Origin of the sequence: Pseudomonas paraversuta, from assembly GCF_904063065.1 — a bacterium.
Lineage (GTDB): Bacteria > Pseudomonadota > Gammaproteobacteria > Pseudomonadales > Pseudomonadaceae > Aquipseudomonas > Aquipseudomonas paraversuta.
This window is the reverse complement of sequence record NZ_CAJFCL010000006.1, coordinates 56,631-284,739: the sequence shown is the minus strand read 5'-3', so window position 1 is coordinate 284,739 and position 228,109 is coordinate 56,631. Positions and strand designations below refer to the sequence as shown.

The following is a 228,109-nucleotide window of genomic DNA, read 5'->3' as shown; positions in this document are numbered from 1 at the left end:
GGGAGGGCGAAGCGCATCATCTGCGGGAAAACCACAAATCGGAACCGCTGGCCGCGTTTGAGGCCATAGGCGGTAGCTGCTTCGATCTGGCCGCGGGGGACTGAGAGGATCGCGCCGCGAAAGGTTTCTGTGAAATAAGCGCCGTAGATAAAACCCAGGGTTATGACACCAGCACTGAACGGATTGATTTCGATGTATTCCCAGTCCATCGCATCCGTAAAGTTGGTGAGCCAGGTTTGCAGGCTGTAAAAAATCAGCAGCATCAGTACCAGGTCAGGTACCCCGCGAATCAGGGTGGTGTAGAGCTGGGCAGGCACACGCAGCAGCCTGTGGCTGGAGAGTTTGGCGCTGGCGCCGAGCAGTCCGAGCAGTACGCTCACTGCCAGTGACAGCACTGCCAATTTGAGAGTCATCCACGTACCTTGCAGCAGCAGCGGACCGAAACCCTGCAGGCTGAAAGTCGCAAGCCCAAGGTTCTGTAAAAGGTTTTCAAACATCTGAATTGAACCTATGGCAGTCAAAAAAGCGCCCACCCAAGTGTGGGCGCCAGGGCGTTATTTGCCGCTGTACAGATTCAAATCGCCAAAGTGTTTTTTCTGGATCGTGGCGTAGCTGCCATCGTCGTGTAACGCTTTGATACCTTTGTTCAAAAGGTCTTGTAGATCTTTGTTACCTTTTTTCAGGCCGATCGCAGTTTTGGCCGGTAGCAACTCGCTGTCCACGGGCTTGCTGACTTCGTAATCAGCGCCTTGCGGGGTTTTCAAAAAGCCCAGTTCGGCTTGCAGCATGTCCTGGATCGATGCATCCAGACGGCCTGAAGTCAGGTCGGCATACACTTGATCCTGGTTGGCATAGGCCTGAGTGGTAACCCCGGCTTTGTCCAGCACTGCCTTGGCATAGGCCTCCTGGATGGTGCCTTGCTCATAACCGACCTTTTTGCCCTTCAGCGATTCAGGTGTGGCGTCCAGCCCCGCGCCCTTTTTGAACACCAGCGCGGTTGGGCCGGAGAACAGTTCGTTAGAGAAATCGATGACCTTTTCCCGGGCCGGGGTCACGGTCATGGACGAGATCACACCATCGAATTTGTTGGCTTTAAGCCCGGGAATGGTGCCGTCGAAATCGGTTTCGACCCATTTGCATTTCACTTTCAGCTCGGCGCAGATGGCATTCCCCAGATCGATATCGAAGCCCACCAGGCTGCCATCGGCGGCCTTGGATTCAAACGGTGCATAAGACGGATCGACCCCGAAACGCAGCTCTTTATAGTCTTTGGCCAATGCGGTGCCTGCTGCCATGGATAAAGTCAGTGCAGAGAGGACCAGAAATGCTTTTTTCATTATTCAATCCCTAAAACCAATGGGCGCTTGTGGCGCGTGATGACTGCTACTGGAGTGCTACGTCAGGTCAGAAGTAGCAAGTTCCGAACCACAGTGGGACAGGGGGTGGATTAAAGGGTGAGGCAGGCCAGTCAAGCGACGGCCAGTGCCCGAAAAAAGCGCGTGATAAAACGTGCGCACACAAACAGTGCGCGGCCAGTTTTATTTGTGGGAGTTGGCAGGTTTGCTCCCACAGACCGGATTGTGCGGTGGCACTCAGTCTGTGGGAGCCGGCAATGGCATTAACCGCTTGCAGCGTTTTATTTGCCGGGAACCAGGGTCAAGCGGGTCTTGCCGTACACCTTGTCGAAGTTCTGCGGTTGCATCGGGAAGCTGATGTACTGGCCCTTGAGCCAGGGATCGATGCCATCGGTGTAATGTGGACTGGCGGGGTTGCTGGACTGTCCGGTGCTGTTTTGGCCCATCATCGGTTCAATCTGACCGAAGTCGACGATCATGCGCATGGCCGGGATCAGCGTGGTCTCGAAGCCGCTTCCGCCAACGTTGTAAGCCGCGATATTCAGGGTGCTCTGGTCGCCGCCAGCCGCAACGGGGCCACGCACAGTCTGGCCATCGGCATTGCGCCACAGGTAGTAATGCAATTTTCCCCACTGCCAGGCCTTGTGATCAGCGCCCATCAAGCTGTCGCCGGCGTTGATGGCGGCTGCCAGGCTGCGGGCCAGAATGGTTGGTTTATCTTCTTTTTGCGGGGTGCGAATGTCGTCCCAGAACGGGCTGTCCTCGCGCCCAAGCAAGTGATCGGCCTGTGCCGAGTACGACAGCCCGCCGTTGGCGATAAAGGCCTTCCAGCTGGCACTGGTTTCTGGCCCGAGCTCATCCAGGAAGATCTGCCTGGTGCTTTCTTGCAAGAACAGTTCGTACAGCGCGGCATCCGCCGAGGCCGGGCCGAGTTTGCCGTCAAACGCCATTAACCGGCCAAGGGCCTCGCGGGCCTTGCCCTGATCAGCCGCAGGCAAGGCGGCGATCGCCTGCTTCAGCGGCTGCGCCATGCCGGGAGCAGTAAACATGGTTTTTAATTTGGCAGCGAACAGGGTGGTCTGGTCGTACTGCATCGCGATCATGCTGCGAGCGTCCTGTTTGCCACTGCCGGCCAACTGCGCAAGGCGCTCGCTGCGCTCCGGGGATAACCACGAGTTGGACAGCTGCATGCCGTAGCCATAGGCAGCGGTGCGCTGGTTGGCCGTCCCCAGCCAGCCTTGTGCCGGGTCCTGGTCATAGGGATGCAGCATCGGATCGGCGTAGCCGTCCCAGTCGTAGCGGCCGTCCCAGCCCGGCGAGGGGAACAGGCCAAGGCCTTCACGGCGGTTGGGGTACAGCCCGGTCACTTGCCAGCCAATGTGGTTCGCGTCTGCGTACAACAAATTCAGCGCCACAGCGCGGATCTCGCGGCTGGCATCAGAGGCTTTCTCACTGTCCTGGGCGCGGGACAGGTCGAAAAAGGCATCAAGGGTTTTGTCGCCCTTCAAGTCGGGGGTTTGTAACGCCAGGCCCAGGCTGGCGTTTAAATCGGCCGCAGTGCTCCAGGAACTGTTGAGCAACGGTCCGTGGCGCGTTTCGTAAATGGTTTGACGAATCGGGCGCTGACCTTTGACGAAAAAGGTCTCGTTACGCACGGTTGCGGGCAGCCATTTGCCGTCAGCCAGGTAATACAGGCTGTTGCCCTGACGCTTGAGTTTTTCCAGGAATACATCCTGGTTATCACCCATGGCCATGCTCATGCCCCAGGCTACCTTGCCGTTGAACCCGGAAAACAGGGTTGGCAAGCCGGCGATGGAAGCACCTGCGGCCTGATATTTAGGTGCGCGTATTTGCACATAGCTCCAGGCCGAAGGCACACCGATGGGCTGGTGGATGTCGTTGGCCAGCAGGCTTTTGCCGCTGCGGCTGCGCTGCGGGCCAATCGCCCAGTCGCTCGACGCCGTGACTCCGGGCAGACTCAAGCGAGTGACTTGTTCAAGGGCCTGGGTCACAGCGCTTAATCCAGGCAACTGGCTGCCCGGGATCAATCCTTTGAGTTTGTCTGCTTCGCCTGTGGCCAGGGCTTCATTGGGGTAGGTCGGCGTCAGCCAGGGCAGCTTGGCGGTACCGGCTTTTTGCGCCAGGACCAACGAATTGAGCTCTTCCTGCAAATTGACCGACATGGAGAAGTTCAGCAGGCTGAAAATCAGCGCTGAATCTTCAGGCTTCCAGTACTCGATTTTATAGCCGGCTTGCGCCAGATCGGCCGGGAGCTTGTCGCGATAACGGAACAGGTAGGCGTTGACCCCGCGGGCGTACACCTCAAAGAATTTCTTTAGCCGTGGCGAAGCGCTTTTATAGAGCTCGCCAGCGTTCTTTTTCAGGTTAACGCTGCGCATCAACCGGTCGCTGTCCAGTGCATCGACGCCGTTCAACTCAGCCAGCCGGCCCTGGGCCAGCAAGCGTAAACGGACCATCTGGCTGATACGGTCGCTGGCGTGCACGTAACCAAGGGTGAACAGGGCGTCATGAAAGCTGCTGCTTTCGATCAGCGGCATGCCCTGACTGTTACGGCGTACAGACACATTCTGCGCCAGGCCTTTAAGCGGCTGTACACCGGAGGTCGGGACCAGGCTTTCTGAGGAGTGGTTGTTTATCTGGCAACCAGTCAGGCCCAGCAGGCCGACCACTGCCGCGGCAACGCCGAACCGGGGTAAGAAATGTGTAAGGGCTGGCGAGGCCATGGCAAAGCTCCTGCGGGGGGAATGTCATCGAAAGGCGCTACGTTAGTGAGGCCGATGACGCCGCGCAAGCGCTATCTCAAAGGGTTCCAGAGGGGCTGTGTTCAGTGCGCCCGGCCAGTTTTACCTGCGGATGAAAGTTTTGCCGGGACAGGGCAACTTTGCAGGGCCACAAACAAACACGCCGCACGTGCCCAAGGCAGGTGCGGCGTGTACAAGCAGCCTGGAAACTATCAGGCGCCGTGGCACTTCTTGAATTTTTTGCTGCTGCCGCATGGGCACGGATCGTTGCGGCCAACGTCTTTCAGTTCGTTGCGCACGGGCTCTTGGGGCGCGTGGCCGCAATGAGGGCCATGTACGTGACCGTGGTCGTGGTGGTCATGGGCGTGATCATGCTGCTCATGATCGTGGTTGCAGTCCGGGCCATGAACGTGGGGTTGTTGGGTCATTACTCAATCACTCTGGAATAAAATCGGCAGGGATTATCTCGCCTTTGCGGGTCAGGTGCACGTCGTTACCGTAGAAAAGGCCGGTCTCCAATGTGCCATCCAGCCGATAGGGGATGGGTTGGTCAGGAGATTCAAGCAATTTGATCAGCGGGCGCACCTGCGGCCACAGGTTGGTGCGCACCGGCACCACGAGCACGGCGTGGCTTTTTGCCTCGACGCTGAACCACTGGCTGTACTCCCCCTCGGCCAGTTTTATGGCGTCCAGCTGAATCCTGTAGGTCAGGCCGCGTACGGTCAGCGTCGAGTCGTTGGGGTTGTCGATCCGAAAGTACAGTTTGAAGCGCTGCTCCAGCATTTTGGCCTTGACCAGCTCTACGCGCACCAGATGTACGTCCGGGTCTTTTTCACCCGAGTCAAACCAGGAGGCGCAACCCGACAGCGCCAGAATCATCATCAGGGCAATTGTTCTTGTTATTCGAGCCCGAGAATCCATTCCTTAATTCCTCTTTTGTCTCAGTTGCCCAGATAGCTGGCGCAGCACTTTTTGAACTTGAATCCGCTGGCGCAAGGGCAGGCATCATTTCGCCCGACCTTAAGTGGCACTGTGGGATCAATGAAGTACCAGCGTCCAGCACTTTGTACAAATGATGACTGCTCGCGATGACTATGTTCGCCGTTGGCATCGTGCCAGCGTGCAGTAAAGGTCACAAAGGCATGTTCGGGTTGACCGCCGAAAACTTCGCTGCTTTCAACTTCCAGTCCCAGCCAGGTGCTTTGCGCGCTCCAGTCGCCAATGGACTGACAATCGAGGCCGGCCTGCTGTATTGGCAGCGTGGTACTGACCAGATAATCAATCAAGCCCAGGACATAGGCGCTGTAACGCGAACGCATCAGCGTTTCTGCGCTTGGGGCCGGGTGTCCGGCGTGATAGTGCCCGCAGCAGGCGTCGAGCAAGTTGCCGCTGCCACAAGGGCAAATGGATGTACTCATCGGCTTACCACCAATATTTGCCAAAATTTTCCGGATTGGCCCAGAATCTGGCATTCAGCCAGTCGGGTACTTGTTTGTACTCGCGCAAATCGTAAGTGAACAGGGTCAGTACCTGTTCATCGCGCTGAAAACGCTCACTGCTTTGCAGGGCAAGCGAAAAGAAATCGGTGTCCTTCCAGTTACAGGCACTCAGATCCGCCAGCACTGCAATGCGGCTGGCGTTCAGGTTGCGAATTCCGCCCAGTAGTTCCAGCCCTTCGCGCTTGGGCAGATGTTCCAGACAGTCGATCACCAGGGCCAGGTCAAAGCGCTGTGCGGCCAGTTCTGCCGGTAAAGCCCCGGGGGCCGCGTGGGCGACAACAACTTCGGGGTGAGTCTGTGCAAAAGCTGCCAGCGCCGGAAACTGGCTGGCGCCGACCACGAGCAGGCGTTGTGGCGCAGAACGCTCAAGCAGCGCCGCCAGTGCTTGCTGGGGTGTACGGGTAGAAATACCAGACGTCATCGAAAGTCCTCAATCAGAGCCCCAAGACTAGCGTGCTGAAGCCCCGGGGCCTAGTGGGCACTTGTCCGTGCATTGCCTTTGCTGGCGCATAACCCCGGCGCGGTCTTTACTTTCGGGGCATCGGCCCAATGCCGACCCCCAGGAGAGACCCCATATGAGCATCATCAGGACAGCCGTACCTTTGATTGTTCTCACCAGTGTATTAACGGGTTGCGCCGGTTTGCAAAAAACCGACTGGCCTACCTGTGCTGCTGTAGGTGGCGTTGGCGGAGCGGCGCTGGGGGCGATAAACAGTACCGCCTGGGCGGGCGGCGGTGCGGTATTCGGTGCCGGCATGGCCGCGGCTTACTGCTGGGTGCACGGCGATGGCGACGCGGATGGCGACGGAGTTCCGGACAGCCGTGACCAATGTCCGAACACTCCGAAAGGGGTGAAGGTCGATGCCGCAGGCTGCCCGATAGTGGCGGTTGTGGTGGTTGAAGAGGTGGTGATAGTTAAAGAAGAAACCATCGTGGTACGTGATGTTCACTTCGAGTTCAATTCGGCCAGACTGACCGCCGCCGACAAGGAAAAACTCAATGTGATTGCGACGCGGCTGAAAAAAGACGCGGCCAATGCTCAGCTTAAAGTCACAGGCTATACCGACAGCGTGGGCAAGGAAGCTTACAACCTCAAACTGTCCCAAGAGCGCGCGCACTCTGTGGTCGAGTACCTGATCAGCAGCGGTATACCACGCAGCCAGTTCGTATCCGTGGCCGGCGCCGGTGAGTCGAATCCGGTGGCCAGTAATCAAACACCGGAGGGCCGTGCCCTGAACCGTCGTACCGAGATAAAAATCATTCGTTAAACCGGCCTCGGCGCTCTGGCGAAAGCCTCAAGCCAGAACGATATCTTCAAGGTCCGCAGGGCGCCCGGGTTTGATCAGACCAATCAACCCCGGGCTGTTTTTTTGCAAGGTTCACTGGCGCCGGCCTCCTGCAAGCCGTTAATGTGCGCTCAAAGAAAAACATAAAAGGGCAGGGGTATGCAGGTACTTAGGGGGCTGGGGAAAGTGTTGATGCTGTTGTTCTGGGGGATTGCGCTGAGCAACATTTACAAGCCGCTGATCAACCCGCTCGATTTACTGATTAATCTGGCTGGCAGTCTGTTACTGCTGACCCATGTACTTGAATTGCTGTTGTTCAATAGCAGTCTGCGGGACCGTCCGCACCCTTGGCGTGACCGCCTTTACATCCTTCTGGTTGGAATCCTTCACGTGCAAACCCTTGGTACTTCTTCAAAGCGAGACGACAGCCATGCGTAAACTTTGTCTGTTGGCCGCCTTGTGCAGCCCTTTTGCCCATGCCGACGTGGTCATGGTGCAAGCCAACTCCCTGATGCGCCTGCCGGGTAACGCCAGTGTGTTGCAGCTGGAAAAACTCGAAGTGGCGGACTACGGCACGCTGCTGATTCCCGCTGGCGTCACCCGGGTCGACATCGACCAGTTGCACCTTGGGCGTGAGGCGCGCATCACCCTGGTGCCTGCCGAGCCTGGCATCGAGCTGCGGGTTGGCCGGGCCGAGTTTGACGAAGGCAGTCAAATCAATGCCCGAGGGGCTCCGGGCACCTTTGAAAAGCCTGCCCGAGCGGCACGGGATCTGAGTGTACGGATTGAATCGCTGCAAGCACCGCAATTGCTCATTGATGCCCGTGGCGGCACGGGAGCGCCGGGTTTTTCCGGGCTTGATGGTGGTAATGGCCAGGCGCCGGGTTGTACCTGGGGTGCGGCGGGTGCCGGGGCCAATGGCGACGACGGAGGTAATGGTCAGGCGGGTGCGGCGGGTGCACGGGTACGGGTTGAACTGCCGCGCGACTACCCGGCGGAGCTGATCAGCGTGCGGGTGGATGGCGGGGCAGGGGGCAAGCCGGGCGAAGCCGGGCGTGCGGGCGCTGGTGGCAAATCCAAGGGTTGTATTGTGTACCGTACCGACGGCGGAAAATCCGGTCGCCCGGGGCTGGCCGGACAACCGGGCGATGCCGGAGCCGCCGGCATGGTGACCATTGAGCGTTTGTAACGGTAATACGCCACCTTTGATCTAGAGCCCTGCCGGGAAGCCCGGCCTCCCGGCAGGGCAGCCCTTAAAACATGGGGCGGGCCGCCGCAATGGCTACCAGCACCAGCCCTACGATCAAGTTACATCCCACCAGGCGCCTGATCCGGCCCATGACCGCCGCACCTGCGGCCCACTGCTGGTCCTGCACGGCTTTGCGCAACTCCGGCAGTTGCAGAGACTGAATCCGGATAAACAGCGCCACCATCACAATGTACAAGCCCATCATTATCTGGACATAACGCGGGGCGGTTTCGAAACCGCTGAAGCGCATCTGCAGCAGCCCTACACCGCTTATCGGCAAAATCACCACCGCCAGCCATACCCAGACAAAAAACCGTTGAAACACTTCTACCCACAGTTTTAACCGCACAGGGCCTTCAAGGGCCGTCACAGCTGCCGGGCGCAGGATCATCCAGGCAAAAAACATCCCTCCCACCCAGATCAGGGCGGCCAGTAAATGCAGGCTGTAGGCGAGGCTAAAGGCGGTCATTGGGGTACTCCGTGCGGCGCAGGATGAATTAGCGGGGTATGATAGCGGCCATTCGAACCACTGAAAATTTATCCAGCGTTTCTCGCGCCCGAAGAACCATGATTAGTAACGAACTAAAATCCCAGATCCAGGGCGCTTACTCGCGTTTTCTCGAAGCCAAGAGCCTCAAACCACGCTACGGCCAGCGTTTGATGATCGCCGAAGTGGCCAAAGTGCTGGGCGATATCGATACCGATGAAGAAGGCCACCGCAGTGGCGAACCGGCTGTGGTCGCCGTCGAGGCCGGCACCGGTACCGGCAAGACTGTCGCCTATAGCCTGGCCGCCATCCCTACGGCCAAGGCCGCCGGCAAGCGTCTGGTTATCGCCACGGCGACCGTGGCCCTGCAAGAGCAGATCGTCTATAAAGACCTCCCCGACCTTATGCGTAACAGCGGGCTGAATTTCAGCTTTGCGCTGGCCAAAGGCCGCGGGCGTTATATGTGTCTGTCCAAACTCGACATGCTGCTGCAAGAAGGCCACGCGCAAACCGCGACGGCGCAGCTGTTCGAGGAAGAAGGCTTCAAGATCGAAGTGGATGAGGCCAGTCAGAAGCTGTTCACCAGCATGATCGAGAAGCTTGCCGGCAATAAATGGGACGGTGATCGCGACAGCTGGCCCCAAGCCCTGGAAGACCAGGACTGGGCGCGCCTGACCACCGACCACAGCCAGTGCACCAACCGGCATTGCCCCAACTTCGGCCAGTGCGCCTTTTACAAGGCTCGCGAAGGCATGAGCAAGGTGGACGTGATTGTCACCAACCACGACATGGTTCTGGCGGATCTTGCGCTGGGCGGCGGTGCAGTGCTGCCTGACCCCCGTGACACGCTGTACGTGTTCGACGAAGGTCACCATTTACCGGACAAGGCCATCGGCCATTTCGCCCACTACACCCGTTTGCGCTCAACGGCCGACTGGCTTGAGCAAACGGCCAAAAATCTCACCAAACTGCTTGCCCAGCATCCGCTGCCGGGTGACCTGGGGCGTTTGCTGGAGCAGGTGCCGGAGCTGGCGAAAGAGATCAAGGCCCAGCAGCAGTTCATGTTCACTGCCTGTGAGCAGGTGGCCGACTTCAAAGTGGGCGAAGAGCCTGAAGGTCGTGAGCGCCCGCGTCATCGCTTTATCGGCGGCGTGATCCCCGATCACATGCGTGAAATGGGGATCGAGCTGAAGAAAGGCTTTTCGCGTCTGACCGACCTGTTCACCCGTCTGACAGAAATTCTCAAGGACGGCATGGACGGCGAGGTCAATATTGGCATCACCAGCAACCAGGCCGAAGAATGGTATCCGCTGTTTGGCAGCCTGCTGTCCCGCGCCCAGGGCAACTGGGAGTTATGGACCGCTTTTACCACCGAAGACCCCGAGGACAACCCGCCCATGGCGCGCTGGATGACCCTGGCTGAAAGTGGTTCGCTGTTTGATATCGAGGTCAATGCTAGCCCCATCCTTGCCGCGGAAATGCTCCGTCGCAACTTGTGGAACGTGGCCTACGGAGCCCTGGTCACATCGGCCACCCTGACCGCGCTGGGCACCTTTGACCGTTTCCGCATGCGTGCCGGGCTGCCCAAAGCCGCCGTCACGGCAGTGGTGCCGAGTCCGTTTCATCATGCCGACGCCGGTGTCCTGCGGGTGCCGGACCTCAAGGCTGACCCGCGGGATGCCGTGGCCCATACCGCGGCGATCATTCGCGACTTGCCCGCTCTGGTAGAAGGCTCGCGGGGTACGCTGGTGCTGTTTTCCTCGCGCAAGCAAATGCAGGACGTGTTTGACGGTCTGGAGCGCGACTGGCGCAAGCAGGTGTTTATCCAGGGCAACCTGTCGAAACAGGAAACCCTCAACAAGCACAAGGCACGGGTGGATGGCGGGGACTCGAGCGTGCTGTTCGGCCTGGCCAGTTTTGCCGAAGGGGTCGATTTGCCCGGCGCCTATTGCGAGCACGTGGTAATCGCCAAAATTCCGTTTTCGGTGCCTGATGATCCTGTGGAAGCGGCGCTGGCCGAGTGGATCGAAGCGCGGGGCGGTAATCCGTTCATGGAGATTTCGGTGCCGGATGCTTCGCTCAAACTGGTTCAGGCCTGCGGCCGTCTGCTGCGTACCGAACAGGACCGCGGCACCATTACATTGCTCGACCGGCGGCTGGTCACCCAGCGCTATGGCAAGGCCATCCTCAACGCCTTGCCGCCTTTCCGTCGCGAAATTTCTTAAGCCCGGGCCGGCGTCTTTGCCGGCTTTGCTGTCTATGCTGTTTCTTCAACACCTCACAGGCTGTTTTCGGCCGTTTGGGAGAACCTGATCCATATGATTCGCCGTTCGCTGTCTGCTGTTTTTGCGTTGCTGGTCACGACCCCGCTATTGGCGGCACCTGCCGGTCAACAAACCTTGTTCAACTTCGTTCGTCCTGCCGATGTGGTGCAAGTGGCGACCGTGGATGCGAGCTTGCCGCAATACAACGCGGAGCAAACGGCGGAAGGTGAAGTGCTGCGCCGCGTGACCTTTAACCCGGCTGCTGCGCCAAGCCTGCGTCTCACGCCGCAAACCGGCGCATGGGACTGGTCGCAGTCGGGGATGATGACCCTGCGTATCCAGAATGCGATGAACTGGGCGCTCACCCTCGATGTGACCGTGCAAAGCAATAACGGCAAGACCCTCACCAGCCGGGTCGACTTACCTGCGGGACCGGCGCAAACCCTGTTACTGCCGTTGCAGGCGAATTCGCCGTACAGCCAGGGTATGCGCGCGGGACCGCCGATGCCGATGACTGTCGACGGGCAACGTATCTTGCTGGCCAGCACCCAAGGTGCGATTGATCTCAGCCAGGTGGTATCGGTCACCTTGTCCATCCCGCAACCCAATGCCGCGCAAAGCATTTTGCTCGAACGCTTTGGCGTGCAGGATGATGCCGGTGTGATCAAGGCCGTATACGGCTCGATCGTGGATGGCTACGGCCAGTCGACCCGGGCCAAGTGGCCGGAGCGAGTGGCCAATGATGAACAGCTCAAAGCCGCCGCTGCCAAAGAACAGCAGTTGCTCAAGGGCTGGCTGGCCAAACGGGGGGATCAGGACAAGTTTGGCGGTTCGCTCAAAGGTCCGGGGTTCAAGGCTACCGGCTTTTTTTACACCGAAAAACGCAATGGACGCTGGAATCTGGTGACCCCGCAAGGCCATCCGTTTTATTCCTTGGGCCTGAATGCCGTGACGGCCAACGATAGCCAGACCTACGTTGCCGGGCGTGAGTGGATGTTCACCGATCTGCCCGAGCAGGGTGCGCCTCTGGCCGGTTATTACGGTTCATCGAACAGCAACAACGGTAACGGTTCCGCGCAGGGGCGAGGTTACAACGTAGGCCGCTGGTACAACTTCTATGGCGCCAACCTGCAACGGATTTACGCGCAGCCTTGCGACGCCGGCAAAACAGTCCCCGGGGCTGAGCCTGTTATTCCATGTGCGCCACAAGTTATTGATGCCAAGCGCTGGCAGGAACACGCCCTGGATCGCCTGCAAGCCTGGGGCTTTAACACCATCGGCAACTGGAGCGATCCGGAACTGGGGCTCAATGATCGGGTGCCTTACACCTTGCCGCTGTCGATAGTCGGTGACTACGCCAGCATCAGCACGGGTGCCGACTGGTGGGGCGGCATGCCCGATCCGTTTGACCCGCGCTTTGCCATGGCCACCGAGCGCGCAGTGGCGATTGCTGCCCGCGACCATCGGGATGACCCATGGCTGATCGGTTATTTCGCGGACAACGAACTGGCCTGGGCCGGCCCCGGTAATGATCCGGCATCGCGCTATGCACTGGCCCTGGGCACCTTGCGGCTGACCACGGACGTACCGGCCAAACGTGCATTTCTGAAGCAGTTGCGCGACAAGTACCGTAACCAGCAAGGCCTGTCCAAAGCCTGGGGTGTCGATATCCCGGCGTGGGAGCTAATGGAAGACCCGGGTTTCGAGGCGCCGCTGCCCAGCGCCGAGCACCCGGAAATTGAAGCGGATTATCAGTATTTCCAAAAGGTCTTCGCCGATACCTATTTCAAGACCATTTCCGACTCGCTGAAGTGGCATGCCCCGAATCACTTGCTGCTGGGCGGCCGCTTTGCCGTGAGCACACCAGAAGCCGTGGCCTCGTGCGCCAAGTATTGCGACGTACTGAGTTTCAACTTCTATACCCTGCAGCCGCAGGACGGTTATGACTTCGCCAAACTGCGCGAACTGGACAAGCCGGTGATGATCACTGAATTCAACTTTGGCTCCCGCGACCGCGGCCCGTTCTGGGGCGGCATGACCGAAGTGGCCAGCGAAGAAGCCCGCGGTCCGGCCTATGCCAGGTTTCTCAAGCAGGCAGTGGCTGAGCCGTCGATTGTCGGCGTGCACTGGTTCCAGTACCTGGATCAGCCGGTTACCGGCCGTTTACTCGATGGCGAGAATGGTCACTTCGGCATGATCGGTATCACCGACCTGCCGTTTACCGGCTTTGTCGACAGCGTGCGTAAAACCAACCTGCTGGTCCTCGATCAACTCGGCCAAGAGGCCGCCAAGGCCCAGGTCGATGCTGACCAGGCCGCCAAAGCCCCGGTGCATACACCTCAGGATGGCAGCGCTGGAAGCTCTGGCCCGGGCCATGCCGGCGGTCATTCAGGTAAAGGTCACTGATCTGCGAAACCGGGCGGCGAGTCACTGCGTCGCTCCAGGGGGCCTGCGCCCTTCTAGATAGCATTTGAAAACCTGGAGCTTCCATTCAACTGAATGGAGGCTTCGAAATGGATGCGAAAGGGAGGTGGGCAAGTGGGGTCGAAGCCGTTCAGCGTGCACGCATGCGATTCGGGCCCGCTACGACTGTTCTGCGGGGATTTCACAAAAAATCCACTCTCACGCTGATACCTTCTGCGCCGACTGCGTAATGCACAAAAATTGTGCGTTGGTAGCGGTTTGCTCTGTTTCAAAATCTCACAGGGACTGGAACAATGCATGCCTTGTAGAGCCATGCTTGATTCAGGAGGTGCGGGTGCAGATTCAGGGTTTTCACGACCTTAAGTTCGAAGCAGTACGTGAGGCGTTTGCCGATCTGTTCAATGATCCGCAAGAACGCGGCGCGGCACTGTGCATCCGGATCGGCGGCGAAACGGTGCTCGATTTGTGGGCCGGCACCTCTGACAAGGACGCAGAGCAACCTTGGCACACCGACACCATTGCCAATCTGTTTTCCTGTACCAAGACCTTTACCGCAGTCACTGCGTTGCAGTTGGTAGAAGAGGGCAAGCTGGAGCTCGATGTGCCTGTTGCCCGGTATTGGCCTGAGTTTGCTGCTGCGGGCAAAGAGTCGATCACGTTGCGCCAGTTGCTCAGCCATCGCGCCGGCTTGCCGGCAATACGTGAATCAATGCCGGCGGCTGCCTTGTATGAATGGCAGACCATGGTGGATGCGCTGGCCGCGCAAGCGCCCTGGTGGACCCCCGGTGAAGGGCATGGTTACGCCGCAATCACTTATGGCTGGTTGGTGGGCGAGTTGATTCGTCGGGCCGACGGGCGCAGTGCGGGCCAATCGATAATGGCGCGTACCGCCAGGCCTTTGGGGCTGGATTTCCATATCGGGCTGGCGGATGAAGAGTTTTACCGGGTGGCCCATATTGCTCGCAGCAAAGGCACGATGGGCGATGCGGCTGCGCAACGCCTGTTGAAAGCGATGATGAATGAGCCGGCTTCGATCAGCACTCGGGCATTCACCAACCCGCCGTCTATCATGACCAGCACCAATAAGCCGGAATGGCGGCGGATGGAGCAGCCGGCGGCCAACGGCCACGGCAATGCCCGAAGCCTGGCCGGTTTCTACAGCGGTTTGCTGGATGGCAGTTTGCTTGAAGCCGAAATGCTCGGGCAATTGACCCGTGAGCACAGCATCGGTCCGGATAAAACCTTGCTGACGCAGACTCGCTTCGGGCTGGGCTGCATGCTGGATCAACCGGATGTAGCCAACGCTACCTTCGGCCTGGGCCCCAAGGCGTTTGGTCATCCCGGGGCAGGAGGGTCGATAGGGTTTGCCGATCCGGAGCGGGATGTGGCTTTTGGCTTTGTTACTAATACACTTGGGCCTTATGTATTGATGGACCCACGGGCGCAAAAGCTGGTTAAAGTCTTGGCGAGGTGTCTATAACCGGGTATTTGTAGGCCGTAGGTCGGAACCCTGTAGCTTTTATGCGTTTAATACGTTTTTTTATGTAGGCATAGCGCCTTTTATTCTTAATTCATTGTGTGGATATTCAATGTCATCTAATAAGACCCTCGCTCTGGCTCTTTGCCTGGCAATCACCGGTTGTGCACAAACTCCACAGAATGACGCCGCAGGTGGCCACAAATGGTGGCAGCTGGGCTCTTCCGACCAAGCGTCGACGCCTTCCGATAAAAGCGCCAGCGCACCTTCCAAGCCTGCAGACACTAAAGTAACTGCGCCGGTCGCCAAAACTGCCGCAGCGCCTGCGACTCCTGCTGTAGCCGAAGCCAAAGAAAGCGCTTTCAGCTGGTGGCCATTTGGTTCTGACTCGGCCAAAAAAGATGCCCCGGCGGAGAAAGAAAAGGTAGTGGCTGGCGCCGCAGCTCCTGCAACAACATCGACCAAGAATTGGTGGTGGCCGTTTGATAGCGCTGCCAAAGACAGCAAGCCCGCAACGGTTGGCGTGATTCCAATGCCAGATCCGAAAATCACTCAGGCCTGGCTGGACGAGTACGAGCCTCGCCTGCGTGCAGCAATCAAAGACACCAACCTGCAACTGGAGCGTCGCGAAAGCTTGCTGGTGATCGTGGCCTCGGCTGATAGCTCGTTCAAGGCTACACGCCCGGATTTGTTGATGCCGTCCATGCTTGGCCCGTTCACACGTGTGGCCAAAGTGGTTGAAGGCGATCCCAAAACTGCAGTACTGGTGCTTGGCCATGCGGACGCCACAGGCGCCATGGCAGCCAACACCCGACTGAGCCTGGATCGCGCCAAATCAGTGGCGGCTATCTTCCGCATGAGCGGTCTGCAGAGCAATCGTCTGACCCTGCGTGGCATGGGCTCGGTAATGCCTCGTGCAGCCAACGACAGTAATGAAGGTCGTGCACTGAACCGCCGGGTTGAAATCCTCATGACTCCGCAAGCGACCATGGTCGCGCTGGTCAGCAAATACAGCCAGCCTGCCTTGTCGCCATCTGATCTGGTTGCAGTGCAGCCGGCTGTTGCGCCGTCGATTGCGAAAAAAGCGGCTGCTCCTGCCAAGAAAGCGGTGGTTGCCAAAAAAGGCGCCCCGGCTAAAGCCCCGGCTAAAAAGGCAGTGAAAGCTGCTCCAGCCAAAAAGCCGGTAGTGGCTAAAGCCGACACCAGTAAAAAGGTTGCTGCTAACGATCAGGCCAAGAACTGATTGATTCAGGAAAGGATTGGCTCATGACTCAATCGCTGGCAGATATGCGCCGTGATTACACCCGTGACGGGCTGACCGAGGCTCAGGCTCCGGATGAGCCTTTCGCGCTGTTTCATCAGTGGTTCAGTGACGCGGTCAAAACCGAGCAGCCACCGGTCGAAGCCAACGCCATGACCCTGGCCACGGTCGATGCACAGGGTCGCCCGCATTGTCGAGTGCTCCTGCTTAAAGGTCTGGATGATCAGGGTTTTACCTTTTTCACCAACTACACCAGCGCCAAGGGCCAGCAATTGGCTGCATGTCCCTTTGCGGCGATGACCTTTTTCTGGCCTACCCTGGAGCGCCAGGTGCGTATCGAAGGTCAGGTGATCAAGGTGTCGGCGAAAGAGTCCGATGCCTACTATCAGGTTCGCCCGTTGGGTAGCCGGATCGGGGCCTGGGCTTCGCCACAAAGCCAGGTGATTGCGGGTCGCGAAGAGTTGATAGGGCTGCTTGAAGCCACAGAGGCGCGTTTCAGCGAGACCCAGCCGCACTGTCCTGAACACTGGGGCGGTTATCGGTTATTGCCTGAACGCATCGAGTTCTGGCAGGGGCGTCCAAGCCGTCTGCATGACCGGCTGAACTATCGTTTTGACGGAGCTCGCTGGACCCTTGAGCGGCTGGCGCCCTGAAGTCGCTACCGGGAAGCTGCGTAATGCAAAACGGTAATTACGCGCTACCCTTACACGAGTTTTTAGAGAGTTGTCAGGCCTGACGAGACTGTACAGGCGCTGAATAAAGGCTGTTTATCTGCGCCGCGCGGTGACATGCACCCGGCTGCAGAGTTTAATGTATCCCTGATCTTTTGGAGTTGATCCTATGCGTAAGTCCGTACTGTTAGTTGCTGCTTTTTCGACCATGACAGTTTTGTTGGGCGGCTGCACCTCGAGCTTGACCGGCGACACCTACTCGCGCGATGAAGCGCGCCGCGTGCAAACTGTTCGCATGGGCACCATCGTTGCCCTGCGTCCGGTACAGATTGAAGGCACCAAAACCCCGATCGGCGCTGCAACAGGTGCTGTTATCGGCGGCGTTGGTGGCAGTGCTATCGGTGGTGGTCGTGGCAGCATCGTGACCGCCGTTATCGGTGCAGTAGCTGGTGGCCTGCTGGGCTCGGCAGCCGAGTCGGGCCTGACCAAGACCCAGGGTGTAGAAATCACCGTACGTGAAGACGACGGCAGCACCCGTGCCTACGTGCAGCAGGTTGAGCCGAACCAGGTGTTCCGTACCGGCGAGCGTGTACGCATCATGACTGTTGACGGTACCAGCCGCGTTACCCAGTAACGCCCAGGCGACACCGTTAAAAACAAAACCCCGGCCAGTGTGAACTGGCCGGGGTTTTTGTTTATCTATGACCCTTATCCGGGAGCGGGCTCGCGCAAGGTCAGGCGACCTGTTGTTTACGGCTAAAGAACGCCGTAACCCCGTAGCCAATCAGCGCCGCCAGAATTGAGCCGGTCAGGATGCCCATGCGGTCCATTCCCACGTAATCACTGCTTCCCGCCACAAACGCCAGGGAGCCTACGAACAGGCTCATGGTGAACCCGATACCGCACAGAATCGCTACGCCAAACACCTGACCCCAGTTAGCACCGGCCGGCAGCGCTGCACAGCCGGTTTTAATCACGATCCAGGTCAAGCCAAACACGCCCAGGGTTTTACCGAGCAGCAAGCCTGTGGCGATCCCCATCGGCACGTGGTGGGTAAAGCTGTGCAGGTTGACGCCTGTCAGCGAGACGCCGGCATTGGCGAAAGCAAACAATGGCAAAATCCCGTAAGCCACCCAGGGGTGCAGCGCATGTTCGATGCCCATCAGTGGTGACGGTTCGGAGTTCCTGGTCCGCAGCGGGATGCAGAATGCCAGGGTCACACCCGCCAGCGTGGCATGCACGCCGCTTTTGAGCACGCATACCCAGAGGATCAGTCCGATGATCATGTAAGGGGCGATCTTGACCACGCCCATGCGGTTCATCGCGATCAAAATCACCAGGCACGCCGCAGCCAGCATCAGGGATACCCCTGACAGCTCGGTGGTGTAGAACACCGCAATCACAATGATTGCGCCCAGATCATCAATGATCGCCAGGGTCATCAAGAACAGTTTGAGTGACGCCGGGACACGTTTGCCGAGCAGGGCCAGCACCCCAAGGGCGAAGGCAATATCAGTGGCCATCGGGATTGCCCAGCCGCCATGGGCGTCCGGGAAATCTTTGTTGATGTACCAGTAAATCAGTGCCGGCACTACCATGCCGCCAACTGCGGCTGCACCGGGCAATACTACCTGGGATGGTCTGGACAGCTGTCCGTCGAGCAGTTCGCGTTTGACCTCCAGGCCAATCAGCAGAAAGAACAAAGCCATCAGGCCATCGTTGATCCACAGCAGCGAGGGCTTGGCGATTTGCAAGGCACCGATCTGCACGGCCACCGGTACGTCAAGAAAGGCTGTGTAGTAGTGGGAAAGCGGCGAATTGTTGATGATCAAAGCCAGAGCCGCAGCTGCAATCAACAACAGACCGCTGGCAGCTTCCAACTGAAAGAAACGAGTGAAAGTGCTACGCAGAGGCAAGGTGGCTCTCCATCGGATAGTTATGGGGTGCGATACCCGGACTTGTGAACCCGCTGGTTAAAACAAAAACCGGGTTGGCTTTCGTTTCAAACAACGCGTTGATCTCACTTCGACAAAGAGCCTAGCAGTTGAGTGCCCAATGGAGCCGCGTTGAGTTTGAGCAGACTGCAGGAACTGTCCTGTGGATCAAACTGTACCGCTGCCTGGAGCTGAAAAGGGCTGCGTAACAGCCCTTGTCGAAGCCTGGCGGCAGCGGTACAGGGTCAGGCTTCGATACCGAGAATATCCCGGGCAACGGCTTCGGCAATCCGGATGCCATCCACGCCCGCCGACAGAATTCCGCCGGCGTATCCTGCGCCTTCGCCAGCCGGGAACAGGCCTTTGACATTGAGACTCTGCATCGACCCGTCGCGGGTCATGCGCAATGGCGATGAGGTGCGAGTTTCGATCCCGGTCAGGATCGCGTCATGCATCGAGAAACCTTTGATCTGCTTCTCGAATGCCGGCAAGGCTTCGCGGATGGCTTCAATGGCGTAGGCCGGCAAAGCCAGTGCCAAATCACCCAGGGATACGCCCGGCTTGTAGGACGGTTCAACACTGCCCAGTGCGGTGGACGGCTTGCCCGCAATAAAGTCGCCAACCAATTGCGCCGGCGCTTCGTAGTTGCTGCCGCCCAACACATAGGCGTGGGCTTCCAGACGCTCTTGCAACTCGATACCGGCCAGAGGTCCACCCGGGTAGTCTTCGGGGGTAATGCCGACCACGATGCCTGAGTTGGCATTGCGTTCATTACGCGAGTACTGGCTCATGCCGTTGGTCACGACGCGGCCGGGCTCGCTGGTGGCTGCAACCACTGTACCGCCGGGGCACATGCAGAAGCTGTAGACCGAGCGGCCGTTTTTGGCGTGGTGTACCAGCTTGTAATCAGCGGCGCCCAGCTTCGGGTGACCGGCGTACTTGCCAAGGCGCGCGTTGTCGATCAACGACTGCGGGTGCTCGATACGGAAACCCACCGAGAACGGCTTGGCCTCCATATACACACCGCGCTCATGGAGCATGCGGAAGGTGTCTCGGGCGCTGTGGCCCAGGGCCATGATCACGTGCCGCGAGTTCAGTTGCTCGCCATCGGCCAGGACCACACCGGTCAAGTGTCCGTCATCGATCAATACGTCGGTAACGCGTTGCTGGAAGCGTACCTCGCCGCCCAGCGCCTCGATTTGCTGGCGCATGTTTTCGACTACGCCGGTCAGACGGAACGTACCGATGTGCGGTTTGCTGACATAGAGGATTTCGTCCGGCGCACCGGCTTTGACAAACTCGTGCAGCACTTTGCGACCGTGGTGTTTCGGGTCTTTGATCTGGCTGTAGAGCTTGCCGTCCGAGAAGGTCCCGGCGCCGCCTTCGCCAAACTGCACGTTCGATTCGGGGTTCAGGACGTTTTTGCGCCACAGGCCCCAAGTGTCTTTGGTGCGCTGGCGCACTTCAGTGCCGCGCTCAAGAATGATCGGCTTGAAGCCCATTTGTGCCAGCAGCAAGCCAGCGAAAATACCGCATGGGCCAAAACCCACCACAATCGGGCGTTCGCGTAAATCCTGGGGCGCGTGGCCGACAACTTTGTAGCTGACGTCCGGAGCAGGATTGACGTTGCGGTCATCCGCGAACCGCAGCAACAGCGGGGCTTCATCGCGCACGCTCAGGTCGATGGTGTAGATGAAGCACAATTCGGAGGTTTTTTTGCGCGCATCGTAGCTGCGCTTGAACAAGGTGAAATCGAGCAGGTCATCGCTGGCGATGCCCAGGCGCTGCACGATGGCAGGGCGCAGGTCTTCTTCGGGATGGTCGATCGGCAACTTGAGTTCGGTAATTCGTAACATGACAGTGTCCAATAGAGGGGCCAGGCAAACCCCGGCAGCCTTAACGCGAACCGGCGATTATAAGCTGCCTGGAGGTCAGACCGTCAGCAACATTTGTCGTTTAGTCGTTACGTGCGCCACCGAAGTAGCCACAACCACGCTGTACCTGACCGTTGACCCGCAGTTCAGCGCCCAGATGCTGAATGCTGCCGTTGACACTGTCCGTGCAGCGTTGCGGGGCGACCCAGAGTTCGATGTGTTGGTTGTTGGCTTCTGTGGACAGGGAGAAGCGACCGTCGCCGACCTGTTCCTCAACAAAAGGCAGTGCCAGTTGTGGCTGGCCTTCGCGTTTTAGCACCATGCCCTTGGCGCCTGCCTGGACTTCCCACGCCGGGCCATTGCCGTTGGCATGCACGGTGATTTGTTTGAAGTTGGGGTCTTTGCAGGCGGAACTGTTGCGCTCCAGGCGATACAGTTGTTGCAGCTGAACTTCGCCGTCAGTGCCGGGGACTTTACCGGTGACAAAGCTGCCGCGAATGTCGGCGAACAACTTGCCGGGCTTGTCAGGCATGTCCGTGGCGTCTTGCACCAGGGTGGTACTGGCACTGTCACGCACCACATAGCGCTGTTGCCCGACGCATGGCTGGAAAATTAACTGGCCATTGGCCGAAACCAGCTCACCTTGCAGACGGGTCATGCCGGCATTGCTGTCAGCGGGTTTACTGTTGAACATTTGGCAGCCCGCAAAAAGGGGCAACAGGGCGAACAAAACCAAGGAACGAGCAGCACGCATCATTGAGACTCCTGACTAGTGCTGCCACGTTACTTAGGCGCGAAGTGCTGCACAAGGGGCGATCTTTTTTTCCGCCGGGCAGGCCCTGCGCGAGCGTGCCCGTTCGAGATTTTTTGATCCGCAAAGCCCGCCCCTGCAAAGGGACTGGTCGATTAGCCGACCTGATAGGTTTGCCCGGTGTGCAGGCCTTCTACGCTTTTGGCGTAGGCCAACGCCACGTCAGCTGCTGCGACCGACTTGAATCCGCGGAAGTATGCGGCATATTTGCCCATGGCTTCGGTCAGCACGGTAGGGCTCACCGAGTTCACCCGCAGGCCGCGGGGCAGTTCGATCGCCGCGGCTTTTACGAAGCCATCCAGTGCGGCGTTTACCAGCGCTGCGCTGCTGCCGGTAAGAATCGGCTCACGGTTGATTACACCGCTGGTGAACGTAAACGAGGCGCCGTCGTTAGCAAATTCACGACCGATCAGCAGCAGATTGACCTGCCCCATCAGTTTGTCCTGCAAGCCCAGGGTGAAGTCTTTTTCGCTCATCTCGGCCAATGGCACGAAATTGACGTTGCCTGCAGCGCACACCAGGGCATCGAAGCGACCGGTTTTTTCAAACAGTTGCCGAATCGAAGCGCTGTTGCTGATATCAACCTGGAAATCGCCACTGCTGCGACCAATGCGCACGACTTCATGGCGGGGCGACAACTCGCGGTCAATGGCTGAACCTATGGTGCCCGTAGCGCCGATCAACAGAATCTTCATTGCCATGTTCCTTCAGTGATGGGGTGTGGGTTGAGTCTAATGCTGGTGTTTTAAGGTGATAAGCGCACTAATGGGCAACCTTTGGTTTTCATATGGAAACAATCAATGAGCGAAGTGGATGACCTGGCGGCGTTCGCGGTGTTGATCGATGCCGGCAGTTTTACCCTGGCGTCCCAGCAGCTGGGGTGCAGCAAAGGGCAGTTGTCCAAGCGCATCAGCCACCTTGAAGCGCAGTTCTCGGTGGTGTTGCTGCACCGCACTACCAGGCGCCTGAGTCTGACTGCAGCCGGCGCTGCATTGCTGCCCCAGGCTCAGGCGCTGGTAGTACAAGTGGAGCGTGCGCGTCAGGCATTGGCACGGCTCAAGGACGACATGGCAGGTCCGGTGCGTATGACTGTGCCCGTGTCACTGGGTGAAACCTTCTTTGATGCACTGCTGCTGGAGTTCTCCCGGGATTACCCGCAGGTGCAGATTGAGCTGGAGCTCAACAACAGTTATCGCGATTTGGCGCGGGACGGTTTTGATCTGGCGATCCGCTCGCAAGTGAGCAGTCACGAGCGGTTAGTGGCCAGGCCCGTGCTGACCTGGCATGAAGTCACTTGCGCCAGCCCGGCCTATCTTGAGCAACACGGCGAGCCGGATACTCCGCAACAACTGGTGGAGCATCAGTGCTTGCTGAACAGTCACTACAGTGGGCGTGAGGAGTGGCAGTACCACCAGCAGCATGATTTGCATCGGGTTCGGGTATCGGGGGTGTTCGCCAGTAATCACTACAGTTTGCTGAAAAAAGCCGCCCTGATCGGTTCGGGAATCGCCCGTTTGCCGTCTTACATGCTCCAGGCTGAGCTGGCGGACGGGCGTTTGCGCGGCTTGTTGCGTGATTATCAGACCCGCAGCAATCCCATGTATCTGGTGCATCCCTATCAGGGGGGCTTGCCCAGGCGCACCCAGGTGCTGGCGGACTACCTGGCGGGCTGGTTTAAGCGTAGCGGTGAGGCATTAGCCCGGCTTCAGCCATAGCGGCGCGCAATCAGCCGGTCAATTGAACAGGCGCCCGGACCTCTTGCCATCAGGTACAACAGAATTGCGATCCAGGTGCCGTGGGTCGGGTAAGCATCGGGGTAGACGAACAACTGAATGGTCAGGGTCATGCCCAGCAGGGCCAGCGCCGAAAAGCGGGTAGCGAAACCCAGCAGGATCAACACCGGGAACAGATGCTCACTGAGGGTCGCCGCGTATGCAGCTACATCAGGGGGCAGCAGTGGCAGCTGGTAATCGGTGCTGAACAGGTAGGTCGTGGACGCGGCCAGGTGCGGTACGCCGAGCTGGAACGTACCGTTAACCAGGTCGATGGCAAAACCTTCGACTTTGGTCTGGCCTGACTTCCAGAACACGGCGGCAATGGAAAAGCGTGCGATCAAAGCGATCAAACTGTGGGGGATGCGCTGCATGAGTGCAATTGCGTACTCGATCCAACGGCGTAACAGGCAGGAGGTTGCGACAGGCGTGTTCATGGCGAAATCTCGGGAGCAGGGGACAAATCAGTGATGGCGTCATGGGTAATCAGCAGCGCCAGGGCCTGGCTCAAGTCAAAGTAAGGATCAACGTGTAGCGCATGTTCCGCGGCGGGCCCCAAGGCATGGCCGCTCTGCAGATGCCTGATAAAGGCCGTGTAACCGGGTCTGACGGCGAATACCTCGACAGATAATCCATAACGCAGCACCACGGTGCTTTGTGGCAGGCTCAGGTCAAGTCCCTGGCTTAGCTCCTCGTTTTGATGTGCGGCCCATAAATCGGCTACGGCGTAAGGCGAGTCCAGGGTTGCAACGCCGGGGTGCAGCTGCAGGTGCAACTGACCGAGACTTTCTGGCACCTTGAGCATCCGGGCCAGTACCTGCGGATCCACCGCCCAGGCGTCTGCTGCGTGATAGGCCGCTACACACAAGCGCTCAAGACGTGCGGTATCTGCCAGGTAGGGCAGGCTCCTGGCGGGCTCGAAATCGCCAATGAAGTCAGCAAAACGGACGCCATAGGTGCTCATTATCGGACTGTCAGGCGGGCTTTTTTTAATGAATAGCCGTGCCATTTCCTGAAAAAAATACTCGCCCACCAACCTGGCCACTACGGGATAACTGAATGCCAGCGCATTGATCAACCCTTTCTGGACATTGTTGCGATACACCGCGAAACGGCTCTCGACGTGCCCGTTGCGCGATACCAAACCTCGCGGGCATGGCTGTTGGGAGTCAAGCACGGCTGCGCTGAACGCTTCTTGTAGTCTCATGTTCGCTCCCGGGTCGTTAGCAGGTAACAGTCAGCGAGCTCGGCCTGGGCGAGCAGTTCGCTGAAAACAGGCAATTGGTTGTCGCGCTCGATCAGCGTGGCCACCGGGCCAACGCATTCCAGTACCTGCTGGTACAACGCCCAGACAGCCTGGTCGACGGGGGCGCCATGGCTATCGATCAGCAAGCGCTGCCCTGACTGGTCGATATCTTCTGCAAAGCCTGCCAGATGAAGTTCGCCCACCGCGTGCAAGGGCAGTGCGTTGATATAGGCCAGGGGATCGCGGTCATGGTTGACGCAGGACACGTACACATTGTTCACGTCCAGTAACAGGCCGCAGCCGCTACGGGTGATGACTTCATGAATGAAGCTCGCTTCGTCGAAATGTGTCTGGTCGAACTCCACATAGGTCGCGGGATTTTCCAGCAGTATCTGGCGCTGCAAGGTGTTTTGAACCTGATCTATATGTGCGCAGACCCGCTGCAGGGTGCTCAGGTCATAGCGCAAAGGCAGCAAGTCGTTGAGAAAATGCGGCCCGTGGCTGGACCAGGCCAGATGTTCTGAAAACACCCGGGGCCGGTAGCGGGCAAGCAAAGTTTGTAAACGTTGCAGATGCTCGATATTGAGTGGGGTGTCGCTACCAATCGACAGGCCGACCCCATGAATCGACAACGGGTAGCGTTCTCTGATCAGACCCAGGTAATGATGGAAGGGGCCGCCTGCCACCATGTAGTTTTCTGCATGTACTTCAAAGAACCCGACATCAGGCAGGGACTCCAGTACATCCTTGAAGTGTTCGGCCTTGAGCCCCAGGCCCGCACGCGGCGGGAGCTGGGAGATACGAGGCGCGATGAGCGAAGCAGTTGAACTGTGCATCATCAGGACCCATGGCTGGATATCAGGATTTGGCAGTGAAAGCGGCAAGTTGGCCAAAGCCGGTGGATGAGGTGTGGCTGGCCGTTTTATCGCAGGTACCTTTAGGCACGAGTTTCCAGGCATCGCCCTGGTAGTCGGTTTTGGAGGTGCCTGCGCAAGTGGTGCCCGCGCCTGCGGCACAATCGTTTTGGCCTTTCAAGGCAACCCCGAAGCACTTCTCCATATCGCCGGCCGCCTGGGCGGGCAAAGCGGCAACGGTCAAAGCAGAGCCCAGGGCAAGAGCCAGGGCTGCAGCGGAAAAAGTGCGGGTGGTTTTGTTGTTCATGGTGAGTCTCCAGGGGTGATATTTACTCCGCCGGCCACTGAATGCTGCCGGCTTACCCACTAGAGAGAGCAGCCCTGGATTTGTTACAGGCGACTGAAAAGAAGTTAGGGTTCCGGTCGGCGCAGCCTTTTCCGGCGCCCATGAAAAACGGCCCCGAAGGGCCGTTTTGTGTCGCAGGCAGCGTCAGCCGCCCAGATAGGCATCACGCACTTTTGGATCGTTGAGCAATTGCTCTCCGGTGCCTTGCATCACCACCCGGCCGTTTTCCAGCACGTAGGCGCGGTCAGCAATTTTTAGCGCCTGGTTGGCGTTCTGCTCCACCAGAAACACCGTCACGCCCTCATCCCGCAGTTGTTCAATAATGTCGAAAATCTGCTGAATGATGATCGGAGCCAGCCCAAGTGATGGTTCGTCGAGCAACAGCAACTTGGGTTTACTCATCAGCGCCCGGCCGATCGCAAGCATTTGCTGCTCGCCACCTGACATGGTGCCGCCCCGTTGATTGAAACGCTCTTTCAGGCGCGGGAACAGGTGCAGAACCTTGTCCATTTGCTCCTGGTATTCGTGCTTCTCAGTAAAGAACCCGCCCATGGCAAGGTTCTCTTCCACGGTCAGGCGGGCAAATACCCGCCGGCCTTCCGGTACCACGGCAATGCTCTTGCGCATGATCTGCGCCGAAGTCAGCCCCACCAGTTCTTCGCCCAGATAACGAATGCTGCCGCTTTGGGCCTGGGGCGAGCCGCACAGGGTCATCATCAAGGTCGACTTGCCAGCGCCGTTAGCGCCGATCAGGGTCACGATCTCGCCCTGACGTACCTCGACATTCACCCCGTGCAGTGCCTGGATCTTGCCGTAAAAGGTAGAGACGTTTTCAAATTGCAGCATTTACGCTTCCCCCAGATAGGCTTTGATCACTTCAGGGTTATCGCGGATCTGCTCCGGAGTCCCGTCGGCCAAAGGTGTGCCCTGATTGATCACTACGATATGGTCGGAAATGCTCATGACCAGTTTCATGTCATGTTCAATCAACAGCACCGTAGCGTTGTGCTCGTTGCGTAAAACGCTGATCAGCGCCTTGAGGTCTTCGGTTTCCTTGGGGTTGAGACCGGCTGCCGGTTCGTCGAGCATGAGGATGCGCGGGCGCGTCATCATGCAGCGAGCGATTTCCAGGCGCCGCTGCTGGCCGTAGGCCAGGGTGCCCGCCGGGCGGTTGGCGAACTCGGTCAGGTTGACCTTGTCCAGCCAGTACGCGGCGTAGTCCATGGCATCGCGCTCGCTTTTACGGAACGCCGGGGTTTTGAACAGCCCCGCGAGGAAGTTGGTGTTGAGATGGCGATGTTGAGCAATCAACAGGTTCTCAACGGCTGTCATGTCCTTGAACAGGCGCACGTTCTGGAAGGTACGCACCACGCCCTTGCGGGCAATTTCATGGCCTGCCAGGCCTTCAATGGGTTCGCCATCCAGCAGGATGCTGCCCGACGATGGCTTGTAGAAGCCGGTCAGGCAGTTGAACACCGTGGTTTTGCCGGCGCCGTTAGGGCCGATCATTGACACTACCTGTTTTTCCTTGACGGTCAGCGCGACGCCATTCACCGCCAGCAAGCCGCCAAAGCGCATGCACAGGCCACTGACTTTCAGTATCTCGCGGCTCATTTTCGCAGCTCCAGATGAGGACGTTGCATTGGCAGCAGACCTTGCGGACGCCAGATCATCATCAGCACCATCAGGGCGCCGAACAGCAGCATCCGGTACTCACTGAAATCACGCATCATTTCCGGCAGCAGGATCATCACCACGGCTGCCAGAATCACGCCCAGTTGCGAGCCCATGCCACCCAGTACCACGATGGCCAGAATGATCGCCGACTCGAGGAATGTGAACGACTCCGGGGTCACCAGGCCCTGGCGGGCGGCAAAGAAGCTGCCGGCAAAGCCTGCAAAGGTGGCACCCAGGGTGAAGGCCGACAGCTTGATGATGGTCGGATTCAAGCCCAGTGCACGGCAGGCAATTTCGTCTTCACGCAGGGCTTCCCACGCGCGACCGATCGGCATGCGCAGCAGGCGGTTGATCACGAACAGTACGATAAGCACCAGCACCAGCGCGATCAGGTAGAGGAAAATCACCTTGTTGATCGAGTTGTACGCGATGCCAAAGTATTCGTGGAACGTCTGCATGCCCTCGGCTGCGGTTCTGTCGAAGCTCAGGCCGAAGAGGGTCGGTTTCGGGATGTTGCTGATGCCGTTCGGCCCGCCGGTGATGTCCGTCAGGTTACGCAGGAACAGACGGATGATTTCACCAAAGCCCAGGGTCACGATGGCCAGATAGTCACCGCGTAAACGCAAGACCGGGAAACCCAGCAGGAAACCAAAGGTGGCTGCCATCAAACCGGCCAGCGGCAAGCAGATCCAGAAGCTCAGGCCGAAGTAGTGCGCCAGCAATGCATAGGTGTAGGCACCCACGGCATAGAAGCCCACGTAACCCAGGTCGAGCAGCCCGGCCAGGCCGACCACGATGTTCAGGCCAAGGCCCAGCATCACGTAGATCAGGATCAGGGTAGCGATGTCCACGGCACCGCGGGAACCATAGAACGGCCAGATCAGGGCCACGATCACCAGACCCAGAATGATCCAGCGCTGGGTGCTGGGCAGGGTCAGAAAGTCAGTGGCTTTGGACGGCACTTTTGGCATGTTGGGCGAAGCCTTCCAGGCCGCGCTCAGTTGCTGGTTGAACAACACGCGCACAAACATCAGCAGCGAGCAGATCGCGATCACGCTCAGGGTAAAGGTGCTGGTGTTGTGAACTTCGATGTTGATTCCGACGATAGTCAGTTTCAGACCGAGTACCGGGTAGGCGACGGCCCATACCAGCAGGGCGCTGAAGAACGCCGATTTAAGATTCCTAGTCATACTTTTTCAATCTCCGGACGTCCCAGAATGCCGGTCGGACGGAACAGCAGTACCAATACGAGCAGGCCGAAAGCCACTACGTCTTTGTACTGGTCGCCAAAGATATCGGCACCAAAGGCTTCAGCCACACCAAGCACCAGACCACCAAGCATTGCGCCGGGGATACTGCCGATCCCGCCCAATACTGCAGCAGTGAAGGCTTTAAGCCCCACGAGGAAACCGGAACCGGGGTTGATCACGCCGTATTGCACGCTGATCAGAACGGCGGCAACGGCTGCCAGAGCGGCGCCGATCACAAACGTCAGGGCAATCACGTTGTTGGTGTTGATGCCCAGCAGGTTGGCCATCTTCATGTCTTCGGCGCAGGCGCGGCAGGCGCGGCCAAGGCGTGAACGGGAGATGAACAGGGTCAGGCCGAGCATGGCCAGGAGGGTGACCACGAAGACTACGATTTGCATGTAGGAGACAACGACTTCGCTAGCCCCGCCCGGACCGAAGGTGAAGCCGCCGGGGATCAGATTAGGGATCGATTTGTCTTTCGAGTCCTGGGACAACAGCACCATGTTTTGCAGGAAAATCGACATGCCGATGGCAGAAATCAAGGGGATCAGGCGGTTACTGCCACGCAGAGGACGGTAAGCCACCCGTTCAATGCTGTAGCCATAAGCACTGGTGACCACGATGCTGGCGATAAACGCCCCGGTCAGCAGTAATGGCACGCTGTCCAGACCCATCATGGTCAGGCCGGCGATGGCGATAAACGCAATGTAGGAACCAATCATGTACACCTCGCCGTGGGCGAAGTTGATCATTCCAATAATGCCGTAAACCATCGTATAGCCGATGGCGATCAGGGCATAGGTGCTGCCAACGTTGAGGCCGTTAACCAGCATTTGGAAGAAGTGATAGATGTCAGGCATTACAAAGCTCCTAAAAACCTGAGACGCATTTCACTGGTGGAGTCATTTTCCGGCCTGGGTCATGGGGGGTTTCACCCACTTTGAGCGCAGGTCTTATGCCAGCGAACCGCTGGTGACGGTTTTAAAGATTTTCAGGTGGGCAGACTTCCGGATCACGAAAGCGCGGCCCCTTTTCTGTGAATCCAGGGTTCGTAAAACAAAACCCACTGCTCGCGCAGTGGGCTTCGTTGTCAGATCAGGAACCGGGACTTACTGAGGGCTAACCTCTGTTTTAGGTTTGCCGAAGTGCCATTCGTAGACCACGAACTTGAAGTTCTTCAGGTCGCCTTTGTCATCAAAGCTCAGGTCGCCCATCGGGGTCTTGAATGTCCCGTCATGGATGGCTTTGGCCACTTTTGCAGTGTCTTCGCTTTTGGCTTGTTCAATACCCTGGGCAATGACTTCAACTGCGGTGTAGGCAGGGAATACAAACGGACCGGTCGGGTCTTTTTTGTCTGCGACGAACTTCGCTACCAGTGCCTTGTTTTCAGGCTGTTGGTCGAATGCTTGTGGCAGGGTCACCAGCAAACCTTCGGAAGCGCCCTGGGCGATTTGCGAAATGGAGTCGTTACCCACGCCTTCCGGGCCCATGAACTTGGCGTTCAGGCCTTTTTCCTTGGCCTGGCGCAGGATCAGGCCCAGCTCAGGGTGGTAGCCGCCGTAGTAAACGAAGTCGACATTGGCTTGCTTGAGCTTGGCAATGACCGCCGCGAAGTCTTTATCGCCAGCGTTGACGCCTTCAAAGACTGCGACTTTGACGCCTTTGTTTTCCAGAGTCTGTTTGACCGCGGTGGCGATACCTTCACCGTACTGCTGCTTGTCGTGCAGCACAGCGACGACTTTCGGTTTGACGTGATCGGCGATGTAGTTACCGGCCGCAGGGCCTTGAGCGCTGTCCAGACCGATGGTGCGGAAGATGTTCTTGTAACCACGAGCGGTGATTTCCGGCGCGGTGGCGGCGGGGGTAATCATGATGATGCCTTCGTCTTCGTAGATGTCCGAAGGAGGCTGGGTGGAGCTGGAGCACAGGTGACCGACTACAAACTTGACGCCGTCGTTGACGATTTTGTTGGCTACTGCAACGGCTTGTTTTGGATCGCAGGCGTCGTCGTATTCCTTGGCTTCAAGCAGGAGCTTTTTGCCGTCGACGTCAACTCCGCCTTTGGCGTTGATGTCTGCGATAGCCTGTTTGGCGCCAGTGAACTGCATGTCGCCATACTGAGTAACAGGGCCTGTTTTAGGACCCGCAATACCGATCTTGATGGTGTCTGCTGCAAACGAATGGCTGGCAACCCCGGCCAAAACCATCGCGGCAAACAATTTGGTAATTTGCTTAGTAGCCATCTCTATTGGTGCTCCACTCTTCTGTTGTAATTTTTATAGTCCTGGAAGCCAAGGCAGCCGGACCGGGTCTTTTCTAGCGAAATTCCCGGCCAATCCCCCCTGCAACTGTACCGGTACAGTGTAGAGCGCCGGTTTAGCGCTTGAATAGCGTGTATCCGAGGGAAAAAGCAGGAAATGTCGCTTAAACGAAAGAAAGAGACAGAATGGCGGCGGAATATGCTGATGTTTTTTATCTGAATGTTGCCAGATCAGCCTTGCCGTCCTTAGCCCTTACTCTTTCTTGGCGTCTCTACCTTTATTCGGGTTTTTCTACCCGGTGAGCGGCGCTATCATTACGCCGATTTTTTACCAGGTGAAACCCATGAACCAAGAACCTAGCACCCTCTATGCCAAGCTGCTTGGCGAGACCTCAACTATTGAATGGGATGCCTTGCAGCCGTTCTTCGCCAAAGGCGATCTGTTGTGGGTTGATCCTGCACTGGACCTGATCGAAGCGGCGCAGGCCGTGACTCAGGATGATGCAGAGAAAGTGGCCGCCTGGATGGCGTCCGGAGTGCTTGGAAAGATGTCCGAAGCGCAGGCGCTAGACGTTCTTGAGCGTAACCCGCAGTTATGGGCAGTGGTGGTTTCCCCCTGGGTTATGGTCCAGGAAAGGGCAGAGAAATAATATAAAGCACCAAGTTAGAGCGTTTTTTGCCGTAGGCATTTCAGGTCGTGAGTGTGTAGGGCAGTAACTGGTTTCGCCGTAGTGGCCAGTTGCCGTAGAGAAACGCCACAGTCCCGACTGTGGCGTTTTTTTGTGCCTGCCAGATGGCTCGGGCTTACTGGCTCGAGAGTTGAAAGGCTGTGTGCCCGGACTCGGGCAGGGAGCGTTTATTCAGTTCATCGAGCAACTCATGCAGAGCCTCAAAAGGTACCGGGCGGCTTAGCAGAAAGCCCTGGACATAGTCGCAGCCGTATTGCCTGAGGAACTCGAATTGCTGATTGGTTTCAACGCCTTCGGTGACCACCTGCAAGTGCAGGGTGTGGGCCATGACGATAATGGCCTGGACGATTTCCATGTCCTGGCTGGAGGCCGGGATTTCCTGAATGAATGAACGGTCAATTTTTAACGTGTTCAGAGGCAGGCGCTTTAAATAGGCGAGGGAGGAATACCCGGTGCCGAAGTCATCAATCGACAGTGACACGCCGAGGGCGCGAATCTGCCGAAGTAGTTGCGAGGTGCTGTTGATATTTCCCATCAAGGCGTTTTCTGTGACTTCCAGCTCCAGTCGATGGGGGGCGATGCCGGATGTTCGCAGGGCATTTTCAATCTCGTCGGCCAGCTCTACCCGCACCAGATTCAGTGCCGAGCAATTAACCGCGACCCCCAGTTGCTGCCAGCCCATGCGTGACAGGGCAGCCAGGTCCTGACAGGCCTTGCGCAACACCCAGTGGTCCAGTTCGGCGATCAGACCGTTGGCTTCGGCAATGCTGATGAAACGGTCCGGGGCGAGCAAGCCATGCTCAGGGTGCTGCCAGCGCACCAGGGCCTCGAGTTTGGCGACACGGCCTGTCTTAAGGTCAAAGATGGGTTGGTAATGCACCAGTAATCCGCTGCCATCGATCAGTGCATTGCGCAGTTCTTCTTCTATCTGCAGTTCCAGCGACGCGCGGGCTTTCAGGTTCGAGCTGAAGAAGGTCAGGCTATTGCGACCATTGCCTTTGGACTGGTAGAGCGCCAGATCTGCGTGTTTGAGCAACTCGGTACTGGTGGTGCCGTCGTCCGGAAACACACTGATGCCGATGCTGGTGGTCATCACCATGCGTCTGCCGGCCAACTCGATGGGCTCTTTGAGTTTAAGCATGATGCGCTGGGCCATGCTTTGAGCTTCATCGCGGTGGTTGAGGCTGACTAAAATGCAGAATTCATCGCCGCCAAAACGCGCGACCACATCATCATGGCTGCGGGTGGCACTTTTGATTTGGGTGGCGATGGTCTTGAGCAACTGGTCCCCGGCATCATGGCCCAGGCTGTCGTTGATGCGCTTGAAGTGATCAATGTCGAGAAACATCACCGCCAGCTTGCCGTTGTGTGCCGTGCGCTCGATCAGCTTTTCGGCAAAAATCTGGTTGAACCCGCGCCGGTTGATCAGATTGGTCAGCGGGTCGTAAAGCGCCACCTGCTGCAAGGACACGCGGGCCAGGTCAAGTTGGCTGAGCAGGGCGTTGACCCGTTTCAGGTCATGCTCTTTGTGCTGCAGTTTCTTGTCGACCAAGGCTGCGCTGATGCTGCAGCCAATCAGCAACAAGCTGATCAGGGCCACCATCAAGGCCAGTTGCCAGTGGTTGTTTTCAATGAATGCCTGACCGGTGTCGCCAGAAGGCGAGTAGGTGTGCATCGCCCACATGCCGATGAAGTGCACGCTGAGCAGGGCTGCTCCGGCAGCGAGGCTGATGGCGTATTTGAAAAGCTGATGGGGCAAACCGCTGGTTGAGAGCAGGCAAGAGGTCATCAGCAGCGCGCCATAGCTTGCAGCGACGGCCGTGAACAAGGAGAGAGCGATCAGCTGCGGTTGATAATGGCTCAGGTTGTTGGAGTGCATGGCTGACATGCCGACATAGTGCATGCAGCAAACAGCCACCCCAAAAACCAGCGCCGCCAGCTGTAGCCGGGCACGACTGGGGGCAGGGCTATTGAGGATTTGCATGGCGATGAGGGTGCCAATCCATGCAATGAATAGCGAGACGCTGGTGATGCCAAGGTCGTAGTGGGTTTCGGACCGGGATTCAAATGCCAGCATGCTGATGAAATGCATGGCCCAAATACCGCCTGCCAGGCAGCTGGCGCCAAGCCATCGCCACACGGTTTTTGCCATGGTTTTTTCGCTATTGGCAGTACGTTCCACCATGTGCAGCACGGCTAAAGCAGCCGCACAGGCCACCAGATAGGCGAGAAATACCAGATAAGGGTTATGGCTGCTGTAAAGCAGTTGTCGCCCGTTATCCATGTGCGGACCAAAAAACTGCAAGTCCAGCCATTCCATAGCGCGCCTCGGCACTGATTGCAGATTTGCTAGTCGTCAGGCGCTAGCTCGGTCTCAAGTATAGAGGCTGGAATTTTGGCTGTAGCAATGATGGCAAGATGATGTCTATCATTTTGTTATGAGGATTAGGATCGCTATTCCTCTTAGCGCTAAGGCGGCAAGGGACAAGCCTCGCGCTGTTGATCACGAGGCTTGAAACCTGCTGCGTGAGCAGGTTGGGCTCCTGCTCAGGGGGAATCAATAAACCCGCTTGCCTTGCGCAAGCGGGTTTTCAATCAGCCTGCGACCAATACGCGAATGGCTTCAAGGCGCAGGGCGGCTTTCTCAAGCATGGCCAGGCTTTGTTCCCGTTGCTTGCGCAAGGCAACCAGTTCGCTGTCACGCACGCTCGGGTTAACCGCTTGCAATGCTGTCAGGCGTGCCAACTCTTCTTCAGTATCGGCGGCCAGGCGACGCTGTGCCTCGGCAACACGTTCTGCGTGGCGTGGCGCGATCTTGGCTTCACCGGCGTTGATCTTCGGCGTGAGGTTGTCACGCTGGGCCTGAATGAACTTGTTGGCGCTGGCACGGGGCACGCTTTCCAGTTGTTCGTTCAAGGTTTCGAAGGCCACGCGTGATGACAGGTCATTGCCGTTGGCGTCCAGCAGGCAGCGCAGAGCGGCAGGTGGCAGGTAACGGCCCAGCTGCAGCGAGCGCGGGGCAACCACTTCGCTGACGTAAATCAGTTCAAGCAGTACGGTTCCGGGCTTGAGTGCCTTGTTTTTGATCAGTGCGACAGCGGTGTTGCCCATCGAACCGGACAATACGAGGTCCATGCCCCCCTGCACCATCGGGTGTTCCCAGGTGATGAACTGCATGTCTTCGCGCGACAGGGCCTGGTTGCGGTCGTAGGTGATGGTCACGCCTTCGTCGTCGCCAAGGGGGAAGCTGGCGTCGAGCATTTTTTCGCTTGGCTTGAGGATCAGGGCGTTTTCCGAGTGGTCTTCACTGTCGATGCCAAAGGCGTTGAACAGGGTTTCCATGTAGATCGGCAGGGTGAATTGATCGTCTTGTTCAAGGATCGCTTCAACCAGCGCTTCGCCTTCGCCCGAGCCGCCGGAGTTCAACTCCAGCAGGCGATCGCGACCGGTGTGCAGTTCTTGCTCCAGACGCTCGCGTTCGGCGCGGGCTTCGTCGATCAATGCCTGCCACTCTTCATCGTCAGCAGCTTCAAGCAACGGCAGCAGGCGCGGGCCAAACGTGTGTTGCAGTGCGTTGCCGGTAGGGCAGGTATTGAGGAAGGCGTTCAGCGCTTCGTGGTACCACTGGAACAGGCGCTGTTGCGGGCTGGTCTCAAGGTACGGCACGTGGACTTCGATAATGTGTTTCTGGCCGATCCGGTCCAGACGACCAATTCGTTGTTCCAGCAGGTCCGGGTGGGACGGCAGATCGAACAGCACCAAATGATGAGCAAACTGGAAGTTACGACCTTCACTGCCGATTTCCGAGCAGATCAGTACCTGGGCGCCGAACTCCTCGTCTGCGAAGTAGGCCGCTGCGCGGTCGCGCTCAAGAATGTTCATGCCTTCGTGGAAGACCGTTGCAGGGATGCCGGAGCGCACGCGCAGGGCGTCTTCCAGGTCCATTGCGGTCTCGGCGTGGGCACAGATCACCAGCACTTTTGTGCGTTTGAGCATCTTCAGCGTGTCGGTGAGCCACTCGACCCGAGGGTCAAAGCGCCACCAGCGTTCTTCTTCACTGGCGTCCGGCTGGGACTGGAAGCTGACTTCGGGGTAGAGCTCGGCATGTTCGCCCAGCGGCAGTTCCAGGTATTCGTCCGGGCATGGCAGCGGATAAGCATGCAGCTTGCGCTCCGGGAAGCCCTGAATGGCTGCGCGGGTGTTACGGAACAGGACGCGGCCGGTGCCGTGACGGTCGAGCAGTTCGCGTACCAGACGTGCGCTGGCTTCGGCATCGCCATCGTTAACGGCGGCCAGCAAGGTATCACCCTCGGCGCCGAGGAAGCCGTGAATGGTTTTGTGGGCCTCAGGTGACAGGCGGCCTTTGTCCAGCAGCTCCTGCACGGCCTGGGCGACCGGGCGATAGTTCTCGCTCTCGGCACGGAAGGCGGCCAGATCGTGGAAGCGGTTGGGGTCGAGCAGGCGCAAACGGGCGAAGTGGCTGTCCTGGCCCAGTTGTTCCGGGGTAGCGGTCAGCAGCAATACGCCCGGGATCACTTCTGCCAGTTGTTCAATCAAGGCGTATTCCGGGCTGACCTGGTCTTCGTGCCACACCAGGTGATGGGCCTCGTCGACCACCAGCAAATCCCAGTCCGCTGCAAACAAAGCGTCTTGAGCCTTGGGGTCGTCGACCAGCCATTCCAGTGCAACCAGCGCCAGCTGGGTATCTTCAAACGGGTTGCTGGCATCGCTTTCGATGAAGCGCTCTTCGTCAAACAGCGCGACTTCAAGGTTGAAGCGCCGGCGCATCTCCACCAGCCATTGGTGCTGCAGGTTTTCCGGCACCACGATCAGCACGCGGCTGGCGCGGCCACTGAGCAGCTGGCGGTGGATGACCAGACCGGCTTCGATGGTTTTACCCAGGCCTACTTCGTCAGCCAGCAGGACCCTTGGTGCTATCCGGTCGGCAACTTCGCGGGCGATGTGCAACTGGTGGGCAATAGGTTGTGCACGCACACCGCCCAGGCCCCACAGTGGCGACTGCAACTGGCGGCTGGTGTGTTCAAGGGTGTGATAACGCAGGGAGAACCAGGACAGCGGATCGATCTGGCCGGCGAACAAGCGGTCGCTGGCCAGACGGAACTGGATGAAGTTCGACAGTTGGGTTTCTGGCAGGGTAACAGGCTCGTTTTGCTCGTTGAGCCCGTGATAGACCATCAGCCCGCCGACATCGTCGACTTCGCGCACGGTCATCTTCCAGCCTTCGAAGTGGATGATGGTGTCACCCGGCGAGAACCGTACGCGCGTGAGCGGTGCGTTGCGCAGCGAATATTGGCGGGTTTCGCCAGTGGCCGGATAGAGCACGGTCAACAAGCGACCGTCCTGTGCCAGAACGGTGCCTAAACCTAGCTCTGCTTCGCTGTCACTAATCCAGCGTTGCCCCGGTTGATACTGCTGCGCCATGCTGCCTGACTCCCGCTTCGAAAAAGCCGAGTATATTAACGGATCAGGGGCCTCAGTCCAAAGGACTCTCATAAAAAGCTGTTCGGCTTTACTTGGGCCGGTAGCGGTTTTCGATGAGTGGCTCACGTTGATCGAGCATCAGGAATAGGAGAACAATCGCCATGTTGCCGCCCATCCTGCCTCTGAGTGTAGTCCCCGTGACGTCTCAACAAGATCCGGTGCGCCCACGGCCGGACATTCCACCGGTGGTGCCCGCCCAGGCAGCTGCGGGTGAAAGCGCGATCAACCTGAGCGATCATGACAGCGAGCAGGCCACGCTGTTGCTGCGCGAGGAGCAGCAGCGTCAACAGCAAAAGCGTCGCAGTGAAGCAGAGGAACAGGAGGCTCAAAGCCCCCCTGATGCTGAAGATGCAGGGCCGCAATTGCCAGCGGTCGATGGCACACAGCGTCTGGGTTTGTGGGTTGATATAAAGGTCTGAGGCGATTTTTTCTGGTCAGGGGGGGCGTGGCGTCGCATTATTGGCCCATTGCCTGAGACCTTTGCGGTCTGCGGTGCACCGACTCAAACACTGACAGTGACCTGATTGCGCTATGAGCCAAGACAACAAGCTGGTCGACCTGGGTGCCGAACGCGCCAAACGGGTGCACGACCTTAAAGAAAAGAAGCTGAATGAAGTACGGCAAGCCTTCGAGCAAGCAATGCCGTTGGCAAAACCCGCAAAAAAGCCGAAGAAAAAACCTAAAAAGCGCTGAACAGCGGCGTTTTAGATGATCTGTGTCAAATATCCCGTCCAAGTCCCTGTCGCCGTGGATCACTATTGATCCTGGTCAAGTTCTGCGCCTGCGCGTCTGGTTAATCTAGCTGCAACACACAACAGACCCGCAGGAGGCCGTCATGTTTCTCGATAATGTGGTTATCGCTGGAGTATTTACCGTCGGCCTCATGGTCTTGTTTTTCGCGGGACTGGGCATTTTTATCTGGAAAGACTCCCGCAAGCGCAAATAGCGCAGGTCTTTTCGGGGTATGAGCACGCAAGGCATTTTGGGCGACTTCGGTCGCCTATTTTTTTGCGTGGGTTTTTTGCCCGTACCCCAGGCATAAAAAAAGGTACGACCCGTGAGGGGCGTACCTTTTTTTGTTCGACGCTAAATCAGGCGAGCATTTTCGATGCCAGCCAGAACAGCCCCGCAGACAGTGCGATGGTGGCCGGTAAGGTCAGCACCCACGCCATCAGAATGGTTTTGATCGTACTGCTTTGCAGGCCGCTCTTGTTGGCGACCATGGTGCCGGCAACACCCGACGACAGGATGTGTGTCGTCGATACCGGCAGGGCGAAGACATTGGCCAGGCCAATGGCAAAGGCCGTGGTGATCTGGGCCGCCATGCCTTGTGCATAGGTCATGCCTTGCTTGCCGATCTTCTCGCCGATGGTTTTCACCACGCGCTTCCAGCCAACCATGGTGCCCAGCCCGAGAGCCAGAGCAACTGCCAGAATCACCCAGAATGGCGCGTATTCAGTGGTGGCGGTCAGATCTTTGCGCAGTTTTTCGAGGTCCGCTTTTTCACGGGCTTCAAGTGCTGGCAACTTGCTGACTTTCTTCGCGGTGTCGTCCAGGCAAAGCAGGTAGCGACGGATCTCGATACGCTTTTCAGACGGGAGCGAGTGGTAGTCTGCTACGCCTTTAAGCGAGCTCAGTAGCGCGGCGATGGTCGGCTCGGTTTGCTGCGGGTTGCAGCTGAACTGATCCGGCAAGTCGTCTTTTACGCTTTTGCCCAGTGCCAGGAACTCGCTCAGGGAGGCGTTGTTACGCTGATAGAACTGGCTCAGGTGCAGGGTTGCATCGCGAGTCCGCTCGATCTGATAGGTGGTGCTGTTGAGGTCCAGAACGAACGCACTTGGCACGATGCCGATCAGAACCAGCATGATCAGGCCGATGCCTTTCTGGCCATCGTTGGAGCCGTGAACGAAACTCACCGCCATGGCCGAGATCACCAGAACCAGACGGTTCCAGAACGGCGGATGCTTTTTGTCGTCCAGTTTGCGGCGTTGCTCCGGGGTCTTGTGCATCTTGGAGTTAGGACGCCACCACTTGAGACCAACCAGCAACAGTCCCGCAATCACGAATCCGGCCATTGGCGAGAACACCAGCGAGGCGCCAATGTCGATGGCCTTCTGCCAGTTAACACCTTCACTCACCGGAATTCCGTTGATCAGGGCATTGGCCAGGCCGACACCGAGGATAGAGCCGATCAGGGTGTGTGAACTCGACGCGGGAATCCCGAAATACCAGGTTCCCAGGTTCCAGGTGATGGCAGCGGCAAGCAGCGAGAACACCATGGCCAGGCCATGTCCGGTGTTTACATTGACCAGGAGCTCTACCGGAAGCAGGTGGACGATGGCATATGCCACACCGACCCCGCCCAGCAGAACGCCGAGAAAATTGAACACACCGGAAAAGAACACCGCCAGATGAGGCGGCATGGCTTTGGTGTAGATGACTGTTGCTACCGCATTCGCGGTGTCATGAAAGCCGTTTATGAACTCAAATGCGAGAACAAAGGCTAGGGCGAAGAAGAGGCTGATAAGAACCCAGGCGTCCAATCCGCTTAATAGATCGATCATGAAGGTTTTCTGACACGGTCATAAAGGGGTGCGGATTATGCCAGAAAACCCCGCTAATCGATGCACTAGCTGTCCGTTGGTAACATCTATAAATGAAAAAACCAGTGAGGGCTATTCCCGGCAGAGAACCTGAACTCCTCTCCAAGCCGCTGATATCAATGGCTGTACGCGTTCTTGCGGGGCTGATACCTGCCCTTGTGAAGGCTACGACTGAAGGATGAAATTTCTTCAATCCGGCCCGTGAGAAGGGGTAGTTTCAGCCTCGGCGTCACAAACCACTGCAATGCGCGCGCGAATGGCCAGTCGTCAGGGACCTCCAGCCGCGCTCAATAGCTGCATTCAGGCCAAAGGTTCAGGGTTCCTCTGGCTTGAGCTCTTGTTCAATTTTTTGAATTTCCTGGGAGAATGCCTGATCCAGCAGGCTGGCCCGTTTGCGCCAGGGTTTGCGCTCCGGTTCTGGCTGGGCAGCGTAGATAGTCACTTCGCCACCGTAAACATCCTTGTAACGTGCTCCTGACGCTCAAGTTCTGCGCGCAGTTCGTCTTTCGTCACAGTATTACCTAATTGAGTTGAGATTAAATCCGGTGAACCATCGTGTACGAGAGGGCGTTCGATTTAACGTGTGTGCTCGCCTTGTGCACGGCCTGTAAGCAATGACAAGGTTAAACAAGCCGTTCTTTGTACGCCGCATGTCATCAACTAAAAATGCAGATCGCCACGGTAAGTGTTCACCCTCGAGGGGGACAACATGCAGTGCACTTGAATGTTAAGCCGCGGGGCTTGTTGAATTCACTCGGCGACTTGGATCCAATAACTGAGGGTGCTTGATTCTGTGCACTCACTTACTTAGGAAGCATGCTGGCCCAAGTAATGTTGCTACTATCGCCCAATAACTTCGGGCGCGTCAACTTTCGGGTGATCGGCGAGTCACGGCACTAAAAGCTTAACTAGATATGATACGAACCTTATCTATTAGTTGAGGGGGCGGGGAGTTGGCTGCACAAGTTTCAAGTCGGCGCCCGGGTTTAATCTGTGCGCTTTATACAGACGGCTTCTATCTGTGTCGGGCGCTTGACACATGAAATGTGAAAGGGCTGGTTTTTTAATAAAGACCGCAGGCGTTGATTAAGTGCGCTGATTGAAGATCATCGATCGGCATGTAAATGATCCCTCCATTACCCGCGCGGGCAATGGCAGGGCAATGCCGAGTCGATTGCGATTATCGCCCGACAGTTCGATAATCGCCCTCTGTTGTGTGGGTCAAACGCGTTCTGCGGGTTGGACAGGTGGTTAATAACAATAAATTCAAGCAGGGGGATTGAAGATGAATGATGTATTGCGCAATGCCGCTACCTGTATCGCGCCTCCGATTGTGGCGTCGCCCGCCAAGCGCATCCAGGCGTTCACCGGCGATCCCGATTTTATGGCGTCATTGGCCCGGGGGCTGGCGGTGGTGCAGGCCTTTCAGGAGCGCAAGCGCCATCTGACCATTGCCCAGATCAGCCATCGCACCGAGATTCCACGGGCCGCAGTGCGCCGCTGCCTGTACACCCTGATCAAGCTCGGTTATGCCACTACTGATGGCCGTACTTATTCGTTACTGCCCAAAGTACTGACTCTCGGTCATGCCTACCTGTCATCGACACCTTTGGCGGTGTCGGCCCAGCCGTATCTGGACCGCATGAGCGAGCAGCTGCATGAGGCCTGCAACATGGCGACCCTCGAGGGTGACGACATTCTGTACATTGCCCGTTCGGCTACCACTCAGCGCCTGATTTCGGTAGATCTTTCCGTGGGCGGGCGGTTGCCGGCGTATTGCACCTCCATGGGCCGCATCCTCCTGGCGGCACTGGATGATGTGACATTGCACGAGTACCTGGCCCATGCTGAGTTTCAGGCCAAGACCAGCCGTACTCTGCATACGCCCGAAGCGTTGCTTGAGTGTTTGCAGCAGGTGCGGGAACAAGGCTGGTGTGTGGTTGATCAAGAACTGGAGCAGGGCCTGCGTTCCATTGCAGTTCCGGTATATGACGCTTCCGGGCAAGTGCTCGCAGCCTTGAACGTCAGTACCCATGCCGCAAGAGTGAGCCGTACCGAACTGGAGCAGCGCTTTCTGCCGATCATGCTGAGCTCCAGTCGCGACCTGAGTGCCCAGCTGTTCAGCTGAGGTGGGCGCACTAAGCGTTCGATAAACGCACAGTTAAGCGTTTATCGAATTGCATGCCGGCGGCGGGCTGATTATTGTCCGGGAGCGCCCTGGAATGCAGTCTGCCCAAGCATTCAACCAGGATTCGCCCACTATAATAAAGAAGAGGCCGAACGCCATGAACACCCCCCACTTCCTGATCTGGAAGCAGTCTTCGACGGTCCTCCCAAGACCCGTTTGACATCCTCTTTTAGGTTTCTTGTGTGAGCAGCCGCTCCTTGGCAGGCTTTCGTTCACCTGCGTTTTCCCGGAATAAAAATAATGAATTCGTCTCAGTCTGCAGCAGGAAACTGCCTTGATGTGCAGTCCTTTATCAATACTCAGCCGCTCTCGCGTTACCAGTGGCGAGTAGTCATTCTGTGTTTTCTGATTGTCTTTCTGGATGGTCTGGACACCGCAGCCATGGGCTTCATCGCTCCGGCCCTGTCGCAGGACTGGGGGATAGACCGCGCCAGCCTTGGCCCGGTCATGAGCGCGGCGCTGATAGGCATGGTATTCGGAGCCTTGGGGTCGGGGCCGCTGGCTGACCGTTTCGGGCGAAAAGTGGTGCTGGTGGGGGCCGTGCTGGTGTTTGGCGGGTTTAGCCTGGCCTCGGCCTACAGCACTAATGTCGATCAACTCCTGGTCTTGCGCTTTTTAACCGGCCTGGGCCTTGGCGCCGGGATGCCGAACGCCACCACCTTGCTGTCTGAGTACACACCGGAGCGCCACAAGTCGCTGTTGGTGACCAGCATGTTCTGCGGTTTCAATCTGGGCATGGCAGGCGGAGGTTTCATCTCGGCCAAATTGATCCCGATGTACGGCTGGCACAGCCTGTTGCTGATCGGCGGGATCTTGCCGTTGCTGCTGACATTGGTTCTGGTGGTGTGGCTGCCGGAATCTGCGCGTTTTCTGGTGGTACGCAATCGAAGTATTGAGCTGATTCGTAAAACCCTGGCACCCATTGCTCCGGCCATTGTTGCCGGCGCCAACCGCTTCAGCGTGCCCGAGCAGCAGACCGTCAAGGCGCGCAATGTATTTGCCGTGATCTTCTCCGGGACCTATAGCGCCGGCACCTTGTTGCTGTGGCTCACCTACTTCATGGGGCTGGTGATTGTGTATCTGCTCACCAGCTGGCTTCCGACCCTGATGCGTGACAGCGGGGCCAGCATGGAGCAGGCCGCGTTTATTGGTGCGCTTTTCCAGTTCGGCGGAGTCTTGAGTGCCGTGGGTGTGGGATGGGCGATGGATCGATTCAATCCGCACAAGGTAATAGGTGTGTTCTACCTGCTGGCTGGTGTGTTTGCCTACGCAGTAGGGCAGAGCCTGGGCAATATCACGATCCTGGCCACTCTGGTTCTGGTGGCCGGTATGTGTGTAAACGGCGCGCAATCTGCGATGCCATCCCTGGCGGCGCGTTTTTACCCGACCCAAGGGCGGGCCACGGGCGTTTCGTGGATGCTCGGGATTGGTCGCTTCGGCGCCATTCTGGGGGCCTGGATGGGCGCAACCCTGCTGGGCTTGGGCTGGAACTTCGAGCAAGTGCTGACGGCGCTGGTGATTCCGGCAGCTCTGGCGACCACCGCGGTACTGATCAAAGGCATGGTCAGTCACGCCGATGCAACCTGATTGCGGGTTGATTAGTCAGCAAGCTAACTATGTGTTCGATTAGCGCACACATAGTCGATTATCGGATTGTTCAGGTTGAGTCGGCGGCTTAACCTGCCAGACATCATTTCGTTGCACTACGCCGTCAAGCATGTAATTGCCGCTCACCGCGGGCCGCTCGATGTTGAACTCAGCGGCTTGCGTGACCGCGCCTACAGCGCTGGCCCGTGGCCAACACCAGGAGAAGCCTGATGCGTGAAGTTTTTATCTGTGATGCGATTCGCACCCCCATTGGCCGTTTTGGCGCAGGTCTGGCCGCAGTGCGTGCCGATGACCTGGCGGCAGTGCCGATCAAGGCGCTGATCGAGCGTAATCCCGGGGTTAACTGGAACGAAGTTGATGAAGTATTTTTCGGTTGTGCCAACCAGGCCGGCGAAGACAATCGCAACGTGGCACGCATGGCTGCTCTGCTGGCCGGGCTGCCGGAAACCATTCCGGGCGTGACCCTTAACCGGCTGTGTGCCTCGGGTATGGATGCCATTGGTACAGCCTTCCGGGCGATTGCCAGCGGCGAGATGGAGCTGGCGATTGCTGGCGGCGTCGAGTCGATGTCCCGCGCGCCCTTTGTGATGGGCAAGGCGGACGCTGCCTTCTCGCGCAACATGAAGCTCGAAGACACCACCATCGGCTGGCGTTTTATCAACCCGCTGATGAAAGCTCAGTACGGTGTCGACCCGATGCCGCAAACCGCCGATAACGTTGCCGATGACTATCACATCTCCCGCGCCGATCAGGACGCCTTCGCCCTGCGCAGCCAGCAACGCACAGCCGCAGCCCAGGCTGCCGGTTACTTTGCTGAAGAGATAGTGCCGGTGCGTATTGCGCACAAAAAGGGTGAAACCGTCGTTGAACACGATGAGCATCCGCGCGCCGATACCACCCTTGAAACCTTGAGCAAGCTCAAGCCGGTCAATGGTCCGGACAAAACCGTGACTGCCGGCAATGCTTCAGGGGTGAACGATGGCGCCGCGGCACTGATTCTGGCCTCGGCTGATGCCGTCAAACGTCACGGCCTGACCGCCCGTGCCCGGGTACTGGGCATGGCCAGCGCCGCAGTGGCACCGCGGGTAATGGGTATCGGTCCGGTGCCTGCAGTGCGCAAGCTGGTTGAACGCCTGGGCCTGGCCGTCAGCGATTTTGACGTGATTGAACTCAATGAAGCCTTCGCCAGCCAGGGCCTGGCGGTTCTGCGCGAGCTGGGGCTGGCGGACGATGCGCCACAGGTCAATCCCAATGGCGGAGCAATTGCCCTGGGCCATCCGTTGGGCATGAGCGGTGCGCGAATTGTACTGACCGCATTGCATCATCTTGAAAAAACCGGTGGCAAAAAAGGGCTTGCCACCATGTGTGTCGGTGTCGGGCAAGGTCTGGCACTGGCCATCGAGCGGGTTTGACAGTCAGGCATTGAGCACAGGGCCGAACCACTGTCTCAGTCGTTCGGCTTACTTGTGGTTGTGGTGATAGTTGTTGCAAGGTATGTCTAACTGCAACTAAACCTGATGAGTAAAAAACATGACAACAGAAGCTCACTACACGGGAGAGGAACGTAGAAAAAGGATTTTTGCGATTGTCGGTGCCTCCTCCGGCAACCTGGTCGAATGGTTCGACTTCTACGTTTATGCCTTTTGCGCAATCTACTTCGCCCCGGCTTTTTTCCCCTCCGATGACCCGACCGTGCAGTTGCTCAACACTGCTGGCGTGTTTGCGGCAGGCTTTTTGATGCGTCCCATCGGTGGCTGGCTGTTTGGCCGGGTTGCCGACAAGCACGGGCGCAAGAACTCGATGATGATTGCGGTACTGATGATGTGCGCCGGCTCGCTGGTGATCACCTTCATGCCGACCTATGACACGATCGGTGCTTGGGCTCCGGCTTTGTTGCTGGTGGCCCGACTCTTTCAGGGCTTGTCAGTGGGCGGGGAGTACGGCACCACCGCCACTTACATGAGTGAAGTGGCGCCCAAGGGCGAGCGCGGTTTTTTCGCCTCCTTCCAGTACGTGACCCTGATCGGCGGGCAACTGCTGGCAGTGTTGGTGGTGGTCGTGCTTCAGCAACTGCTGTCAGAGGACGAACTGCGGGCCTGGGGCTGGCGCATTCCGTTCTTCATTGGCGCCGTGGCGGCGCTGATTTCGCTATTGCTGCGTCGTACCCTTAAAGAAACCACGAGCGAGGAGTCGCGCAAGAACAAGGACGCCGGGAGCGTTGGTGCTTTGTTTCGTGATCACAAAGCGGCATTTATTACCGTGCTGGGCTACACCGCCGGCGGCTCGCTGATTTTCTACACCTTCACCACTTATATGCAGAAATTCCTGGTGAACACTGCCGGCATGCAAGTCAAAACTGCCAGTTACATCATGACTGGTGCGCTGTTCTTTTATATGTGCATGCAGCCGTTGTTTGGCATGCTGGCCGACAGAATCGGTCGGCGTAACTCGATGTTGTGGTTCGGTGCGCTGGGTACCTTGTGCACGGTACCGATTTTGCTGACATTGAAAACCATCACCAGTCCATTTCTGGCCTTTGTGCTGATTACCCTGGCCCTGGCTATCGTCAGTTTTTACACATCCATCAGCGGGTTGGTGAAAGCCGAAATGTTCCCTCCGCACATCCGCGCGCTGGGTGTCGGTATGGCCTATGCCGTGGCCAACGCCCTGTTTGGCGGTACGGCCGAGGTGCTGGCTTTCGCGCTGAAAGCCAAAGGTATGGAAAATACCTTCTACTGGTATGTGACAGTCATGATGGCTATCGCCTTCCTGTTCAGCTTGCGTCTGCCGAGGCAGCCCAAGTATCTGCACCACGATCTGTGATGTACCGCGCGCGTCCATAACTGGCGCGCGCCTTCAAAGGAAGGCTTATGAGTGACCGAAGGAGCAATCAACTGTTCGATGCCTACTTCACGGCCAAGTCCATGGGTGAGGTGTTTTCTGATCATGGCCGGGTGCAGGCCATGCTCGACTTTGAAGCGGCGCTGGCCCGGGCGCAGGCGCGGGTTGGCCTGATCCCCCAGGCAGCCGTTGCGCCGATTGACCGGGCGTGTCGCGCTGAACTGTATGACTTTGCGGCGTTGGGCCAGGCGATCGCCAGCGCCGGCAACTCGGCAATTCCATTGGTCAAGGCGCTGGGCAAACAGATTGCCAGCGCCGCACCTGAGGCCGAGCGTTATGTGCATCTGGGTGCCACCAGCCAGGATGTGATGGACAGTGGCCTGGTGCTGCAATTGCGCTCAGCCCTGGGCTTGATTGAGCAGGATCTGGCGCAATTGGGAGCCGTGCTTGCGCAACAGGCTTTGCGCTATGCGACCACGCCTCTGGCGGGGCGAACCTGGTTGCAGCAGGCGACTCCGGTCACCCTCGGCATGAAAATCGCTGGCTGGCTGGGTGCGGTTACTCGCAGCCGTCAGCGCCTCAAGGAATTAAAGCCGCGCTTACTGTGCCTGCAATTTGGCGGTGCTTCGGGAACCCTGGCCGCCTTGGGCGATCAGGCGATGCCGGTGGCGCAGGCGTTGGCCGAGGAACTGGGGCTGAGCCTGCCGGATCAGCCGTGGCACACCCAGCGTGATCGGCTGGTGGAGTTTGGCGCGGTGCTGGGGTTGATTGCCGGCAGCCTGGGTAAGGTGGGGCGTGATCTCAGCTTGCTGATGCAGACCGAAGCAGGGGAGGTGTTTGAGCCCGCGGCACCGGGCAAGGGCGGCTCTTCGACCATGCCGCACAAGCGCAACCCCGTGGGCTCGGCGGTGTTGATCAGCGCCGCCACCCGGGTTCCGGGCTTGCTGAGTACCTTGTTCAGCGCCATGCCCCAGGAGCACGAACGTAGCCTGGGCTTGTGGCACGCCGAATGGGAAACCCTGCCCGAGATTTGCTGTTTGGTCTCGGGGGCACTGGTGCAGGCATTGAATATTGCCCAGGGACTGGAAGTGGATGCCGAACGCATGCTGCACAACCTTGATTTGACCCATGGGCTGGTGCTGGCCGAAGCGGTCAGTATCGTGCTGGCACAGAGGGTAGGGCGTGAAACCGCGCACCATCTGCTGGAGCAATGCTGCAAGCGTGCGGTGGCCGAGCAGCGTCATCTGCGCTCAGTGCTGGACGACGAGCCGCAAATAAGCGCGCAGTTGAGCGCACAAGATCTGGATCGCTTGCTTGATCCGGCCAATTACCTCGGCCAGGCGGTGACATGGGTGGAGCGTGCCCGGGCTGAACATTTTGCATTGACGCCATAAAAGGAGAAGTTCGTGGGACCTATACAAGAAGGTGAACTGAACTACCGGCTTGACGGCCCGCAAGGCGCGCCGGTGCTGGTTCTATCTAACTCGCTGGGCACCGACCTGGGGATGTGGGACGCGCAAATCCCGGCGTTTACCGAGCATTTTCAGGTGCTGCGTTATGACACCCGTGGTCATGGCCAGTCACTGGTCAGCGAGGGCCCCTACAGTATTGAACAACTGGGGCGTGACGTACTGGCGGTGCTGGATGCGCTGCATATCGAGCGTGCGCACTTTTGCGGGCTGTCGATGGGCGGGTTGATTGGTCAGTGGCTGGGCATCTATGCCGGCGAGCGCCTGAACAAGCTGGTGGTGTGCAACACCGCGGCCAAAATAGGCGAGCCGTCGGTGTGGAACCCGCGAATCGAAATGGTACTGCGCGACGGTCCTGCGGCGATGGCCGGTCTGCGCGATGCCTCGATTGCCCGCTGGTTCACCGCCGATTACGCCCAGGCACATCCCGAGCAGGTCAAGCGCATCACCGACATGCTGGCTGCGACCTCGCCCCAAGGCTACGCCGCCAACTGTGCAGCGGTTCGCGATGCTGATTTTCGTGATCAACTGGCGGCCATCAAGGTGCCTACCCTGGTTATTGCCGGTACCGAGGACGCCGTAACGCCGCCTTCCGGCAGTCACTTTATTCAAGAACAGGTAGCGGGCGCCCAGTACGCCGAGTTCCATGCCGCGCACCTGTCCAACGTGCAGGCGGGTGATGCCTTCAGCCAAAGAGTGCTGGCCTTCCTGTCAGCCGTTTAAGGAGCTGTTTTGTGGACGAGAAACAACGTTACGACGCAGGTCTGAGCGTACGCCGTGAAGTGCTGGGTGATGCCCATGTCGATCGCAGCCTCAATGCCCTGACCGAGTTCAATAGCGAATTTCAGGAAATGATCACCCGCCACGCCTGGGGTGATATCTGGACCCGCCCCGGCCTGACGCGTCACACCCGTAGCCTGATCACTATTGCGATGCTGATCGGCATGAACCGCAGCGAAGAGCTCAAATTGCATTTGCGTGCGGCGGCCAGTAACGGCGTGACCCGTGCCGAAATCAAGGAAGTGCTGATGCAGAGCGCTATCTATTGCGGTATCCCGGCGGCCAATGCCACCTTCCATCTGGCGGAGTCAGTGTGGGACGAACTGGGAGTCGAATCGCGGGAATAACAGCGCCTTCCTGCATTTCTGCAGGAGCGAGCTTGCTCGCGAGCTTTTAACAGCTCGCTAGCAAGCTCGCTCCTACATGGGGCAGCACTACTCAGAAACAACAAACCCGCCAATTGGCGGGTTTGTTGTTTAACCAGAGTGCATCAGGCCTTCGGTGGCTGATCCGAAACAGGCCGGTTTTGCCCGGTTTGTTCGAACCAGCCGCCACCCAGAGCCTTGTACAGCGTGACTTCACTGGTCAGCTGTGACAGGCGGTCGGTGATCAACGATTGCTGCGCGCTGAACAATGAACGCTGGGCATCGAGGAAGGTCAGGTTGCTGTCGATGCCAATCCGGTAGCGACGCTCAGCCAACCGGTAGTAATCCTGGTTGGCGTTCACGAAGTCGGTTTGTGCCTGCAACTGCTGGTTGTAGGTCTGACGTGCTGCCAGGCCGTCAGAGACTTCCTGGAAGGCCGTCTGGATGGTTTTTTCGTACTGTGAAACGGTGATTTCTTTCTGGATTTTCGAGTAGTCCAGGCTGGCGCGCAAAGCCCCTGCGTTAAAGATCGGCAGGTTGATTTGCGGCGAGAACAACCAGGTACCCGAACCGCCTTTGAACAGGCCCGACAGATCCGGACTCAAGGTCCCGGCATTGGCCGTGAGGCTGATGCTCGGGAAGAACGCTGCACGCGCCGCACCGATGTTGGCGTTGGCGGCCAACAGCTTGTGCTCGGCCTCGAGGATGTCCGGGCGACGTTGCAGCAGGTCGGATGGCAGGCCGGCCGGTACTTCGCTCAACAGATCAGCTGCCAGTGGCTGGCTGGCCGGCAAGTTGTCCGGGATGGTGGTGCCGAGCAGCAGCGCGAGGCTGTTCTGATCCTGAGCGACCTGGCGGGTGTAGCGCGCCAGTTGCACCCGGGCATTCTCGACCGAGGTGCGCGACTGACTGACATCCAGTGCCGAGGCAACCCCTACTTCATTGCTGCGCAGGGTGAGCTTGTAGCTCTGATCGAACGCCTTGAGGGTGTCTTCGGTCAGCTTCAGCAGCTCTTTGTCAGCCTGCCAGGTCAGGTATGCATTGGCGACACTGGCCACCAGACTGATCTGGGTGGTGCGTCGGGCTTCTTCGGTTGCAAAGTAGTTCTGCAACGCCTGGTCGCTCAGGCTGCGTATCCGGCCGAACAGGTCCAGCTCGTACGCGCTGACCCCGAGGGTCGCCGAATACTGGCTGGTGATACCGGCTTCGCCGGTTTGCGACAGGTTCGCCGGGGTCCGTTGACGGCTGCCGCTGCCATTGGCGCTAACCGCCGGAAACAGGTCGGCACGCTGGATACGGTACTGCGCGGCATACGCGTCGATGTTCAACGCGGCGACCCGAAGGTCGCGGTTGTTGACCAGGGCCGTTTGAATCAGCTGCTGCAGGGCCGGGTCATGGAAAAACTGACGCCAGCCTTGTTCTGCAGCGGCCTGGTTGGCCGCCTCGTTTGGCGAGTAGGCCGGGCCCTGCGGGTATTGCGCCGCTACCGGCGCCTCAGGGCGCTGGTAGTCCGGGATCAGCGAGCAGCCGCCCAGGGTAAATGCGGCGACAGCGAGGGCTAGAAGGGACTTGCTCATTGGCCAGCCTCGTTGTTTGGTGTTTTAGTCAGGTCCACTTTCTTCTCGGAATCTTTTTTGCTGCCAAAGGACGATACGGCGACAAAGAACAGCGGCACCCAGAACACGGCCAGTACTGTGGCGGTGATCATGCCACCGATTACGCCGGTACCAATAGCGTGCTGGCTGCCCGAGCCTGCGCCCGTGGAGATGGCCAGCGGGATCACACCCAGGACAAACGCCAGCGAGGTCATGATGATTGGCCGCAGACGCATGCGGCAGGCCTCAATGGCCGCCTCGGTCAGTGTTCGTCCCTGTTCATGCAGTTCCTTGGCAAACTCGACGATCAGAATGGCGTTTTTCGATGCCAGACCGATGGTCGTCAGCAGGCCTACCTGGAAGTACACGTCGTTGGACAATCCCCGCAGGCTGGTAGCCATAAGTGCACCGATAATCCCCAGCGGAACAACCAGCATTACCGCAATCGGGATCGACCAGCTTTCATACAGGGCTGCAAGGCACAGGAATACCATCAGCAAGGAAATTGCGTACAAGGCAGGTGCTTGCGAACCTGACAGACGTTCCTCGTAAGACAGACCTGTCCAGGAAATACCTACACCGGGCGGCAGCTTCTTGGCCAGGGCTTCGACTTCAGCCATGGCTTGACCGCTACTGTAGCCCGGGGCCGGAGCACCGAGTATTTCCATTGCTTCCACGCCGTTATAACGCGACAGCTTGGGCGGACCGTAGATCCATTCGCCCTTGGCGAAGGCCGAGAAAGGCACCATGGTTCCCTGGTCGTTGCGCACATACCACTTCTTCAGGTCTTCGGGGTTCATCCGCGAGTCAGCTTCGCCTTGCAGGAATACCTTCTTGACCCGACCGTGGTCGATGAAGTCGTTGACATAACTGGCACCCAGACCGATGGACAGGGTGTTGTTGATGTCCGAAAGACTCAGGCCCAGGGCGCGAGCGGCTTCATCGTCGATCAGCAGTTTGTATTGCGGCTCATCGTTCAAGCCGTTTGGACGCACACCGGCCAGAATCTTGCTCTGAGATGCCATCCCCAGGAACTGGTTGCGGGCCTCCATCAGCTTCTCGTGACCGATACCGGAACGGTCTTGCAGATAAACGTCAAAACCTGTGGCGTTACCCAGCTCCATTACAGCTGGCGGGGCAAAGGCGAAGACCATTGCATCGCGGTAGCTGGAGAACACTTTCTGCGCCCGTGCGGCCAGCGCAAACACGCTGTTGTCCGCATCTCGTTCGCCCCATGGCTTGAGCATGATGAACGCCAGACCAGAGCTCTGGCCACGGCCGGCAAAGTTGAAGCCGTTCACGGTAAACACCGAAGACACAGCGCCCGATTCATCGGTCAGCAGGTATTCGCGCATCCGGTCTACCACCTGCTGAGTGCGCTCTGCAGTGGTGCCCGCGGGTGTTTGAACCTGTGCAAACAATACGCCCTGGTCTTCTTCCGGGAGGAAGGAGGTAGGGATACGGGTGAACAGGAACACCATACCAACCACAATCAGGACATAAGCCAGGAAGTACGGAGCCTTGTGACGCAGAATGCTGCCGACACCTTTCTCGTAGCGTTTCACGCCACTGTCGAAAGTACGGTTGAACCAGCCGAAGAAACCGCGCTTGTTCTCGCCGTGATCTCCCTTCTGGATCGGCTTGAGCATGGTGGCGCACAGGGCCGGGGTGAAGATCAGTGCAACCAGTACCGACAGGCCCATCGCCGAAACGATGGTGATCGAGAATTGGCGATAGATCACACCGGTGGAACCGCTGAAGAAGGCCATCGGCAGCAGTACCGCCGACAGTACCAGGGCAATACCCACCAGGGCGCCCTGGATCTGCTCCATGGATTTCTTGGTGGCTTCCTTGGGCGGTAGTCCTTCTTCGGACATTACCCGCTCAACGTTTTCAACTACCACAATCGCATCGTCCACCAGCAAGCCGATGGCCAATACCATGCCGAACATGGTCAGGGTGTTGATGCTGAAACCTGCAGCGGCCAGGATCCCGAAGGTACCCAGCAATACAACCGGTACTGTCATCGTGGTGATGATGGTGGCACGGAAGTTCTGCAGGAACAGGAACATCACCAGGAACACCAGGGCGACAGCTTCGACCAGGGTTTCGAGAACCCCTTCGATCGATGCCGAAACCACTGGCGTGGTGTCATACGGATAAACGACTTTCATGCCTTCCGGGAAGAAGGGTTCCAGACCGTTGATGGTTTCACGCAATGCCTTTGCCGTGTCCAGGGCGTTCGAACCCGGAGCCAGCTTGATCGCGATACCCGATGCCGGTTTGCCGTTGAATTGCGCGCTGACGCTGTAGTTTTCACCACCCAGGGCAACATCGGCGACATCGCTCAGGCGTACCTGGGAACCGTCGGTGTTGACCTTGAGCAGGATCTTCTTGAACTCATCTGCAGTTTGCAGACGGGTTTTACCGATGATGGTCGCGTTCAGCTCCTGACCTTTTACCGCAGGCAGGCCGCCCAGTTGCCCGGAGGACACCTGTACGTTCTGTGCGCTGATGGCCGATTTAACGTCCACCGGAGTCAGGTTGTACTTGTTCAGCTTGAGCGGGTCGAGCCAGATACGCATGGCGTACTGGGCACCGAACACCTGGAAGTCGCCCACACCTTCGGTACGGGAGATCGGGTCCTGCATGTTGGAAACGATGTAGTTGGACAGGTCGTCCTTGTTCATGCTGCCGTCTTCAGACACCACACCGATAACCATCAGGAAGTTTTTCACTGCCTTGGTTACACGGATACCTTGTTGCTGAACCTCTTGAGGCAGCAGGGGCGTTGCCAGGTTGAGCTTGTTCTGCACCTGAACCTGAGCGGTGTCAGGGTCGGTACCTTGCTCGAACGTGGCGGTGATGCTCATGCTGCCGTCGGAGTTGCTTTCCGAGGACACATAACGCAAGTGGTCAATACCGTTAAGCTGTTGCTCGATTACCTGAACCACGGTGTCCTGCACAGTTTGCGCCGAAGCGCCCGGGTAGGTCACAGCGATCGAGATGGCAGGCGGTGCAATGCTCGGGTACTGGTTGATCGGTAGTTTGAGGATCGATAGAGCCCCGACCAGCATGATCACCAGGGCAATTACCCAAGCGAAAATCGGACGGTCGATAAAAAATTTCGACATGGTTTACTCCCCTTTACTGCCTGCAGCTTTTTCTGTTGCCGGGGCAGATGCCGGGGTTTCGCCTTGTGGTTTTTCCATGATTTTCACTTCAGCACCAGGCTTGATGAATTGCAGCCCGTCGACGATCAGGCGATCACCAGCGTTCAGGCCTTTTTCTACCAGCCAGTTGCTGCCCACGGTGCGCGAAGCTTGCAGCACGCGCAGTTCTACCTTGTTGTCCGGTCCAACGATCAAAGCTGTCGGTTGGCCCTTGAGGTTGTGGGTCACGCCGATTTGAGGCGCGAGAATCGCATCGCTGTTGATGCCAGCTTCCAGTTGCGCGTGGACAAACATGCCCGGCAACAGAGTGTCGTCAGGGTTCGGGAACACCGCACGCAGGGTTACGGAACCGGTGGCTTCGTCAACCGATACTTCGGTGAACTCAAGGCGACCTTCTTGCTGGTACTCACTGCCGTCCGGAAGGGTCAGCTTGACCTTGGCTGCGTTATCTCCGGCCCTCTTCAAGCGGCCACTGGCCAGATCGCGGCGCAGCTCGAGCATTTCTACCGAGGATTGGGTCACGTCAACATAGATCGGGTCCAGTTGGGTGATCACTGCCAATGCGTCTGCCTGGCCACTGGTCACCAGTGCGCCCTCAGTAAACAGCGAGCGTCCGATACGGCCGGACAGCGGTGCCAAAACCTTGGTGTAGCGCAGGTTGACCTGGGCGGTATTCAAAGTCGCTTCGGCTTCGAGGCGGGCGGACTCGGCGTTGTCGTATTCCTGACGGCTTACGGCTTGTTCTGCAACCAGCTGCTTGTAGCGCTCAGCCAGGGACTTGGCCGACTGCAAAGTGGCCTTGGCGCTCAGGACGTTGCTTTCGTAGATGGCTGGATCGATCTGATACAGCTGCTGGCCGACTTTAACGTCACTGCCTTCTTTGAACAGGCGCTTGAGAATAATCCCGTTCACCTGGGGACGAACTTCTGCCGAGCGATAGGACGTAGTCCGGCCTGGCAGGTCATTGGTCAGGGTAAAAGGTTGGGTTTTCAGCGTCACGACGCCGACCTGAGGGATTTGTGGGGCAGGTGCCGCCTCTTCCTTTTTACATCCGCTGAGCAGCGAAGCTAGGGCGATGGCAGCAACCAGAGCGGTAACAGCTGGCTTGAATTGCATGAAAATCCTCGGGTCAGGCACGCGAAAGCGCACAAGAATAGTGGAAGGGTAAAGAAAGCTGTTCCGGGTGGATAAGTAGCTTGTTAAGGAATATACTTACATTCACGTATGTTTGTAAATAGCGGCGGCGTGCCGCAGCATGCGTCACAAGGCCCTTTTCTATGTTTGAAGTAGTCCGGGATAAGGCATAACAAACGCCACCCGATGTTGGTTTGGACGAGCGGCCGCAATTGTCCAGATCCTCCTGATTGAGGTTTGTATTGCCATGGTCCGTCGTACCAAAGAAGAAGCTCAGGAAACCCGGAGCAAAATCCTCGAAGCTGCCGAGCAGGCCTTTTATGAGCGGGGTGTTGCGCGTACCACGCTGGCTGATATTGCAGCACTGGCGGGTGTAACCCGTGGCGCGATTTACTGGCATTTCAGTAACAAGGCCGACCTGGTGCAGGCCATGCTGGACAGCTTGCATGAGCCTCTGGATGAACTGGCCAAAGCCAGTGAAAGTCAGGACGAACTTGATCCGCTCGGGTGCATGCGCAAGCTGCTGGTTCATTTGTTTCGCCAGGTTGCCATCGATCCTCAAACCCGGCGTATCAATGAGATTTTGTTTCATAAGTGCGAATTCACTGACGAAATGTGTGACCTGCGCCGTCAACGCCAAGTGGCGAGTGTCGACTGTAACAGTCGAATCGAGCTTGCCCTGAATAATGCCATCCATCGCGAGCAACTCCCGAAGACCCTTGACGCCCGCCGCGCGGCTATCTGTCTGCACGCCTATATCGACGGTATTCTCGGCCAATGGCTGCTGGTCCCCGATAGTTTTGAGCTGCACAAGGAAGCTGAGACCTGGGTCGACACAGGGATAGAGATGCTGAGCCTGAGCCCAAGCTTGCGCAGCCGAGAGCAAATTGGTGAAGAGTCTAGTCCGATCGAACGATAAGGCGAGGGAAGATTCAACTCTACTTTCGGTATGGCTTCGAGATGCCTTTATATACGTCTAGGGCGCGGCTTTAAAGATAGCGAGCTATGTATTTTGTAATGCAATTGTTAAGCCCCCCGTCGATCCTGGGTCAAGTCGGCTCAGTCTGTACGTCAGTGCTGACAACCTGGGGGCGGCGGGTATTTATTTCTGCGCCTCTGTCACTCATCCCTAGAGTTCGCGCATCTGCTTCCCCTACACTCGAAGAGCGCTTGGGTCGGTGGCCGGAGCAGCCAAAATCGTAGAGCGGGCGACTGCCAGCATGTTTGTGCGCTCTGGACGAAAGCAAAGATGCTGCGACCGGGATGCAGGCGTCGTGGCCAATTCGAGGAATAACCAGTGAACAAGATCTACTCGAGTGCCGAATCCGCCTTGCAGGGGATCGTCGAAGACGGGATGACCCTGGCAGTGGGTGGTTTTGGGTTGTGCGGCATCCCGGAGGCCCTGATTGCAGCCTTGCGTGACACGGGCAAGCGTGAGTTGACGGTTATTAGTAACAATGCGGGCGTGGACGGGTTCGGACTTGGCCAACTGCTGACGACCCGTCAGATCCGCAAAATGATTTCTTCTTATGTAGGCGAGAACAAAGAGTTTGAGCGCCAATATCTGGCCGGCGAGCTTGAACTGGAGTTTACCCCCCAAGGTACTCTGGCCGAGAAGTTGCGTGCAGGCGGCGCGGGTATCCCGGCGTTTTACACCAAAACCGGTTACGGCACCCTGGTGGCAGAAGGCAAGGAAACGCGTGAGTTCGATGGCGAGTGGTTTGTCATGGAGCGTTCACTGCGTGCCGACGTAGCGCTGGTCAAAGCCTGGAAGGCCGATAAATCCGGCAATCTGTTATTCAACAAAACCGCGCGCAATTTCAACCCGCTGGCTGCAATGGCGGCCAAGGTCTGTGTGGTTGAAGTAGAAGAAATCGTCGAAACAGGTGAGATCGAACCTGATCAGGTGCATTTACCGGGGATTTACGTACAGCGTCTGGTACTTAATCCCACTCCGGAAAAACGCATCGAACAACGCACTGTGCGGAGCGCCTGAACATGGCCTGGACTCGTGAAGAAATGGCGCATCGCGCCGCCCAAGAATTGCAGGACGGTTTTTACGTCAACCTTGGTATCGGTTTGCCGACTTTGGTAGCCAACTATATACCCGAGGGCATGGATGTCTGGCTGCAAAGTGAAAACGGCCTGCTGGGCATTGGCCCGTTTCCTGGTGAAGACGAAGTGGACGCGGACCTGATCAATGCCGGCAAGCAAACCATCACCACGTTGCCTGGCAGCAGTTTTTTCAACAGCGCCGACTCGTTTGCGATGATTCGCGGCGGGCATATCAACCTGTCGATCCTGGGGGCGATGCAGGTCTCCGAAAAAGGCGACCTGGCGAACTGGATGATTCCGGGCAAGATGGTGAAAGGCATGGGCGGTGCCATGGACCTGGTCGCTGGAGTCAAACGTGTGGTGGTGCTTATGGAACACACCGCCAAGGGTGGCACGCACAAGCTGCTCAAGCAGTGCGATCTGCCGCTGACAGGGGTGGGAGTGGTTGACCGTATCATCACCGATCTGGCCGTGCTTGATGTGACCGATCAAGGGCTAAAGCTGGTTGAGCTGGCCTCAGGCGTGACGCTGGAACAGCTCAAAGAGGCGACCGGCTGCGCCATTAATGGCTAGCCGGATGACTGGCGGGCGGCGGTCGCATCGCCGGCAAGCCGGCTCCCGCACTGGAGCTGTGGCGGGCTGAGGGATTGATATCCCGCCCGCTGCTTGTGGGAGCCGGCTTGGCGGCGATACAGGCGGTGCGATAGCTGTGCCAAAAACGCAAAAAGCCCCGGCTCGCAGGAGACGGGGCTTTTTGCTGCAGCGTGGATCAGCGTTCCAGATCTTTGATCTTGCCTTTCACACCATCAAACTCTTCCGCGTCCGGCAGAGCGTCTTTCTTCTCAGTGATGTTTGGCCAGATTTCAGCCAGCTCAACATTCAACTGAATGAATTCTTGCATGTCAGCGGGCACTTCATCTTCAGAGAAGATGGCTTGCGCCGGGCATTCAGGCTCACAAAGCGCGCAGTCGATGCACTCATCCGGGTGAATCACCAGGAAGTTCGGGCCTTCGTAAAAGCAGTCCACCGGACAGACTTCTACGCAGTCGGTGTACTTGCACTTGATGCAGTTGTCGGTGACGACGAAGGTCATTTCTAATTTTCTCCTCAGGCGGCGGCAGCGAATCCCTTCCAGGACGGGTTCGCCGGGCTCGGGAGTGATATCTACAGACCAGGCTAAAAGGTCAGTAGCATCCCGAACCGCGCGCGATTCTATCAGCTTGAACGCATCAGCGTTAGATGCGTGTCTTTAATGTGTAGAGCAAATCAAGTGCTTTACGTGGCGTCATGTTGTCCAGATCCAGCTTGGACAGGTCGTCCAGCACCGGATGTGGCAGGCTGGCAAACATGTCGCTTTGCTGTGGCGGTGATTTTTTACCGGGCGTCGGACGGGGTGCTTCATGGGGCAGACTGGTGGTCTCCAGACGGCTCAAGTGCTCGCGGGCCCGGGTGATGACTTCGGGCGGCACGCCGGCCAGCTGGGCTACCGCCAGGCCATAGCTCTGACTCGCCGGGCCCGGCAATACATGGTGCAGGAACACGATTCGCTCATTGTGCTCGGTTGCGCTCAAGTGCACGTTGGCCACCAGCGGCTCATTTTCGGGCAGTACGGTCAGCTCGAAATAGTGCGTGGCAAACAGGGTGTAGGCGCGCAATTGGGCGAGACGTTCTGCCGCAGCCCAGGCCAGTGACAGGCCGTCGAAAGTACTGGTGCCGCGTCCAACTTCATCCATCAGCACCAGGCTGCGCTCGGTGGCGTTATGCAGGATGTTGGCGGTTTCGCTCATTTCAACCATAAAGGTCGAACGCCCGCCCGCCAGGTCATCGCTGGAACCGATTCGGGTGAAGATCCGGTCCACCAGCGACAGCTCGCAACTGGCAGCAGGAACGAAGCTGCCTATGTGCGCCAGCAGTACGATCAATGCGGTCTGGCGCATGTAGGTCGATTTACCGCCCATGTTAGGACCGGTAATCACCAGCATGCGGGTGTTGTCATCCAGCGCCAGGTCGTTGGCCACGAACGGCGTAGTCAACACTTGCTCTACCACCGGATGGCGGCCCTGGTTGATGCGCATGCAGGGTTCGTCAACAAAGCGCGGGCAGTTCAAATCGAGGTTCAGCGCGCGTTCGGCCAGGTTGCTCAGGACATCCAGCTCAGCCAGGGCAGCGGCGGTGTCCTGCAGCGGCGGCAGCTCACCGATCAGGGTTTCGAGCAATGCTTCGTAGAGCATTTTCTCCCGGGCCAGTGCACGGCTTTTCGCCGACAGGGCTTTGTCTTCGAAAGCTTTGAGTTCCGGGGTGATAAAACGCTCGGCGCCTTTTAGCGTCTGGCGGCGGATGTAATCAGCCGGGGCTTGCTCGGCCTGCTTGCTTGGCAGCTCGATAAAGTAGCCATGTACCCGGTTGTAACCGACCTTGAGGTTGGCCAGGCCGGTTCGGGCTTTTTCCCGGGCTTCCAGATCGATCAAAAACTGTCCGGCGTTTTCGCTCAGTGATTGCAGCTCATCCAGCTCGGCGTCATAACCGGTTTTCAATACCCCGCCATCGCGGATCACCGCCGGCGGGTTGTCGTTAATTGCTTTTTCCAGCAATGCCGCCAGCTCGGGATAGGTACCGGTGCTAGTGGCCAATTGCTGCAGGTGTGGTGCTTCGAGCCCGATCATCGCGTCTTGCAGTTCAGGCAGGGCACCCAAGGCATCGCGCAAGCGCGCCAGATCTCGCGGGCGCGCATTACGCAGGCCGATACGGGCCAGAATGCGCTCCAGATCGCCAATCTCTTTAAGCTGCGGCTGCAGTTTTTCGAAACGGTAGCCATCCAGCAAGCAGGTAATCGACGACTGGCGGGCCAGCAGCACAGGCAAATCGCGCAATGGGCGGTTCAGCCAGCGGGTCAGCAAACGGCTACCCATTGACGTCTGGCAGCGGTCCACCACGGACTGCAATGTATTGTCGCGACCACCGGCCAGGTTGGTGTCCAGCTCCAGGTTGCGTCGACTGGCACCGTCGAGCACCACGGTATCGTCGAGGCGTTCATGACGCAGGCTGCGTAAATGGGGCAGGGCGGTACGCTGGGTTTCCTTGGCGTAACTGAGCAAGCAACCGGCAGCGCCAATGGCCAGGGTCAGGTTCTCGCAACCGAAGCCTTTAAGGTCCTGGGTTGAAAACTGTTGGCACAGACTTTTCAGCGCCGAGTCGCGCTCAAAGTCCCAGGGTGCACGGCGTCGAACGCCACGGCGTTTTTCCGCAGGCAGGCCTTGGGGCCAATCGTCCGGGATCATCAATTCAACCGGGTTGATGCGCTCCAGCTCGGCCAGCAGGTTTTCCCAGCCTTTGATTTCCAGTACCGAGAAATTGCCACTGGTGATGTCCAGTACCGCCAGACCAAACAAGCGTTCGTCGCCCAGCACCGCTGCAATCAGGTTGTCACGACGCTCATCAAGCAGCGCCTCATCGCTGACCGTACCCGGGGTGATGATGCGCACCACCTGGCGGTCAACCGGGCCCTTGCTGGTCGCCGGATCGCCGACCTGCTCACAAATCACCACCGACTCGCCGAGTTTTACCAGCTTGGCCAAATACCCTTCGGCGGCATGGTAAGGAATCCCGCACATCGGAATCGCCTGTCCGGCCGACTGCCCGCGCGCCGTGAGGGTGATGTCCAGCAACTTGGCGGCCTTCTTCGCGTCTTCATAGAAGATCTCGTAGAAGTCGCCCATGCGATAGAACATCAACTGATCAGGGTGCTGGTTTTTCAGGCGCCAGTACTGCTGCATCATCGGTGTGTGGCTGGAGAGGTCGGAGCTGTTTTTACTCATGAGAGGCTTAGGCGGATTCGTTTTGAAAGTGGGGAAAGGCAGGCGCGCAGCCTGAGATTTTCATAATGGTCGCAAGGTTAACATGTCAGCTACCCGCATCTACAGGGGGACTCCGGGCTGCTATTAATAGAAGAAATTGCGTTTGCCATCTGCAAACAGCGCCAGCACTATTCCCGTCATGTCTAAACGAACTGTTTCAACTGTCCTCAACGAACTGCTGGTTCGTCACCGGATCAGCGCCATGGCGCTGCACCGCAGTACCGGTGTGCCGCAGTCCACGCTGTCGAGAATTTTGAGCGGCAAGATTGCCGATCCCTCTGATCGGCACATCTCCAGAATTGCCGAATACTTCCGCATCAGTACGGATCGGCTGCGGGGTCGGGACGATAGTCATCTGCTTGTCCCGAGCGAGCACCTGCACCCGGAGTTGCATGATATCTGTCTGTGGGATGACGACACCCCGGTGGCGGATGACGAGGTCTCCATTGCGTTCCTGCGTCAGGTGGAGCTGGCAGCCGGGACGGGGCGCTTTGCCATTGAAGAGAGCGAGCGTGCCCGGCTGCGTTTTGGCAAGCGCAGCCTGCGCCACAATGGCGTGGAGTTTGACCAGGCAAAGTGCGTGACAGTGCGCGGCGACAGCATGCTGCCGGTGTTGCGCGATGGGGCAACGGTTGGCGTCAATGCAGGCAAGCGCATGCTCGATGAGGTCGTCGACGGTGATCTGTATGCGATCAATCACAACGGTGAGCTGCGGGTAAAGCAGCTCTATCGTCTGGCAGGCGGGATTCGTTTGCGCAGCTTCAACAGGGATGAATACCCGGATGAAGACTATGCCTACAACGATCTGGAGGATGAACAACTGGTGATCCTCGGACATGTGTTCTGGTGGGGGATGTACGCTCGCTAGCGCTAATTTCAAAAAAAGCCCACATGAACGTGGGCTTTTTTTTGTCTTTTTTAAAGACCAATCCTACGGTCTGCGCCCTCTTTGTTGGCTTGTACAGGTGCGCTGAAAAATATATGCACTGATGCATTGACTGTATATCTATACATGCATAGTCTTTGCTTCATGGCAGTTTTCAAGTGCAGGGAGGCGACGTAACCGATAGCGCCCGCTTTCAGTCCAGGCCAGAAACTGGCGCTTATCAATTAAGGAATCAGGAGTGATGACATGCTGAATGAACCGCAACTACTGCTGGAGATGCCGGTTTTGCTGGTCATTCTTCTTGCCCTGGTGGGTGGCATTTTTGGTGAAATGTGGCGGGCCGACAAAGACGGCGCCAGCGGATGGTTGCTGGTGCGGCGCCTGGCCCTGCGTTCGGGGGCCTGCATGGTGTGCGGTGTCTCGACTTTCATGCTGCTGTACGCGGCAGGGATGTCTATCCTGGCGGCCGGTGCTTTTGGTTGCCTGACTGCTTTGGCCGGAGCGGATGCAGCCATCAGTCTGTACCAGCGCTGGGCGGCCAAGCGGCTTGGGGTCGATGGTTCTGCCGATTCTCGGATTGAACCGTAAGAGCGGGAGCTTTTTCCTGTGGGATGTCTGTCATGACAGTGGAGCCGTCTTGCAACACCCGGCTGCTCGTGTAGGTTATGGCGCTTACTGACCCCATCGGGAGAGAACCATGGACCCAATATCTCGACTCGCAGCTGAACTTGGGCACCAGTTACAAACTCTGAACGCTCAAGTAACGACCGCCGAGTCCTGCACCGGGGGGGGCATTGCAGAAGCCATCACCCGAATTGCCGGCAGTTCCGCCTGGTTTGAGGCGGGTTTTGTAACCTACTCCAATCAGCAAAAGACCCGGCAGCTGAATGTCCCGCAACCTTTGTTTACCCAGGTAGGCGCAGTCAGTCGCGAGGTCGTCGAGGCGATGGTGCGTGGCGCGCAGGTGCAAAGTGCTGCGCGGTTTGCCGTAGCGGTAAGTGGTGTTGCCGGGCCGGGCGGCGGTTCGCTGGACAAGCCGGTTGGTACTGTCTGGCTGGCGTGGGGGGTTGGCAATGAGGTTTCGGCCGAGCGCAGGCACTTTGCCGGGAATCGCGATGAAGTGCGTCGGCAAACGGTGATTGCCGCTCTGGAAGGGCTAATACGCCGAACGGTACGAGAAATAAAAAATCAGGGGTAGGCGATCGTTTATCGCTGTGGAATAATACTGGCTACTTATACAGTTATCGGCCGTCAGGCCTTATTGATTACGAGAGGACTTTAATGGACGACAACAAGAAGAAAGCCTTGGCTGCGGCCTTGGGTCAGATCGAACGTCAATTCGGCAAGGGCGCCGTGATGCTCATGGGCGATCAGGAACGCCAGGCAGTTCCGGCGATCTCTACCGGTTCGCTGGGTCTGGACATTGCACTGGGCATTGGCGGTCTGCCTAAAGGCCGTATTGTTGAAATCTACGGTCCAGAGTCTTCGGGTAAAACCACGCTCACCCTGTCGGTGATTGCCCAGGCGCAAAAAGCCGGTGCAACTTGCGCCTTCGTTGATGCCGAGCACGCTCTTGATCCTGAATACGCAGCCAAGCTGGGTGTGAACGTTGATGACCTGCTGGTCTCCCAGCCGGACACCGGTGAGCAGGCTCTGGAAATCACCGACATGCTGGTGCGTTCCAATGCAGTAGACGTGATCATTATCGACTCCGTTGCTGCACTGACGCCCAAAGCTGAAATTGAAGGCGACATGGGTGACATGCACGTCGGCCTGCAAGCCCGTCTGATGTCGCAAGCGCTGCGTAAAATCACCGGTAACATCAAGAACGCAAACTGCCTGGTGATCTTCATCAACCAGATCCGGATGAAAATCGGCGTGATGTTCGGTAGCCCGGAAACCACCACGGGTGGTAACGCGCTGAAGTTCTACGCTTCGGTTCGTCTGGATATCCGCCGCACCGGCGCGGTGAAAGAAGGCGACGTGGTTGTCGGTAGCGAAACCCGTGTCAAAGTGGTCAAGAACAAGGTTGCCCCGCCATTCCGTCAGGCTGAGTTCCAGATTCTTTACGGCAAGGGCATCTACCTCAATGGCGAGATGATCGACCTGGGCGTTTTGCACGGCTTCGTCGAGAAAGCGGGCGCCTGGTACAGCTATAACGGCAGCAAGATCGGCCAGGGCAAGGCCAACTCCGCCAAGTTCCTGGAAGATAATCCTGATATCAAGGATACCCTTGAGAAGCAGCTGCGTGAAAAACTGCTGGGTCCAAAGACCGATAGTGAGCTTGCAGAAATGAAGAGCATGCCAAAGATGAAGAAGGCTGCCAAAGAAGCTGCAGCGCTGGCTGAAGCCGAAGAAATGGAAAACGCTACCGACAGCGATAACTGATAGACACCATGACGGCTGTTCTGGATAACCTCGTCGCGGTACGACGAACTGCAATGGACCTGCTCGCGCGACGTGAGCACGGTCGAGTCGAGCTGACGCGCAAGCTGCGTCAGCGAGGCGCTTGCCCCGACATGATCGATATCGCCCTCGACCGCTTAACGGAAGAGGGGCTGTTATCGGAGTCGCGTTACCTCGAAAGTTATATTTCCTACCGTGCCGGTTCTGGTTATGGCCCTTTGCGTATTCGCGAAGAGCTTAACCAGCGTGGCTTGCCCCGTGGGGATGTCGAGGAAGCGTTGCGCGAATGCGGCTTCAACTGGCAAGAAAAGCTGGAAGATACCTGGCGGCGCAAGTTTTCCGGGCAGATGCCGGACGATGCAAAAGAGCGTGCTCGCCAGGGGCGCTTCTTGAGTTACCGGGGTTATCCGCTTGAAATGATCGGCCGTCTGCTAAGTGGCCGAGAGTTCGATGACTGATAGCACTCAGTGTTGCTCTGTCATATAGCCTTCTGCTGCATTCCGGGCACAAGGGTGCTACTTGTCGGCGCGAACTTGTTGCAGGAGCGAGTTTGCTCTGCGAGCTGATCCTGAGTTGAAACACTCGGATCAGCTCGCAGAGCAAACTCTGTTCCTGCAGGACGTTTGAAGTGTTTGACGAACGCTTACCTTTTACCGAGTTACTGACTCACTCAGTACTGGCCCGGGTCCCTTATCTACTTCAGCCCAGTTCTGCGGCAGGTTGATAAAATCGATCAACTCTCGCAGTCGCCCTTGATTACGGCCACTAAATGCAAAGCTCAGGCAGGTGAGGTGGCTGAACTTGGGGTCTTCATGTTCAAAGCCTTCATAGCCCTGTTGCACGTAACTGCCGCTCAGGCAGATATCGGCAAATGTCTGCTGTATATGTTGCAGAGCCGAAATGCTCACGGGGCGCTTCATGCGTATCACAAAGTCTTTGGTCAACCAGCGGCTTGAATGGAAGTTGCTGTAGAACTGATTGATCTCGGCCACGGCCTCCTCGGCTGTATGGACCAGGCGCATCAACTTCAAATCATTGGGCAGAATGTACTGGTGGGCCTCCAGTTGATTGCGAATGAAGTCCAGGGCGCTTTGCCAGAATGTTCCACCGGGCATATCCAGTAACACCACGGGTACCAGGGGCGTTTTGCCGGTTTGCATCAATGTCAGTACTTCCAACACTTCATCCAGGGTGCCAAAGCCGCCCGGGCACATGACCAGCGCATCCGCTTCTTTTATGAAAAACAGCTTGCGGGTAAAGAAGAAGTGAAATGCCAGCAGGTTGGCCGTGCCGTTGATGGTGGGGTTGGCCCGTTGCTCAAACGGCAGGGTGATATTGAAGCCCAGGCTGTGTTCCAGCCCTGCGCCTTCATGGGCCGCCGCCATGATGCCGGCACCGCCTCCGGTAATCACCATGAAATCTGACTTTGCCAGGGTTGCGCCCACCTGGCGGGCCAGTGCATACAGCGGGTGCTCAACGGGTGTGCGAGCCGAGCCGAAGACTGTCACTTTACGCTGGCCCTTGAACTGCTCCAGCACGCGGAAGGTTTTTTCGAGTTCGCGAATGGCTTGCAGGGTGATCTTGGCATTCCAGCGATCAAAGTCGTCGTGGGCCATGCGCAATATGGTCAGGATCATCTCGCGATAAAGCGGGCGATTCGGACTATTTGACGCAATCTGCTGCAATTGTTCATCGACCTGTCGCGCAAGGTCCAGGCCCTGGCTTTCGAGAAGCGCGAGTGGCTCATTGGGTTGATCAGGCATGTACTTCTCCTTGTGTACAACATCCAGGATGGCGCCGCAAACGGGGCTGGCGCGCAGACACTTAGTGTCCAGCTGATGGCTTGATCATGGTCTTGCCGCATCCTGACTGGCAATAGCTAATTGCCTGATGTGCATGAAGAATGGTCGCTGCAGTGCAAGGGGGAGGAGGCAGGGATCACACGCCGTATGGAGTTACGGCGTGTTGACGCAATGAAGAGAAAATCAGTTTTTCCGCTGGCAATTGTCAGCGCCGATGTCCTGGACCAAGACCGACTTGCCGGTTTTATATTCCGTGATAGCGAAGCGCATTGTGGCGCCCTTGGCCATCAGTTTGCGGAAGTTCGGGTTGCTGCACACGCTGCGGCCCAGTTGTGGCACTGCGGCTTCCGGGGCGGAACGCATTTGTGCAGCCAGAGTCGGGCTGGCTTCCAGATTATTGATCAATACCGTGCCATCGACGGTAAAACCTTTATCCAGAAGGTCGGCATTGATTGCGCGCGGCTTTCCTTCATTACTTTTTTCAGCCACCTGCTGCAGGTTTTTATTCAGATTGAATTCTGCAAGAGAGGCCGCTTGTGCGCCCAATGGCAGTGCAAGCAATAGAGCTACGGCTGGAATAATGGTGCGCAACATGAATCTCTCCTGATTGACGTGACGCAGGGTTTGACCCGTCATAGATCTGTGCGTTCAGTGGCGCAGGAGTATAAGGCCAGCATGAGCTGACAGGAAATGCCAAAGGTCATGGGGGCGAGTGCCGGCGCTCTGCCTCTGTTAGACTTCGCGCCTTTCTATTGTTTATCTGCTTGTGCGCCACTCATGGCGAATAAGCGGTTGGCGCCTTAAGTAAAAAACCATGACCCAGATGACCTTTTCCCCTAATGCAGTGGCCCGTTTACGAGACGAGCGTGAAGAGGAGAGCACCAAACCCTATTTGTCGCGGGGGTCACGGGCACCGCGTTGCCATACCTGTCGCGTTATAGAAAGCCATTGCCTGTGCAGTTGGCGGCCCAGGGTTAACGCGCGCTCGGGTGTGTGCCTGATCATGACCAAAAAGGAAGTGTTCAAGCCCAGCAATACAGGATGGCTGATCGCTGATGTGGTGAGTGACAACTTCGCCTTTATCTGGTCGCGAACCGAGACCGATGAGGTGTTGCTCGCTTTGTTGTCTGATCCGCAGTGGCAACCCTATCTGGTATTCCCCGGAGAATATGTCGAGCCAGGACGTGTGACCCACACGGTGGATATCGACAGCAGCAAGCGCCCGCTGTTTATCTTGCTCGACGCTACCTGGACTGAGGCGCGCAAGATATTTCGCAAGAGTCCGTACTTCGATGCCTTGCCTATTTTGAGCCTGCTGCCGGAAAAACTCTCACGCTACCGTTTGCGCAGATCCACCCGCAGTGAGCACCTGTGTACCGCCGAAGTGGCCAGTTTGTGCCTCGATCTTGCGGGCGATAGCGACGCATCCACGGCGCTGGACGCGTATTTCGATGTCTTCAGCCAGCATTATCTGGATGCCCGGAATCAACTGCCGATGAATGAGTCCAGCGCGGCGCATCTGGAACTGGGTACTTTTTGTAAAAGACCTTCCCAGGAATCGGTCTCAATAGACTAAAGAAGTAGCGCTACAATTTTCGCGCAAATGCAGTTGAGTGCCCGAGAGGGTGAGGATGATAGCGCCGTGATGGCTTCAGTTTGGATCGGGACCTCAAGTTTTCAACTTGACCACCCCAGTCGTGCTGGGCATGCTTGGCGCCGATTCGGCTGCAACTGCTGCTAAAGCGCCCATATTTTCCGACGTTTAGCGTAAATCGCGCCCTTTGATGCACAGTATTTGCGCTGTTGCTCGAATTGCCTTAGCGAGTACTGGAATACATCAGGGCTCGCCTGAAAAACAGGATCATTTAAAAAATGGCCACATACGAAATCCTGATAGCCGACGACCATCCACTGTTTCGCAGTGCCTTGCATCAAGCCGTGACTATGGGGCTGGGTTCTGATGTTCGTCTGGTTGAAGTCGCCAGTATTGCCGAGCTTGAAACACAGCTGGCAGTAAAGGCCGATTGGGATCTGGTACTGCTCGACTTGAACATGCCCGGCGCCTATGGTTTTTCCGGGCTGGTATTGCTGCGTGGCCAGTACCCGCAAATTCCGGTGGTGATGGTTTCAGCCCAGGAGGAAGCCTCGATCATGGTGCGCTCCCGTGAGTTTGGAGCCAGTGGCTTTATCCCCAAGTCCAGCTCGCTGGAAGACATTCAGAAGTCGGTACGGGCTGTGCTGGATGGCGATGTGTGCTGGCCGCCCCAGGCGTTTGAGGATGTACAGGTGTCAGCCGAGGCCAAGGCTGCGAGTGAGGGCCTTGCCAGTCTCACGCCCCAGCAGTTCCGGGTGCTGACCATGGTCTGCGAGGGTCTGCTGAACAAGCAGATCGCCTATGAGCTGAGTGTTTCCGAAGCGACCATCAAGGCGCACGTAACCGCCATTTTCCGTAAACTGGGGGTTCGTACCCGGACCCAGGCCGCGTTACTCTTGCAGCAACTTGAATCAATTTCGAGCCATTAAACTTGCCGCTCTTCACGTTTTTTTGACAAAGCGTGAACTAGCGTTCCCCTCTCATTTTTTACGCAGTTGCCTCTCTATGTCGCCTTTTAAAGGTAAAACCGGATTTAAACGGATTTTGAATGCCGGCGGCTACTCGCTGGACGGTTTGCGCGCGGCCTTTACCGGTGAAGCCGCTTTTCGCCAGTTGGTACTGCTCAATGTCGTGTTGATCCCGCTGAGCTTCTTTCTGAATGTCAGCCGGGTAGAGCGCGCCTTGTTGATCGCGGTATGCCTGCTGGCACTGATCGTTGAATTGCTGAACTCGGCGATCGAAGCGGCCATCGACCGCATCTCGCTCGATCTGCACCCGCTGTCCAAAAACGCCAAGGACATGGGCAGCGCCGCCCAGTTTGTGGTGCTGACCATGATTGCCGTGGTGTGGGCAGTGATTCTGCTTTAAGCGATTGTCGGCAATACGATCTCGTCGCTGCGCTGCACCCCCGCGGTGAAAGCGCGGCACAGTTCCAGAAATTCGCGCATGGCCGAGGTCTGATACTTCTTCTTGTGCCAGATAAAGAAGAACTGCCGGGCCAGATCCAGGTCGGGGGTCTCTACAGCGACCAGACTGCCGCGTCGAAAGGCGTCACGTAATGCCAGGCGAGAGATGCAGCCTATCCCCAGGCCTGACTCCACGGCGCGTTTGATTGCTTCGGTATGTTCCAGTTCGAGACGGATATTGAGCGTGCTTTGGTGATGGCGCATCGCCTGATCAAATGTCAGACGGGTGCCGGAGCCTTGTTCGCGCAGAATCCAGGCTTCATGGGCCAGCTCTTGCAGGGAGGCATGGCCGCGCGCAGCCAGTGGATGTTGTGGGGCGCAAAACACCACCAGTTCATCTTCAACCCAACTCTGGACTTCGATGTCGGGGTGGCTGCAATCGCCTTCAATCAGACCCAGATCAATTTCATAATGCGCAACTTGCTGCACGATATGCGCAGTGTTTTGCACAATCAGTTTCACCTGGCTTTCCGGGTGAGCCTGCATGAAGCTGCCGATCAGCAAGGTGGCCAGGTAATTGCCAATGGTCAGGGTCGCGCCCACGGTCAATGAACCAAAGCCGGACTTGCCGTTGAGCAGGTCTTCGATTTCCTTGGCCTGATCCAGCAGGGCGACTGCCTGTGGCAGCAGTTGGCGGCCCAGCGCGTTGAGGCTTAAGCGTTTGCCTGCGCGATCGAACAACTGGCAGCTGGTCTGGCGCTCGAGTTCGGTGATTGAAGTACTGGCAGCAGATTGAGATAGGGCCAACAAGCCGGCAGCGCGAGACACGCTCTCCTGCTGGGCGACGGCAACGAATACCTGGAGTTGTCTGAGAGTAAATCGCATATCGATATAACCGATAACCCTTATCTTAATAATTCAGTTAACAGATATTGTCGTCGCCATTAGAATGTTATGCAATCGCGCCCATAGTCAGCGCTGGCGAATTTAGGAGCCCCGTACATGAGCAACATGAACCACGAACGTGTCCTCAGTGTTCATCACTGGAACGACACCCTGTTCAGCTTCAAGTGCACCCGTGACCCGGGCCTGCGCTTTGAGAACGGTCAGTTCGTGATGATCGGCCTGCAACAGCCCAATGGCCGTCCGCTTATGCGTGCCTATTCGATTGCCAGCCCGAACTGGGAAGAGCATCTGGAGTTCTTCAGCATCAAGGTGCCGGATGGCCCGCTGACTTCCCAGTTGCAGCACTTGAAGGAAGGCGACGAGATCATCATCAGCAAAAAACCGACAGGCACCCTGGTGCTTGACGATTTGAAGCCGGGCAAGCATTTGTATCTGCTGAGCACCGGTACGGGCCTGGCGCCATTCATGAGCGTCATCCAGGATCCGGAAACCTACGAGCGTTTCGAAAAAGTGATCCTGTGCCACGGTGTCCGTTACGTCAACGAAGTTGCTTATCGCGAGTTCATCACCGAGCACTTGCCACAGAACGAGTTCTTCGGCGAAGCGCTGCGTGACAAGTTGATCTACTACCCGACCGTGACCCGTGAGCCATTCGAAAACGAAGGCCGCCTGACCGATCTGATGCGCAGCGGCAAGCTGTTCAGCGATATTGGTTTGCCACCGATCAACCCGCAGGACGACCGCGCCATGTTGTGCGGCAGCCCGAGCATGCTTGATGAAACCAGCGAAGTGCTCAACAGCTTCGGGCTGAAAGTTTCGCCGCGTATGCGCGAGCCGGGTGACTACCTGATCGAGCGCGCCTTCGTCGAGAAGTAAGCGTCGCCGATTGAAAAATGTGGGAGCTGGCTTGCCAGACTCCCACATTTTGTTTGCGGCTATTGCTTCGGGATCACTTCCAGCACACGTATCACATCCGGCTGCGGGTAATGCCAGCGTACGTCCAGATCCCAAAAGCGGGCACCGTATTCGCGCTCTGGAGCAGGAATCTGGTAGGCCGGGCGTGGGTCCTGGGCCAGGCATTGCTCAATCAGCTCCACCAGCGGCTCTTGCAGGCGCAGGGCCTGGCTGTGTGCCTGTTGCAGGGCAGAGTCAGTCCAGTGCACGGGAATCAGCACCGGCGCGGCGCTGGCCATGCTGTTGCTGGCACTATCGATGATATCGGCGTAGGGCACGTACGGTTTGATGTCGAGAATCGGCGTCCCGTCCAGCAGGTCAATTCCCGAGATAAACAGCCGACCGGCTTCAACCCTGTCCAGCTTCACCACGGACTGGCCTATGCCATTGGGGCGATGGGTGGCGCGGGTGGCAAACACCCCCAGCGACTTGTTGCCCCCCAGGCGCGGCGGACGCACCTTGAGCCGGGGTTTGTCTTCCAGTGCCTGATGGAACACAAACAGCAGCCAGACATGGCTGACCTGCTCCAGGCCCTGCACGGCATCGCCTTGATCGAAGGGCGCGACCAGCTCCAGCACGCCACGGGCGGCCGGGGCCAGTTGCGGCTGGCGCGGAATGGCGAATTTCTCTTTGAAGCAAGAGCGCACAAAACCGATCGGGGAGACGCTGTAGGTCAAAAGTCATGCCTCTGTAGGAGCGAGCTTGCTCGCGATCGCATCACTGCGGTTATCCAGAACAATCGGGTTGTCTGCATCGCAGGCAAGCCAGTTCCTACAGGATTTATGGCGCCTGAAGGCCGAGTATCAGCCGCGAATGCGCAGGGTCAGACCCTTGAGGAAGTTGCGCAGCAACTGGTCGCCACAGGTGCGGTAGTTGGTGTGGCCGAATTTACGGAACAGGGCGCTCAGCTCGGGCTTGGAGACTGGAAACTCCGAAGCCTTGAGGATGGCGTGCATGTCGTCTTCCTTGAGTTCAAAAGCGACGCGCAGTTTTTTCAGGATCACGTTGTTGGTCACCGGCACTTCAATCTTGACCGCTGGACGGCTGTCATCCTTGCCGCGCTTGAAAATCACCAGACCATCAAGGAAGTGCGCCATCACTTCGTCAGGGCAGCGCACAAAACCTTCTTCTTCGTCTTTTTTCAGGTAGGTCAGGACGTCTTCTTTAGTGACGTCCAGGCCACCCAGTTTGATGATTTCCACGACCTTGTTGTCGCTGATGTCGAGCATGTAGCGCACGCTGCGCAGTACGTCGTTATGAATCATTTGGTCAATCCTGATATTCAGCAGTGAGCACCGCAGGCGTTGCTGCGGTGTCGAAATGTTCGGGGCGGTGCGCTATTTAGAACTTTTCTTTGGTCGTCATGTAGCGCCATTGGCCTGTAGGCAGCTTGCCCATCGAGACCCCGCCAATGCGAATCCGGCGCATGGAAATGACGGTAAGGCCTACAGCCTGACAGAACAGTGCAATAACGCCCGGCTGAGGGTTTTTCATTGCAAAGCGTAGGCGGTTTTCACTCTGCCAGCTGGCTTTAACCGCAGGCAGCTCGCGCCCTTTGTAGGTCATGCCGTGATTGAGCCGGTTCAAACCGTGGGGAGCCATCTCGCCAGAGACTTCGACCACGTATTCCTGCTCGATTTTGTTGGCGTCGGCGGTCAGCTTGCGGACGATTTTCCAGTCCTGGGTAAACACCAGCAGGCCGCTGGCGTTGGCCTGGAGTTCGTTGCCAACGCTCAGGCGCAGAAAGTGGCCCTTGAGCGGACGCTTGCCGTAGCGGTGCTCTTCGCTCAGTGACTCGGGGCCGATCAGGGCCATAGCGCTGTCAGTATCCAGGCCTGGCGGAGCGTTCAGCAAAATGGTCACAGGCTCGGGGGGCGTGGCCTTGGCTTGCGGGTCCAGCTCGACTTTTTGGTTGTCGACCTTGAATTGCGGCTCGTCGATGACTTCGCCATCTACCGTGACCCAGCCACCTTCAATGAACAGTTCGGCCTCACGGCGGGAGCAGCCGACGAGTTCGATGAGGCGTTTGGAGAGACGTATCGGTTCAGACATGACAGGGGCCGTAAAGGAATTGGGCGGCTATTGTACCCGCCTGGCGCCGGTTAAGCCCGGCAACATTTGCCTTATGCGCGTGTTGGGCGCTTATACCGCAGGTGCAGTAGCGGATAAGGCTGGCCCATGCCGTCTTTTTCGCTGCGTCCGACCACCTCAAAGCCCTGCTTGAGGTAAAAGCCGATGGCTTGCGGGTTTTGCTGATTGACGTCCAGTGCCTGTGCATTCAGTTCGTCGATGGCGAATTTGAGCAGGCACTTGCCAATGCCCTGGCCCCGGAAGTGCGGGTGGATGAAGAGCATTTCAACCTTGCCCGCAGCTACTCCGGCAAAACCGCTGATGCGTTTGCTGACAGGATCCTTGCAGCAGATCAGCATCACGGCGTCCAGATACTGGTCTTTGACCAGTTGGCGCAGTTGTTGAATATAACTGTCGGGCAAAAAGTCATGGGTGGCGCGAACCGAGGCTTCCCACACGTCAGTCAATTCTTCGAAGTCCGTAAGGCGGGGTGTATGGATAGCCCATTTCTGTTGCATCGTGCATGTCTCCTGACGATGGAAGCGACAGGTTTACGATAGCCGTAAAAAAAGCCCTGACGCCAGGGCGGCAGGGCTTTTTGAGACGCGGTCGCTGTTTAGATGACTTCAGCCCACAAGTCATACTCGTCAGCATCGGTCACACGGCACATGATCTTGTCGCCGGGCTTGATGTCTTTTTCGGTGGCGATAAATACGTTGCCGTCGATTTCCGGAGCGTCGAAGAAGCAACGGCCAACAGCGCCTTGCTCGTCTACTTCGTCAATCAGGACTTCGATTTCCTTACCGATTTTCATCAGCAGGCGGGCCGCGCTGATGGCCTGCTGGTGGGCCATGAAGCGGTCCCAGCGGTCCTGCTTGATGTCATCCGGCACGATGGCCGCGTCCAGCAAATTGGCCGGAGCACCTTCCACGGGGGAGTACTGGAAGCAGCCTACGCGATCCAGTTGAGCTTCTGTCAGCCAGTCGAGCAGGTACTGGAAGTCCTCTTCGGTCTCGCCCGGGAAGCCGACAATGAAGGTCGAGCGGATGATCAGGTCCGGGCAGATGACGCGCCAGTTCTTGATGCGGGCCAGGGTCTTGTCTTCAAATGCCGGGCGCTTCATGGCCTTGAGCACTTTCGGGCTGGCGTGCTGGAACGGGATGTCCAGGTACGGCAGGATCTTGCCGGCGGCCATCAGCGGAATCAGCTCGTCAACGTGCGGGTACGGGTAAACGTAGTGCAGGCGTACCCAGACACCCAGCGAGCTCAGTGCTTCGCAGAGTTCGGTCATGCGGGTCTTGACCGGCGCGCCGTTCCAGAAACCGGTACGGTATTTCACGTCTACGCCATAGGCGCTGGTGTCCTGGGAAATCACCAGCAGCTCTTTGACGCCGGCCTTGACCAGGCGCTGGGCTTCGTCGAGGACGTCGCCTACCGGGCGGCTGACCAGTTTGCCGCGCATCGACGGGATGATGCAGAAGCTGCAGCTGTGGTTGCAGCCTTCGGATATCTTCAGGTACGCGTAGTGACGCGGCGTCAGTTTGACACCTTGAGGCGGCACCAGGTCGATCAGCGGGTTGTGGTTCAGGTTGGGCGGCACGGCGTCGTGCACGGCGTTGACCACTTGCTCGTACTGCTGCGGGCCGGTGACGGCCAGCACGCTCGGGTGAACATTGCGGATGGCGCTTTCTTCCACGCCCATGCAGCCGGTCACGATAACCTTGCCGTTTTCCTTGATGGCTTCACCAATCACTTCCAGTGATTCAGCCTTGGCGCTGTCGATGAAACCGCAGGTGTTGACCACCACGACATCGGCGTCCTGGTAGGTAGAGACGACATCGTAGCCTTCCATACGCAGCTGCGTGAGGATGCGTTCGGAGTCGACCAGGGCTTTGGGGCAACCCAGGGAGACGAAGCCGACCTTGGGGGCGGCTGGCGTGGTAACGGTGGACATGGCGAACCTCGGTATGTAGTGACGTTACATGCCCGTAAAGGCTGCACGACGAACGGGCGCTTGATGCGCCTCTGATCAAAAAAAGTGCGCAATTTTAGCTATGGTCAACGCAGTTGACCAGCGTTATACAGGGATTTACGACGAGTGCTGCGCTATGCTGCGCGCCGTTGCGAAAATAGGGTTTTTAAACAGCGCGATTTCGTCAATGTGAGTCGGAAAATCAGCGCATGCTGCTGATCAAAAGTGGCGCAAACCATTAAGAAGCACGGTCCGTGATCGTAGGAGTGGTTGATGGGGCAGGTAAGTAGTCAGGCTGCAGAAGACGGTCACGCAAAGGTAAAGCCCATCGGGATGCTGGTTGCTGCAGTTGGCGTGGTGTACGGCGATATCGGCACCAGTCCGCTGTACACCCTTAAAGAGGTGTTTTCGGGCGGCTACGGAGTACAGGTCAGCCACGATGGCGTGTTCGGCATTTTGGCGTTGATCCTGTGGTCGCTGATCTGGGTCGTGTCGATCAAGTACGTTCTGTTTATCCTGCGGGCCGACAACGAGGGCGAGGGCGGGATCATGGCTCTTACCGCGTTGGCGCGACGGGCTGCTGCGCCTTATCCCAGGCTGCGCTCGGTGCTGGTCATTCTGGGGTTGATCGGGGCTTCGCTGTTTTACGGCGACAGCATGATCACTCCGGCGATCTCGGTACTGTCTGCCGTCGAAGGGCTTGAGCTGGCGTTCACCGGGCTGGAGCGCTGGGTTGTGCCCCTGTCCCTGGTCATCCTGATTGCGCTGTTTTTGATCCAGCGCCGGGGTACCGCCATGCTGGGCAAGCTGTTTGGCCCGATCATGGTGCTTTGGTTTGTGGTGCTGGGCGGACTCGGGATACACGGCATCTTGCAGCATCCTGAAGTGCTGAACGCGCTGAACCCGGTGTGGGGTGTACGTTTCTTTGTCTCTCACCCGGGCATGGGCGTTGCCATTCTGGGCGCCGTGGTGCTGGCTTTGACGGGGGCCGAAGCGCTGTATGCCGACATGGGGCACTTCGGGCGCAAGCCGATTGCCCGGGCCTGGTTCATTCTGGTATTGCCGGCGCTGGTGCTGAACTACTTCGGCCAGGGGGCTTTGTTGCTGGAAAACCCGGAGGCGGCCCGCAACCCTTTCTATCTGTTGGCACCCAGCTGGGCACTGATCCCGCTGGTGGGCCTGGCTACCCTGGCGACCGTGATTGCATCCCAGGCCGTGATTTCCGGTGCGTTCTCCTTGACCCATCAGGCCATTCAGCTGGGTTATGTACCGCGTATGCATATCCAGCACACCTCCAGTGCCGAGCAGGGGCAGATTTATATCGGAGCAGTGAACTGGTCCTTGATGGTCGGGGTTATTTTGCTGGTGCTGGGCTTTGAGTCCTCCGGCGCTCTGGCTTCGGCCTATGGTGTGGCCGTGACCGGGACCATGCTGATCACCAGTATTCTGGTATCGGCGGTGATGCTGCTGCTGTGGAAGTGGCCGCCAGTTCTGGCGGTCCCGGTGTTGATCGGCTTTCTCCTGGTGGACGGCCTGTTCTTTGCCGCCAACGTGCCGAAAATTGTCCAGGGCGGTGCATTCCCGGTACTGGCGGGGATTGTGCTGTTCATCCTGATGACCACCTGGCGGCGCGGTAAACAGCTATTGGTCGACCGTCTTGATGAAAGCGCGTTGCCGCTACCGCTGTTCATCAGCAGCATTCGGGTGCAGCCGCCGCATCGGGTACAGGGTACGGCCGTGTTTCTGACCGCCCGGCCAGATGCCGTGCCCCACGCGCTGCTGCACAACCTGTTGCACAACCAGGTGCTGCATGAGCAGGTGGTATTGCTGACCGTGGTCAACGAAGATTCGCCGCGGGTGCCTGCCCAGAGGCGTTTCGAGGTGGACTCTTATGGCGACGGCTTCTTCCGGGTGATCTTGCACTTCGGCTTTATGGATGAGCCGGATGTGCCTGAAGCGTTGAAACTGTGCCATCTCGACGAGCTGGATTTCAGTCCTATGCGCACCACCTACTTCCTGAGCCGGGAAACGGTGATTGCCTCCAAGATTGTGGGCATGGCGCGTTGGCGCGAGACGCTGTTTGCCTTCATGCTGAAGAACGCCAACGGCAACCTGCGATTCTTCAGGCTGCCCGTCAACCGGGTAATTGAGCTGGGAACCCAGGTCGAGATGTAGCGCTGTCGAGATGACCAAAAAAAGCCCCGGTTCGTGAGAACCGGGGCTTTTTTGTTGCTGACTGCTGCAGGGTTGCGGGGGGTTACGGTGCGGTTGCCTGATGCTTCTTGATGACGTCTACCAGGCGCTGGGCCAGAGCCGGGTAGTTCTCGTCAAAGTGATGGCCCCCTGGCAGCTTCATGCTTTCACCGACGGCGGTCTTGGCAGTGCAGCCGCTTTCATCGACTTCTTCCGCGCCATAAATGCACACCACTTTGGCGGCAGGCAGCCTGGACATCTCTTCGCCGGTATCGGCTTCTGCGCCGGCTTTGCCAAGCCAGCCGTCGACGTGGATTTCAAAGCTGCCGCTACGGGCAAAAGCCAGCAGGATGATGGCGTCAACGCGCTTTTGCTCGGCTTCAGGCAGGCGGTTGAAGGTGGCAGGCAACACGTCGGCACCAAATGAATAGCCGACCAGTACAAAGCGCTGGGTACCCCACTTTTGCCGATAGTGCTGCATCAGCTCGGTCAGATCGGTAGCGCTTTGCTCCGGGGTCTTGTGCTGCCAGTAGTAGCGCAGCATGTCGATGCCGACCACCGGGTAGCCGATCTTCGCCATCTCGCCGGCCACGTCGCGGTCCAGGTCGCGCCAGCCGCCGTCACCGGACAGGAACAGGGTCACGGTGCTGTTTTGCTGGCCGGCCGGTACTTCGACCACAGGCATGTTCAGCCCGCCGTTTTCATCCCCCACCAGTATTTTGCGCAGCTCATTGCTGAGTACTTGGGGGTAGTGAATGTCGTAGTCGCTGATGCTGGTCTGAGCATTCGGCTGATCGCGTACGAAGGCGGCGCTCGGGTCGTCAGGGTTGTCGTTCCAGGCCACCAGCCAATTGCCGTGTGCCGCCGACTTGGGCAAGGGCAGGGTGCAGCCGGGTTGTTCGAGCATGAAACCGACTGACACGGCTTGTGCCTTGTCATCGGTTTGCCCGGCCAGCCAGCGCCAGGCCAGGGTTGCGCCAGGACCTATGCCACTGACCAGCGTGGCAGGGCCGTCAAGCTGTTGCAGTGCGTTCTGCAGGGCCTGTTGCTGCAGGGTGCAATCTTCCTTGGGCAGGATCACCTGCACCAGTTGTGCTTTGCCGCCACGGCTCAAGGCCATCAGCTGGGTGTCGCTCAGTGCTTCTTCGACCGGAGTGGCTATTACGATCCGGGCCCTGGCTTTCTGGCCGGGTATCACTTTGGTCAGGGTCGAGCCGTCGGTTTGGCTCAGGTGTTCTATCGTCGGTTCCGGGGCAGGACGATTCCAGAACCAGTAGCCGCCTGCTGCAAGCGCGACCAGAACTATCAAGGTAAGCAATAAAAACCGCCAGGAACGATGTTTCATTAACGTTTCACCAATCCAGTCAAGCCGCCTGCAATCAGGGCGGCGGTATCAGCCAGTGCCACCAGCGGATCAAGTCCTGCGGGCACGGCCATATAACGAGGTTCCCAGTCAGGCTGGAATTTGTCTTTAAAGCGACGCAAACCCTGGAAGTTGTACAGGTGCTCGCCGCGCTGGAACAACATCGACCCCAGACGCTGGGTCAAAGGCGCTCCGCGACGCGGTTGCAGACCGGACAGGGGTACCATTCCCAGGCTGAAACGTGCGTATCCATGCTTTTTATAATGTTGAATCAGGCCGACCATCATGAATTCCATGGTCAGTTTTGGGGCCTCCGGGTGGGCGCGCATCAGATCGAGGCTCGACAGTTCATGACTGTGGGTCTCAAGCAGGTTGGCGAAAGCCACCGGTTTGCCTTCAAAGCGGATAATGGCCACGCGAAAGTGCTTGATGTACTCGGTGCTGAATCTTCCGAGGGAAAAGCCTTTTTCGCGCACGTTCTTGCCCGTCAGCCAGGCATCGGAAATCACCTTGAGCTCATCCATCGGCGCCTCTCCCGGCTCATGGATTTCCAGTGACAGGCCATCACGTGTGCCGCGATTCCAGGTGTAGCGCAGGTCTTTCATCTCTTTGCCTTTGGCTTCGAGATCAAAACGGTGCAAGTCGACCCGGGCTTCTTCGCCGAGTTTGATCGCGGTCAGGCCAATGTCCATATAGAACGGCAGGTTCTCGGCACGCACTTGATAAAACACCGGCCGGGCGTGGTAGATATCGCACAGGTCACGGAACTGCCAGATCAGCTCGGCCCGGGGCTGGTTAGGCCCGATAGGGTCATACAGTGCCACCAGGCTGCGGCCTCGGCGGGCGTACATCAGGAAGGCGTTGTCGTCCGGATGGAACAGCAGGGCCTTGTCGCCGGTCAGGGCCAGGCCGCCATCGGGCTGATCGGAGGCCAGGAGGATTTTCTCGGCCCTTTCCAGCTCCCCGGCGTCCGGCAAGTGGATTGCCGGGCGCGCGGTGCGCAGCAGCCAGGTCAGCGAAACAATCACCAGCAGCACTGCCGCGCCCATCAGTGAGCGCAGGCCCCGCGGGGCGTCAGAATCAAGGGTGAACTGCCACCACAACTGATGGCTATAAGGAACGTCTTGATAGGCGAACAGCAGCAGCCAGATCGAGGCACCCAGGACGCAAATGCTGGCCACCAGATACAGTGGCGAAAAGGGTAGTTCGGTCAGGCGGCTCGGGCGGTAGAACGAGCGGCGAAACAGTCCCAGCAGGCTGGCGGTGAGAACCAGAATGGAGGCTTCCTCCCAGTCAAAGCCTTTGAGCAGGGAAAGCACGGCGCCCACCAGCAGCAAAATGGTGGTCAGCATCCAGGCTGCCGACAAGCGCCGGCGCAGGCCCTGGGCCAGTAGCAGGCACAGAACCCCGATCAGGCTGGCGCCGAAGTGCGAGGCGTCAATCAGGCGATGGGGGATCAGGAAGCCGATGTGTTCCAGGCGGGTGTCGATCTCGGGAGTGGCGCCCGAGAACAGCAAAACCACCCCGGACATAAACACCAGCACAGCCAGGACCGGTGCCGCGAGGCCTGAGGCCACCCGCAGGCTTTGGCGGGTATGAATCAGTCGTTGGGCTTCGTTGATCAGCAGCATCAGGCATGCGACCAGCAGCGGCATGATCACATAGATCATGCGATACAGCAGCAGGGCCGCAGCCAGGGGTGCGGCACCCAGCTGGTTGGCAAAGGCGGCAAGCAAGATGGCTTCAAAGACCCCGACGCCGCCCGGCACATGGCTGAGTACGCCGGCAGCCAGCGCCAGCAGATAAACCAGCAGGAATGGACCAAAAGGCGGTGCTTCAGGCAGCAATAAATACAGGACTGTGGCCGCAGCAGCGACATCCAGTGCCGTAATGACCAGCTGCAACAGGGTCAGGCGCGGGCTTGGCAGACGCAGCGTGCGGCGTCCGGCCTTTACCAGCAGGTTGTCGGGGATCGGCTGCTCGGGCAGGCGACGTCGATAAATACCCAGCACCAACAAACCGAATAACGCCAGAACCGCAAAAGCGATCGCCCCCAATAGATAGGCGGGAATATGCAAGGCGGCGGAGGCCGCAGGCAGGTTGCTCAGGGTTGCCAGCGCCGCCAGGGGCGGTAGTGCACAGCCCAGGGACAGGCTGGCAAACAGCGTCATATGGGCGACTTCAGAGGCGCCAACACCATGTCGTGCATACAGGCGATAACGCACAGAGCCGCCGGACAACAGTGACAGGCCGATGGCGTTGCCAATGGCAAAGGCGGTAAAGCCCCCTAGGGCCAGGGTTTTGGGGGGTAGCTTGACCCCTGCATAACGACTGGCGGACCACTCGTAGCCGAGCAAAATCACGAATCCTGCGGCCGTCGCAGCCAGGGCGCCGAGGAGGGCGGGCTTGGGGACTTCCAGAATTGAGTCTTGCAGGGCATATAGATCAAGCTCGCTGAGCAGATGCCGGCACGCGATCAGCGCAATCGCAAACAACAGTAAAGTGAGTGCAAGGCCAATGGGTTGACGGTATTTGCTCAACAAATCCAGCCAGCGCAAACGAGTTGCGGCAATCGGGTGGGCTGCTGTAACGGCTTCTTTAAGTTCTGGCGAGTTATCGGGCATCAATCACCTCGTGGATCGTGCGCGACAGGATGGGGGCATAAACTCAAGTTACCAATCCTTTTGGCTAAAGTTTTTCAAAATATTGCCAGTTGTTTGTCTGAGGTTCAGGTTTGGCGTTTGAAAAAAAGGTAATTGCCGGCCCACAGCATAGTCGAACGGATTTTCAGAAATATGATGTTTATTTTTCGCTGGTCGTCTATTGCAGACTTTTCGAGCACGCACAAAAAAGGCCACTCTTTCGAGTAGCCTTTTTTGATGTTTGGTTGCGGGAGCCGGATTTGAACCGACGACCTTCGGGTTATGAGCCCGACGAGCTACCAGACTGCTCCATCCCGCGTCTGTGGGGTGGATTCTACAGCGAATCGCCGGGCTGTCAACCCCTGAATCTCGTAAGCGATTGAAATGTCCGGATTTAATCCTGCGCCTCCGGTCGGGGAGGGGGAGCAAAAACACCCGGGCACAAAAAAGGCCACTCTTTCGAGCAGCCTTTTTATGTTTGGTTGCGGGAGCCGGATTTGAACCGACGACCTTCGGGTTATGAGCCCGACGAGCTACCAGACTGCTCCATCCCGCGTCTGTGGAGCGCACTCTACAGTGATGCGCTGGGGAGTCAACCTTTAATGCGAAAATGCACTAAATAAGATCAATGCAGCTGGTTTTCAGGCGACGGCCTGATCCTGGTCGGCTCGATCCTGCAGGAGAGCTCCCCGGTCTTCAAGATTGTTCCGCTGTACAAGGGGAGAGGTTGTTGCGAGCAGATCGCTCTTTGTGCGGCGGGTCATAAAACAGGCGCGCACAAAAAAGGCCACTCTTTCGAGTAGCCTTTTTCGATGTTTGGTTGCGGGAGCCGGATTTGAACCGACGACCTTCGGGTTATGAGCCCGACGAGCTACCAGACTGCTCCATCCCGCGTCTGTGGGGTGGATTCTACAGCGATACGCTGGGCTGTCAAACCTTAATTTAGATAAAAGTGTTCTGGTTCAATCGCTTAGATAAAAGTGCGGGTTATAAAAACGGCTACAGGGCAGGTAGCGTATGGGGTCCAGCTCTATTAGAGGGTGTAATTCGATTAGAAAAACAAATTCATGAGCGGTATTTCCCACGCCTGTCGGGGAGAATCCACACTACTGGTGCTATATACAGTTCCCGGTGACATACTGATCTTCTGTATTGCCTACCCTATAAAGAACACCGCCCTACATGACCCAGCGCAAAATCATCCATGTCGACTGTGACTGTTTCTACGCCGCTATTGAAATGCGTGATGATCCGAGTCTGGCGAACAAGCCCATGGCAGTCGGGGGCTCGGCTGACCATCGTGGGGTTATTTCTACCTGTAACTATGAAGCGCGGGCTTTTGGCGTGCGTTCGGCGATGGCGTCCAGACATGCACTGAAATTGTGTCCGGATCTGGTCATCGTCAATGGCAGGATGGATGCCTATAAAGAAGCCTCCAGAGAGATACACGGCATCCTGCGTGATTACACCGAGCTGATTGAGCCGCTGTCGCTGGATGAGGCCTATCTGGATGTGTCTGACAGTCCGCATTTTGCCGGCAGCGCTACGCGTATCGCCCAGGATATCCGGCGCCGTGTGTCCAACCAGTTGCACATCACCGTGTCTGCCGGTGTGGCGCCCAATAAATTCCTGGCCAAGATCGCCAGTGACTGGAAGAAACCCAACGGACTATTCGTGATCACTCCGGATCAGGTCGAGGATTTTGTCTCGGCGTTGCCGGTCAATAAGCTGCATGGGGTGGGCAAAGTCACGGCCGACAAGCTTGGACGGCTGGGGATTGAAACCTGCCTGCAATTGCGGGACTGGAACAAGCTGGCGCTGGTGCGTGAATTCGGTAGTTTCGGTGAGCGATTGTGGGGTTTGGCACGCGGGATAGATGAGCGTCTGGTGCAGAGCGACAGCCGACGTCAGTCGGTCAGTGTTGAAAATACCTACGATACGGATTTGCCTGATCTGGCCAGCTGTCTAAGCAAACTCCCCGAGCTGCTCGCGACCCTTAATGGACGCATTGCCCGCATCGACAGCAGTTATCGTCCCGGCAAGCCGTTCGTTAAAGTGAAATTTCACGATTTCACCCAGACCACACTGGAGCAGTCCGGTGCGGGGCTTGATCTTGAGAGTTACCAGGATTTATTGAGTCAGGCATTTGCACGCGGTTCCAAGCCCGTTCGATTGCTCGGGCTTGGTGTGCGTTTGCAGGACTTGAACAACGGGTTTGAACAGCTGGAGCTGTTCAGGCGTTAGCTGATCCCGGGATCAGCCACCAGCCGACCGGCATTTTTGGTCAAGGATTGAAGGAATTCACGTTGTAACTCGGGATCGTTACGGGTGAGTTCGATCAGGCTTTGTTCCAGTTCGCTGGCTTCTTCTTCCAGACCCAGTTCCGACAGGCGCTTGACCCGATGCACCCATTGGTTGACGTCGTCACCCTCAAGGTCGTCGTAGATCAAGTTGTGCGCTTCCAGCAGCTTTCCGCGCAGGCCACTGCTGATCGACAGGGTCGAGTCCGAGTGGGTCTCGTCCTGGGCATCCTCAACCATGATGGTCAATTTGCCGATGTGATTCAGGTCCTGCTCGGCAAAAGGGCTGTCCAGCAGGTTGAGGCGCAACACGCCATTGCGGTCGGTGGTGAGTTCGTGGGTCTGTTTGCCGGCTTTTACCACCACCGGACGCTCAGCCCATGGCAGGCTCGAATATTCCAGGCGCTTGTCGCGCTGAACATCCTCGATCCCTGCCAGGTTCTGCTCGGCGCGACCGTGGGACTGTACGTTCATGGCCGGGTTCACGCCGGCGAAACCGTAGTTGATCCAGTCTTTGGTCACGCTGTCAGGCAGTTGCCCAAACATGAACACGTTCAGCACATTGGCGCCCACCCCGGCGACAATCGCCACCGCACCCAGTGGCACTTCATAGATCTCGCGCCAGGGCTGATAGGGCGTGTAGCGGTCGTAATGACGGGTGACATCGAACTCAGTGACTTCAAAAGTCTTTTGTTCGTTGATGCGCACACGGCGTTGCGGCAGCTCCAGCACCGAAGGTGAACCGACATCAATCTGCAGGCTGTGGGCCAGTAGTTTGCGCTCGATGCGCTCCTCGTGTTCGCTGCGTTGCGACATGTGATTGGCACAGCCGCTCAGCAGCAGGGCGCCGCACATGGCGGCGCCCCCGAGGGTCAGGGTGTTTCGATTGAACATGACGTCTCTATCTGGATTCAGCGGCTGATGCGCGCCTGAAGGAATGCAAGGACATCGGCAACGGGCAGGGCTTGCGCTTCTGCTTCGGTACGGCTCTTGTATTCCAGGTTGCCTTCGGCCAGGCCACGGTCACTGACGACGATCCGGTGCGGAATACCGATCAGTTCCATGTCGGCGAACTTGATGCCAGGGCTGGTTTTCTTGTCGCGGTCGTCCAGCAGAACTTCAAAACCGGCGGCCGTGAGTTGGGCGTAAAGGTTGTCAGTCGCTTCGCGAACGGCTTCGGTTTCATAGCGCAGTGGTACCAGTGCCACCTGGAAAGGTGCCAGGGCATCGCTCCAGATAATGCCGCGCTCGTCGTTGTTCTGCTCGATGGCAGCAGCGACCACACGGGAAACCCCAATGCCGTAGCAGCCCATTGCCAATGTCACGGGCTTGCCGTTCTCGCCCAGTACCTGGCACTTCATCGCTTCGCTGTACTTGGTGCCCAGCTGGAAGATGTGACCGACTTCGATACCGCGTTTGATTTCCAGCGTGCCTTTGCCGTCCGGGCTCGGGTCGCCAGCCACCACGTTGCGCAGGTCGGCAACGGTAGGTACAGGCAGATCGCGCTCCCAGTTCACGCCGAAGTAGTGCTTGTCATCGATGTTGGCACCGACGCCGAAGTCGCTCATCAGCTCGACCGAACGATCAATGATGCATGGCAGTGGCAGGTTCAACGGGCCCAGGGAGCCTGCGCCTGCGCCAATGGCGTCACGCAATTCTGCGTCCGAAGCCATGGTCAGCGGGCTAGCCACCAGCGGATGGTTACCGGCCTTGATTTCGTTCAGCTCGTGATCGCCGCGAATGACCAGTGCGATCAGTTTGCCTTCTTCGGCAGCGTGAACGATCAGGGTCTTGACGGTTTTCTCGATCGCCAGGTTGTAGCCTTCAACCAGTTGAGCAATGGTCTTGGCGTCAGGCGTGTCGACCAGGCGCAGTTCTTCGGTGGCTGCCGCGCGCGAGGTTTCAGTCGGGATGGCTTCGGCTTTTTCGATGTTGGCCGCGTAGTCCGAAGCATTGCTGAACACGATGTCATCTTCGCCAGACTCGGCCAGCACGTGGAATTCGTGGGAGCCGGCACCGCCGATGGAGCCGTTGTCAGCTTCTACCGGGCGGAAGTTCAGGCCCAGACGGGTGAATACATTGCAGTAGGCCTGGTGCATGCGGTCATAGGTGACCTGCAGCGAAGCGTTGTCGGCATGGAACGAGTAGGCGTCCTTCATGATGAATTCGCGGCCGCGCATCAAACCGAAGCGCGGACGGATTTCGTCACGGAATTTGGTCTGGATCTGGTACAGGTTGATCGGCAACTGTTTATAGCTGTTCAGCTCGTTGCGGCACAGATCGGTGATGACTTCTTCGTGGGTCGGGCCCACGCAGAATTCGCGGCCGTGGCGATCCTTGAGGCGCAGCAACTCGGGACCGTACTCTTCCCAGCGGCCTGATTCCTGCCACAACTCAGCCGGTTGAATGCTCGGCATCAGCACTTCGAGAGCGCCGGCTGCGTTCATTTCTTCGCGAACAATGGCTTCGGCCTTGCGCATGATCCGCAGGCCCATGGGCAGCCAGGTGTACAGGCCGGAAGCAAGTTTGCGAATCATGCCGGCGCGCAGCATCAGCTGATGGCTGATAACGACCGCGTCGGAAGGCGTTTCTTTCTGTGTGGCGAGCAAATATTGACTGGTGCGCATGGTTAGTCGTTGCCGTGCTGATGACTAGAAATGACTGGGCATTGTACGGCCGAGATGGGTTGGCGTACAGGGCGGACGGGGGAGCTGGAATCCCCCGGGCTGTTACGGGACTTTTTCGAGATTTACCGGGGGGTTGAGGCGTGCCCGGCGGCTTTCCTGATACCAGTGCAGACTGATCAGCAGCAGGGTGGGGACCCCCATGACGGCAGTGATGATGAAGAAGTTGTGATAACCGAACTTTTCCACCAGGACCCCTGAATAACCGCCCATCAGACGCGGTAGCAGCAGCATGATTGAGCTGAGCAGGGCGTATTGGGTGGCGGAAAACTTGAGGTTGGTCAGGCTCGACAGGTACGCCACGAACGCCGAAGTCGCCAGGCCGGAGCTGAAGTTGTCCAGTGAAATGGTGACAACCAGCATCTGCAGGTTGGGGCCCATGTCGGCCAGCAGCATAAACAGCAGGTTGGTGCCTGCCGAAGCCGCACCGCCAATCAGCAGGATCGGCAAGATGCCGAACCGCACGATCAGCAAGCCGCCCATGCCGGCGCCAACCAGGGTCATGATCAGGCCGAAAATCTTGCTCACGCCTGCGATCTGATCCTTGGTGAACCCTTGGTCGATGTAGAAAACGTTGGCCATGACCCCCATGACGGTGTCCGACATGCGATAGGTGGCGATCAGCCCAAGCAGCAGAAAGGCTTGCCAGCGATACCGCAGGATAAAGTCGTTGACCGGTGTCAGCACCGGCGCGAGCCCGCGCCGGCCTATGGACGACAGGCAGAGCACAGTGAGCAGGGTGTAGAGGATGGCACGCAGGAAAGCCCGGTCTTCGAGTACCAGGTTGACCGGGCTCACGCCTTCAAACAATACCCCGGCAAAGTCGGTGTTATAGAGCTGGGTGAACATCGCCGGAACCGAGACCAGGAGCACGATCAGGACAAAAACCGACGCCAGCTGGTGACCAAAGCTATAACGTCCTGCCTGCAGCTGGGTGCGTAGTGGTACCGGTGGTTCGCGCATGAAAAAGGTGGTCAGCAGCGCCGGAACCATCAGCAGGCCGAAGAGCACATAGGTGCCGGTCCAGGCGGAGTGCTTATAGTTGAAGCCCGTTGAACCGAAACCTTCGGCAAAAAACAGGGCGCCAGCAGTGGCCAGCAAGGCCGCCACCCGGTAACCGGACATGTAGCTGGCTGCCAGCGCGGCCTGACGGCTGTCGTCGGCAATTTCCAGGCGGTAGGCGTCCACGGCAATGTCTTGGGTGGCAGACGCGAACGACACGACAACAGCAATGGCAATCAGCCAGGAAAGATGTTTTTGCGGGTCGCAAAAGCCCATGCCGATCAGGCCGAGGATCACCAGGGTCTGGGACAGCACCAGCCATGAGCGGCGTCGGCCAAGTTTTCCGAGGAGCGGCAGGCGCCATTGATCGAGCAGCGGCGACCACACCCATTTAAAGGCGTATGCCAGACCGATCAGGCTTGCATAGCCAATAGTTTCCCGAGCCACACCGGCTTCGCGCAACCAGACAGAAAGCGTTGAAAACACCAGCATGTACGGTAAACCGGCGGCAAAACCGAGCAGCAACAGTACAAGGGTTGAGGGGCTGGAATAGGCAGCTAGCGCTTCGCGCCAGGTTTTACGGGGCATGGACTCGAGTCTGCCTCTGATTGCGGAATCAAAGGGCGCACTCTAACCGTAGTGCTCTATCGGGCGCCAGCCATGGCGTTGTAAATCCACCCGACTATTCACAATCATCAGGCCTTCGCTGCGCAAACGCGCCCGCTGCTCATCACCTGAGGGGCTACCTGCTGGCAAACTGATGCGCCCCCCGGCGGCCAGTACCCGGTGCCAGGGCAGGCGGGAACCTTCGGGCAGCTGGCTGAGCGTGCGCCCCACCCAGCGTGCCGCCCGGCCCAGGCCCGCCAGTTCGGCGAGCTGGCCATAGGTCACCACATAACCCGGGGGAACCTGCATGAGTGTCGAATACAACGCCGTACGGCGGATTTCGGCGGGGGATGGCTGGTGGCTGGTGGCTGTACTCATAGGTGAACCGGATTCAGTGACAGGACCTTAAAAAATAAAGCAGATGCTTTGTTCATCGATCCCGGGAAATGAACTACAGGGGATACATCCGGTCTTTCTTTGCCTGGGGTGTGTCCATCAGGATAATGCCGGCACTTTTTCGCAAATCTGAGTTTCGCATCTGCTTATGTTGTCCAGAACCCTGTTATGCCTTGCTGTCTTGAATGTGTCTACGCCTTTGCTTGCCGATACAGTGTGGTTGAAAAATGGTGACCGCCTGAGCGGCAAGATCAAAGTGTTTGATGGTGGCAAGTTGCTCATTCAGACCGAATACGCAGGGACTATTCCCGTTGACTGGAAGCAAGTCAAAACCCTGGAAAGCGATCAGGAATTGCTGGTCAAGCAGGATGCTTATGTTGGCGAGAAGGCCAAGTCGCTAACGGCGGCAGGGGACGGCAAGGTCACCCTGGCCAACGGAGAAGCACCGAAAACGGTAGAACTGTCCAGCATCGAGCAGATCATCAAGCCCAAGCCAGTGATTGAAGATCTGGTCTGGAAGGGTAACGTCGATGTCGCGCTGGACTACAAGCGTGCCGAGAAAAAGACCGACGACTACGACATCGACTTCAAGACCACTGCCCGCCATGGGGCCTGGCGTCACCATGCCGAAGGTGAGTACAACCGCGAGTTCCAGAACGACGTGGTGACCACCGATAACTGGAGCGCCGAATATGCCCTTGACCATTTCATTGACGAAAAATGGTACTGGCAAGGCCGGCTGACCTACAAAAGAGACAAAGTGGAAGACATTTCCCGCCAGCGCACTGTGGGTACTGGCCCGGGCTACCAGTTCTGGGATGACGAGCTGGGGTCTTTCTCCCTGGGTTCACTGTTGAACCGCACTGACTATGAATACTCCGACGGCCAAAAGGACAACTTCTACTCATTGGCCATGAAGTGGGACTACAACCGCTTTCTGTTGGGCAAAACGGTTTCGCTCTTCACCAACGGAGAGTTGGGCAAGCCTCTGGAAGGCGCTTCGGATTACAGCCTGGATGCCGAAATCGGCCTGCGTTACAAAGTCACCGAGTGGGCTTCGTTAAACCTCAAGGCTGAAAAAGATCTGATCGGCAGCGGTGGGGGCAATGACAATACGCTCAACAAAACCCGCTACAGCGCGGGTTTTGGCGTGACCTGGTGATTGTTTGAGCGCTGGGCCAGGCAGTGGGCGCCGGCTTGCCGGCGATACGGATAACCCGCTTGCTCTAATGCCTGAGCGAGCAAGCGGGCCTCCTGCAGCAGGCGGAGCAGGTTAGATGCGCAGACCGCCATCGAGCTCCAGAATCCGCCCGCTGTAGTAGTCGTTCTCAAAGATGTAGGCCGCCGAATGGGCGATTTCTTCGACTTTGCCCATGCGCTTGAGGGGAATGCCGGCAGTCATTTTTTCCAGGGCTTCGGGTTTCATGCCCAGGGTCATTTCGGTTTCGATGAAGCCGGGGGCAATTCCGGCAACGCGAATGCCGTACCGCGCCAGTTCCTTGGCCCAGGTGACTGTCGCAGCCGCTACCCCGGCCTTGGCCGCAGAGTAGTTGGTTTGCCCGACGTTACCTGCGCGCGAGATCGACGAGATATTGATGATCGCGCCCTGCTGGTTCAGCTCGATCATTTTTGCCGCCACCTCACGGGTGCACAGGAAAACCCCGGTCAGGTTGACGTCGATTACCGCCTGCCATTGCGCCAGACTCATCCTGGTCATGACGCCGTCCTTGACCTTCAGCAACAGGCCGTCGCGCAAGATCCCGGCGTTATTGATCAGGCCGTTGATCGCACCAAAGTCTTCTGCAATCTGGGTAACGGTCCGGGTAACCTGCTCTTCGTCTGCGACATTGCACAGATAGGCCCGGGCCTCGACGCCCTGAGCCTGGCAAGCCGCTACGGCCAGTTCGAGTTTTTCCGGGTTCAGGTCAACCAGCGCCAGTCTGGCGCCCTTGGCCGCCAGATACTCGGCCATGGCACGACCAAGTCCTTGGCAACCGCCAGTGATAATGATTACTTTGTCTTTCAGTTGCATAACAGCCCTCGGCAGCAAATCAGAGTGAGTCCTCGCAGGCCTTTGAAATGCGCCCTGAACTCGTCCGTTTTCGGCGGATTTTTTATTAAGGAGTCACAAGTTGAGCGTTGAAGCTGCCAAGCATGCCCGAGAATTACTGCTCAAGGAATACCGTGGCGCCTTGTCCACCCTCTCCAAAGCCATGCCGGGATTTCCCTTCGGGTCAGTGGTGCCTTACTGCCTGGACGAACAGGGCCGGCCGCTGATCCTGATCAGCCGGATTGCCCAGCACACCCACAACTTGCGCAAGGATCCCAAGTGCTCGCTGATGGTGGGCGAGCGGGGCGCTGAAGACGTTCAGGCGGTCGGTCGACTGACCTGTCTGGCCGAAGCCGAGCAATTGACCGGGGCCGAGGCCATTGAAGCCGCCGCCGAGCGTTACTACCGCTACTTCCCCGAGTCGCGCAGCTATGACACCGCTCACGCTTTCGACTTTTGGGTGTTGAACCCGGTACGCCACCGTTATATCGGCGGTTTTGGCGCCATTCACTGGCTCGACCAGGTGACTTTGCCCAACCCCTTTGCCGGAGCCGCCGAGCAACGGATGATTGAGCATATGAACAGTGACCATGCCAGTGCCATTGCGCATTACGTCGAACTGGCAGGGCTGCCCCGCACCGAACCGGCGCAGATGGTCGGTATCGACAGCGAAGGCATGCACTTGCGTATTGGTGACGGCCTTTACTGGCTGGGCTTTGCTGAAACCTGCAATACTTCGACACAAGTACGCGAAGCCTTGGTTTTTCTGGCCCGCGCGCAGGAGTGGCCGAAAAAACAGACGGCATAGCCTTGAATTCAGGAAGGCGCGCCGTCATCTAAGCTGGGTTGGAAGATATTCTTCCGGAGAGGAATCATTCGATGCGCGCTTTTCTATTGCTCTTTCTGTTGTTTCCAGTGCTAGAGCTGTACGTCTTTTTCAAGGTCAGCACCGCTATAGGGTTTTTCCCGGCGTTGTTGCTGATCATTGCCGGCTCCATGCTGGGTGTTCTGGTGGTACGCGTTGCAGGTTTGGCCACAGCCCTGAGGGCCCGTGAAAGCCTGAGTCGTGGCGAGTTGCCGGCCCAGCAAATGCTGGAAGGCCTGATGCTGGCTCTGGGTGGCGGCCTGATGGTGCTCCCGGGCTTCATCAGTGACATCGCGGGTCTGTTGCTGCTGTTCCCGCCGGTGCGTCGTTTTCTGGTTAACCGTCTGCGCAAGCGTGCAGAGGAACAAGCCATCCGTCAGCGTGCATTTGCCGATGAATTTGCAGCGCCGAGCCGACCCGGTACACACCAGCCCCTGGGCCGTGAGCCGAACGTGATTGAAGGCGAGTTCGAACATCGCGACAAGTAAGGTTTTGACGTTTTCCACACGGCACCCTGGGTGCCGTGTTTGTTTTCAGGGATTACACAGGGCTAAAAATTTCATTGGCGTGCCCTTGTAATCAGTTGATACGCCCTTATGTAACGGACACCGCAGGGTTTTGCTGGCAACAGCAGGCACCTTTGAGCGAATCGCACCCGGCATTTCCGGACTTGCAAACCCCGCCGGTTTTAACATCGGCCGATGAACACCACAATTAGGAGAGATCGACAATGAAGCTTCGTCCTCTGCATGACCGCGTCGTAATCCGTCGCAGCGAAGAAGAAAAGAAAACCGCTGGCGGTATCGTTCTGCCGGGTTCAGCTGCCGAAAAAGCCAACAGCGGTGAAATCATTGCCGTGGGTACTGGTCGCGTTCTGGACAACGGTGAAGTACGTGCGCTGGCTGTGAAAGTGGGTGACAAGGTTGTGTTCGGCCCTTACTCCGGCAGCAACACTGTAAAAGTCGACGGCGAAGACCTGCTGGTTATGGCTGAGAACGAGATTCTCGCTGTAATCGAAGGCTGATCTCCCGCTCCTTTTCCCGTTACTACAAAGTATTTAAGGAAGAACGAACATGGCTGCTAAAGAAGTTAAATTTGGTGATTCCGCCCGCAAAAAAATGCTCGCCGGTGTAAACGTCCTGGCTGACGCAGTAAAAGCGACCCTGGGTCCTAAAGGCCGTAACGTGATCATCGAGAAGAGCTTCGGCGCTCCGACCATCACCAAAGACGGCGTTTCTGTTGCCAAAGAAATCGAACTCAAAGACCGTTTCGAAAACATGGGCGCGCAGCTGGTTAAAGACGTTGCTTCCCGTGCTAACGATGACGCAGGCGACGGTACTACCACTGCAACCGTTCTGGCTCAGTCGATCGTCAACGAAGGCCTGAAAGCCGTCGCTGCCGGCATGAACCCGATGGACCTGAAACGCGGCATCGACAAGGCGACCATCGCCATTGTCAAAGAGCTGAAAACCCTGGCCAAGCCATGCGCTGACAGCAAGGCAATCGCTCAGGTAGGTACCATCTCTGCCAACTCCGACAGCTCCATCGGCGACATCATTGCCGAAGCCATGGAAAAAGTCGGTAAAGAAGGCGTGATCACTGTTGAAGAAGGCTCGGGCCTGGAAAACGAACTGTCTGTAGTTGAAGGCATGCAGTTTGACCGTGGCTACCTGTCCCCGTACTTCGTCAACAAACCAGAAACCATGACTGCCGAGCTCGACGGTCCGCTGATCCTTCTGGTCGACAAAAAAATCTCCAACATCCGTGAACTGCTGCCAGTTCTGGAAGCTGTTGCCAAAGCCGGCCGTCCGCTGCTGATCGTTTCCGAAGACGTTGAAGGCGAAGCCCTGGCGACTCTGGTTGTGAACAACATGCGCGGTATCGTGAAAGTCGTTGCTGTTAAAGCACCTGGCTTTGGTGACCGTCGCAAGGCAATGCTGCAGGACATCGCTGTTCTGACTGGCGGTACCGTTATCTCCGAAGAGATCGGTCTGAGCCTGGAAAGCGCTACCCTGGAACACCTGGGTAATGCCAAGCGCGTAACCGTAACCAAAGAAAACACCACCGTTATCGACGGTGCTGGCGTTGAAGCAGACATCCAGGCTCGCGTGACTCAGATCCGTGCCCAGGTAGCTGACACTTCGTCCGACTACGACCGTGAAAAACTGCAAGAGCGTCTGGCCAAGCTGTCCGGCGGCGTTGCAGTGATCAAGGTTGGCGCTGGTTCCGAAGTAGAAATGAAAGAGAAGAAAGCCCGCGTTGAAGACGCCCTGCACGCTACCCGTGCAGCCGTTGAAGAAGGCGTGGTACCTGGCGGTGGCGTGGCACTGGTTCGCGCTCTGCAAGCAATCGCTGACCTGAAAGGCGACAACGCTGATCAGAACGTAGGTATCGCTCTGCTGCGTCGTGCTGTTGAAGCACCTCTGCGCCAGATCGTTGCCAACTCCGGCGACGAGCCAAGCGTAGTTGTCGACAAAGTGAAGCAGGGTTCGGGTAACTACGGTTACAACGCAGCCACTGGCGAATACGGCGACATGATCGAAATGGGTATCCTTGACCCGGCCAAAGTGACTCGTTCGGCTCTGCAGGCAGCTTCTTCGATTGCCAGCCTGATGATCACCACCGAGGCGATGATCGCTGAGATCCAGGACGACAAGGCAGCTGGCGGCGGTATGCCAGACATGGGCGGCATGGGTGGTATGGGCGGCATGATGTAAGCCGGCTTTACCCCGAAACGCAAAAGCCCCGCCTGAGTAATCAGGCGGGGCTTTTTTGTGTCTGAAGAAACAGTTGAACCCTGCAGGAGCGAGCCTTAAAAGCTCGCTCCTGCAGGGAAATGGTTACTTCTGCGAGATCTGCAGCGGTGCTGCGAACACCGGTTTCCAGCTCAGCAACTGCTGCTTGTAGCCGTAGCTGGCGACCTGGTAGTAGGTGATCGCACGCTCAATCAACGGATCGGTGGCCGGTACCCGGGATTCAATACTGGCAGTCAGTGCTTCGTCGTGACGGCGCAGGCCCTGGCGCGGGCTGAGAATCGCCAGGTCCTTGCCGTCGAACAAGCCCAGATGCTGGTAATTACCCACTACCACGCGGGGTGGCAGAGGGTTTTCCTGCAGCAGGTTGCGGCCAAAGAAGGTCGATTGATAGTCCATGTTCAGCAAGCCGAGCAAGGTCGGCGCCAGGTCGATCTGGCTGGCCAGTTGTGCGCTCTCGCGGGCTTCTATGAATTTTGGCCCATAGATAAACAGCGGGATCTGGTAGTTGGTAATGGGCAAGTCTTCCTTGCCGGCGCTGCCTGCCGTGTGGTCAGCCACGAAAATGAAGATCGTGTTGTCGAACCACGGCTTTTGGCGGGCATCCTTGAGGAACTGGCCGATGGCGTAGTCGGTGTATTTCACCGCACCGTCGCGACCGTTACCCGACTTGATGTCGATACGGCCTTCTGGATAGGTATAAGGACGATGGTTGGAGGTGGTCATCAACTGCAGTAAAAACGGCTTTTGCCGGGCGTAATCGGCATCGGCCAGCTTCAGGGTTTCGCGGTACAGGTCTTCGTCAGCCATGCCCCACGCATTTTTGAAGTGGATATCGGCTTCATTGACGCTGCTTTGGTCAACCACGCGGTAACCGTTGCCGCTGAAAAATGCGTTCATGTTGTCGAAATACCCGCGGCCGCCATAGACGAACACGCTGTCATAGCCCACGGCATTGAGTTGCTGGCCAAGGCTGGCAAAGCCGCTTTCACGACCGATACGCTTGACGATCGAGCGGCCCGGGGTAGGAGGAATGGCCAGGGTAATGGCTTCCAGGCCCCGATCGGTACGGGTACCGGTGGCATAGAAGTTATTGAAGTACAGGCTCTCTTTGCGCAACTGATCCAGGTTCGGGGTCAGGTTGCGGCCGTCACCATTGCTGCCCAGGTACTTGGCGCTCAGGCTTTCGATGGTCACCAGCACAATGTTTGGCTGGCGCGCAGTCCCCGGGTTGTCGATGTTGCGCCGGATATCCAGCGGGTCCTTGCCGACAAATGTGGCATTGGGTTCCGTGAGCTCGGTGCGCAGCTGTCTGGCGACCACGTCGGCAGGCAGGCTGGCGTAGAACTGCTGGTAGTCCAGTTCGTTGTTACGGAATGCGGCGAAGAACTGGTACGGGCCGTTGCTCGCCAGTTCGTGCTGATAGGCGTTGCCGCCCTGGCCGCGCGGGCCGTCCTGATCAAGCAACTGCAGGCTCAAGCCTGCCACCAGCAGCAAACCGGCGAAGGTTGCCAGGCGAGCGCGAAAGGTGGGCAGCGGGGCATTCATGGCGGCATTGAACGGTTTGCGCAAGGCAACACTCAGAACAATGGCCGCGACGCCGATGGCACTGAGCAGCAGGCCGATTGGATACGACTCCAGCACGTTATTCAGCACTTCATCGGAGTAAACCAGGTAATCCACGGCGATAAAGTTAAAGCGCACACCGAACTCGTCCCAGAACAGGAATTCGGCCACTGCGGTGAACAGCATGGCGAACAGGCTCACGGTCAGCAGGCCTTGCAGGAACCAGCGATGGCCACGACGGCGCCAAAGGGCGGGCGGGCACAGCAGCAAATACAGACCCAGGGGCAAGGCGGCGTAGGTCAAAAACCCCAGATCGTAGAGCAGGCCAATGCCAAACACCGGCAACCAGCTATTACCAGCCTCGCCCAAATGGGTGAACAGCAAGACGCCTCGGGTGATTAAAAAGGTCGCCAGCCAACAGCCTGTCAACAGAAGCAGATAGCGCATTGGCGCGGTGGACAGCAGACGCATTAGTGTTTTTCCTTAAACCCGTGGGGGGCGTGAGTGTGCGGGCGCCACTGTATTGGCTTTGTGAACCGTGAGTAAAAAAAATGTCAGATTTGGGCGTTCTTCAACTAAATAGAGTGATGGTCTTGCAGCGCTGGCTCTCGGTCGTGCTAAGACTTAAGCTGCGCGGGCCAAGACGGTCGTAACTGCGTACGGAGAAAGTGCCCATGAGAATTCTACTGGTTGAAGACAACCGCGATATCCTTGCCAATCTGGCGGACTACCTGGGGCTTAAGGGCTATACCGTTGACTGCGCGCAGGACGGTTTGTCAGGTCTGCATCTGGCGGCCACCGAGCATTACGACCTTATCGTGCTCGACATCATGTTGCCCGGGATCGACGGTTACACCTTGTGCAAGCGCTTGCGTGAAGATGCGCGACGCGATACTCCGGTGATCATGCTCACCGCCCGCGACCAGCTCGACGACCGCCTGCAGGGCTTCAAGTCCGGCGCCGATGACTACCTGCTCAAACCCTTTGCCTTGTCGGAACTGGCGGCACGCATTGAAGCAGTATTGCGCCGGGCTCAGGGGGGCGGGCGACGCGAGCTGCAAGTGGGCGATCTGAAATACGACCTCGATACCCTTGAAGTAACCCGCGAAGGGCGCCTGCTCAAGCTCAACCCGGTGGGGCTCAAGTTGCTGGCCGTATTAATGCAGAAAAGCCCCCACGTGTTGCGCCGTGAAGTGCTGGAGGAGGCCTTGTGGGGCGATGACTGCCCTGACAGCGACAGCCTGCGCAGCCATGTGCACCAGTTGCGTCAGGTGATCGACAAGCCGTTCGACAAGCCGTTATTGCAAACCGTACATGGTGTCGGCTACCGCCTCGCCGAGAGTCGTGATGGAGTTTAAGCAAAGCCTTGCCCAGCGGATCATCATTGCCTTCGCACTCATGAGTGCGCTGGTGGCAGGTACATTCGCCCTGGGCATTGTTGCCACCGTTCACCTGGTCGAAGAAAAACTCATTTCAGCGGGCCTGGGCGGCGACCTGCAACGCCTGTTGTTGATGGACAACATTGCCGACTGGAACCATCGACCGGAGCCTGACCAGCTGTTTTATTACAGTGGCGGGCGCGGCGATTTCGCTTTGCCCAAAGACCTGCGCCATCTTGATCCGGGTTTTCATGAAGTGTTCCGCGACCAGCTGTCGTACCACGCCATGGTCGAAGTGGTTGACGGTCGGCGCTATGTATTGCTGCAGGACCAAAGTGATTTCGAAGAACGTGAGCGCGTGTTGTTTGCCGTGGTCGTGGTCGGTTTTGTACTGGCATTGGCCCTGGCGGTCTTTTTAGGCTGGATTCTGGCCCGCAGGGTCATGGCCCCCGTGGTGCGTCTGGCGCGCCAAGTGCGTCATCGTGATCAGTTGCTGGGCCTGGCTCCGCCTTTGGCGCCGGATTACGCGGCCGATGAAGTGGGCGAGTTGGCGGTGGCGTTCGACGCTACCCTGGGGCGCCTGCGCGACACCCTGACCCGTGAGCGGCTGTTCACCAGCGATGTCAGCCATGAGTTGCGTACCCCGCTGATGGTACTGGCCAGTTCGTGCGAGCTTTTGCTGGAAAATCCGGCGCTGGACCCGCGCAGCCGCTCGCAAGTCGAGCGAATCTCGCGCGCCTGTGAAGAAATGCGCGAGCTGGTACAGACCTTCCTGATGCTGGCCAGGGCACAGCACGAAGATGCCAGCATGTCGCCGAAAGTGACCCTCACTACCGTGGCCGAAGGCCTGATCAGCTTGTGGCGCGGCCCCATTGAAGCCAAGGGCCTGACCCTGATCTACGATCCGGGGCAGCCACTGGATACCCGTTATAACGCGACCTTCCTGCACGCCGTCATGGGCAACTTGCTACGAAATGCCCTGCATTACACCGACACCGGTTTCATCCGGTTGAGCCTCGAGCCCACCGGATTTGTGGTGGAAGACAGCGGTGTGGGGATTCCCGAAGAAAAACGCCAGGCCATGTTCCAGCCTTTTGTAAGGGGCAGCGAAAAACGCGGGGAAGGGCTGGGGTTGGGGCTGTCGCTGGTGCAACGGATCTGTGACAGCCAGGGCTGGCGGGTAACGCTGACCACCATGGAGCCCAACGGGTGCCGCTTTCACGTTGAATTGAACCCGGTTGATGTCTGATATGTCCTGCCATGGCCAGCGTCCTGCTGGCCATTCCCCTTTCAGGGTTTAGTTTTTGAAGTGGCCCAGAGCCATTATTGGTGGTCTGTAAAACCCTGTAACGTCTGATCGGGCCAAGGCACGAAATTTTCACCCGGTGATGACCTGATGCATACGTTCTCCTGATTAAGGTAGCGCTTACACGCTTCAGGAGAGCCGTCATGAGCTCCACAATCAAACTCAAGTTTTCTGAAAAGTACGATCAAAAGCACGCCGCCGAGTACCTGGAAAAACATCAGGACGGGCTCGCCCGACGCCTTTCGCACAAGCGTGATGAGCAGTTGGCGCGCAAGGCCCTGGCATTGGCCGGCGAGCCGGGCCTGGTACTGGATCTTCCTTGTGGCGCAGGGCGTTTCTGGCCGTTGCTGGCCGAAAAGACCAACCGCGAAATCATTGGTGCGGATTACTCTGCATCCATGCTGGAAGTGGCATCGAAGGCACAGCCTGCGCAAGTGGTCAAACGGGTACGGCGTTTGCAGACATCTGCATTTGATATCGATCTGCCAGATAACGCGGTCGACAGTATTTTCAGCATGCGCCTGCTGCACCACATTGGTGATGCAAGTCACCGGATGGCTCTGTTACGGGAGTTTCACCGTGTCAGCCGGGACAGTGTGATCATTTCGCTGTGGGTCGATGGCAATTTCAAAGCCTGGAAACGCAACCGCCTGCAACGTCAGCGTGAAGCCGATGGCGGGTCGGACGGGTATCAGAATCGTTTTGTGTTACCGGCGGTGACTGTTGAAGCCGAGTTTAAAAAAGCCGGGTTCGTTGTTCAGAATCATTTGGATTTTATCCCGCTGTATGCGATGTGGCGGGTTTACATATTACGCAAGAGGTAACCCATGGCCGTTGAATTTGTATCTCCACCCCAAGCTGCAACTGAAGACCGCTTCGAGTACTACTGGCAGCAGCAAGGCGAGTGGGTCGAGGAGCCGAATCAGCGTCGCGGCGGTGAGAGTGGTGTGCAGCGAATTCGCGATGCCGGTGGACGATTGCTTTACGCCAAACGCCAGGTCGGTCATACCTACCGTAGCTGGCGTTACCCGCTGGGCCGGCCGACGGTATTGCGTGAGCGTGATGCACTGCTGGCCATGCAGGGTTTGGCGGTGGGGGTACCCGAGTTGGTGTACTGCGGGGCAAAACAGGGTGCAGACCGTCAATGGCGCGCACTGCTGGTGACCGCAGCCCTTGACGGCTTTATCGAAATTGACAACTGGTACGCCGCCGGTGGGCGTGAACGCCATGGTGAAGCGATCCATGAGCGGGTGCTGGAAGCCATTGCCCATACCCTGGCGCGCATGCATCTGGGACGTTGGCAGCATGGTTGCCTGTACCCCAAGCACGTCTTCGTACGGGTCACCGCAGACGGTGAAAGTGCCGTGGTCGACATCGCCCTGCTGGACCTTGAAAAAAGCCGGCAACGCCTGACTCCGCACAAAGCTGCCTCCCACGATCTCAAGCAACTGCGTCGCCACTCGTCGTGGAATGCCGCCGACTGGAACAAATTGATCTACTTTTACGAGAAGGTGTTTGGCAGCGCCATCAAAGGTTTACGGTGATGAAGAGAGAAATAGCACGAGGTTTGTTTCTACTGGTCGCTCTGGCCATTGCTTCTGTGGCGCTGGCCGCCTGGGAGCAGCCCAAGCCCCAGGTATTCAGCGGTGCAGTCAGCGGGGCCAGTTGCCCGCTACCGCGAGTTGCGAAAGTGGCGAGCGTAGCGACGCCAGATCACGACCTGTTGCTGTTCATGTTTGGCATGGCCCAGGGCATGAAATCCCAGGGCTGAAGCCGCAGGCTGTGCCAGGGGCCCCGGGACCTTGAGTCATGGGGCTCTGGATTTACATCACATGCAAATGGTTGTCCCACAGCCCCGATGGCAAATCCAGCGGTTTGGCTGTCAGCTCACTCTGGCGGCAGTCATAGAAACGGCAACGACCCTGACCGGATGTAACCACAAAGCCATCCTCTACCGCAGCCACCCCGGCGCAATCGGGTAACGGCGCATCGAGGCGCAAGTCACCGCTGTCCAGATCCCAGACAAAGAACCGGTTGCCCCGCGGAGCGGTCAATGCAACCAGCCGCAACCCGCTGTGTACCGCCACACTGGCCGTGTAATGGCCCATGGCACGCAGTTGCTGCTCTGCCACCGGGAAGGGTTCGAAGGGCTGACCAGGAAGCTTGATCGCCAGCAATTCGGACAATGTGTGGGCCTCGCCCATGAATTGCTGACACGCAACGATGGTGCCGTCAGTTGCAATTGCAAGATGGCGCACGCTGTTCATCTGCTGGCTCAAGGTCTCTTTGCTCAGCAACGTCCCGTCGCGCTGCATCAGGACCAGGCTGGGCTCCATCGCATTCAGATTCATCTCGATCCGGCTTTCGGCCTCGGTACGAATCCCGCCGTTGGCCACCACCAGCGTCTCGCCGTCGGGCATCCACGACACCTGATGCGGGCCAACGCCGTGGGTCGGGATTTCGCCACTGTGAACCAGGCGCCCGTCTGCAAAGCGATAAACCCCCAGTAAGCCACGTCCCGGGTCGGTGGTGTCATTTTCAGTGGTGTAGAGCCATTCGCCGTCTTTATGGATCACCGCATGGCCGTAAAAATGTCGATCGGGCAGCGATGTCAGGGTTTGTAGCAACTGCCCGTCTGCAAGGTTGATCAGGTAGCTCTCGGTGCCGGGGCGCCGCGCGACAAACAGCGCAATGGGCAGCGAAGGGTGATTGATGATGTCATGGCAGCGCTGGCCGACCCGGGTGCTGAACACCTGGGTACCGTCCAGCCGATAGCCGACGGCAAAGTGATTGCCGTCCACATCGTCACGGGCACTCAACAGCAGCGGGCTCTGGCCTTTTTGTTTAAACAGTGACCAGCCGCCCAACGTGACGGCGCTCAGTAGTAAACCACCGAGCTTGAGAGCTTGCCTGCGCATCATCGACCCCTCTTTCATCAGTCGCCGTCGTTGGCGTTAAAGCCCAACTGAATGCCCAGGGCCTTGGCCAGTTCGCCTTCGTGCAGGCGGTGAACCACGTTCAGGCTGTCGTAGATGGCGTCCAGCTGGGCGCGACCTGCGTCGTCAGCCAGCAATTCATTGAGCGAACGCTGGTTGTCATTGAACAGCTTGAGCGAAGCGGCATAGGCAGCGTCGATCTTGTCAGCCAACGGCTTTTGATCAGCAGGCAACAAGCCACGCAAGCCTTGGTTGTCGACCCCGACCCAGACGGTCTGGGCGGCAGCGAGGCTGGCAGCCAGGCTTTGCAGCGATGACTGGCTGCGCCATGCGTCGGCCTGGAATGGCTGGGCGATGCCCTTGCTCTGGCGGCCCATCGGGGTGCCGAGCTTTTTCTTCAGGGTATCGAGTGCCGTGACCTGTACCCGCAACAGATCAGCAATGGCCTCGTGGGAGTCGGCATAGCGCTGGTTAGGGAACTTGGTCATTTGCGCGAGCATGCCGTCGGTGCTGTTCCAGCTGGCCAGAATCTCTTCGGCCAGTTGTTTCTGGCGTTCGCCAATGGCACTCAACAACGGGCAGTAACGGGCTTTTTGTGCAGCATCAGCCAGGTCGATATTGCTGTCGAACAGAATGTATTCGTAGGCTGACAGGCCTTGCACCACAACGCTGGACTTGGCCAGGGCATCGGCATCGATCTGGGGCTGGGCTACCACCAGTTGCTCAACCTGACGTCCGACCAGGTTTTTCTTGTCCGGCCAGAACTGGACCTGCCACGAGCGATTGCCTTCGGCCAGCGGACCGATCAGCAAGGGTTGCAGCTCGGCCCAGGCTTTTTGCGCGTGCAAGAAGTCAGCCCTGGCGGTTTCCAGTGTTTCTTTGCCCTGGCAGAAGGCCAGGGCACTGACCGCCAGTTGGCGGTCGGCATCGACCCAGCGGCTGTAGGTCGGCAAAATCACCTGTTTGGCAATCGCCGCCGAGGTGACGGCTTGCGGGTCTTGTGGCGAGCATGCGGCCAGAGCGATCGCGGCAAGGCTGGTGAACAAAAGCTTGGGTCGAAACATGTCGGGGTCCCCGATCTTGTAAGGCGTTAAAGAGAGTTCAGGAACGCCAGCAACGCTGCGCGCTGCCCGGCATCGAATTGCAGCACCTGCTGTCTGGCCTGTTCGGCCTCACCACCGTGCCAGAGCACGGCTTCGAGCAGGTTGCGTGCACGTCCATCGTGCAAAAACCGGGTGTGTCCACTGACTGTCCGGGTCAGACCTATACCCCACAGTGGCGCGGTGCGCCAGTCGCGCCCGGAGGCGGCGAACTCTGTGCGGTTGTCGGCCAGACCGTCGCCCATATCGTGGAGCAACAGGTCGCTGTAAGGGTGAATCACCTGGTTGGCCAGTTCGGGTTCAGCGGCGTTGGCCGAGGTGGTGAACGTCGGCGTATGGCACGACGCACAGCCTGCCTGGTAAAACAGGTTCTTGCCGGCCAGCACCTGGGGCGAGTCGACATCCCGTCGTGCAGGCACGGCGAGGTTGCGGGTATAGAACTCGACGAGCCGCAGAATGTTGTCACTGACCTCTGGCTCGCCATCCGGGCCATTGCCGTTGGGGGCTTGAAGACAGTCAGTTTGGGCCGGGGTGCAGTCATCAACGGGTCTCAGGGACGTGGTGAGCCCCATATCACCAGAAAAGGCGTGAACGTTTTGTTGATTGAGGTTCGGTTGACCGGCTTTCCAGCCAAAGCGCCCCAGAACAGTCTTTTGTTGCGCATCATCCCAGACCCGGTTCGGACGTCCGGCAACCCCGTCACCTGTGTTGGCATTGGCCAGAATCGCCTCTTCGGGGATGGCCTCAAGCAAACCCAGGCCAATCATCGGCGGTGCAACGCGTGCCGAGAAACGGGTGTCCGGGTGCATCGGGCCATAACCGAGCTGGGTGATTTGCAGTGTCGGTTTTTGCAGCTCGACTGCCGTGCCGTCCTTGAAATGTACCAGCACCGGCTGGTATTCGACCCGCACCTTGCCTTCGGGGGCAACGCCGGGCACGGCCATGTCCTGCAACTGAGCGCCATAAACCGGTTCTGGCACTACCCCGGTCTGCTCGATCAACCTGGCATAGGCGGGTTGATCGGGAATCGACAGGCGTACCAGCATGGACACCGAGTTGACGGCGTCCGGCGCAGGAGGGTGGCCGCGACCGTCCTTGATATGGCAGTTCTGACAGGCATTGGTATTGAACAGCGGGCCCAGGCCGTCACGTGCGGTGGTGGTGGAGGGGGCTATGACCCAGGGGCTGCGAAAGAAACTGTTGCCGACACTGAAATCCAGACGCCGGCTTGGCGAAAGGTTGGCGGAGGGCATGGAGAACGCATTTCGATCGGCTTTACCCACTGTCGTATCCCCGCCGGAGCGGGCTTCACCGGGCTCGGGTTGGGTAAAACGCGGGGCATCATCACAGCCGCCAAGGCCCAGGGCCAATAGCAGCAGAGACAGGCGAAGAGGCAGCGAAGGCATCAAGCGTCCAGATCAGCGAGCAAAATCGAGGGCGCAAAGTTTATCAGGGAAGGTGAATTGAAATAAGAGGGATTAGCATTTGGTTTGATCAGGGGCAGGTTTTCGTTCCTGTGCACGGAGGGAATTGCTCCACCTTGCAAGCTGGTCCGACCCGGCACTGCAGGAGCGAGCTTCCCGGGAATGTCGCGTTCACTCGCCCATCAACATGGGCTCGATAAAAAGCTCGCTTGTGCAGAGCCAGGTGGCGTCGAATAAAAAAGGCGGCCCGAAGGCCGCCTCATCATTCACTCAAACCCTGCGGATCAAAACTCGTGGTCGGCAGTGTCCGGGTTCAGATCGTTGATGCCCAGCTTGCCGGCTGCCTGCTCGATGGCCGCGGTCTGTTTGACCAGGGCGGCGATGGCGTCACGCACAACCTGATTGCCCGCCTCATTACCCGCGGCGATCAGTTGGTCGTAGTGCTCGCCCTTGTTGGCAAGATCAACCATGACCTGGATCTTGGCTTCGGTGTCTGCCAGATCGGATTTCAGCGTGGCGTCTGTGGCCGGGTCAACCGCCACAACCAGCGACGACAGGCTCGGGCCGGTCATTTTAGTGCCGTCAGTACGCAGGTACTCACCCAGGTACACGTTACGAATGCCTTTGGCATCGTAGAAGTGCGAGTTGTGGGTGTTGTCGCTGAAGCAGTCTTGCTCGTCTTCCGGAGAGTTGGCTTCCAGCGACACTTTCATGCGTTCGCCTGCCAGTTCACCCAACGACAGGCTGCCCATGCCGAACAGCATTTTGCGCAGGCCGTTCTGCGGGGTATCAGCTTGCAGTGTGGCGCGGTAGTTGTCGGTTACATCCGGTGCCCAGTTACCGACCATTTCGTCCAGGTCGTTGACCAGCAGTTGGGTAACCGCTTTGAGGTACGCGCGACGACGGTCATTGTGGCCGCCGGTGGCGCCTTCGCCTTCAAGGTAGTCGGACGCCGGACGGTTGCCCGCGCCAGGGCCGGTACCGTTGAGGTCCTGGCCCCAGAGCAGGAATTCGATTGCATGGTAGCCGGTCGCCACGTTGGCTTCGGAGCCGCCCAGTTCGTTCAGGCTGGCGAGGGTCTCGGGGGTGATTTCGGTCACGTCGACCTTGTCTTCGCCGACCTGGATCTGGGTGTTGGCAATAATGTTGGCGTTGGCACCCGGGTTGCCCAGTGCACCGGCGTAGCTGGTGTCAACGTAGTCGATCAGGCCTTCGTCCAGTGGCCAGGCATTAACCTGACCTTCCCAGTCATCAATGATGGTGTTGCCGAAACGGAATACTTCGCTTTGCAGGTAAGGTACGCGCGCCTCAACCCAGGCCGCGCGGGCGGCTTTGAGGGTGTCATCGTTGGGCTTGGCGAGGAAGGCGTCGATAGCCGTTTGCAGTTTTTTCGCACCCGACTCGGCGTCGCTGAATACTGCGTGAACCATGTCGGCGTAATGCGCGACAACGGCTTTGGCGGCAGCTTCATCAATTTTCACCGCGCTGACATCGGTCGCTGGCGTTGCGGTGCTGGTGGCTGCTGCCGGCGTAGGGGCCGCCGCAGTTTTTTCCTTGTCCTTGTCGCCACAACCGGCGAGTGAGATAGCAATGGCCAGCAGACTGGCGGTAGCCAGGGGCATACGAATCATGGCGAAAATCCTGCTTCGAGAGGTGGGACAAGCGTGCGGCTGCACGCAAAACTGCGACATGATGCGAAAGATATGCATTTTGTGTAAAGGGTTAGCGTTGTAAATATTTCTTATTTACCTTCAGGCAACCCCGATTCAGGGGCAATCACGAAACACCGGGTTGCAGCTTCAGTAGCCGATTACGCCGGGCCTGCTCCAGGTAAGCGCTCAACTCCCGTGCTCCCAGGGGTTTGCTGTACAGATAGCCCTGGCCTTCGTGACACCCTTCCTTGATCACATAGGCTTCCTGTTCGGCGGTTTCGACGCCTTCGGCTATTACCTGCATGCCCAGGCTTTTGCCGAGCTGAATAATGGCCCGCACGATGGTCGCATCGTCGTCATCGTCAATCAGGTCCTGCACAAAACTTTTATCGATCTTGATTTTGTCCAGCGGCAGTCGCTTGAGGTAGCTCAGGGATGAGTAGCCGGTGCCAAAGTCATCAATCGCGATCAAGGCGCCGGAGCGACGCAGGCTCAGCAGGTGCTGGGCGGCAGTGCCGATGTCTTCCATGAGGCTGGTTTCTGTGACCTCCAGCTCCAGGCTGCGGGGCGCCAGGTGGTAGTTGTGAAACAGCTCGTTGACCATCCGTGGCAGTTCGGCGTGATGCAGTTGCACGGTCGAAAGGTTGACTGCCATGCGCAGCTCGCTGAAGCCCTGATCATGCCATTCGCGCAGTTGGCGGCAGGACTGGTGCAGTACCCACTCACCGATGGCAATGATGCTGCCGTTTTTTTCGGCCAGCGGAATAAACAGATCCGCAGGGACCAGGCCGTGCTCGGGGTGCTGCCATCGCAGCAACGCTTCGACCCCGACCACCCGATGGTCGCTGTAACGGATCTGCGGCTGGTAGACCAGGTGCAACTGGTTATTGAGCAGTGCTTCGCGCAAGTCTTTTTCCAGCTGGCGCAGACGCCGCATCTCGCGGTCGACGCTGGCGATATAAAACTGATAACGGCCGCGCGACCGGCTTTTGGCCAGGGTCATGGTCTGCTCGGCTTTTTGCAGCAGTTGCTCAGATGTGTCGCCATCTTCGGGAAACAAGGTGATGCCAATGGTGGCGCGTAATCGGATGTTGTGCTGGTCCAGACTGAAGGGGGTCTCGAGATCATCAATGATCTTCTGGGCCAGTTCGGCGGCCTCGTAGGGCTGCTCGATATGGGCCTGGACCAGCGCGAACTGGTCGCCGCCCAGGCGTGCCAGAGTGCCCTGGCATGCGCTGTGGGCACGAATCCGGTCAGTCAGGGCTTGTAACAGCCGGTCACCGGTCTGATAGCCAAACTGTTCGTTGATGCCTTTGAAATCGTCCAGCCCCACACACAGCACCGCGACACGACGTTGCGAGCGGCCAGCCTCCACCAGGGTTTTGCCCAGTTGGGCCTGCAGTTGCTGTCGATTTGGCAAACCGGTCAAAAAGTCATACCGGGCCATGCGCAACAAGGAGTTTTCCGCTTCGCGGCGCAAATCGGTATTGCGCTCAATTGAGCTCAGCAGCTGATTGGCGGTGTTGACCCACATCCCCAGTTCATTGTTTTCATGCCCCTTGAGTGGCGGCATCCAGTGCTCGCCGGGGCGATCGGGGTTGATACTGGTCAAGTGGCGGAGGATTTTTGACAAGGGTTTGGTCAGTAGCCAGTGATACACCAGGTACAGCACCAGCCCCAACAGCAGCGCGCGCAGCACGCCGGAGATCAGAATGATCACGGCGTTGGTTAGGAAATCTTTGCCAAAAGGGGCGGTATCGAGGGTTATGTTCAGGTCGCCGTAATACTCGCGGTCCGGTTCACGGCCTGTCAGCGCAATGCTGTCGGTGTGTTGCCGGCCCAAAATAAGGTCGGTCAGCCAACGGCTTGAGGACGTGTGCAAGGGCCGTGACTTTTGCGCAAGGCTGGCTTCATCGGGGTGACCAATGGACGCCTGACGCACGGCATCATCCTGAAACAGGCCTTCGATGACCTGCATCGCCATATCGCGGTCCAGGCTATACAGCGCCTGAGTCGAGGGGTCGCGAAACATGCCAAGGATACGCCCCGCATCATTGTTGACGGTCTGTCGTGTTTCGTAGGCGTAGAACACAATTTGCCCGCAACCAAGCACTGCTCCAACGCCCAGTGCCGACAGCAACACGATCTGCAGCAACTTGAACGACAAGCTGTTTTTGAGTTCCGGCTTCAAAGCGCTATTCCTTGTTTCTGCCACTTATGCTTTTGGCCAGGTGCCTGAGTACCGCTGCAGATATCCACGGCAGCTAATGTGTCGGTCTGCGGCTTCTTTAACTTGAGGGGCTGAATGAAAAATATCGGGTGTCTTGATACGGCTGGCCCGAAACCGGGCAGGGGCGGGGCAGACGCTTTCAGGCAGACAAAAAAAACCCGGCATGCCGGGTTTTTTTTACCTGGAGTCAGGCTTAAGCAGTAAAGGTTTTGCCTTCGAACTGCTCAGCAACGAACTTCCAGTTAACGAGGTTCCAGAACGCTTCAACATACTTCGGACGCACGTTGCGGTAGTCGATGTAGTAAGCGTGTTCCCAAACGTCGCAGGTCAGCAGCGGGGTGTCGCCGCTGGTCAGCGGGTTGCCGGCGCCAATGGTGCTGGCCAGGGCCAGGGAACCGTCAGCTTTCTTCACCAGCCAGCCCCAGCCGGAGCCGAAGGTGCCGATGGAAGTCTTGCTGAACTCTTCCTTGAACTTGTCAAACGAACCGAAGGCTGCGTTGATGGCATCAGCCAGCGCGCCAGTAGGTGCGCCGCCGCCGTTTGGCGTCATGCAGTTCCAGTAAAAAGTGTGGTTCCAGACCTGAGCGGCGTTGTTGAAGATACCGCCCGAAGAGGTTTTAACGATCTCTTCCAGGGTTTTGCCTTCGAACTCGGTGCCTGGCACCAGGTTGTTCAGGTTCACGACGTAGGTGTTGTGGTGCTTGTCGTGGTGAAACTCCAGGGTTTCTTTGGAGATGTGCGGCTGCAGGGCATCGTGTGCGTAGGGCAGCGGCGGCAATTCGAAAGCCATGATGATTCTCCTAATCAGGTCAGTTGCGATGAGCGCAAGGCCGATCACGGGCGGCCAAACACGCGCCGATGAGTTTTTACTCTTCGCGGCGCAGGGGCTGGATCATAGCACCGGGGGTGCGGCAAAACCACGCAACAACTGTGTGGAATAGAGGTTCCAAAGATTTTGCAAACGCTCTGGCCCGCATCAGCCGGCACTTATTAATTGATACGCCACGCTGAACATCATCACCGCCACCAGCAGGTCCAGCCAGCGCCAGGTTGCCGGGCGTGCCAGCCACGGGGCCAACCAGGCGGCACCCAGGGCCAGGGCGGAAAACCACAGCAGCGAGGCACTGGCGGCACCTGCGACATAAGCGCCGGGTTCAGTTTGCTGGGCGCCCAGGGAGCCGATCAGCAACACGGTGTCCAGATACACATGGGGGTTGAGCAGGGTCACCGCCAGGGCACTGAGCATCACCGCGCGTAATGAACGCACCTTATGGTTTTCACCTTGCCCAAGGCTTTGTTTCGAACAGGCCCGGCGCAGGGCCAGGGTGCCGTACCACAGCAGGAAGGCTGCGCCGCCCCAGCGGGCGATGGCCAGCAACAAAGGGTTTTGCGCCAGCACTGTGGCCAGGCCAAACACACCGGCAGCCACCAGCAGGGCGTCACATACCACGCACAGGGCCGCCACCGGCAGGTGATGTTCCCGGCGCAGGCTTTGCGCCAGCACAAAGGCATTCTGGGTACCAATGGCCATGATCAAACCCAGGGCCACCAGCAAGCCGTTCACATAACTTTGCCACATGGTTCTTACTCCGCGCTGGCTGCCAATTGACTCAGTACTGTCATGGCGCGATCTGCATCGCTGCGGCCGACAAACAGATGGTCGTGGTAATAACCGGCAATCACGTTGCAACTAATTCCGGCCTGGCCCAGGGCAGTGGCGAAGGCTGCTGTCAGGCCGACTGCCTGCAGCGCCGAGTGCACATTGAGGGTGATCCAGGCGGCGATGTAGTCATAGGCAAGCCCGGCCTGTTCGGCCTGTTGGCGCTCGACAATCAGTGTCAGGCCTTCTTGTTCACGAAAGCTGCCGATCACCTCGCAACTGTCCGGGATGCGGTGGTCGGGCAGGGTGCAAAACACGTAGTCACCCTGGTTGAGGTGCGGGCTCATGCTGCGCAACAGAGTTGCCAGGGCGGTTTCGCCGGCCATGGAGTAAGTCCTTGAAGAGTGAAAAGTGATGCTGGCTATTCTCGGGGCTGAAGCTGTATAAGAAAAACCAATATTGCTGATCGCTCATTAGGAAAACTGATGTTCGACTATAAATTACTCTCTGCCCTTGCCGCAGTCGTAGAGCAGGCCGGTTTTGAACGGGCGGCCCAGGTCCTGGGCCTTTCGCAATCGGCCATCTCCCAGCGGATCAAGCTGCTGGAGGCACGCATCGGCCAACCGGTGCTGATTCGCGCCACACCGCCGAGCCCGACCGAGATTGGTCGGCGTTTGCTCAACCACGTCCAGCAAGTGCGTCTGCTTGAGCGCGACTTGCAGAGTGCGGTCCCGGCCCTGGACGATGAAGGCCTGCCCGAACGGCTGCGCATTGCCTTGAACGCCGACAGTCTGGCCACCTGGTGGGCCGTGGCGGTGGGGGACTTTTGTGCCGACCAGCATCTGTTGCTGGACTTGGTGGTTGAAGATCAAACCGTGGGCCTCAAACGGATGCGGGCCGGTGAAGTGGCCGCCTGCCTGTGCGCCAGTGAGCGTCCGGTGGCCGGGGCCCGTAGCGTATTGCTGGGCGCCATGCGCTACCGCGCACTGGCCAGCCCGGCGTTCATTGCCCGGCATTTTCCCGAGGGGGTGAGTGCCGGGTTGTTGCCAAAAACCCCCGCGCTGGTATTCGGCCCGGATGACTTTTTGCAACATCGCTACCTGGCATCCCTTGGGGTCGACGGCGGCTTCGAGCACCATTTGTGTCCGTCCTCCGAAGGTTTTATTCGCCTCACCGAAGCCGGCCTGGGCTGGGGGCTGGTACCTGAATTGCAGGTGCGCGAGCAGCTTGCAAGCGGGGCTTTGGTGGAGCTTTTGGCAGATAAACCGATCGACGTGCCACTGTACTGGCATCATTGGCGCAACGGTGGGCAACTGCTGGGGCAACTGACCGAGCATTTAACGCGCTCGGCACCCCGCTGGTTAGTGCCTTTGGCCTGACAACCAGCGTTTAAACAGCAGGCAACAAGAATTACAGCATTTGGAGTGATTGATGAAGATTCTGGTCACCGGCGCGAGCGGCTTTATTGGCGGACGCTTTGCGCGTTCTGCCCTGGAGCAGGGCTTTGACGTACGGGTCAGCGGGCGACGGGCCGAAGGTGTTGAACACCTGGTGCGGCGCGGGGCTGAATTTATCCCGGGTGATTTGACCGATGGCTTGCTGGTGCGCGATTTGTGTGTCGATGTCGATGCCGTGGTGCATTGCGCCGGTCACGTGGGCGCCTGGGGTCGTTATCAGGACTTCCACCGCGACAACGTGCTGGTCACCGAGAATGTGGTGGAAGCCTGTCTGAAGCAGAGAGTACGGCGCCTGGTGCATTTGTCTTCGGCATCGCTGTACTTCGATGGCCGCTCCCATACCGATTTGACTGAAGAACAGTTGCCCCGACGTTTCCGGCATCCCTGTGCCGCGACCAAAAACCTGGCGGAACAAAAAGTCTTCGGTGCCCAGGAGTTCGGCCTTGAGGTGATTGCCCTGCGTCCGCGATTCGTCACCGGGGCGGGAGACATGAGCCTGTTCCCGCGCCTGCTCAAGCTGCAACGCAAAGGTCGGCTGGCCATCGTCGGCAATGGCCTGAACAAGGTCGATTTCACCAGCATCCAGAATCTCAACGAAGCCTTGATGAGCAGCCTGCTGACCACAGGTTCGGCCCTGGGCAAGGCCTACAACATCAGTAATGGCGCACCCATTCCGCTGTGGGATGTGATCAATTACGTGATGCGCCAGATGAACGTGCCGCAAGTTACCCGCTACCGAGGCTATGGTCTGGCCTACAGCCAGGGAGCGCTCAACGAGGCCGCCTGCAAACTGTGGCCCGGTCAGCCTGAGCCGACCCTGTCGCGCCTGGGCGTGCAGATCATGGACAAGGACTTTACTCTCGACATCAGCCGCGCCCGGCACTATCTGGACTACGACCCTAAAGTCAGTCTGTGGGCGGCGCTTGACGAGTTTTGCGGCTGGTGGAAAGCCCAGGAATCGCCTTACCGTTAACCCTCTGGTGTCCGAAGCTTGTACCTTGACCCCATTTTCAGGATTCAAAAAAGGTTTAGCCATGCGTAATGATGCCCGCGACGACTTTCACGATGTACCGCTCCTGCGCGCCACGGCGGCTGATCAGGACCCGCTGGAGCCGGCTGGCGGTGCCCGTGAACGCACCACGGTGTACTCGCGCAACACGCCGGTGATCAAGGTCAAGGGGCCGAGTACCGGACCTTTGTGGGTGCTTGTCGGTGCATTGATGCTGGCGGTTGCGGGGCTGGGGTGGTGGAGCTTTCAGCAGATTTCGCTGATGGAGCAGCAACTGGTGGCGACCCAGGAAAGCTTTGCCCGTATCAGCGAGGATGCGGCGGGACGCTTGCAGGCCATATCGGGCAAGGTGGTGGCCAGCGAGTCGAACATCAATAACGGCAGCGAAGCCCTGAAGTTGCAGATCAAGCAGATTGAAGAGCAGCTGCAGGAGCAGAGCACGCGCCAGCAAGGCATGGTGGCCGGGCAGCAGGGCGAACTGGACAACCGTTTTGAGCAGATCAATGCTGCGATGTTGCTGCAGGTAACGGCCCAGAAAGAAAGCCAGACCAGACTCGAAGCCGATATCAAAAGCCTGGGCAGTGAACTGACCACACTCAAAGCCAGCGTCGCGCAACAAGCGGTGGACGTGGCGGCCCTGAAAAAACAGGGCAACCCGGGTGCAGCGGTAGAGCGTCTGGAGCAGGACTTGATGGTGCTCAAAAGTGAACTGGAGAACCGCCCGGCACCCGCCCAGGGCACCAATACCGCTGAGTTTGACGCCTTCCGTGGCCAGGTGACGCGCAACATCAACACCCTGCAAAGCCAGATTCAAAACTTGCAGAAGCAGATCAGCGCCCGGCCTTGATGGGGTGCAACACCTCTAGCCGCAAGCTTGCTGGCGATGGCATCGGTGCAGCGTTCAAGACTGCTCCGATGGCCCAATAATTTACTGCGCCTTGTCTTCGCGCCCGCGCAGTACCTGATTGGGCATGGCTATCGCCGCGCTCAACCCCAGCAGCGAGATTGCCGCACTGATCAGCAACAGGTGACGGAAGGTCTGCAGCAATTCTGCGCGAAGGCTCGCCAGTGCAGGGCCTTGCACTGTATTCAGGCTGTCGAGCAACAGGTTGCCCGAGCTGCCTTCAACCAGCATCCCTGTGCCGCCGGCAGGGGCCAGCAAGGAACCGTGCAGCAGCGCCAGCAACAAGGCCGACATCAACGCCACACCCACTGCGCCGCCCAGTGAGCGGAACAGATTGGTGGTGCTGGTGGCCACGCCAATGTCGTGCTGCTGTACCGAGTTTTGTGCACCCACCAGCGAGGTCGGAAATTGCAGCCCGGCGGCAATCCCGGCGAACAACATAAAGACGCCGCTCAATACCTCCGAACCTGGCGGGCTGAATGCCATGCCGGAAATGGCCAGGGGCATCAGCATCGCGCCCGCCAGAATCATCGGTTTGTAATAGCCGGTAACCGAGGTCATGCGTCCCGCAAAGTAAGCGCCCATCGGCAGGCCCATGGCCAGTGGCAACAGGTGCATGGCGGCGCTGTCAGCGCCCGCGCCGGTGATGCTCTGATAACGCAGCGGCATCAGCACGATCAGCGAAATCGCCTGAAAACTGGTGAAGAAAATCGTGCACCAGCACAGCACCGCGTTGCGGTTGGCAAACAGGTGCATTGGCAGCAACGGCTCCAGGGTGCGGCGCTCATGCCGTACGAACAGACCAAGGGCGATCAGCGCAGCCAGCAGCAGGCCCAGCACCTGAGTATCCCGCCAGCTATGGCCCTGACCGATAAAGGTGATGCTCAGCAGCAATGACGTGAGCCCGACAATCATCAATACCGTACCCAGGTAATCAATGATCGGTTTGCGTTGCGGCACGGGCAGCCCGACCAGTGTGCGGTACGAGATCCACCACGCTGCCAGGCCCAGGGGCAAATTGATCAAAAATACCCAGCGCCATGACAGGTATTGGGTCATATAGCCGCCCAGAACCGGCCCGGCAACGCTGGCAATGGCGTACATGCCGCTGAAATAGCCCTGATAACGCCCGCGCTCGCGGGGTGGCACGATGTCGCCAATGATTGCCTGGCTTACCGAAATCATCCCGCCCGCGCCGATCCCCTGAATGATGCGCGCCAGCACCAGTTGCTCCATGTTCTGCGCCAGCCCGCAAAACAGCGAGGCCAGGGTGAACAGGCCCATGCCGAACAGCATCAGGCGTCGGCGCCCGTACAGGTCGCCGAGTTTGCCGTAGATGGGAACGGCCACGGTCATGGCCACCATGTAGCCCGAAATCACCCAGGCCAGCTGGCTGACGTCCTTGAACTGGGCAGAGATGGCAGGGATGGAGACGGCCACGATGGTCTGGTCCAGCGCGCCGAGGAAAATCGCCAGCATCAGGGCAACCAGAATGCTGCGAATGGCGGGTCTGGATTGGGGGGGCTGATTCAGATTGGTCACTACAACACCTGTGCGCGGCATGCCTGTGGTGGAATGCCGCCCAGTCTACTCGATAGCTTGCTATTCGATAGCCTCGTAAGGAAGGCCCACGTAATTTTCTGCAATGGTCGTGCGCCCTGCCACAGAGTCGACAAAATATGCCAGCTCACTGTCGGTAATCCGCTGGCTAAAGCTGTCGCTGTCAGGGAAACGGTGCAGCATCGAGGTCATCCACCACGAAAAGCGTTCGGCCTTCCATACTCGCCGCAGGCACACCTCGGAGTAGCGCTCCAGCAAATCGGTGCGACCTTGTGTGTATACCTTGAGCAGAATATTGAACAGGGTGCTGACATCACTGGCGGCCAGGTTCAAGCCTTTGGCCCCAGTGGGCGGCACGATGTGTGCGGCGTCCCCCACCAGAAACATCCGCCCGTACTGCATGGGCTCGACCACGAAGCTGCGTAGCGGCGCGATGCTTTTCTCGATTGACGGCCCGGTCACCAGACGTTCGGCCAGGGGCTGCGGCAGGCGGGCCTTGAGTTCGTCCCAGAAGCGCTGGTCGGACCAGTCCTCGACCTGCTCATCGGCCGGCACTTGCAGGTAATAACGGCTACGGGTTGCCGAGCGCTGACTGCACAGGGCAAAACCGCGCTCATGTTTGGCGTAAACCAGTTCGTCGTTGACGGGCGGGGTATCTGAAAGTACCCCGAGCCAGCCGAAGGGGTAAACACGCTCGAAGATTTTCAGTACGTCGCCGGGAATCGACTGGCGCGCCACTCCGTGAAAGCCATCGCAGCCGGCAATGTAGTCGCAATCCAGGCGCCAGCTTTCGCCGTCTTTCTCAAAGGTCAGGTAGGGCGCATCGGTTTTCATGTCGTGGGGCTGGACGTTGCTGGCGCTGTACAGGGTTTGCGCGCCTGCTTGCGCACGTGCAGCCATCAGGTCCCGGGTCACTTCGGTCTGGCCGTAGACCATCACCGTTTTTCCGCCGGTCAGACCCTTGAGATCGATATGGACCTGGCGGCCATCCAGTGCCAGTTCAAAACCGTCGTGCACCAGGCCTTCAGCGTCCATGCGCTGGCTGACTCCGGCCTGTCGCAGCAGGTCGACCATACCTTGCTCAAGCACCCCGGCGCGGATTCGCCCCAGGACGTAATCGGCAGTCTGGCGTTCGATAATGATGTTATCGATGCCCGCTCCATGCAGCAGTTGACCGAGCAACAGGCCTGAAGGGCCGGCACCGATAATGGCGACTTGAGTTCTCATCGTGGTGGTCTCTCGCAAGCCCCGGCCGTTAAGGGCGAGGTGGTTCTTATTAGTTTGTGCTTGTATTTTTCGCTTGCGAAGCGGGCAATAGAAGGTGATAACCACGTCATTACCGGTACTTTTCGCTAATCGGTGCGGTTATCGGCCCTTGACCCATCTTTAGACACTGGCGCTATGAATCTTTCCTCTTATCCGTCGATCCCGGTCTTCAAGCTTTATGGTGAGCAGCAGGACTGGCTCAGTCCCGACCTGCTGCACTGCGAAACCATTTCGTTGCGCAGCCGCGTCCACGACTGGGAGATTCGCCCCCATCGGCATGCAGATCTGTGCCAGTTGCTGTACGTGCACAAGGGGCGGGCGCAGGTGGAAATCGAAGGCCAGCAGCATGTGCTGGAGCAATCTGCGATTCAGGTAATCCCGCCGTTATGCGTCCACGGTTTTCAGTTTTCCCCTGACGTTGACGGCTATGTCCTGACGTTGGCCGCGCCGTTGGTGGCGCAGTTGCAAGCCCAGCTGGGCGGTTCGCTGAGTGCTTTGCAAAGGGCGGCCAGTTACCCGGCGGGCAAGGATCGGCATTACCTGAATAATCTGTTCAGTGTGCTGCAAAGCGAATATGCGGGCGCCCGGCCGGCCCGGGACATGCTCCTGCAATCGCTCATCAGCGTGCTGTTGGTGTGGGTCACGCGCCAGGTCATCGCACGGCGTGAAGCGCGGCAATTGCCACAACGTGGCCGGGAGTATTTGAGCCTGTTCAATCAACGGGTCGAGATCCTGTTTCGCCAACAACCCGCCGTGGAGCAGTTAGCGCATCAGGTAGGCATTTCGGTGGCGCATCTAAACAGCATCTGCCGTGAACTGGCGGGGCAGTCAGCGTTGCAGATCATTCATCAGCGCCTGTTGCTGGAGGCCAAACGGCATTTGATTTACACACCGATGACCATCAGCGAAGTGGCCGATAGCCTGGGTTTTGCCGACCCGGCGTATTTTGCGCGTTTTTTCCGGCGCCTGACCGGGACTTCGCCCAGCGCGTTTCGTACAGACCGGACTGACAACAGCAGTCCGGTCTGACTCCGGGGCATCCTTACCTCAGAGCGCTAAACGCAGAATTACAGTGCCCGCCATTGCAACTGACGGTATATCCGACTGCTTGCCGGGTTTGTTCGGCGCGGTAGCAAGCGCCAGCAAATATGACAGCGGCAGCAAAAATGAGAAACAAGGTCATGCATCTGGTTTTTGTTTTAGTGGTCATGGCATTCATCTCCTAGACGTCACACCATTGAGGCTAGTTCAGACCTAAGGACTTGCCATGCTAGTTGTACGAGTGGAGTTGCAGCGCTTCATCCTCCAAATGGACTATTCGCAAGATTATGTGGCCGCGCTCTAGATGTTTTTTCAGGCATCCCACGCCGGTTTTTCGGTAAAGCGCCCGGCGAGAAAGTCGAGCATGCTGCGCAACGTGGCGGGCATGTGTTTGCGCGAGGCATACACCGCGTAAATGTTCATCACCCGGGGTTCGGCATCTGGCAGCAGACGGACCAGTGTGCCCTGGCGCACATGTATCCCGGCCTGATAGGTGGGCAGCAATGAAACTCCGGCCCCTGCCAGTGTGGCGCTCAACAGGGTGCTGGCTTCATTGGCGCTGATGTTGCCTTGCACCGGCACCGCTATTTCTTCGCCGCGCCGGGTGAAATGCCACAGGCTTTTGCCGTAGTAGGAGTGGGTCAGGCAGTTGTGCCGGCTGAGGTCATCGACCTGTTGCGGTGCCGGGTGCTCGCGCAGATAGGCCGGTGCTGCGCATAACACCGATCGACAGACCGTCAGCTTGCGGGCAATCAGGTTCGGGTCCAGGTCATTGCTGGTGCGAATTGCCAGATCAATCCGTTCATCCACCAGATTCACTGTGCGGTCGAGCATTTGCAGATCGACGCTGACCTGCGGGTTGAGCCGCACATAGTCAGCAACGGCAGCGGCCAGTTGGGCCTGGCCGAATGAGGTGCTGACGCTGATCCGCAGCAAACCCCGCGGCGCATCACCGGGAACACTGACTGTGGCCTGCAGGTCATCTGCCAGTTCCAGTAATTGCCGGCAGCGGGGCAGCGTTTCGAAACCGGCGGCGGTCAGGCTCAGTTTGCGGGTGGTGCGGTGCATCAAGCGGGCGCCCACCCACTCTTCGAGTTCAGCCAGGTACCGCGACACCACAGGCCGCGACAGGTCCAGATGATCGGCCGCCGCTGACTGGCTGCCAAGGTCGACGACGGTGGTGAACACCCGCATTGCAGTAAGACGATCCATGATTTGCCCGATATCCGAAACAGACTATGTTCAAGCATCGCATTTTTAGTTGGCTGGGGTGCTACTAAGCTCTGTCCATCACCTGCATCGTCCCACGACTCTGGATACCTCCCATGCCTGGATTTTCCACCCTGCGCCGTTTCATTCTCGGTGCTGCCGTACTGGGCTTTGCTGCCCACGCGGCAGCCGCCCCGGCCCCTTTGACCCTGGACGTCTACAATCCCGGTGCTGCGGCCATTTTTCCGGTGTCCTCAGTGCTGGTCAGCGGTGAAAAAGACGCGATTCTGATTGATGCCCAGTTTGCCGCCGCCCAGGCCCGGCAAGTGGTCGACAAGATCCGTGCCAGCGGCAAACACTTGACCACCATCTACATCAGCCATGGCGACCCGGATTACTACTTCGGCCTGGAAACCCTGACCCGGGCCTTCCCGGACGCCAAAGTGCTGGCCTCGGGGCCGACTGTCGAGCACATCAATAAAACCAAGGACGCCAAGCTGGCGTACTGGGGACCGCAGATGGGCCAGGATGTACCGGGCCGGTTGATCGTGCCGCAGGTGTTGAAGGGCAACACCCTGGAGCTTGAAGGGCGTGAGCTGGACATCGTAGGTCTGGGCGGCAGACAGCCGGATCGCACCTTCGTCTGGATTCCCTCGCTCAAGGCGGTGGTCGGCGGCGTGGTAGTGGCCGATAACCTGCACGTGTGGATGGCCGATACCCAGACCCCGCAGTCTCACCGGCAGTGGCTGGCCACTCTCAAACGTATCGACAGCCTGCAACCGCAAGTGGTCGTGCCCGGTCATTACCTGGGGCAGAACGACCGCTCCCTGAACGCCGTACATTTCACCCGCGACTACATCAAGGCCTTTGACGAAGAAGCCCTCAAGGCCCGCAATTCGGGAGAACTGATTGCCGCGATGAAAAAACGCTACCCGGATCTGGGCGAAGAATCTTCGCTGGAACTGAGCGCCAAAGTAGCCAAAGACGAAGTGCAGTGGTGAGGCAGGATTTACCTGCCACCCATCAATCCAGCTGGAGAATGTCATGAGCAAGATTGCAATTATCGGCGCTACCGGTCGTGCGGGTAGTCAATTGTTGGAAGAAGCCCTGCGTCGCGGTCACAGCGTTACGGCCATTGCCCGCCATGCTTCGAAAATCGGCGCCCGTAACGCAGTTGTGACCAAGGATGTGGACATCAACGACGCAGCCGCGCTGCAAGAGGCGGTGGCAGGCAACGATGTGGTGTTGAGTGCTGCGCACTTCTCGACCCTGCCGGCTGCGGCCATCATCGACCCGGTAAAAAAAGCCGGGGTCAGGCGCCTGCTGTTTGTCGGTGGTGCGGGTTCGCTGTTGCTGCCCGACAATACCAAGGTCATCGAAAGCCCGGGCTTCCCTGCCGAGTACAAGCCGGAAGCCACAGCCGGAGGCGTTTATCTGGATACCCTGCGCGCCGAGAAGGACCTGGACTGGACCTTTATTTCCCCGTCTGCCGAGTTTGTAGAAGGCCCGCGCACCGGTAAATTCCGTTTGGGCAAAGATCATTTGCTGGTCAGTGCCGAAGGCAAAAGCTGGATCACCTTCGCCGACTTCGCCATCGCCATGCTCGATGAAGTGGAGCACCCCAAGCATTCGCGTCAGCGGTTTACGGTCGGTTACTGATTACCGGCTGTGACAGGGGCGAGCAGGTCTGGTGACAGTATTGTCGCGAGGCGAGCTCGCCCCTACGGCGTTGTTGTTGCCTGCTTGACCAGCCATTCCATTAATTCGCGCAGCGGCGCCGAAGCTTCTGCGCGCGGCGAGCAGACAAGCTGATACACCGCTCCGGTGCGTACTTTCAAATCAAATGGCAGGGCCAGGCGGCCACTCTTCAGGTCGTCGCCGATCAGTGACCAGTCACCGATCGCGACACCGTTGCCCTGGGCTGCCACCGTCATGGCCAGGTCCAGGGTGTCGAAGTACTGACTTTTGCAGATGCTCGCGACATCGCCTCCGGCAGCATTCAGCCAGTTGCTCCAGTCCTGTTGATCGCGGCTGGGGTGCAGTAGCGTGTGGTGCTTAAGGTCGTCCAGGCTATTGATGGCTTCGCTGCCCTCCAGCAACTGCGGGGCGCATACGGGGGTCAGTTGCTCATCCAGCAGGTGTTGGCCCAGGCGCTTTGGTCCCGGGGTGGCGCTGTAAATCACCGCGGCATCGAAGGTCTCACGGCGAAAATCCACCCCGTGCTCCATGCTGCTGGTCAGTTCTACCGGCACGTCCGGGCGCAGCTTTTGCCATTCCATCAATTTGGGCAACAGCCAGCGCAACATGCAGGTCGGAGCTTTAATCTGCAGCGGGGTACGGCGCACGCTGGCCTGCTCGACCGCTTCACCGATCAGATCGAAGGCCTGCTCGATCCTCGGGTACAGCGCCTGGCCTTGCTCGGTCAGGCTCAAGCCCCGTGCCTGGCGGTGGAACAGGGCATAGCCCAGGTGATCTTCAAGCCCGGCAATCTGCCGGCTCACGGCACCCTGGGAGATATGCAACTGCTCTCCGGCCCGGGTGAAGTTGCAGCATTGGGCAGTGATTAAAAAAGTATGCAGCGCAGGGAGTGGCGGAAGGCGTTTCATCAGGAGTCAGCCATGAGCACAGGACATGGCTAGTATGAGCAGGTTTGCGTTGTGCGCGCCACACTCGCCCGCTTCAATGGTTCATTTAGAACAACAAGAGGGGCAGGACAGATGGCGACGTGCGGCGAAGTATTGGTCAAGTTGCTGGAGGCCTACGGGGTTGAGCAGGTATTCGGCATTCCCGGCGTGCATACCGTTGAGTTGTATCGCGGGTTGGCGGGCTCGTCGATCAATCACGTGACCCCGCGTCACGAACAGGGTGCCGGCTTCATGGCTGATGGCTATGCCCGTACCAGTGGCAAACCCGGGGTGTGCTTCATCATTACCGGCCCGGGCATGACCAATATCACCACGGCAATGGGCCAGGCCTATGGCGATTCGATTCCGATGCTGGTGATCTCCAGTGTGCAGTCGCGCAGTCAGTTGGGCGGTGGCCGCGGCAAGCTGCACGAGTTGCCGAACCAGAGTGCGATGGTGGCTGGAGTGGCGGCGTTTTCCCACACCCTGATGTCGGCGGCTGAACTGCCGGCCGTACTGGCCCGCGCTTTTGCCGTGTTCCAGGCGGGACGACCACGGCCGGTACATATCGAAATTCCGCTGGATGTGCTGGTGGAAAATGCTGATGCGCTGCTTGCCAGCCAACCGGTCAGCATTGCTCGTGCTGGCGCGGCGCCCGCTGCTATCGAACAGATGGGCCAGCGTCTGGCCCAGGCCAAACGGCCATTGATTCTGGCCGGTGGCGGTGCAATTGACGCGGCCCCGGCGCTGCAACAACTGGCCGAACGGCTGGGTGCGCCCGTGGCCTTGACCATCAACGCCAAGGGCATGCTGCCTGCCGCCCATCCGCTGCTGATCGGCTCCACCCAGTCCCTGGTGGCCACCCGCGCTTTGGTCGCCGAAGCGGACGTAGTCCTGGCCATTGGCACCGAGCTGGCCGAAACCGATTACGACATCACCTTTGCCGGTGGCTTTGAAATTCCCGGGGTCTTGCTGCGGATCGATATCGACCCGGATCAGACGGTTCGCAACTATGCACCCGCGCTGGCCCTGGTGGCAGACGCCAGAGTGGCGGCTGAAGCCTTGCTGGCTGAACTTGGCGTCTTGCCGGCACGCGGTGCCGAATGGGGCGCGGCGCGGGTCAGCCGCTTGCAGGCGCAACTGGCAAGTGACTGGGATGCGCCGACCCGGGCGCAAACGCACTTTTTGCAGACCCTGTTCGATGTATTGCCGGATGCAGTATGTGTCGGCGACTCGACCCAGCCGGTATACACCGGCAACCTGACCTTCAATCCCGATCAGCCGCGGCGCTGGTTCAACTCTTCCACCGGCTACGGCACCCTGGGGTATGCCTTGCCGGCGGCCGTTGGTGCCTGGCTGGGGCGTCGTAGTGGCGGCCAGGCGGGTGGTCCGGTGTTATGCCTGATCGGCGATGGCGGCTTGCAATTTACCCTGTCCGAACTGGCCAGCGCGGTTGAAGCTCGCACGCCGATTATCCTGTTGCTGTGGAACAACCAGGGTTACGGCGAAATCAAGAAGTACATGCTCAATCGTGCCATCGAGCCGGTGGGCGTCGATATCTACACTCCGGACTTTATCGGTGTGGCTAAAGCCATGGGCTGTGCCGCACTGGCGGTGGAGGGCGAAGGGCAACTGCGCGCAGCGCTGGCCAGTGCCGCCGACCGTCAGGGGCCGACCTTGATCGAAATCGACGAGCTGCAATGGCAGCAATCCCTGGCGCTATAGGCTCATTCGCAGGCGCGCCAGATCCCGTACCGGTGGCGCACCAAACAGGCGGCTGTACTCGCGGCTGAATTGCGAAGGGCTTTCGTAGCCCACACGGTAGCCGGCGGCCGATGCATCCAGCCCCTCGCTGAGCATCAACCGCCGCGCTTCGTTGAGGCGCAGCTGTTTTTGGTACTGCAACGGGCTCATGGCTGTCATCGCCTTGAAGCGGTGGTGCAAGGTCGACACGCTGAGATTGGCCTCCCGGGCCAGGCTGTCGATGCGCAGCGGCTGTTCGAAGTTACCGTTGAGCCAGGAAATCGCCCGGCTAACACGATGCGTCTGACTGTTCTCGCTGGCTATTTCATACAGCCGGTAGCCCTGCGGGCTGCGCAACAGGCGGTACAAAATCTCGCGGCGGATCAAGGGGGCAAGCATGGCGATATCTTTCGGCGTGTCGAGCAGGCGGGTCAGGCGCAGCAAGGCGTCGAGCATCGGCTGGTCGATGGGTTCTACATACAGGCCCCGGCCCGCAGGCCGTGACGGTACGCCCATGGGCCCGGCGTCGCTGATCAAGGTGGTGATGTCTACCGGATCAATATCCAGGCGCAGGGCCAGTACCGGCTGTTCGGGATCACTCTCCAGAACCCGGCCGCTGATGGGCATCGACACCGAGACCACCAGGTAATTGAGCGGATCGTAGGCGAAGTACTCATCGGCTAACCGCACCTCCTTGCGGCCCTGGGCCATGATGCACAGGGCCGGTTTGGGGTGGCTGGGGGAAAAGTCACTGGGCCGGCTGTAGCGCGAAACGAACAGCGCCTCGACGGGAGTAGTGAACGTGCCATCTTCACGGGCGTGACGGTGGATCAGGTCAGCCAGTTCCACCCGCTGCTTTTCTAGCGCGGGGTCGAGCGCGGGGCGCGGCGGTTCCAGCAGTGACATGGGAGCATCCTCGTTAAAGCGGCAGAGTGGGCACAGCTTAAATTTGTGCAAGGCGCAGGGGTAGTCGATTCCTGTCGAAGGCTTGCCTGATTCTGTCGCTGTCCGGGGTTGGCTGTCCGGCGAGGCCGTGGCAGAGGTCGATGATTGCTTGAAAGCATAGCGCCCAGTCAGTCTGGTGAGTACCTGGGCAGAGGAGGGGGACGTGCGAGGTTTTGCAGAATTGTGCAAGCCAGGGGCAGGAATCGACTAACGGCCAGGAGCGCCGGGCTATAAGCTTTGAACCTCTCACCCATGCCACTTTCTTTTGTGGAGGCCACCATGCCCCAGTCCAGTGCCGTCAGTCATATGACCTTGGTCCGCGCTCGCGTAGGGTGCTCGGCCCAAGTGCAGACCTGCCTCAACCAACTGCTCGAGCCCACCCGTAAAGCCGCCGGTTGTATGCACTTTGCCTTGCAGCATTGCGACACCGACCCGCTGTTGTGGCACGTCGTGGGCCATTGGCAGGATGAACCCTCGATGCAAGCCTACTTCAACTCCCCGGTGATGGAGGTTTACAGCGTGCTGGTGCACCAACAGGTGGTTGAAAGCATCGATTTTAAAACCTTCAGCGATGCAGGCGGGTTGAACAGGTAGAATGCCGGTTTTTTGTGGCCGGAGTTTTCAGCATGGCGCGTAAAGAGTTTGCACATTTTGAAGCGGTATCAGCGGTTGTTCCGGTAGAACCCGGTACTTACCATGCGGCGATTGCAGTCAAAGCCTTGTACGAAGGCGGCGCGCCGCGCTTTCACAAAGTGTTGATCGATCAGACTTTTAAAACAGCGACCGAAGCCGATGCGGCCGCCGCTCAAAAGCTTGAAGACCTGCAGGGCGTTACTGAAGACGCCGAACTGGTCTGGTAACGACTAGCGGGGGCGGTGCATTTTGAACAGCGCCTCAGGCCCCAGCTGGAAGTAATCCGCCGGGCCGCCGCCGCGCAAAATAGGTTCAGCGGCGGCAGTGTCGTAAATCCCGTCTTTAAGCAGATGCCTGGCGATATGTACCGCCACCACTTCCCCCAGAATCAGCCAGCTTGGCACCAGTTCCTGGTCTGCCCTTTGCAGCTGAATGATCTGCGTCACCTTGCACTCGAACGACACCGGGGTTTCGGCCACCCGGGGCACGCTTACTACCCGTGAGGCCCCGGTCGTCAGCCCGGCCAATTCGAATTCATTGATCTCTGGCGCGACCATCGCACAGCTCTGGTTCATCGCCTCGGCCAAAGGCCGGGTAGCCAGGTTCCAGACGAACTCGCCGGTTTGCTCGATGTTATTGAGGCTGTCTTTGCGGCCCACACTGCAAAACCCGATGATTGGCGGGATGTAGTTGAACGCATTGAAAAAGCTGTAGGGCGCAAGGTTCAGCCGGCCCTGGGCATCCTGCGACGAAATCCAGCCGATCGGCCGCGGCCCGACGATGGCGTTGAATGGATCATGGGGTAAACCGTGGCCCTTGGCGGGCTCATAGAAATGGATGTCGTCATGCATGGCAGGAGTCCGCAAACGGCTGGGATAGAGGGGCTATATAGTGCAAGCCATTTTGTTGAATGACAAAACAAGATTGGCTTTTTGAGATTTTGGGCGTGATTGAGCCCCTCTCCTACCTGCAGCAGCAAGCTCGCGCCTACAGGTAGAAGGCCATTGCCTTTTACCTTGCTCCAGAAACGACTAAGCCCGGCCGAAGCCGGGCTGGAGTGGCAACTTCAGGTGTTAGCTGAAGCGGGCGCCGTGGGTACGATCATAGCCATCGGCGGCGAAGGTGGCCGACTGGGTGCGGCTGTAACCGTCTTCGGCAAAGGTGGCAGAACCGGTGCGGTCATAACCGTCGGCAGCGACTGCGGCAGAACCTGTGCGGCTGTAGCCATCTTCAGCAAAGGTTGCTGATTGGGTGCGATCAAATCCGTCGCCTGCAAAAGCGTTGAAGGCCAGGACTGAGAGGGCGGCGGCGAGGATAAATTTGGTTTTCATGGTCGTGCTCCTTGTTGCGGACTCTTGTGAAGAGCGGGATGTTTCGTTGCTGTGGGTTTAAGACTACGCCGATTAAATTGATTAAAAAGCGCAAAAATTAGCACTAAGTAATCAGTTTATTCGATGTGTTGGCGCGCTCAATCATGTGATCTGCAGGCTGTTCAGCTTGTTGGCCGAGGGCGCTGCGAATCATCCATGAACTGATGTTTCGCTGAGATTGATAGTGGGCTATCAGCATTAACTGACTATTAATCTTGAAAAAAACTGCACCCGCGGACGGACTTTTCATTTTCGCGTTACCTATTTTTCACCGGGCGGGCAGCAGTCTTCAGCGGGCAAAAAAGCCGACAACTGCAACGGCTTTGCACCCTGCCACCTGGAGCCTTTACCCGATGAATAAACTTCCCCAAATCACCCTTGCGTTCTGGGTGATGAAAATCTGCGCCACGACCCTGGGAGAAACCGCCGGCGATTTGCTGTCCATGACCCTCAATGTGGGTTATGCCGTTAGCTCGATGATCCTTATCAGCGTGTTCGTTCTGACCTTGCTGACTCAGTTGTTCTCGAAAACCTACAACCCGGTGCTGTACTGGTTGGTGATTCTGTCCACCAGTACGGCCGGCACCACCATGTCGGACTTTATGGACCGCACACTGGGCCTGGGTTACGCCACGGGCTCATTGATTCTGGTGTCGATACTGGTGGCGATTTTTGCGCTGTGGAAATGGAGCGGCGAGTCACTCAACGTCAGCAAGGTGCAGACCCCGCGCGGCGAGATGTTCTATTGGATGGCGATTCTGTTTTCCAACACCCTGGGTACCGCCCTGGGCGATTACCTGGCGGATGATTCGGGGCTGGGTTTTGCGGGAGGTGCCTTGTTCATCGGGGCAACCATTGCCGTTGTGGTGCTGGCACGTTACTTGAGCAACATCTCGTCGGTGGTGTTGTTCTGGGTGGCGTTCGTGCTGACGCGACCCTTTGGCGCGACCCTGGGCGACTTCCTGACCAAGCCCCATGACAAGGGTGGACTGGATTTCGGCACTGTCGGCTCGTCGCTGGTACTGGCAGGGATACTGGTGGCGATGATCGCCGGCGCCGCCTATGTCAAAAACAAACAAACCCGGCCTGCGGTGGCCGGGTTGTCTTAAACGATGAACTTGCAGTAGCGAGCTTGTCTGGCGATCTGTTAAAAGCTCGCTCCTGCAGAGCCCGGGACGTTTAGTCGGTCTCGATCCGCGAATGTTTGCGGGTGTCTTTCATCGTGATGTACACCAGCAGCGAACAGGCGATACACGCCGTCACGTACCAGTAATAGCCGGTTTCCATACCTGCACTTTTGAACCACAGGGCGATGTATTCAGCAGTGCCGCCGAAGATCGATACCGTCAGTGCGTAAGGCAGGCCTACACCCAGAGCGCGGATTTCGGTCGGGAACAGTTCGGCTTTCACCACGGCGTTGATCGAGGTGTAACCGCTGACAATGATCAGCGCCGCCATGATCAGGAAAAACGCACCCCACCAGGTGGTGATGGTATGCAGTGTGGTCAGGATCGGCACGGTGAACAGGGTACCCAGTACACCGAAGGCGATGAGGATCGGACGTCGTCCAACCTTGTCGGACAGCCCGCCCACCAGGGGCTGGATGCACATGAAGAGGAACAGCGTGGCGGCCGAAATGGTGGTGGAGTCGGAGATGCTCATCCCGACCGTGTTCACCAGGTATTTCTGCATATAGGTGGTGTAGGTATAGAACGCCAGTGTGCCGCCCATGGTCAGGCCGACTACGGTCATCAATTCTTTTGGATGACGCATCAGCGTGCGCATGGCGCTTTCTTTAGGCTCGGCTTTGACCTTCTTGAAGGACTCGGTCTCTTCCATTCCGCGACGCAGATACAGGGCAACCACTGCACACAGGGCACCGATCACGAACGGAATCCGCCAGCCCCAGCTATACAGCTGCTCTTCGGTCAGGGTCTGTTGCAGCACGATCAACACGCCCAGCGCGATGAGCTGGCCCGAGATCAGGGTGACGTACTGGAAGCTGGAGAAGAAGCCGCGACGTTCTTTAGTCGCCATTTCGCTGAGATAGGTCGCCGAGGTACCGTACTCGCCACCCACCGACAAGCCTTGCAGCAAGCGGGCGAAGACCAGCAGGACCGGCGCCCATACGCCGATGGTTTCGTAACCTGGGGACAGGGCAATCAGCAGCGAGCCGAAGCACATCAGCAGTACCGAAGCCATGAGCGCGGCTTTACGGCCTTTGCGGTCAGCGTACAGGCCCATCAGCCAGCCGCCGATCGGGCGCATCAAAAAGCCGACGGCGAAGATCGCGGCGGTATTGAGCAATTGGGCAGTGGTGTCGCCTTTCGGGAAAAAGGCTTTGGCGAAGTACAGCGAGAACGCGGCATAAACATACCAGTCGTACCATTCGACCATGTTGCCGACGGAACCGCTGAAAATGGATTTGATGCGGCTGGAGGTGGTTCTTTCTTTCGGGGTTGCAGCAGACCCGGCAGACAGGGAGCTTGAGTTATCCATTAAATGGATCCTTCTTTTATTTGTTTTTTTATAGCGCGTCAAAACGCGAGCTTGCAGGGCTATAGCAGGAGTTGTGCCAAGGCTTGAACCCCCGGTTTATAAGGGGGGAACGATAGGAAGTGAGCGGGTATCCGCCGGGCGGGATGTTTGGATGAGCGGAAATCCGCCTATATGGCGCGCAAACTGTTCGCGGCCGCTCTGAAGAGCTCGGGCCTACAGAGGTTGTGTGAATGCCTCACGTACCAGTCCATGACGCTGCATTTTTTCATTCAGGGTGCGGCGCGGCAGTTGCAGCTCGTTGAGCACGGCCTTGATATCGCCTTTGTGCCGGCTAAGGGCGGCCCGCAGGCATTGCGCTTCAAAGGCTTCCTGTTGCGCCACGAGGGACTGGCCAGGATTGAGGTCTTCAAACTGGGGTTCGCTCAGGCCCAGGACGTCACGTTCTGCAACGTTGGCCAGTTCGCGTACGTTGCCGGGCCAGTCGTGGCTCAGCAGACGCGATAGCTGCGGCCCGCTGAGTGGCCGCGCGCTACGGCCCAGACGCTCGGCCGCGGTGTGGGAAAAGTACTGATACAACAACGGAATGTCTTCACGGCGTTCGCGCAGAGGTGCCAGGCGCAGTTCGGCCACCGTCAGGCGATAGGCCAGGTCTTCGCGAAAGCGTCCGGCGCGGGCTTCTTCGAGCAAGTCGGGTTTGGTTGCGGCGATCACCCGCAAATCAACCGCGATGCTCTGGTTCGAGCCCAGGCGCTCGAGTTTTTGCTCCTGCAGCACCCTCAGTAATTTGGCTTGCTGGGCCAGTGGCATGCTTTCGATTTCATCCAGAAACAAGGTGCCGCCATCGGCATATTCCAGTTTGCCTATGCGCTTGCCCTGGGCGCCGGTGAACGCGCCGCTTTCGTGACCGAACAATTCGGCTTCAAACAATTGTTCGGGGATCGCCGCGCAATTGAGCGCGACAAAAGGTTTGTCGGCCCGCGGGCCAAAGTCATGCAGGCTGCGGGCGACCAGTTCTTTGCCGCTGCCGGTTTCGCCGCGAATCAGCACATTGACCGGCAGCGGCGCCAGTTCCATCACCTGGCGGCGCAAGGTCTGCAAGCTGCGGGACATGCCGAGCAGGCGCCCGTCGATCTGCTGGCGCAGGTCTGCCTGTTCGTGCAAACGACGGTTCTCCAGTACCAGCCGGCGCTTTTCCAGCGCGCGCCGAAGGCTGCTCAGTAGCGCTTCGGGGCTAAAAGGCTTCTCCAGAAAGTCGTAAGCGCCATCGCGCATGGCTTCGACCGCCATCGGGACATCGCCATGGCCCGTCAGAAGAATGACCGGCAGATCCGGGTCCAGCTGCTGTAAGCGGTTCAGCAGGGCCAGGCCCCCCATCCCCGGCATGCGCACATCACTGACAATCACACCGGCGAAATGTGCGGGTAACTGGCTCAGGCAATCTTCAGCGCAACTGAACAACTGCACGTCAAAACCGCTGAGGCTCAGCCATTGCTCAACGGCATTGCGAATACTGGCCTCGTCATCGACCACGATAACCGAATTGAGCATGTTTCAAGATTCCTGTGCGATGGGCAACGTCAGCGTGAAGAGCGCGCCGTCAACCTGATTGCAGGCTGTCAGACGTCCACCGATTTCATGAACAATGGCGTAAGACACCGCCAGCCCCAAGCCTAAACCTTCACCCACGGGTTTGGTGGTGAAGAAAGGGTCGAACACTTTACCCAAGTGCTCCTCGGCGATTCCGCCACCGCTGTCGCTGACGCTCAATTTCCAGAGTTGCTGATCGGCTTCGATGCGGATTTGCAATTGCTTGCGCGGTTTGTCCGCCATGGCATCCAGCGCGTTGTGCAACAGGTTGATCAACACCTGTTCCAGGCGAATGGCATCGCCCCGTACCCATGCCGGGCGTACCAGTTCAACCTGCAGGTCTATCTCTTCTTCCTTCAGTCGTGGTTCGAGCAATTGCAGGGATTGATCCACAACGCTGGCCAGATCCAGTCGTTCGCGCAAGCCGCTCGGGCTTTGCCGGGCGTAGGTTTTGAGGTGGCCCGTGAGGGCCGCCATGCGCGTCAACATCTGCTCCAGTGGTACCAGGGCTTTATAGGCATCGTCGACCCGGCCGTGATCGAGCAACAGGCGCAAGGTTGCCAGTTGCATGCGCTGAGCCGTTAACGGTTGATTGATTTCATGGGCCAGCGCTGCCGACATTTGCCCCAGCGCCGCGAGCTTGGCCGATTGCACCAGGCCATCTTGAGCGGTACGCAGATCCCGGGTGCGGGCTTCTACCAGTTGCTCCAGTTCTTCACGATTACGCTGGCGCAAACGGCCCAGTCGCCAGCGCTGGAGGAGAAACAATCCTGAAAAGACCAGCGTCAGCCACAGGCCGATCGCCGCCAATGCGGCATTGCGGCTGTCTTCGGCTGCGACCACGGGGTGGCGTAACAGATGCAAGGTCCAGCCTTCAGCCGTTAGCGGTAAAGATTCCCACAAATAATCTGCCGCTCCAGTGGGGGCGTCGACCCGGGTCAGAAAGCTGTTTTCGGCAAAGCTGCGCAAAGTATGGGTTTTGAGCAAGGTCAGAGGTTGGTTGTGATACTGGCGAGTGAGGGTGATTTCGCTGCGGTCACTGTCACTCAACGGCCGTAAAAGGCGGTAACGCCAGCCTGGCTGGTTGGCGATAAATACGATGCCCCGCGCATCGCTGACCAGCAGTATGTCGTTGCCATGATTCCATTCCCGCTCCAGCTGCGGAAACTCCAGTTTAACCACCATTGCCCCTGAAAATTGCCCCTGGGCATCGAGTACCGCGCTGGACAAAAAATACCCCGGAATGCCGCTGGTCACGCCCACTGCATAAAAACGCCCGGAGCCCTGGCTGCGGGTCTGGCTGAAGTAAGGCCGAAAGCCATAGTTATGGCCTACATAACTGTTGGAGGTGTTCCAGTTGCTGGCAGCTACCGCCAGCCCGGTTCTGTCCAGCAGCTCCAGGGTTGAGGACTGTGCCGCGCCATTGATGCGCTCAAGTTTTTGATTGAGTGACGCCTGGACCTCAGGGGTGATGGGAGCACTCAGGGCGGCGACCAGTTCAGAGTCCAGCGCCAGCACTGCGGGCAAAGCCCGATAACGCTCAATCAGGGTGTGCAGTGAGTTGGCATACAAACTCAGTTGCTCGGGACCACGGCGGGCACTTTCTTCCAGTGCATGCTGCTCGGCCTGGCGCACGGCCCAGCCGCCGGCAATCACTGCGCCGGCCAGAATCAACAGGCAATACAGCGCCAGTCGCAGGGCTCGGGAGGTTAGCGGCATGCGGGGAAGTCGCTTGCAGCGCTGATCGCTACCACGCTCAGCAATTGCCCGTGATACAGCGCAAATTGCGCGTCCAGCTCCTGGCCCTGCTGCCATTCAGGCGACAGGTCGGTGAGCAGGCGCAGGCGGACATGGCCTTCGCGGGACCAGCTCAGCACCTGCGCATGCTCAAAGTAAAAGCGTTTTTTCACCAGCGGGAAGAGGGCCTTGAACAGGCTTTCCTTGACGGAAAAGGTCAGCGTCACCAGCAGCGCAATGTCTTGGGCTGCACCGGCGGCCATGGCCCGCAGTTCATCGGGGGTGAGGATTTCCTTGGCCAGGCGTTCGGCCCGCTCGGTACTGAGCATGTTTTCGAGGTCCATGCCCAGCCCTTGCCACTGGCTTTTAAGGCCGACGATGGCCGCAGCGGTGCCATTGCTGTGGGTGATTGCCCCGCTGATGTGGGCGGGCCACACGGGGGCGCGATCTTCACCGATGGCCGGGATGGCCCGGGTGCCGTCCAGTTGCAGCATGGCGGCGCGAGCGCAGACCCGGCCGGCGAGAAATTCGGTTTGGCGTTTGGCCACAGAGCGTTGAATACTTGCAGGCATCTCAATGGCACTGCTCGCAAAATCGTCAGGCGTGAGCCGGGCAGGGGTGAAACCGGTGCTGAACCATACGCTGCCCGGCAACGCTTGGGGCAAGGGCCATTCGTCACGCAGCGGGGTGCAACAGGCAGGCAGTGCGGGGAGTCGATTCATGTCGGGCATTTTGCAGGCTGGCGGCCATGCTGTGCAATTGTTCAGAGTATGTTCAGGGCACACGACATACTGTGTGTGGCTAAGCTATATAGGACGCACGTCCTTCAAGACGCGGTTTTTGCCTGGGAGAGCGCAATGAAATTGCTGGTGGTTGAAGATGAGGCGTTATTGCGCCATCACTTGCAAACCCGTCTGACCGAAAATGGCCATGTGGTCGAGTCGGTGGCCAATGCCGAAGAGGCGTTGTACCAGACCGGGCAGTTCAATCATGATTTGGCGATGATTGATCTGGGATTGCCGGGTTTGGGCGGTCTCGAGCTGATTCGCGAACTGCGCAAGCGCGGCAAGACGTTCCCGATCCTGATCCTCACGGCTCGTGGCAACTGGCAGGACAAGGTCGAAGGGCTGGCAGCAGGGGCCGACGATTATGTGGTCAAGCCGTTCCAGTTCGAAGAACTGGAAGCACGTCTGAATGCATTGCTGCGTCGTTCCAGTGGTTTCACCCATTCAACCATTGTCGCTGGCGAACTGGTGCTGGACATCAATCGCAAGCAGGCAGTACTTGAGGGCGAACCCCTGGCGTTGACCGCCTATGAATACCGGATACTTGAATACCTGATGCGCCATCACCAGCAGGTGGTGGCCAAGGACCGACTGATGGAACAGCTGTACCCGGATGACGAGGAACGTGATCCGAATGTGATCGAGGTGCTGGTCGGGCGCCTGCGACGCAAGCTTGAGGGGGCAAACGGCTTTAAGCCAATCGATACGGTACGCGGTTTGGGGTACCTGTTTACTGAGCGCTGTCGTTGATCCGTTCGCTTCGCGTTCGATTGATGCTGGCGGCCACACTGTTGGCCGTGCTCTTTATGCTTGCGCTGTTACCGGCGATGCAGGGGGCGTTCAGCCTGGCGCTCAAGGATGCGATCGAGCAACGCTTGGCATCCGATGTGAGTACGCTGATCTCGGCGGCCAGGGTTGAAAGAAATCATTTGAAAATGCCGGCATTGCTGCCGGACGAAGAGCTGAATCTGCCTGACAGCCGGATGCTCGGCTATATCTATGACCGCGAGGGGCGTCAGGTCTGGCGCTCGCGGGCGACTCAAGAAGAATCCATCAACTACAAACCGCGCTACGACGGGCGCGGTAACGAGTTTGCGAGTATTCGTGAAGACAATGGCGAAGAGTTCTTTGTCTACGATGTCGAGGTCAAACTGCTGGGCGGCAAAAGTGCAGCGTTCAGTTTTGTCGCCCTGCAACCAATGCGAGAGTACAACCTGACCCTCGAGGGGCTGCGTGAAAACCTCTATCTGGGGTTCGGTGCGGCCCTGGGTGTACTGCTGGCTTTGCTGTGGATCGGTTTGACTTGGGGGTTACGTGCCTTGCGACGTTTGAGCCAGGAGCTGGACCAGATTGAATCCGGTGAGCGCGAAAGCCTCAGCGAACAGCATCCTCGTGAGTTGCTGCGTTTGACCGGCTCATTGAACCGCCTGCTGCAAAGTGAGCGCGAGCAACGTACGCGTTATCGTGATTCCCTCGACGATCTGGCCCACAGCTTGAAAACCCCGTTGGCGGTGCTGCAAGGCGTCAGTGAAAGCATGGCCCAGCGTCCGCAAGATCGTGAACAGGCCTGGGTGCTGCAAAGTCAGATTGAACGCATGAATCAGCAAATCAGTTATCAGTTGCAGCGCGCCAGCTTGCGCAAGAGCGGTCTGGTACGCCACCAGGTGGAGCTGATTCCGGTGGTTGAAAGCCTGTGTAACACGCTGGACAAGGTCTACCGCGACAAACGGGTCAAGGTCAGTTGTGACATCCCGCCATTGAGTCATGTGCCCATTGAACAAAATGCGTTGCTGGAGTTACTGGGCAACCTGCTGGAAAACGCCTATCGACTGTGTCTTGGACAAGTGCGCATCAGCTTGCATCGCAATGCTTATGGGGTTGAAGTCTGCGTGGAAGACGATGGACCCGGCGTACCGGCTGATCAGCGCGCTCGGATCTTGCGCCGCGGCGAACGTCTGGATCGCCAGCACCCGGGGCAGGGTATCGGGCTGGCAGTGGTCAAGGACATCATTGAAAGTTATGACGCCAAACTCACCCTGGATGACTCATCCCTGGGCGGGGCGGCATTTCGAATTCATTTCCCGGCATTGTAATCCCCAGCAGGGGCGGTCTGTTTAAGGCGGATATCCGCCATCTGCGCCGCCTCTCCCCTTCGAAAAGGCGGAAACCCGCCAACTATTGTCCGACAAGATCCCTGCGCTATTTCCCTCCAGGCGAGTCGCCTGCGCTATTGCGAGGCTTTTGTTCAATGTGGCCCGCGCCTTGCAAAGTGTGTTGTGAGAGGTCTGCCGCTAGAGCAGCTCAACACAACAAATCCCTCCAAGTACAGGAGGGTTCGCGCTTTGGGTATCACCGGTCTCAGATGGAATGACGACTGAGTGATGCACTTGAGGAACTTTGCAATGACGACTCGTCAGCCACTGTACAAATCCCTGTATTTGCAAGTGATCGTAGCGATTGCTATCGGTATTTTGCTGGGCCATTACTACCCGGAAACCGGGGTTGCACTCAAACCCCTGGGTGATGGCTTTATCAAACTGATCAAGATGGTAATCGCGCCCATTATTTTCTGTACGGTGGTGAGCGGTATCGCCGGCATGCAAAGCATGAAGTCGGTCGGCAAGACCGGTGGTTATGCGTTGCTCTACTTTGAAGTAGTGTCGACCATCGCCCTGCTGATCGGGCTGGTTGTGGTGAACGTGGTTCAACCGGGCGCGGGCATGCACATTGATGTGGCCACCCTGGACGCCTCCAAAGTAGCGGCCTACGTGACTGCCGGTGCGGACCAGAGCATCGTTGGTTTCATCCTTAACGTGATCCCTTCGACCATCGTCGGCGCGTTTGCCAATGGCGACATCCTGCAAGTGCTGATGTTCTCGGTGATCTTCGGTTTCGCCCTGCATCGACTGGGTGCTTACGGCAAGCCGGTGCTGGACTTTATCGATCGCTTCGCCCACGTGATGTTCAACATCATCAACATGATCATGAAGCTGGCGCCACTGGGTGCGCTGGGTGCCATGGCGTTCACCATCGGTGCCTACGGTGTGGGTTCGCTGGTGCAACTGGGTCAGTTGATGATCTGCTTCTACATCACTTGCGTGTTGTTCGTACTGGTCGTACTGGGCGGCATCGCTCGCGCTCACGGCTTCAGCATCCTCAAGCTGATTCGCTACATCCGTGAAGAGCTGCTGATCGTTCTGGGCACCTCCTCGTCGGAATCGGCCCTGCCACGCATGCTGGTGAAGATGGAGCGTCTGGGGGCGAAGAAGTCGGTAGTGGGTCTGGTCATTCCGACCGGCTACTCGTTCAACCTCGATGGCACTTCGATCTACCTGACCATGGCTGCCGTGTTCATTGCGCAAGCGACTGACACCCACATGGACATCACTCACCAGATCACTCTGTTGCTGGTGCTGCTGCTGTCGTCCAAAGGCGCTGCAGGCGTGACCGGCAGTGGCTTTATCGTACTGGCCGCGACCTTGTCGGCTGTAGGCCACTTGCCGGTTGCCGGTCTGGCGCTGATTCTGGGTATCGACCGTTTCATGTCCGAAGCCCGTGCCCTGACCAACCTGATTGGTAACGCTGTCGCCACGCTGGTGGTTGCCAAGTGGGTCAAGGAACTGGACGAAGACAAGCTGCAGGTGGAGCTCAGCTCCGGTGGCAGCCCGTTGAATGACATGCGTCCTGTGGACGACCTGGGCGTAGCTGAAGGCGCGGCCCCGGTGCTGTCGAAGTAAGCTCAGGCGGATAAAAAACCCATCTTCGGATGGGTTTTTTTATGCCTGTTCATTCGACGCGGGTTTCACCACTGAACACCAGCGTGTTGCGGCAGCGCCGGCACAGGTAGCCACGACCTTGCTTGACCAGGCCGTGGCGCTGGGCGGAAAACGCAAAATCGCTGTCCGGGCAAGGACAGCGGTAGATATAGCGCGTGGCGCTGCGGCGTTTGATGGCGTAGGTGTGGCAGCGGTTGGGCGGCAGTTCATAGACCCCGCGCATGATCAACTGCCACTCTTCGCCATGGGGCGTGATGCGGTCGCCAAACAATTGGTGGGCAATCAGGTGAGCGACCTCGTGAGCGACTGTTTGCTTGATGAAGTCTTCACTGTTTTCGCGGTACAGCTGTGGATTGAAACGCAGCAGGTTTTCGTGCAAATGCGCGACACCGGCCTTTTGCCCACGTAGCTTGAGACTGACCATGGGGCGTTTGAAAGGGCGTTTGAAAAATTTCTCGGCCTGTTGAAAACAGTCTTCGACGCGGGTATTGAGCAACTCGGGCATGCGGTTCGGTTCTCCAGAGCTGGCGATTATGCCGCAAGCGGCAGGAGTTCCGAAGCTGATCACGCCCAATGGTCATACAACCATTGTGTACCTGCAGGAGCGAGCTTGCTCGCGAGGTTTTTCAACCCCAACCCTCGCGCCTGCAGGGTTTGCGCTCAGTTGGTGTAGACCGGACCTACCCCCAGGCCCCAGATGATCACGGTAAACGCCATGATCGCGACCAGCACCACCAGGCCGACTGCCAGCACTGAACTGGAAAACAAAAACCCTTCGTCCGGGTCTATGTTCATAAAGGTCGGCAGGCCGACATAAAGCAGGTACACGGTGTAACAAATGGCCGCGGTGCCGACCATCATGCCCAGCCACATATGCGGATACAGAGCAGCCAGTCCCCCGATAAACAGGGGCGTAGCGGTGTAAGTGGCGAAGGCGATGCAACGGGCCATGCTTGGTTGCGCATCATAAGTACGCGCCATCCAGTGAATAAAGGCTCCCATCACGCCTACGCCCGCCAGCATCGCGATATAGGACATCAGGGTCATCCACAAGGCGCTGTCGGTGGTCAGCATCACTGCTGCCCGGCTGCCGATGGACCAGCCGACCTGTGTGGTGCCGATAAACGCCGAAATGGCCGGTATGGCAGCCAAAATCAGGGTGTGGGTGAAGTACATATGGCCGATGCTTTCCTCTGCATCGCCACGGATTTCGCGCCACTCTTGATCGGGATGGGTGAAAAGCCCCACTACGTGATGGATCATGGCTATCGCTCCTGTAAAAAACGCATCGCCCCCAGAGGGACACGTGCCGGTCGCGCAGCCAGATGGTGGGTTCAGATACATGGGCATGCGGCCTTAGTCGCAGTATAGGAAAACTGATGCCCAATGAACCCGGGCCCTTAGAGCATATTGCGCTGTCAGGCGCCGGCTTATCGCGTTGCTGTCTTTAACCTTTGCAGGGGCTTCGTACAGCGGGTTTTTTTAAGTAAAATCCCCGGTTTTTGGTCTTAACTCGCGGATTTGAAGCGCTATGGGCACTCTTTCGGTCTCTCAAAATAAACTCCAGAAACGCTTGCGCCGACTGACCGGTGAGGCTGTGGCCGACTTCAACATGATTGAGCATGGCGACAAGGTGATGGTCTGCCTGTCGGGTGGAAAAGACAGCTACACGCTGCTGGATGTGCTGCTGCACCTGCAAAAGGTCGCGCCCATCCAGTTCGAAATCGTTGCCGTGAACATGGACCAGAAACAGCCGGGCTTTCCCGAGGACGTGTTGCCGGCCTATCTGAAGTCATTGGGTGTGGAATATCACATCGTTGAAAAAGACACCTACTCGCTGGTCAAGGAACTGATTCCTGAAGGCAAAACCACCTGCTCGCTGTGCTCGCGCTTGCGGCGCGGCACGCTGTACACCTTTGCCGATGAGATAGGTGCGACCAAGATGGCCCTGGGGCATCATCGCGATGACATCGTTGAAACCTTCTTCCTCAACATGTTCTTCAATGGCAACCTCAAGGCGATGCCGCCCAAGCTGCGCTCCGATGACGGTCGCAACGTGGTCATCCGGCCGTTGGCCTACTGCAACGAGAAAGACATCCAGGCCTACTCCGATTGGCAGCAGTTCCCGATTATTCCGTGCAATTTGTGCGGCTCCCAGGAGAACCTGCAGCGTCAAGTGGTTAAAGACATGCTGGTGGAATGGGAGCGCAAGACGCCGGGCCGCACCGAGAGTATCTTTCGCAGCCTGCAAAACGTGATGCCGTCGCAACTGGCGGACCGTAACCTGTACGACTTCAAGAGCCTGAAGATTGACCAAAACGCCGCACCGCGGTTCGTCAATCTGCTCAATCTGTAAGTCTGATAGCCAAGAGGAGAGGGCATGCGCGACTACAAATGGCTGCATGAATATTGTTTGAATCGCTTTGGTTCGTCAGCCGCCCTGGAAGCCGAGTTGCCCGTCCCCAAAACTGCTGAGCAGTTGCGCCGGATCAGTGACGATCGCTACCTGTCGACCCTGGCCTTGCGGGTGTTTCGCGCGGGGCTCAAGCACAGTGTGGTGGATGCCAAGTGGCCGGTATTTGAGCAGGTTTTTTTCGGTTTCGACCCTGAAAAAGTGGTGCTGATGGGTGCCGAGCATCTGGAGCGTCTGATGCAGGATGCGCGGATCATCCGTCACCTGGGCAAGCTCAAAAGCGTGCCGCGCAACGCGCAGATGGTGCTCGACATTGCCCGGGAACACGGCAGTTTCGGCGCCTTTATTGCCGACTGGCCGGTGACCGATATTGTTGGGCTGTGGAAATACCTGGCCAAGCACGGGCACCAGTTGGGCGGGCTGTCGGCGCCGCGCTTTTTACGCATGGTCGGCAAGGACACTTTTGTGCCGAGCTATGACGTGGTGGCGGCGCTGAATGCGCAGCAACTGGTGGACAAGGCACCGACCAGCTTGCGCGACCTGGCGATAGTGCAGAACGCTTTCAATCAATGGCATGCCGAAAGCGGCCGGCCCATGTGTCAGTTGTCACAGATGCTGGCGTTCACGGTTAATCACTGACATTAGGTCGTTTTTATCGCTGGCAAGCCAGCTCCCACAGAGTATGCATTTAACTTATGGGAGCTGGCTTGCCAGCGATGGAATCAAGCGCCTTCACCCGCCAGCCGGCGGTCCAGTTGATAGCGCTAGCGCACATGCTGCATGGCGCTGCCAAACACTGCCACGCTGGTAAGCCAGCTCCCACAGAGTATGCATTTAACTAGTGGGAGCTGGCTTGCCAGCGATGGAATCAAGCACCTTCACCCGCTAGCCGGCGGTCCAGTTGATAGCGCCAGCGCACATGCCGCTGCCAAACACTGCCACGCTGGCAAGTCAGCTCCCACAGAGAGTGCATTTAGCTTGTGGGAGCTGGCTTGCCAGCGATGGAGTCAAGCGCCTTCACCCGCCAGCCGGCGGTCCAGTTGATAGCGCCAGCGCACATACAGCATGGCACTGCAAAACACTGCCACGCTGGCAAATCAGCTCCCACAGAGAGTGCATTTAGCTTGTGGGAGCAGGCTTGCCAGCGATGGATTCAAGCACCTTCACCCGCCAGCCGGCGGTCCAGTCGATAGCGCCAGCGTACATACAGCATGGCATTGCAAAACACTGCCATTCTTGCAAACCAGCTCCCACAGAGAGTGCATTTGTCTTGTGGGAGCTGGCTTGCCAGCGATGGAATCAAGCGCCTTCACCCGCCAGCCGGCGGTCCAGTTGATAGCGCCAGCGCACATACAGCATGGCACTGCAAAACACTGCCACGCTGGCTGCGATTTCCAGCAAACCGAACACCTGCCGGTTCGGGTCGAATGCGGCCAGTGCACCTTTGATCAAGTACAGGTTGACCACATAGCAGGTGAACGAGTGCCCGCGTGCGCTGCCCATCAGCATGCCCGGCACCAGAAACATCAGCGGCACCAGTTCGATCAGCAAGATCACCCAGGGGCGCGCGCCATGCAGGTTGGCGAACCCCAGGTAATAGACGCAGAGCAGGCCGACCAGCCCGAAGAAGCTCACCAGGCTCAGTACCCGCATCAGCTTTACCCGGGGTGCCAGCCACTCGATGGAGGGCAACACTTTTGGCTTTTTAGCCACGGGTGTTCTCCAGTCTCAGGGCGGTGGTCGCCAGGCGCTGCCCCAGTGCCCGGCACAGGGCTACTTCGTGCTCGTCCAGCTTGCGCTTGCCATCCGCTCCGGCATGGTGGCTGGGACCGTAGGGAGTGCCGCCGCCCGTGGTATTGAGCAGCGATGTCTCACTGTAAGGCAGGCCGGTGATCAGCATGCCGTGATGCAGCAAGGGCATCATCATCGACAGCAGGGTGGTTTCCTGGCCGCCGTGCAGGCTGGCGGTGGAGGTGAACACGCCGGCAGGCTTGCCGACCAGGGCACCGGTCAGCCACAGGTTGCTGGTGCCATCCAGAAAGTACTTGAGCGGGGCGGCCATGTTGCCGAAACGGGTCGGGCTGCCGAGCGCCAGACCGGCGCAGTTTTTCAGGTCGTCAAGGCTGGCATACAGCGCGCCCTCGGCCGGAATGTCCGCAGCCACGGCTTCGCATTCGCTGGAGACGGCCGGCACGGTGCGCAAGCGCGCTTCAAGGCCGCCCTGCTCGATGCCCCTGGCGATTTGCCGGGCCATTTCATTGGTCGAGCCATTGCGGCTGTAATACAGCACCAGAATGTAGGGTGTGCTCACGGCAGGATCTCCAGGACTTTTTCAGGCGGACGGCCAATGACCGCTTTATCACCTGCCACCAGAATCGGACGTTCGATCAATTTGGGGTGTGCGGCCATAGCGGCGATCAAATCCTCGTCACTGAGGCCGGCATCGCCCAGGTTGAGGGTTTTGTATTCCTCTTCGCCGGTGCGCAGCAACTGGCGCGGGCTGATGTCGAGTTTGCCCAGCAGGCTGTGCAATTGCGCAGCGTCCAGAGGGGTATCGAGGTAGCGCACCACGGTAGGGGTGAGGCCGCGGGCTTCAAGGATTTCCAGCGCACCGCGGGATTTCGAGCAGCGCGGATTGTGATAAAGCGTCAGATCGGTCATGTGCGGGTCGCATCTTGCGTAAGGTGGCGGCTATTCTACCCGTCTGGCGAGCGTGTCTGAACCGCATGCGGTGATTGGCCGCCGTACAAAGATTTTTTGACTGTATTTACCCACAAGGATCAACACATGTTTAAGCGGCTTTTGGCGGTAGTTACCGTCGCCACCACGTTACTGCTGAGCGGTTGCGGTATTGATTACGGGGTCGATCAACATGGACAGAAGGTCGCATCCGAGCGTCTGGACAAGCAATGGAAGGTCATTAATTACTGGGCCGAGTGGTGTGGCCCGTGCCGCATTGAAATCCCGGAACTCAATGAGCTGGAGAAGCAGTTGCAGGGGCAGTCGGTGGGCGTGTTCGGGGTGAACTACGATGGCTTGCAGGGCAAGGAGCTGAGCGATGCCAGTTCTGCGATGGGCATCACCTTCACCGTGCTGGCGCAAGATCCGGCCGAGCATTTTGATCTGCCGCGCAGCGAAGCATTGCCGGTGACCTACATCATTGATGAGAAGGGCAAGGTCATGGCGCAGATGATGGGCGAGCAGACCGCCGCCGGGGTATTGGCCAAGATCAAGGAACTACGCGGTAATTAAGCCCGCTGCCCTGTAGAAGCGAGCGTGCTCGTGATCTTTTAATCTTCAAAGATCACGAACCGGCCCGCTGCTGCAGTGGCGCGGCAATCAGCCTTCTTCAGGCCACAGCCGCAACGGCTTGCCTTCGGCAGGCCAGAAACGCACCTGTTCGATCGGGGAGATGTCCCAGCGCTGTACGGTTTGCAGGGCTTCGAAGAATCGTTGCTCCTGCTCCATCAACGCCGGAGCACAGGCTTTGCGGGTGCTGCCGACGCCACCAAAGGTCAGTTTGTCGCCGTCCAGGGTGTAGGGCGCAAACCAATGATTACAACCACCGTTGCCATAGGCCCGGCCGCCTTCATCGAAGGTCACGGTCAGATGGCTGTAATCCATCAGTGGCCGCTCGCCAATCCATTCCACGACGTAGGCACGGTTGTGCTGCAATTGCACCGGATCGCCTGCGCAGCCTGCCAGGCTTGCGCCCAGCAATGCCAACAGGGTCAGGTGTTTCATAGCGCGGCCTTTTGGCATTGCGGGCACTGGTGCTTGCTGCCTTCAGTGCTCCAGCCCAGCTCGGCAATGCGCAGGCTGGCGGCAGGTTTCTGCGCTTTGGTACCGAGCTTGGCGTCTACCGCGAACTCGAACTTCAGTTCTTTGCCACAGGCATCGCAATTGACTTGCCATTGATGAATCGCCAACTCACCGAAAACCGGTCCTTTGGTGACGGCAACCCACTGGCCGCGCGGGTTGATCAGGTGGCGCACTTTGTCGACGGTCAGGCGCATGGACAAGTCCTTGCTGCCTTTGAGCGTCACGATCAGTACGTCACCGGTCTGGATCGAGCCACCGTTGCCGGTGACTTGATACAGGCCTGGCGCCAGGGCGCGGCATTCAATCAGGGTGTGCTGCGGGTTAAGCAGGCTGTAGCGAAAATCGTGTTCGACCATGGGTCCTCCAAATAGGCCGCTATGCTAGCACGCAGCCGAGGTCTGGCCTTTCAACCTTCGATCAGGTTTTGTGGCGTGCCGTTGCTCCAGGCCGCAATGTTGTCCAGTGTGGTGCCGGCAATCGCGCTGAGTGCCTCGCGGGTGAGAAAGGCCTGGTGCGCAGTAATGATCACGTTGGGGAAGGTCAGCAGCCGCGCCAGTACGTCATCCTGCAACGGTAAATCGGAGCGGTCCTCAAAGAACAGCTGGGCTTCCTCCTCGTACACATCCAGTCCCAGGTAGCCCAACTGACCACTTTTCAGCGCCTCGATCAGTGCCGGTGTGTTGACCAGTGCACCGCGCCCGGTATTGATCAGCATGGCGCCATGTTTGAGGGTCGCCAGCGACTGGCTGTTGATCAGGTGCTTGTTATCCGCAGTCAGCGGGCAGTGCAGGCTGATGATATGCGAGCCTGCCAGCAGCTCGGGCAAGCTTACATACTGCGCACCCAGTGCCAGCAGTTGTGCATTTGGATACGGGTCAAAACACAGCAGCTTGCAGCCGAAGCCGGCCATGATTTTGCCGAAGGTCGCGCCGATCTGGCCGGTTCCGACCACGCCGACGGTCTTGCCGACCAGGTCAAAGCCGGTCAGCCCGTGCAGGGTGAAGTCGCCTTCGCGGGTTCGGTTGTAGGCGCGGTGCAGGCGGCGGTTAAGCGCCAGGATCAGGGCCACGGCATGTTCGGCCACAGCATGGGGCGAGTAGGCGGGAACCCGCACAACGCTCAAACCCAGGCGCTTGGCGGCGGCAAGATCGACATGGTTGTAGCCGGCCGAGCGCAGGGCGATCAGGCGGGTTCCGCCAGCGGCCAGGTGCTCCAGTACCGGGGCACTCAAATCGTCGTTGATGAACGGGCAGACCACCTCGTAATCATGGGCAATGGCCGCGGTATCGAGGCTCAGGCGCGCCGGTTGAAAGTGCAGTTCAAGACCCTCGGGTTGCGCGGCGGCAGTAAAACTGTCGCGGTCGTAGGTCTGGCTGCTGAACAGGATCGTGCGCATGAGATCTTCCTTGGGGTGTGTGGGGTGGTGACGGTCTTACCTGGTTACGCGGTACTGCGTGCCTCTTTGGCCAGGCGGATAATGGCCTCGTCCAGTTCGTTGAGGGCGGCGTAGGCGTGCGGGCTTTCTTGCTTGAGCAGGGTTTCGCTGCGCTGGCAGGCGGCACGCAATTGCGGTACCCCGCAGTAACGTGTTGCACCGTGCAAACGGTGTACGCGTTCGATCAGTGCATTGTTGTCCTGGTCCTTGCGCGCCAACAGGATCGCTTCACGATCTGCCTCCAGCGAGGCCAGAAGCATGGCCAGCATGTCGATAGCCAGATCGGCTTTACCAGCGGCCAGTCGCAGGCCTTCTTCGTGATCAAGAATCGGTAGTTTGGCGTTGGGGCGGGCAGGCTCGTAGCCGCTGTCCTGGACTTGATTGCGCAACGCCAGCCCGGTCCACTTCAGCACCACTTGCGCCAACTGCCGTTCGCTGATGGGTTTGGTCAGGTAGTCGTCCATGCCGCTCTGCAGCAGGGCGCGTTTTTCGTTGGCCATGGCGTGGGCCGTCAGCGCGACAATGGGCAGCGGCGCATTGTGCTGCCCGGTTTCCCACTGGCGCACCACTTCGGTGGTTTCCCGCCCGTCCATGCCGGGCATCTGGACGTCCATCAGCACCAGGTCGAAGGCTTCATTCTTGACCGCTTCAATGGCGGCATAGCCGCTGTCCACGGCCGTTACCTTGGACCCCATGTCTTCCAGAAGGGTTTGCACCAGCAACAGGTTGGCCGGGTTGTCATCGACGCACAAAATCCGCGGTGCACGGCTGGCCAGCAGTTCGCCGGGCTCGGTGCGGGCCTGTCGCGGGTTGATCAGGTCGGCCAGGGTGCGCCGCAGTTTCCGGGTGCAGGCAGGTTTGGATTGCAACTGGCTGTGGGGATTGGGCACCGCCGTATTGAACAGGACCTGCTCGGTAGTCGGGCACAGCACCAGGACTTTGCAGCCCATATGTTCGAGGTCCCAAATATGCTGGTTGAGGCGCTCGGGCGGCATGTCTTTGGCCGTGACCCCAAGGACCGCCAGATCAATGGCCTGAGGGGTCTGATGGGCACCGGTCACGCAATTGGTGAGCTTCTCCAGGGTGGTAAACGGCGTGACTTCAAGTCCGCAGTCTTCCAGTTGATGCTGCAATGCCTGGCGTGCCAGATCGTGTTTCTCCAGCAAGGCTACGCGCCGGCCCGGCAGCGGGGCGGCGGGCAAATCTTCAGCATCGTCGCGGGCTTTGGGCAGCTTGACGCTGATCCAGAACACCGAGCCTTCGCCGGGGGTGCTCTCAACGCCAATTTCGCCGCCCATCTGTTCCACCAGACGCTTGGAAATGACCAGTCCCAGGCCAGTACCGCCGGGTTGGCGTGACAGGGAATTGTCGGCCTGGCTAAAGGCCTGGAACAGTGCCCGTACATCCTGGCTGGTCAGGCCGATACCTGTGTCTTGCACGCTGATGCGCAACTGCACGCAGCCGTCGGTATTATTGTCATCTTCATCTTCGAGCATGGCCCGCACCGCAATCGTGCCCTCGCGGGTGAACTTGATGGCGTTGTTGACCAGGTTGGTGAGGATTTGCTTGAGCCGTAACGGATCGCCAATCAGCGACAGGGGTGTGTCGCGGTAGACCAGACTGACCAGCTCCAGGCTTTTTTCGTGGGCTGACGGGGCAAGGATGGTCAAGGTGTCCTGCAACAGGTCGCGCAGGTTGAACGGGGTACTGTCCAGTACCAGCTTGCCGGCTTCGATTTTCGAGAAGTCCAGAATCTCGTTGATGATGCCCAGCAGGCTGTCGGCAGATTTCTCTATGGTGCTCAGGTAATCGTACTGGCGGGGTGTCAGCTCGCTTTTTTGCAGCAAGTGGGTGAAGCCCAGGATGCCATTGAGCGGGGTGCGGATTTCGTGGCTCATGTTGGCCAGAAATTCGGACTTGATGCGGCTGGCCTCAAGCGCTTCCTTGCGGGCCAGATCGAGCTCCAGGTTCTGGATCTCGATGGTTTCGAGGTTTTGACGCACGTCCTCGGTGGCTTGGTCGACGCTGTGTTGCAGTTCTTCCTGGGCATTTTGCAGGGTTTCGGCCATGCGGTTGATGCCGGAGGCCAGTTCGTCCAGCTCGTGGCTGCCCAGGGGTGGCAAGCGGGTTTGCAACTTGCCGTCCTTGAGCTGGGACACGGCATGTTTGATCCGGTCCAGGGGAGCATTGATCGTGCGACTCAAACGCAATGCCAGCAGCGTGGTAAACACCAGTCCGCTGACAATCAGCATCAAGCTGGCAAACAGGCTGCGGTAGCCGCGCAGCAGCATGTTGTTATGGGACAGTTCAAGCTCGACCCAGCCCAGCAGGCGATGGGCTTCGTTAGGTATTACATCGCCCGCCAGGTTGCGATGACGACCAAATACGGGCAACAGATAGCGTGTGGCATCGTTGTCGGAGCGCTGCTGTAGTTGGGTGCCGTAACCCAGTGGCGGCTGGTTGATCATGGTGGGGCCGGCATGCACCAGAGGCTCGTGGTTGGCATCAAGGAATGCCACGGACCTTACATCTTGTTGTTCCAGGGCTTCGTTGGCGATGCGGGTCAGCAGGGCAATGTCATTGCGGCCCATTGCGGGGGCAGCCAGGGGGGCGAGCTGTTCGGCGATCATTTCGCCGCGTTGCAACAGTTGCGCTTGCAGCTCTGACTGCTGCAACCACGTGAAGTAGCCACCCAGTACCATCGCCATCAGCGTGACGGGCAATAACGTGAGCAACAACACACGACCTTTGATACCCAGGTTCTTAAGCACGCAACTCTCCAGCCCTACATTTTTATAAGTGTTTCCTGAGCGTCCGGCGCAGGCCAGGTGCCAGTGTAGCCATTTGAAGCATGGCAAATCCGTGAAAATTTGTCGTCAAGGCCTGGATCAGGCTTTGTAGACCCTGTGCCGGTTGCTCGTGGTGGCCCAATATTGAATAATCGATGATTGAGAATTACTTGCAGACGCTAATGAATCCCGTAGCTGTTAGCCCGTCCCGCCTGTTGGCGATTGAAGACGACCCTGTTCTGGGCGCCTACCTGCATGAGCAGTTGCTGCGCTGCGGGTTTGAGGTCGTTTGGTGTCAAAACGGTCAGGAGGGGCTGGCACGTGCCCGGCAAGAACCGTTTGACGTGGTGCTGATGGATATCCTGCTGCCGGGCATGAATGGCCTGCAGGTGCTCACGCAATTGCGCCAGACCCATGCACTGCCAGTGATTCTGATGTCTGCCCTGGGGGCCGAGGCGGATCGTATCAGCGGCTTTCAGCTGGGAGCCGATGACTACTTGCCCAAACCGTTCAGCATGGCCGAATTGCGGGTGCGGATTCAGGCCATCCTGCGCCGGGTCGCGCTGGACCGCATGCCGCGCCAGGCACCGGTGGCGGATGGGGCCCCGGGCGAGTGCGAGCTGTTTGTCGATGAAGAAACTGCCGATGTGCGCTATGGCCAGCAATGGGCCGGCCTGACCCGCAGTGAATACCGTTTGCTCGACACGCTGCAGCGCAATCCCGATGAAGTACTGAGCAAGGCATTCCTCTATCAACAGGTGCTGCAGCGCGGCTATGCGGCCCACGACCGCAGCCTGGACATGCATATCAGCCAGATCCGGCGAAAACTCAAAACCATCGGCTACCACACACGGGAAGTGCGTACGGTGTGGGGCAAGGGGTACGTCTTGAGTGCCAGCGATGCGCTGTAAGGTGCCCGGCAAGCATTCGGTGTTCTGGAAACTGGCGTGTTTGCTGGTGGCTTTTTGTTTGTTGATGATCTGGCTCAGTTGGTCCTGGGGCCGCTACATGGACAAGCGCACCGGCTATTTAACCGAGCTGGCACAGAGCACCCTGGTGCGCTATGCGGGGGAGGCCGAACGCGCCTGGGAGACCGGCCAGCAAGCGGGTGTCGACCAGTGGTTGCAGAAGATGGGGCGCAAGGAGCCGGGCTGGATCGGTGTGGTGGGGCAGGACCTGCAAGCACTCAGCAGTTATCCGCTGAGCGAGACCGAAAGTCAGCGAATGACCTTTCTTCGCGGTCTGGACTGGCCCATCAGCCACGTCAGAACGGCCCGGCCGTGGATCAAGGTGCCGTTCCCCAAGGATACTTCTGCGGGGTACCTGATTATTGAACTGCCCCAGCGCTTTATGCCGGGCCATTCGCAACTGATCTGGCGCATTCTCACCAACGGTGTGATTCCGGGCCTGTTCACGTTGCTGCTATGTGTGGGGCTGTACCGCTTACTGATCGTGCCGCTGAACCATTTGCGCGAGCAGGCCAGCGCCTGGCGGGCCGATCAGCTGGGTACAAGGCTGTCGAGCCAGACCACCAGCCGTCAGGACGAGTTGGGGGACCTGGGGCGGGCATTCGATCAAATGTCCGAGCGCCTGCAAAGTACCGTCAACCAGCAGCAACAACTGCTGCGCGACTTGTCCCATGAGCTGCGAACGCCTTTGAGTCGGCTGCGGGTGGCCTGTGACAGCGAGCAGGACCTTGAGGCCCTGCGCGAACGCCTGGGCCGTGAAGTTGACGGCATGCAGCGGCTGGTCGAAGACACCCTGCAACTGGCCTGGCTGGATGCCGAACGCGGGCCGTTGCCGGTGGAAGACATTCAGATCCAGGCGCTGTGGGAGATGCTCACTGAAAACGCCGGCTTTGAAAGTGGCTGGCCGCAATCGCGGTTGCCCTGCTTTGTTGAAGCTGATTGTTGGGTGCGAGGGCATTTGAACAGCCTGGCCCAGGCCCTGGAGAACATCCTGCGTAATGCCATTCGTCACTCTCCGGCCGAAGGTACTGTCAGTCTGAACGGGCAGCGCGAGGGCGAGATGTGGCATTTGTGGCTCGATGATCAGGGCGGCGGGGTGGCGCCTGAAGAGCTGGAACGGATCTTCGCCCCCTTTACCCGGCTCGATGGTTCACGCCCGGGTGATGGTGGCTTTGGTCTGGGCCTGAGCATTGCGCGCAATGCGCTGCGGCTGCAGGGCGGCAGTTTGTGGGCGGAAAATGTCGGGCCGGGCTTGCGGGTGCATATCCGGTTACCGGCCAGTTCCGGGCAGCCCTGATTACTTGTGGGGGCTTACCGGCGCTGGGGTTTTTTCACCCCGGGTTGTTCACTTCACAGGCAAGCCGTGTGCCACCGGGTTTGCAGTGTTTGCCCGGGAGGCTTATAGCCTTTCGCCATAAGCACCGTACTTTGCGTGATATGGGCTGTGGGCGTTTGTCGGTATGATGTGCGACCCCGCGGTCTGGATTGCGAATACGCCATGATATTGCAGTACCCAACTATCGCCGATTGCGTCGGCAACACCCCGCTGGTGCGCTTGCAGCGCCTGGCGGGAGACACCACCAATACCTTGTTGCTCAAGCTCGAAGGGAATAACCCTGCGGGTTCGGTCAAGGATCGCCCGGCTCTGTCGATGATCAGCCGCGCCGAAAACCGCGGCCAGATCCAGGCCGGCGATACCTTGATTGAAGCCACCTCGGGCAATACCGGGATTGCGCTGGCGATGGCTGCCGCGATCAAGGGCTACAAGATGATCCTGATCATGCCCGACAATTCCAGTGCCGAGCGCAAGGCCGCCATGACCGCCTATGGCGCCGAGCTGATTCTGGTCAGCCAGGAAGAGGGCATGGAAGGGGCCCGCGACCTGGCCGACAAGATGCAGGCCGAAGGCCGTGGCAAGGTGCTCGATCAGTTCGCCAACGGTGATAACCCCGAGGCGCATTACACCAGCACCGGCCCGGAAATCTGGCGCCAGACCCAGGGTACGATCACCCACTTCATCAGTTCGATGGGTACCACCGGCACCATCATGGGCGTTTCGCGCTATCTCAAAGAGCAAAACCCGAACGTGCAGATCGTCGGTTTGCAGCCGATGGAGGGCGCCGCCATTCCGGGCATCCGTCGTTGGCCACATGAGTATCTGCCCAAGATTTATCAGGCCGACCGGGTTGACCGGATCGTCGACATGGCCCAGCGCGAAGCCGAAGACGTGACGCGTCGCCTGGCCCGGGAAGAAGGCATTTTCTGCGGTGTGTCTTCAGGCGGGGCAGTGGCAGCGATGCTGCGCTTGTCCCAGGAAGTCGAAAATGCGGTGATGGTCGCGATCATTTGCGACCGGGGCGATCGTTATCTGTCGACCGGCATTTACGATGAGCCGAACTGATGGCTAAGCAAGAAAGAGGGCTGCGCTTCCAGCCAGCTGGCGGTACCAAGGCTGCGCAAGTGCCTGTGGGCAAAAAACAGCGTTTGAACATCGAGCGTCTGGCCAACGATGGCCGTGGCATAGCCTTTGTAGAAGGGCGTACCTGGTTTGTCTCGGGCGCCCTGGCCGCAGAGGAAGTAGAAGCACGGGTTCTGGGTGCGCACGGTAAAGTCGTCGAAGCGCGCACCGAGCGCGTGTTCAAGGCCAGCGACGTACGACGCGTGGCCCCTTGTGCCCATGCAGGTAAATGCGGTGGTTGCAGCCTGCAACACTTGCCCCATGAAGAGCAGCTTGCACTTAAACAGCGCATGCTCGCCGAGCAACTGTCCCGCGTGGCCGGTGTCGAACCTCAGGAGTGGGCGCCGCCGCTGACCGGCCCCGAGTTCGGCTATCGCCGCCGGGCACGCATTGCCGTGCGCTGGGATGCGCGGGCCAAGCACCTGGAGGTCGGTTTCCGCGCTGCCGGCAGTCAGGACATCGTGGCCATCGATCACTGTTTGGTGTTGGTACAGGCATTGCAACCTATCATGGCCGGGTTGCCTGCCATGTTGCGTCAACTGAGCAATCCCAAGGCTTTGGGGCATGTCGAACTGTTCAGCGGTTCGGCGATTGCCGTGTTGCTGCGTCATATGGCACCCCTTAACGATGCCGACATGCAGGTTTTACAAGCATTTTGCCTCACCCATGACGCCCAGCTGTGGCTGCATGGCGACGCCGGGCCACAGCCGGTCGATGTGAACCAGAACCTGGGCTACCGTTTGCAGACGTGGAATCTGGAGTTGGCCTATCGCCCGGGCGATTTTGTTCAGGTCAACGCCGGCGTCAACGAAGCGATGGTGTCCCAAGCATTAGCGTGGCTTGCTCCGCAAGCTGATGAACGGGTTCTTGACTTGTTCTGTGGGCTGGGTAACTTCGCATTACCGCTGGCGAGCCAGGTGCGCGAGGTGGTGGCTGTCGAAGGTGTTGCGACCATGGTCGAACGCGCCGCGCAAAACGCGGTCAGTAACAAGCTGAATAATGCAGCGTTTTTCCAGGCGGACTTGTCGCAGCCGCTGGACGACGCAGCCTGGGCCAAAGAGGGCTTTGCCGCCGTACTGCTCGACCCGCCGCGTGACGGGGCTTATGAAGTGGTGCGCAAACTGGCGGGGCTGGGTGCCAAGCGTTTGGTGTATGTGTCGTGCAACCCGGCAACGCTGGCGCGCGACACCCTTGAGTTGATGAAGCAGGGTTATCGGTTAAAACGTGCCGCAATCCTCGATATGTTCCCGCAAACAGCGCATGTCGAGGCGATGGCGTTATTTGAAGCAGACTAGGACGTCTGTCTATTTCAACTGGCCCGCAACCCCGTGCTGCTGAGCCCTGCAGCGCGTGGTTGGTATTAGGGGCGGTGATTTTGACACATTGAATCTGTGTCGTAGGGAAGGTAAGCAAGATGGTACAGGTCAGAGCACACCAGCCGATCAACACCGACGGCAGTCTCAACCTCGAGGCATGGCTTGATCACGCGGTGAGTGTCGATGCGGCGCTGGACCGTGAAGCCTTGAAGGAAGCGTGCGAGTTTGCGCGTGAGGCGGAACAGCAGGCCAATGCGGCTAAAAACCTGTGGGCCGAAGGCATGTCGAGCTTTCGCACCGGTTTGGAAATCGCCGAGATTCTCGCTGATCTCAAGCTGGATCAAGACTCTCTGGTGGCAGCGATTCTTTACCGCTGTGTTCGCGAAGGGCAGGTGCAGTTGCCTGCCGTCAGTCAGCGCTTTGGTCCGGTGGTGGCCAAACTGATTGATGGCGTGCTGCGCATGGCGGCCATCAGCGCCAGTCTCAGTCCCCGTCAGTCCATGGTGCTGGGCACCCAGGGCCAGGTCGAAAACCTGCGCAAGATGCTGGTCGCCATGGTCGATGACGTGCGTGTGGCACTGATCAAGCTGGCCGAGCGCACCTGCGCCATTCGTGCGGTCAAGAATGCGCCGGATGAAAAGCGTAATCGGGTTGCCCGCGAAGTGTTCGATATTTACGCGCCGCTGGCACACCGTCTGGGTATCGGCCATATCAAGTGGGAACTGGAGGACTTGTCCTTCCGCTACCTCGAGCCTGAACAGTACAAACAGATTGCCACTTTGCTGCATGAGCGCCGGCTTGATCGCGAGCGCTTTATCAGTGACGTGATGAACCAGTTGCGCACTGAACTGGTGGCCACCGGGGTTGACGCCGATATCAGCGGCCGGGCCAAACATATCTATTCCATCTGGCGCAAAATGCAGCGCAAGGGCCTGGCCTTCAGCCAGATCTATGACGTGCGTGCGGTCCGGGTTCTGGTCCCGGAGATGCGCGACTGCTATACCGCGCTGGGTATCGTCCACACGTTGTGGCGACACATTCCCAAAGAGTTCGACGATTACATCGCCAACCCCAAGGAAAACGGCTACCGCTCGCTGCACACTGCGGTGATCGGGCCTGAAGGCAAGGTGCTGGAAGTGCAGATCCGCACCCACGCCATGCACGAAGAAGCGGAGCTGGGGGTTTGCGCACACTGGCGTTACAAGGGCACCGACGTAAAAGCCGGGTCCAACCAGTACGAAGAGAAAATCTCGTGGTTGCGCCAGGTGCTGGAATGGCACGAAGAGCTGGGAGACATTGGCGGCCTTGCCGAGCAGCTGCGGGTCGATATCGAGCCGGACCGGGTTTATATCTTCACCCCTGACGGTCATGCGATCGACTTGCCCAAAGGCTCCACACCGCTGGACTTCGCTTATCGGGTGCATACCGAGATCGGCCACAACTGCCGTGGCGCCAAGATCAACGGGCGCATCGTGCCGCTCAACTACACCCTGCAAACGGGTGAGCAAGTCGAGATCATCACCAGCAAGCACGGCACGCCGAGCCGCGACTGGCTGAACCCGAACCTGGGCTACATCACCACGTCCCGGGCGCGGGCCAAGATCGTTCACTGGTACAAGTTGCAGGCCCGCGACCAGAACGTTGCCGCCGGTAAAACCTTGCTCGAGCGCGAGCTGAGCCGTTTGGGCTTGCCGGGTGTGGACTACGAGAAGCTCGCTGACAAAGCCAACATGCGAACCGCCGAGGACATGTACGCGGCCCTCGGTGCCGGCGATCTGCGGTTGGCGCAACTGATCAACCTGGCGCAACAGCTGGTGGAGCCGGAGCGCGGCAACGAGCAGATGGAGCTCATTCCCCGCAAGGCCACCGGCTACAAGCCGGGCAAGCGTGGAGATATCCAGATCGAGGGCGTGGGCAACCTGCTGACACAAATGGCCGGATGCTGCCAGCCACTGCCGGGCGATGCGATTGTCGGCTACATCACCCAGGGTCGTGGTGTGAGCATTCACCGTCAGGACTGCGCCTCGGTGCTGCAACTGGGCAGTCGTGAGCCAGAGCGGATCATTCAGGTCAATTGGGGGCCGATCCCGGTCTCGACCTATCCGGTCGATATCGAGATCCGTGCCTACGACCGTTCGGGATTGTTGCGTGACGTGTCCCAGGTGCTGCTCAATGAGCGGATCAACGTGCTGGCGGTCAATACCCGCTCGAACAAGGAAAACAACACGGCGTTGATGTCCTTGACCATCGAGATCCCGGGGCTGGATGCATTGGGGCGTTTGCTGGGGCGGATTTCGCAGCTGCCGAACATCATCGAAACCCGCCGCATAGGGCGCAGCGAGCCACGCTAGCGGCGAGCTTTGAGCAGCAAGCAGCAAGTTAAAGCCGGGCGCGGCCTGTCTTTGTTTTCTCTTGCAGCTTGCCGCTAAAAAACTGAAGGATCCTGATGCATACCTTGGACGATTTGCTGTTTTTGATGACCCGGCTGCGGGATCCGCAGTACGGCTGCCCGTGGGATATCAAGCAAACCTACGCCACGATCGTGCCCTATACCCTCGAAGAAGCCTACGAAGTGGCTGATGCCATTGAGCGCAGCGACTTCGAGCATTTACAGGGCGAACTGGGCGATCTGCTGTTTCAGGTGGTGTATTACAGCCAGCTGGCCCGCGAAGAAGGGCGGTTTGAATTCGCCGGGGTGATCGACAGCATTACCCGCAAGCTGATTCGTCGTCATCCCCATGTATTCCCGACTGGCGATCTGTATGCGCCGCTGGATGTGCCGCGCCTGAGCGAAGAGCAGGTCAAGGTGCGCTGGGATGAGATCAAGGCCCAGGAGCGTGCAGAAAAGTCTGCGGCACCCGAGCAGTTGTCGTTGCTCGATGACGTGCCTGTGGCCTTGCCGGCCTTGTCCCGGGCCGCCAAGTTACAAAAGCGCGCGGCTCAGGTCGGGTTTGACTGGCCTGCTGCTTTGCCGGTACTGGACAAGGTTCGTGAAGAGCTGGACGAAGTGCTGGAGGCCATGGCGGATAACGATTCGGTGGCGATCCATGATGAGATTGGAGACCTGCTGTTTTCAGTGGTAAACCTCGCCCGGCACCTTAAAGTTGATCCCGAAACAGCCTTGCGCGGTGCCAATGCTAAATTTGACCGACGTTTCCGGTTTATTGAGCAGGCATTGCGCGATACCCTGCGTCCCATTGAAGATTGCACCCTTGAAGACCTGGACGCCCTGTGGGGCGAAGCCAAGCGTCAGGAAAAGAATTTACCCAGCTGCGGCTGAGTTTGCCTAAGTGAGTAAGTAGATGAGCATTTCCCTACGCGACCAGTTGCTCAAAGCCGGACTGGTCAACGAGAAGCAGGCCAAACAGGCCGGCAAAGAAAAGCAAAAGCAGCAACGCCTGGTACACAAAGGCCAGATTGAGCAGGACGATACTCAGCAGCGTCTGGCTGCCGAAGCCAAGGCCGAAAAGGTCAAGCGCGACCAGGAGCTCAATCGTCAGCAACAGGAAAAGGTCGAGCAAAAGGCCCGCGCGGCGCAGATCAAGCAACTGATCGAAGTATCGCGTCTGCCCAAGCTGACCACCGAGGACTATTACAACTTCGTTGACGACAAGAAGGTCAAGCGCCTGTCGGTCAACACCTTGATGCGCAACAAGCTGGCCAATGGTTCGCTGGCAATTGTGCAGCACCAGGGTGGTTACGAAGTGATTCCCCGTGAGGCCGCACTGAAGATCCAGGAGCGCGACCCGCGCCGTATTGTCCAGCTCAACATCCTGGTGGAGTCGAAGACGCCGGAAGAAGACGATCCGTACGCGGCTTATCAGATTCCGGACGACCTGATGTGGTAACCCTGCAGGAGCGAGCTCGCTCCTGCAGGTGTTGATTGCCCCGGATACGACAAACCCCGCTTCGGCGGGGTTTGTGTTTTTCAAGTCTGTGGTTTTAGTGACTCATGCCTGATGTTTCTGCGCTTCCAGCTTTTCCAGCTCAGCCTTGTAGCTTTGAGCGTCGCTTTCGCGGTGGAACATACCAACCAGTACGTCTTCCTGATGCACGTCCCACAGGTGAATACCGTGGGCCACAAGCTGGTGGAACATACGTGAATCGTCGCGTTCAGTTACTTTGATAGTCATCTGCTTGCTCCAAATTCTGATGGGGATCTGCGGCAAGGCGTCGCAGGTCTTCTTTATAGAATTTGTTAGCTTCCTAAGTAAATAGCCAATTGTCATGCTGTCATGTTGTTAAAAACGTCATATCGCTGCAGCCCTTTAACTACGGGGTGTTTACGAAATGATCCAATAGTTTTATGACAAATGTTTCATGTTGGAAGGCTTTCTGATGGCAGGAGAGGCGGCTCCTGCGGGGATAGCGCTTTGCACTCAGATAAGGTTCAGAAACGAAAAAACCTCGCCGAAGCGAGGTTTTGTCTTATAGCTTGCAGCTCAGGGCTTGCCGCTTAGTTGCCCTTGACTGTTTTGCCATTCACCGTGCCGTCCAGCAGCATGATGTTGTATTCCTTGCCGTCTTTTTCGACCTGACGCAGTTTTACCAGCAGACCATCCCAGTTCTTGGCGAACCACATTTCAGTGATGCGCTTGTTCTGGGACGGGTCGCGAACACGTTCGACCTTGATCGCGTCTACCTTGCCGGCTTTGGTCTCGACCACTTCCGGGCCGATGACGCGGAAGTCATAGGTATCAACATCGTTGCCATCGACCACCTGATAGCTCATCGACTTTTTGCCCGCAGCCACATCGCGCTGCAGGGCCAGTTGGTAGGTGGACTTGTCGAGCATGCCGGTCAGCAACTTCACGTTTACCGGCTCTTTATTGTCGGTGCCGGTGACGGTCATGTCGGACCAGTCGAAATTGAGATCGATGTTCTTGGCCTTGCCCAGACCGCCACGTTCGAAGTGGTAGGTCAGCGGAACCGGCTTGTCTTTTTCCAGCTTGAGGGTGCTTTCTTCGTTCAGGCTGGCCACCAGCATCGAGGCCTTGAAGTTCAAGGTCCAGTTGCCGTCGCTGTTTTTAGTCAGGCTACGCTCGGCAGAACCGCTCATCGGCAACTGTTTCCAGTCTGCGGTGTAGCTGGCGTTGAAAGGCTGAAGATCGGCCGCCTGCACTGCTGGAATAGTCAGCAGGCTGAGGGCGAGGAGCAGGGCACGACGCATAATGTCTCCTAGGTTCGTATCAAGTGGCCGCTGGCCGCAAGTAATTGACCGTCTAATAATGCGCCTTGCTCGTCAAGTGCCAAACGACCTTCGGCAAACCAGCGCACTGCAAGCGGATAAATCCGGTGTTCCTGGGTATGAACCCGTTGCGCCAGACTGTGTGGCGAGTCGTCGGACTTTACCGGCACTACTGCCTGTACGACCAGAGGCCCGCCATCGAGTTCCTCGGTTACAAAGTGCACGCTGCAGCCGTGCTCGCGATCACCCGCCTCCAGCGCGCGCTGATGGGTATGCAAGCCTTTGTATTTGGGCAGCAACGAGGGGTGGATATTGAGCAGGCGACCCTGATAGTGGCGTACGAAGTCTGCGCTGAGAATGCGCATGAATCCGGCCAGAACCACCAGTTGCGGTTTGAAAGTGTCAATGACTTCGATCAGTGCAGCATCGAAGGCCTCGCGGCCCTCGAATGCTTTGTGATCCAGTACGCAGGTATCGATACCTGCGTCTTTGGCGCGTTGCAGGCCGTAGGCATCAGCGCGGTTGGAAATCACCGCGCGAATTTTAGCCGGGCTGTCCTTGATGTCATTGCTGTCGATCAAGGCCTGCAAGTTGCTGCCGGTGCCGGAAAGCAGCACCACTACATCACAGGTGTCAGGCATTAGTGCGCCTTGAGGTTTTGCAGCTCAACTTGTGGCGCGCCTTCGGCGGCCGTTTCGATATGGCCGATCACCCATGGCTGCTCGCCAGCTTCACGCAGTACGTTCAGGGCGGTCTCTACGTCGGCCTGGGCTACGCAGATCACCATGCCTACGCCGCAGTTCAGCACGCGATGCATTTCGGTTTCGGCCACGTTGCCTTTTTCCTGCAACCAGTCGAATACCGCCGGGCGCTGCCAGCTGGCAACATCAACTACCGCCTGAGCGCCTTTTGGCAGAACGCGCGGGATGTTGTCGAGCAGGCCGCCACCGGTGATGTGGGCCATGGCTTTGACAACGCCGGTGTCTTTGATCAGCTTGAGCAGCGGCTTGACGTAGATGCGGGTCGGAGCCATCAGCAGATCGGTCAGCGGCTTGCCGTCGAGCTGGATGTTTTCGATGTCGGCACCGGACACTTCGATGATCTTGCGGATCAGCGAGTAACCGTTGGAGTGCGGGCCCGAAGATGGCAGGGCGAGCAGGGCATCACCGGCAGCAACCCGGGAGCCGTCGATGATTTCGGACTTCTCTACAACGCCAACGCAGAAACCGGCCAGGTCGTAGTCTTCGCCTTCGTACATGCCCGGCATTTCAGCGGTTTCGCCGCCTACCAGCGAGCAGCCGGACAGTTCACAGCCAGCGCCGATACCGGTAACCACCTGGGTCGCGGTTTCTACGTTGAGCTTGCCGGTGGCGTAGTAATCGAGGAAGAACAGTGGCTCTGCGCCGCACACGATCAGGTCGTTAACGCACATTGCAACCAGGTCGATGCCGATGCTGTCGTGTTTGTTCAGGTTCAGTGCCAGGCGCAGCTTGGTACCTACACCGTCGGTGCCGGAAACCAGAACAGGCTGCTTGTAGCCAGCCGGAATTTCGCAGAGGGCGCCAAAACCGCCGAGGCCGCCCATCACTTCCGGGCGTGCAGTGCGCTTGGCCACGCTCTTGATGCGTTCGACCAATGCTTCACCGGCGTCGATGTCTACACCGGCGTCTTTGTAGCTCAGGGATGGTTGCTTGCTCATAATCCAGGCCTTTAGGGGGGATTCGGGGGTATCGACCGAGTTCAGAGGGCTGGCTTGCACGTGCTCAGGTATTGAACGGAGCATTTACATGGCGCCCGGCTGTTGCCGGTCTGCGAAGGCGCGCGATTTTATCAGGCTTGAAGGGCAGCGGCCATCCTCGGGCCGACAGGCAGGGTTATATCTGTCGAAAAAAACCTTTTTTAGTCGTATTAGGGTCTGTGCCCGGGCCTGTATAAGGTATAGATGTCTGGTTTCTATTTGTTATACCGAATGAAAACTGCTGGGTTGGGGTGAATGATTCGGCTGCGGCCCTGTCTGAAGCCTTGTCGAGTGTTTTTATACGGCTTTTATAGTGTCTTTTGCCGTCGGGAATTTTTCATGCGCTTTCATCAATTTTTAGCTGTGGGCTGTTTGTCATTTTTTAGCCTGGCCAGTCACGCCGAAATTCTGACCGGTCTGTATCAAGTTCGGGAACCGGTCTCCAGTCAAACTCCAGAAGAACGTACCCAAGCCACGCAAAAAGCCCTGGAAACCCTGGTTTTGCGCCTCACGGGCGATGCCAAGGCTGTACAGAACCCGGCACTGGAAGCGATTCGCAAAGACCCGCAGCAAATCATCAGCCAATACGGTTATGACGCGGGCCCGCCCGAAAGCCTGCAAGTTGACTTCGATCCTGTGAGCACTGACCGGGCTCTGCGCCAGGCCGGATTGTCGCTGTGGGGCACCAACCGTCCGGCGCTGCTCGGCTGGTGGTTGAATGATTCGGTTGACGGATCGAGCCTGGTCGGTGATGGCCAGTCGGCTGCCGGACCTTTGCGGCTCGCGGCGCAACACCGCGGCTTGCCGCTGCGCCTGCCGTTGGCGGACTTGAGTGAGCAACTGGTCGGAACTGCGGAAAATCTCGAGGGCAGTAACCCGGCCCCCTTGAAGGATGCTTCCGAGCGTTACGGCGCAGATGCATTGCTGGCCGTGCATGCCCGTGAGGATGATGGCAAGTGGAGCGCCAAGTGGCGTCTATGGGTTGGCGATCAGCAAGAACAAGGCACTGCTGAAGCGTCCGATCAGGCCGCTCTGGCTGATGCGGTGATGCTGGCCGTGAGTCAGCGGCTGGCCCCGCGCTATGCAGTCAAGCCCGGTATTTCCACTGAGCAGTTGCTGCAGGTGCAGGGCATGACGCTGGAGCGTTACGCGCAGTTGGGGCGTTTGCTCGAGCCGTTTGGTGGTCAGCTCAAAAGCGTCGAGGGTGACCGCATTGTTTATCAGGTCAACGGTAGTGCCGAACAGTTGCGCTCACAGCTGGGCCTGGCCCAGTTGCATGAAGTGACTGCTGATCAGGCGCAGGGCGCAACTGATGCGCCGGGCGTGCAGTTACGGTTTCGCTGGTAGGTTTTTTTCTTCTATATAAAGGATGGGTAGTTCATGGCAGATTCGCGGCGTTGGGTATGGTGGGGCGTAGCGTTTGCAGCGGCCTTGTTCGTGTATTTTTTGCATCCAATACTCACGCCGTTTCTGGTCGCGATCGTTCTGGCCTACATGTTCGACCCTGTGGTTGATCGTCTTGAAAAGTACGGTTTTTCAAGAACCTGGGGCGTCGTCACGGTTTTCGCGCTGTTCACCGTCATTTTCATGACTCTGCTCCTGGTGTTGGTTCCGTTGCTGGCCAAGCAGTTGCTGAAACTCTATCAACTGGCACCTCTGGTGCTGGATTGGCTGCAGCACACGGCCATGCCCTGGGTACAGGCCAAGTTCGGGTTGAGTGACGGTTTCTGGCAGTTTGACAAGATCAAGGCGGCGATCACCGAGCACGTGGGGCAGGCCGGCGACATCGTCGGGGTGGTGTTGTCCAAGGCGACCGCTTCAAGTCTGGCGCTGGTAGGCTTTCTGGCGAATCTGGTGCTGATTCCGGTGGTGGCGTTTTACCTGTTGCGGGACTGGAACATCTTGCTGGAAAAAATCCGCAATTTGCTGCCGCGTGACAGTGAAGAGCGGATTGTGTCCCTGGCCAAAGAATGTCACGACGTACTCGGTGCGTTTGTTCGCGGTCAGTTGCTGGTGATGCTGGCCCTGGGGGTTATCTACTCGGCCGGGCTGATGCTGGTCGGGCTTGAGCTGGGGCTGTTGATTGGACTGATGGCAGGTCTGGCGGCCATCGTGCCCTACATGGGCTTTATCATCGGGATCGGCGCGGCGTTGACCGCAGGCCTGTTCCAGTTCGGCGGTGACCTTTACCCGATGCTCGGCATCGTTGCGGTGTTCATGGTCGGGCAGGCGCTGGAAGGCATGGTGCTCACGCCATTGCTGGTGGGAGACCGGATCGGCCTGCACCCGGTAGCGGTGATCTTTGCCATTCTGGCCGGTGGCGAGCTGTTCGGTTTTACCGGGGTGTTGCTGGCGCTGCCGGTGGCGGCCGTGATCATGGTGCTGGTGCGCCATGTGCAGGATGCGTACAAGGACTCCCAGGTATACAAAGGCGATGAGGACCCTCAGCTGTAACGGTGTGAGGGTTTGACGAAGGCCGGTTCATTCTGCAATGAACCGGCCTTTTTTCTTGCCCCGTAATTTTGCCGATCCATGAGATAAAGCTCATTCAATCCAAGACCTTAACGCAAACCTTTGATTTTGTTCGTGGTCTGTTACATTGTGCGCCCGGCTACACGGGTATAAACTTTGCAAACTTTACACAGAGGCCACTAACGGTTCGTTTGAACTGTTCAGTCAGCATGAAACCGATTCAGCTGCCCCTAGGTGTGCGTCTGCGTGATGACGCTACCTTCATAAACTACTATCCAGGCGCCAATGCCGCTGCACTAGGCTATGTCGAGCGTCTGTGCGAAGCCGACGCCGGCTGGACAGAAAGCCTGATCTATCTTTGGGGCAAGCAGGGCGTAGGCCGTACGCACTTGCTACAGGCTGCATGCCTGCGCTTTGAACAGATGGGGGAGCCGGCAGTCTATCTGCCGCTGGCCGAGTTGCAGGATCGCGGGATTGAAATCCTCGATAACCTTGAACAGTACGAGCTGGTCTGCCTGGACGACCTGCAGGCGGTGGCCGGGCGTGCTGATTGGGAAGAAGCGCTGTTTCACCTGTTCAATCGTCTGCGCGACAGCGGGCGCCGCCTGTTGATTGCAGCTTCGGCATCGCCCCGTGAGTTGCCGATCAAGCTGGCCGACCTCAAGTCACGCCTGACCATGGCTCTGGTTTTCCAGATGCGCCCCCTGTCCGATGAAGACAAATTGCGCGCCTTGCAATTGCGTGCATCCCGTCGCGGCCTGCACCTGACCGACGAGGTGGGGCATTTTATCCTCACCCGCGGTACCCGCAGCATGAGCGCGCTGTTTGATCTGCTGGAGCGGCTTGATCAGGCGTCCCTGCAAGCGCAGCGCAAGCTGACCATCCCCTTCCTGAAAGAAACCCTCGGCTGGTAACTCGCCCTCGTTCGTCCACGCCTTGTCATGTGTGCCTGCGGGGCTGCTGACAATATTCAGGCGTCAGAAAACCTGCGTGGCAGAGGGCTGCGCGCACAAAATCGATTGTTAGGGGTGTAAAGCCTTAGATGTCATGACAAAACGCTCAGGTCACATTTAGATCGATTGAATTTGCAAATGAGGATCATAGAAGGCATAGTCGCGGCTACTTTTCTTTCAAGCCACGGTCGTGCCCATGCTAAAGCGCTTCGCACCCCTCGTGCCCCTCGCACTCGTTACCCTGTTGTTCGGCTGCGCTGCACACACACCAGTGTCACAGCAAGTTGTGCAACAACAGGTTCAAAAGCCATCAGCGTCCCAGGCTTCCGCTGTTTATCAGGAAGAACTGGCGACTGAAAAAGAACTGGCCCAATTTTCCGCCAACAGCAAGCCTTATGAACTGCCAGCCCTGGCTGACAGCATTCTTGAGCGTGGCATGTCCTTGATCGGTACCCGTTACCGTTTTGGCGGCACCTCTGAGGCAGGCTTTGATTGCAGCGGGTTCATCGGCTACCTGTTCAAAGAAGAAGCGGGCATGCAACTGCCCCGTTCAACGCGGGAAATGATCAACGTAAAAGCACCGTTGGTCGCGCGAAACAACCTCAAACCGGGTGACTTGCTGTTCTTCAGCACCAATGGTCGCGGCCGTGTCAGCCATGCCGGGATTTACCTGGGCGATGACCAGTTTATTCACTCCAGCAGCCGCCGTAGCGGTGGTGTGCGGATCGACAGCCTGGGCGATACCTACTGGAACAAGACCTTTATGGAAGCCAAGCGTGCATTGGCGATGGCGCCTACAAACGTTGTAGCGCGCAAGTAAAGTTAAAGTCTTACTTGAAGTTTGGCCTCTAAGGTCTAGAATTCAGTCGCATAGTTAATTCCTGAAGCCGCGAAGGTGCCCCCTGTCGCGGTTTCGGGTTTCGCGGCCCCAGTAGCCGTATCCAGAATCAGGAACATTCTGTTTATGTCGACCATGGCCCGCGTTGCCCTTCTGACTCTAGCAGCACTGCTCAGTGCCTGCGCCAGCCACCCCCCGCCAGCCTCCGTGGTGCAAAAGCAGGTGGTGTTTTCCAACTCCCCTGAAGACGCTTCGCCGATTGCTGCGGATGTGCTGTTCCGTGCCCTGGGGCTGGTCGGTACGCCTTATCGCTGGGGCGGTAATACCCCGGATTCCGGTTTTGATTGCAGTGGTTTGATCAAGTACGTCTACAACGATGCCGCAGGTATTTCCTTGCCCCGTACCACTCGCGAGATGATCGTGATGCGGGTGCAGAGTGTTGGCAAAGACAAGCTGCAAACCGGTGACTTGCTGTTTTTCGCTACCAGTGGTGGTTCCCGGGTCAGTCATGCCGGGATTTATGTTGGCGAGGGCCGCTTCGTGCATGCGCCTGCAACAGGCGGCACGGTCAAGCTGGACAGCCTGAACAAGGCCTACTGGCAGAAAGCCTATCTGGAGGCCAAGCGTGTACTGCCGACCGAGCAGCATCTGGCCCACAACCCGTAAGCCAAAGCCGAACCAGTAGGAGCGAGCCCTTGAGCGGCTCGCTCCTGCAGTTTATTTCCCGGACACCCGCCAGATCTTGTTGCCAACATCATCGGCAACCAGCAGATCCCCCTGTTTATCAATCACTACCCCTACCGGGCGGCCCATGGCTTTCTCATCGGCATTGAGAAAACCGGTCAGTACGTCCACCGGCATGCCGGCAGGTTTGCCTTCAGTGAACGGCACGAAAATCACTTTATAGCCACTGTGGGGTTTGCGGTTCCAGGAGCCGTGCTGGCCAATAAATGCGCCCTCGGTAAAGTTGGGCAGCTTGCTGTTTGTCGCAAAACTGAGCCCCAGGGATGCCGTATGCGGGCCCACGGCATAGTCCGGCGCGATGGCTTTGGCCACCAGATCCGGGTTTTGTGGATTAACCCGTGTATCCACGTGTTGCCCGTAGTAGCTGAAAGGCCAGCCATAGAAGCCGCCATCCTGTACCGAGGTGATGTAGTCAGGCACCAGATCGCTGCCGATTTCGTCGCGTTCGTTAACCGCAGTCCAGAGTTTTCCTGATTTTGGCTCCCAGTCCATGCCGTTGGGGTTGCGCAGGCCCGAAGCGAAAATACGGTGGCTGCCGGTAGCCGGGTCCACTTCCCAGATCGCGGCGCGGCCTTGCTCTTTGTCCAGGCCGTTTTCGCCCACGTTGCTGTTGGAACCCACGCTGACATAGAGTTTTTTACCATCCGGGCTGGCGATGACGTTTTTGGTCCAGTGGTGGTTCAGCGGGCCGCCGGGCAGGTCGACGACCTTGGTCGGCGGGGCGCTGATGGATTGCTCGCCGGCCTGATAGGGGAAGCGCAGCAGTTTGTCGGCGTCTGCGACATACAGATCATTGCCCACCAGGGTCATGCCGAACGGGGAGTTGAGCTTGTCGATAAAAACCGTGCGGGTTTCTGCCACGCCGTCATGGTTGCTGTCGCGCAGCAGCGTGATCCTGTTGGCGCTGGGGACTGCGGCCCCGGCCCGGCCCATGACTTTCTCCATCACCCAGCCGCGGATACCCTTGCTGTCATCCGGCTTGGGCGGTGCATTGGTTTCTGCCACCAGCACATCACCATTGGGTAGCACGTAGAGCCAGCGGGGGTGGTCAAGACCTTCGGCGAAGGCTGCCACTTTCAGTCCCTGGGCGGCAGTCGGCGTAGTGCCCTCGGGCCAGCCTATGGCCGGTGCGATGTTGACTGTCGGAATCAGCGTCTTGTTCGGTTCCGGCAGCTTGGGTGAAGGGCCGGTGCCATCCACCACTTGCAGGGTCGAACTCTCGCCACAGGCGGCCAACCCTGCTGCAAGTACGATGACAATGGCGTGCTGGCGCTTGAGCATGAAGATCTCCATCAGTTCTTGGGCTTGTCAGTCATAGAGGAGCGTAGCTGCTCAAAGGTTCAAGTCGTTGCTGCCGGCTTTAATTGACGCTCCACCCCCAACCCTCTAACCTTCGCGGCTTGTTTCAGGTGCTCTGTGGCCAAAGGTCGACAGGGTGAAACAGGGAAGCCGGTGAGGGCGTGTTTGATCCACACAACCGCTTTGATCCCGGCGCTGCCCCCGCAACGGTAAATGAGTAAAGGCTGCGCTCGATGTCACTGTGTTTTTGCACGGGAAGACGCGTGGTCAGGGTTGCTCCGTCTGGAGTATCCCGCTTGTGAGCCCGGAGACCGGCCTGATCCATCCAACACCTCGCGGCGGGCGATGGTGTGCTTTTTGTTGCAATGTCCCCCGCCTCCCGTTTGCATGATTGAGCCCCAACGGAGAGCTGCCATGAACGAATCCCCCGAACGCGACGAACGTCACCAGGCGCGCATGCTGCGCAAAAAAGCCGTAATGGATGAGCGCATTGCCAGCGCCCCTAACGAGTGCGGGCTGCTGCTGGTACTGACCGGCAACGGTAAAGGCAAAAGCAGTTCGGCCTTTGGCATGCTGGCACGGGCCATGGGCCACGGCATGCAGTGCGGTGTGGTGCAATTCATCAAGGGTCGCAACAGCACCGGCGAAGAGATTTTCTTCCGCCGTTTCCCGGAACAGGTGCGTTACCACGTGATGGGTGAAGGCTTTACCTGGGAAACCCAGGATCGCCAGCGTGATATCGCCGCGGCCGAGGCTGCGTGGGAAGTATCCCGCGAGATGCTGCGCGACCCCTCCATCGGTCTGGTGGTGCTGGATGAACTGAATATTGCGCTCAAGCACGGCTATCTCGACCTCGAGCAAGTGTTGAGCGACCTGCAAGCCCGTCCGCCGATGCAGCATGTATTGGTCACCGGACGCGGCGCTAAACCTGAACTGATAGACCTGGCCGATACCGTGACCGAAATGGGTGTGATCAAACATGCCTTCCAGTCCGGGATCAAAGCCCAGAAAGGCATCGAATTGTGAGTGTTCAAGCATGAGAGAGTCGCGTCATTGCCCGGCGGTATTGATCGCCGCACCGGCCTCGGGCCAGGGCAAGACCACCGTCACCGCCGCCCTGGCCCGATTGCATCGCAATCAAGGGCGCAAGGTGCGGGTATTCAAGTGTGGCCCGGATTTTCTCGATCCCATGATCCTCGAGCGCGCCAGCGGGGCGCCGGTGTATCAGGTGGATTTGTGGATGGTGGGCGCCGATGAAAGCCGCCGCCTGTTGTGGGAAGCCGCAGGTGAAGCGGACCTGATTCTGATTGAAGGGGTGATGGGCTTGTTCGACGGCACGCCGTCCAGCGCTGATCTGGCGCGTCATTTTGGCGTGCCGGTGTTGGGCGTGATTGATGGCACTGCCATGGCCCAGACCTTTGGTGCGCTGGCGTTGGGCCTGGCGCGGTATCAGCCGGACTTGCCGTTTGCCGGGGTGCTGGCCAACCGCGTCGGTACCGTGCGCCATGCGCAGTTGCTGGAGGGAAGCCTGACTGAAGGTCTGCGCTGGTATGGCGCGCTGTCCCGTGAAACCGCAATCGAACTGCCAAGCCGTCACCTGGGCCTGGTCCAGGCCAGCGAGTTGAATGATCTGGATGCACGCCTTGATGCGGCAGCCGCAGCCCTGGCCAGCACCTGTGAGGTAGCGCTGCCACCGGCGGTGGAGTTCGCTGCACCGCAGTTGGTACCTGCCGAGCCATTATTGGCCGGAGTGCGTATTGCCGTGGCCCGGGATGAAGCCTTCGCCTTCACCTATGGCGCGAGCCTGGCGCTGTTGCGGGACATGGGCGCCGAATTGCTGTTCTTCTCGCCGATTCACGATGCCTGCTTGCCCGAGGCTGACAGTCTGTATTTGCCGGGCGGTTATCCTGAACTGCATCACCTTGAGCTGTCGCGTAATACGCCGATGCTGCAGGCCATTCGCGCGCACCATGCTGCGGGCAAACCCTTGCTTGCGGAATGCGGTGGCATGCTCTATCTGCTGGATGCCCTGACCGACGTCGACGGCCAGCGTGCCGAGCTGGTGGGGCTGCTGGCCGGTGAAGCGACCATGCAAAAGCGCCTGGCGGCACTGGCGTTGCAGGCGGTCGAGATGCCCGAAGGGCTGCTGCGCGGTCACACCTACCATCACTCGTTGACCACTACTGAGCTTGAGCCCATTGCCCGGGGCCTGAGCCCCAATGGCGGGCGTGGTGCTGAAGCGGTGTATCGTGACGGGCGGATGACAGCGTCTTATGTGCACTTTTACTTTCCGTCCAATCCCCAGGCCATTGCTGCGTTGTTCGCGCCCTGTGCCGTGAAGGTGTCATGAGCGACAACGCATTCAGTCCTGACGAGCGAGCCGCTGTCTATCGCGCCATCGCCGAACGCCGCGACATGCGGCACTTCAGCGGTGGCACGGTGGCTCCTCAACTGTTATCACGGCTGCTTGAAGCCGCGCATCAGGCGCCCAGTGTGGGCCTGATGCAGCCGTGGCGGTTCATCCGCATCAGCGATCGCCAGTTGCGCAGCAAGGTGCAAGCCCTGGTGGAAGAAGAGCGGGTACGCACTGCTGAAGCGTTGGGTGAGCGCTCCGATGAGTTCATGACCCTCAAAGTAGAGGGGATCAACGATTGCGCCGAAGTGTTGGTGGCTGCGTTGATGGATGACCGTGAGAAGCACATTTTCGGTCGCCGGACCTTGCCGGAGATGGACATGGCATCCTTGTCCTGTGCGATCCAGAACCTGTGGCTGGCCGCCCGGGTCGAGGGCTTGGGCATGGGCTGGGTGTCGCTGTTCGAACCCCGGGCGCTGGCCGAGCTGCTGGGTTTGCCTGCGGGCGCCAAGCCGTTGGCTGTACTGTGCCTGGGCCCGGTCGAGAGCTTTTATCCAGCACCTATGCTGATACTCGAAGGATGGGCCAAAGCGCGTCCCTTGAGTGAACTGGTCTATGAGAATTATTGGGGAGTGAGCCCATGAGTGTGGCGTTGCTGTGCGTCGCCGGAGTGGCACTGGACGCGCTGTTCGGTGAGCCCAAGCGCAGGCATCCGCTGGTTGCGTTTGGCCGGATGGCTGAGCGTATCGAACAACGTTTCAATTCCGGTGGCCGGGGCTGGCGCAGCCATGGCGTGACAGCCTGGGTGCTGGCGGTTGTGCCATTTACGATCCTGGCCACAGCCTTGTCGTGGCTGCCTTACATCGGCTGGCTGGTGGACATTCTGGCGCTGTATTGCGCGCTGGGCATGCGCAGTCTGGGCGAGCACGTGCAGCCGGTGGCACAAGCCCTGCGCAGCAATGATCTGGACGAAGCCCGTACCCGGGTCGGCTACCTGGTCAGTCGCCAGACCAGCGAACTGGATGCGACTGAAGTGGCCCGCGCCGCCACTGAATCGGTACTGGAGAACGGCAGCGATGCAGTGTTCGCCGCCTTGTTCTGGTTTGCCGTGGCCGGTGCGCCGGGTGTAGTGCTCTATCGTTTGAGTAATACCCTGGATGCCATGTGGGGCTATCGCAACGAACGCTTCGAGCGTTTTGGCTGGGCGGCTGCGCGGATCGATGATGTGCTGAACTACATTCCTGCGCGTCTGGTTGCCTTGACCTACGCCGTACTGGGTAAAACCCGACTGGCCCTTAAGTGCTGGCGCAAACAGGCGCCGCAATGGGACAGCCCTAATGCGGGGCCGGTGATGGCGGCGGGCGCAGGTGCCCTGGAGGTCGAGTTGGGCGGCCCGGCGATTTACCACGGTGAACTGCACGAGCGCGGGCAATTGGGCGAAGGTGCGCCGGCGGATGCCGATTCGATCAATCGCGGCTGGCAGTTGGTGCAACGCGGGGTGTGGTTGTGGTTATTGATCCTGTGCGTGGGGAGTGAATTCTATGCTTGAGCACGGCGGACGTTTACGCCAGGCAGTCCTGCACTACGGCATTGCCGAGGCCGACTGGCTGGACCTGTCCAGTGGCCTGGCGCCCTGGCCATTCGCAATTCCCGAGATTGATCAGCGTGCCTGGGCGCGCTTGCCGGAAACCGACGACGGGCTTGAGCATGCGGCCTGTGCCTATTACGGAGCACCCAATGTGTTGCCGGTGCCGGGTTCGCAGTGCGCCATTCAGTTGCTGCCGCGCCTGCGTCGGGGGGGCAAGGTCGGTGTGCTGTCGCCCTGTTATGCCGAGCACGCTGAGGCATGGCGGCGCAGCGGGCACATCGTGCGCGAAATCATGGAACAGGAAGTCGATTTCTACCTCGATACCCTGGATGTACTGGTGGTGGTTAACCCCAATAACCCCACAGGCTTGAGCCTGTCCGCCGAGCGCCTGCTGGAATGGCACGCCAGGCTGGCCCAGCGCGGAGGCTGGCTGGTGGTGGACGAGGCCTTTATGGACAACACGCCGGATTTGAGTCTGTCGGCCCAGAGCTGGCGTACCGGACTGATTGTGTTGCGCTCCTTCGGCAAGTTCTTTGGCCTGGCCGGCATACGCTTGGGCTTTGTTCTGGCGGAACTCAAATTGCTCAAATTGCTGGCCGAACAGGTCGGGCCATGGGCCGTCAGCGGGCCGACCCGGATTGTCGGTCAGGCCTGCCTGCTAGACACCGCAGCCCAGGCGCTGCAGCGCGAGCGCAGCGTACTGGCCAGCGGGCGTCTGGCGCGATTGCTTGGCGTACATGATTTGCCGCCCCAGGGCGGATGCGCGCTGTTTCAGTGGCTGATTACGCCCCATGCCGACCGTCTTTACGAATTCATGGCCCAGCGCGGCATTTTGCTGCGTCTGTTTGCCCATAACAGCAGCGTACGTTTCGGTCTGCCGGCCACCGAGGCTGACTGGTTGCGGCTGGAGCAGACGTTGCTGGCCTACACCAAGGAAGTTGCATGAGTACTTTGATGGTGCAGGGCACCACCTCCGATGCCGGTAAAAGTACCCTGGTCACGGCCTTGTGCCGCTGGCTGACCCGTGAGGGTGTGCGTGTGGTGCCGTTCAAGCCGCAGAACATGGCACTCAACAGTGCCGTAACCGCTGAGGGCGGCGAGATCGGCCGGGCGCAGGCAGTTCAGGCGCAGGCGGCCGGCCTGGCGCCGCACACGGATATGAATCCGGTGCTGCTCAAGCCCAACAGTGACACCGGCGCGCAAGTGATTATCCATGGTCGTGCGGTGACCAGCATGAACGCGGTGGCCTACCACGACTACAAGGCCATTGCCATGCAGGCGGTGCTGGCCTCGCATCGACGTTTGAGTGCCGAGTACCCGGTGGTGATGGTCGAGGGCGCGGGTTCGCCTGCCGAGATCAACCTGCGTGCCGGTGACATCGCCAACATGGGCTTTGCCGAAGCCGTGGATTGCCCGGTGATCCTGATCGCCGATATCAACCGCGGCGGCGTGTTCGCGCATCTGGTCGGCACTCTGGAGTTGCTCAGCGAAACCGAGCAGGCACGGGTCAAGGGCTTCATCATCAACCGTTTTCGTGGCGACATTGCCTTGCTCCAGCCCGGTCTTGACTGGCTCGAGCAGCGCACGGGCAAGCCGGTGATCGGGGTCTTGCCCTATGTGATGGATTTGCACCTCGAGGCCGAAGACGGCATTGATCAGCGTCAGACCGACAAGGCGGATCAAGTGCTCAGGGTGGTAGTGCCGGTGCTGCCGCGTATCAGTAACCACACCGACTTCGACCCGCTGCGTTTACACCCGCAGGTGGACTTGCAGTTTGTCGGGCCGGGCCAGCCCATCCCGGCTGCAGACTTGATCATTCTGCCGGGCTCCAAGAGCGTGCGCAGCGATCTGGCCTATTTGCGGGCCAATGGCTGGGACACTGCCATCAACCGTCACTTGCGCTATGGCGGCAAGTTGCTGGGGATTTGCGGCGGTTTACAGATGCTCGGCGAGCAGGTTCACGACCCATTAGGCCTGGAAGGTACTGCGGGCTCAAGCGCGGGGCTGGGGTTGCTGGCATTCAGCACCGAGCTCGCCGCCGAGAAGCAGCTGCGCAATGTGCGCGGGCATCTGGCTCTGGAAAACGCTGAAGTCTGTGGTTACGAAATCCATGCGGGGGTGACTACCGGCGTGGCGCTGGAGCGGCCGGCGGTGCAACTGGAAGATGGCCGCTGTGACGGCGCGCAAAGCGCCGACGGGCAAATTTTCGGCACCTATTTGCATGGCTTGTTCGAGTCGCCTGCGGCCTGCAGTGCCTTGCTGCGCTGGGCCGGCTTGCAGGACGTGCAATCGGTGGATTACCACGCCCTGCGTGAGCGGGATATCGAACGCCTGGCGGACCTGGTGCAAAACCATCTGGATACCGGGCTGCTTCGTCAATTATGCGGGCTCTGATATCCCTGCGGGGGCCCGGCTTGCCTGCGTTAGCGTCAGTGGCCAGAGCGCCTTCTTCTGCTAGAGGTTCCAAAACATGCTGCAACTGATTCTGGGCGGAGCCCGCTCGGGGAAAAGTCGCCTGGCCGAGAAGCTCGCGGCCGGGTCCGGTCTGGCCGTCACCTATATTGCCACCAGCCAGCCGCTGGACGGTGAGATGAACGAGCGCGTGCGTCACCATCGTGAGCGCCGCCCTGGGCATTGGGCGCTGGTTGAAGAGCCGGTGGAGCTGGCCCGGGTACTGCGCGACAACGCCCGGGCAGATTCTTTTCTGCTGGTGGATTGCCTGACGCTATGGCTGACCAACCTGTTGCTGCTTGAAGATCCACAGCGCCTGAGCGCCGAGCGTGATGCGCTGCTGGAGTGCCTGGCTGAACTGCCGGGTGAAATCGTGTTGGTCAGCAACGAAACCGGAATGGGTGTCGTACCGCTGGGCGAATTGACTCGCCGCTATGTCGATGAAGCCGGTTGGTTGCATCAAGCCTTGGCCGAGCGCTGTCAGCGAGTAGTGCTGACGGTGGCGGGCCTGCCCCTGACGTTGAAAGGAACTGCACTATGAATACCCCGTGGTGGCTGACCCCGTGCAAGCCGGTTGATCATGCAATGTCGACGGCAGCGGCCGAGCGTCAGCAGCAATTGACCAAGCCGGCAGGTTCTTTGGGCCAGCTGGAAGCTTTGGCAGTGCAGCTGGCCGGGTTGCAGGGGCGGTTGAAACCCCGTGCCGATCAAATATGGGTTGCGATTTTTGCAGGTGATCACGGCGTGGTGGCGGAGGGTGTATCGGCTTATCCGCAAGCGGTCACCGGGCAAATGCTGCACAACTTTGTCAGCGGCGGCGCGGCAATCAGCGTGCTGGCCCGTCAGTTGGGCGCGCAACTGGATGTGGTGGATCTGGGCACTGTTACCCCGATGCTCAATCTGGCGGGGGTCCGGCATTTGCAGCTGGGGGCCGGCACGGCCAACTTTGCCACGGGCGCGGCGATGACTGACAGTCAGGGCTTGAAAGCTCTGCAGGCGGGTCGTGACAGCGTATTGCGTGCACTGGCAGCGGGCAGTGAGTTGTTTATCGGCGGTGAAATGGGTATCGGCAATACGGCGTCGGCCAGTGCCGTGGCCTGTGCGCTGCTCGATTGCCCGGCTGCGCATTTGACCGGGCCGGGTACCGGTCTGGATGCGGCGGGTGTGAGCCATAAAGCCCGGGTGATCGATCAGGCGCTGGCGTTTCACGACGGGCTGCTGGATGACCCGTTGCAGACTCTGTTTCGCTTGGGCGGCTTTGAAATTGCAGCCTTGGCCGGGGCCTATGTGGCGTGTGCGCAAGAAGGCCTGGTGGCGCTGGTCGATGGCTTTATTTGCACGGTTGCGGCCATGGTCGCCGTACGCTTGAATCCCGAATGCCGAGAGTGGCTGATCTTCGCCCATCGCGGCGCCGAGCAGGGGCATCGCCATGTGCTGGAAAGCCTGCAGGCACAACCGTTGCTCGACCTCGGCTTGCGCCTGGGCGAGGGCAGCGGTGCTGCGCTGGCGGTCCCCTTGGTGCGTCTTGCCTGCGACCTGCACGGGCAGATGGCGACCTTTGCCGAGGCCTCCGTGGCGGACCGCCCGGCATGAGTGTGCAGCTGGATCTGTTGCGCCATGGTGAAACCGAACTGGGCGGCGGTCTGCGTGGCAGTCTCGATGACGCGCTGACGGCCCTGGGCTGGGAGCAGATGCGGGAGGCGGTCAAAGGCCGCGGGCCGTGGGATCGTATTGTCAGCTCGCCATTGCAGCGTTGTGCCTTGTTCGCGCGGGAATTGAGCCAGCAACTGGCGTTACCGGTGTCTTTCGACAAGGACCTGCAGGAGCTGCATTTTGGTGCATGGGAGGGCTGTAGTCCTGCCGCGCTGATGGAGACCGATGCCGAGGCGCTGGGCTTGTTCTGGACAGACCCCTACGGCTTTACTCCGCCGCAAGGCGAGCCAGTGCTGGAGTTCTCGGCGCGGGTGCTGTCAGCGGTTAGCCGTTTGCAGCAACAGTTTGCCGGCGAGCGGGTGCTGGTGGTGTGCCACGGCGGGGTGATGAAACTGCTGCTGGCCCGGGCCCGGGGTCTGCCCCGTGAGCACTTGTTGCAGGTGCAGGTGGTCAATGGTGCGCTGTTCGGCCTGCGTGTCGCAGCGCACGGCGTATTGAGCGAAGAGGGTTGAGCATGCTGCCATTCTGGATCGCCCTGCAGTTTTTAAGCAGTTTGCCGATTCGCCTGCCCGGCATGCCTGCGCCGCAGGAGCTGGGACGTTCGCTGCTGTTCTATCCGCTGGTGGGTTTGTTGTTCGGCCTGTTGCTTTGGGGGCTTAACGGCTTGCTGGCCGGTGCACCGTTGATGCTGCACGGGGCCTTGCTGCTGACGGCGTGGGTGCTGCTCAGCGGCGGGCTGCACCTGGACGGTCTGGCTGACAGTGCAGATGCCTGGCTGGGCGGTTTTGGTGATCGCGAGCGCACCCTGAGTATCATGAAAGACCCGCGCAGCGGACCGATTGCCGTGGTCACCCTGGTGTTGCTGTTATTGCTCAAGTTTTGCGCGCTGCTGGCACTGATAGAGCAACAACAGACGGCGGTCTTGCTGATTGTGCCGTTGATCGGCCGCAGCGCTTTGCTGGGAGTGTTCCTTACCACGCCCTATGTTCGTGCCGGTGGCCTGGGGCAGGCGCTGGCTGATCACTTGCCACGCAAGGCGGGATGGCAGGTGCTGGGGCTCAGTGCTGTGGCGTGTGTGGTGATAGCCGGTTATGCAGGGTTGTACGCGCTGGTGCTGGCTGCGCTTGGGTTTGTTTGGCTGCGCAAGGTGATGCTGCGTCGTTTGGCCGGCACCACGGGTGATACCGCCGGCGCCTTGCTTGAATTGCTTGAGGTTCTGCTGTTGGTGGGGCTGGCGCTTATTCAAGTGTGACCCTGCTATGCGTCAGCCTGGATATCCTGAGAAGCCGTGTCGCTGGCATACCGGCCCCCTCAAGGGTGTGTTTATAAATCTTGATTCTGTTTAATTGCGGGTATATACATACAAAATGTTACCGACCCAGTGTTTATGCACCAATCTGCGTCGCGCTTCCCGCGGCATCAGCAGGCATTACGACGGCGCTCTTGATGGCTTCGGGATCAACGTTGCCCAGTATTCCTTGTTGTGCAATCTCAAGCGTCTCGATCAGCCGAGTATTTCCACTCTGGCCGAAGCCATGGGGCTGGATCGCAGTACCTTGGGCCGTAATTTGCGGGTGCTCGAAGCTGCAGGCCTGGTGAAGCTGGCCGAGGGCGAAGACCATCGCAATCGACTGGTGTGCCTGACCAAGGCCGGTGAAGAGCGGCTCGAGGCTGCCCTGCCTGCCTGGGAGGCTGCACAACAGCGTCTGATTGACCGTTTGGGCGAAGACCGGCGTGAACAACTGTTGCAGCTGCTGGATGAGTTGGCGGGCGCGGACTGAGCGCCTGTTTCACGAATAGAAATGGGTATATACCCGCATTAGGAGAATAATAATGACATCGGTGTGGCGTACCAGCGGCTGGGTGCTTTTGGGCAGTGCATTGATTCTGGCGCTGTCCCTGGGGGTAAGGCATGGTTTCGGGCTGTTTCTGCCGCCCATGAGTGCGCAGTTTGGCTGGGGCCGTGAGGTTTTTGCGTTTGCCATCGCCCTGCAAAACCTGATCTGGGGCCTGGCACAACCGTTCACCGGTGCTCTGGCTGACCGTTTCGGTGCAGCCAGGGTGGTGATCATTGGGGGCATTTTGTATGCCGCCGGTTTGATTCTGATGGGCATGTCGGACTCATTGATGACCTTGTCACTGAGTGCGGGGTTGTTGATTGGTATCGGTCTGTCCGGTACTTCTTTTTCGGTGATTCTGGGGGTGGTGGGGCGCGCCTTGCCCCCGGAAAAACGCAGCATGGGCATGGGGATTGCCAGTGCGGCGGGGTCGTTCGGTCAGTTCGCCATGCTGCCAGGCACCCTGGGTTTGATCGGCTGGCTCGGCTGGTCGTCGGCTTTGCTGGTTCTGGGCTTGCTGGTGGCGCTGATCGTGCCCCTGGTGAGCATGCTCAAGGATCGCCCGCTGCCGAGTCTGGGTGGCGAGCAAACCCTCAAGGAAGCCCTGGGTGAGGCCTGCTCGCACTCCGGCTTCTGGTTGTTGTCCTTCGGTTTTTTTGTCTGCGGGTTTCAGGTGGTGTTTATCGGCATCCACCTGCCGGCCTATCTGGTAGACCAGCATCTGCCAGCGACCGTTGGTACGACTGTGCTGGCGCTGATTGGGCTGTTCAATATCTTCGGCACCTACACGGCGGGCTGGCTCGGCGGACGCATGTCCAAGCCGCGTTTGCTGACCGCCCTGTATCTGGCGCGAGCGGTAGTGATTGTGCTGTTTTTGTGGGCACCGGTGACGCAATTCAGTGCCTATCTGTTTGGTATGACCATGGGTTTCTTGTGGCTGTCGACGGTGCCGTTGACCAATGGCACCGTCGCCACTCTGTTTGGTGTGCGTAACCTGTCAATGCTGGGAGGCATCGTGTTCCTGTTCCATCAGTTGGGCGCGTTCCTTGGCGGCTGGCTGGGCGGTGTGGTCTATGATCGAACCGGTAGCTACGATCTGATCTGGCAGGTTTCGATATTCTTGAGTCTTTTGGCTGCAGCCTTGAACTGGCCGGTGCGTGAGCGTCCTGTTGCCCGTATGCAGGCGCAGGGGAGTATGGCGTGAGCTCGATGTGGTTGTGGGTCGCGGGCCTGGGCGGCGGTTCATTGCTGCTGGCTCTGGCGTGGTGGGGCTGGCATCAAGGCGGGCTGGCGCTGATGCAGTTGGGCATGGGTGCTTGCTAGTATGTTGTCGGGGCGAGTAAGTTCTGGGTCTGCCTCTATTTAAAGGACTTTCATAATGCTCAAGCGCTGGATTGCGATGCCCGTACTGTTATTGGCGTGCGCCGGTTCGGTATGGGCGACAGATTGCCCACCGTTACTGGAGGGCTCGTTGCCCAAGTTGCGGGCCAAGGAGTCTATCGATCTGTGCCAGCGTTTTGCCGGTAAACCGCTGTTGATCGTCAATACCGCGAGCTTCTGTGGCTTTGCTCCACAGTTCAAAGGGCTTGAGGCGTTGAATCAGCGCTTTAAGGGGCAAGGGCTGGAGTTGATCGGGGTGCCGTCCGATGACTTTAAACAAGAAGCCAAGAGTGGCGAGGAAACAGCCAAGGTCTGCTACGTTAATTACGGCGTCACGTTCACCATGATTGATCCGCAACATGTACGTGGCCCTGACGCCGCACACGTGTTTAAAGTGCTGGCTGAACAGAGCAGTGCTCCGAAGTGGAATTTCTATAAGTACGTTGTTGATCGCAAAGGTAACGTAGTTGCCAACTTTTCGAGTCTGACCAAACCCGACAGTCCCGAGTTGATTGACGCGATAGAAAAAGCCATTGCTTCAAAACCCTGACTTCCGTTCATTAAAAATCCCCGCCTCGGTAACGAGAGCGGGGATTTTTTAATTCAGTTGGCGAGGGGTCAAGTCTCGCGCTGAATTAGAACTTGTAGGTTGCACCTACACCAAACCCGTTTGCACTGTTGTGGTAAGAGGATTTGTAGTTGCCTTTGGCTGGCAGGTTGACGCTAACCGACTCTTCCTTGAGGTAGGAATAAGCGGCATCAATAGTCAGATCATCAGTTGGGCTCCAGCCGACGCCAAAGCTGATTGCTTTACGGTCGCCAGTCGGGATGCGAACCGAACGGTCAGTATTGTTGGTAGGTGACTGATCAACCGACAAGCCGGTACGCACTGTCCATTGCTTGTTGATCTTATAGGCAGCACCAATGGCCGAAGCCCAGGTGTCATGCCAGTTCTGATCTTCTTTAATGGTACCGATCGGGCCGACACTGCCGCCTAGCGCAGGTGGAACACCATTGTTTTCAACGGTGATGTCTTTCAGGCGGCTCCAGCGAGTCCAGGTACTACCTGCATAGATGGTCCACTGGTCATTCAGCTCATGGGTAACCGAGAAGTCAACAGATTCGGGCGTAGTGATATCCAGGCCGGCATCGTATTTAGTGCCATTGAAAGGCCCGAAGCCTATGCCCGAGATTTTGGTGTTTCCATCCAGGCTGTATTTGACTTTAGAGTGATAAGTCAGACCCAGGCGAGTCCTGTCAGTGGCCTGAACCAGGATGCCGGCGTTGAAACCAAGTGCAGTATCGTCACCCTTGATTTTAACTTCACCGTCGCTGGCGGGGCCGCGTGGACCAGGCGTAGCGGAAGTCAGGGTGCCGTCAATGCGGTTGATGGTAGGACCAAAGCCGATCGAAACTACATCGTTGAAGGCGTAGCTGACAGTAGGCTGGAAGGTAATGACCTGAACCTTGCTCTCTTTACCTGCATAGCGACCGGCAAAGCTGCTTTCGTAGTCAGTGACCAGGCCGAAAGGAGCATACAGGCCTACACCAAATGCCCAGTGCTCATCAATTGGCTTCACGTAGAAGCCCATTGGCACGGCAGTGAAAGGAACCATGTCGCCTTTGTTGGTGCCGCCTGGAGCGCCGCCACTTGCGTGCTTGATATCGGTGCTTGCGTCGATTGCAGCAACACCACCGGTAACTTGTTCGCGCTTGATGCGGGACATGCCTGCCGGGTTGCCGAAAACGGTGCTCGCATCTTCAGCAGAAGACGAACGCCCTGCGAAGCCGGTCCCCATACCGCTAATGCTTTGTTCGTTGAGGGCGAAGCCACTTGCGAAAATATGGCTGGAAGCCAAAGTGACGGCGAGGCTAAGTGTGGTCTTGAGCATTACTTTTTTCATTATTAGAACTCCTTTTGATCACCGGACGAAAACTACCAACATTTTTGTTTAAGCGCTATAGGCTAAATCGCAGAAGTTAGCGTTGTTTTGTAGGACAATCCGACCGGTTTCCGATCATTTAAATATTATTGTAGGTGGGTGAAATCTCAGGCGACATGGCCAAGAGGAGAAACAAAGTTGTTCCATGCGTGAGTGAAATCACGCAAACGTCCTTGTGGTTCAAAGGCTTGGCGCCAAACTCTGGCCATACCGAGCAGGTCATCTGCAGCGGGTATGGTTAGTTGCTGCTGTTCTATCAGCAACCACGCTATGGCCGTTGCGTAACGTAAATTAACCGTGAGTTCCAAATGCGGGCTGCACAAGAATGCATGCTGACTGGCCAGTCCGCGAACCAGGCTCGCCAGTTCGGGGTCTTGCGCCAGGTACTGATCCCACAAGGCGGCGTGACGGGGTTCGCGAATGCAGTACAGGCCATGGCCGCGCCGATCATGCAGGGCTGAGCCCAAACTTGACTGGCTGGCTGCAATACCCAGCAACAATGCTTCTGCATCCGGGTTGTTCTGGCCCAGATACATCAGCGTTGGCCGAATTACATAAAGGCTCAACTCCCTGGCAGCGATACCCATATCGTCCTCGACGCCTGAAAATGGCCGGCGGTCCCAAGAGCTTGGCAGCAGTGGGTCGTAAGGGATCGCCGGAAGCGGATTATGCCGCTTGAGTTGAAGTGTAGTCTCATATCTTTGTTCTAAAGTTCTGTTTTTAAAACATTTATAGCTTCGAGTTGTTAGCTATATATCCGCAAGTAATTAAACAATGCCGGATATTTCTTAAATTTTTAGCAACAAAAAGCCCTGCGGATCAGGCAGGGCTTGTTGGGTTACCGCTTATCAGATCAGGCAATAAGTGCCTGACGAGTACGCTCGATCACAGCTTGCAGAGGTGCTGCGCTGGAATATTGATCGGGGTACAGGCGTTCGCTGTGACGAGCGATGCCGTGTTCGTTGACCAGGGTGAAGCTGAAGCATCCTTTGCGAGCGGCCATAATCAGGCAGTTCATTGGAGCAAAGGCGTTGGTTAGGGTGCGAATGGCATCCTGAGTATGGATTTGAGTAGACATAGTTATTAGGTGTTCCTACAAATGACACGGATTAGAACCGTGCAACGTTAAAACGTTCCAGTGACGTCGAGCCATCTTTGGCTGGACGAAGAACCTGACTGGAACAAAGCCGCCAGTTGGAGCGCATTAAGTATGTGGCGCTTGGGCTGGCAGGTAGGTACTTAGGAGGGCAGGCAATCACAACAGGAGCTAAGGTTCCGTGCTCCGGGTGAAGATCCTGATCAATTTGCAGGTTGGTTCGGTCAGAGTAAGAGCTTCGCGATACCCTTTGCTTTTCAAAGGCAGTATCGTCGCAAGATTTACCTGGAAACCATCGAGGGGGTCGATCCCGTTTTATCAGCGTGTCTTCAATTTATTGAAGAGTGCTTGAGGGATTTGTTCGGCCCGAATTGACTTTCAGCTTGGTACTAACGCTGCGGATACTAACGGGTTGAAAAATTAAACGCAAGTGTGCTAGCGAAAAATACCTCATAAAGCCCTTGGGTATGGGCTTGTCGCGGCTGCCGATGGGCGCTTTTAGCCCATTTTTACCGGTGCGCCAGCCCCGTCCGGCAAGCAATGGCCGCTTGAACCTGCGTTGGAGGCTGCTCATTACCAGTGCGCAGGCCTACAGGTTCTGCCCTGCATTTGTCCTGTTTACTGGGGTGAGTGTGAACTTGTGCACATTTAAGGTGCTGCGTACAAAATGCCGGCAGGGGCTGGATTTACCCCGCTCATAGCCTGTTCGCCAAATTTAAGTCAATGAAAAACATCGTTTTTTTTAATTGGTGAAAAAATCGTCAGTTTGACCTGAGGCCCCGTAGGGTGGGCGTTTGCGGCGGTTAAATGCAGGTTGTCCACTGACTTATCCACAGGATCTGTGGATTGTCCCGTGGGCTTGCTCTAGATCGCGGGTGTAGTACTTTTTCGACTTTACCCAAACGAAAAAAGGAGTAGAGTTGCGCGCCTTCTGTTCTGCCCTACAGTGTCATATGAAGTTTCGCACAGCTACTTCCTCCGTTACCCGTCCTGCTACTCCAGCAGAAGCCCCAAAACGCTTTTCTCTGCGGGTGGCAATCTGGTTACTGGATAATCCTCGATTGGGCGCTAACCCCAGCGTCAAGCACGTTGCCGGGCATTTGCTGAAACAACCCGCGCGACAAGGCGTAGTACTGGCCCAGAGTCGTCTGGGGCAATTGATGTGCCGTGATTGCGGGAGTGCCCGGGATCAACGAATCGGTCATGAACTCTTGCGCCAGGCAGCCCGTGCCGGTGACCGCGCCGCACAACAGGAACTGAGCAAAACCGAAGACTGAGCTGTCTTCAGGCCTGTTGCTTGGTTAACCTTGCTCTTTTATCTCGTGCGGAGGGGGCTATGGCCCTGGACTTGAGCAGCATTTTGCTGGGCCTGGCGTTGGCAGGTGTGCCGCTGCTGGCAGTTTTATGGCAGGTGCAGCGTCGCGCCAGTAGCCTTGATGCAGAGCTGGCGATGTTCAGCGAGCGCCTGAGTACGGCGCAGTTGGCCCAGGAAGGCCTGAGCGCCCAACTGGATGCCAGTCGCGATGAAATCAGTGATCTGGGCCAGGCCAATGCGGCCAAGCAGGCAGAGCTCGCGGCATTGCGGCGAGAGGTCGAGTTGTTGCAGCTGGAGCGTGACAATACCCGCGATGCAGCCCATGCCTGGAGCCTGGAGCGCAGCCAGAAAGAAACCGAGTTAAGGCGTCTGGACGCGCATGGGGCCGCCCTGGCCGCTGAACTGCGGGAGCAGCAAGACAGCCATCAACAACGATTGAACGATCTGCAAGGCTCCCGTGATGAGTTGCGGGCTCAATTTGCGGAACTGGCCGGCAAGATTTTCGATGAGCGCGAGCAGCGTTTCGCCGACACCAGCAGTGAACGCCTGGGGCAGTTGCTCGACCCCCTCAAAGAGCGCATCCAGTCGTTTGAAAAGCGGGTCGAAGAAAGCTATCAGCAAGAAGCCCGGGAACGATTTTCCTTGGGTAAAGAGCTGGAGCGTCTGCAGCAGCTCAACCTGCGCCTGAGTGATGAAGCCACCAACCTGACCCGGGCCCTGAAAGGTCAGAAAACCCAGGGCAACTGGGGGGAGCTGATTCTGGAACGGGTGCTTGAACATGCCGGGCTTGAGAAAGGCCGCGAGTACCAGACCCAGGTCAGCCTCAAGGGACCGGACGGCGAGCGTTTTCAGCCCGATGTCCTGATCATGCTGCCGGGTGACAAGCAGGTGGTGGTCGACTCCAAGGTCAGCCTCACGGCGTATCAGCAATATGTAGGGGCAGATGACGAGGTCATCGGCCAGGCGGCACTCAAACAGCATGTACTGTCGTTGCGCAATCATGTGAAGGGGCTGGCCGGTAAGGACTACAAGCGACTCGAGGGGCTGCACAGTCTGGACTTCGTGTTGCTGTTTGTACCGATCGAAGCGGCCTTTTCCGCCGCGTTGCAAGCCGAGCCCAATCTGTTTCAGGAGGCATTCGATCGCAATATCGTGATTGTCAGCCCGACCACCTTGCTCGCGACCTTGCGGGTCATTGACAGCCTGTGGAAGCAGGAGCGGCAAAGTCAGAACGCGCGGGAAATTGCCGAGCGGGCAGGCTGGCTATATGACAAATTCGTGCTGTTTATTCAGGATCTGGATGAGGTCGGCAATCGACTGCAGCAACTGGATAAAGCCTATGCCGCCGCGCGTAACAAGCTGACAGAAGGTCGGGGCAACCTCGTCAGTCGCAGCGAACAGCTCAAACTGCTGGGCGCAAGGGCCAGTAAAAGCCTGCCGGCAGACCTGCTGGAACGGGCGATGACCGATGTGGATGGCGTGGCGCACCCGGCTGAGTGAGCGGGGGATGGTATCTCTGTAGTCGCTGCCGAGGCCCCGTTGCAAAACCCAAGGCCCTTCGGTCCTTTCGGCAGCGACTACAGATTTAATACGGCGTGATCACAGCGGCACATGCCGACTCAGCAGGGCCCGCAATACTGCGGGTTTTACCGGCTTGGGCAGATACTCCAGACCTGCGGCATGCACTTCGGCAATCATCTCCGGGCGTCCATCAGCGCTGATCACCACTCCAGGCACTGGCTCCCCCAACTGGGCCCGCAGCCAGCGCATCAGGTCGGTTCCCACTTCGCCGTCATCCAGATGGTAATCAACCAGCACCAGCTGTGGACGTACGCCCTCATTGAGCAGGGCCGCGCATTCGTCGCGATTGCGTGCGGTCCAGACCCGGCAGCCCCAGCGTGTCAGCAAGCTCTGCATGCCGATCAGAATGCTGTCTTCGTTATCGATGCACAGCACTTGGGCGCCATTGACCGGCTGACCATTTTGCTCCGCAGCCACGGGCTGTGGCGCAGCCTGGGTCCTGGCCAGCGGCACCCTGACACTGAACACGCTGCCTTTTCCCTGCCATGAACGCACTTGCAAACTGTGCCCCAGCACGTGGCACAAGCCGTCGGCAATCGCCAGGCCCAGGCCCAGGCCTTTTTCGGCGCGGGTCTGGTGGCTGTCCAGGCGTTTGAACTCTTCAAAAATGACTTGCAGCTTGTCGGCAGGAATACCCGGTCCGCGATCCCACACTTCAAGGCACAGCTCTCCGCCGCGGCGGCGTACGCCCAGCAACACCGGACCTTTGGCGTAGCGGAAGGCATTGGTCAGGAAGTTCTGCAAGATGCGCCGCAGCAGCTTGATATCGCTACTGACGCGCAAACGACTGCTGCGAACCCTGAAACTCAGGCCTTGTTCCTGCGCTTGGGCGGTGAATTCATTGCCCAGGGTCTCAAACAGGTCATTCAGTGCAAAAGGCTTGATGTCCGGAGTTATTTTTCCGTTTTCCAGGCGCGAAATATCCAGCAGGTCACTGATCAGGTCTTCGGCGGAACGCAAGGAACTGTCCAGATGCTGCACCAGTTTTTGCGCTTCCTGACTCAGCCCTTCATCCTGGTGGGACAGCGCGGAGGAGAACAGGCGTGCCGCATTCATGGGCTGCATCAGGTCATGGCTGACGGCTGCCAGAAAACGGGTCTTGGACTGGTTGGCCGCTTCGGCCACGCCTTTGGCGTCGGTCAGCTCCTGATTAAGCTGCGACAACTCATGGGTGCGCTCGGCCACCCGTTGCTCAAGACCTTCGTTGGCCTCGGTCAGCGCCTGCTCGGCTTCGCGGAACGCCGTAATGTCGGTGAAACTCATGACAAAGCCGCCGCCCGGCATGGGGTTGCCAATCAGTTCGATCACCCGGCCATTGGGGAACAGACGTTCGGATGTATGCGCCCGGCCTTGACGCATCCAGTGCAGGCGGCGGGCCACATGCACTTCGGCTTCACCGGGGCCGCACAGGCCGCGTTCAGCATTGTGGCGAATGATGTCGGCAATCGGCCGTCCTACGCTGATCAGCCCGTCCGGATAGTTGAACAATTCCAGATAGCGACGATTCCAGGCCACCAGCTTGAGCGACTGGTCGACCACGCTAATCCCCTGGGTGATGTTTTCAATGGCGCCCTGCAGTAATGCGCGGTTGAACTGCAGCACTTCCGATGCTTCGTCGGCAATGCGTACCACGTCTTCGAGCTGCATCTCCCGGCCTTCAATGGCCGCTTTGACCACCGCCCGGGTAGAAGAGGCGCCGAGTACCCCGGCCAGCAGGCGCTCGGTGTGGGCGATCCATTCGCCGTTGGCATTCTGGTTCGGATTAAAGCCTTTGCCCTGGCGATAGGCGAAACGGATGAAGCTCTGGTGGGCACGTTCCTCGCCGACAAAACGCGCCGCGAGGGCCAGCAAGTCGTTGATCTGCACCGCGAGCATGGAGCGTCCGCTAGGGTGACTGCTCAGCTCCTGGCCGATAAAGCGTCCGGCTTGCCAGTGCTCCGAAACCCGGGTGCGCGACAGCACCGAAACCCAGGCAAACAGAGTGAAGTTACCGGCCAGCGACAACACCACGCCTTGGGTCAATGGTGTGATCGACAGCCCCAGCGGGTTGCTGTGCAGCCAGGTCAGACCCGGGAAAAGGCTCAAAGGCCAGCCGGCACTGTGGGCGATCAGCGGCAGCACCAGGGTGTAGAACCAAATGAAGGTACCGGTGGCGAGGCCGGCAAATACGCCCCGGCGGTTGGCTTGCTTCCAGTACAGGGCGCCGAGCATGGCAGGGGCCAGCTGGGTGACTGCGGCGAAGGCAATCTGGCCGATGGTGGCCAGGCTCGCCGTGGAGCCCAGCAGGCGGTAACTCACATACGCCAGCAGCAAGATCACCACAATCGTTACGCGGCGTACCGAAAGCATCCAGTGGCGGAACACCTCGAACGGGCGCTCGGCGTTTTTGTGGCGCAGCAGCCAGGGCAGCAGCATGTCGTTGGAGACCATGGTCGACAGTGCCACACTGGCGACGATCACCATGCCGGTGGCCGCCGATGCGCCGCCAATAAATGCCAGCAATGCCAGTGCCGGGTGAGCCTGGGCCAGTGGCAGGCTGATCACGAACGAATCCGGCAGCACCGAGCTGGGCAGCAGCATTTGCCCGGCCAGTGCAATCGGCACCACGAACAGGCCGGCCAGAATCAAATAGGCCGGAAACACCCATTTGGCCAGTTGCAGGTCCTGCGGCTCGATATTCTCGACCACGGTTACGTGAAACTGTCGGGGCAGGCAGATGATTGCCATCATTGCCACGCCGGTTTGTACCACCATCGACGGCCAGTTGATGGTTTCCTTCCAGTACTGCTCAAGGCGCGGTGCAAGCATGGCCTGGTTGAAAAGATCGTCGAAACCGTCATACAGGCCGTAGGTCACAAAGGCACCTACGGCAAGAAAGGCGAACAGTTTGACCAGCGACTCGAAGGCAATTGCCAGCACCATGCCGCGGTGGTGTTCGGTGGCATCGAGGTTGCGCGTGCCGAATACAATAGTGAACAGCGCCAGAATCAGGGTCACAATCAGGGCCGTGTCCTGGGCGCGGGTCCCCGTGGCATCTGCTCCGGCACCGATCAGCAGATTCACGCCGAGCACAATGCCTTTGAGCTGCAGGGCGATGTAGGGCAGCACGCCCACCAGGCAGATCAGTGCCACCACAATCGCCAGAGATTGGGACTTCCCGTAGCGCGCGGCAATAAAGTCGGCAATCGAAGTGATGTTCTCCTGCTTGCTGATCAGCACCATCTTTTGCAGGACCCAGGGCGCGCACACCAGCAGCAGCACCGGCCCCAGGTAAATCGGCAAAAAGGCCCAAAGCTGCTCGGCGGCCTGGCCGACGGCGCCGAAGAATGTCCAGCTGGTGCAGTACACCGCCAGCGACAAGCTATACACCCACGCGCGGACCCGCGGCGGCAGCGGTGTGCTGCGCCGGTCACCATAAAAGGCAATGGCAAACATAATGGCCATATAGGCCAGGGCGACGGCGGCAATGAGCCCGCTGGACAGCGACATGGTGACTCCTGGAGGTGTAAGGCCACAGCAATCCGGCTGTGGCGGGCTAGTCTCGCATGATGTTTATGCGCCGTCAGTGTCGACCATGGTCTGATCGCGGCCAAGGGTCGCAGGGTTTGCAGCGGGATGCAGAGACGAATATCTGAAAAATAGATAAGTGTTAGAGAAATTACCCGTTATATAGATATTCGATTTGGTTCTACTCTAATTTCACCTCATGAGAGGAAAGGAGGAACCCATGACTTGCCCAAACAAAGCCCAGCCCGGATTTCGGCCATTCAGCCAGTTGCAGCACCCCCGTGAAGTGATTCGCCAGTTCACCCCGAACTGGTTTGCAGCCACCATGGGCACGGGGGTTCTGGCGTTGGCGTTGGCCCAGTTGCCGGTGCATATCCCCGGCATGCATGTCTTTGCCGAAGGGTTGTGGCTGTTCAATATCGGTTTGTTCATTCTGTTCAGCGTGCTCTATGGCGCGCGCTGGGTGCTGTACTTCGACGAAGCGCGGCGGATTTTCGGGCACTCCACCGTGTCGATGTTTTTCGGCACCATTCCCATGGGGCTGGCGACCATCATCAATGGTTTTCTGGTGTTTGGAGTCCCGCGTTGGGGCAGCGACATGGTGCAGGTGGCCGAGTTTTTGTGGTGGATAGATGTAGTCATGGCCCTGGGTTTCGGGGTGATCATCCCGTACCTGATGTTCACCCGGCAGGACCACAGCATTGATCAAATGACCGCGGTCTGGTTGCTGCCAGTGGTGGCGGCGGAGGTAGCCGCGGCCAGCGGCGGGCTGTTGGCACCGCATTTGAGCGACACCCTCGCGCAGTTTCATGTGTTGATTACCAGCTATGTACTGTGGGCGTTCTCGGTACCGGTGGCGTTCAGCATTCTGACTATTCTGATTTTGCGCATGGCACTGCATAAATTGCCCCACGAAAGCATGGCCGCTTCAAGCTGGCTGGCTTTGGGGCCGATCGGCACTGGCGCCCTGGGTTTGCTGCTGCTGGGTAGCGATGCTCCGGCGATTTTCGCGGCCAATGGCCTGGGCCGGGTCGGTGAAATTGTCGAGGGCCTGGGCCTTATCTCTGGCGTGATCCTGTGGGGCGTGGGCTTGTGGTGGATTGTGATGGCTTTGATGATCACGGTTCGCTACTTCCGGGCGGGTATCCCGTTCAATCTTGGCTGGTGGGGCTTTACCTTCCCGCTGGGCGTGTACTCATTGGCCACTTTGCGTCTGGGTAGCGTTCTGCATCTGGCATTTTTTGATATTGCCGGCTGCGTGCTGGTGGTGATGCTGGTGCTGATGTGGTTGATCGTTGGCACGCGAACCGTGAAGGGTGCCTACCGTGGCGAGTTGTTTGTGTCGCCCTGCATCGCCGGGTTGAAGAAGTAGATACGGCGCTCAGGTTCTGTGCGAAATGGCTGAACAGGCTGATTTAGTACAGAACCTGAGCAAGCTTGTGCCCTGAGTGATACAACGGCCCTCCAATGAGAAAGCCGTTCGGCGCAACGTGAGTACATGGATGATGAGTCACCCCTCGCAGTTCAGTTTGCTGAGGAAGCGCCGCTTCCTGCCCTTCTTCGTGACCCAGTCCCTGGGCGCACTCAATGACAACCTGTTTAAACAGTCGCTGATTCTGGCCATCCTTTACAAATTGAACATCGAAGGTGATCGCGGGATCTGGATCAACCTGTGTGCGCTGCTCTTTATAGTGCCGTTCTTTTTGTTTTCGGCACTGGCCGGGCAGTTTGGCGAAAAGTACCCGAAGGATCGTTTGATCCGCCTGATTAAACTGGGCGAGATTGCGATCATGGTGGTGGGTGCCATCGGCTTTGCCTTCGATCACCTGGCGTTGATGCTGGTGGCGCTGTTCGCGATGGGGACCCACTCGGCACTGTTTGGGCCGGTGAAGTATTCGATCCTGCCGCAGACCTTGCATGAAGACGAGTTGGTGGGCGGCAATGGCCTGGTCGAGATGGGCACTTTTCTGTCGATTCTGGCCGGCACCATTGGTGCCGGGATCATGCTCTCATCCAGCAACTACACGGCGATTGTGTCCGTGGTGATAGTGTCGGTCGCAGTGCTCGGCTATCTGGCCAGTCGCGCAATTCCGCGGGCGGCGGCGGACACCCCGGACCTGAAGTTGAACTGGAATATCTTCAGCGAGTCCTGGGCCACCTTGCGGATGGGGTTGAACCAGACGCCTGCGGTGTCGCGTTCTGTAGTCGGAAACTCATGGTTCTGGTTTGTCGGTGCGATTTACCTGACGCAGATCCCGGCCTACGCCAAAGAGTGGCTGTATGGCGATGAAACCGTGGTCACCCTGATTCTTACGGTGTTTTCGGTGGGGATTGCGCTGGGCTCGATGCTTTGTGAAAAGCTCTCGGGACATAAGGTCGAGATTGGCCTGGTGCCCTTTGGCTCGTTTGGTCTGACCCTGTTTGGCTTGTTGCTGTGGTGGCATTCGGGGCACATGCCACAAAACATTCAAGCCAATGACTGGCTGGGCGTGCTGGGCTTCAGTCAGGCCTGGTGGGTACTGTTGGATATTCTCGGCCTGGGCGTGTTCGGCGGCTTCTACATTGTGCCGCTGTATGCGCTGATTCAGTCGCGCACGGCCGAAAACGAGCGGGCCCGGGTGATTGCGGCCAACAACATCCTCAATGCGCTATTCATGGTGGTGTCGGCAATTGTCACCATCCTGCTGCTGAGCGTGGCCAGGCTGACGATTCCCGAGCTGTTCCTCGTGGTCTCGTTGATGAATATCGCGGTCAACACTTATATCTTCAAAATCGTCCCTGAATTCAGCATGCGTTTCATGATCTGGCTGCTCGGCCATTCCATGTACCGGGTGGAGCACAAGAATCTGCAGCTGATTCCGGATGAAGGCGCCGCGTTGCTGGTGTGTAACCACGTTTCGTTTGTCGATGCGCTCTTGATTGGTGGTGCTGTACGCCGGCCGATTCGCTTTGTGATGTATTACAAAATCTACAACTTGCCGGTACTCAACTTTATCTTTCGCACTGCGGGCACGATTCCGATTGCCGGGCGGGCTGAAGATGAAGCGATTTATGAGAAAGCCTTCAGCCGCATTGCCAGGTATCTGGAAGATGGCGAATTAGTGTGCATCTTTCCCGAGGGCAAGTTGACCACCGATGGCGAGATTGGCGAGTTCAAGGCCGGGGTGACGCGGATTCTGGAGCACACGCCGGTGCCGGTGATTCCGCTGGCGCTGCAGGGGTTGTGGGGCAGCTTCTTCAGCCGGGATCCGCACAAGGGGTTTTTCCATCGACTCTGGTCGCGGGTGACATTGGTTGCAGGTGCACCGATACCGGCCAGTGAGGCCAGTCAAAAGCTGTTGCGCGAAAGGGTCTGTGAGCTGCGGGCGCAGAAGAGGTAGATAGTGCTGGCGGGGCGGGAAGCGGTTTGCCGGCGATGGCGTCGATGCCATCGCCGGCAAATTGTGCCGGATCAAGTGCTTATTTTGAGACCAACCAGGCCGGCAATGATCAGCGCAACACTGGCCAGTCGGAACAGCGCCATGGATTCGCCAAACAGGATGATCCCGGCGATCACGGTACCGACTGCACCTACCCCGGTCCATATGGCGTAGGCAGTGCCCAGCGGCAGGTCTTTCATGGCCAGCCCGAGCAAGCCGAGGCTGATAATCATGGCGCCGACCGTCAGGGCTGTCGGCAGCGGGCGACTGAAGCCGTCGGTGTATTTGAGGCCTACGGCCCAGCCAACTTCAAACAGGCCGGCGAAAAACAGAATAATCCAGGGCATTGCAATCTCCATCAACGGATGGGGCCGTCCCCAGAAAAATCACTCGATGAGTCGCGAGGTCGTCCTCGCAGTGCGCAGTATATTGCACATGATTGATCTGATAGACAACCCCGAAGCGTTACTCGGTAACAGTTTTTTCTGCCGCGAGGCGGTCTTCTTTCTCGCTCATGCGTCGGAAGTACGTCGAAAGCAGTGCCCCTGAGATGTTGTGCCAAACGCTGAACAGCGCACTGGGTACCGCCGCCAGAGGCGAAAAGTGCGCGCTGGCCAGGGCGGCTCCCAGGCCGGAGTTCTGCATGCCGACTTCCAGAGCCAGGGATTTACGCTGGGCCAGGGGCAGTTTGAACAGGCGGCCGGTAAAGTAGCCAAGCAAATAGCCGAAGCTGTTGTGCAGTATGACCACGGCCATGATCAGCAAACCGGACTTGGCGATCTGGGCCTGACTGGCCGCCACCACGGCCGCCACGATAATCACGATGCTGATCACCGAAACCAGCGGCAGTACGTCCACCGCGAAGCGTACGCGGGCGCCAAGCAGTCGCTGGGCCACAACCCCCAGTACGATCGGCAGCAAAACCACCTGCAGAATCGACCAGAACAGTTCCATGAACGAAACCGGAAGCCATGCCGAAGCCAGCAACCAGATCAGCGCCGGCGTCAGTAGCGGAGCGAGCAGGGTGGTGACGGCAGCAATGGCAACGGACAGGGCCAGGTCGCCCCGGGCCAGCCAGGTCATGACATTGGACGAGGTGCCGCTCGGGCAGCAGCCGACGAGAATCACGCCAACGGCAATTTCGGGCGGCAGGTGGAAAACCTGGCACAGCAACCACGCCACACCGGGCATGATCACGAAATGAGCAACTACGCCCAGTGCCACGCGCCACGGGTGGCGGGCAACTTCGGCGAAGTCTTCGAGTTTGAGGGTCAGGCCCATGCCGAACATCACCAGGCCCAGCAGCGGCACGATGAAGCCTTTAAGGCCGACAAACCAGGCGGGTTCAAGAAACGCCAGTACGGCGAATATCAGTACCCAATAAGCAAAGGTATTACCGACAAAGCGGCTTAAAGCAGCAAGTGCGCGCATGGTGTTCCTTTATTGTGATTATTGGATATCCCCTGCAGTAGCACGCTCGCGCCTGCAGGGGATATGGGTGGGTCAGATTCCCTGGGGAATCTCTTCGCCACCCAGTGCTTCAAACAGCTGCGGCAAGAACTCGCCGAATGTCAGCATCATCAGGGTGAAACTGGCGTCCTGCTGGCCCAGGTCGTCGTCACCGCCGTCCTGTTCAGCCTGGTCTTGCAGCAGGTCTTCAAACTTGAGGCGTTTGACCACCAGTTTGTCGTCCAGTACGAATGACAGCTTGTCCTGCCAGGCCAGTGACAGTTGAGTCACGACTTTTCCGGTGCTCAGATGCAGCTGGATTTCGTCGCTGGTCAGGTCCTGACGTTTGCAGCGAATGATGCCGCCGTCTTCGTGGGTATCGCGCAACTCGCATTCATCAAGGACAAAGAAGTTGTCGGCAGCTTTTTGGGTTTTGACCCATTCGGTCATGACCGCGCTTGGAGCCATTTTCACCGCCAGCGGGCGAACCGGTAATGAACCGATGACTTCCCGCAGGGTGGAGAGCAAGTCTTCGGCACGTTTAGGGCTCGAAGCATTAACCAGGATCAGGCCCTGTTTAGGGGCAATGGCAGCAAAGGTTGCCGAGCGACGAATAAAGGCGCGCGGCAAGAAGGCCTGGATGATTTCATCCTTGAGCTGATCGCGCTCCTTCTTATAGACCTTGCGCATTTGTTCGGCTTCGATCTCTTCGACCTTGTCCTTTAATGCATCGCGAACAACGCTGCCCGGCAGGATGCGTTCTTCTTTACGGGCCGCGATCAGCAGGAAGTCCTGGCTGACGTGAACCAGCGGTGCGTCCTCACCTTTACCGAAAGGGGCAACGAAACCGTAGGTGGCTAATTCCTGGCTTGAACACGAGCGGGCCGGTTTGGTGGCCAGTGCAGTTTCCAGCACCTGCGCATCAAAAGGCAGATCTTGGGTCAGGCGATAGATAAGCAGGTTTTTGAACCACATGGGGTGAATCACTCCTATATACAAAGCAGGCATTATTCGCTTCATGGAGCCATAGGCCAACCCTGCGCTAACCCTTTGGCAGGCTTAGAAAAATTATTTTAAAAAGTGCTTGCCAGACTATAGGTCGCTCCGTAGAATGCGCGCCACACCGAGAGTGAAAGGGTGATTAGCTCAGCTGGGAGAGCATCTGCCTTACAAGCAGAGGGTCGGCGGTTCGATCCCGTCATCACCCACCATTCGCTCACAGTGTTACGCGCAGCGGTAGTTCAGTCGGTTAGAATACCGGCCTGTCACGCCGGGGGTCGCGGGTTCGAGTCCCGTCCGCTGCGCCATATTTTTACCACAAGCCCCTTGAACGCTTGTGGTTGGGGAAAGCCCGCTGAATGCGGGTTTTTTCTTGAAAGTCTTCGGTTCTGCAGTTCGCTGCCGGATCAAAGTGCAGGACGCAGGAAACGGAAGTTTTTACCGGGTTTTGAAAAAAACTTGAATAAAAACAACCACTTACACGAAAAGTGTGAGAGAATGCGCCCCGCAACGAGAGTGAAGTGAAAGGGTGATTAGCTCAGCTGGGAGAGCATCTGCCTTACAAGCAGAGGGTCGGCGGTTCGATCCCGTCATCACCCACCATTCGCTTTCAGTGTTACGCGCAGCGGTAGTTCAGTCGGTTAGAATACCGGCCTGTCACGCCGGGGGTCGCGGGTTCGAGTCCCGTCCGCTGCGCCATATTAGAGTCACAAGCCCCTTGAACGCTTGTGACACGCGAAAAAGCCTGCCTTGTGCAGGCTTTTTTGTGCGCCCGGGTTTTGTAGATCCTGTAGGAGCGAGCTTGCTCGCGAGCATTTCAACGCAGCAACGAAGAGCTCGCGAGCAAGCTCGCTCCTACAGGGGGGTTATTGCAAAAAATTCAGTTCAGCCTGTTTTAGAAATCCCAGCGGGTACTGACCATCACATTGCGCGGGTCACCGTAGTACGACGAGTTATAGAAGCCGATGTTGGTGTAGTACGACTTGTCGAACAGGTTGTTCAGGTTGACGCTGGCCGAGAGGTTTTTCGTAAACTGGTAGCGAGCCATCAGGTCAACCAGCCAGTACGGATCCTGTGAAAACTTCTCCTCGACCCCGCCTTTATTCCAGTTGGTCAGCATTTGCCAGCCCGTACCCTGCCAGCGAACCCCGCCACCCAGGGTCAGTTTGTCGAGGTCGCCGGTCAGCTTGTAGCTGGTGTACAGATTGATTTGATCCTCGGGCTCCCAGGTCGATACCTTTTTACCGTTCTGATCACGGCTGATCTTGTGCGTATAACCCGCCTGCAACTGCCAGCCGGGCATGAGCTCGCCAGAAATTTCCGCTTCGTAGCCTCTGGTTTTGGCTTTGATGCCTTTATAGGCGTATTCAATGTCCGGATTGGTCGGATGGGCGTTGTAGGCAGTGTCTGCTTCAGGCCGGTTGTCCTGATGGACCTCGAAGTAGGCCAGACTTGAATTGAGGCGACCATCAAAGAACTCGCCCTTCAAGCCCAGTTCATAGTTGGTGCCTTCATCGGGCTCAAGCATCTTGTTGTCGCGATCGCGGTAATACGACTGCGGCAAAAAGATTTCGGTATAGCTGGCATAGGCAGAAATATTTTCGTTGAGGTCGTAGATCACCCCGGCGTAGGGCAGTACCTTGCCGGTGTCTTTTGCATGGCTGGTGCCCGTCAGGGTGTAATCGGCCACCCGTGTACCGAGCATTAGCGTCAGATCATCGGTGAGGCTCAAGCGTGCGGTCATGTAAGTGCCGGTCTGGCGCGTTGTTTCATCGTTGTAGGAGGTTACGTTGCCCCAGTCCGGTTCCAGGCTGTCGCCATCCCAGTTGTAGTAGTCATAGGCGTTGTCGACCATTTTGGCGTTGGTGTAGTCCTTGCCGGTCCAGTGCGATTTAGCTACCGAGCCGCCGACCACCAATTGATGTTCGCGCCCCAGCAAGCTGAATGGACCGCTGGCAAACAGGTCGCCACTGTCGCTGACGTATTCGCCGGTGTACTTGCGGGCCAGCATTGGCGCCAGTCCGGTGCTTGCGTCCGGGTCCAGCAATGCGCCGAGCGGTGCGTTGTAGCCGTTGACCTGGTGGTTGTACTGGCCTTTGACTACCCAGCCGTTATCAAAGCTGTGCTCCAGGGTTGAAAAAACCGTGCGTGTGTATTGCTCCCAACTGCTCCATTTGGCGCCGTTGTTGAACGAACGAGGGGTGCTGATGCGCTCGCCGGCGGAGTTGAACAGCGAGGCACTGCCCGACCAGCTGGAGCCTTTTGGATGGTTGTTCTGATAATCGGCGCCGAGAGTCAGCAGGGTGTCCGGGGTCAGGTCCACTTCCAAAATGCCGTAGTAAACCTCGCTGTCGCGCTGGTAGTGGTCCATGAACGAGTGCTTGTCCTGATAGGCCGCTACGGCCCGGCCACGCACATTGCCGCTTTCGGTCAGCGGGCCGCTGACGTCGATCTCGGAACGGTAGTTGTCCCAGGACCCTGCGCCCACATCCACGTGGGCCTTGAACTCGCTTGTCGGTTTTTTGCGCACCATATTGATGGTGCCGCCGGGGCCGCCTGCGCCGGTGAGCAACCCGGTTGCACCCTTGAGAACTTCGACCCGGTCGTAAATTGCCGTGTCGGTAAGGGTGTGCCCGGCAGAGTACTGCGGGTCTTGCAGGATCGGGATGCCGTCGTACTGAAAGTTCTTGATCGCAAAACCGCGGGAATAGTAGCTGGTGCGGTCACTGTCATAGGTCGCAACGGTGATGCCGGGGGTGTGGCGCATCACGTCATCGATCGAGTTGAGACCGAAATCGTCCATCGCCTGGCGTGTTACCACAGAGATCGACTGTGGGGTTTCGCGCGGTGTCAGCACCATGCGCGTAGCAGTCGCAATGCTGCCGGGGGTGTAGGAGCCCGAACCTTCAGTGATGGTGCCCAATTGGTTGGCGCTGACTTGGGTGGCGCCCAGTTCCAGGCTGCCGCCCGCCGCAGGCAGTGCCTCGAGCATGTAGCCATTGGCACTTTTTACTGCGGTATAGCCACTGCCACGCAACAAGGCTTCGAATCCGGAAGGCTCGTTGTAGGTGCCGTGCAGGCCGGGAGTCGTCAGCCCCTCAAGGTTGGCGGGCTGAAAAATAATCGCTACCCCGGCCTGTTGTGCAAAACGGTTCAGGGCACTGCTCAGCGGGCCGGATGGAATGTCATAGGTCTGTACCGATGCCGACTGCGCTTGGGCGACGGTGCTGCACAGCACGCCAGTCGCCGAAGCGACAATCAAGTGAATGGCCAGGGCCAGCGGGGTGCAGGCCCGCGGGCTAAAACGCCCGCGAGGGTGGGAGGAAGTCAGCATGGAGAGCGCAGTCCTTTAGGGTTCTATGTATCTACCTTGACGGCTGGCTAGAAAAAAGCGGAACTAATGCGAATAATTATTCTTTAGATTGTTGCGCCTGGCTGATCACCACCAGCCACGGGGTATAGGTTTTTATCGTCAGCGGCAGGGTTTCAGCGATCAATTGCAGCGCCCGATCGGTGTTATCCAGCGGCAATACAGCCGATACGCGCAAATTGGCCAGGGCCTGACGGTCAAACTGGATATGGCCGCGCCGATGTCGGGAAATTTCATCGAGCACCCGGGTCAGGGGCTGGTTATCCACCACCAGTTGGTGATCTCGCCATGCCTGATCAATGCTGGCGGGGTCGAGCGTACCGGAAAGTTCGACCGAGTCGCGGCGGATCAGCGCCCGGGAGCCAGTGTCGACCTCCAGGGTCTGTCGTTCGTCAGCGCTCTGTGCGGCGACGCGCGACTGCAGCATGCTCAACACAGTGGTGTCGTGCAGATGTTTGACCACGAAGCGGGTGCCCAGCGCGCGCATGCTGCCCTCGTCGGTCTGCACAATAAAGGGCCGGGCGCTGTCGTGAGCAACCTCCACCAGGACTTCTCCTTGCAGTACCTCGATACGCCGTTCCTGGCCGTTGAAGTGCACATTCACTGCACTGGTACCGCTAAGAGTGAGCGTTGAGTTGTCGGCCAGACGCAGGGTTTTCCAGTCATTGGGGCCGGTCCTGATGTCGGCCATCCATTGCTTTGGATACTGGCTTTGCAAGAGCAGTGCGCCGGGTAGGCCCAGGCAGCCGGCAATCAGTAATGCGCGTAATACCCGCTTGCCTCGGGCTGCAGGTTTGCGCCCGCCAAAGGCGGCAGTGAGTGCGGCCTTGGCCGGGGCGGATTGCCCGCGCAACGCTTGCAGGCGGCTGATCACCTCTTGCATGCGCAGGGCGGCGGCTGCGTGTTGCGCACTTTGTTGTTTCCAGCACTCGAACTGCAGGCGCAGCGCATCGTTGGCGGCCTCTTCATGCAGTTGAAGAATCCACTCGGCGGCTTGCTCGTCAATGGTCGGGTGGGGCTCGGGCATGGCTTTATCAGGTATCCAGGCTATGGCTGCAGTGCAGCAAGGCCTGGATCAGGTACTTGCGCACCGTGCGATCAGACAGTGCCAGTTGCCGGGCGATCTCGCTCTGTTTCAGGCCATCGAGGTAGTACAGGACAAAGGCCTGGCGAACCTTGTCCTGCATGCCTTCCAGAATGAACGCGATGTGTTCGAGAGCTTCCAGTGTGGTGAGGATCTGCTCGGGGGATTGAAAGCCTTCAAGGGCTTGTGCGGTAAGCGCAAGTTCTTGCAGATAGGCGTTTTCGATTTGTTTGCGGCGCACCTGATCAATGATCAGGCGTCGTGCCGTGGTGCTCAAAAACGCCCGGGGCTCACGCAGAGTGGCTACCGACTCGCGGGCGTTGAGGATTCGGGTAAAGGTGTCTTGTGCCAGGTCTGCGGCATTCTGGGCGCAGCCGAGTTTTCTGCGCAGCCAGCCAAACAGCCAGCCGTGATGCTCGCTGTACAGATTGGTAATCGCGGCCTGGAACGCGGGTTCACCCGTTGACATAGGTCGTGGCTCAGACGTTATTGAGAATTATTACTAATTCTGAATGCAAGTCCGGGGTAAACGCAACTGAGAATGAATGCAGGAGCAAGCTTGTTTGTAGGCGCGAGCTGTTCAAGAGCTCGCGCCTACAGGGGAGGGGGGGATCAGTTTTTGGCGATCAGGTTGCCGGCATGCAGGCCGCACTCTTTTTGCGTGGCTTCTTCCCACCACCAGCGACCTTCGCGCTCGTGCTGATTTGGCAGCACCGGGCGGGTGCAGGGTTCGCAGCCGATGCTGATAAAACCGCGCTCGTGGAGGCTGTTGTACGGCAACTCCAGCATGCGGATGTAGCCCCAGACTTCCTCGCTGGTCATTTGTGCCAGCGGGTTGAATTTGTACAGCGCACGTTCGGGGGTGGAGAACGCACCGTCAATTTCCAGTGCTGCCACCTGGCTGCGGGTGCCCGGGCTCTGATCGCGACGCTGGCCGGTGGCCCAGGCCTTTACGGTCGACAGTTTGCGGCGTAGCGGCTCGATTTTGCGCACGCCACAGCACTCGCCGTGGCCGTCCTTATAGAAGCTGAACAGGCCTTTTTCTTTAACGAACGGCTCAAGTTTGCTTTGATCCGGCGAAATCAGCTCGATCTGGATCTGGTAGTGCTCGCGCACCTGCTCGATAAACCTGTAGGTCTCGGGGTGCAGCCGGCCGGTGTCGAGGCTGAAGACTTTGACGTTCTTGTTCAGCTTCCAGGCCATGTCCACCAGCACCACATCTTCGGCGCCGCTGAAGGAAATCCAGAGCTCGTCGCCAAAATGTTCAAAGGCGAGTTTGAGAATGTCCTGGGGGGACTTGCTGGCGTATGTCGCGGCGAGTTCGGCGACGTTGAACGTATGGCTCATCAGGCGGCTTCCTACAGTGAATGGCGCTTGGCGCTCTCTAGTGCGGCGATGTTAGCAAAAACCGCGGGCTACAGGGTTTGCAGCGTATCGAGCAGCACTTTGACCTTGGTGATCGATTCCTGGTATTCGTCCTGCCAGTGCGAGTCGGCGACGATACCGCCGCCGCCCCAGCAGCTCACTTGCCCGTCCTTGATCAGCAGGCTGCGAATCGCAATGGAACTGTCCATCTCGCCGCGTACGTCCAGATACATGAGCGAGCCGCAGTAAATGCTGCGTCTTGTCGGTTCCAGCTGATCAATGATTTGCATCGCGCGGATTTTCGGGGCACCGGTAATCGAGCCGCCAGGGAAGCTGTCGCCGATCAGGTCGAGGGCGTCTTTGCCTTCAGCCAGTTGCCCGGTCACGCTGCTCACCAGGTGGTGAACATTGGGATAGCTTTCGAGGCTAAACAGCTGCGGGACGCTGACCGAGCCAGTACGGCAGGTACGCCCCAGGTCATTGCGCAGCAAATCGACAATCATCAGGTTTTCAGCGCGGTCCTTGGGGCTGGCCAGCAGTTCGGCGGCGTTCGCCGCATCTTCGCTGCTGTCTTTGCCCCGCGGGCGGGTGCCTTTGATCGGGCGGGTTTCCACCTGATTGTTGCTGACCCGCACAAAGCGCTCCGGTGACAGGCTCAAAATCGCGTTGCTGTCCGTCAGGCGCATAAATCCTGAAAAGGGTGTCGGGCAGGCGGCCCGCAGTGCGCAATAGGCGGTCCAGCTATCGCCCTGGCAAGGGGCGCTGAAGCGCTGGGTGTAGTTGACCTGGTAGCAGTCGCCGGCCTGGATGTAGCGCTGAATCTGTTCCAGTGCCTGCTCATACTGGCTGGCGCTGATATCCGGCTGCATGGGCCGCTTGAGCGAGAACCCCGGGTTCGCCGCCGGCGCCGGCTGGCTGAACAGCGCAATCAGGCGTTCGCGTTCGCCGTCAGCCAGGCGCGGGTGAAACACCAGTTGGCTGGTGAGTTGCTGGTGATCGCTGATCAATGCCCAGGCGTACAGGCCCAGTTGCGCGTCGGGCAATTGCAGGTCATCCCGTGACCGGGCAGGGAGCTGCTCAAGCCGACGGCTGAAGTCGTAGCTCAGGTAGCCGATCAGGCCGCCGGCAAACGGCAGTTCATAGTTGGCCGGAAGGCTGGCGTTGCCGAGCTGGTTCAGGTTTTCCCGCAGGCGCTGTAAAAACTCGCGCCCCGACTCGCTTGGCCCCACAGTCAGCTCTTGCAGTGGCCAGGCGCTCAGCAGGTCATAACGGCCGCGCTCGGCTGCAGGGCGGCCGCTGTCGAGCAGTACGGCACCGGGCGCATGGCGTATCGCCGCAAAATACTCGGCGGGATTGGCGTGGTAGGGCAGGGGGTGTACAGAGCAGGTCAACATGCGAAGCCAATCAGCCATCGGAGCGGGGTGGCGATTGTAATCCTGTGCAGGGCAGCAACCAAGCCTTGAGAGAGCGGTGGCAAGAGTCTGTGGGAGCCGGCTTGCCAGCGATGACTGTAATGCGGTTGTCTGTCGGGCCGCATTGAGGCCATCGCCGGCAAGCCGGCTCCGGCCGGGCTTGTCAGCGTCTTGTGGGGGGGCGGCTTTATTCGGCGGAGTGAATATGCCCGAACAATTCCTGGGCAAAGCGCATGCGCTCTTCCGGGGTTTCCTTGATGCCTTTGGCGGCCAGCTCTTCGAGGTGTGCTTCTACTGCGTGGGTACGCAGCGTCAGGCCACAGTCGTTGGCAATCTGGATATTCAGGCCCGGGCGGGCATTGAGCTCCAGAATCAGCGGGCCTTTTTCCTGGTCGAGCACCATGTCGACCCCGATATAGCCCAGCCCGCACAACTCATAGCAGCCGGCAGCCAGCTTCATGAAGCCGTCCCAGTTGGGCAGTTGCACGCCGTCCACCGCATTGGTGGTGTCGGGGTGTTTGCTGATGATGTTGTTCAGCCAGGTGCCCCGCAGGGTCAGGCCGGTCGCCAGATCGACACCGACCCCGATCGCGCCCTGGTGCAGGTTGGCCTTGCCCCCCGATTGTCGGGTTGGCAGGCGCAACATGGCCATCACCGGGTAGCCCATCAAGACAATGATGCGAATATCCGGCACGCCTTCGTAGCTGATGCTTTTGAATATCTGGTCCGGGATCACCCGGTACTCGATCAGTGCCCGGTCGCGGTGGCCGCCCAGCGAGTAAAGGCCGGTCAGAATGCTCGAAACCTGATGCTCGATTTCTTCGTGGCTGATGATCTTGCCCGAGACCGTGCGAAAACGGTCTTCGAAACGGTCGGCTATCACCAGAATGCCGTCGCCGCCCGCACCCTGGGCGGGCTTGATCACAAAGTCGTTACGGCCACCGATGATCTCGTCGAGTTTTTCGATTTCTTTTTCGGTGGAAATCACGCCATACATTTCCGGTACGTGAATGCCGGCTGCAATGGCGCGTTCCTTGGTGATGATCTTGTCATCCACAATCGGATACAGGCTGCGCTTGTTGTACTTGAGTACATAGTCCGCGTTGCGCCGATTGATGCCCATGATGCCTCGGGCTTCCAGGGCCTTCCAGGTTTTCCAGAAGCCAAACATCAGGAGTCAGCCTTCAGGAAGGCCTTGAAACGCACCAGTTCGGTCAGGCGGTAGCCGCGATAGCGACCCATGGCCAGCATGAAGCCCACCAGAATCAGCAGCACTGCCGGGAAGGTGAAGATGAAGTACACCAGCTCCGGAATGCTCATGATCAGGTACGCCAGCGTAGCGGCAAACAGGGTTCCGACTGCGACTTTCATCGCATGGCCGCCGCCACGTTCTTCCCAGGTAATCGACAGGCGCTCGATGGTCATGGTCAGAATCACCATCGGGAACAGTGCCACCGACAGTCCGCGTTCCAGGCCCAGTTTGTGACTGAACAGACTGATGGCAGCGATCAGTATCACCACGAAGGTCAGTACCACGGACAGTCGCGGCAGCATTTGCAGCTTCAGGTGCTCCAGATAGGAGCGCAACATTAATCCGAGTGCCGTTATCACCGTAAACAGGATGATGCCGAACTCCAGCTGGGTTTCGCGGAACGCCAGGGCTATCAGTACCGGGGTGAAGGTACCCAGGGTTTGCAGGCCGATCAGGTTGCGCAGTACCAGAATCACCAGCACGCCAATCGGGATCATCACCATGATCATGAAGGTTTGCTGGGTTTGCAGTGGCAAGCCGTACAGCGAGTACTCAAGGAAGTTGGCGTCGGTGTTCTCGTCCGTCAGCTTGGCCAGGCGAATGGCGTTCATTTCGCTGTTGTTCAGGCTGAAGGTCACGTTGGGCTTCTTGCCGCCATCGACGGTGACCATTGGCTCGTCGCCGATCCACCACAGCAGGCGATCGGAGGGCAGGCCCTGCTCACCGGTTTCCGGGTTGAAATACAGCCAGTCGTTACCGTTGAAGCTGCGCAGCCACAGTTCAGGGTTCTGTGGTTGATCGGCCACCAGGCGGATGGTGTGGACTTTTTCCATCGGCACGTGGGCAATCGACAACAGCAGCTCGATGACCTGGGCTTTGTGCGGGGTGGAGGGGTCACCCGCCAGCAGCAGTTTCACGTTGTCATCGTTAGGGTTGTTCACCCGTTTGATGGTTTCGCTGATAAAGGTTTCGACGTCGGCAGAGTGCTGGCGAATGGGCGCCAGCAGTGCTTCGGCGGCAATTTTTTCCGGGCCTTCAACGGCAATGCTGTCACGGAAGACCGGGCCTTTGAGCTTGGTCTTGTCACCCGAATAGCGCTTGGTCAGCACCAGGCGGTAATAAAGGGTCTGCTTGCCGCTGACCCGGCGTGCGGACCAGGTGACCTTGCGGTTGCCATCCACCCGGTTGACGCTGACACCGTAGTTATTGGAGATAAAGCTCTCGTTCAGGCTGACGTAGTCGCGGTTGAGCGGCGGTACGAACATCTGGATCTTGACCGGGTCTTTAGAGCTGGCGACGAACTCGACTTTGGCATCGATGTTCCACAGGTCGTCGGTCGCGTCTTCGGTCACAGGAATGCCGAGAGCAAAAATCTGATAGGCAGTAATCGAAATGCCCAGCACCACGAGGACGGTGATCAGGATTTTCAGGTGAAGGGTAAGCGCGCGCATTTCAATTACTCTGCGGTTTGAGCGTTAGCGACGCAGGCAGGTTTGCCAGCAGCGTATTTAAGACTTGGGTCGACCAGCGCATCAAAGCGCTTGAGTGCTTCGGAGCCGATCAGCAGCGGGTATTGGAACGCACTTCTATCAGTCAAGTTCACTTCGATTGTGCGTAAAGCTTTGCCCATGCAGATTTCCAGGGCAATGACCGGGCGCGAGGTGTAGTTCTTGTCGGACTGGGGATCATAGTCACCCGAGCGGCGTTTGATCTTGCTGACCCGGGCCAGCGGGCGTTCGATGGGGTGCGAGTGGGCGTCATCGATGGCCAGATAAAAGCGGACCCAGCTCTCTCCATCGCGTTTGAAACGCTTTATGTCGCGTGCGCTGAGGGATGCGGTTTTGGCTCCGGTATCGAGTTTGGCGGCCACTTGCAGATCGATGCCGGCCAGTTCGGCATATTCATTGAGGCCGTACACGGTTTTCTCGGCACCAAGGCTCAAGCCCGGTACGCACAGCAGACAAAGAAGGGTGTAGAGGGGGAAAAATTTCATAAATCGGGGCACGTCTCTTGCAATCTTCAGTTCAAGGCACTGGCAGTACAGAGCAAGTTTCCTCGTGCGGCTGCCCGTGGACGGGGCAGGGCGGATGCGGCCGGCATTCTAACATGAAGGTTTTATGGCGCCAGCGTTGCGGCGCTTTTATGGGGGGGAACTGGCTGTCGATTAAACTAAGGTCGTATCGGGATATTGTCGACAATACCTATTTATACTTTGACTATTTGGCGTTGAATCGCTAGTTTTGGCGTCATTGATTTGAAAGGTGTCGACAATATGCTGCAAGCACTAGAGCCCGCCGCTATCGCCCAGGACGATTCTGAAACCCTGTCGGAGAACGTGTTTCGGCGTATTCAGGCGGCTATTGTCAAAGGTGAAATCGCCCCCGGCAGCAAGATCTCCGAGCCCGAACTGGCCCGCACCTACGGCATCAGCCGTGGGCCATTGCGTGAAGCCATTCACCGTCTCGAAGGTCAGCGCCTGCTGGTGCGCATCCCCCATGTCGGGGCCCGGGTGGTGTCGCTGAACCACGCCGAACTGATCGAACTCTACGAAATTCGCGAGTCCCTCGAAGGTATGGCCTGCCGCCTGGCCGCCGAGCGCATGAGTGATGAAGACATCACCGAGTTGCGTCGGGTGCTCGAAACCCATGAGCGCGATGAGGCGTTCCAGGCGGGTGTCGGTTACTACCAGCAGGAAGGCGACTTCGATTTTCATTACAAGATCATTCAAGGCAGCGGTAATCGCACCCTGACCCAGATGCTGTGCGGCGAGCTGTACCAGCTGGTGCGCATGTACCGCATCCAGTTTTCCACCACCCCCAATCGCCCGCACCAGGCATTCGCCGAGCACCACCGGATTCTTGATGCCATTGCCGATCGCGACGGCGAACTGGCCGAGTTATTGATGCGCCGCCATATCGGCGCGTCGAAACGCAATATTGCGCGTCACTACCAAGACAGCGCCCAGCAGACAGCCACTCCACGAGGTGAGTCATGAGCAATAAAAACAGTCCAGGCCAGCGTTTCCGTGACGCAGTCGCCAGTGAACATCCGCTGCAGGTTGTGGGTGCAATCAACGCCAACCATGCACTGCTGGCCAAGCGTGCCGGCTTCAAGGCAATTTATCTGTCGGGTGGCGGTGTTGCAGCGGGATCTTTGGGGGTGCCGGACCTGGGCATTACCGGCCTGGACGATGTGCTGACCGACGTCCGTCGCATTACCGACGTCTGCGACCTGCCGCTGCTGGTGGACGTGGATACCGGCTTTGGCTCCTCGTTCTTCAACGTGTCGCGCACTGTCAAGTCGATGATCAAGTTTGGCGCGGCGGCGATTCATATCGAAGACCAGGTCGGTGCCAAGCGTTGCGGTCATCGCCCGAACAAGGAAATCGTCTCGCTGCAAGAGATGGTCGACCGCATCAAAGCAGCAGTTGACGCCCGTACCGATGACAGCTTCGTGATCATGGCGCGCACCGATGCGCTGGCGGTCGAGGGCCTGGAGTCGGCGCTGGAACGTGCAGCAGCCTGTGTTGAAGCCGGTGCCGACATGGTCTTCCCGGAAGCCATTACCGAACTCGAGATGTACAAACTGTTCGCCAATCGGGTGAAGGCGCCGATTCTGGCCAACATCACCGAGTTTGGCTCGACACCGCTGTACACCACCGAGCAACTGGCCGGTGCCGATGTATCGCTGGTGCTGTACCCGCTCTCGGCTTTCCGGGCGATGAACAAGGCTGCTGAAAACGTCTACGGCGCCATCCGCCGTGACGGCACCCAGCAGAACGTGATCGACACCATGCAAACCCGCATGGAACTGTACGACGCCATCAACTACCACAGCTTCGAGCAAAAGCTCGACGCCGTGTTTGCCGCCAAGAAGTAACACAATTCCATGATCCTGCAGGAGCGAGCTTGCTCCTGCAGGGATAGGTATAGAACCCTGTAGTTGCCGAATCCCTAACAAATTCAAGATTGGAGAGCGCAATGGCCGAAGCAAAAGTATTGAGTGGCGCCGGATTACGCGGCCAGGTGGCCGGGCAAACAGCCTTGTCGACCGTTGGCCAGGAAGGCGCAGGTCTCACTTATCGTGGTTATGACGTCCGTGAGCTGGCCGCCGAAGCCCGCTTTGAAGAAGTAGCCTATCTGCTGCTGTACGGTGAACTGCCGAACAAAACCGAGCTGGCGGCCTATATGGCCAAACTCAAAACCCTGCGTGATTTGCCGCAGGCCCTCAAGGAAGTGCTGGAGCGCATCCCCGCCGACGCCCATCCGATGGATGTGATGCGTACCGGCTGCTCGTTCCTGGGCAACCTTGAGCCCGAGCTGGATTTTGCCCGTGAGCGCGATGTAACCGATCGCCTGCTGGCCGCTTTCCCGGCAATCATGTGCTACTGGTATCGCTTCAGCCATGACGGTCTGCGCATCAATTGCGTGACCGATGAAGAGTCCATTGGCGGGCACTTCCTGCACCTGCTGCACGACAAGAAGCCGAGCGAACTGCACGTCAAAGTGATGAACGTGTCGCTGATTCTGTATGCCGAGCACGAATTCAACGCCTCGACATTCACCGCCCGGGTCTGTGCTTCGACCCTGTCCGACCTGTACTCGTGCGTCACGGCCGCCATCGGCACGTTGCGCGGGCCACTGCACGGTGGCGCCAACGAAGCGGCAATGGAAATGATCGAGCGTTTCGGCTCGGCAGAAGAGGCGGTCAAGGGCACCCTCGAGATGCTGGCGCGCAAAGACAAGATCATGGGCTTTGGCCACGCGATCTATAAAGACAGCGATCCGCGTAACGAAGTGATCAAGGGCTGGTCGAAAAAACTCGCTGACGAAGTGGGTGACACCACGTTGTTCCCGGTTTCCGAAGCCATCGACCAAACCATGTGGGAGCAAAAGAAGCTGTTCCCCAACGCCGACTTCTACCATGCCTCGGCGTATCACTTCATGGGCATTCCAACCAAGCTGTTCACCCCGATCTTTGTCTGCTCACGCCTGACCGGCTGGGCTGCGCACGTGTTCGAACAGCGCGCCAACAACCGCATCATCCGCCCGAGTGCCGAGTACATCGGCGTCGAACAGCGCAAGTTCGTGCCAATCGAGCGCCGCTGACCAGCAGGCGGCTTGAACCTGTCCACCCTGCAGGAGCGAGCTTGCCCGTGAGCTCTTTGAAAAGCTCGCGAGCAAGCCCGCTCCTGCAGGAGGGGTGAGCCGCCTCAGACCTAACCGTGATCGAGTCCCACGCCATGAATACTGAATTTCGCAAAACACTACCGGGCACCCGGCTGGATTATTTCGACACCCGCGCGGCAGTCGATGCGATCAAACCCGGTGCTTATGACACCCTGCCATACACCTCCCGGGTACTGGCCGAAAACCTGGTGCGTCGCTGTGATCCTGCGACCCTGAACGCCTCATTGAGCCAGTTGATTGAACGCAAACGCGATCTCGACTTTCCGTGGTTCCCGGCGCGAGTGGTGTGCCACGACATTCTCGGGCAGACCGCGCTGGTCGACCTCGCCGGTTTGCGCGACGCCATTGCCCTGCAAGGGGGCGACCCGGCGCAAGTGAACCCGGTGGTCCCGACCCAGCTGATTGTCGATCACTCGTTGGCGGTTGAGCGTGACGGCACCGATCCCGAGGCGTTTGAAAAGAACCGCGCCATCGAGGATCGCCGTAACGAAGACCGGTTCCACTTTATCGAGTGGACCAAAAAAGCCTTCAAAAACGTCGATGTGATCCCGCCAGGCAACGGCATCATGCACCAGATCAACCTGGAGAAAATGTCTCCGGTGATTCAGGTGCGTGACGGTGTGGCATTCCCCGATACCTGCGTCGGCACCGACAGCCACACCCCCCACGTTGATTCGCTGGGCGTCATTGCCATTGGCGTCGGCGGTCTTGAAGCCGAGAGCGTGATGCTCGGTCGTGCCTCCTGGATGCGCCTGCCGGAAATCGTCGGCGTCGAGCTGACCGGCAAGCTGCAGCCGGGCATTACCGCTACCGATATGGTGCTGGCGCTGACCGAGTATCTGCGCAAGCAAAAAGTCGTCGGTGCCTGGCTGGAGTTCTTCGGCGAAGGTGCTGCGGCGCTGACCCTGGGGGACCGCGCCACCATCTCCAACATGGCCCCGGAATACGGCGCCACGGCTGCGATGTTCTACATCGACCAACAAACCATCGACTACCTCAAGCTGACCGGTCGTGAAGACCAGCAAGTGCAGTTGGTCGAAAACTACGCCAGGCTCACCGGGCTGTGGGGCGACAGTCTCAAGCATGCTGAGTATGAGCGTGGCTTGAGCTTTGACCTGTCCAGTGTCGTGCGCAACATGGCCGGCCCGAGCAACCCCCACGCCCGAGTCGCCACCAGCGACCTCGCGGCCAAGGGCATTGCCGGTCAGTGGGACGACGTGCCGGGGCAAATGCCTGACGGCGCGGTAATTATTGCGGCCATCACCAGCTGCACCAACACGAGCAACCCGCGTAACGTGATTGCGGCAGGCCTGATCGCCCGCAACGCCAACAAACTGGGGCTGACCCGCAAGCCTTGGGTCAAGTCGTCGTTGGCACCGGGTTCGAAAACCGTCGCGCTGTATCTGGACGAAGCCGGTCTGACCGATGAGCTTGAGCAACTGGGCTTTGGTGTGGTCGCTTTTGCCTGTACCACCTGCAATGGCATGTCCGGTGCGCTGGATCCGCAAGTGCAGCAGGAGATCATCGATCGCGATCTCTACGCGACGGCCGTGCTCTCGGGTAACCGCAACTTTGACGGGCGGATTCACCCGTACGCCAAGCAGGCATTTCTGGCTTCGCCGCCTTTGGTAGTGGCCTATGCAATTGCCGGGACCATCCGTTTCGATATCGAAAAAGATGTGTTGGGCCTGGATGCCAGCGGAAACGAAGTGCGTCTGAAAGATATCTGGCCAAGCGACGAAGAAATCGACGCGGTGGTCAAGCGCTCGGTCAAGCCGGAGCAGTTCCGCCAGGTTTATATTCCGATGTTCGCCATTCACGAAGACACCGGCCCGAAAGTCGAGCCGCTCTACGACTGGCGTCCGCAAAGCACTTACATTCGTCGTCCGCCGTATTGGGAAGGGGCTCTGGCCGGTGCACGTCCGCTCAAGGGCATGCGCCCGCTGGCAGTGCTGCCGGACAACATCACCACCGATCACCTGTCGCCGTCCAACGCAATCATGCTCGACAGTGCCGCAGGTGAGTATCTGGCGAAAATGGGCCTGCCGGAAGTCGACTTCAACTCCTATGCAACCCACCGTGGCGACCACCTGACCGCGCAACGTGCCACCTTTGCCAACCCCAAACTGTTCAACGAAATGGTGATCGAGGACGGCAAGGTCAAGCAGGGCTCATTGACCCGTCTTGAGCCTGAAGGCCAGGTGATGCGCATGTGGGAAGCGATTGAAACCTACATGGATCGCAAGCAGCCGTTGATCATCATTGCCGGCGCCGACTACGGTCAGGGCTCGTCCCGTGACTGGGCGGCCAAGGGCGTGCGTCTGGCCGGGGTCGAAGCCATTGCGGCAGAGGGCTTTGAGCGGATTCACCGTACCAACCTGGTCGGCATGGGCGTGTTGCCGCTGGAGTTCATGCCGGGCACCAACCGTAAAACCCTGCAGATTGACGGCAGCGAGACTTACGACGTGATCGGCGAGCGCACCCCGCGTGCCACGCTGACCCTGGTGATTACCCGCAACAACGGCGAGCGCGTCGAGGTGCCGGTGATGTGCCGTCTGGACACCGCTGAAGAAGTCTCGATCTACGAAGCGGGCGGCGTGTTGCAGCGCTTTGCCCAGGACTTCCTGGAATCGGCCACGGCTTAATAGCAGTGCCGGGGCCTGGTGCCCCGGCCCTAACAGGAATCAGTTTTATGGCCTATGCAGCGCAAATCAAAATCCCTGCGACTTATATGCGCGGCGGTACCAGTAAAGGGGTGTTTTTCAGTCTGCTTGACTTGCCCGCCGTGGCCCAGGTTCCGGGCGCGGCCCGTGATGCCCTGTTGTTGCGGGTAATCGGCAGCCCGGACCCGTACGAAAAGCAAATTGACGGCATGGGCGCGGCGACCTCCAGTACCAGCAAAACCGTGATCGTCAGCCAAAGCCTGCAAGCCGATCATGATGTCGACTATCTGTTTGGCCAGGTGTCGATCGACAAGCCGTTCGTGGACTGGAGCGGCAACTGCGGCAACCTGTCGGCGGCCGTCGGTTCGTTTGCCATCAGCAGCGGCCTGGTGGATGCGGCCCGTATCCCGCAAAACGGCACGGCCGTGGTGCGTATCTGGCAAGCCAATATTGGCAAAACCATTATTGCCCATGTACCGATCACCGATGGCGCAGTCCAGGAAACCGGTGATTTTGAGCTCGACGGGGTGACCTTTCCTGCCGCCGAGGTGCAGCTGGAGTTCATTAATCCGGCGGCTGACGAGGAGGGTGCAGGGGGTTCGATGTTCCCTACCGGCAACCTGGTTGACGACCTTGAAGTGCCAGGGCTCGGCACCTTGAAAGTCACCATGATCAACGCCGGTATCCCGACCATTTTCGTCAATGCCCAAGCCATCGGTTACACCGGTGCCGAGCTGCAAAACGACATCAACGGCGATCCGAAAGCCCTGGCCATGTTCGAAACCATTCGTGCCCATGGTGCGTTGCGCATGGGCCTGATTGAAAGGCTCGAAGATGCGGCCAAGCGTCAGCACACGCCCAAGGTGGCCTTTGTTGCCGGGCCGACCGATTACCTGTCATCAAGCGGCAAGCCGGTGCCTGCACAGAGTGTGGACTTGCTGGTGCGGGCATTGTCGATGGGCAAGTTGCACCACGCGATGATGGGGACGGCGGCGGTGGCGATTGGCACTGCGGCAGCCATTCCGGGCACCCTGGTCAACCTTGCCGCGGGCGGCGAGTTGCGCAGCGCCGTGCGTTTTGGTCATCCCTCGGGCACCTTGCGGGTGGGCGCGCAGGCGCAGCAGGTTGATGGCGAATGGACAGTTACCAAAGCCATCATGAGCCGCAGCGCGCGGGTTTTGATGGAAGGTTGGGTGCGAGTACCGGGCGATGCCTTTTAACCCTGATTGCTGAATCCGACGCATAAAAAACCCCGCATCGCTGCGCAATGCTGTTCGCCTAAACGACTGCTATCTCAACTGTAGGAGCGAGCTTGCCTCGCGATGGTCTCGAAATGCCGTGTTTAATCTGTAAACACGGCGTTTTCGTTAACAATCATCGCGAGACAAGCTCGCTCCTACAACGGCAGGGTTTAGTTCTGTGAACAGCTTTGCTCATCGTTGCGGGGCTTTTTAGTTCAAGTCCTGTGGGACTTAAACCATTTTGTCGCCGACATGCAGAATCTTCATGCCGTTGGTGCCACCGATGGTGTGGTAGCTGTCGCCCTTGGTCAGGATGACCCAGTCGCCATTTTCTACGACGCCACGCTTGAGCAGTTCGTCGATGGCAGCCTGGCTGACTTGTTCTGGCGGCAGCGATGCCGGGTCGAACGGCACGGTGTAAACGCCACGGAACATGGCAGCACGGGCCTGGGTTTCACGGTGCGGGGAGAACGCGTAGATCGGCACCGAAGAACGGATGCGCGACATGATCAACGGCGTGTAACCACTTTCGGTCAGCGCGATGATCGCTTTGACGCCAGGGAAATGGTTGGCGGTGTACATGGCCGCCAGCGCAATGCTCTGGTCGCAGCTTTCGAAAACCTTGCCGATACGGTGGCTGGAGGTTTTGCTGGTCGGATGCTTTTCAGCGCCGACACAGATCCGCGCCATGGCCTGTACCGCTTCCAGCGGGTAAGCGCCGGCAGCACTTTCAGCCGAGAGCATCACGGCGTCGGTGTAGTCGAGAACGGCGTTGGCAACGTCGGACACTTCGGCGCGAGTCGGCATCGGGTTCTGGATCATCGACTCCATCATCTGGGTCGCAACGATCACCGCTTTATTGTGGCGGCGTGCATGCAGAATGATTTTCTTCTGAATGCCCACCAGCTCGGCATCGCCGATTTCCACGCCCAGGTCGCCACGGGCAACCATTACTGCATCACTGGCCTTGATCAGCCCGTCGAGGGTTTCGTCATCCGCTACGGCTTCAGCGCGTTCAATCTTCGCGACCAGCCAGGCAGTACCGCCGGCTTCGTCACGCAGTTGACGGGCGTATTCCATGTCGGCGGCGTCCCGCGGGAACGACACGGCCAGGTAGTCGACTTGCATTTCGGCAGCCAGCTTGATGTCAGCCTTGTCTTTTTCAGTCAGGGCCGGCGCGGTCAGACCACCGCCGCGACGGTTGATGCCCTTGTGGTCAGACAGTGGGCCGCCGATCAGCACGGTGCAGTGCAGGGCGTCATCGGTGGCGGTGTCTACACGCATTACGACACGGCCGTCATCGAGCAGCAGCTCGTCGCCGACGCCGCAGTCCTTGACCAGATCCGGGTAGTCGATGCCGACTACTTGCTGGGTGCCTTCGGTCAACGGATGGCTGGTGGAGAAGGTGAATTGATCACCGACCTTCAGCTCGATCTTCTTGTTGGCGAATTTGGCGATACGAATTTTCGGGCCTTGCAGGTCACCCAAGAGGGCAACGAAACGGCCATGTTTGGCAGCGATTTCACGCACCAGCTTGGCACGAGCCTTATGCTCATCCGGGGTTCCGTGGGAAAAGTTCAGACGGGCGACGTCCAGGCCAGCGAGGATCAGCTGTTCCAGCATCTCCGGTGAATTGCTGGCAGGGCCAAGTGTGGCAACGATTTTAGTTCGACGAACGGACATGCAAAGACTCCTGAGTTCAAGCGCAGCCAAAGGCTACTATGGTCTTTGGCTGTAGTCATTGTTCCTCTGCACTACTTTCGACTTAAGTTGTGGTGCCGCAGCTTGAAGAATTTTCCCGCGGGGTCGATACAGTGTTGAGAACAGGAGATCCCCATGCGTTTTTTGCTCATTCTATTGATGGCCGGCAGTGTCGTCGGTTGTACCCGCTGGTCGATGAATCATCACCTGAACAGTGCCTACCGTGCCTATGACCGGGGTAATTGCGAAGCGGTGATGCTGGAGTTGTCCGAGGTGGATCGCGAGAGCCGCAGTCGCCCGTATATCTGGCCGCAGACTGCAATGTTGCGCGGACTATGCCTGGAACGAACCAAGTTCTATCTGGACGCTGCCCAGACCTATCAATACATCATCAATGAGTTCCCGAAGAGCGAGTATGCCTATCGCGCCAAGGCGAGGATCGAGACGTTGAGAATTCTTAAATTCATTCCGGGCCCCGGTGCAGGAGCGACTCCGGCACTGCCTGCTACCATTTGATGAAGTATCAACTGGCTAGTGGCTATATGATATTGCTGTGCTGCTGTTAGAGTATTCCGGGCTTTTTATGGATTAATAAAGGTATCGATGTCTGCTGGTTGGCCTGAGAGCGAGCTGCGGAACATTTCAGGCAGTAGCGCGGTCATGCTTAATGGCCTTTCAAAGTGATATTCGCCATGGTTATAGATCGCCGTATCCAGCGTCATCAACTGACAGGCTTCCTGGGCGTGCTCAATCGGTTTACAGGCAAACCTATCGGGTATCTGGGCAATGTGTCCGAGGGTGGGCTGATGCTGATCAGCCAGTTGCCGCTGCTGGTGGGGGCTGATTTTGAACTCAGGCTGCAAGTGCCCGGGCCTGACGGGGAGCTGCAGCTGGTGGATCTGACGGCACGATGCCTGTGGTGCATTGAAGACGTCAGCCCACAGTGCTACGACTCCGGGTTTATGCTGTATCAGCCTCCTGCGCAATACCTCGTGCTGATCGACAGCTTGCGCGAGTATTTCAGTTTCCTGCCGTTACAGGCCTCGGCTTAGGTCTGGCCTTGCACCGGTTTGAGCGCCTAGACTGACGGGGTCTACAGCTCAGGAACACCCCGTGACCTCTATTTTTTGGTACGACTATGAAACCACCGGCATCAACCCGCGCTGCGATCGGGCTGTGCAGGTTGCCGGTATCCGCACCGATGTCGACCTCAATGAGATTGATCAGCCGCTCAATCTGTATTGCCAGCCCAGTGACGATATTCTTCCTCACCCCATGGCTTGCCTGATCACCGGTATTACCCCCGGGCGCCTGGAAGACAAGGGCCTGGGGGAGGCCGAGTTCATGACCCGCACCCACGCGCAACTGGCATTGCCCGGCACCTGTGGCGCAGGCTACAACTCCTTGCGTTTCGATGACGAAGTCACGCGCTACAGCCTGTACCGGAATTTCTTCGATCCTTATGCCCGCGAGTGGCAGGGCGGCAACAGTCGCTGGGATTTGATTGATGTAGTGCGAACCGCGTATGCCCTGCGTCCGGAAGGAATTGTCTGGCCTGAAGACGAGGGGCGAGTGACCCTCAAGCTCGAGCGTTTGACGGCTGCCAACGGGATTGATCATGGCCAGGCCCATGATGCCTTGTCCGATGTGAGGGCCACCATCGCGTTGGCGCGGCTGATTCGTGACAAGCAACCCAAGTTGTATGAGTGGTTATTCAAGCTGCGCACGAAACAGCGGGTGCTTGATCAAGTTCGGTTATTGCAACCCATGCTGCATATTTCAGGGCGCTTCTCTGCGGCCAGGCATTATGCGGGGGTGGTATTGCCGCTGGCCTGGCATCCGAAAAACCGTAATGCACTGATTGTGTACGATCTGCATTTTGATCCTCAGCCATTACTGGACATGGATGCAGAGTCCCTGCGCCAGATGCTCTATACCCGGCGCGAAGACTTGGCTGAAGGCCAGCAGCCGGTTGCGCTGAAGCTGATACATGTTAACCGTTGTCCGGTGGTGGCCCCCTTGAATGTAGTGCGGGCCCAGGATCAACAGCGTTTGCAACTGGACATGGCGCTTTATCAAGCGCGTGCGGCGACGCTTATTGAGGCTCAGCAAGTTTGGCAGGACAAGTTATCGGCTATTTATGCCAGCGAAGATTTCGTCCCCGCTGCCGATCCCGAGCAACAGTTGTATGACGGTTTTCTCGGTGAGCGTGATCGTCGATTGTGTGAGCAAGTCAGGCTCAGTGATCCGGAGCAATTAGCAGGTACTACTTGGCCTTTTGATGACGAGCGTTTACCTGAATTATTGTTTCGCTACCGTGCGCGAAACTTCCCCCATACCTTGAGCGCGGAAGAACTTGAGCGTTGGCAATTGTTCTGTCGGCAGCGCTTGACCGACCCGGCCATGGGCGCGCCCCTGACCCTGGATGACTTCACCCGCGCAGCGCTGGAGCTGTCACGCAGTGCCAAGCCCGCCCAACTGAAGCTGTTGAGTGAATGGCAGCGCTATGCGCAAGGTCTTGGCCGCCGTCTGGGGATGGACTCGCAGGCGCAGGATTGACACTAAAAGGCAGGCAATAAAAAACGCCAGCAAGCTGGCGTTTTTTATTAGCGGTGCATAACGCAGCGCGAAGGGGGCACTTAGTCCAGCAGAGTTGCCCAGCCTTCAACTACGTCGCCGCCCCACTTGGCTTTCCACTCTTTCAGGGTCTTGTGGTTGCCACCTTTGGTTTCAATCACTTCACCGTTATGCGGGTTTTTGTATTGTTTAACCTTGCGGGCACGTTTGGTGCCGGTGGTTTTAACAACACCGCGTGGTGCTTTGCTTACTTTGGCTTCTGGATCCAGAAGGGCGATAATATCGCGCAGCGATTTTTGGTATTCGCCCATCAGCGTGCGCAGTTTGCCTTCGAATTCCAGCTCGGTTTGAAGTTTGTCGTCTTCCGACAGGTTTTTCAGGCGAGCTTGCAGTTCTTTGATCGCTTCTTCAGTTGCACGGTATTCGTTGATCAGGGACATGAGGATAACCTTATGTTGGAAAGGGTTTACAGGGAGACAGTGATGCAATAATAGTCAGACAGTTACTGCAAGTAAATATGCAAGGCTCGATTAATTTTAAAATTTAATTATTAACATTTTCCCATTCCTATATCAGCGCTATTAAATAAGCCGTTGTCAGGTGAATGTTAAGAAAGATTAATAAATGTCCTGGTTCACCAATAAAAACCCTGAAGGCCCCGCTCCCGAAGGCGTAGCAGGTGGGTGATGCGACCCTGGGGCGCACGCAATAAGCCTCAAGGAAGACTGTAGTTTTGCTGCGCACTCGCTAGAATGGCGGCCTTAGTAAAGTTTTGGAGTTTTTCCCTGATGCGCACTTTTCGGTTGGTGATCGCCTGCCCCGACGGCGTTGGTATTGTTGCCAAGGTCAGTAATTTCCTGGCCTCACACAATGGCTGGATCACTGAAGCGAGCCACCACTCGGATGATCAAAGCGGCTGGTTCTTTATGCGTCACGAAATTCGTGCCGACTCCCTGCCATTTGGACTTGACGCTTTTCGCGAGGCGTTTGCCCCGATCGCCGAAGAGTTTTCGATGGAGTGGCGCATTACCGATACCGCACAAAAAAAACGCGTGGTCTTGATGGCCAGCCGCGAATCCCACTGTCTGGCAGATTTGTTGCACCGCTGGCACAGCGATGAACTGGACTGTGATATCTCGTGCGTGATTTCCAACCACAATGACTTGCGCAGCATGGTCGAGTGGCACGGCATTCCTTTTTACCATGTGCCGGTTGACCCGAAAGACAAAGAGCCGGCCTTCGCCGAAGTCTCGCGTCTGGTTAAGCATCATGCTGCCGAGGTCGTGGTTCTGGCGCGCTACATGCAAATTCTGCCGCCGGATCTGTGTCGCGAATATGCCGGCCAGGTCATCAACATTCACCACAGCTTCCTGCCGTCATTTGTCGGGGCCAAGCCTTATCACCAGGCTTCGATGCGCGGTGTAAAGTTGATTGGTGCAACCTGCCACTATGTGACCGAAGAACTGGACGCCGGCCCCATCATCGAGCAGGACGTCGTACGCGTCAGCCATAGCGACAGTATTGAAGACATGGTGCGTTTCGGGCGTGATGTCGAGAAGATGGTGCTGGCCCGTGGCCTGCGCTATCACCTCGAAGACCGTGTACTGGTGCACGGCAATAAAACCGTAGTGTTCTGATGCCGCAATCGATTACAGGGGCCGGCTGACCGGCTCCTGTATCGCAGCCTTCGTTGCTCTGCAGCGACTACACCCAGGGTTAGTGCAACATAAAATCTTTCAAAGGATTTGTGTCATGACCGATCCGTTCGATAAAGCCACTTCCACGGCACCGGCAACCCTGGGTGAGGGCTGTCTAAGCCGTTACGACCCGCAAGCGTTAAGCCCGCAGGACGGCACAGAGTTTTCAGATGCCCGGGCCTTGTGGCTGGCGTTACACCCGCAACTTCCCGACGATCAACCCCCGGATACGCTCTCACCGACTGCTGACTGAGATGAACTCATGCCGGCGACGAGCCTGTGGGCGCACTTAAAGAGTCGAGCCATGCGCTTTTGGTGACGGGCCTGCGGCCGCTGTCGATCAGACGCTTGAGGGTTTCAAGCCAGTAATCGCGGGAGAATCCATGGCGCATATCCACAGGATGCAGGCCCAGTCGTATCAAGGGCGCATTTTGCCACTGGCGTTCACGCAGATCGCACACCACTTTTGACACCCCTCGACGCCATGCACTGCCAGCACTCCAGACCAGCCCCGGCGCATCAATGGCTGAAAAATCGGGCAGACGATAAAGGTGCTGTTGATCGCTGGTATAACTCAAGGGCAGTTGGCGCAAGGCCAGGCGTGTGCCTTCGCTCATCAACCACGCCGGGGCAACAAAGCCGCGAACTGGCCATTGATAGCGCTCAAATACTTCTAGCCCACGCTCCAGCCGGTTCAGTGCCTGGGTTTCGGACAATTTGTAGAACTCCCCCTCCCAGGTATACACCCGGCGCATGAACCAATCGCGCGGGGTGCGCGGTGCAGGCATGTCATCGGCATGGAAGTAACCATGCAGTACCAGTTCGTCGCCCCTGGCCACGCGGCTGTCGAGCATGTTGCGCAATTGGTCGGCACCGGCCAAAGAGCCGCCATGGTGAAAGTCCGGAACCACCAGCCAGGTGATCGGGATTGCGCCCATGGCATCGACAGCTTCGACAAACGGTTGATAATCGGCCCAGGTTTGCGGGGCGACATCGTGCAGCACCAGCGCCACCACCGGATCAGACATGGACAGGTACCGCCTGATGGGTGCCGGTCAATGCGTGATAATGAACCAGCAGGTCCTGCACCACGCGATCCCAGGAGTAATGCAGTTCGGCCCGTTGGCGGGCCTGCCGGCCAAGTTGCGCCGGATTGTTGGCGAACAGCTCACGGACGGCGTTGGCCATCGCCTCAGGGTTGTTCGGTTGGCACAGCAGACCCACCTCATCGTGCACGATTTCCCTGAAGGCCCCGGCGTCAACGGCCACCACCGGAATGCCGCTGGCCATGGCCTCGAGAATGACCAGGCCAAAGGTTTCCTGGTCTCCGGCATGTACCAGAGCATCGGCACTGGCCATGAGGCGGGCCAGTTGAGCGGGGGGGCAGAAGTCGTCAATGACTGTCACGTTATCCGGCACCAGGGATGGCATCTGTGAGCCCACCAGCAGCAGGTGCCAGTTCTGGCCCAAGTCGCGCATGCAGTCGAGCAGAACCGGGAGATTTTTTTCCTTGGCGCCGCGCCCGGCAAAAATCAGCAAATGGGCGTCAGGACTTATCTGCAGCTCTGCACGCAGATCGGGGTCGCGGTGCTGAGGATTGAATGTCTGCAAGTCGACGCCCAGGGGTTGCACGAACACATTGTCGACCCCCAGGCCGATCAGTTTGTTGGCCATGACCTGGCTCGGGGCCAGGACCCGGTCGAAATGCCGGTACAGCCGGCTGACATAGGCTTCTACATTGGGTGTCAGCCAGTTGCCCATGCGGTTGCGCACCAGCAGCGGCAGATCCGAGTGATAAAAGCCAATGACCGGTACGTCCAGCTGCCGCCGGGCATCGAGTGCGGCCCAGGCGGTGAGGTAGGGGTCGCCGACTTCGATCAGGTCCGGTTGCAGGTCTTGCAAAATATTGCACCAGGGCGCCAGGCGGATCGGGAACCGAAAACCGTTGCCAAATGGCAGGGCCGGGGAGGGGACCTGGTATATGCCGTCGTGCACTGTCCGGTTGCTGCCCGGCACCAGCAGGCTGTGACGGGTGCCCGGCAAACGGCTCAGGCGTCGGTGCTTGGCGTCCAGATAAGTGCGCACGCCGCCACTGGCGGGCGCATAGAACATGGTGATGTCAGCAATATGCACGGCCTTGAGCCCTTTAAATGTCTATCGTCCATGGGGTTGACCTTAATGGATGATAGATGTTCGCAGGAATTGAGCCGGGTAAAAAACGCGTAACCGCCAAGTGCGGGGTTACGCGTTGAGTGCAGGGCGATCAGATGCGGAAACTGCCCACCAGTTGCTTGAGGCGTGCGGCCTGTTGTTCAAGGTCCGTACAGGCTCGCAGGGTGGATTGCAGGTTCTCGACGCCCTCCTGGTTCAGGGTGTTGATCTCGGTGATGTCCATATTGATCGACTCAACCACCGAGGTTTGCTCTTCCGTGGCGGTAGCGACCGACTGGTTCATGCCGTCAATTTCGCCAATGCGCTCGGTGACGCTGACCAGACGTTCGCCTGCACGGTTGGCGATTTCCACACTGTCCTGACTGTGGCGCTGACTTTCCTCCATGGTGCTCACCGATGCGCGCGCGCTGACTTGCAGCTCCTCGATCATGGTTTGTACTTGCTGCGCCGACTCCTGGGTGCGGTGCGCCAGGTTGCGCACCTCGTCAGCGACCACGGCAAAGCCGCGTCCGGCTTCACCGGCACGGGCGGCTTCAATCGCGGCATTGAGCGCCAACAGGTTGGTTTGCCGGGAAATGCTGGTAATCACTTCAAGGATCTGGCCGATGTTCACTGTCTTGTCATTCAGTGATTCGATGTGGCTACTGGAGGTGCCCAGCATTTGCGACAGCTGCTGCATCGAACCGATGCTGCGCTCGACCACTTGCTGACCTTCTTCTGCCAGGCCGCGGGCGTCGCTGGCTTGATGCGAGGCCAGGGCAGCGTTGCGGGCGATTTCCTGGGCAGCTGCGCCCAGCTCGTTGATCGCTGCTGCAACACTGTTAGTGCGGCTTGCCTGTTCGTCAGAGTTGAGCATCGATGAGTTGGAAGCACTGACCACCCGCAGGGCGACTTCGTTTACCTGTTCGGTAGCCGATGATACTTCACTCATGGAGGTATGAATGCGCTCGACAAAGCGGTTGAAAGCGCTGCCCAGGGTGCCGAACTCGTCGTTGGATTCAACCACCAGGCGCCGGGTCAAGTCACCTTCACCTTCAGCGATGTCTTGCATCGCGCGGGTCATCACATGCAAAGGTTGCAACAACAGGCGAATCAACAGGCCGAGCAGGGCGATGATCGAGACCAGGGCAATGCTGGTGGCAATGATCGCTGACGTGCGAAATGTGCTGAGCATTGCGAAGGCTTGTTCTTTATCTATAGACAGCCCGACATACCAGTTGACCGAACCCAGCCCTTTGACCGGGCTAAAGGTCACGATCCGTGTTTTGCCATTGGCTTCGGTTTCGCTGATAACCGGACTGATCGATGGTGTGTTTTGCGGGTAAATATCCTTCAGGTTCTTCGACACCAGATCCTTGTCCGGGTGAACCAGGATTTTGCCGTCGGCACTCACCAGGAAGGCAAAGCCCATGCCATCGAAATCCAGGGTGTTGATACTGTCAGCGATGGTTTTCAGGGTCAGGTCCGAGCCGACCACGCCCAGGGTTTGCCCGGCCTTTTTCACCGCGGTACCGATGGAGATAATCATCTGCCCGGTTACAGCATCTATATAAGGTTCGGTCAGGCTTGCGCCGCTGCTGTTGAGCGCGTCCTTGTACCAGGGCCGCGTGCGGGCGTCGAAGCCCTCGGGCATCTTGCTGTTGGGGCGAATGGTAAAGTCGCCCTGGCTGTCGCCAAAGTAGACTGCCATAAAGGTGCTGCCCAGGGCTTTTTGTTCCAGCAGGCTGGCCACTTGCGCTGGGTCTGAAGCAATGGCTATGGATTCTGCAAGATTTTCCGTGAGCAGAATCCGCCCTCCCATCCAGGTTTGAATGTTATTGGCTGTGATGTTGCCCATCTCGTGCAGATAGTTATCCAGATCATTGCGAATGGCATTGCGTTGCAGGTAATCGTTGTACAGCGTAAATAGCGAGAAGGCGGCTATTACGATCAGGGACGCGGCAAGCAGGATTTTATGGCTGAAACGCAGGTTTTTATTCATGGCTTGAAGGGTCCGCTAAGGTCTAAAAGTTTGAGGCCTACTCTGTGGAAACATGCCCATGCGACAAATCACTGTCAGAACCTGAATGGGCTCTATATTTGTCAGTACTGTTTCCTACGCTAAATCCGGTTTTATCTGATCTAGCATTAAGGATGTATCGACTCGCGATCGCGAAAGATTAATCAAAGGTGGAAAAATGCCGGACTTATCTGCTCTTGTTCTTGGTGCTGACCTTGCGGGTCAGCCCGTGGCCCAGTCTTTGCGCCTGGCAAACCGTCATGGCCTGGTGGCGGGCGCCACGGGGACAGGTAAAACCGTGACCCTTCAGCGCCTGGCTGAACAGTTCAGCGATGCTGGCGTGGCTGTATTTGCCGCTGATATCAAGGGCGATCTTTGTGGGCTGGGTGCGGCAGGCAACCCTCAGGGCAAAATTGCCGAGCGGATTGCCGGCATGCCATGGCTCGATTATCAGCCGAAGGCGTATCCGGTTACGTTGTGGGACATACAAGGCAAGACCGGTCATCCATTACGCACAACATTGAGTGAAATGGGACCGCTGCTACTGGGCAGTCTGCTGGAGTTGACGGACAGCCAGCAGTCGGCCCTGTATGCCGCGTTCAAAGTGGCAGATCGCGAGGGTTTGCTGCTGCTTGATCTAAAAGACCTGAAAGCCTTGCTTAATCATCTGCGCGACAACCCCCAGGTGCTGGGCGATGACGCGGCTTTGATGACCACCGGTTCCAGCCAGGCCCTGCTGCGGCGCCTGGCAACACTTGAACAGCAGGGCGCCGAGGCCTTGTTCGGCGAGCCGGCGCTGCAATTGGAAGACATTCTGCAGCCGACCAGTGACGGTCGCGGCCGGATTCACCTGCTCGATGCCAGTCGCCTGGTGCATGAAGCGCCCAAGGTTTACGCCACGTTCCTGTTGTGGCTGTTGGCGGAGCTTTTTGAACAGTTGCCGGAGCGCGGGGATGCCGACAAGCCTTTGCTGGCGCTGTTTTTCGATGAGGCCCATTTGCTGTTTGCCGGGACGCCCAAAGCATTGCAGGACCGCCTTGAGCAAGTGGTACGTCTGATTCGTTCCAAAGGTGTTGGTGTGTACTTTGTAACGCAATCGCCAGCGGACTTGCCGGACACTGTGCTCGCGCAACTGGGTTTGCGGATTCAGCATGGACTGCGGGCTTTTACCTCTAAAGAGCAGAGATCGTTACGGGCTGTAGCCGACGGATTTCGGCCTAACCCGGCTTTCGATGCGCTGGCGGTGCTGACCGAGTTGGGCACCGGCGAAGCGTTGGTGGGCATGCTTGAAGAAAAAGGTACGCCGGCCATGGTTCAGCGAGTATTGATTGCACCGCCGCAATCGCGGATCGGCCCGCTGACCGAGGCTGAGCGGGCGGCCTTGATTGTCGGTTCGCCGTTGCAAGGGCGCTATGACAAACCGATTGACCGGGAGTCGGCCTACGAAGTGTTGCTGGCCCGCAAGGGCGTAGCACCGCAGGAGCAAGTCAAGCCACAGGAACCGGGTCTTCTGGATCAGGCCGGGGACTTCCTGGGCTCAACGGCTGGCAAAGCATTGCAATCCATGGCGCGTCAGGCGGCGGGCCAGATGGGGCGGCAGTTGGTTCGCGGGTTGCTGGGCTCATTGCTGGGTGGCAGCAAACGCAAGTAGTGGCTGGCGTACGCTGGGAAGGGTTGCGCAGCAGCCCGACTCAGCTGATTGGCCGGGCATTTTCATCGCTGGCAAGCCAGCTCCCGCAAGTATCGGTTACTGAGGCTTGGGCTTGGCGTGACTGGCCAGCCGCTCAAGGGCGGCGCGCAGGGCCGGGTCGCTGATACCATCGGCCGTTGCCTGGATGGTCTGGGCGGCATTGACCGAAAGGTCGAGCGTATGTCCGGCAACTTTGGCCTGCACCGTCGGTGGCTGCACTTTAAACAGGATCCGGGTCAGGCTGGCGAACTCGTCAAATGCCTGCAACTGGCGCTGCAGGCGCTTTTGCTGATAACGCAGGCGAGTGGCCCAGTGGCCATCGGTCACAATCAGCAACAGGCTGCCTTCACGCCATGAAGCGACGTGGCAATGTTCGCGGGCGGCCGGCTGGAGCTGGCTTTCAAGAAGGCGTTGCAAGTGTGCCAGACGTTTGGCGTGGCCAAAAATGGCCTTCAGGGGCTTGGCCTCGCGGAGCAGAACGGAGGGTGCCCGTGCTGGGTGTGGGCGAAATGCCATGTTCAGACACCTGAGGAAACAGAGCCGCAATCTTAGCAGAAACCGCCTGTTTCACTCGATATGATCCTGATTTCAAAAACTTTATTTGTGGAATCAATGAGTAACTTCTGCTCTCCATGGGTTGAAGTTCAGCAAAAAGCCCTTATTTTAGTGAGGCCCCGTCACAACGCTGCACCAGTATCGTGGAATAACGCCACTTTCCTCACCGACGTTTCCGGGTAGAATGCTCGCTCGCATGCGGCCATCAGGGCTGCTCGGGCGACTCTCGGGGCCGCCCTCCATCCCTATGTGTGGAAGATCCTGCCGATATGTTTGCGCCTTTGTTAAAGAAACTTTTTGGAAGCAAGAACGAGCGCGAAGTCAAACGCATGCTCAAGACAGTACAGGTCGTCAATTCCTTCGAAGAGCAGATGGTTGCCCTGACCGATGAGCAATTGCGCGCCAAGACCGAAGAGTTCAAGGCCCGCATAGCCAAAGGTGAGACCCTCGACCAGTTGTTGCCAGAAGCCTTTGCGGTGTGCCGCGAAGCGGGTAAACGGGTCATGGGCATGCGCCACTTTGATGTCCAGCTGATCGGCGGCATGACCTTGCACGAAGGCATGATCGCAGAAATGCGCACCGGTGAAGGCAAGACCCTGGTAGCAACCCTGGGTGTTTATCTCAACGCATTGTCGGGCAAGGGCGTACACGTTGTAACCGTGAACGACTACCTGGCTCGTCGAGATGCCAACTGGATGCGTCCGCTCTATGAATTCCTGGGCCTGACGGTCGGTGTTGTCACGCCGTTCCAGCCGCCTCAGGAAAAGCGTGAAGCCTATGCTGCCGACATCACTTACGGCACCAACAACGAATTCGGTTTCGATTACCTGCGCGACAACATGGCTTTCAGCATGGAAGAGAAATTCCAGCGCGAGCTCAATTTTGCCGTAATCGACGAAGTCGACTCGATCCTGATCGACGAAGCCCGTACTCCGCTGATCATCTCCGGCCAGGCCGAAGACAGCTCCAAGCTGTACACCGAAATCAACAAGCTGATCCCGCGCCTTGAGTTGCATGTCGAGGAAGTCGAGGGCGAAGTGACCAAAGCCGGTCATTTCACTATCGATGAAAAGACCCGTCAGGTTGAGTTGAACGAAGCCGGTCACCAGTTCGTTGAAGACATGCTGACCCAGATCGGTCTGCTGGCAGAGGGCGAGAGCCTGTACTCCGCACACAACCTGGGCCTGCTGACCCACGTCTATGCCGCATTGCGCGCCCACAAGCTGTTCAACCGCAACGTTGAATACATTGTTGAAGACGGTCAGGTATTGCTGGTCGACGAACACACCGGCCGTACCATGCCGGGCCGTCGTCTGTCCGAAGGCTTGCACCAGGCTATCGAGGCCAAAGAAGGCCTGAACATTCAGGCTGAAAGCCAGACCCTGGCATCGACCACCTTCCAGAACTACTTCCGTCTGTACAACAAGCTGTCCGGCATGACCGGTACGGCTGATACCGAAGCGTTCGAATTCCACCAGATCTACGGTCTGTCGGTGATGGTCATTCCGCCGAACAAGCCCCTGGCACGTAAAGACTTCAACGACCTGGTGTTCCTCACCGCTGACGAGAAGTACGCGGCGATTGTGGCTGACATCAAGGACTGCATGGCCAAGGGCCGTCCGGTGCTGGTAGGTACGGCCACCATCGAAACCTCCGAGCACATGTCCAACCTGTTGAAGCAGGAAGGTATCGAGCACAAGGTTCTGAACGCCAAGTTCCACGAAAAAGAAGCTGAAATCATTGCCCAGGCCGGTAGTCCTGGGGCACTGACCATCGCTACCAACATGGCCGGTCGTGGTACTGACATCCTGTTGGGCGGCAACTGGGAAGTGGAAGTGGCTTCCCTTGAGAACCCGACTCCGGAGCAGATCGCACAGATCAAGGCCGACTGGCAAAAACGTCACCAGCAAGTGCTGGAATCGGGCGGCCTGCATGTGATCGCTTCCGAGCGTCACGAGTCGCGCCGTATCGACAACCAATTGCGCGGTCGTGCCGGTCGTCAGGGTGATGCGGGTTCCAGCCGTTTCTACCTGTCCCTTGAAGACAGCCTGATGCGCATCTTCGCCTCTGACCGGGTGAAGAACTTCATGAAGGCCCTGGGCATGCAGTCCGGCGAAGCGATTGAGCACCGTATGGTGACCAACGCGATCGAAAAGGCGCAGCGCAAGGTTGAAGGCCGCAACTTCGACATCCGCAAGCAATTGCTGGAGTTCGATGACGTCAACAACGAACAGCGTAAAGTGATTTATCACATGCGTAACACGTTGCTTGCTGCGGACAATATCGGTGAAACCATCGCCGACTTCCGCAAGGACGTTCTTGAAAGCACTGTCAGCGCGCATATTCCACCGCAGTCGTTGCCGGAACAATGGGACGTCAAAGGTCTGGAGTCGGCTATCGAAACCGGTTTCGGGGTGAAGCTGCCGATCCAGCAATGGCTCGATGAAGACGACCACCTGTACGAAGAAACCCTGCGTGAGAAGCTGCTGAACGAGTTGCTGGCGGCTTATAACGAGAAAGAAGAGCAGGCGAGCCCGGAAGCGCTGCGCACCTTCGAGAAACAAATTGTGCTGCGTGTACTGGATGACTTGTGGAAAGACCACCTGTCGACCATGGATCACCTGCGCCACGGTATCCATTTGCGCGGCTATGCGCAGAAGAACCCGAAGCAGGAGTACAAGCGCGAGTCGTTCAACCTGTTCTCCGAGCTGCTTGACTCGATCAAGCGCGATTCGATCCGTGTGCTGTCCCATGTACAGGTTCGTCGCGAAGACCCGGAAGCAGAAGAGGCTCGTCTGCGTCAGGAAGCGGAAGACCTGGCTTCACGCATGCAGTTCCAGCATGCCGAAGCACCGGGCCTCGATCAGCCCGAAGCGCTGGCTGAAGTGCTGCAGGGTGCCGATGTTGAAGACGTCGTACCGGCTACCGAGCCTGTTCGTAATGAGCCGAAGCTGGGTCGCAATGAGCTGTGCTACTGCGGCTCGGGCAAGAAATACAAGCATTGCCACGGGCAAATCAATTAAAACCCGTTCCAACTGCTGAAGTACCTGCGCCGCGACCGGCATTAGCCGTCGCGGCGTTTTACCATTGAATTTGCGTGCTTTCGCGGCGGCGCACAGAACTTATTTAGGAGCGCGTCATGGCTGTTGGTCTTGGTCCTTTGCCTACTTTGCACCCGGTTGCCGGTTTTGAACTGGGTATTGCTTCTGCCGGTATCAAGCGTGTGGGACGCAAGGATGTCGTGGTAATGCGCTGCGCCGAAGGCTCCAGCGTTGCAGGCGTATTCACTTTGAATGCGTTTTGCGCTGCGCCGGTGATCCTGGCCAAGCAACGTTTTCAGGGCGCGATCCGCTACCTGCTGACCAACACCGGCAATGCCAATGCGGGCACCGGTACCCCGGGTCTGATCGCGGCTGCCCGTACCTGCGACAAGCTCGCTGAACTGGCAGGGGTTGATGCCAATTCGGTTCTGCCGTATTCCACGGGGGTAATCGGTGAGCCGCTGCCGGTCGAGAAAATCGAAGGCGCACTGCAAGCCGCGCTGGACGACCTTTCCGAGGACAACTGGGCACAAGCGGCCACCGGTATCATGACTACTGACACTTTGCCCAAAGGTGCCAGCCGCCAGTTCGAGCACGAGGGTGTAACCATCACCGTGACCGGTATCAGCAAAGGCGCGGGGATGATTCGTCCCAACATGGCCACCATGCTCGGGTACATCGCGACCGACGCCAAGGTTTCCCGTGAAGTGCTGCAAAACCTGCTGCTTGACGGTGCCAACAAGTCGTTCAACCGCATCACCATCGATGGTGATACGTCGACCAACGATTGCTGCATGTTGATTGCTACCGGCAAAGCCGACCTGCCTGAGATCACCGAAGCCAACGGCCCGCTGTTCGCTGCCCTGAAACAGGCAGTGTTAGAGGTCTGCATGGAAGTGGCGCAAGCCATTGTGCGTGACGGTGAGGGTGCAACCAAGTTCGTCACTGTTGAAGTGAATGGCGGCGCTAACCATCAGGAATGCCTGGACGTGGGTTACACCGTTGCCCATTCGCCACTGATCAAAACGGCACTCTTTGCATCTGATCCGAACTGGGGTCGCATCCTGGCCGCTGTAGGCCGTGCTGGCGTACCTGATCTGGACGTGAGCAAAATCGATGTGTACCTGGGTGAAGTATGTATCGCCAGCGGTGGTGCGCGTTCGGTCAGTTATACCGAAGAGCAGGGCTCGGCAGTGATGGCCCGGGAAGAAATCACCATTCGTATCGAACTGGGCCGCGGTGTGTGCAGTGAAACCATCTGGACCACTGACCTGTCCCACGAGTACGTGAAAATCAACGCCGAATACCGCACTTAAATCCGGTTCTGCAACAAGTACCCTGTATTCGTCAAAAGGACGGCCCACCATGAGCTTGCATCTGATCATTGGCGACAAGTTGTACTCATCCTGGTCCTTGCGTGCCGCTCTGGCGCTGGAACTTGCAGGTGTTTCGTATAGCGAACAGATGATCAAGCTGGGTCAGCCCGATACCCGGGCTTTGATCCTGCAGTACTCGGCAACGGGCAAAGTACCCCTGTTGCAGACCGAACACGGCACCATTGCCGATTCTCTGGCAATTGCCGAATACCTGAATGAGCAATTCCCGGCTGCTCAATTGTGGCCGGCAGATATCGCCGCGCGGGCCCAGGCCCGATCGGCATGTGCGCAAATGCACAGCGGCTTTTTTGGCTTGCGGGCAAACTTGCCCTTTGATTTGAGCCACGATCAGGCGTTGGCGTCCATGCCTGCCGAAGCTCGGGCCGATATCGAAAGAATCGGTGCGTTGTGGGCAGAGTGCCGCGCACTGGCAATCGAAAGCGGGCCGTATCTGTTCGGGCCTCTGAGCCTGGTGGACGCTTTTTTCGCACCGGTGGCAGTCCGTCTTCATACCTATCGTGTAGCTCTGTCGGCTGAAGATGCCGCCTATGTTGAAGCCATTTACCAATGGCCCGCGTTCAAAGCCTGGCAACAGGCCGGATTAGAGGAAGTACAAGGGTGAAACGAGTTCATGTGGCTGCGGCCGTTATTCGAGGTACAGACGGTAAAATCCTGATCGCACGTCGTGCAGATTCCCAGCATCAAGGCGGGCTTTGGGAGTTTCCTGGCGGCAAGGTTGAGGCTGGTGAGTCGGTTGAGGCTGCTCTGGGTCGTGAACTGCAAGAAGAGTTGGGGATCAGGGTTGAATCGGCTCGCCCCTTGATCAAGGTGCAGCATGATTACCCTGACAAACAGGTCTTGCTGGATGTCTGGGAAGTCTCGGCCTTTGCAGGTGAGCCACATGGGGTAGAAGGCCAGCCAGTGGCCTGGGTCTCTGCGCGCGAATTGGCTGATTACCAGTTTCCGGCGGCTAACGAGCCGATCGTGGCCGCTGCCCGTTTGTCTGATCAGTACCTGATTACTCCGGACGGGCTGGAAACGCCGGAACTGCTACGGGGGCTGAAGAAGGCCATTGCTGGCGGCATCAAACTGGTTCAGCTGCGAGCCCCCAATGGTTATGACCCCAAGTACCGTGATCTGGCTGTAGATGCTACGGGGTTGTGTGCGGGCAAGGCGCAACTGATGCTCAAGGGGCCACTGGAGTGGCTGGGTGACTTTCCTTCGGCGGGCTGGCATTTAACTGCTGCGCAACTGCGCAAGTACGCGTCCAAGGGGCGGCCTCTGGCGAAAGATCGCTGGCTGGCAGCCTCATGTCACAACGCAGAAGAGTTGGCGTTGGCTGAGCAAATGGATGTGGATTTCGTGACCCTGTCACCGGTTCTGCCCACTCAGACCCACCCTGATGCGCAACCTTTGGGTTGGGAGCAGGCTCAGCAACTGGTTGCCGGCTTCAGCAAGCCGGTATTTTTGCTGGGCGGCCTGGGGCCGGATGATCTTCAACAGGCATGGGCGATTGGTGCGCAAGGTGTTGCCGGGATTCGCGCACTCTGGCCTGAGGCTTGATACGCAATCTGCAGGGGTTCTGGCAGTCGAGTGATTGCGCCCTGATTTAAAACGCTGTGCCTGAATAACCAAACCCGGCGCCTGCCGGGTTTTGCTATGCAGGGCGCGTCGGCCTTCAGTCGTAAATGGCTTTTTTCTTCCAGTCGCCGTCGGTCTCATCTGTTCTGAGTCCCTCGGTCAGTTCATTGACCTCGTCCGTGGACGGCTCAAGCCCGTTCTGCAACATTGCGTTGGCGCGGGCCAGCTGAGCTTCAAACGCCTTGAGCTGGGCGCTGTACTGCGCGTCAGGCTGTTTACGCAGGTATTGCACGCCACGCTCAAAGGCCAGGCGCGCCTGGCCCGGCTGATTCTGCTGCAGGGCCAGCTGGCCAAGGTTGTTGAAAAATTCGATATGCAAGATCACCAGCAGGTGACGGATTTCTTTGAGCCACTGCTTGGCTTCGTTGGTCGCCAGCACTCGATCCTTGGTGGCGCGGGTGATCTGGCCGTGCAGTGTTTCCAGCTGGAAACGCACATCCTTGGCTTTGGCTTCGGTGAGAATCGGGCGCGGAGGGTTGTTGACCGGTATCGACTCGCCTTGCGCGAGCAGGGCATTGAGCTCGGCAACCCGGGCTTTCAATGCAGCACTGGATTTGTTCAGGAGTAACAGTCGCTGGGTGGCATTGAGCTCGAGCCGAGTCAGTAGAAGTTTCAGGGCAGGGGACATCATTTGCCCTGGAAACGTTTCGTTCACTTCACTCAGGCGACGGATGCGGTCGTTGAGCTCGACCTTGAGGCGGGCCTTTTCCAGGTTTTTGTTTTCCACCACATGGTTCATGTAACCGATGGCGATCAGAAGTGCGATCCCGCCTATGACAAGCAGGGCGATCATGGAAGGAGTCAACGTTAGAACCTCTTCAGGGTGGTCTGCCGGCTCTATAAAAAGAAGCTGGGAATCGATAGGTACAAATTGCCATCACCTAATGCTGTCAATCATAACGCCTTGGGAGATGACGGAATATAGACGTCAGGAGTTCGGCGACATACTGCGCATGAAAAAGCCTAAAGGAGAGGGAAGTCATTGATTTCAATATATTTTAAGAATGGGGTTGACGACTTCCCAATCCATCCCTAGAATGCGCGCCAATTGCAGCGTAAAGCGAACAGCCAAACGCATGTAACCAGTGAAGTTGTAGCGTGTCCCCTTCGTCTAGTGGCCTAGGACACCGCCCTTTCACGGCGGTAACAGGGGTTCGAGTCCCCTAGGGGACGCCATTGCGGGAATAGCTCAGTTGGTAGAGCACGACCTTGCCAAGGTCGGGGTCGCGAGTTCGAGTCTCGTTTCCCGCTCCATTTTTAAGCAATCACGCTCTCGGGCGGGGTTGAGTGAAAGCCAAAGCATTAACTTCGGTAAATGCGGTTGGCACTGAAATATACAGTGTATGTTTCGGGCAACGTCCCCTTCGTCTAGTGGCCTAGGACACCGCCCTTTCACGGCGGTAACAGGGGTTCGAGTCCCCTAGGGGACGCCATTATTGCGGGAATAGCTCAGTTGGTAGAGCACGACCTTGCCAAGGTCGGGGTCGCGAGTTCGAGTCTCGTTTCCCGCTCCAAATTTTGTTTTTTGGAGCTACGCATAGTCCAGGAAACATGAAAAATCAGCCATTGGCTGTTTTTTTTTGCTTCACCCAGCAACTTTGTTTCGACAAGGTTGAGTGAAAAGTCAGAGCGTTAACTGCGGTTAATGCGGCTGACATTGAAATGTACAGTGTACGTTTCGGGCAACGTCCCCTTCGTCTAGTGGCCTAGGACACCGCCCTTTCACGGCGGTAACAGGGGTTCGAGTCCCCTAGGGGACGCCATTATTGCGGGAATAGCTCAGTTGGTAGAGCACGACCTTGCCAAGGTCGGGGTCGCGAGTTCGAGTCTCGTTTCCCGCTCCAAATTTTGTTTTTTGGAGCTACGCAGTTGCAAAAAACACCAGAAAGCAGCCTTAGGGCTGCTTTTTGCGTTTCAGCGTTTTAATCCCACCGGTACCCCCGCCAAACGCTCTAAGCCCATAACCAAACGATCTGCAAGAAAAGTACGACTCGCGCCACAGATGGATTCAAACCTGTGTTGAGTTCCGCAGATGTCGCATTATTTCGATAGCGCCCAGCGCCGGGACATCCTGGCCTTGTCCCGCACATTCACCGGCCGGACCCAATGGCCCACATGGTTATTGTTGATTGCCGTGCCCGGCGCATGGTTTGCCTTGCTGCTCGGCAGTTCGCTGATTGGCAGTTGGTGGGCCAGCGGATTACTGATTCCGGTTGTAGTGTTGTGGATGTCGCTGCAGCACGAGTTGCTGCACGGTCATCCCACCCGCTTTGAGT

Annotated in this window: 207 protein-coding genes, 13 tRNA genes, 3 pseudogenes and 1 riboswitch (2 of these 224 only partly in view); of the genes and pseudogenes, 117 read left to right on the top strand and 106 right to left on the bottom strand. The window is 58.3% G+C overall.

Going from position 1 to position 228,109, the window contains the following annotated elements:
* From JQ845_RS14595 to JQ845_RS14565, 7 genes are all read right to left on the bottom strand, one after another.
* Window positions 1-497 carry the 5' portion of an ABC transporter permease gene (locus JQ845_RS14595; protein WP_127196127.1) on the bottom strand. Its footprint begins 232 nt before the window's first position, so only the first 497 of its 729 coding nucleotides appear in the window; it begins with the start codon at window positions 495-497; its stop codon lies beyond the left edge, outside the window.
* Window positions 498-554: 57 nt separating this feature from the next.
* Complete coding sequence (locus JQ845_RS14590; RefSeq protein ID WP_003443157.1) at window positions 555-1,337, bottom strand: transporter substrate-binding domain-containing protein; 783 nt, start codon at window positions 1,335-1,337, stop codon at window positions 555-557.
* A 299-nt stretch (window positions 1,338-1,636) separates the two neighbouring features.
* The gene (locus JQ845_RS14585; RefSeq protein WP_203009175.1) at window positions 1,637-4,099 is read right to left on the bottom strand and encodes a penicillin acylase family protein; all 2,463 of its coding nucleotides are present in this window, start codon (window positions 4,097-4,099) and stop codon (window positions 1,637-1,639) included.
* 230 nt (window positions 4,100-4,329) lie between these two features.
* Entirely contained in the window at window positions 4,330-4,545 is a 216-nt protein-coding gene (locus JQ845_RS14580; protein WP_003443155.1) for an SEC-C metal-binding domain-containing protein, read from the bottom strand.
* Between the two features lie 7 nt (window positions 4,546-4,552).
* Window positions 4,553-5,038, bottom strand: a complete 486-nt coding sequence (locus tag JQ845_RS14575) for an LEA/WHy family protein (protein WP_202210319.1) — start codon at window positions 5,036-5,038, stop codon at window positions 4,553-4,555.
* Window positions 5,039-5,058: 20 nt separating this feature from the next.
* Complete coding sequence (locus tag JQ845_RS14570; RefSeq protein WP_003443153.1) at window positions 5,059-5,535, bottom strand: YchJ family protein; 477 nt, start codon at window positions 5,533-5,535, stop codon at window positions 5,059-5,061.
* 4 nt (window positions 5,536-5,539) lie between these two features.
* Window positions 5,540-6,037 carry a DUF6231 family protein gene (locus tag JQ845_RS14565; protein ID WP_003443152.1) on the bottom strand — a complete coding sequence of 166 codons (498 nt, stop codon included), beginning with the start codon at window positions 6,035-6,037 and terminating at the stop codon, window positions 5,540-5,542.
* Window positions 6,038-6,191: 154 nt separating this feature from the next.
* Between JQ845_RS14565 and JQ845_RS14560 the strand changes: the two genes are divergently transcribed.
* The 3 genes from JQ845_RS14560 (at window position 6,192) to JQ845_RS14550 (ending at window position 8,091) form a co-directional block, all read left to right on the top strand.
* Window positions 6,192-6,884: an OmpA family protein gene (locus JQ845_RS14560; RefSeq protein ID WP_010655670.1), complete on the top strand. Its 693-nt coding sequence runs from the start codon at window positions 6,192-6,194 to the stop codon at window positions 6,882-6,884.
* A gap of 177 nt (window positions 6,885-7,061) precedes the next feature.
* Window positions 7,062-7,340: a DUF1145 domain-containing protein gene (locus JQ845_RS14555; protein ID WP_029612262.1), complete on the top strand. Its 279-nt coding sequence runs from the start codon at window positions 7,062-7,064 to the stop codon at window positions 7,338-7,340.
* Window positions 7,333-8,091: a hypothetical protein gene (locus tag JQ845_RS14550; RefSeq protein WP_003443149.1), complete on the top strand. Its 759-nt coding sequence runs from the start codon at window positions 7,333-7,335 to the stop codon at window positions 8,089-8,091. The genes JQ845_RS14555 and JQ845_RS14550 overlap by 8 nt, the downstream gene beginning before the upstream one ends.
* 64 nt (window positions 8,092-8,155) lie before the next feature.
* Here the strand turns inward: JQ845_RS14550 and JQ845_RS14545 are convergent, their stop codons facing one another.
* Complete coding sequence (locus tag JQ845_RS14545; RefSeq protein ID WP_003443148.1) at window positions 8,156-8,620, bottom strand: CopD family protein; 465 nt, start codon at window positions 8,618-8,620, stop codon at window positions 8,156-8,158.
* A 98-nt stretch (window positions 8,621-8,718) separates the two neighbouring features.
* Between JQ845_RS14545 and dinG the strand changes: the two genes are divergently transcribed.
* From dinG to JQ845_RS14515, 6 genes are all read left to right on the top strand, one after another.
* On the top strand, window positions 8,719-10,863 hold the full coding sequence (gene dinG, locus JQ845_RS14540) for an ATP-dependent DNA helicase DinG (RefSeq protein ID WP_003443147.1): 2,145 nt from the start codon (window positions 8,719-8,721) through the stop codon (window positions 10,861-10,863).
* 93 nt (window positions 10,864-10,956) lie between these two features.
* Window positions 10,957-13,308, top strand: coding sequence for a beta-galactosidase (locus JQ845_RS14535; RefSeq protein ID WP_161718228.1), 2,352 nt, complete (start codon window positions 10,957-10,959; stop codon window positions 13,306-13,308).
* A gap of 352 nt (window positions 13,309-13,660) precedes the next feature.
* A complete protein-coding gene (locus JQ845_RS14530; RefSeq protein ID WP_003443145.1) occupies window positions 13,661-14,806 on the top strand; it encodes an EstA family serine hydrolase in 1,146 nt (381 codons plus the stop codon).
* Window positions 14,807-14,915: 109 nt separating this feature from the next.
* Window positions 14,916-16,046, top strand: a complete 1,131-nt coding sequence (locus JQ845_RS14525) for an OmpA family protein (protein ID WP_127196129.1) — start codon at window positions 14,916-14,918, stop codon at window positions 16,044-16,046.
* A gap of 23 nt (window positions 16,047-16,069) precedes the next feature.
* Window positions 16,070-16,717, top strand: coding sequence for a pyridoxamine 5'-phosphate oxidase (gene pdxH, locus JQ845_RS14520; protein ID WP_003443143.1), 648 nt, complete (start codon window positions 16,070-16,072; stop codon window positions 16,715-16,717).
* A 187-nt stretch (window positions 16,718-16,904) separates the two neighbouring features.
* Window positions 16,905-17,369, top strand: a complete 465-nt coding sequence (locus JQ845_RS14515; protein WP_003443142.1) for an outer membrane lipoprotein — start codon at window positions 16,905-16,907, stop codon at window positions 17,367-17,369.
* A gap of 100 nt (window positions 17,370-17,469) precedes the next feature.
* Here JQ845_RS14515 and nhaA read toward each other — a convergent pair whose 3' ends face one another.
* The 4 genes from nhaA to JQ845_RS14495 form a co-directional block, all read right to left on the bottom strand.
* On the bottom strand, window positions 17,470-18,651 hold the full coding sequence (nhaA, locus tag JQ845_RS14510) for a Na+/H+ antiporter NhaA (RefSeq protein ID WP_010655673.1): 1,182 nt from the start codon (window positions 18,649-18,651) through the stop codon (window positions 17,470-17,472).
* A gap of 263 nt (window positions 18,652-18,914) precedes the next feature.
* Window positions 18,915-20,525 (bottom strand): NAD(P)/FAD-dependent oxidoreductase, encoded by a 1,611-nt coding sequence (locus JQ845_RS14505; RefSeq protein WP_203009174.1) that lies wholly within the window; start codon window positions 20,523-20,525, stop codon window positions 18,915-18,917.
* A gap of 100 nt (window positions 20,526-20,625) precedes the next feature.
* Window positions 20,626-21,297, bottom strand: a complete 672-nt coding sequence (locus JQ845_RS14500) for a COG3650 family protein (protein WP_003443139.1) — start codon at window positions 21,295-21,297, stop codon at window positions 20,626-20,628.
* 152 nt (window positions 21,298-21,449) lie between these two features.
* Window positions 21,450-22,049, bottom strand: a complete 600-nt coding sequence (locus JQ845_RS14495) for a short chain dehydrogenase (protein WP_203009173.1) — start codon at window positions 22,047-22,049, stop codon at window positions 21,450-21,452.
* 105 nt (window positions 22,050-22,154) lie between these two features.
* Here JQ845_RS14495 and JQ845_RS14490 point away from each other — a divergent pair, with 105 nt between their 5' ends.
* Window positions 22,155-23,069: a LysR family transcriptional regulator gene (locus JQ845_RS14490; protein ID WP_202210322.1), complete on the top strand. Its 915-nt coding sequence runs from the start codon at window positions 22,155-22,157 to the stop codon at window positions 23,067-23,069.
* Here the strand turns inward: JQ845_RS14490 and JQ845_RS14485 are convergent.
* The 9 genes from JQ845_RS14485 to JQ845_RS14445 all read right to left on the bottom strand — a co-directional run bounded on the left by JQ845_RS14485 (window position 23,060) and on the right by JQ845_RS14445 (window position 30,748).
* Complete coding sequence (locus JQ845_RS14485; protein ID WP_127196131.1) at window positions 23,060-23,563, bottom strand: DoxX family protein; 504 nt, start codon at window positions 23,561-23,563, stop codon at window positions 23,060-23,062. The two genes, JQ845_RS14490 and JQ845_RS14485, sit on opposite strands and share 10 nt — an antisense overlap.
* Window positions 23,560-24,333 (bottom strand): HvfC/BufC N-terminal domain-containing protein, encoded by a 774-nt coding sequence (locus JQ845_RS14480; RefSeq protein WP_203009172.1) that lies wholly within the window; start codon window positions 24,331-24,333, stop codon window positions 23,560-23,562. Before JQ845_RS14480 ends, JQ845_RS14485 begins: the two co-directional genes overlap by 4 nt.
* Entirely contained in the window at window positions 24,330-25,208 is an 879-nt protein-coding gene (gene bufB / locus JQ845_RS14475; RefSeq protein ID WP_003443134.1) for an MNIO family bufferin maturase, read from the bottom strand. Before bufB ends, JQ845_RS14480 begins: the two co-directional genes overlap by 4 nt.
* 22 nt (window positions 25,209-25,230) lie before the next feature.
* Entirely contained in the window at window positions 25,231-25,533 is a 303-nt protein-coding gene (locus tag JQ845_RS14470) for a BufA1 family periplasmic bufferin-type metallophore (RefSeq protein ID WP_003443123.1), read from the bottom strand.
* Between the two features lie 183 nt (window positions 25,534-25,716).
* A complete protein-coding gene (locus tag JQ845_RS14465; protein WP_003443115.1) occupies window positions 25,717-26,418 on the bottom strand; it encodes an ABC transporter ATP-binding protein in 702 nt (233 codons plus the stop codon).
* On the bottom strand, window positions 26,419-27,186 hold the full coding sequence (gene livG / locus JQ845_RS14460; protein ID WP_003443113.1) for a high-affinity branched-chain amino acid ABC transporter ATP-binding protein LivG: 768 nt from the start codon (window positions 27,184-27,186) through the stop codon (window positions 26,419-26,421).
* Window positions 27,183-28,439 (bottom strand): high-affinity branched-chain amino acid ABC transporter permease LivM, encoded by a 1,257-nt coding sequence (locus JQ845_RS14455; protein ID WP_003443111.1) that lies wholly within the window; start codon window positions 28,437-28,439, stop codon window positions 27,183-27,185. Before JQ845_RS14455 ends, livG begins: the two co-directional genes overlap by 4 nt.
* A complete protein-coding gene (gene livH / locus JQ845_RS14450; RefSeq protein WP_003443109.1) occupies window positions 28,436-29,359 on the bottom strand; it encodes a high-affinity branched-chain amino acid ABC transporter permease LivH in 924 nt (307 codons plus the stop codon). The genes JQ845_RS14455 and livH overlap by 4 nt, the downstream gene beginning before the upstream one ends.
* A 249-nt stretch (window positions 29,360-29,608) precedes the next feature.
* On the bottom strand, window positions 29,609-30,748 hold the full coding sequence (locus JQ845_RS14445; protein ID WP_269465423.1) for a branched-chain amino acid ABC transporter substrate-binding protein: 1,140 nt from the start codon (window positions 30,746-30,748) through the stop codon (window positions 29,609-29,611).
* A 355-nt stretch (window positions 30,749-31,103) separates the two neighbouring features.
* On the opposite strand from JQ845_RS14445, the gene JQ845_RS14440 reads away from it, so the two are divergent.
* On the top strand, window positions 31,104-31,409 hold the full coding sequence (locus tag JQ845_RS14440; RefSeq protein WP_203009171.1) for a DUF2288 domain-containing protein: 306 nt from the start codon (window positions 31,104-31,106) through the stop codon (window positions 31,407-31,409).
* A 154-nt stretch (window positions 31,410-31,563) separates the two neighbouring features.
* Here JQ845_RS14440 and JQ845_RS14435 read toward each other — a convergent pair whose 3' ends face one another.
* On the bottom strand, window positions 31,564-33,768 hold the full coding sequence (locus tag JQ845_RS14435) for a putative bifunctional diguanylate cyclase/phosphodiesterase (RefSeq protein WP_203009170.1): 2,205 nt from the start codon (window positions 33,766-33,768) through the stop codon (window positions 31,564-31,566).
* A 275-nt stretch (window positions 33,769-34,043) separates the two neighbouring features.
* On the bottom strand, window positions 34,044-36,890 hold the full coding sequence (gene rapA, locus JQ845_RS14430; protein ID WP_202210324.1) for an RNA polymerase-associated protein RapA: 2,847 nt from the start codon (window positions 36,888-36,890) through the stop codon (window positions 34,044-34,046).
* Window positions 36,891-37,051: 161 nt separating this feature from the next.
* On the opposite strand from rapA, the gene JQ845_RS14425 reads away from it, so the two are divergent.
* From JQ845_RS14425 to ccoM, 3 genes are all read left to right on the top strand, one after another.
* On the top strand, window positions 37,052-37,369 hold the full coding sequence (locus tag JQ845_RS14425) for an aspartate-semialdehyde dehydrogenase (protein ID WP_160626868.1): 318 nt from the start codon (window positions 37,052-37,054) through the stop codon (window positions 37,367-37,369).
* A gap of 112 nt (window positions 37,370-37,481) precedes the next feature.
* Window positions 37,482-37,643, top strand: coding sequence for a hypothetical protein (locus JQ845_RS14420; RefSeq protein ID WP_003443098.1), 162 nt, complete (start codon window positions 37,482-37,484; stop codon window positions 37,641-37,643).
* A 142-nt stretch (window positions 37,644-37,785) separates the two neighbouring features.
* Entirely contained in the window at window positions 37,786-37,896 is a 111-nt protein-coding gene (ccoM, locus tag JQ845_RS23205) for a cytochrome c oxidase subunit CcoM (protein ID WP_003443097.1), read from the top strand.
* Window positions 37,897-38,041: 145 nt separating this feature from the next.
* Here ccoM and JQ845_RS14415 read toward each other — a convergent pair whose 3' ends face one another.
* Together JQ845_RS14415 and JQ845_RS14410 are read right to left on the bottom strand one after the other, a co-directional pair.
* Window positions 38,042-39,514 (bottom strand): inorganic phosphate transporter, encoded by a 1,473-nt coding sequence (locus JQ845_RS14415; protein ID WP_003443096.1) that lies wholly within the window; start codon window positions 39,512-39,514, stop codon window positions 38,042-38,044.
* Window positions 39,515-39,866: 352 nt separating this feature from the next.
* Window positions 39,867-40,066, bottom strand: a pseudogene (locus JQ845_RS14410) (hypothetical protein).
* Between the two features lie 772 nt (window positions 40,067-40,838).
* On the opposite strand from JQ845_RS14410, the gene pcaR reads away from it, so the two are divergent.
* The 7 genes from pcaR (at window position 40,839) to pcaC (ending at window position 48,786) form a co-directional block, all read left to right on the top strand.
* Window positions 40,839-41,681 carry a pca regulon transcriptional regulator PcaR gene (gene pcaR, locus JQ845_RS14405; RefSeq protein WP_003443092.1) on the top strand — a complete coding sequence of 281 codons (843 nt, stop codon included), beginning with the start codon at window positions 40,839-40,841 and terminating at the stop codon, window positions 41,679-41,681.
* Between the two features lie 300 nt (window positions 41,682-41,981).
* Window positions 41,982-43,328 carry a 4-hydroxybenzoate transporter PcaK gene (locus tag JQ845_RS14400; protein WP_203009169.1) on the top strand — a complete coding sequence of 449 codons (1,347 nt, stop codon included), beginning with the start codon at window positions 41,982-41,984 and terminating at the stop codon, window positions 43,326-43,328.
* 227 nt (window positions 43,329-43,555) lie between these two features.
* Window positions 43,556-44,761, top strand: a complete 1,206-nt coding sequence (gene pcaF, locus JQ845_RS14395) for a 3-oxoadipyl-CoA thiolase (RefSeq protein ID WP_203009194.1) — start codon at window positions 43,556-43,558, stop codon at window positions 44,759-44,761.
* A 118-nt stretch (window positions 44,762-44,879) separates the two neighbouring features.
* Complete coding sequence (locus tag JQ845_RS14390; protein ID WP_003443087.1) at window positions 44,880-46,172, top strand: MFS family transporter; 1,293 nt, start codon at window positions 44,880-44,882, stop codon at window positions 46,170-46,172.
* Window positions 46,173-46,219: 47 nt separating this feature from the next.
* A complete protein-coding gene (locus JQ845_RS14385; protein ID WP_010655681.1) occupies window positions 46,220-47,584 on the top strand; it encodes a 3-carboxy-cis,cis-muconate cycloisomerase in 1,365 nt (454 codons plus the stop codon).
* Between the two features lie 12 nt (window positions 47,585-47,596).
* Window positions 47,597-48,382 carry a 3-oxoadipate enol-lactonase gene (gene pcaD / locus JQ845_RS14380; protein ID WP_203009168.1) on the top strand — a complete coding sequence of 262 codons (786 nt, stop codon included), beginning with the start codon at window positions 47,597-47,599 and terminating at the stop codon, window positions 48,380-48,382.
* A gap of 11 nt (window positions 48,383-48,393) precedes the next feature.
* Window positions 48,394-48,786: a 4-carboxymuconolactone decarboxylase gene (pcaC, locus tag JQ845_RS14375; RefSeq protein WP_003443064.1), complete on the top strand. Its 393-nt coding sequence runs from the start codon at window positions 48,394-48,396 to the stop codon at window positions 48,784-48,786.
* 143 nt (window positions 48,787-48,929) lie between these two features.
* Here pcaC and adeC read toward each other — a convergent pair whose 3' ends face one another.
* From adeC to JQ845_RS14360, 3 genes are read right to left on the bottom strand one after another with little or no spacing between them, the layout of a single operon-like run.
* A complete protein-coding gene (adeC, locus tag JQ845_RS14370) occupies window positions 48,930-50,381 on the bottom strand; it encodes an AdeC/AdeK/OprM family multidrug efflux complex outer membrane factor (RefSeq protein ID WP_003443061.1) in 1,452 nt (483 codons plus the stop codon).
* Complete coding sequence (locus JQ845_RS14365) at window positions 50,378-53,533, bottom strand: efflux RND transporter permease subunit (protein ID WP_003443058.1); 3,156 nt, start codon at window positions 53,531-53,533, stop codon at window positions 50,378-50,380. The genes adeC and JQ845_RS14365 overlap by 4 nt, the downstream gene beginning before the upstream one ends.
* A 3-nt stretch (window positions 53,534-53,536) precedes the next feature.
* Window positions 53,537-54,688: an efflux RND transporter periplasmic adaptor subunit gene (locus JQ845_RS14360; RefSeq protein ID WP_203009167.1), complete on the bottom strand. Its 1,152-nt coding sequence runs from the start codon at window positions 54,686-54,688 to the stop codon at window positions 53,537-53,539.
* 265 nt (window positions 54,689-54,953) lie between these two features.
* Here JQ845_RS14360 and JQ845_RS14355 point away from each other — a divergent pair, with 265 nt between their 5' ends.
* The 3 genes from JQ845_RS14355 (at window position 54,954) to JQ845_RS14345 (ending at window position 57,334) form a co-directional block, all read left to right on the top strand.
* Complete coding sequence (locus JQ845_RS14355) at window positions 54,954-55,625, top strand: TetR family transcriptional regulator (protein WP_003443052.1); 672 nt, start codon at window positions 54,954-54,956, stop codon at window positions 55,623-55,625.
* Window positions 55,626-56,003: 378 nt separating this feature from the next.
* A complete protein-coding gene (locus JQ845_RS14350) occupies window positions 56,004-56,702 on the top strand; it encodes a CoA transferase subunit A (RefSeq protein WP_003443050.1) in 699 nt (232 codons plus the stop codon).
* A 2-nt stretch (window positions 56,703-56,704) separates the two neighbouring features.
* Window positions 56,705-57,334 (top strand): CoA transferase subunit B, encoded by a 630-nt coding sequence (locus JQ845_RS14345; RefSeq protein ID WP_003443048.1) that lies wholly within the window; start codon window positions 56,705-56,707, stop codon window positions 57,332-57,334.
* 196 nt (window positions 57,335-57,530) lie between these two features.
* On the opposite strand, the gene fdxA is transcribed toward JQ845_RS14345, so the two are convergent.
* Both fdxA and mutS read right to left on the bottom strand, forming a co-directional pair.
* Entirely contained in the window at window positions 57,531-57,854 is a 324-nt protein-coding gene (fdxA, locus tag JQ845_RS14340; protein ID WP_003443045.1) for a ferredoxin FdxA, read from the bottom strand.
* Window positions 57,855-57,996: 142 nt separating this feature from the next.
* Window positions 57,997-60,576, bottom strand: a complete 2,580-nt coding sequence (gene mutS / locus JQ845_RS14335; RefSeq protein ID WP_010655682.1) for a DNA mismatch repair protein MutS — start codon at window positions 60,574-60,576, stop codon at window positions 57,997-57,999.
* 178 nt (window positions 60,577-60,754) lie between these two features.
* Here mutS and JQ845_RS14330 point away from each other — a divergent pair, with 178 nt between their 5' ends.
* The 5 genes from JQ845_RS14330 (at window position 60,755) to recX (ending at window position 64,365) form a co-directional block, all read left to right on the top strand.
* Window positions 60,755-61,483 carry a LexA family transcriptional regulator gene (locus JQ845_RS14330; protein WP_083912790.1) on the top strand — a complete coding sequence of 243 codons (729 nt, stop codon included), beginning with the start codon at window positions 60,755-60,757 and terminating at the stop codon, window positions 61,481-61,483.
* A gap of 264 nt (window positions 61,484-61,747) precedes the next feature.
* Complete coding sequence (locus JQ845_RS14325) at window positions 61,748-62,089, top strand: phage holin family protein (protein ID WP_003443035.1); 342 nt, start codon at window positions 61,748-61,750, stop codon at window positions 62,087-62,089.
* A gap of 109 nt (window positions 62,090-62,198) precedes the next feature.
* A complete protein-coding gene (locus tag JQ845_RS14320; RefSeq protein WP_003443032.1) occupies window positions 62,199-62,699 on the top strand; it encodes a CinA family protein in 501 nt (166 codons plus the stop codon).
* 83 nt (window positions 62,700-62,782) lie between these two features.
* Window positions 62,783-63,889 carry a recombinase RecA gene (recA, locus tag JQ845_RS14315; RefSeq protein WP_010655684.1) on the top strand — a complete coding sequence of 369 codons (1,107 nt, stop codon included), beginning with the start codon at window positions 62,783-62,785 and terminating at the stop codon, window positions 63,887-63,889.
* A gap of 8 nt (window positions 63,890-63,897) precedes the next feature.
* Window positions 63,898-64,365 (top strand): recombination regulator RecX, encoded by a 468-nt coding sequence (gene recX, locus JQ845_RS14310; RefSeq protein ID WP_003443026.1) that lies wholly within the window; start codon window positions 63,898-63,900, stop codon window positions 64,363-64,365.
* Between the two features lie 192 nt (window positions 64,366-64,557).
* Here the strand turns inward: recX and JQ845_RS14305 are convergent, their stop codons facing one another.
* A complete protein-coding gene (locus JQ845_RS14305; RefSeq protein ID WP_010655685.1) occupies window positions 64,558-65,670 on the bottom strand; it encodes an LOG family protein in 1,113 nt (370 codons plus the stop codon).
* Between the two features lie 222 nt (window positions 65,671-65,892).
* A complete protein-coding gene (locus JQ845_RS14300) occupies window positions 65,893-66,303 on the bottom strand; it encodes a PA3611 family quorum-sensing-regulated virulence factor (protein WP_003443021.1) in 411 nt (136 codons plus the stop codon).
* 229 nt (window positions 66,304-66,532) lie between these two features.
* Here JQ845_RS14300 and JQ845_RS14295 point away from each other — a divergent pair, with 229 nt between their 5' ends.
* From JQ845_RS14295 to JQ845_RS14285, 3 genes are all read left to right on the top strand, one after another.
* A complete protein-coding gene (locus JQ845_RS14295; protein ID WP_203009193.1) occupies window positions 66,533-67,285 on the top strand; it encodes a tRNA-uridine aminocarboxypropyltransferase in 753 nt (250 codons plus the stop codon).
* Between the two features lie 296 nt (window positions 67,286-67,581).
* Entirely contained in the window at window positions 67,582-68,232 is a 651-nt protein-coding gene (erdR, locus tag JQ845_RS14290; protein ID WP_003443017.1) for a response regulator transcription factor ErdR, read from the top strand.
* 76 nt (window positions 68,233-68,308) lie between these two features.
* Complete coding sequence (locus JQ845_RS14285; RefSeq protein ID WP_003443016.1) at window positions 68,309-68,671, top strand: diacylglycerol kinase; 363 nt, start codon at window positions 68,309-68,311, stop codon at window positions 68,669-68,671.
* Here the strand turns inward: JQ845_RS14285 and JQ845_RS14280 are convergent.
* The gene (locus JQ845_RS14280) at window positions 68,668-69,594 is read right to left on the bottom strand and encodes a LysR family transcriptional regulator (protein WP_003443015.1); all 927 of its coding nucleotides are present in this window, start codon (window positions 69,592-69,594) and stop codon (window positions 68,668-68,670) included. The two genes, JQ845_RS14285 and JQ845_RS14280, sit on opposite strands and share 4 nt — an antisense overlap.
* A gap of 117 nt (window positions 69,595-69,711) precedes the next feature.
* Here JQ845_RS14280 and fpr point away from each other — a divergent pair, with 117 nt between their 5' ends.
* Window positions 69,712-70,491 carry a ferredoxin-NADP reductase gene (gene fpr / locus JQ845_RS14275; RefSeq protein ID WP_003443014.1) on the top strand — a complete coding sequence of 260 codons (780 nt, stop codon included), beginning with the start codon at window positions 69,712-69,714 and terminating at the stop codon, window positions 70,489-70,491.
* A gap of 59 nt (window positions 70,492-70,550) precedes the next feature.
* Here fpr and tsaA read toward each other — a convergent pair whose 3' ends face one another.
* The 5 genes from tsaA to rimO form a co-directional block, all read right to left on the bottom strand.
* The gene (gene tsaA / locus JQ845_RS14270; RefSeq protein WP_003443013.1) at window positions 70,551-71,246 is read right to left on the bottom strand and encodes a tRNA (N6-threonylcarbamoyladenosine(37)-N6)-methyltransferase TrmO; all 696 of its coding nucleotides are present in this window, start codon (window positions 71,244-71,246) and stop codon (window positions 70,551-70,553) included.
* Between the two features lie 126 nt (window positions 71,247-71,372).
* Entirely contained in the window at window positions 71,373-71,834 is a 462-nt protein-coding gene (locus JQ845_RS14265) for a YehS family protein (protein WP_003443012.1), read from the bottom strand.
* 76 nt (window positions 71,835-71,910) lie between these two features.
* Window positions 71,911-72,621: an rRNA pseudouridine synthase gene (locus JQ845_RS14260; protein WP_203009166.1), complete on the bottom strand. Its 711-nt coding sequence runs from the start codon at window positions 72,619-72,621 to the stop codon at window positions 71,911-71,913.
* Window positions 72,622-72,692: 71 nt separating this feature from the next.
* Window positions 72,693-73,157 carry a GNAT family N-acetyltransferase gene (locus JQ845_RS14255; RefSeq protein ID WP_010655688.1) on the bottom strand — a complete coding sequence of 155 codons (465 nt, stop codon included), beginning with the start codon at window positions 73,155-73,157 and terminating at the stop codon, window positions 72,693-72,695.
* A 98-nt stretch (window positions 73,158-73,255) separates the two neighbouring features.
* Window positions 73,256-74,593, bottom strand: coding sequence for a 30S ribosomal protein S12 methylthiotransferase RimO (gene rimO, locus JQ845_RS14250; RefSeq protein WP_203009165.1), 1,338 nt, complete (start codon window positions 74,591-74,593; stop codon window positions 73,256-73,258).
* A gap of 291 nt (window positions 74,594-74,884) precedes the next feature.
* Here rimO and JQ845_RS14245 point away from each other — a divergent pair, with 291 nt between their 5' ends.
* Window positions 74,885-76,786: a potassium transporter Kup gene (locus JQ845_RS14245; RefSeq protein WP_003443008.1), complete on the top strand. Its 1,902-nt coding sequence runs from the start codon at window positions 74,885-74,887 to the stop codon at window positions 76,784-76,786.
* Window positions 76,787-76,868: 82 nt separating this feature from the next.
* Here JQ845_RS14245 and JQ845_RS14240 read toward each other — a convergent pair whose 3' ends face one another.
* From JQ845_RS14240 to JQ845_RS14220, 5 genes are all read right to left on the bottom strand, one after another.
* On the bottom strand, window positions 76,869-78,149 hold the full coding sequence (locus tag JQ845_RS14240) for a virulence factor family protein (protein WP_203009164.1): 1,281 nt from the start codon (window positions 78,147-78,149) through the stop codon (window positions 76,869-76,871).
* Window positions 78,149-80,791 (bottom strand): bifunctional lysylphosphatidylglycerol flippase/synthetase MprF, encoded by a 2,643-nt coding sequence (mprF, locus tag JQ845_RS14235; protein ID WP_203009163.1) that lies wholly within the window; start codon window positions 80,789-80,791, stop codon window positions 78,149-78,151. Before mprF ends, JQ845_RS14240 begins: the two co-directional genes overlap by 1 nt.
* A 260-nt stretch (window positions 80,792-81,051) precedes the next feature.
* Window positions 81,052-81,128: transfer RNA gene (locus JQ845_RS14230), tRNA-Met, on the bottom strand.
* Between the two features lie 160 nt (window positions 81,129-81,288).
* Window positions 81,289-81,365, bottom strand: a tRNA-Met gene (locus tag JQ845_RS14225).
* 261 nt (window positions 81,366-81,626) lie between these two features.
* Window positions 81,627-81,703, bottom strand: a tRNA-Met gene (locus tag JQ845_RS14220).
* A gap of 288 nt (window positions 81,704-81,991) precedes the next feature.
* Between JQ845_RS14220 and dinB the strand changes: the two genes are divergently transcribed.
* Window positions 81,992-83,053: a DNA polymerase IV gene (gene dinB / locus JQ845_RS14215; RefSeq protein ID WP_003443002.1), complete on the top strand. Its 1,062-nt coding sequence runs from the start codon at window positions 81,992-81,994 to the stop codon at window positions 83,051-83,053.
* Here the strand turns inward: dinB and JQ845_RS14210 are convergent.
* From JQ845_RS14210 to JQ845_RS14195, 4 genes are all read right to left on the bottom strand, one after another.
* Window positions 83,050-84,003 (bottom strand): hypothetical protein, encoded by a 954-nt coding sequence (locus JQ845_RS14210; RefSeq protein ID WP_003442999.1) that lies wholly within the window; start codon window positions 84,001-84,003, stop codon window positions 83,050-83,052. The two genes, dinB and JQ845_RS14210, sit on opposite strands and share 4 nt — an antisense overlap.
* A gap of 17 nt (window positions 84,004-84,020) precedes the next feature.
* A complete protein-coding gene (locus JQ845_RS14205; RefSeq protein ID WP_003442995.1) occupies window positions 84,021-85,736 on the bottom strand; it encodes a proline--tRNA ligase in 1,716 nt (571 codons plus the stop codon).
* A gap of 102 nt (window positions 85,737-85,838) precedes the next feature.
* Window positions 85,839-87,383, bottom strand: a complete 1,545-nt coding sequence (locus tag JQ845_RS14200; protein WP_003442994.1) for an AmpG family muropeptide MFS transporter — start codon at window positions 87,381-87,383, stop codon at window positions 85,839-85,841.
* Window positions 87,384-87,425: 42 nt separating this feature from the next.
* Complete coding sequence (locus JQ845_RS14195) at window positions 87,426-87,779, bottom strand: MGMT family protein (protein ID WP_003442993.1); 354 nt, start codon at window positions 87,777-87,779, stop codon at window positions 87,426-87,428.
* Between the two features lie 166 nt (window positions 87,780-87,945).
* Here JQ845_RS14195 and JQ845_RS14190 point away from each other — a divergent pair, with 166 nt between their 5' ends.
* Complete coding sequence (locus JQ845_RS14190) at window positions 87,946-88,959, top strand: DUF481 domain-containing protein (protein ID WP_003442992.1); 1,014 nt, start codon at window positions 87,946-87,948, stop codon at window positions 88,957-88,959.
* A 111-nt stretch (window positions 88,960-89,070) separates the two neighbouring features.
* Here the strand turns inward: JQ845_RS14190 and JQ845_RS14185 are convergent, their stop codons facing one another.
* On the bottom strand, window positions 89,071-89,829 hold the full coding sequence (locus tag JQ845_RS14185; RefSeq protein ID WP_060781731.1) for an SDR family oxidoreductase: 759 nt from the start codon (window positions 89,827-89,829) through the stop codon (window positions 89,071-89,073).
* 100 nt (window positions 89,830-89,929) lie between these two features.
* Between JQ845_RS14185 and JQ845_RS14180 the strand changes: the two genes are divergently transcribed.
* The 4 genes from JQ845_RS14180 to groL all read left to right on the top strand — a co-directional run bounded on the left by JQ845_RS14180 (window position 89,930) and on the right by groL (window position 93,429).
* Window positions 89,930-90,655 carry a HugZ family pyridoxamine 5'-phosphate oxidase gene (locus JQ845_RS14180; RefSeq protein WP_003442987.1) on the top strand — a complete coding sequence of 242 codons (726 nt, stop codon included), beginning with the start codon at window positions 89,930-89,932 and terminating at the stop codon, window positions 90,653-90,655.
* Between the two features lie 71 nt (window positions 90,656-90,726).
* Window positions 90,727-91,200, top strand: a complete 474-nt coding sequence (locus JQ845_RS14175; RefSeq protein ID WP_160626889.1) for an FxsA family protein — start codon at window positions 90,727-90,729, stop codon at window positions 91,198-91,200.
* A gap of 242 nt (window positions 91,201-91,442) precedes the next feature.
* Window positions 91,443-91,736, top strand: a complete 294-nt coding sequence (locus tag JQ845_RS14170) for a co-chaperone GroES (protein ID WP_003442977.1) — start codon at window positions 91,443-91,445, stop codon at window positions 91,734-91,736.
* Window positions 91,737-91,785: 49 nt separating this feature from the next.
* Window positions 91,786-93,429 carry a chaperonin GroEL gene (gene groL, locus JQ845_RS14165; protein WP_003442974.1) on the top strand — a complete coding sequence of 548 codons (1,644 nt, stop codon included), beginning with the start codon at window positions 91,786-91,788 and terminating at the stop codon, window positions 93,427-93,429.
* 123 nt (window positions 93,430-93,552) lie between these two features.
* Here groL and JQ845_RS14160 read toward each other — a convergent pair whose 3' ends face one another.
* Window positions 93,553-95,502: an LTA synthase family protein gene (locus JQ845_RS14160; protein ID WP_003442971.1), complete on the bottom strand. Its 1,950-nt coding sequence runs from the start codon at window positions 95,500-95,502 to the stop codon at window positions 93,553-93,555.
* 203 nt (window positions 95,503-95,705) lie between these two features.
* On the opposite strand from JQ845_RS14160, the gene colR reads away from it, so the two are divergent.
* The 5 genes from colR (at window position 95,706) to JQ845_RS14135 (ending at window position 99,487) form a co-directional block, all read left to right on the top strand.
* The gene (colR, locus tag JQ845_RS14155; RefSeq protein WP_060690978.1) at window positions 95,706-96,389 is read left to right on the top strand and encodes a two-component system response regulator ColR; all 684 of its coding nucleotides are present in this window, start codon (window positions 95,706-95,708) and stop codon (window positions 96,387-96,389) included.
* Window positions 96,379-97,659, top strand: coding sequence for a sensor histidine kinase (locus tag JQ845_RS14150; protein ID WP_003442958.1), 1,281 nt, complete (start codon window positions 96,379-96,381; stop codon window positions 97,657-97,659). The genes colR and JQ845_RS14150 overlap by 11 nt, the downstream gene beginning before the upstream one ends.
* A gap of 200 nt (window positions 97,660-97,859) precedes the next feature.
* Entirely contained in the window at window positions 97,860-98,540 is a 681-nt protein-coding gene (locus JQ845_RS14145; RefSeq protein WP_003442955.1) for a class I SAM-dependent methyltransferase, read from the top strand.
* 3 nt (window positions 98,541-98,543) lie between these two features.
* Entirely contained in the window at window positions 98,544-99,260 is a 717-nt protein-coding gene (locus JQ845_RS14140; protein WP_003442953.1) for a lipopolysaccharide kinase InaA family protein, read from the top strand.
* Window positions 99,260-99,487 (top strand): hypothetical protein, encoded by a 228-nt coding sequence (locus JQ845_RS14135; RefSeq protein ID WP_003442952.1) that lies wholly within the window; start codon window positions 99,260-99,262, stop codon window positions 99,485-99,487. Before JQ845_RS14140 ends, JQ845_RS14135 begins: the two co-directional genes overlap by 1 nt.
* Window positions 99,488-99,539: 52 nt before the next feature.
* Here the strand turns inward: JQ845_RS14135 and JQ845_RS14130 are convergent, their stop codons facing one another.
* From JQ845_RS14130 to JQ845_RS14095, 8 genes are all read right to left on the bottom strand, one after another.
* Entirely contained in the window at window positions 99,540-100,637 is a 1,098-nt protein-coding gene (locus JQ845_RS14130) for a DUF1513 domain-containing protein (protein WP_203009162.1), read from the bottom strand.
* A gap of 14 nt (window positions 100,638-100,651) precedes the next feature.
* Window positions 100,652-101,716: an imelysin family protein gene (locus JQ845_RS14125; RefSeq protein ID WP_003442948.1), complete on the bottom strand. Its 1,065-nt coding sequence runs from the start codon at window positions 101,714-101,716 to the stop codon at window positions 100,652-100,654.
* 26 nt (window positions 101,717-101,742) lie between these two features.
* The gene (locus JQ845_RS14120; protein WP_203009161.1) at window positions 101,743-103,158 is read right to left on the bottom strand and encodes a di-heme oxidoreductase family protein; all 1,416 of its coding nucleotides are present in this window, start codon (window positions 103,156-103,158) and stop codon (window positions 101,743-101,745) included.
* A gap of 302 nt (window positions 103,159-103,460) precedes the next feature.
* On the bottom strand, window positions 103,461-104,807 hold the full coding sequence (locus tag JQ845_RS14115; RefSeq protein WP_003442937.1) for an imelysin family protein: 1,347 nt from the start codon (window positions 104,805-104,807) through the stop codon (window positions 103,461-103,463).
* Window positions 104,808-104,952: 145 nt separating this feature from the next.
* The gene (locus JQ845_RS14110) at window positions 104,953-107,019 is read right to left on the bottom strand and encodes a putative bifunctional diguanylate cyclase/phosphodiesterase (RefSeq protein WP_010655736.1); all 2,067 of its coding nucleotides are present in this window, start codon (window positions 107,017-107,019) and stop codon (window positions 104,953-104,955) included.
* A gap of 232 nt (window positions 107,020-107,251) precedes the next feature.
* Window positions 107,252-107,848 (bottom strand): superoxide dismutase, encoded by a 597-nt coding sequence (locus JQ845_RS14105; RefSeq protein WP_003442934.1) that lies wholly within the window; start codon window positions 107,846-107,848, stop codon window positions 107,252-107,254.
* Window positions 107,849-108,034: 186 nt separating this feature from the next.
* Window positions 108,035-108,637: a LysE/ArgO family amino acid transporter gene (locus JQ845_RS14100; RefSeq protein ID WP_003442932.1), complete on the bottom strand. Its 603-nt coding sequence runs from the start codon at window positions 108,635-108,637 to the stop codon at window positions 108,035-108,037.
* 5 nt (window positions 108,638-108,642) lie between these two features.
* On the bottom strand, window positions 108,643-109,044 hold the full coding sequence (locus JQ845_RS14095; protein WP_003442927.1) for an ACT domain-containing protein: 402 nt from the start codon (window positions 109,042-109,044) through the stop codon (window positions 108,643-108,645).
* A 99-nt stretch (window positions 109,045-109,143) separates the two neighbouring features.
* On the opposite strand from JQ845_RS14095, the gene JQ845_RS14090 reads away from it, so the two are divergent.
* From JQ845_RS14090 to JQ845_RS14080, 3 genes are all read left to right on the top strand, one after another.
* Window positions 109,144-110,037 carry a LysR family transcriptional regulator ArgP gene (locus tag JQ845_RS14090; RefSeq protein WP_003442925.1) on the top strand — a complete coding sequence of 298 codons (894 nt, stop codon included), beginning with the start codon at window positions 109,144-109,146 and terminating at the stop codon, window positions 110,035-110,037.
* Between the two features lie 52 nt (window positions 110,038-110,089).
* On the top strand, window positions 110,090-111,088 hold the full coding sequence (locus JQ845_RS14085; protein WP_003442923.1) for an NAD-dependent epimerase/dehydratase family protein: 999 nt from the start codon (window positions 110,090-110,092) through the stop codon (window positions 111,086-111,088).
* Window positions 111,089-111,149: 61 nt separating this feature from the next.
* Window positions 111,150-111,971 carry a hypothetical protein gene (locus JQ845_RS14080; RefSeq protein WP_003442921.1) on the top strand — a complete coding sequence of 274 codons (822 nt, stop codon included), beginning with the start codon at window positions 111,150-111,152 and terminating at the stop codon, window positions 111,969-111,971.
* An 81-nt stretch (window positions 111,972-112,052) separates the two neighbouring features.
* On the opposite strand, the gene JQ845_RS14075 is transcribed toward JQ845_RS14080, so the two are convergent.
* Complete coding sequence (locus JQ845_RS14075; protein WP_203009160.1) at window positions 112,053-113,570, bottom strand: MDR family MFS transporter; 1,518 nt, start codon at window positions 113,568-113,570, stop codon at window positions 112,053-112,055.
* Window positions 113,571-113,630: 60 nt separating this feature from the next.
* A complete protein-coding gene (pobA, locus tag JQ845_RS14070) occupies window positions 113,631-114,815 on the bottom strand; it encodes a 4-hydroxybenzoate 3-monooxygenase (RefSeq protein WP_127196154.1) in 1,185 nt (394 codons plus the stop codon).
* A 174-nt stretch (window positions 114,816-114,989) separates the two neighbouring features.
* Between pobA and JQ845_RS14065 the strand changes: the two genes are divergently transcribed.
* On the top strand, window positions 114,990-115,883 hold the full coding sequence (locus JQ845_RS14065; RefSeq protein WP_010655740.1) for a helix-turn-helix domain-containing protein: 894 nt from the start codon (window positions 114,990-114,992) through the stop codon (window positions 115,881-115,883).
* 324 nt (window positions 115,884-116,207) lie between these two features.
* Here the strand turns inward: JQ845_RS14065 and JQ845_RS14060 are convergent, their stop codons facing one another.
* Window positions 116,208-117,107 (bottom strand): LysR family transcriptional regulator, encoded by a 900-nt coding sequence (locus JQ845_RS14060; RefSeq protein WP_003442894.1) that lies wholly within the window; start codon window positions 117,105-117,107, stop codon window positions 116,208-116,210.
* Between the two features lie 113 nt (window positions 117,108-117,220).
* On the opposite strand from JQ845_RS14060, the gene JQ845_RS14055 reads away from it, so the two are divergent.
* Together JQ845_RS14055 and JQ845_RS14050 are read left to right on the top strand one after the other, a co-directional pair.
* A complete protein-coding gene (locus JQ845_RS14055) occupies window positions 117,221-118,105 on the top strand; it encodes an MBL fold metallo-hydrolase (protein WP_010655741.1) in 885 nt (294 codons plus the stop codon).
* Between the two features lie 43 nt (window positions 118,106-118,148).
* Window positions 118,149-118,763 carry an NAD(P)-dependent oxidoreductase gene (locus JQ845_RS14050; RefSeq protein ID WP_160626895.1) on the top strand — a complete coding sequence of 205 codons (615 nt, stop codon included), beginning with the start codon at window positions 118,149-118,151 and terminating at the stop codon, window positions 118,761-118,763.
* A 62-nt stretch (window positions 118,764-118,825) separates the two neighbouring features.
* Here the strand turns inward: JQ845_RS14050 and JQ845_RS14045 are convergent, their stop codons facing one another.
* Window positions 118,826-119,710: a LysR substrate-binding domain-containing protein gene (locus tag JQ845_RS14045; RefSeq protein ID WP_203009159.1), complete on the bottom strand. Its 885-nt coding sequence runs from the start codon at window positions 119,708-119,710 to the stop codon at window positions 118,826-118,828.
* A 111-nt stretch (window positions 119,711-119,821) separates the two neighbouring features.
* Between JQ845_RS14045 and JQ845_RS14040 the strand changes: the two genes are divergently transcribed.
* Window positions 119,822-121,453: a 5-guanidino-2-oxopentanoate decarboxylase gene (locus tag JQ845_RS14040; protein ID WP_203009158.1), complete on the top strand. Its 1,632-nt coding sequence runs from the start codon at window positions 119,822-119,824 to the stop codon at window positions 121,451-121,453.
* On the opposite strand, the gene JQ845_RS14035 is transcribed toward JQ845_RS14040, so the two are convergent.
* Window positions 121,448-122,377 (bottom strand): AraC family transcriptional regulator, encoded by a 930-nt coding sequence (locus tag JQ845_RS14035; protein WP_003442880.1) that lies wholly within the window; start codon window positions 122,375-122,377, stop codon window positions 121,448-121,450. The genes JQ845_RS14040 and JQ845_RS14035 overlap by 6 nt on opposite strands.
* A 318-nt stretch (window positions 122,378-122,695) precedes the next feature.
* Here JQ845_RS14035 and JQ845_RS14030 point away from each other — a divergent pair, with 318 nt between their 5' ends.
* Both JQ845_RS14030 and JQ845_RS14025 read left to right on the top strand, forming a co-directional pair.
* The gene (locus JQ845_RS14030) at window positions 122,696-123,010 is read left to right on the top strand and encodes a putative quinol monooxygenase (RefSeq protein WP_003442878.1); all 315 of its coding nucleotides are present in this window, start codon (window positions 122,696-122,698) and stop codon (window positions 123,008-123,010) included.
* A gap of 32 nt (window positions 123,011-123,042) precedes the next feature.
* Complete coding sequence (locus JQ845_RS14025; RefSeq protein ID WP_003442877.1) at window positions 123,043-123,276, top strand: hypothetical protein; 234 nt, start codon at window positions 123,043-123,045, stop codon at window positions 123,274-123,276.
* Between the two features lie 3 nt (window positions 123,277-123,279).
* On the opposite strand, the gene JQ845_RS14020 is transcribed toward JQ845_RS14025, so the two are convergent.
* Together JQ845_RS14020 and JQ845_RS14015 are read right to left on the bottom strand one after the other, a co-directional pair.
* Window positions 123,280-123,900, bottom strand: coding sequence for a flavin reductase family protein (locus JQ845_RS14020; protein ID WP_203009157.1), 621 nt, complete (start codon window positions 123,898-123,900; stop codon window positions 123,280-123,282).
* 222 nt (window positions 123,901-124,122) lie between these two features.
* Window positions 124,123-124,380 carry a hypothetical protein gene (locus JQ845_RS14015; RefSeq protein WP_003442858.1) on the bottom strand — a complete coding sequence of 86 codons (258 nt, stop codon included), beginning with the start codon at window positions 124,378-124,380 and terminating at the stop codon, window positions 124,123-124,125.
* 392 nt (window positions 124,381-124,772) lie between these two features.
* On the opposite strand from JQ845_RS14015, the gene JQ845_RS14010 reads away from it, so the two are divergent.
* Entirely contained in the window at window positions 124,773-125,528 is a 756-nt protein-coding gene (locus JQ845_RS14010) for a COG4705 family protein (protein ID WP_010655743.1), read from the top strand.
* A 70-nt stretch (window positions 125,529-125,598) separates the two neighbouring features.
* On the opposite strand, the gene JQ845_RS14005 is transcribed toward JQ845_RS14010, so the two are convergent.
* The 4 genes from JQ845_RS14005 to JQ845_RS13990 form a co-directional block, all read right to left on the bottom strand.
* Window positions 125,599-126,918: an MFS transporter gene (locus tag JQ845_RS14005; protein ID WP_003442854.1), complete on the bottom strand. Its 1,320-nt coding sequence runs from the start codon at window positions 126,916-126,918 to the stop codon at window positions 125,599-125,601.
* Between the two features lie 213 nt (window positions 126,919-127,131).
* Complete coding sequence (locus JQ845_RS14000) at window positions 127,132-128,466, bottom strand: sigma-54-dependent transcriptional regulator (protein WP_010655744.1); 1,335 nt, start codon at window positions 128,464-128,466, stop codon at window positions 127,132-127,134.
* Between the two features lie 3 nt (window positions 128,467-128,469).
* Window positions 128,470-130,224 (bottom strand): sensor histidine kinase, encoded by a 1,755-nt coding sequence (locus JQ845_RS13995; RefSeq protein WP_010655745.1) that lies wholly within the window; start codon window positions 130,222-130,224, stop codon window positions 128,470-128,472.
* Entirely contained in the window at window positions 130,215-130,964 is a 750-nt protein-coding gene (locus JQ845_RS13990; RefSeq protein WP_203009156.1) for a 4'-phosphopantetheinyl transferase family protein, read from the bottom strand. The genes JQ845_RS13995 and JQ845_RS13990 overlap by 10 nt, the downstream gene beginning before the upstream one ends.
* 135 nt (window positions 130,965-131,099) lie before the next feature.
* On the opposite strand from JQ845_RS13990, the gene JQ845_RS13985 reads away from it, so the two are divergent.
* The 3 genes from JQ845_RS13985 to JQ845_RS13975 all read left to right on the top strand — a co-directional run bounded on the left by JQ845_RS13985 (window position 131,100) and on the right by JQ845_RS13975 (window position 134,764).
* A complete protein-coding gene (locus JQ845_RS13985) occupies window positions 131,100-131,777 on the top strand; it encodes a response regulator (RefSeq protein ID WP_003442848.1) in 678 nt (225 codons plus the stop codon).
* Window positions 131,774-133,120 carry an ATP-binding protein gene (locus JQ845_RS13980; protein WP_003442847.1) on the top strand — a complete coding sequence of 449 codons (1,347 nt, stop codon included), beginning with the start codon at window positions 131,774-131,776 and terminating at the stop codon, window positions 133,118-133,120. The genes JQ845_RS13985 and JQ845_RS13980 overlap by 4 nt, the downstream gene beginning before the upstream one ends.
* A 309-nt stretch (window positions 133,121-133,429) precedes the next feature.
* Window positions 133,430-134,764 (top strand): dicarboxylate/amino acid:cation symporter, encoded by a 1,335-nt coding sequence (locus JQ845_RS13975; RefSeq protein ID WP_003442846.1) that lies wholly within the window; start codon window positions 133,430-133,432, stop codon window positions 134,762-134,764.
* Window positions 134,765-134,813: 49 nt separating this feature from the next.
* Here JQ845_RS13975 and JQ845_RS13970 read toward each other — a convergent pair whose 3' ends face one another.
* Together JQ845_RS13970 and JQ845_RS13965 are read right to left on the bottom strand one after the other, a co-directional pair.
* Window positions 134,814-135,308 carry a SprT family zinc-dependent metalloprotease gene (locus tag JQ845_RS13970; RefSeq protein ID WP_203009155.1) on the bottom strand — a complete coding sequence of 165 codons (495 nt, stop codon included), beginning with the start codon at window positions 135,306-135,308 and terminating at the stop codon, window positions 134,814-134,816.
* Between the two features lie 155 nt (window positions 135,309-135,463).
* A complete protein-coding gene (locus tag JQ845_RS13965) occupies window positions 135,464-136,066 on the bottom strand; it encodes a Yip1 family protein (RefSeq protein WP_003442844.1) in 603 nt (200 codons plus the stop codon).
* 268 nt (window positions 136,067-136,334) lie between these two features.
* On the opposite strand from JQ845_RS13965, the gene ttcA reads away from it, so the two are divergent.
* Together ttcA and JQ845_RS13955 are read left to right on the top strand one after the other, a co-directional pair.
* Window positions 136,335-137,159 carry a tRNA 2-thiocytidine(32) synthetase TtcA gene (ttcA, locus tag JQ845_RS13960; protein ID WP_003442843.1) on the top strand — a complete coding sequence of 275 codons (825 nt, stop codon included), beginning with the start codon at window positions 136,335-136,337 and terminating at the stop codon, window positions 137,157-137,159.
* A gap of 24 nt (window positions 137,160-137,183) precedes the next feature.
* Entirely contained in the window at window positions 137,184-137,855 is a 672-nt protein-coding gene (locus JQ845_RS13955) for a DNA-3-methyladenine glycosylase I (protein WP_003442842.1), read from the top strand.
* Between the two features lie 368 nt (window positions 137,856-138,223).
* Here JQ845_RS13955 and JQ845_RS13950 read toward each other — a convergent pair.
* The 4 genes and pseudogenes from JQ845_RS13950 to arsC all read right to left on the bottom strand — a co-directional run.
* A pseudogene (locus tag JQ845_RS13950) lies at window positions 138,224-138,310 on the bottom strand (DUF2069 domain-containing protein); the annotation flags it as partial.
* 205 nt (window positions 138,311-138,515) lie between these two features.
* A complete protein-coding gene (locus JQ845_RS13945) occupies window positions 138,516-138,929 on the bottom strand; it encodes a DUF2069 domain-containing protein (protein WP_003442841.1) in 414 nt (137 codons plus the stop codon).
* Window positions 138,922-139,527 (bottom strand): NAD(P)H:quinone oxidoreductase, encoded by a 606-nt coding sequence (wrbA, locus tag JQ845_RS13940; protein WP_010655748.1) that lies wholly within the window; start codon window positions 139,525-139,527, stop codon window positions 138,922-138,924. The genes JQ845_RS13945 and wrbA overlap by 8 nt, the downstream gene beginning before the upstream one ends.
* Entirely contained in the window at window positions 139,524-139,877 is a 354-nt protein-coding gene (arsC, locus tag JQ845_RS13935) for an arsenate reductase (glutaredoxin) (RefSeq protein ID WP_003442835.1), read from the bottom strand. The genes wrbA and arsC overlap by 4 nt, the downstream gene beginning before the upstream one ends.
* A gap of 126 nt (window positions 139,878-140,003) precedes the next feature.
* Between arsC and JQ845_RS13930 the strand changes: the two genes are divergently transcribed.
* Entirely contained in the window at window positions 140,004-140,468 is a 465-nt protein-coding gene (locus tag JQ845_RS13930) for a TlpA family protein disulfide reductase (protein ID WP_003442832.1), read from the top strand.
* Between the two features lie 87 nt (window positions 140,469-140,555).
* Here JQ845_RS13930 and JQ845_RS13925 read toward each other — a convergent pair whose 3' ends face one another.
* The 4 genes from JQ845_RS13925 to JQ845_RS13910 are packed head-to-tail and all read right to left on the bottom strand — an operon-like array spanning window position 140,556 to window position 145,244.
* On the bottom strand, window positions 140,556-140,960 hold the full coding sequence (locus tag JQ845_RS13925; RefSeq protein ID WP_003442829.1) for an META domain-containing protein: 405 nt from the start codon (window positions 140,958-140,960) through the stop codon (window positions 140,556-140,558).
* Entirely contained in the window at window positions 140,957-141,394 is a 438-nt protein-coding gene (locus tag JQ845_RS13920) for a hypothetical protein (RefSeq protein ID WP_003442826.1), read from the bottom strand. Before JQ845_RS13920 ends, JQ845_RS13925 begins: the two co-directional genes overlap by 4 nt.
* Window positions 141,395-141,444: 50 nt before the next feature.
* Window positions 141,445-142,434 carry a 2-hydroxyacid dehydrogenase gene (locus tag JQ845_RS13915; RefSeq protein ID WP_203009154.1) on the bottom strand — a complete coding sequence of 330 codons (990 nt, stop codon included), beginning with the start codon at window positions 142,432-142,434 and terminating at the stop codon, window positions 141,445-141,447.
* Window positions 142,435-142,478: 44 nt separating this feature from the next.
* Complete coding sequence (locus JQ845_RS13910) at window positions 142,479-145,244, bottom strand: response regulator (protein WP_203009153.1); 2,766 nt, start codon at window positions 145,242-145,244, stop codon at window positions 142,479-142,481.
* 200 nt (window positions 145,245-145,444) lie between these two features.
* On the opposite strand from JQ845_RS13910, the gene JQ845_RS13905 reads away from it, so the two are divergent.
* From JQ845_RS13905 to JQ845_RS13875, 7 genes are all read left to right on the top strand, one after another.
* Window positions 145,445-146,173, top strand: a complete 729-nt coding sequence (locus JQ845_RS13905) for a response regulator transcription factor (RefSeq protein WP_010655749.1) — start codon at window positions 145,445-145,447, stop codon at window positions 146,171-146,173.
* Window positions 146,163-147,527 (top strand): sensor histidine kinase, encoded by a 1,365-nt coding sequence (locus JQ845_RS13900; RefSeq protein ID WP_203009152.1) that lies wholly within the window; start codon window positions 146,163-146,165, stop codon window positions 147,525-147,527. The genes JQ845_RS13905 and JQ845_RS13900 overlap by 11 nt, the downstream gene beginning before the upstream one ends.
* 201 nt (window positions 147,528-147,728) lie before the next feature.
* Entirely contained in the window at window positions 147,729-148,631 is a 903-nt protein-coding gene (cysM, locus tag JQ845_RS13895; protein WP_029612294.1) for a cysteine synthase CysM, read from the top strand.
* Window positions 148,631-149,983, top strand: coding sequence for a 23S rRNA (uracil(1939)-C(5))-methyltransferase RlmD (gene rlmD, locus JQ845_RS13890; RefSeq protein ID WP_203009151.1), 1,353 nt, complete (start codon window positions 148,631-148,633; stop codon window positions 149,981-149,983). The genes cysM and rlmD overlap by 1 nt, the downstream gene beginning before the upstream one ends.
* Before the next feature lie 119 nt (window positions 149,984-150,102).
* Entirely contained in the window at window positions 150,103-152,355 is a 2,253-nt protein-coding gene (relA, locus tag JQ845_RS13885; RefSeq protein WP_003442805.1) for a GTP diphosphokinase, read from the top strand.
* Between the two features lie 95 nt (window positions 152,356-152,450).
* Window positions 152,451-153,284, top strand: coding sequence for a nucleoside triphosphate pyrophosphohydrolase (mazG, locus tag JQ845_RS13880; RefSeq protein WP_003442803.1), 834 nt, complete (start codon window positions 152,451-152,453; stop codon window positions 153,282-153,284).
* A gap of 22 nt (window positions 153,285-153,306) precedes the next feature.
* Window positions 153,307-153,852: a DUF2058 domain-containing protein gene (locus JQ845_RS13875; protein WP_003442800.1), complete on the top strand. Its 546-nt coding sequence runs from the start codon at window positions 153,307-153,309 to the stop codon at window positions 153,850-153,852.
* 102 nt (window positions 153,853-153,954) lie between these two features.
* Here the strand turns inward: JQ845_RS13875 and JQ845_RS13870 are convergent, their stop codons facing one another.
* From JQ845_RS13870 to purM, 4 genes are all read right to left on the bottom strand, one after another.
* The gene (locus JQ845_RS13870; RefSeq protein ID WP_003442797.1) at window positions 153,955-154,137 is read right to left on the bottom strand and encodes a hypothetical protein; all 183 of its coding nucleotides are present in this window, start codon (window positions 154,135-154,137) and stop codon (window positions 153,955-153,957) included.
* Window positions 154,138-154,460: 323 nt separating this feature from the next.
* A complete protein-coding gene (locus tag JQ845_RS13865; protein WP_003442792.1) occupies window positions 154,461-155,174 on the bottom strand; it encodes a DUF3108 domain-containing protein in 714 nt (237 codons plus the stop codon).
* Between the two features lie 8 nt (window positions 155,175-155,182).
* Window positions 155,183-155,833, bottom strand: coding sequence for a phosphoribosylglycinamide formyltransferase (purN, locus tag JQ845_RS13860; protein ID WP_003442790.1), 651 nt, complete (start codon window positions 155,831-155,833; stop codon window positions 155,183-155,185).
* Window positions 155,833-156,891: a phosphoribosylformylglycinamidine cyclo-ligase gene (purM, locus tag JQ845_RS13855; protein ID WP_003442788.1), complete on the bottom strand. Its 1,059-nt coding sequence runs from the start codon at window positions 156,889-156,891 to the stop codon at window positions 155,833-155,835. Before purM ends, purN begins: the two co-directional genes overlap by 1 nt.
* 378 nt (window positions 156,892-157,269) lie before the next feature.
* Here purM and JQ845_RS13850 point away from each other — a divergent pair, with 378 nt between their 5' ends.
* From JQ845_RS13850 to JQ845_RS13830, 5 genes are all read left to right on the top strand, one after another.
* Window positions 157,270-158,277, top strand: coding sequence for a DUF2066 domain-containing protein (locus tag JQ845_RS13850; RefSeq protein ID WP_160626915.1), 1,008 nt, complete (start codon window positions 157,270-157,272; stop codon window positions 158,275-158,277).
* A 33-nt stretch (window positions 158,278-158,310) separates the two neighbouring features.
* Window positions 158,311-159,384, top strand: a complete 1,074-nt coding sequence (locus tag JQ845_RS13845; protein WP_003442784.1) for an AI-2E family transporter — start codon at window positions 158,311-158,313, stop codon at window positions 159,382-159,384.
* Window positions 159,385-159,611: 227 nt separating this feature from the next.
* Window positions 159,612-160,316 carry a DnaA regulatory inactivator Hda gene (gene hda / locus JQ845_RS13840; RefSeq protein WP_003442781.1) on the top strand — a complete coding sequence of 235 codons (705 nt, stop codon included), beginning with the start codon at window positions 159,612-159,614 and terminating at the stop codon, window positions 160,314-160,316.
* Window positions 160,317-160,551: 235 nt separating this feature from the next.
* Complete coding sequence (locus tag JQ845_RS13835) at window positions 160,552-161,175, top strand: C40 family peptidase (protein ID WP_010655754.1); 624 nt, start codon at window positions 160,552-160,554, stop codon at window positions 161,173-161,175.
* Window positions 161,176-161,319: 144 nt separating this feature from the next.
* Window positions 161,320-161,859 (top strand): C40 family peptidase, encoded by a 540-nt coding sequence (locus tag JQ845_RS13830; protein WP_203009150.1) that lies wholly within the window; start codon window positions 161,320-161,322, stop codon window positions 161,857-161,859.
* Between the two features lie 51 nt (window positions 161,860-161,910).
* Here JQ845_RS13830 and JQ845_RS13825 read toward each other — a convergent pair whose 3' ends face one another.
* Window positions 161,911-163,218, bottom strand: coding sequence for a PQQ-dependent sugar dehydrogenase (locus JQ845_RS13825; RefSeq protein ID WP_203009149.1), 1,308 nt, complete (start codon window positions 163,216-163,218; stop codon window positions 161,911-161,913).
* 109 nt (window positions 163,219-163,327) lie between these two features.
* A riboswitch (cobalamin riboswitch) is annotated at window positions 163,328-163,570 on the top strand.
* 80 nt (window positions 163,571-163,650) lie between these two features.
* On the opposite strand from JQ845_RS13825, the gene cobO reads away from it, so the two are divergent.
* The 14 genes from cobO to JQ845_RS13760 all read left to right on the top strand — a co-directional run bounded on the left by cobO (window position 163,651) and on the right by JQ845_RS13760 (window position 175,049).
* A complete protein-coding gene (cobO, locus tag JQ845_RS13820; protein ID WP_003442773.1) occupies window positions 163,651-164,262 on the top strand; it encodes a cob(I)yrinic acid a,c-diamide adenosyltransferase in 612 nt (203 codons plus the stop codon).
* 10 nt (window positions 164,263-164,272) lie between these two features.
* Window positions 164,273-165,586: a cobyrinate a,c-diamide synthase gene (locus tag JQ845_RS13815; protein ID WP_161718168.1), complete on the top strand. Its 1,314-nt coding sequence runs from the start codon at window positions 164,273-164,275 to the stop codon at window positions 165,584-165,586.
* Complete coding sequence (bluB, locus tag JQ845_RS13810; protein WP_127196167.1) at window positions 165,583-166,233, top strand: 5,6-dimethylbenzimidazole synthase; 651 nt, start codon at window positions 165,583-165,585, stop codon at window positions 166,231-166,233. Before JQ845_RS13815 ends, bluB begins: the two co-directional genes overlap by 4 nt.
* Window positions 166,230-167,138 (top strand): adenosylcobinamide-phosphate synthase CbiB, encoded by a 909-nt coding sequence (cbiB, locus tag JQ845_RS13805; RefSeq protein WP_003442764.1) that lies wholly within the window; start codon window positions 166,230-166,232, stop codon window positions 167,136-167,138. Before bluB ends, cbiB begins: the two co-directional genes overlap by 4 nt.
* Window positions 167,131-168,123: a threonine-phosphate decarboxylase CobD gene (gene cobD, locus JQ845_RS13800; protein WP_010655757.1), complete on the top strand. Its 993-nt coding sequence runs from the start codon at window positions 167,131-167,133 to the stop codon at window positions 168,121-168,123. Before cbiB ends, cobD begins: the two co-directional genes overlap by 8 nt.
* Window positions 168,120-169,571: a cobyric acid synthase gene (locus JQ845_RS13795; protein WP_127196168.1), complete on the top strand. Its 1,452-nt coding sequence runs from the start codon at window positions 168,120-168,122 to the stop codon at window positions 169,569-169,571. The genes cobD and JQ845_RS13795 overlap by 4 nt, the downstream gene beginning before the upstream one ends.
* Window positions 169,572-169,647: 76 nt before the next feature.
* Entirely contained in the window at window positions 169,648-170,169 is a 522-nt protein-coding gene (cobU, locus tag JQ845_RS13790; protein ID WP_003442759.1) for a bifunctional adenosylcobinamide kinase/adenosylcobinamide-phosphate guanylyltransferase, read from the top strand.
* Window positions 170,166-171,221, top strand: a complete 1,056-nt coding sequence (cobT, locus tag JQ845_RS13785; RefSeq protein ID WP_010655758.1) for a nicotinate-nucleotide--dimethylbenzimidazole phosphoribosyltransferase — start codon at window positions 170,166-170,168, stop codon at window positions 171,219-171,221. The genes cobU and cobT overlap by 4 nt, the downstream gene beginning before the upstream one ends.
* Window positions 171,218-171,793 carry an alpha-ribazole phosphatase family protein gene (gene cobC / locus JQ845_RS13780; protein ID WP_161718166.1) on the top strand — a complete coding sequence of 192 codons (576 nt, stop codon included), beginning with the start codon at window positions 171,218-171,220 and terminating at the stop codon, window positions 171,791-171,793. Before cobT ends, cobC begins: the two co-directional genes overlap by 4 nt.
* 2 nt (window positions 171,794-171,795) lie before the next feature.
* Window positions 171,796-172,533, top strand: a complete 738-nt coding sequence (locus JQ845_RS13775) for an adenosylcobinamide-GDP ribazoletransferase (protein WP_127196170.1) — start codon at window positions 171,796-171,798, stop codon at window positions 172,531-172,533.
* Window positions 172,534-172,648: 115 nt separating this feature from the next.
* On the top strand, window positions 172,649-173,062 hold the full coding sequence (locus tag JQ845_RS13770) for a MarR family winged helix-turn-helix transcriptional regulator (RefSeq protein ID WP_003442752.1): 414 nt from the start codon (window positions 172,649-172,651) through the stop codon (window positions 173,060-173,062).
* A 52-nt stretch (window positions 173,063-173,114) separates the two neighbouring features.
* Window positions 173,115-174,323: an MFS transporter gene (locus JQ845_RS13765; RefSeq protein WP_413242957.1), complete on the top strand. Its 1,209-nt coding sequence runs from the start codon at window positions 173,115-173,117 to the stop codon at window positions 174,321-174,323.
* On the top strand, window positions 174,320-174,442 hold the full coding sequence (locus tag JQ845_RS23145; RefSeq protein WP_003442738.1) for a hypothetical protein: 123 nt from the start codon (window positions 174,320-174,322) through the stop codon (window positions 174,440-174,442). Before JQ845_RS13765 ends, JQ845_RS23145 begins: the two co-directional genes overlap by 4 nt.
* A 55-nt stretch (window positions 174,443-174,497) precedes the next feature.
* A complete protein-coding gene (locus tag JQ845_RS13760; protein WP_010655761.1) occupies window positions 174,498-175,049 on the top strand; it encodes a glutathione peroxidase in 552 nt (183 codons plus the stop codon).
* Window positions 175,050-175,134: 85 nt separating this feature from the next.
* On the opposite strand, the gene JQ845_RS13755 is transcribed toward JQ845_RS13760, so the two are convergent.
* The 3 genes from JQ845_RS13755 to JQ845_RS13745 all read right to left on the bottom strand — a co-directional run bounded on the left by JQ845_RS13755 (window position 175,135) and on the right by JQ845_RS13745 (window position 177,520).
* A complete protein-coding gene (locus JQ845_RS13755; protein WP_010655762.1) occupies window positions 175,135-176,403 on the bottom strand; it encodes an OmpP1/FadL family transporter in 1,269 nt (422 codons plus the stop codon).
* Window positions 176,404-176,549: 146 nt separating this feature from the next.
* Window positions 176,550-177,029: a hypothetical protein gene (locus JQ845_RS13750; protein ID WP_003442713.1), complete on the bottom strand. Its 480-nt coding sequence runs from the start codon at window positions 177,027-177,029 to the stop codon at window positions 176,550-176,552.
* A 266-nt stretch (window positions 177,030-177,295) separates the two neighbouring features.
* Complete coding sequence (locus JQ845_RS13745) at window positions 177,296-177,520, bottom strand: hypothetical protein (RefSeq protein WP_003442709.1); 225 nt, start codon at window positions 177,518-177,520, stop codon at window positions 177,296-177,298.
* A gap of 971 nt (window positions 177,521-178,491) precedes the next feature.
* Between JQ845_RS13745 and JQ845_RS13740 the strand changes: the two genes are divergently transcribed.
* Window positions 178,492-178,815 (top strand): SEL1-like repeat protein, encoded by a 324-nt coding sequence (locus JQ845_RS13740; RefSeq protein ID WP_039735148.1) that lies wholly within the window; start codon window positions 178,492-178,494, stop codon window positions 178,813-178,815.
* 173 nt (window positions 178,816-178,988) lie between these two features.
* On the top strand, window positions 178,989-180,353 hold the full coding sequence (locus JQ845_RS13735) for a DNA recombination protein RmuC (protein WP_177412972.1): 1,365 nt from the start codon (window positions 178,989-178,991) through the stop codon (window positions 180,351-180,353).
* Window positions 180,354-180,452: 99 nt separating this feature from the next.
* On the opposite strand, the gene JQ845_RS13730 is transcribed toward JQ845_RS13735, so the two are convergent.
* Window positions 180,453-183,923, bottom strand: a complete 3,471-nt coding sequence (locus tag JQ845_RS13730; protein ID WP_203009148.1) for a hybrid sensor histidine kinase/response regulator — start codon at window positions 183,921-183,923, stop codon at window positions 180,453-180,455.
* Between the two features lie 238 nt (window positions 183,924-184,161).
* On the opposite strand from JQ845_RS13730, the gene JQ845_RS13725 reads away from it, so the two are divergent.
* The gene (locus tag JQ845_RS13725; protein ID WP_203009147.1) at window positions 184,162-185,313 is read left to right on the top strand and encodes a TDT family transporter; all 1,152 of its coding nucleotides are present in this window, start codon (window positions 184,162-184,164) and stop codon (window positions 185,311-185,313) included.
* 133 nt (window positions 185,314-185,446) lie between these two features.
* Entirely contained in the window at window positions 185,447-187,321 is a 1,875-nt protein-coding gene (locus JQ845_RS13720; protein WP_127196205.1) for an MFS transporter, read from the top strand.
* A gap of 71 nt (window positions 187,322-187,392) precedes the next feature.
* On the opposite strand, the gene sugE is transcribed toward JQ845_RS13720, so the two are convergent.
* The 3 genes from sugE to rdgC form a co-directional block, all read right to left on the bottom strand.
* Window positions 187,393-187,707: a quaternary ammonium compound efflux SMR transporter SugE gene (gene sugE / locus JQ845_RS13715; RefSeq protein WP_003442696.1), complete on the bottom strand. Its 315-nt coding sequence runs from the start codon at window positions 187,705-187,707 to the stop codon at window positions 187,393-187,395.
* A 118-nt stretch (window positions 187,708-187,825) separates the two neighbouring features.
* Window positions 187,826-188,791, bottom strand: coding sequence for a bile acid:sodium symporter family protein (locus tag JQ845_RS13710; RefSeq protein WP_127196171.1), 966 nt, complete (start codon window positions 188,789-188,791; stop codon window positions 187,826-187,828).
* A 72-nt stretch (window positions 188,792-188,863) separates the two neighbouring features.
* On the bottom strand, window positions 188,864-189,784 hold the full coding sequence (gene rdgC, locus JQ845_RS13705) for a recombination-associated protein RdgC (RefSeq protein WP_003442690.1): 921 nt from the start codon (window positions 189,782-189,784) through the stop codon (window positions 188,864-188,866).
* Between the two features lie 160 nt (window positions 189,785-189,944).
* Between rdgC and JQ845_RS13700 the strand changes: the two genes are divergently transcribed.
* From JQ845_RS13700 to JQ845_RS13685, 4 genes are all read left to right on the top strand, one after another.
* Window positions 189,945-190,020, top strand: a tRNA-Val gene (locus JQ845_RS13700).
* Window positions 190,021-190,039: 19 nt separating this feature from the next.
* A tRNA-Asp gene (locus tag JQ845_RS13695) sits at window positions 190,040-190,116 on the top strand.
* 219 nt (window positions 190,117-190,335) lie between these two features.
* Window positions 190,336-190,411: transfer RNA gene (locus tag JQ845_RS13690), tRNA-Val, on the top strand.
* 19 nt (window positions 190,412-190,430) lie between these two features.
* A tRNA-Asp gene (locus JQ845_RS13685) sits at window positions 190,431-190,507 on the top strand.
* A gap of 196 nt (window positions 190,508-190,703) precedes the next feature.
* On the opposite strand, the gene JQ845_RS13680 is transcribed toward JQ845_RS13685, so the two are convergent.
* The 8 genes from JQ845_RS13680 to rloA all read right to left on the bottom strand — a co-directional run bounded on the left by JQ845_RS13680 (window position 190,704) and on the right by rloA (window position 200,284).
* The gene (locus JQ845_RS13680) at window positions 190,704-193,142 is read right to left on the bottom strand and encodes a TonB-dependent siderophore receptor (protein ID WP_127196172.1); all 2,439 of its coding nucleotides are present in this window, start codon (window positions 193,140-193,142) and stop codon (window positions 190,704-190,706) included.
* A gap of 76 nt (window positions 193,143-193,218) precedes the next feature.
* Window positions 193,219-194,205, bottom strand: a complete 987-nt coding sequence (locus JQ845_RS13675) for a FecR family protein (RefSeq protein ID WP_010655769.1) — start codon at window positions 194,203-194,205, stop codon at window positions 193,219-193,221.
* Window positions 194,206-194,212: 7 nt separating this feature from the next.
* The gene (locus tag JQ845_RS13670) at window positions 194,213-194,731 is read right to left on the bottom strand and encodes a sigma-70 family RNA polymerase sigma factor (protein WP_160626931.1); all 519 of its coding nucleotides are present in this window, start codon (window positions 194,729-194,731) and stop codon (window positions 194,213-194,215) included.
* 143 nt (window positions 194,732-194,874) lie between these two features.
* Window positions 194,875-195,609 (bottom strand): phosphoadenylyl-sulfate reductase, encoded by a 735-nt coding sequence (locus JQ845_RS13665; RefSeq protein ID WP_003442671.1) that lies wholly within the window; start codon window positions 195,607-195,609, stop codon window positions 194,875-194,877.
* Between the two features lie 68 nt (window positions 195,610-195,677).
* On the bottom strand, window positions 195,678-197,021 hold the full coding sequence (gene pabB, locus JQ845_RS13660) for an aminodeoxychorismate synthase component I (RefSeq protein WP_127196174.1): 1,344 nt from the start codon (window positions 197,019-197,021) through the stop codon (window positions 195,678-195,680).
* A 205-nt stretch (window positions 197,022-197,226) separates the two neighbouring features.
* Entirely contained in the window at window positions 197,227-198,210 is a 984-nt protein-coding gene (locus tag JQ845_RS13655; protein WP_003442658.1) for an alpha-L-glutamate ligase-like protein, read from the bottom strand.
* On the bottom strand, window positions 198,210-199,742 hold the full coding sequence (gene rloB / locus JQ845_RS13650) for an osmotic stress tolerance membrane protein RloB (RefSeq protein ID WP_003442656.1): 1,533 nt from the start codon (window positions 199,740-199,742) through the stop codon (window positions 198,210-198,212). The genes JQ845_RS13655 and rloB overlap by 1 nt, the downstream gene beginning before the upstream one ends.
* 5 nt (window positions 199,743-199,747) lie before the next feature.
* Window positions 199,748-200,284, bottom strand: coding sequence for a retropepsin-like aspartic peptidase RloA (gene rloA / locus JQ845_RS13645; protein ID WP_003442655.1), 537 nt, complete (start codon window positions 200,282-200,284; stop codon window positions 199,748-199,750).
* Window positions 200,285-200,563: 279 nt separating this feature from the next.
* Between rloA and JQ845_RS13640 the strand changes: the two genes are divergently transcribed.
* The 5 genes from JQ845_RS13640 (at window position 200,564) to prpF (ending at window position 207,363) form a co-directional block, all read left to right on the top strand.
* Entirely contained in the window at window positions 200,564-201,286 is a 723-nt protein-coding gene (locus JQ845_RS13640) for a GntR family transcriptional regulator (RefSeq protein WP_203009146.1), read from the top strand.
* Window positions 201,283-202,170, top strand: coding sequence for a methylisocitrate lyase (gene prpB, locus JQ845_RS13635; RefSeq protein WP_003442649.1), 888 nt, complete (start codon window positions 201,283-201,285; stop codon window positions 202,168-202,170). The genes JQ845_RS13640 and prpB overlap by 4 nt, the downstream gene beginning before the upstream one ends.
* A gap of 101 nt (window positions 202,171-202,271) precedes the next feature.
* Entirely contained in the window at window positions 202,272-203,399 is a 1,128-nt protein-coding gene (gene prpC / locus JQ845_RS13630; protein WP_003442646.1) for a bifunctional 2-methylcitrate synthase/citrate synthase, read from the top strand.
* A 134-nt stretch (window positions 203,400-203,533) separates the two neighbouring features.
* Window positions 203,534-206,125 carry a Fe/S-dependent 2-methylisocitrate dehydratase AcnD gene (gene acnD, locus JQ845_RS13625; RefSeq protein WP_003442643.1) on the top strand — a complete coding sequence of 864 codons (2,592 nt, stop codon included), beginning with the start codon at window positions 203,534-203,536 and terminating at the stop codon, window positions 206,123-206,125.
* A gap of 47 nt (window positions 206,126-206,172) precedes the next feature.
* Window positions 206,173-207,363: a 2-methylaconitate cis-trans isomerase PrpF gene (prpF, locus tag JQ845_RS13620; protein WP_003442640.1), complete on the top strand. Its 1,191-nt coding sequence runs from the start codon at window positions 206,173-206,175 to the stop codon at window positions 207,361-207,363.
* Window positions 207,364-207,615: 252 nt separating this feature from the next.
* Here prpF and pyk read toward each other — a convergent pair whose 3' ends face one another.
* A complete protein-coding gene (gene pyk, locus JQ845_RS13615; protein ID WP_003442637.1) occupies window positions 207,616-209,067 on the bottom strand; it encodes a pyruvate kinase in 1,452 nt (483 codons plus the stop codon).
* Between the two features lie 153 nt (window positions 209,068-209,220).
* Between pyk and JQ845_RS13610 the strand changes: the two genes are divergently transcribed.
* The 3 genes from JQ845_RS13610 to sbcB all read left to right on the top strand — a co-directional run bounded on the left by JQ845_RS13610 (window position 209,221) and on the right by sbcB (window position 211,644).
* Window positions 209,221-209,601, top strand: a complete 381-nt coding sequence (locus JQ845_RS13610; protein ID WP_003442634.1) for a tetratricopeptide repeat protein — start codon at window positions 209,221-209,223, stop codon at window positions 209,599-209,601.
* Between the two features lie 176 nt (window positions 209,602-209,777).
* Window positions 209,778-210,137 carry a PilZ domain-containing protein gene (locus JQ845_RS13605; protein WP_003442630.1) on the top strand — a complete coding sequence of 120 codons (360 nt, stop codon included), beginning with the start codon at window positions 209,778-209,780 and terminating at the stop codon, window positions 210,135-210,137.
* Window positions 210,138-210,198: 61 nt separating this feature from the next.
* Window positions 210,199-211,644 (top strand): exodeoxyribonuclease I, encoded by a 1,446-nt coding sequence (gene sbcB, locus JQ845_RS13600; protein ID WP_127196177.1) that lies wholly within the window; start codon window positions 210,199-210,201, stop codon window positions 211,642-211,644.
* 80 nt (window positions 211,645-211,724) lie between these two features.
* On the opposite strand, the gene mvaT is transcribed toward sbcB, so the two are convergent.
* A complete protein-coding gene (gene mvaT / locus JQ845_RS13595; RefSeq protein WP_003442624.1) occupies window positions 211,725-212,102 on the bottom strand; it encodes a histone-like nucleoid-structuring protein MvaT in 378 nt (125 codons plus the stop codon).
* A 348-nt stretch (window positions 212,103-212,450) separates the two neighbouring features.
* On the opposite strand from mvaT, the gene purU reads away from it, so the two are divergent.
* Together purU and JQ845_RS13585 are read left to right on the top strand one after the other, a co-directional pair.
* The gene (gene purU, locus JQ845_RS13590) at window positions 212,451-213,299 is read left to right on the top strand and encodes a formyltetrahydrofolate deformylase (RefSeq protein ID WP_003442621.1); all 849 of its coding nucleotides are present in this window, start codon (window positions 212,451-212,453) and stop codon (window positions 213,297-213,299) included.
* A 115-nt stretch (window positions 213,300-213,414) separates the two neighbouring features.
* Window positions 213,415-213,612, top strand: a complete 198-nt coding sequence (locus JQ845_RS13585; RefSeq protein ID WP_010655774.1) for a hypothetical protein — start codon at window positions 213,415-213,417, stop codon at window positions 213,610-213,612.
* A gap of 7 nt (window positions 213,613-213,619) precedes the next feature.
* On the opposite strand, the gene JQ845_RS13580 is transcribed toward JQ845_RS13585, so the two are convergent.
* The 4 genes and pseudogenes from JQ845_RS13580 to JQ845_RS23300 all read right to left on the bottom strand — a co-directional run.
* Complete coding sequence (locus JQ845_RS13580; protein ID WP_010655775.1) at window positions 213,620-214,387, bottom strand: DUF2334 domain-containing protein; 768 nt, start codon at window positions 214,385-214,387, stop codon at window positions 213,620-213,622.
* Complete coding sequence (locus JQ845_RS13575; protein WP_010655776.1) at window positions 214,380-215,492, bottom strand: glycosyltransferase family 4 protein; 1,113 nt, start codon at window positions 215,490-215,492, stop codon at window positions 214,380-214,382. Before JQ845_RS13575 ends, JQ845_RS13580 begins: the two co-directional genes overlap by 8 nt.
* Before the next feature lie 130 nt (window positions 215,493-215,622).
* Window positions 215,623-216,387 (bottom strand): methyl-accepting chemotaxis protein, encoded by a 765-nt coding sequence (locus JQ845_RS23305; protein ID WP_413242959.1) that lies wholly within the window; start codon window positions 216,385-216,387, stop codon window positions 215,623-215,625.
* A gap of 93 nt (window positions 216,388-216,480) precedes the next feature.
* A pseudogene (locus JQ845_RS23300) lies at window positions 216,481-217,512 on the bottom strand (HAMP domain-containing protein); the annotation flags it as partial.
* Between the two features lie 196 nt (window positions 217,513-217,708).
* Here JQ845_RS23300 and JQ845_RS13565 point away from each other — a divergent pair.
* Window positions 217,709-219,181: a helicase HerA-like domain-containing protein gene (locus JQ845_RS13565; RefSeq protein WP_003442606.1), complete on the top strand. Its 1,473-nt coding sequence runs from the start codon at window positions 217,709-217,711 to the stop codon at window positions 219,179-219,181.
* A gap of 96 nt (window positions 219,182-219,277) precedes the next feature.
* On the opposite strand, the gene JQ845_RS13560 is transcribed toward JQ845_RS13565, so the two are convergent.
* Window positions 219,278-219,736, bottom strand: a complete 459-nt coding sequence (locus JQ845_RS13560) for a DUF721 domain-containing protein (protein WP_003442603.1) — start codon at window positions 219,734-219,736, stop codon at window positions 219,278-219,280.
* A 308-nt stretch (window positions 219,737-220,044) separates the two neighbouring features.
* Here JQ845_RS13560 and secA point away from each other — a divergent pair, with 308 nt between their 5' ends.
* The 4 genes from secA (at window position 220,045) to JQ845_RS13540 (ending at window position 225,755) form a co-directional block, all read left to right on the top strand.
* On the top strand, window positions 220,045-222,798 hold the full coding sequence (secA, locus tag JQ845_RS13555) for a preprotein translocase subunit SecA (protein WP_010655778.1): 2,754 nt from the start codon (window positions 220,045-220,047) through the stop codon (window positions 222,796-222,798).
* Window positions 222,799-222,914: 116 nt separating this feature from the next.
* Entirely contained in the window at window positions 222,915-224,132 is a 1,218-nt protein-coding gene (gene argJ / locus JQ845_RS13550) for a bifunctional glutamate N-acetyltransferase/amino-acid acetyltransferase ArgJ (RefSeq protein WP_003442593.1), read from the top strand.
* 49 nt (window positions 224,133-224,181) lie between these two features.
* Window positions 224,182-224,814, top strand: a complete 633-nt coding sequence (locus JQ845_RS13545) for a glutathione S-transferase (protein WP_203009145.1) — start codon at window positions 224,182-224,184, stop codon at window positions 224,812-224,814.
* Complete coding sequence (locus JQ845_RS13540; RefSeq protein WP_160626938.1) at window positions 224,811-225,755, top strand: Nudix family hydrolase; 945 nt, start codon at window positions 224,811-224,813, stop codon at window positions 225,753-225,755. Before JQ845_RS13545 ends, JQ845_RS13540 begins: the two co-directional genes overlap by 4 nt.
* A 115-nt stretch (window positions 225,756-225,870) precedes the next feature.
* Here the strand turns inward: JQ845_RS13540 and JQ845_RS13535 are convergent, their stop codons facing one another.
* Complete coding sequence (locus JQ845_RS13535) at window positions 225,871-226,626, bottom strand: hypothetical protein (RefSeq protein ID WP_178092365.1); 756 nt, start codon at window positions 226,624-226,626, stop codon at window positions 225,871-225,873.
* A 307-nt stretch (window positions 226,627-226,933) separates the two neighbouring features.
* Between JQ845_RS13535 and JQ845_RS13530 the strand changes: the two genes are divergently transcribed.
* The 7 genes from JQ845_RS13530 to JQ845_RS13500 all read left to right on the top strand — a co-directional run.
* A tRNA-Glu gene (locus JQ845_RS13530) sits at window positions 226,934-227,009 on the top strand.
* 2 nt (window positions 227,010-227,011) lie between these two features.
* Window positions 227,012-227,087 (top strand) — tRNA-Gly (locus tag JQ845_RS13525).
* A gap of 103 nt (window positions 227,088-227,190) precedes the next feature.
* Window positions 227,191-227,266 (top strand) — tRNA-Glu (locus tag JQ845_RS13520).
* Window positions 227,267-227,271: 5 nt separating this feature from the next.
* Window positions 227,272-227,347, top strand: a tRNA-Gly gene (locus tag JQ845_RS13515).
* A gap of 173 nt (window positions 227,348-227,520) precedes the next feature.
* Window positions 227,521-227,596 (top strand) — tRNA-Glu (locus JQ845_RS13510).
* A gap of 5 nt (window positions 227,597-227,601) precedes the next feature.
* Window positions 227,602-227,677: transfer RNA gene (locus JQ845_RS13505), tRNA-Gly, on the top strand.
* A 188-nt stretch (window positions 227,678-227,865) separates the two neighbouring features.
* On the top strand, window positions 227,866-228,109 hold the 5' portion of the coding sequence (locus tag JQ845_RS13500; RefSeq protein ID WP_203009144.1) for a fatty acid desaturase. Its footprint extends 698 nt past the window's final position; the window shows 244 of its 942 coding nt (coding positions 1-244); it begins with the start codon at window positions 227,866-227,868; its stop codon lies off the right edge, out of view.

Coding starts and splice junctions, on each gene's coding strand:
- JQ845_RS14465 (WP_003443115.1), bottom strand. CDS start 26,418: ATGCTGCAATTTGAAAACGTCTCTACCTTTTACGGCAAGATCCAGGCA.
- JQ845_RS14500 (WP_003443139.1), bottom strand. CDS start 21,297: ATGCGTGCTGCTCGTTCCTTGGTTTTGTTCGCCCTGTTGCCCCTTTTT.
- JQ845_RS14240 (WP_203009164.1), bottom strand. CDS start 78,149: ATGAAACATCGTTCCTGGCGGTTTTTATTGCTTACCTTGATAGTTCTG.
- JQ845_RS13815 (WP_161718168.1), top strand. CDS start 164,273: ATGAGAGAGTCGCGTCATTGCCCGGCGGTATTGATCGCCGCACCGGCC.
- JQ845_RS14190 (WP_003442992.1), top strand. CDS start 87,946: ATGTTGTCCAGAACCCTGTTATGCCTTGCTGTCTTGAATGTGTCTACG.
- pobA (WP_127196154.1), bottom strand. CDS start 114,815: ATGAGAACTCAAGTCGCCATTATCGGTGCCGGCCCTTCAGGCCTGTTG.
- JQ845_RS14355 (WP_003443052.1), top strand. CDS start 54,954: ATGGTCCGTCGTACCAAAGAAGAAGCTCAGGAAACCCGGAGCAAAATC.
- JQ845_RS14120 (WP_203009161.1), bottom strand. CDS start 103,158: ATGCCTTCGCTGCCTCTTCGCCTGTCTCTGCTGCTATTGGCCCTGGGC.
- mvaT (WP_003442624.1), bottom strand. CDS start 212,102: ATGTCCCTGATCAACGAATACCGTGCAACTGAAGAAGCGATCAAAGAA.
- JQ845_RS13710 (WP_127196171.1), bottom strand. CDS start 188,791: ATGCGCGCACTTGCTGCTTTAAGCCGCTTTGTCGGTAATACCTTTGCT.
- dinB (WP_003443002.1), top strand. CDS start 81,992: ATGACCCAGCGCAAAATCATCCATGTCGACTGTGACTGTTTCTACGCC.
- JQ845_RS14495 (WP_203009173.1), bottom strand. CDS start 22,049: ATGAAGATTCTGTTGATCGGCGCTACGGGCACCATAGGTTCAGCCATT.
- JQ845_RS14390 (WP_003443087.1), top strand. CDS start 44,880: ATGACAACAGAAGCTCACTACACGGGAGAGGAACGTAGAAAAAGGATT.
- JQ845_RS13835 (WP_010655754.1), top strand. CDS start 160,552: ATGCTAAAGCGCTTCGCACCCCTCGTGCCCCTCGCACTCGTTACCCTG.
- prpF (WP_003442640.1), top strand. CDS start 206,173: ATGGCCTATGCAGCGCAAATCAAAATCCCTGCGACTTATATGCGCGGC.
- JQ845_RS14415 (WP_003443096.1), bottom strand. CDS start 39,514: ATGATCGATCTATTAAGCGGATTGGACGCCTGGGTTCTTATCAGCCTC.
- JQ845_RS14490 (WP_202210322.1), top strand. CDS start 22,155: ATGAGCGAAGTGGATGACCTGGCGGCGTTCGCGGTGTTGATCGATGCC.
- JQ845_RS13655 (WP_003442658.1), bottom strand. CDS start 198,210: ATGTTTGGCTTCTGGAAAACCTGGAAGGCCCTGGAAGCCCGAGGCATC.
- JQ845_RS13865 (WP_003442792.1), bottom strand. CDS start 155,174: ATGCGTCGTGCCCTGCTCCTCGCCCTCAGCCTGCTGACTATTCCAGCA.
- JQ845_RS14040 (WP_203009158.1), top strand. CDS start 119,822: ATGGCGACGTGCGGCGAAGTATTGGTCAAGTTGCTGGAGGCCTACGGG.
- JQ845_RS14055 (WP_010655741.1), top strand. CDS start 117,221: ATGCCTGGATTTTCCACCCTGCGCCGTTTCATTCTCGGTGCTGCCGTA.
- JQ845_RS14385 (WP_010655681.1), top strand. CDS start 46,220: ATGAGTGACCGAAGGAGCAATCAACTGTTCGATGCCTACTTCACGGCC.
- JQ845_RS14160 (WP_003442971.1), bottom strand. CDS start 95,502: ATGCGTCTGCTGTCCACCGCGCCAATGCGCTATCTGCTTCTGTTGACA.
- bufB (WP_003443134.1), bottom strand. CDS start 25,208: ATGCACAGTTCAACTGCTTCGCTCATCGCGCCTCGTATCTCCCAGCTC.
- dinG (WP_003443147.1), top strand. CDS start 8,719: ATGATTAGTAACGAACTAAAATCCCAGATCCAGGGCGCTTACTCGCGT.
- JQ845_RS13875 (WP_003442800.1), top strand. CDS start 153,307: ATGAGCATTTCCCTACGCGACCAGTTGCTCAAAGCCGGACTGGTCAAC.
- JQ845_RS14420 (WP_003443098.1), top strand. CDS start 37,482: ATGAGCCAAGACAACAAGCTGGTCGACCTGGGTGCCGAACGCGCCAAA.
- JQ845_RS13585 (WP_010655774.1), top strand. CDS start 213,415: ATGACCGATCCGTTCGATAAAGCCACTTCCACGGCACCGGCAACCCTG.
- JQ845_RS14135 (WP_003442952.1), top strand. CDS start 99,260: ATGAAGAGAGAAATAGCACGAGGTTTGTTTCTACTGGTCGCTCTGGCC.
- cobT (WP_010655758.1), top strand. CDS start 170,166: ATGAATACCCCGTGGTGGCTGACCCCGTGCAAGCCGGTTGATCATGCA.
- JQ845_RS14300 (WP_003443021.1), bottom strand. CDS start 66,303: ATGTTGCGCACCATTATTCCAGCCGTAGCTCTATTGCTTGCACTGCCA.
- arsC (WP_003442835.1), bottom strand. CDS start 139,877: ATGACCGATCTGACGCTTTATCACAATCCGCGCTGCTCGAAATCCCGC.
- JQ845_RS14045 (WP_203009159.1), bottom strand. CDS start 119,710: ATGAAACGCCTTCCGCCACTCCCTGCGCTGCATACTTTTTTAATCACT.
- JQ845_RS14100 (WP_003442932.1), bottom strand. CDS start 108,637: ATGTGGCAAAGTTATGTGAACGGCTTGCTGGTGGCCCTGGGTTTGATC.
- JQ845_RS13870 (WP_003442797.1), bottom strand. CDS start 154,137: ATGACTATCAAAGTAACTGAACGCGACGATTCACGTATGTTCCACCAG.
- JQ845_RS14325 (WP_003443035.1), top strand. CDS start 61,748: ATGCTGAATGAACCGCAACTACTGCTGGAGATGCCGGTTTTGCTGGTC.
- recX (WP_003443026.1), top strand. CDS start 63,898: ATGACGGCTGTTCTGGATAACCTCGTCGCGGTACGACGAACTGCAATG.
- JQ845_RS13640 (WP_203009146.1), top strand. CDS start 200,564: ATGCTGCAAGCACTAGAGCCCGCCGCTATCGCCCAGGACGATTCTGAA.
- JQ845_RS14080 (WP_003442921.1), top strand. CDS start 111,150: ATGCGTAATGATGCCCGCGACGACTTTCACGATGTACCGCTCCTGCGC.
- JQ845_RS14200 (WP_003442994.1), bottom strand. CDS start 87,383: ATGCCCCGTAAAACCTGGCGCGAAGCGCTAGCTGCCTATTCCAGCCCC.
- JQ845_RS13900 (WP_203009152.1), top strand. CDS start 146,163: ATGCGCTGTAAGGTGCCCGGCAAGCATTCGGTGTTCTGGAAACTGGCG.
- JQ845_RS14285 (WP_003443016.1), top strand. CDS start 68,309: ATGTCGCCTTTTAAAGGTAAAACCGGATTTAAACGGATTTTGAATGCC.
- JQ845_RS14175 (WP_160626889.1), top strand. CDS start 90,727: ATGCGCGCTTTTCTATTGCTCTTTCTGTTGTTTCCAGTGCTAGAGCTG.
- secA (WP_010655778.1), top strand. CDS start 220,045: ATGTTTGCGCCTTTGTTAAAGAAACTTTTTGGAAGCAAGAACGAGCGC.
- JQ845_RS14145 (WP_003442955.1), top strand. CDS start 97,860: ATGAGCTCCACAATCAAACTCAAGTTTTCTGAAAAGTACGATCAAAAG.
- JQ845_RS13930 (WP_003442832.1), top strand. CDS start 140,004: ATGTTTAAGCGGCTTTTGGCGGTAGTTACCGTCGCCACCACGTTACTG.
- JQ845_RS14360 (WP_203009167.1), bottom strand. CDS start 54,688: ATGCAATTCAAGCCAGCTGTTACCGCTCTGGTTGCTGCCATCGCCCTA.
- livG (WP_003443113.1), bottom strand. CDS start 27,186: ATGAGCCGCGAGATACTGAAAGTCAGTGGCCTGTGCATGCGCTTTGGC.
- JQ845_RS13760 (WP_010655761.1), top strand. CDS start 174,498: ATGCTCAAGCGCTGGATTGCGATGCCCGTACTGTTATTGGCGTGCGCC.
- JQ845_RS14060 (WP_003442894.1), bottom strand. CDS start 117,107: ATGGATCGTCTTACTGCAATGCGGGTGTTCACCACCGTCGTCGACCTT.
- JQ845_RS14150 (WP_003442958.1), top strand. CDS start 96,379: ATGGAGTTTAAGCAAAGCCTTGCCCAGCGGATCATCATTGCCTTCGCA.
- rlmD (WP_203009151.1), top strand. CDS start 148,631: ATGGCTAAGCAAGAAAGAGGGCTGCGCTTCCAGCCAGCTGGCGGTACC.
- JQ845_RS13845 (WP_003442784.1), top strand. CDS start 158,311: ATGGCAGATTCGCGGCGTTGGGTATGGTGGGGCGTAGCGTTTGCAGCG.
- groL (WP_003442974.1), top strand. CDS start 91,786: ATGGCTGCTAAAGAAGTTAAATTTGGTGATTCCGCCCGCAAAAAAATG.
- erdR (WP_003443017.1), top strand. CDS start 67,582: ATGGCCACATACGAAATCCTGATAGCCGACGACCATCCACTGTTTCGC.
- JQ845_RS14245 (WP_003443008.1), top strand. CDS start 74,885: ATGGGGCAGGTAAGTAGTCAGGCTGCAGAAGACGGTCACGCAAAGGTA.
- colR (WP_060690978.1), top strand. CDS start 95,706: ATGAGAATTCTACTGGTTGAAGACAACCGCGATATCCTTGCCAATCTG.
- JQ845_RS14585 (WP_203009175.1), bottom strand. CDS start 4,099: ATGGCCTCGCCAGCCCTTACACATTTCTTACCCCGGTTCGGCGTTGCC.
- JQ845_RS14030 (WP_003442878.1), top strand. CDS start 122,696: ATGCCCCAGTCCAGTGCCGTCAGTCATATGACCTTGGTCCGCGCTCGC.
- JQ845_RS13745 (WP_003442709.1), bottom strand. CDS start 177,520: ATGTCTACTCAAATCCATACTCAGGATGCCATTCGCACCCTAACCAAC.
- JQ845_RS13955 (WP_003442842.1), top strand. CDS start 137,184: ATGCGCGACTACAAATGGCTGCATGAATATTGTTTGAATCGCTTTGGT.
- JQ845_RS14560 (WP_010655670.1), top strand. CDS start 6,192: ATGAGCATCATCAGGACAGCCGTACCTTTGATTGTTCTCACCAGTGTA.
- fpr (WP_003443014.1), top strand. CDS start 69,712: ATGAGCAACATGAACCACGAACGTGTCCTCAGTGTTCATCACTGGAAC.
- JQ845_RS14015 (WP_003442858.1), bottom strand. CDS start 124,380: ATGAAAACCAAATTTATCCTCGCCGCCGCCCTCTCAGTCCTGGCCTTC.
- JQ845_RS13610 (WP_003442634.1), top strand. CDS start 209,221: ATGCGTTTTTTGCTCATTCTATTGATGGCCGGCAGTGTCGTCGGTTGT.
- JQ845_RS14440 (WP_203009171.1), top strand. CDS start 31,104: ATGAACCAAGAACCTAGCACCCTCTATGCCAAGCTGCTTGGCGAGACC.
- rloA (WP_003442655.1), bottom strand. CDS start 200,284: ATGAAATTTTTCCCCCTCTACACCCTTCTTTGTCTGCTGTGCGTACCG.
- JQ845_RS14320 (WP_003443032.1), top strand. CDS start 62,199: ATGGACCCAATATCTCGACTCGCAGCTGAACTTGGGCACCAGTTACAA.
- mazG (WP_003442803.1), top strand. CDS start 152,451: ATGCATACCTTGGACGATTTGCTGTTTTTGATGACCCGGCTGCGGGAT.
- acnD (WP_003442643.1), top strand. CDS start 203,534: ATGAATACTGAATTTCGCAAAACACTACCGGGCACCCGGCTGGATTAT.
- JQ845_RS13775 (WP_127196170.1), top strand. CDS start 171,796: ATGCTGCCATTCTGGATCGCCCTGCAGTTTTTAAGCAGTTTGCCGATT.
- JQ845_RS14480 (WP_203009172.1), bottom strand. CDS start 24,333: ATGAGACTACAAGAAGCGTTCAGCGCAGCCGTGCTTGACTCCCAACAG.
- recA (WP_010655684.1), top strand. CDS start 62,783: ATGGACGACAACAAGAAGAAAGCCTTGGCTGCGGCCTTGGGTCAGATC.
- JQ845_RS14140 (WP_003442953.1), top strand. CDS start 98,544: ATGGCCGTTGAATTTGTATCTCCACCCCAAGCTGCAACTGAAGACCGC.
- JQ845_RS14000 (WP_010655744.1), bottom strand. CDS start 128,466: ATGCTCAATTCGGTTATCGTGGTCGATGACGAGGCCAGTATTCGCAAT.
- JQ845_RS14435 (WP_203009170.1), bottom strand. CDS start 33,768: ATGGAATGGCTGGACTTGCAGTTTTTTGGTCCGCACATGGATAACGGG.
- cobC (WP_161718166.1), top strand. CDS start 171,218: ATGAGTGTGCAGCTGGATCTGTTGCGCCATGGTGAAACCGAACTGGGC.
- JQ845_RS13970 (WP_203009155.1), bottom strand. CDS start 135,308: ATGCCCGAGTTGCTCAATACCCGCGTCGAAGACTGTTTTCAACAGGCC.
- prpC (WP_003442646.1), top strand. CDS start 202,272: ATGGCCGAAGCAAAAGTATTGAGTGGCGCCGGATTACGCGGCCAGGTG.
- JQ845_RS14345 (WP_003443048.1), top strand. CDS start 56,705: ATGGCCTGGACTCGTGAAGAAATGGCGCATCGCGCCGCCCAAGAATTG.
- adeC (WP_003443061.1), bottom strand. CDS start 50,381: ATGAGCAAGTCCCTTCTAGCCCTCGCTGTCGCCGCATTTACCCTGGGC.
- JQ845_RS13545 (WP_203009145.1), top strand. CDS start 224,182: ATGAGCTTGCATCTGATCATTGGCGACAAGTTGTACTCATCCTGGTCC.
- pabB (WP_127196174.1), bottom strand. CDS start 197,021: ATGTTGACCTGCTCTGTACACCCCCTGCCCTACCACGCCAATCCCGCC.
- JQ845_RS13995 (WP_010655745.1), bottom strand. CDS start 130,224: ATGCCGCTAACCTCCCGAGCCCTGCGACTGGCGCTGTATTGCCTGTTG.
- JQ845_RS13565 (WP_003442606.1), top strand. CDS start 217,709: ATGCCGGACTTATCTGCTCTTGTTCTTGGTGCTGACCTTGCGGGTCAG.
- JQ845_RS13680 (WP_127196172.1), bottom strand. CDS start 193,142: ATGCTGACTTCCTCCCACCCTCGCGGGCGTTTTAGCCCGCGGGCCTGC.
- JQ845_RS14575 (WP_202210319.1), bottom strand. CDS start 5,038: ATGGATTCTCGGGCTCGAATAACAAGAACAATTGCCCTGATGATGATT.
- JQ845_RS14525 (WP_127196129.1), top strand. CDS start 14,916: ATGTCATCTAATAAGACCCTCGCTCTGGCTCTTTGCCTGGCAATCACC.
- JQ845_RS13830 (WP_203009150.1), top strand. CDS start 161,320: ATGTCGACCATGGCCCGCGTTGCCCTTCTGACTCTAGCAGCACTGCTC.
- rapA (WP_202210324.1), bottom strand. CDS start 36,890: ATGGCGCAGCAGTATCAACCGGGGCAACGCTGGATTAGTGACAGCGAA.
- JQ845_RS14170 (WP_003442977.1), top strand. CDS start 91,443: ATGAAGCTTCGTCCTCTGCATGACCGCGTCGTAATCCGTCGCAGCGAA.
- JQ845_RS13975 (WP_003442846.1), top strand. CDS start 133,430: ATGACGACTCGTCAGCCACTGTACAAATCCCTGTATTTGCAAGTGATC.
- mprF (WP_203009163.1), bottom strand. CDS start 80,791: ATGCCCGATAACTCGCCAGAACTTAAAGAAGCCGTTACAGCAGCCCAC.
- JQ845_RS13720 (WP_127196205.1), top strand. CDS start 185,447: ATGAGTCACCCCTCGCAGTTCAGTTTGCTGAGGAAGCGCCGCTTCCTG.
- JQ845_RS14550 (WP_003443149.1), top strand. CDS start 7,333: ATGCGTAAACTTTGTCTGTTGGCCGCCTTGTGCAGCCCTTTTGCCCAT.
- JQ845_RS14545 (WP_003443148.1), bottom strand. CDS start 8,620: ATGACCGCCTTTAGCCTCGCCTACAGCCTGCATTTACTGGCCGCCCTG.
- JQ845_RS13765 (WP_413242957.1), top strand. CDS start 173,115: ATGACATCGGTGTGGCGTACCAGCGGCTGGGTGCTTTTGGGCAGTGCA.
- pyk (WP_003442637.1), bottom strand. CDS start 209,067: ATGTCCGTTCGTCGAACTAAAATCGTTGCCACACTTGGCCCTGCCAGC.
- cobD (WP_010655757.1), top strand. CDS start 167,131: ATGCTTGAGCACGGCGGACGTTTACGCCAGGCAGTCCTGCACTACGGC.
- JQ845_RS13915 (WP_203009154.1), bottom strand. CDS start 142,434: ATGCGCACGATCCTGTTCAGCAGCCAGACCTACGACCGCGACAGTTTT.
- JQ845_RS14505 (WP_203009174.1), bottom strand. CDS start 20,525: ATGTTACGAATTACCGAACTCAAGTTGCCGATCGACCATCCCGAAGAA.
- cobU (WP_003442759.1), top strand. CDS start 169,648: ATGCTGCAACTGATTCTGGGCGGAGCCCGCTCGGGGAAAAGTCGCCTG.
- cobO (WP_003442773.1), top strand. CDS start 163,651: ATGAACGAATCCCCCGAACGCGACGAACGTCACCAGGCGCGCATGCTG.
- mutS (WP_010655682.1), bottom strand. CDS start 60,576: ATGAGTAAAAACAGCTCCGACCTCTCCAGCCACACACCGATGATGCAG.
- JQ845_RS14010 (WP_010655743.1), top strand. CDS start 124,773: ATGAATAAACTTCCCCAAATCACCCTTGCGTTCTGGGTGATGAAAATC.
- JQ845_RS14535 (WP_161718228.1), top strand. CDS start 10,957: ATGATTCGCCGTTCGCTGTCTGCTGTTTTTGCGTTGCTGGTCACGACC.
- JQ845_RS13925 (WP_003442829.1), bottom strand. CDS start 140,960: ATGAAACACCTGACCCTGTTGGCATTGCTGGGCGCAAGCCTGGCAGGC.
- JQ845_RS14570 (WP_003443153.1), bottom strand. CDS start 5,535: ATGAGTACATCCATTTGCCCTTGTGGCAGCGGCAACTTGCTCGACGCC.
- JQ845_RS13755 (WP_010655762.1), bottom strand. CDS start 176,403: ATGAAAAAAGTAATGCTCAAGACCACACTTAGCCTCGCCGTCACTTTG.
- JQ845_RS14255 (WP_010655688.1), bottom strand. CDS start 73,157: ATGCAACAGAAATGGGCTATCCATACACCCCGCCTTACGGACTTCGAA.
- bluB (WP_127196167.1), top strand. CDS start 165,583: ATGAGCGACAACGCATTCAGTCCTGACGAGCGAGCCGCTGTCTATCGC.
- JQ845_RS14425 (WP_160626868.1), top strand. CDS start 37,052: ATGTTGCCGCCCATCCTGCCTCTGAGTGTAGTCCCCGTGACGTCTCAA.
- JQ845_RS13990 (WP_203009156.1), bottom strand. CDS start 130,964: ATGAATCGACTCCCCGCACTGCCTGCCTGTTGCACCCCGCTGCGTGAC.
- purM (WP_003442788.1), bottom strand. CDS start 156,891: ATGAGCAAGCAACCATCCCTGAGCTACAAAGACGCCGGTGTAGACATC.
- JQ845_RS13560 (WP_003442603.1), bottom strand. CDS start 219,736: ATGGCATTTCGCCCACACCCAGCACGGGCACCCTCCGTTCTGCTCCGC.
- purU (WP_003442621.1), top strand. CDS start 212,451: ATGCGCACTTTTCGGTTGGTGATCGCCTGCCCCGACGGCGTTGGTATT.
- ttcA (WP_003442843.1), top strand. CDS start 136,335: ATGGGCACTCTTTCGGTCTCTCAAAATAAACTCCAGAAACGCTTGCGC.
- relA (WP_003442805.1), top strand. CDS start 150,103: ATGGTACAGGTCAGAGCACACCAGCCGATCAACACCGACGGCAGTCTC.
- JQ845_RS13770 (WP_003442752.1), top strand. CDS start 172,649: ATGTTACCGACCCAGTGTTTATGCACCAATCTGCGTCGCGCTTCCCGC.
- pdxH (WP_003443143.1), top strand. CDS start 16,070: ATGACTCAATCGCTGGCAGATATGCGCCGTGATTACACCCGTGACGGG.
- JQ845_RS14515 (WP_003443142.1), top strand. CDS start 16,905: ATGCGTAAGTCCGTACTGTTAGTTGCTGCTTTTTCGACCATGACAGTT.
- prpB (WP_003442649.1), top strand. CDS start 201,283: ATGAGCAATAAAAACAGTCCAGGCCAGCGTTTCCGTGACGCAGTCGCC.
- JQ845_RS14090 (WP_003442925.1), top strand. CDS start 109,144: ATGTTCGACTATAAATTACTCTCTGCCCTTGCCGCAGTCGTAGAGCAG.
- livH (WP_003443109.1), bottom strand. CDS start 29,359: ATGCCTGACATCTATCACTTCTTCCAAATGCTGGTTAACGGCCTCAAC.
- JQ845_RS13985 (WP_003442848.1), top strand. CDS start 131,100: ATGAAATTGCTGGTGGTTGAAGATGAGGCGTTATTGCGCCATCACTTG.
- JQ845_RS13965 (WP_003442844.1), bottom strand. CDS start 136,066: ATGATCCATCACGTAGTGGGGCTTTTCACCCATCCCGATCAAGAGTGG.
- JQ845_RS13905 (WP_010655749.1), top strand. CDS start 145,445: ATGAATCCCGTAGCTGTTAGCCCGTCCCGCCTGTTGGCGATTGAAGAC.
- JQ845_RS13825 (WP_203009149.1), bottom strand. CDS start 163,218: ATGCTCAAGCGCCAGCACGCCATTGTCATCGTACTTGCAGCAGGGTTG.
- JQ845_RS14280 (WP_003443015.1), bottom strand. CDS start 69,594: ATGCGATTTACTCTCAGACAACTCCAGGTATTCGTTGCCGTCGCCCAG.
- JQ845_RS14205 (WP_003442995.1), bottom strand. CDS start 85,736: ATGCGCACCAGTCAATATTTGCTCGCCACACAGAAAGAAACGCCTTCC.
- purN (WP_003442790.1), bottom strand. CDS start 155,833: ATGCCTGACACCTGTGATGTAGTGGTGCTGCTTTCCGGCACCGGCAGC.
- JQ845_RS14065 (WP_010655740.1), top strand. CDS start 114,990: ATGAATCTTTCCTCTTATCCGTCGATCCCGGTCTTCAAGCTTTATGGT.
- rdgC (WP_003442690.1), bottom strand. CDS start 189,784: ATGTGGTTCAAAAACCTGCTTATCTATCGCCTGACCCAAGATCTGCCT.
- JQ845_RS14195 (WP_003442993.1), bottom strand. CDS start 87,779: ATGAGTACAGCCACCAGCCACCAGCCATCCCCCGCCGAAATCCGCCGT.
- JQ845_RS13850 (WP_160626915.1), top strand. CDS start 157,270: ATGCGCTTTCATCAATTTTTAGCTGTGGGCTGTTTGTCATTTTTTAGC.
- ccoM (WP_003443097.1), top strand. CDS start 37,786: ATGTTTCTCGATAATGTGGTTATCGCTGGAGTATTTACCGTCGGCCTC.
- JQ845_RS14305 (WP_010655685.1), bottom strand. CDS start 65,670: ATGCCTGATCAACCCAATGAGCCACTCGCGCTTCTCGAAAGCCAGGGC.
- JQ845_RS14050 (WP_160626895.1), top strand. CDS start 118,149: ATGAGCAAGATTGCAATTATCGGCGCTACCGGTCGTGCGGGTAGTCAA.
- JQ845_RS14020 (WP_203009157.1), bottom strand. CDS start 123,900: ATGCATGACGACATCCATTTCTATGAGCCCGCCAAGGGCCACGGTTTA.
- JQ845_RS14265 (WP_003443012.1), bottom strand. CDS start 71,834: ATGATTCATAACGACGTACTGCGCAGCGTGCGCTACATGCTCGACATC.
- pcaR (WP_003443092.1), top strand. CDS start 40,839: ATGAATGATGTATTGCGCAATGCCGCTACCTGTATCGCGCCTCCGATT.
- JQ845_RS14555 (WP_029612262.1), top strand. CDS start 7,062: ATGCAGGTACTTAGGGGGCTGGGGAAAGTGTTGATGCTGTTGTTCTGG.
- JQ845_RS14365 (WP_003443058.1), bottom strand. CDS start 53,533: ATGTCGAAATTTTTTATCGACCGTCCGATTTTCGCTTGGGTAATTGCC.
- JQ845_RS14025 (WP_003442877.1), top strand. CDS start 123,043: ATGGCGCGTAAAGAGTTTGCACATTTTGAAGCGGTATCAGCGGTTGTT.
- JQ845_RS13725 (WP_203009147.1), top strand. CDS start 184,162: ATGACTTGCCCAAACAAAGCCCAGCCCGGATTTCGGCCATTCAGCCAG.
- JQ845_RS13665 (WP_003442671.1), bottom strand. CDS start 195,609: ATGAGCCATACGTTCAACGTCGCCGAACTCGCCGCGACATACGCCAGC.
- hda (WP_003442781.1), top strand. CDS start 159,612: ATGAAACCGATTCAGCTGCCCCTAGGTGTGCGTCTGCGTGATGACGCT.
- rloB (WP_003442656.1), bottom strand. CDS start 199,742: ATGCGCGCGCTTACCCTTCACCTGAAAATCCTGATCACCGTCCTCGTG.
- JQ845_RS14115 (WP_003442937.1), bottom strand. CDS start 104,807: ATGATTCGTATGCCCCTGGCTACCGCCAGTCTGCTGGCCATTGCTATC.
- JQ845_RS13795 (WP_127196168.1), top strand. CDS start 168,120: ATGAGTACTTTGATGGTGCAGGGCACCACCTCCGATGCCGGTAAAAGT.
- JQ845_RS13920 (WP_003442826.1), bottom strand. CDS start 141,394: ATGGTCGAACACGATTTTCGCTACAGCCTGCTTAACCCGCAGCACACC.
- JQ845_RS14330 (WP_083912790.1), top strand. CDS start 60,755: ATGTCTAAACGAACTGTTTCAACTGTCCTCAACGAACTGCTGGTTCGT.
- JQ845_RS23305 (WP_413242959.1), bottom strand. CDS start 216,387: ATGCTCAACTCTGACGAACAGGCAAGCCGCACTAACAGTGTTGCAGCA.
- JQ845_RS14005 (WP_003442854.1), bottom strand. CDS start 126,918: ATGGATAACTCAAGCTCCCTGTCTGCCGGGTCTGCTGCAACCCCGAAA.
- JQ845_RS14095 (WP_003442927.1), bottom strand. CDS start 109,044: ATGGCCGGCGAAACCGCCCTGGCAACTCTGTTGCGCAGCATGAGCCCG.
- JQ845_RS14400 (WP_203009169.1), top strand. CDS start 41,982: ATGAATTCGTCTCAGTCTGCAGCAGGAAACTGCCTTGATGTGCAGTCC.
- JQ845_RS14125 (WP_003442948.1), bottom strand. CDS start 101,716: ATGTTTCGACCCAAGCTTTTGTTCACCAGCCTTGCCGCGATCGCTCTG.
- JQ845_RS14130 (WP_203009162.1), bottom strand. CDS start 100,637: ATGATGCGCAGGCAAGCTCTCAAGCTCGGTGGTTTACTACTGAGCGCC.
- JQ845_RS13580 (WP_010655775.1), bottom strand. CDS start 214,387: ATGTCTGATCCGGTGGTGGCGCTGGTGCTGCACGATGTCGCCCCGCAA.
- JQ845_RS13535 (WP_178092365.1), bottom strand. CDS start 226,626: ATGATCGCCCTGCTTGTCATAGGCGGGATCGCACTTCTGATCGCCATC.
- JQ845_RS13740 (WP_039735148.1), top strand. CDS start 178,492: ATGAAGTTTCGCACAGCTACTTCCTCCGTTACCCGTCCTGCTACTCCA.
- JQ845_RS14565 (WP_003443152.1), bottom strand. CDS start 6,037: ATGACGTCTGGTATTTCTACCCGTACACCCCAGCAAGCACTGGCGGCG.
- JQ845_RS14260 (WP_203009166.1), bottom strand. CDS start 72,621: ATGTCTGAACCGATACGTCTCTCCAAACGCCTCATCGAACTCGTCGGC.
- JQ845_RS13605 (WP_003442630.1), top strand. CDS start 209,778: ATGGTTATAGATCGCCGTATCCAGCGTCATCAACTGACAGGCTTCCTG.
- fdxA (WP_003443045.1), bottom strand. CDS start 57,854: ATGACCTTCGTCGTCACCGACAACTGCATCAAGTGCAAGTACACCGAC.
- sugE (WP_003442696.1), bottom strand. CDS start 187,707: ATGCCCTGGATTATTCTGTTTTTCGCCGGCCTGTTTGAAGTTGGCTGG.
- JQ845_RS13750 (WP_003442713.1), bottom strand. CDS start 177,029: ATGGGTATCGCTGCCAGGGAGTTGAGCCTTTATGTAATTCGGCCAACG.
- JQ845_RS14485 (WP_127196131.1), bottom strand. CDS start 23,563: ATGAACACGCCTGTCGCAACCTCCTGCCTGTTACGCCGTTGGATCGAG.
- rimO (WP_203009165.1), bottom strand. CDS start 74,593: ATGTCCACCGTTACCACGCCAGCCGCCCCCAAGGTCGGCTTCGTCTCC.
- JQ845_RS14085 (WP_003442923.1), top strand. CDS start 110,090: ATGAAGATTCTGGTCACCGGCGCGAGCGGCTTTATTGGCGGACGCTTT.
- JQ845_RS14210 (WP_003442999.1), bottom strand. CDS start 84,003: ATGTTCAATCGAAACACCCTGACCCTCGGGGGCGCCGCCATGTGCGGC.
- JQ845_RS14295 (WP_203009193.1), top strand. CDS start 66,533: ATGACCTTTTCCCCTAATGCAGTGGCCCGTTTACGAGACGAGCGTGAA.
- argJ (WP_003442593.1), top strand. CDS start 222,915: ATGGCTGTTGGTCTTGGTCCTTTGCCTACTTTGCACCCGGTTGCCGGT.
- JQ845_RS14035 (WP_003442880.1), bottom strand. CDS start 122,377: ATGTCACTGCTGGAACCGCCGCGCCCCGCGCTCGACCCCGCGCTAGAA.
- JQ845_RS13735 (WP_177412972.1), top strand. CDS start 178,989: ATGTTCAGCGAGCGCCTGAGTACGGCGCAGTTGGCCCAGGAAGGCCTG.
- cbiB (WP_003442764.1), top strand. CDS start 166,230: ATGAGTGTGGCGTTGCTGTGCGTCGCCGGAGTGGCACTGGACGCGCTG.
- JQ845_RS14455 (WP_003443111.1), bottom strand. CDS start 28,439: ATGACTAGGAATCTTAAATCGGCGTTCTTCAGCGCCCTGCTGGTATGG.
- JQ845_RS14580 (WP_003443155.1), bottom strand. CDS start 4,545: ATGACCCAACAACCCCACGTTCATGGCCCGGACTGCAACCACGATCAT.
- JQ845_RS14105 (WP_003442934.1), bottom strand. CDS start 107,848: ATGGCTTTCGAATTGCCGCCGCTGCCCTACGCACACGATGCCCTGCAG.
- JQ845_RS14470 (WP_003443123.1), bottom strand. CDS start 25,533: ATGAACAACAAAACCACCCGCACTTTTTCCGCTGCAGCCCTGGCTCTT.
- JQ845_RS14590 (WP_003443157.1), bottom strand. CDS start 1,337: ATGAAAAAAGCATTTCTGGTCCTCTCTGCACTGACTTTATCCATGGCA.
- JQ845_RS14185 (WP_060781731.1), bottom strand. CDS start 89,829: ATGCAACTGAAAGACAAAGTAATCATTATCACTGGCGGTTGCCAAGGA.
- JQ845_RS13675 (WP_010655769.1), bottom strand. CDS start 194,205: ATGCCCGAGCCCCACCCGACCATTGACGAGCAAGCCGCCGAGTGGATT.
- cysM (WP_029612294.1), top strand. CDS start 147,729: ATGATATTGCAGTACCCAACTATCGCCGATTGCGTCGGCAACACCCCG.
- JQ845_RS13670 (WP_160626931.1), bottom strand. CDS start 194,731: ATGTCAACGGGTGAACCCGCGTTCCAGGCCGCGATTACCAATCTGTAC.
- JQ845_RS13730 (WP_203009148.1), bottom strand. CDS start 183,923: ATGTCGCTGTCCAGCGGGCTCATTGCCGCCGTCGCCCTGGCCTATATG.